Here is a 178,029-nt window from a genome sequence, read left to right as displayed (position 1 = left end):
CCTCAGCCAATCACACCAAACCCAAACCGATCAGCCCGTCTGCGCAACCCCGACCAGCTCCGACGGGCTGATCGTGCGCCTCAAACAAAGGGGTCCCGATTGCGCGCCTATACGGGGTCCCGCTTCCGCGCCGATTGACACTGGGCGTTGCCGGGCAGAGTGAGGGCCATAAGGAGCAGGACCCCGGCCGAGAGGGGATGGGGTCGCGGCGATCGGCGGCTTTGGTGCGGCATCACCATCTCGAGACCATGCAAGCTGGCGGCCGTCACCGCTGAGGCGGGGGCGGATGGCCACGGTGCTCGGGTTGACGCGCCGGCGCAAGGCGGCGCCCTCTGTGGATGCGTCAAGCCTGATGGATTCTAACCGCTGACCACGGTCGTCCCACCGAATGGGCTTGATACCTCGCGCTGTCGAACGCGAATGGCAGAAGCCGAAGAGGTCGCTATGGCTGATCGTGGCGTCCTCGTCGGCCTCGTCCACCGAAGCGGGCGGCGGCGCCGCGCCATAGGCGGGCAGGATGCAGGGCTCCCCGACCGCCTCGCCGGCGTGGGCCTTGCCGGGCACAGTGAGGGCCATGAGGAGCCGGCCCTCGGTCAGCAGGGGATGGGGTCGCGGCGAACGGCAGCGTATTCACGTTTCGCGCTAGATTGCGTCCAGCCGAGCAAGATGCTCGACTCCTTCGGGACCGCAGGACAACCCCTGGGCGACCTTCGAGTCAGGGGTAACAAGTCGCCAGAATGGAGCAACGGCATCCATGCCCTTGCCCTGCGTGAGATCTTGCAGGGCGACCTCGGCGACGACTCTCAGATAGATGGCGGTTGTGACAGGGCACATCGCATCTGCCCTGGATCGTCTCGCAAGGTCGCTCCTCATGCGAGCAATCGTCCGCGTTTCCCCCTGGGGGATGGAGGCGAGGTACGACGCGATCTGGGCCGGCGACGAGATCAACATGGTCGAGCCCGCCTTAACGCCCGCGAAGTTCGCGCTAAGCGTGACCACATGGGGCTCCCGGGCGTTGTTGAAACGCTTGTACCAGTCGACCTTCGGCTTTCCCTTTGCCTGTCTCACGAGACCTTCTCCAGCCGTTGGGCCAGTTCATCGAGATACCGCTCTGAAAAGGTGTTCGGATCAAAAAGCAAGGCGGCGATGAGGCGGCCAAGAGGGCCACGGATGCTCGCCCGCTCCTCGACCGCCAAGCGCGTCCCCACTGTCTCCGGGACAAGTCGAGCGCGCCATGTTCCCACAACGCCCCTGTCCGACCTGAAACGTAGCGCGAGTGTCGTCGCCGTGCGCTCGGTCCATTCGAACCGGATCCGGTCACTTGAGCGCGTCACTTCAACCCAGGCATCCCCCTCGGCCTCGATCGCTCTGACGTCCGATCTCCAGTCGGGCTGGGCCGCGACGTCCGTGATCACCGAGAGGATCGTGTCCGGTGTGGCACGCATGAGGCGTTGCGCAGAGCCTGTCCGGGTTTCAGGCAGCAGCAGTCCCACCATCAACGCCAGCCCGAACGCGGCCGCGGCGACGGCCACTCCAATGATAACGATCTTCATGGCCAAGGCCTCTCCCTTCGAGCAAGAGAGATGCCCAGATTTTGACGCGCTGGAAGTATCCGGCGTTTTTCTGAAGCCTATTAACGGCTTACACCCGTCGCACCATGTCTATGGCGGGCTCGCCGGGTTCGACCGGGACGGCGTCTGGTTCGCGCCGCCCAGGGGTCATTGGCGATCGCCCCACAACCAGCTGTTCGATCGAGCCAGGGGCCCGCTTCAAGTCACGGAGGGCTGCCGAAAACGACAATCCGGGCCGAACTCCAAGGGCCGACGGCGTCGGTTGCTCGCCGCATGAAGTCGTCCGCGGCATCGTGGATCGACTCATGGACGGACACGCGGCCCAGCGCTCCGCGTTCTCGCTGTGCGACGAAGAAGAGGTCATGCTCGGCATCGCCGATCACGATTGTGATGTCCGGATAGCTCGGCGCGCCGGGGGTTCCAGGCTCACCAAGATCGAAGGACCGGTCGAACACGTCATAGGCCAGGGGAGGCCCGATCTCGCGCAGCAGCGCTTCGAGAGCGCGGGCGGTCTCGGCACGATTGACGCTGCGCGCGCAGCGGACGCGGAGGCTGTTCGACAGACCTGTCCACCGGTTGGCTATCGGGAGAGGAGGGGCGGGAGCCAAATGTGTCTGCCTCTGATTGTCGATCGTCAGGGTGGGTCGCGCGACCCGGCTTCCGAAGGGTCGGCGGTACCCGGTCGCCCAGGCAAACGCCCTAGCGTGACACCACGGTCGCGCTATCGGCCATCTCGCGCCGCCTTTTGCGGTATCCAAGGATCAAGCCGATCGCGAGGGCGACGGCGCCGGCGATCATCAGCGCGATGCCATCGACATGGTACTGGCGCAGGTTCAGATTCCGGCGTTCGAGCGTGTTCGCATAGGTCAGAACCTCGCGGTTACCGCTGCTCAGCACATAGACATCCTGCTCGGAGTCGAATTCCGCCCGGACCGGCCCGCCGATCAGCGAGCGCACGTCTGACTCCGCCATCTCGATGGTGGGAACGCGCAGCTTCAGCTCGGTCGCGCTCAGCCGCGGCTTCAGTGTCATCTCGTAGTAGGAAGAGGTCGATCCCGTCCGACGGCTCCGCCGGGTCACCCGTGACGCCTCGGTGATCGTGCCCTCCACGACCTGAAGGCTGCTGCGCGCGGGCGGCCCCGATACCATGCCGTAGCCGACCATGCCGAGGCCCACCACGATGCCGAGGGCCGCGAGCATCACGATCCATGAATTGCGAGCGATCTGGATCAGGTCCTGCACCGTCTGTTTCCTCCCTGCCGGGTGTCGCCGGGCCTACCCGCATGTCGCTGCGTCGAAGATCCTCTGGCGGTCTCGGCGGGTTTAGTGCTGTCGGCGAGGGCAGGGTGTGCGCTTGCGCACAGGCCGGGTCGGCGCCAGGGCCTAGAGCGGTTGGAATCCGCTCCATGGTTTCAGGAGGAATCGGGTGGGCTCCAGGCGTTCGGGCGGCCGGACAGGTCCCGCGGGCTCCGCGCCGGCGGAGCTGCCGCTCGCCCTCGGTCGCGCGCTGCAGGGCTGCGGCTTCCGGCAACAGAGCCTCGCCGCGTTGTCGTCGGGCCCCTTTGCTCCTCGGGCCGGCGACAGTGTCTTCGTCCGGCAGGACCCCTCAAGCTTCGCCATCGCCTTTGTCACGCGGGTGGATAGCGAGGCCGATCTTGTTCGTTTCGTCGACCATCAGGGTCTGATGGCCTGGGGCTATGACCTCAACCAGGACAACCACGCCCACCAGACGACACTCATCGATGAACTGCGTTTCGTGATCACCCGGTACGGCGCGGCCATCAGAGCCGAATTACCCTGGGTCGGCTATGTGCCACAGGACGGCCTATGGCTGCATTGCGACCGTCACTGTCCGATCCCGGCGCTCGGCCCCGCCTTCACGGCTCCGATTTATCCCTGTCTCGGTTGGGTCCTGCTGCCCAGCGCTATCGACGAGTTCGGCGCGGCCGAACAACGAACGGGGTTCTGCACGACCGAAGTCCCTGAAGGGGCCTCCGCCAACCACGCGACCCGGACCTTCTCCTTTGTCTATGACGGCTATCCCCAGCGGATCGTGACCCGCCGCCGGATCGTGACATTGATCGATCCATCGCGGTCACCGGCCGATGGTGTTCGTCTTGTCGACATGGCCGTGGCCGTCACCTATGGCGACCCTTGAGCCAAGGTCGAGGCCCGAAACGCATGTCGGGGATCGCGGTCTGGTCCGTCGAGACCATTCACCTCGTCGGCCCTCACCGTGGGCAGGGCATGGTGGTGTCCGAGGCCGGATCGACGCAGGCGGGTGGTGCGAGCCTGTTCAGATCGCGCAACTCCTTCTCCACCGCCTGGAGGGCTCGGTTTTCCCGCTCCCGCGCCAAGTCGTGACAGACCGCCACGGGAGGGCCGAGCCAGCAGCGAAGGCTCAGGGCAAGCCCCCGCTCGTCGCCCATGACGGACGCGCCAAGGGTGAGGGCCAGGCAGGCCGCAGCGAGAACGGTCACGGTCACTGCCGTCTTGCGGACCTTCACCGGCCATCCCATAGGCTGTCCTGGCGGAGCGGATCGTCGTCGTGGACCGCCAGCCGGCTCGCCGGTCCTCCCCCCTTGCTTCGAAGATGCGGCTTCGGACAGCCCCGAGGATGTGCGCTCGCACACAGGCCGGAGGCCTCGATGGATCGCCCCTTCCGAGGCTAGCGACGGGTCGGGCGGGCGAAGGTTGCGACCTGGGACACGTCTCCCCCGACGAAGGTCAGCCTGATCGTGACGCTCCCGACCGAGGGAGCAAGACCCAGGAAATGGCGCGCTCCGGCGGGAACGCCGAAGGGCTGGCTGGGGTCGCAGGGCGGCAGCGGGAAGGGTGTCCCCGGTGCCTGGCCATCGACACCGATCTCGACCTTCTCGATCGCGCAGCGATAGCTGATGAGCGCCGTCAGGTAGATCCGGTCGCTGTTCTGATCCGTGCCGAAGACGGCCCATGAGGGCGCGATACCCTGGAGGATGTCCCTCATGCCGCGCTGCAGGGCTGCCGCAGGCTCGAATGCGATGGTGGTGACCGGCGAGGCCACGCCTTCGGCATCGACATAGCGCAGGGCGATATCCACGGCGTCGCGCCTGTGGGCAAACGCGATGCTCGGCTTCGGCATCGGCCGCCCCGTCCGCGGCTCGGTGATCTGCAGGAGGCCGGTCGACTGAAACGATCCGGATCCGCCGAACCGATATTCGATCGTCGTGGCAGGTTCGGGCAGGGCGATGGTGCCGACCCAGCCGGACGTGGTGGGCGTGAAGGCGATGGAAAGGCGGTCGCGGCCCTCGGCGAAGAGGCCTGCCAGCAAGCCCTGCGGTCCCTGGCCCGCTCCATCCACGACACCCGTGTCGCAGGGTCGATGACGTAGCGCTCCAGCGCGCCATCCCGGCTCGCCGCGTCAAAGCGCTCGAGGGCGGCGCGTTCGCGGCGCTTCTCGGCCAGCGTCCGGCCTTCAGGCCGTGCGCCCGATAGCTCCGCTGCGATGAGGTAATGGATGGGCGTGAACTCGGGATCCGCCGCTGCGATCTCCTCCAGCCGTCGCAGGCGTTCAGCGCCGTCGCGCGTGAGGGCCTGGATCAGCGCAACCGGTCGCGCATGTCCTCCGGCAAGTTCCGCCGCCGCGTCAGGCGCCGCATCCCGGCCCTCCTGCGCCCTGATGAGGGACGCAAGGCGGAGCGCCGGGTCGATGACCTCCGTCCCAAGCCGAATGAGGGCGGCATATTCGCGGCGGGCCGCGCCAACATTGCCCTGTTCCTCCAGCCGCCGGGCGCTCTGGTAGCGCTCGGCCAATCCAGCTGGGCTCGGGGTGAGACCATCGGGTTCGGACGCGATTGGGCGTTCAGGCGGCACCTGTGCCATGCCCGGCGTGTCGGTCCCGGACCTGCTCTCGCCGCGGCCCGACGAGGCGATGGCTGGGGGCTGCGCTTCCGTCCCGACAGGCGCGCGGGGTCTGTTCAGCCATACCAGTCCGCCGCCGACGGCGATGACAGCGATCCCGGCTAGCACCCACAAATGCACCGATCGGCGGGGCGCCGGTGCATGGCCGGCCGCCTTGGGTCCTGCGGCAGGCTGGCCGGCCGGCCGCCTCACATCGATCCTGAAGACATGCACCGGATAGGGGAGGTTCTTCACCTCGCGATGGCCCATGTCGAGCGAGGGCACGGAGGTCTTGTTGGCGACGGCCTCCTGCACGCTGCGGGAGACGCAGATGGACCCCGGCTCGGCAAGCGCCTGCAGCCGTGCCGCGATGTTGACGACATCGCCCAGCAGGTCCCCATCGCGCTCGACGACGTCACCGATCGATATCCCGATGCGGAAATGCATCTGCCGATGGGCGGGATAGGAGAGATTGCGGGTGCGGAAGGATTCCTGGATGTCGATCGCGCAGCGCGTCGCCTCGACCGCGCTGGGAAATTCGCACATGACGTTGTCGCCAGCGCTGTTGAAGACGCGGCCGCCTGCCCGCACCACCAGATCGTCGAAGACCTGACGATAGGCGTGGAGCCGAGAGAGCGTTTCGTCCTCGTCCTCGGCGGTGATCCGGGTGTATTCGGCGATGTCCGCCGCCATAATGGCGGTGATCTTGCGCTTGAGGGGCTGTCTCATGGCGTCCACGGGCAGTCGGCCGGTGCCCTTGCGAGCACGGATGCGTCATCCTCGCGTGGTCTTGCCAGTTTGCACCCCACTTTGGCAAAGAATGCGTCGCGGATATTGCACGCGATTGCCGCCGAGCGGCCGCCGCTCGATCCTGGGGCGCCGATGAAGCGGGACACGGGCATGGCATCGATCGCGCAGGTCGGCATTTTCCAGGGCATCAGCGACCTCGACCTCTCGCGCTTCGACCACCGTTGCGTCTGGAAGAAGGTCGACGAGGGCCAGACGATCATCGATTTCGATGATCCGTCCAGCGATGTCTATTTCATCATCGCAGGCGACGTCCGCATCCAGCTGCGTACGACGGGCGGACGCGAGTTCATTCTCGCGGATCTTCGGGAGGGCGAGTTTTTCGGGGAGCTCGCCGCCATTGACGGCGAGCCAAGGTCAGCGAACGTGACCGCCCTGACCCGGACGACCATTTGCATCGTGGGGGCGGCGCTGTTTCGCGAGATCCTCAAGGCCTCTGCCCAGGTGTCGGAGCGGGTCATGGTGCTGCTCGCCCGGCGTGTCCGCGACCTCAATGCGCGCCTGCTCGAACATGCTGTCCTCGACATTCGCCACAACCTCTACGCCGAGCTCATCCGGCTCTCGATCCAGCGCGCCCGCGGTTCCCAGGCGCGGATCGTCTCCCCGCCGCCTTATCATCACGTGCTGGCTGCACGCATCGGGTGTCGACGCGAGCAGATCACCCGCGAACTGCGGGCCATGGAGCAGGACGGCCTGATGCAGAAGGCGCGGGGAGGGCTCATCCTTCCCGATCCGGAGGCGTTGCGTCAGCGGATCGCCCAGAAGATGCAGGAACTGGGGTAGGGAGCGGTCAGCGCGCCCGCTCCCGGACCCGACGGCTTGCCCGCGCCATCACCCGGCGGAGCCTGCTCCTATCGGCACGAGCATGCGGTGCCCGGGCGCATGTTGTTGTTGCGCGAGAAGTTCTCGGCATCCGACCGGTAGCTGAACCGCCGGATCGTGCAGTAGCTGGTGCCGAAGGCGATCCTCAACTGCGCCTCGTCCCGGGAGTCGACGTCGTAGCGGCCGCTCTTGCAGATGACGGCATAGGCGCTGGCAGGCGAGACGGCCAGCAGGGTGAAGAGTGCTGCCGCGGCGAGGGCGGCGGGGCGAACGTGCGAAGCGAAGGTCATGTTGCAGTCTCCACGAGGGCCGGGCGGACCAGATCGGCCGCGATCAGCAAGACATCGACACCAGCACAATGAACCAGGTCGCCGCGTGCGCCAGCGCACAGTCCCGAGGCGATGAGGGAGACGACATCTTGACGCCGGGCCACCATGTCGGCCGACCGAAAGGATCGATCCCATGCCTCGTCGCCAAATGAGGTCTTTGGCCGCCCGGGCCCATCATCGCGACGGCAGTGGGGCGGCCGAGCACATGCTCTCTTCGGCGTCGCAATCATGATCGGGCGGATGGTCGCATGTGCGTTCGGCGTGCTTGTCCTCCTTCGGCGCGCAGAAGCTCGGCACCATCTTGATATCCGGCTGCGGATGTCCCTGGTGGCTCTCTCGATAGCATGTGCGCCCGCTTCGGCGTTCACCCTGAAGGAGATCGGCGAATGGGTCGTTTCCTGTGACAATGGCGCGACCTGCTCTCTTGTGAACGCCTCGCAGCTTACACAGCTGCGTGTCGCCCAGCCTTCGCCCTTCGGCATGTCGCGGATCTGCATCCAGCGGCGGGCGGAGCCGGACGCGCGACCGCAGGTCTTCGTCACGCTGCGCACGCTTCGGGCCAATCTCATGACGGCGACGCAGGACGACCGATTGCTGCGCATCGTCGGGGCGGCAATGCCGGTGCCGGATGTGGCGATGCGCTTTCGCGGATCGGATCACTGGCAGGTTCCCGTTCCGATGGTCGACGCCCTGCTCGGCGGCCTCAACGACGACACGCAGCTTCATGTGGTGACGCGCGCGGGGGCGGTGGTGGAGCGCCTCTCCGTGCAGGGCATCGGCGAGGCCTTGTCGATGATCGACCGCGCGCAGGCACGGTCGGGCACCGTCTCGGCCCTGCGGGAGAAAGGTTCGGAAGCATCCGCATCCCCGCCTCCAACTGTGGCGCCTCAGGCCTTGGTGACCGCGCCCTTGCCGAAACTCCCCGCGACCATTGCCCCTTCGCCGGAGGCGCTTCGGCTGCGGCGAGCCCTATGCGGCTCTCCTGGCCTCGACCCCACCGTCGGATACAGGCTCCTGGGTGATCGCCAACGCCCCGATCGCATCCTCTGGGTCACGCCCTGCAACTCCCAGCAGGGGCTTCCCCGGACCTACTTCGTCATCGAGGACGATGATGGCTCGGCCCGCCCCGTCGAGTTTCCCGGTGCTCAGCCCGAAAGGCCCTCCGGGCAGGCCGGATTGCTGACATTGCCGGAGTTCGATGCCGAAACCGGGCGCGTTCGGGAATTGTGGCGGGAGCCCGTTCCGCCCGGCGCCGACACACCGTGCTTGATCCAGCGCCTGTGGGGCTGGACCGGCCGATCCTTCGAGTTGGCGGAAGAACGCCGGAGCCTCAGCTGCGCGGGAACCATCAGTGGCCATTGGGCGAGAACCTACTCACGCCAGTTGATCATGCCCGCGCGCGAAGGCGTTCCGGCCACCGCTGCATCCTTCCACCCCCCTTGCTGAGGACGTTCGGCATGAAGGTTCTCCACGCTATCCCCGTGATGCTGATGCTCATCGCTCTCGGATGTCCCGCTCTCGCCCAGCAGCGCGACGAGGAGGAGGCTGGCTGGGTCGGCTTTGTCGAGGGGATCGAGACCTGCCTCGCCGACAAGCGTCCCCTGCTGACCCAAGGCTATGCCTGTATCGGCCGGTTCAGCGCGGCCTGCCTCAAGCACGCCGAAAACCAGACGACGGTGGGGATGGAGCGCTGCTATCACGATGAATATCGCGCCTGGGATGTGCTGCTGAACCGATACTTCCGGGATGGCCCGCAAGGGGCGGCCCGTCATGAACTGCAGCAGGTCCAGCGAGCCTGGATCACCTACCGCGATCGCAAATGCGCGTTCTTCCGGGTGCATTATGCCGGTGGGTCGATGGCCCGCTGGCTGGCCGCCCAGTGCATGATGGACACGACCGCGCGGCGGGCGATCGAACTGCGCTTCTTTGCGATGGATCGCTGACATGGTGCCGCTTCCCCATCGCGACGGGCCTGCGGACAGGTGGCCACATGCCAGACCGGGCTTCATCCTGTCCGCGATGGCGGCCATATGCGCCGTACTGGTCCTCATCCCGCCGGTCGGGACATTGATCGTCCTTCATCAGAACGGAGCCCTGACCATCGGCAACGTGCTGAAACTGGGCTGGCTTGTCCTGACCGCGATTGTCGCTGTCCTGTCTCCGCCAAGGCCGCTCATGGTGGTGGTGGCGATCCCGTCGGTCCTGATCTTTGTCTTTTCGATCGTATTTCTGATCGCCTTCGCCTTCCGCGCGGCTTGGGGGCCTCGCATCCTCGCAGGTCTCGCCATCCTGTGGGCGCTCTCGGTCAATGCCAGCACGATCGTGATGCCCCTCATGAGCTTTTCCGGATCGCTTCCGGTGCTGACCTTCCTCGGCATGATCCCGGCCCTCATCGCGCCACTCGTCTTCTCGATCGGCTTTGCCGGTTTCATGGTTCATGGCGATGTCGCACGGGCATGGTTTCGCACCGGCCCACGGGCGGCCCGCGCATGACCGGCCGGGATGCTGCATGTGCAGGCGCCGATGCGCGCCGGTCCCGGCTGAGGCGCGGCCTCATCGCCCTCGGGGCCCTTGTCGCCGCGACGCTCGGCCCGGTTGGGCCGGTGCTCGCCGACGCCACGTCCAACGGGCCGCCGCAACGGCGAAACTATGTCGGGTTATGGGGCTACTTCACGACCTGCCGCGCGTCCAACAATCTCATGATCAGCTACGGCCGGAGGACGGCGGAATTCCCGCACGAGACCGTCGCGCGCAAAGCGACGGGGTGCCGCGTGCTCTCACGGCAGGGGGCCCTGCCGCGGTGGGAGCTGGAATTGAGCTGCCGCATCTGGACCGGCGCTGAACCTCCGCCGGTCATCAGGGTGCGGCAGGTGATCATGATGCGCAGCGACGGGCGAACGCTCGACATCGAATCGCTGAACCGCACGACCGGCGAGACCCGGAGGTTCGACGTGTTCTACTGCCGCCAGCATCACGAGCCGGAGCTCATGCCGCTGGGAATTCTCGATGATCCCGAGTGAAGCGCGCGTCACCAAGGCGCCATGCGCCGGCACGTGGGCTCTTAGGGGTGCGACGGAAAGCGCGCCGGGGACAGTCCCGTGAACGCGTCAAAGGCTCCCAATCGTTCGCACCTTTGAGCCATGCATCTTGCGGAGAAGCAAAAGACCACTTCTGCTTCCGCCGCCATCCCGCGTCACCGCTTCCTACCCACGCGACGCCACTGGCCCTCTCCGGGACCCCCCCCTGAGCAGGCGCGGCTTGGCCGGCGCCTCAGGGCCCGACGAGCCGCCAGAGCAGGGCGAGGCTCAGGAGCAGCATTGCTGTAGAGGTGCACAGATAGGCGAAGCGGTAAAAGGCTTCGGCGCGGGCCCTTCCGATCGCCCATTGCGCGACGTCGCCCTGCGGCCGCTGTTTCTCATCGAGGATCATCCAGACCTCGGTGCTGCGGAACGGCTGGCCCGGAGCCCGCCAGGCTTTCAGGATCAGGATGAGCGCGGTGAGAAGGTAGGAGCCGCCGCCCAGCTTGAGAGACGTGACGGGGTCATAGGCCAGCCCGAGCATCGTCATGACGATACCGAGCGTCGCAAACCCGCATGCCCTGGCGGTGGAGATGAGTGCGGCCTGTCGAACCTGCGGAAACATGCAAGCGCCTCCGAGCCCGTGGCGGAATGACGCACAGGCTAGCAGATGCTCTGAGGGGATCGAGAGGGAGGACGCCGCCTCACAGGCTGTTGAAGAGCGGATTCGAGTGCCACGCAGTTCGCCGTGTGGCGCTCGTCACAGCGCGCTGAAAGCCCGGAGCACCGCCGGCATGGACAGGATCGCCAGCGTCGACACCCAGATCCACAGCGACATGGTGTTGGTCCGCCCACCATTGGCGAGCCGCTCGTAGATCGCCGCGGGCACCCCCGCCAGCATGATCGTGAGGGTCGAGGTGATGAGGCTGGCAAACAACAGGATGAAGGGGGCGGAGACCGGCAGGAAGGTCGAGGGATACCAGAACGCGTTCACGAGGAAGACGAAGCCGGTGAACGGCGAGAAGATGCCGTTGACGATGCCGAGGCCGAGGATGCCGAACAGGAAGGGCTCGGCGAGAACCACGGGGGCGTCCTGATTGTCGGGCGGGTTGCTAGCCATGGCGATCAGCCTCCGATCCGCGGTGCGAGGCCCCAGCGGGCCATCTCGAAGAACAGGAAGATCCGGATGGCAAGGGTCCATAGGACCGCGAAGAGGATGACCACCTGCAGCGGCACCGCCGAGGGGGTGATCACCTGGACCGGCCGAACCGCGAGGTCTGACGTCCAGACGAAGCCGCGCCAGATGTAGTTGTCCCAGGTCGGGGGAACGAAGAGGCCGAGGACGAAGCGCCCGAGGCAGGCGTACATGACCAGCGCCAGGACATAGTTCGGCACGTGGAAGTACCAGTACTGGAAGAAGGATGAGGCGGCGTCCACGTGAAGTCTCCGCGATCGCAGGAACGGCGTTGCGTCCTGCCGGCTGCTGACCGTCCGCCGATCCCCGCCCTTGCGTCAAGCGGACCGGAAGGCCGGGACGAGAAACGGGGACCCGTCGGGCCCCCGTTCCGATGCTGTGGGATGGTGCGCCGTCAATGTCCGATGGCGCTGGCAGCCTTGTCCTCCATCACGACGCCACCCTTCGGGCGACGGATCTCGTCGATGAAGTTCTGCATCTCCTGCGACGGCTCCTCGGTGAACTTGGACACCGCCCAGATCACCAGGAAGCCCAGCGGAAGGCCGAAGACACCTGACGAGATGCCACGGACGCCCCACCAGTTGGCGACGACCTGCGCCGTACGGTCGAGGACGACCCAGTTGGCCGGCGTTGCCGCCGCCGCATAGGCCGCCTTGGCCGCCTCATAGGCCTGGAACTGCGCGGCGGTCGCGATCGAGAGACCCTTCCAGGTCTCGTAGAAGGCGGGCGCGTAGTAGCGGGTGCCGACGAGGTAGTAGAGCGTGATGCCGAAGCCCACGACGATGCCCCAGATCGCGCCCTGCGTCGTCGCCTTCTTCCACCAGATGCCGAGAACCAGCGCGGGGAAGAAGCCGGCCGCCGCCAGCGAGAAGGCCCAGGCGACCATGGCGACGATGTCGGCAGGTCGGAACGAGGCCACATAAGCCGCCGCGATGGCGACCACGATCAGCAGGACACGGGCGACCACCAGGCGCTTCTCGGTCGAGGCGTTCTGGTCGATCATCTTGTAGTAGACGTCATGCGACAGGGCGTTCGCCATGGCGAGCAGCAGACCGTCGGCGGTGGACAGAGCCGCCGCGAGGCCACCGGCCGCCACGAGACCGGCGATCACGTAGGGCAGGCCGGCGATCTCCGGGGTGGAGATCACGATGGCGTCCGCCTGGATGCCGAAGTGGCGCAGCTGGATCGTCGGGTTGAACGACGCCACGTCCCCGGTGTGCTGCATCACGCGGGCGCAGGCCGTGCGGACTGCCTCCAGCGTGGTCGCGTCGACACCGCAGATCTGGATCAGGCCCACGCGACCGTAGGAGCGGATCCAGCTGAGGTTGTCGGCGGAGAACAGCGTCGCGAGGTTCTGGCCGACGACGTTGTTGTACACCTCCATCTTCGCGAAGGCGGCATAGGCCGGCGCCGTGAAGTACAGGATGAAGATGAACAGCAGCGACCAGCCGACTGACTTGCGGGCTTCACGCACCGAGGGGGTGGTGAAGAAGCGCATGAGGACGTGCGGCAGGGACGCCGTGCCGACCATGAGGCAGAGGATGAGGCCGAAATAGTTGACGTACTCGACCCACAGCGCCGCACCCGAGAGGGCCGGGTTGCCGAAGGACGGGTTGATGTAGCCAACCGCGGGAACGACCACGTCGCCGGCCGCCCGCAGCGCGGCTTCCTTGGCGGCGATCTTCGCGAGCACGTCGCCATAGGTGAGCTGCGGGATCGGGATGCCATATTGCTGCGCCGACAGGATCACCACCGGGATGAGGTAGGCGATGATCAGCACGATGTACTGGGCCACCTGGGTCCAGGTCACCGCGCGCATGCCGCCGAGCATGGAGCAGACGAGGATGCCGACGAGGCCGACATAGACGGCGACGACGTAATCCATGTTCAGGAGGCGGGCACCGATGAGGCCCGTGCCGACGATCTGCGCCACCACATAGGTGAAGGAACAGCTCATCAGCACGATGATCGCCAGGGTCCGCGCCACCTTGCCGCCGTAGCGGAAGGAGAAGAAGTCCGGGATCGTGTAGGCGCCGAACTTGCGCAGGAACGGCGCGATCAGCGTCGCCACCAGCACGAAGCCACCGGTCCAGCCCAGGATGAAGGCGAGGCCGTTATAGCCGAGCAGGTAGAGCGAGCCGGCCATGCCGATGAAGGAGGCCGCCGACATCCAGTCGGCCGCCGTGGCCATGCCGTTGTACATGGCCGGCACCTTGCGGCCCGCGACATAGTACTCGGAGACCTCCGCGGTGCGCGAGAGGATGCCGATGGCGGCATAAACGCCGATCGTCAGGGCGACGAAGGCGTAGCCGATCCAGGGCTTGGGCATGCCGACCTGTTCCAGGACCGCGAGCACGATAACGCAGCCGAGGAACGAGAAGGTGTAGAGAGAGTAGACACGACCGAGATTAGAGAGAAAATCGCGGCCGCCAGCCTGTTCAACTGACATTGTTCGCCCTCCGCCTCAGTCTTCAGACACGCCGAATTCCTCATCGATCTTTTCCTGCTGATTGCAGAACCAGAAGATGAGGACGACGAATACGATGAGAGAGCCCTGCGCAGCCATGTAGTAGCCAAGCGGGAATTTCAGGATCGGAATGGAAATGCCGTTCAGTGCGGGTGCGAAAAAGTGCACGAAGAACGAAAAGAAGGCCCAGATGCCCACGGCCGTGAACGTCAGTTTCTGTGTGGCCTTCCAATAGCCCACGTCATCGGGCTTCTGCGCTGGATCGTCGGGCGCTTGCGCCATGCTATACCCTCCTTGTGCCCCTCGGGCATTGCGACCGCCGAACGGCGGCCTCATGCGATTCACCTCCCGAGCGCCCGACGGCGTGCTCTCCGGCACGTTTGTCGACGCAGCGCCATACGCCCGTGGCCAAGATGAGTTGGCGAACGGGCGCGGCATACCAAGTGTTTTCGCTCGACATTGCTGCTCTGCACAAAAATGCAAAGCAAAATGACGGGCGCTCGACGGTGGAAACGGTAAACGCCCACTTACCGCCCACAATGCTACGAAAGTCGAATGAGGCTGCGGCGAATGGCAGCGCATGGGGGCATTGACCGAGTCTGCGGCAGCGTCAAAACGCCGCGGACTGCGTCATTTTGCCTGCTCAAGGCTGTGGTCGGCCGCGTCCGGTGCGCATGGCGGGGACGGCTGCTATAGTCGGCGCGACAGGGGGAGAATGCCATGGGACTGCTCGACGCCATCCTCGGCCGCAAGAAGACGGTCGCGTCATGGTCAGGCCTCGAAGACTTCGTCGACGCGCGGGCGGCCTTTCTCGTCAATCGCTCCATGTATGAATACAGCCGTGCGCGGGCCGGAATTCTTGCGGAAAAACTGTTTCGCGAGCAGTCCTTCAAGGACGCCATCGAAGAGGGGCGGTGGCGGGCCTTTCCGTTGAGCCTGTCCAACGTGCTCGAACTCGTCGACGGCCATCTGCGCGGGGCCGCCGTGGGTCAGGAGCCGGCACTGCTTGATGCGCTGGTCGCAGTCGGGCGCAATGTCCTCAGCCGCTATCCGTGCCCCGCCGGCGTTGATCCGGACTGGTGGCGCGAACAGGGAGACGGGGTCGAGACGAGCCTTCGCCGCGCTGCGCTGGCGGAGCCCAAGGCACCGCAGGACATCTGCAAGGCGACGTTCGACGAGATCTTCGCGCTTGTTCCCATTCACCCCGACCTGATGAAGCTCGATCGGGATGTCGTGCTCAATCACATGCGGGGCATGATGGTGAACATGGCGGCAGAGGCCAGCACTCTCCTGGATCGGCGCGCCCTTGCCAGTTCGCTCCCGGCATCTCAGGCGCTCCCCTGAGGGGCGCGCATGGGTCTAGCCGGATGCGACAAAGTGCGCGGATCGGTTTTATACTTTCTGTTGATGCGCGCTGTCCGGATGAGCATCATCCCATGGTCGAAGCAGTCAGCCCCCACTAGGTGACTGCCGATATCCAAACTTCACGGGCCCGTGGATCATTCCGCGGGCCTTTTGTTGTCTGCGGCCGACCCACGCGACCGCTGCTGTTGCCGAAAAGCCTGACAGAGGTCACCCAGGGCGTTGAAGCGTGAAGGGGCGTTCGGCGGCCTCCAGCGTCCGGTCGCTCTCGTCCTTCAGCGCGACACCCGTGAGCCGCCGGGCGAGAGCCTCGCGCATCAGCCAGGCGGCCTTGAAGGCGGCGATGTCCGGCGACAGGCCGGCCCCGTGGATGTTGGAGATGCAGTTGCGCTCGCCATCGTTGCGCCCCTGGCGCGGCGCATGGGTGAGGTAGAGCCCGAGGCTGTCGGGGCTGGAGAGGCCGGGCCGCTCGCCGATGAGCACCAGCACCAGCCGGGCATTGAGGATTTCTCCGACCTCGTCGCCGAGCGCGACCCGCGCCTGCCGCGCCACCACGACGGGGCCAAGGCTCCAGCCCTCCCGGCGGATGTGGGGCAGCAGGGCTGAGACCATGGCGCTCGCATGGGCATGGACCGCGCTGGACGACAGGCCGTCGCCGACGACGAGGGCGAGGTCGATGGGGGCTGCGGCCGCGGCGGCAAGCCGGTCCCGCGCTTCGGCCGACAGCCGCCGGCCGAGATCGGGCCTGAGCAGGTAGGTCTGGCGGCTGTCCGCTGCACTGTCGGCAACGAGCGTCGCCAGGCCAAGGGCCGCGATATCGGAGGCGACCTTGTCGGCATCGAAGGGCGTGTGGACTGCGTCCCGTGCCGTGGCATGGGCCAGGGCGAAGCGCAGCGTCTCCGCCGTCGTCTGGGCCGAGCCGGTGCGCCCGAGGCCGATGCGGGCCGGGGTGAGGGCGGCGAGCTGCTGCCAGATCCCGCGGCTCATGCGGCAAGCCCCGTGAGGTGGGCGAGGAGTGGTGCGCCGCCCTGCGGCAGCAGGCGCCCGTCCAGCCCGGTGATCCCTTGCGCCTGAAGCCAGGTTTCGAATTCCGGCGCGCGCTTCAGGCCGAGGACGTCGCGGATGTAGAGCTGGTCGTGGAACGAGGTGGACTGGTAGTTGAGCATCACGTCGTCCGCCCCCGGCACGCCCATGATGTAGGTGACGCCGGCCGCGCCGAGCAACGTCAACAGCGTGTCCATGTCGTCCTGATCGGCCTCGGCATGGTTGGTGTAGCAGACGTCGCAGCCGAGCGGCACGCCCATCAGCTTGCCGCAGAAATGGTCCTCGAGGCCGGCGCGGATGATCTGCTTGCCGTCATAGAGATATTCCGGGCCGATGAAGCCGACGACGGTGTTGACCAGCAGCGGCTCATAGGCCCGCGCCACCGCATAGGCCCGCGCCTCCAGTGTCTGCTGGTCGACGCCGTGATGGGCGCCGGCGGAGAGCGCCGAGCCCTGGCCGGTCTCGAAATACATGACGTTGTCGCCGAGTGTGCCGCGCTTCAGCGAGCGGCCGGCCTCCAGCCCCTCCTGCAGCACGGCGAGGTCGATGCCGAAGGAGGTGTTGGCGTCCTGCGTGCCGGCGATGGACTGGAAGACGAGATCGACCGGCGCGCCGCGCTCGATCAGCTGGATCGACGAGGTGACGTGGGTCAGCACGCAGCCCTGCGTCGGGATGTCGAAGCGGGCGATGAGCTCATCCAGCAGCTTCAGGAGGTCGCCGAGGACCGGCAGGCTGTCCGAGGCCGGATTGATGCCGATCGTGGCATCGCCCGTCCCGTGCAGCAGGCCGTCGGCGATGGAGGCGGCGATGCCGCGGGCATCATCGGTCGGATGGTTCGGCTGGAGCCTGACCGCCATGGTGCCGGGCAGGCCGATCGTGTTGCGGAAGCGCGTCACGACCCGGCACTTGCGCGCCACCGCGATGAGGTCCTGGTTGCGCATGACCTTGGAGACGGCCGCCGCCATTTCCGGCGTCACGCCGGGGGCGATGGCAGCAAGCCGCTCCGTCGTCGCCGCCTCGGAGAGAAGCCAGTCGCGAAAACCCCCGACGGTGAAATGGGCGATGGGCGCGAAGGCCGCTGCATCGTGACGGTCGAGGATGAGGCGGGTGACCTCGTCGGTCTCGTAGGGGACCAGCGGCTCACTGAGGAACAGCTTCAGCGGCTGGTCGGCGAGGGTCATCCGCGCCGCCACCATCTCCTCGGCGGAGGTCGCGGCGATGCCGGCGAGCTGGTCCCCGGAGCGCAGCGGCGTCGCCTTGGCCATCAGGTCCTTGAGGTCGCGGAAGAGGTGGGTCCTCTGGCCGATGGTCTGGCGGAAGGTCACGCGTCGGTCCTCATGCCTGCGGCTCCCTGTGCCTCACGGCGCCAACACGGCGCCGGGTCGTCGTCGATGAAGGTCGCATGGCCGATCACCCCGCGTCCTTCTCCCCCATGTGGAGCACGAACTGTGCCGCTTCCAGGTGGCACCGAACACCTCGTCAGGGTAGCACGAGCGCAGCGCGACGGCCCCGTTGCTGCGGGCTTCGCGAGAGTTGCATGCCACACCTGCGGCAGGATCATCGCGGGCGAGGATTGCGCGGTTTTGCCCGGAATCGGCTCCGTATTGCCGTCAAGGGCATCGATTTCCGTCGCGAAAGGGGGCGTTCGCAAGGGCGAAGTCCGCTGGTCGAAGTTTCCGACGACGAGCACGTGGAACAGATATTTGCCGACAATGAGGTATTTCTCTACTCTCGCGCGTTGGGGAAGGCATCAGCCCGCGGCGACAGCTGCGGGAGTCCAAAGGGACGTCCATGCCGCGCAAGCCCACGTCAGTATTCGACTCGAAGACGTTTCTGGACCCGTTGGCAAAGGTCGGAGCGATGCAACCTATGCGGCAGGAGACGTTATCTTTGCCCAGGGAGACCCGGCGAATGCCGTGTTCTACATTCACAAGGGCAAGGTGAAGATCGCGGTTGTCTCCGAACAGGGCAAGGAAGCGGTGGTGGCGCTTCTCGGCCCCAAAGACTTCTTTGGAGAAGGTGGGCTTGCCGGTCAGTCGAAACGCATCGCCACGGCCATGGCCATGTCGGAAGCCACGATCTCACGCATCGACAAGTCGACCATCGTCAGGTTGATCCACGACCAGCCGGCATTCTCCGAGATGTTCATCGCCCATCTTCTCGGGCGCGCCGTCCGCGTCGAGGCGGATCTGATCGACCAGTTGTTCAATTCCAGCGAGAAGCGCCTTGCCCGGCTTCTGCTGCTCCTTGCCAATTTCGGCAAGGACAGCGAGCCCGAACCGGTGATCGCCAAGATCAGCCAGGAAACCCTCGCCCAGATGATTGGTACGACACGGGCCCGGGTCAGTTATTTCATGAACAAATTCCGCAAGCTCGGCTTCATCTCCTATAATGGCGGGATCGAGGTCCACAGCTCGCTGCTGAATGCCGTGCTGCACGACCAGCCGCATATCAGCCGAAAGACGAAGCGGGCCTCTTCTGATCAATTTTGAACAGCCCGCGAGGCCGGCCTGATCTACCGTCTCGGCCAAGATCAGACCGACGCGACCGCTCATCCAGACCTGTCGCGGACACGAGCCCTGCTCGGACGCCAGCGCATCCGCGCAAGGCATGTTGTGTGTCCAGTCTGGCCCGTGGCGGGTCTTGGCCCGTGGCGGGTCTTGGCCCGTGAGGGGTCTTGGCCCGTGACCAACCTAGCCTGAGCTTGCCCCCGCTCCGGCCGTCCGTCGCGTTTGCCCGCGCCATCAACCAGGGAGCACCACCATGCCCGTTCTTGTCCGGACCCCATCAATCGGGAGTTCTCCGCCAACGCCCGCCGTCGCGGCCGCTGCGACAACCTCTGCGGACCCCATACGCCGAACGGGCCCCATCCGGGCCCATAAACGTGCCTACACGGTGGGCGACGTGGTCCAGGTCCGCTCGGGTGGTTCGGAGATGATCGTGCAGGGCTATGCCATCAACGGCGAGGTCGTCTGCGAACTGCGTGGCCGAACATTCGAATTGCCCGAACTGTTGCTGAAGACCGTTGGCAGCAAGCCAGTCCGGCGAGGCCGCAAGCCGGGGATCAGTCCGCGCAGGGCCCTGCGCCCTTGAGGCTTTCACGGCGCGGCCGGTGCTGTCGGTGTTCGTCTCGCCCGTCGGAGACCGCGCGAGGTCCGGTGTCCACCGCCGTGAGACGGCACCAAGGAGCTTGATGTGCCCACTGGACCCAGCGGTTCGAATTCGTCGGACACAACCGATCTGGAGCGGCGCGTGCTTGCCCACGAGCGTGTCTTGCAGGCGGTGATCGCCTATCTGGCCCAGACCGAACCCCAGTTCCTCGATCACCTCCGGGATACCTTTGTGGATCCCATGAGCATGGGCCGACCCTAGCACGACTATCGCGGCGTCGATGACTATGCCGAAGAGTTCATCCGGGCCGTCATGCTGTTGCCGGAGACACGGGCCGCCGCCGCGACCAACCCGCCTTCAGCCCCTGGAGAGGCCGGCCGTCCCCGTCCGGCACCCGCCCCACGCAGGGACGCGTCCTGCGTTGAGGTCCATGAACGCAACGGGATCTGGAGCGTCAGTGTCGACGGTGTCTTTGACGGTGACTACGTCAAGAAGGCCGATGCCGTGGCCGCCGCCGCGCTCCTGAAGCTGGCAAGACCCTCGGCGGGCCTGATGGCCGCTATCGCGGCTGTCGCGGTGGGCAAGCGCGATGGCGCCGCCGTTCATTCGCCACGGCCCGGGCCCCAGGACGGGCCTGGTCTGACCGTCGTGCGGTCGTTCGGGCAAAGCGACTAGAGCCCGATGGCAATCGCGCTGCCGGTCGTCGGAAGGGCATGTTTGTCAGGGTTTCCCCCTGACTCCGTGCCCCACCCGGCTGATCACTTTTGAACAGCGATAGAGCGCACCTCCCCCTCATTATGGCGTTGCATCGACCGGCGATGCGTCAACCCCGAAGGCCCACAGGAGGTCGGCAACGCTGCCAGCCAAAGGCACTGCTCTTTTACGATCGATCCTTTCCAGGGGTATTTCTATGACCACGAGCTATGTGACCGTTCCAAAGTTTCTCAGCAGTCTGCCGCCGAGGACAAGGCTCCGCTCGTTCCAGGAGCTGCGTTCGAAGAGCCACGACCATGACGCTCAACGGATGGCGCTTCTGCTTCACTACAACGAGACCCTGCTGCGCGAGGTGCATCACCGGATTGGCAACAGCCTTCAGCTGATTGCCAGCATCCTCGTTCTCGATGCGCGCACCGTCCACTCGCAGGAAGCGCGGCGCCACCTTGAGGACGCCCATCGGCGAATCCTGGCGGTCGCGACCGTACAGCGCCAGCTCCAGGTGCCCGGCGAGAGCGACAGCTTCGACCTGTGTCCCTATCTGACGACGCTGTGCGAGAACCTGACCGCCTCGCTTGTCTATACCGCGAGCCAGACGACCATCGAGGTCCATTCCGATCCGGCAAATGTTTCCCCGAGAACAGCGACGGATCTTGGGTTGATCGTGACGGAACTGGTCATCAACGCGCTCAAACACGCTTTCGGATCGGACGGGCAAAAAGGGCGGATCCGGGTCACCTATCAGGTCGATGGCCATCAGTGGAGGCTGACGGTTGCCGATGACGGCCGCGGCAAGGTGGCGGCGCCGGGAGGCGCGCCGGCAGGATTCGGATCGGGAATCATCTCCGCGCTGGTCGCGCAGCTCCAGAGCCGGATGGAGACCTCGACAGGGATCGACGGGCGCGGCTTTTCGACGACCATCACCGGCTATTCGAGCGTTTGAAAGCCAAAGACGGCTTCGTCCTGCCGGGACAGGCCTCAGGTCGCCCGCACTGCGCGATGATCAGCGGGTGAGGGGCGCGCGAAGTCTCGGGAGCGCAAAAGCTCCTGGCTCCGGGGCACCTCGCGGCGGCGGTTGCCACGAGACGCGGCGCGCCCGTTAGCGGGCCCCCGCCGAGATGTCCATGGTATGGTGGTGCGGCGCTAGACCGCAGTTGATGACACCGGTTCGCCTTGCGGATGACATAGGCTTCGGTCAGGCTTTCACCTGAGTTCGGCCGTGGCGGGTGCCCAACCGCGCGACCCGGCCCGCTGTCGGCCCCGGCAGCCTTTACTCCGGAGTCGCGGACTTGTCCTTTACGACGCTCATCGCCGACATCGAGGCGCTCACCCGCCAGCACGCCATGCTCATCGTGCCCGTGGTCGGTCTGATATCCTTCTGCGAGTCCATCGTCTTCCTGTCGCTGTTCATCCCGGCCTCGGTGATCCTGATGGGCATCGGCGCGCTGGTCGGCCTCGGCGATGCCAACCCTTGGGCGGTGGTGGCGGCGGCGACCATCGGTGCGGCGCTCGGTGAATGGGCCTCCTACGCCGTCGGCTACGTGTTCAAGGACCGCGCCACGAAGCTCTGGCCGCTCGGCCGCTATCCCGACCTCGTGGTGCGCGGCCAGCGCTTCGTCCATGCCTGGGGCGCGCTCGGCCTTTTCGCCGCGAAGTTCATCGGGCCGCTGCGCGGCATCGTTCCGATGATGGCGGGCGTCATGGCCATGGGTCCCGTCCGGTTCCAGGTGGCCAACTGGTTCTCGTCGCTGCTCTGGGCCCTGGTCTGGCTGGCTCCCGGCTACATCGCGGTTCGTGCCCTGCACTGACGCGACGCTTGGCGACCATCGAGGCCATCGCCAAGCAGACCGACCTGCTCGCCCTCAAAGTCACGATCAAGTCGGCGCGGACCGGCGAAGCCTCCAAGGGCTTTGCCGTGGTGGGGCAGGAGGTGAAGACCCTGGCCTCGCGCTCGGCGACCTCGTCGGCCGAGATCTCGGCGCTCAATGGCACCAGTCGCGAGCGCATCGGCGTGCTGGCCGAGACATTGGCAAGTCTCAACGGTCAGGCGGCCTGACGCAACCGCTGCAGCTCATCTGCCCAGTCAGGACCGCGCCTTGGTTGAGCTATCCGTATCGCGCATCAATGCGGCCGGTTCGCTAACGCGTAGCGGTCTTTCCAACTTCGCATGCCTCAGGGGAAAGGTTTTTCCTACTCTCGACGGGTCGGGACGGGAATGTCGGCTCGCCCCGGCACCGTCACCTGCCGCCGACCGCCGAGGAGCCTCCCATGCGCATTACCCGCCGCCAGGGCCTTGCCGCTGCCGCCGCGCTCATCGCCGCCCCCCGCATCGGCTTCGGCCAGGGCGCCGAGAGGCCGCTGCGCTTCGTCGTCAATGTCGGCCTGCAGAACCTCGACCCGATCGCCAGCCCGTCCTTTGTGACGCGCAATTTCGGCTACATGGTCTTCGACACGCTCGTCTCGCTGGACGGGAAGGGCGAGTACAAACCGCAGATGCTGGAAGGCTGGGTGGTCAGCGCCGACCGCCTCACCTGGACCTTCAAGCTGCGCGCGGGCCTGCGCTTCCACGACGGCGCCAAGGTCACGTCCGAGGACGTCATCGCCTCGCTGAAGCGCTGGGGCAGCCGCGACTCCATCGGCCGCCGGCTGATGGCCGCGACCGGCGAACTCGTCGCCAATGGCGAGGACGGGTTCATCCTCAAGCTGAAGCGGCCCTTCGGCGGCGTTATCGACGCTCTCGGCAAGCCCTCGGTCCATGTGCCGGTCATGATGCCGGCGCGCATCGCCAATGCGACGCCGCCGACCCAGCAGGTCTCCGAGATCGTCGGTTCGGGTCCTTACGTCTTCCAGCGCAGCGAATGGGTGCCGGGTGACCGCGCGACCTTCCGCAAGTTCGACCAGTATGTCCCTCGCAACGAGCCGGCCGATGGCCTTGCCGGCGGCAAGATCGCCAAGATCGCGCGCATGGAAATGTTGACCATGCCGGACATTGCGCTGCGCTATGCGGCGCTCACCCGCGGCGAGGTGGACTATCTCGAATATGCGCCGGTGGACCTGATCCCGCGGATGCGCCGCGATCGCAATCTCACCTTCGCCCAGGCGGGCGGACGGGCGAACCTGATGTATGCGGTGTCGATCAACCACTTCCAGACGCCGATGGACAATGTCTTCGTCCGCCGGGCCATCCAGCAGTGCCTCGACCGCGGCGAGGTTCTGGCCGGTGCCGGTTTCGGCGGCGAACTCGGCAAGCCCGACTGCACCTCGATGTTCATGTGCGGCGCGCCCTACGAGAACACCGGCGGCAGCGCCGAGCTCGCCCAGACCAGCATCGCCAAGGCCAAGGCGCTGCTCGCCGAGGGCGGCTACAAGAACGAGAAGATCGTCCTGCTGCATCCCCTCGACAGCTCTCTTCTCAATCCCTTCGGCAGCGTGCTGATCGACCGGATGAAGCAGGCGGGCTTCAATCTCGATGTCCAGGGCCTGGAATGGTCGGCCATCGCCCAGCGTTGGGTGCAGAAGAACCCGCTGGACCAGGGTGGCTGGAGCGTCATTCCGGTGGTCTATACCGGCTTCGACATGTCGGACCCGCTGTCGAATCTCGGCGTCGGCTTCAACTGCACGGGCAACCAGCCCTGGGGCTATTGCGTCGATCCGATGAAGCCGGTGCTCGAGCAGTTCGAGGCCGAGAGCGACCCGGCCAAGCGCAAGGTGCTGGCCGAACAGCTGCAGAAGTTCGCGCTGGAGAACGCGACCTTCCCCATCGCCGGCCAGTTCCAGAGCCCGGCGGTGTGGCGCAGCGAACTCGCGGGCGTCATCGATTTCGGCTTCCCAGTGATGTGGAACATCGAGCGCAGGGGCTGAGCCGCCTGACACCGGACGCATCAAAGCCCCGGCCTTGGCGCCGGGGCTTTTCTCGCATCAGGCCGGGATGATGTGGACGACCCGGTAGCCGGCGGCCTTCATGGCCCTGAGGCAGGCCGGGAGCATCGCCGCGGTCTGGGGCCGGGTGTCGTGGAACAGGAGGATGCCGCCGCGGCTCTGGGCGAGGCGGCGCATCACCAGGGCAAGCTGCTGGTCGGGCGCCATGTCATTCCAGTCGCTGGCCCAGAGGTCCGCGCCGAAAATGCCGATGTCGCGGGCGGCGAGCCCCTGATTGAGCGCAGTGGAATCGCCAAACCCGGGGTAGCGGAAGAAGGGCGTGCGCGGCCGGCCCGCATAGGCGCCGTAGAGCGCGGTGTCGACGGCACGGAAACCGGCTTCGATGTCTGCCTCGGCGGTGGCCTGCGGCAGCTGCGCCAGCGTCATCGGGTGGGTGTTGGAGTGGTGACCGACCGTGTGGCCCGCCGCCAGCACCCGGCGGGCGAGGGCAGGGTGGGCCGCGGCCTGGCGGCCGATCATGAAGAAGGTCGCCTTGACGCATTCGCGGGCGAGGCTGTCGAGGATCGGCTCGGTCGTGCCGGGATGGGGGCCGTCGTCGAAGGTCAGAACCACCTCGCCGGGGGCGAGCGGCAGGGTCGCGGGATAGCTTCGGCGGCCGACCCTCAGCGCACCCGTGGTGCGCACCTCGAGCACGCGGGCCGTGCCGAGTGCCTCCAGGCCGCAGGCGGCACGGGCGAGCCCGGGCAGGGCGGTCGCAAGGGCCGAGCCGAGGATGAGGCGGCGCGACGGCCGAAGCTGGGTCATGCTGGGCTGGTGTCCCGGTGGTTCAGGTCGGCGTGATGCTAGGCCCTCCGGCTTGCCAAATCGCTGCGCCGCATCCAAGAACGTCCTATCCCTTATGGCTCGTCGCGCATCGCCCGGGAGGCCCGCCATGGTCGAGACCCAGCCGCCTCTCGCCCGTGCGCTGGAATGGCGCGACAGGGACTGGCGCGACGATGAAGGCGAACTCCTGCCGGCGGTCGTGGACGTTGTCTGCGCCATGCTCGTCGAGGGCGATGCGGAGAGCCTGAAGACGCTCGTCTCCGAAGCGCACGAAGCCGATGTCGGTGCACTTCTCGCCCAGCTCGATCCCGACGACCGCAATCGGCTCGTCGAGCTTCTCGGCGCTGATTTCGACTTCACCGCGCTCACCGAGGTCGACGAGACCATCCGCGTCGAGATCCTCGAGGAGATGGAGCCCGAGCAGGTCGCCGAAGGCATCGCCGAGCTCGAGACCGATGATGCCGTGGCGATCCTCGAGGACCTCGACGAGGCCGAGCGCAGCGAGATCCTCGACAAGCTGCCGGCCAGCGACCGCTTCGCCCTTCGCCGCGCCTTCGACTATCCGGAAGGCTCGGCCGGCCGGCGCATGAAGGACGAGTTCATCGCCGTGCCGCCCTTTTGGACGGTGGGGCAGGTGATCGACCACCTGCGGGACTCCGCTGATCTGCCCGAAGACTTCACCGAAATCTTCGTCGTGGACCCAGGCTATCATATTCAGGGGCATGTCCGCCTCGACAGGCTGCTGCGCGCCCAGCGCCCGGTGGCGGTCACCGACATCCTCGAGGAGGAGACGCGCACCGTTACCGCGAGCGAGGACCAGGAGGACGTGGCGTTCATGTTCGAGCGCTACAACCTGCTCTCCGCCCCGGTGGTCGACGAGGGCAACCGCCTCGTCGGCGTCCTCACCGTCGACGACATCGTCGACGTCATCGAGGAGGAGGCGGATGCCGACATCAAGCAGCTCGGTGGCGTCAAGGCGGACGAGGAGATCTCCGACAGCGTCTGGACGACGGCCAAGGGGCGGTTCCGCTGGCTGTTCATCAATCTGATCACCGCCTTTCTCGCCACGACTGTCCTCAAGTCCTTCGAGGTCCAGCTCGCCGAGATGGTGGCGCTGGCCGTGCTTGCCCCCATCGTCGCGAGCCAGGGCGGCAACGCCGCGACCCAGACTATGACGGTGGCGGTCCGCGCCCTCGCCACGCGTGAGCTCGGCCCCCGCAACGCCTTCCGGATCGTCCGCCGCGAGGTGGCGGTCGGTTTCCTCAATGGCATCGCCTTCGCTCTCATCACCGGCGCGGTGGCGAGCTTCTGGTTCACCAATGCCAATATCGGCGTGGTGATCGGCCTCGCCCTGGTCTGCAATCTTGTCGCGGGATCGCTGGGCGGCGTTTTGATCCCGCTGCTGCTCGACCGATTACGGGTGGATCCGGCGATTTCATCGGGTCCTTTCGTGACGACCGTCACGGATGTCACGGGTTTCCTCAGCTTTCTCACTATTGCGACCTGGTGGTTCAAGCTTTAGACGCCCAGTAAAGGCGTGAATCTAGTCGGCTAAACAGAAGAATATTCCGCGTTTTGTCTGGGAATTGCGCGGCCGGAGTGCCAACGCAATCTTAAATCATGCCCCATAAGTTGCCGGCGTCGTGCATGCGTACCGGCGGGGGTCCGGAATGTCGATTTCAGTCAAGCGCCGTGCCGATGCGGCGTTGAGTGGCCAGATCTGGGCCGTGGCAGCCGGCGTCGTTTCGCTGGTCGTCGCGATCGCCGTGCTTGCGATCCACGCCTGGTATCCGGTCCGGCTGGTCGTGGGTGCCGACGGCTCGTGGGTCGGCCAGCTCGCAGCCTGTGCCGGCATTGCGGCAGTTGTGACGCTGGCGCTCCTCGTCCGGCTGCGCGTGTCGCAGCGCGAGGTCATTGCCGGCGCGCGCTTCCTCCTGCCCCCGGGCATTGACGGCCTGACGGGCCTCGCCGACCGGGCCGCCTTCTGCCGCAGCTTCGAGCAAGTCCTCGACACCATCGACCGCCGCGGCGGCGCCACGTTGCTGCTGCTCGACCTCGATCTCTTCAAGGAGATCAATGATACCTACGGCCACCACGCTGGCGACGCGGTTCTCGCCGAGGTGGCGCGGCGCATGCGGTTCATCTGTGGTCCCGATGTCGCCATCGGCCGCCTGGGCGGTGACGAGTTCGCAGTGCTCATCGAGGGCGCGCCGGAGGCAACCGACATCACGGCGGCCTGCCGGCTGATCATCGCCGAGGTGCGCAAGCCCATCCCCTACGACGGCAACGTGCTCACGATCGGCGTCTCCATCGGCTTCTGCGCCACCCAGGAGCGCGGCACAACGCGCGATGACATGATGCGGCGCGCAGACCGGGCGCTCTATCTCGCCAAGGCCCGCGGCAAGAATTGCGCGGTGCCCTTCCATCCCGACATGGATCGCGATGAATCCCAGCGGCGCTACCAGGAGCGGGAGCTGCGCGGGGCCCTGATCAACGGCGAAATCGATATCGACCTGCAGCCGATCTTCGGCACCGACGGTGTCACCATGAAGGGCGCCGAGGCACTCGCCCGCTGGAACCATCCCTATCGCGGTCGCGTCGGCCCGTCGGAATTCGTGCCGCTGGCCGAGAGCTGCGGCCTGATCCACCGCCTCGGCGCGACCATCCTGCGGCTCGCCTGTCGGGCGGCGGTGCGGTGGGAGGAGCTGTTCGTTTCGGTCAACGTGTCGCCGACCCAGTTCCGTCGCAGCGACTTCATCGCCCAGGTGAAGGCGGCGCTCGCCGACAGCGGACTGCCGCCGGAGCGGCTCGTGCTCGAGATCACCGAAGGCGTCATGATCGAGGACACCGAACATGCCCGCGCCGTGACGCACGAACTCCGGGCGCTTGGGGTGAAGATCGCTCTCGACGACTTCGGAACGGGCTTTTCCTCGCTCAGCTATCTGCGGCGCTTCAACCTCGATGCCCTCAAGGTCGATCGCAGCTTCGTCGCTGACCTCGACAGCGGCGTCGAGGCGGCGACCATCCTCCACTGCGTCGTCAATCTAGGCCGCGCCCTCGGGCTCAAGGTCGTCGCCGAGGGCGTCGAGACCGCTGAACAGGCGCGGTTCCTGCGTGCGGCGGGTTGCGGACTGATGCAGGGCTATCATCTGGCCCGGCCCATGCCCGTGGACGAGTTCGACCGGCGCTATGCCGTCACTCGCGCGCCGCAGACCGGGCTTGCCGCCACCGGTTGAGGCGCGCCGGCCGGCCGTCCTCCGGTCTCAGCGGATGTGTCGTGGCTCACGAATGCATGGCCTCGGCGCTCGACAGGCGGGCCGGGCTCGGGCAGGTTCGGCGCCCTCGAACCTTTACCCAGAGTCCTTGTCCATGACCGCCGTTCTGCCGCTCGATCCCGCCGTGAAGGCCAAGCTCGAGACTATCACCACCGCGACCCTGACGACGGTGCTCCTCAAGAAGGGCCTGCGGAAGATCTGGATGGCGGGCACGCAGCCCTTCTCCCATGCCGGCAAGCGCACGGTCGGTCGCGCCTTCACCCTGCGCTTCGTGCCGGCGCGCGAGGATCTCGCGACCCCCGCCAGCTGGTCGAACCCGATCTCCACCCGTGGCGCCATCGAGGCGATGCCCGAGGGCGTCATCGCCGTGGTCGATGCCATGGGCTCCAAGGAGGCGGGCATTTTCGGCGACATCCTCTGCGCGCGCATGGCGAAGCGCGGCGTCGCCGCCCTTGTCACCGACGGCGTGGTGCGTGACGCCGATGGCGTCCGCGGCACCAAGCTGCCGGTCTGGTGTTCGGGCGCGGCCGCCCCGGCCTCGGTTGCGGCTCTGACCTTCATCAACTGGCAGGAGCCGATCGGCTGCGGTGGCGTCGCCGTCTTCCCGAACGACATCGTGGTCTGCGATGGCGACGGCGCCGTGCTCATCCCGCAGGACATGGTCGACGCCGTGCTCGAGGCGGCGGAAGCGCAGGAGCATCTCGAGGGCTGGCTCATGGGCGAGGTCGAGAAGGGCCTGCCTCTGCCGGGCCTCTATCCGCCCAACGCCGAGACCAAGGCGCGCTACGAAAAAGAAACCGGTCGTAAAGCATAAGGATGGTTCGGCGGCCGCCCCAGCGCGGCCGCATTTCCCCGCCAGAGCCCCGACGATGACGCGACGCCCGATCCTTCTCGCCGCCGTGACCCTCCTGGGGCTCCAGCTCGCCGCCTGCGGCAGCGTACCGACCGCCGAGGTCTCGGCCTCGGCGACCGGCGATCATCCTTTCCCGACAGTCACCCACACGGTCGGCCACCACGCCCATCCTGTGCACGGCATCGACGTGTCGAAGTACCAGGGCACGATCGACTGGCAGCAGGTGAGGGCGGCCGGTGTCTCCTTCGCCTTCATCAAGGCGACCGAGGGCGGAGACCTGCTCGACAGCCGTTTCCGCGAGAACTGGGAAGGGGCGCGGCGCGCCGGCATCCCGCGCGGGGCCTACCACTTCACCTATTGGTGCCGGCCTATGGCCGACCAGATCGCCTGGTTCAAGCGCAATGTGCCCGTCGAGCCGGACGCGCTGCCGCCGGTGCTTGACGTGGAATGGAACTTCCAGTCGCCCACCTGCCCGCGGCGGGTGCCGGTCCCGGTCGCCCAGGCGAAGATGCGCGAGTTCCTGCACGCCATGGAGCGCCATTACGGCAAGAAGCCGATCATCTATGCCGACATCAAGTTCCACCGCGAGGTCCTCGCCAGCGGCGAGTTCGCCGAATATCCGTTCTGGGTGAGGTCGGTCGCCGCGGTGCCGCACGAGCGCTATCCCGGCCGCCGCTGGGCCTTCTGGCAGATCACCGCCACCGGGCGTGTGGCTGGCATCAACACGCCGGTCGATCGCAACGTCTTTGCCGGGACCCCCCACCAGTGGCAGCAGCTCGCCCAGACCGGCTTCCGCCATCGCCACCACCACCATGGCGCCACGGCTGTGGCCTCGGCCCCCGCGCCGCAGGCACCCACCTCGCCGGCCGTGACGGTTGCCGCTGCCGAGGCGCAGCCCCAGCAAGTGCCGACGGCGACGACCAGCGTTCCGGCGGCCGCCGTGCCGACCGCGGAGACGCCTGCCATGGGCACGGCACCCGTGCCGGCCTCGCGGCCGCCGTTCTAGGTTCCTCGCAGCCCTGCATTGAACAACTGCGTCCTTCGAGGCTCGCTCGCTTCGCTCTCTCGCACCTCAGGGTGAGGGAGGTCGGTGCCCTGCATCGGCGTCGTCTGACGCGCGATCGATAGGCTTCAGCCAAGCGGAATGCTGGTCTCGACCGTCCTCATCCTGAGGTGCGAGAGAGCGAAGTGAGCGAGCCTCGAAGGACGCACTTCCTCAATGCAGGGACGATCGCATCACACCCATCGCCGCACGCGCGCCGCATAGGCCTCCCATTCCGCACCGAAGCGGGCGGCAAGGTGGGCCTCCTCGCGGCGGATGGCGAAATGGGTCATGGCCATGATGAAGACGGCCGCCGCCACGAGATAGGCGAGCGAGCCCTCGACTCCGCCGAACCCGGCGATGAGGCAGAGTTCGCCGAGATAGATGGGGTTGCGGCTCCAGGCGAAGGGGCCTGACGTCACCAGCCGCGTCGCGGGGTGGTGCGGCAAGATGGCGGTCCGCGCGCGCGACAGGGTCGAACTCGACCAGAGCACCAGCGCAAGGCCGGCGCCGAGGGCCAGTGCGCCGAGGAGCTTGGCGATACCGGGGGCGGGCAGGGCGACCCGCGCCAGGCTGTCGAGCCCGAAGCCCAGCGCCAGCGACAGGCCGAAAATGACCGGCGGCAACGGCCAGCGGTTTGGCCGCTCGGCATAGTCGCTCGCCCCGTTCTGCTGCGTCATCGCTTCACCCTGCCTCTCGGCGATCATGACATGGTCCAATGCCGCTTCTATAACCATGGCCCCGGCCCGGACGAAGGGCCGCACCCGAGGATGACCCCATGCTGAGGAACGCGCCGCGCCCCTTCGACTTCGATCTCGGCGAGACCGCCGACATGCTGCGCGACACGGTCTTCGCCTTCTCGCAGGAGGAGATCGCCCCGCGCGCGGCGGAGATCGACCGGACCGACCAGTTCCCGATGGACCTCTGGGAGAAGATGGGCGGCCTCGGCCTTCTCGGCATCACCGTCGAGGAAGAGTATGGCGGTTCGGGCCTCGGCTACCTTGAGCACTGCATCGCCGTGGAGGAGATCTCGCGGGCCTCGGCCTCGGTCGGCCTGTCCTACGGCGCCCATTCCAATCTCTGCGTCAACCAGATCCGCAAGAACGGCTCGGAGGCGCAGAAGCGGCGCTACCTGCCGAAGCTGATCAGCGGCGAGCATGTCGGGGCGCTGGCCATGTCCGAGCCCGGCGCCGGCTCCGACGTCGTGTCGATGAAGCTGCGGGCAGAGAAGAAGGGCGATCGCTACGTGCTCAACGGCACGAAGATGTGGATCACCAACGGCCCCGATGCCGATGTGCTGGTCGTCTATGCCAAGACCGATCCGGCGGCGGGCGCGCGCGGCATGACCGCCTTCCTCATCGAGAAGGGCTTCAAGGGTTTCTCTTGCGCCCAGAAGCTCGACAAGCTCGGCATGCGCGGCTCCCATACCGGCGAACTCGTCTTCGAGGATTGCGAGGTGCCCGAGGAGAACGTGCTCGGTGAGGTCGGCCGCGGCGTCAACGTGCTGATGAGCGGGCTCGATTACGAGCGCGCCGTGCTGGCCGCCGGCCCGCTCGGCATCATGCAGGCCTGCATGGACGTGGTCATGCCCTATGTCCACGAGCGCAAGCAGTTCGGCCAGGCCATCGGCGAGTTCCAGCTCGTCCAGGGCAAGCTTGCCGACATGTATGTGTCGATGAACGCCGCCCGCGCCTATGTCTATGCGGTGGCCAAGGCCTGCGATCGCGGCCAGACCACCCGCGAGGACGCCGCGGGCGCCATCCTCTACGCCGCGGAGAATGCCACCAAGATGGCGCTGGATGCGATCCAGCTGCTCGGCGGCAATGGCTATATCAACGATTATCCGACGGGCCGCCTGCTGCGCGATGCCAAGCTCTACGAGATCGGCGCCGGCACTTCCGAGATCCGCCGCATGCTGATCGGCCGCGAGCTGTTCCAGAAGACGGCATGAGCCTGGCGAACCACCTCTTCTTCTACCTGTCGAAGTTGCTCTGGTGGTTCGCGGCGCCGTCGAACCTGTTGACTTCGCTCATCGTTCTCGGCGCGCTGCTGCTCTTCACCCGCTGGGCGCGGGGAGGGCGGCGGCTGGTCGTCCTCGGCGCGCTCGGGCTCCTCATCTGCGGCATCGCTCCGCTCGGGACCTGGCTCGCCCGGCCGCTGGAGGATCGTTTCCCGCAGCCTCCCGCCGACATGGCGGCACCGACCGGCATCATTGTGCTCGGCGGCTCGATGGACCAGCTCACCAGCGCCGCGCGGGGACAGCCGACCATCGGCGCGGCCCCGGGGCGGATGACGGAGGCGGTGGCGCTCGCCCGGCGGTTCCCCGATGCGCGGATCGTTTTCACCGGCGGATCGGCGGAGGTTTTCCGCACCAGTGGCCTCGACGAGGCCGGCGCGGCCCTCGCGCTGTTCCGCCAGCTCGGCCTTGCGCCGGAGCGTCTGACGCTGGAGCGGGAGAGCCGCAACACCTACGAGAACGCGGTGCTCACCAAGGCGTTGGTGAAGCCGCAACCGGGCGAGCGCTGGCTGCTCGTTACCTCCGCCTGGCACATGCCGCGCTCCTTCGGCATCTTCCGGCAAGCGGGCTGGCCGGTCATCGCCTATCCCACCGATTTCGAGACGCGCGGCACGGATCGCGAGCTGACCCGGCCGACCCTGCCCATGAGCCGCGGGCTCGACCTCACGGACCGCATGGCGCGCGAATGGGTCGGCCTTCTCGCCTATCGGGTCGGCGGGCGCACGGACGCGCTGTTTCCCGCGCCCTGAGGCCTCAGTCCTGTCGCGGCAGGGTGAGGCGATAGACGCCGCGGAAATCCGCGGGGTCCACCGGCTTGCCCTTGCGCAGGATGACGAGCCTTCCCTCCATGGCGAGGCGCACGGCGGTGCGGCGGACGGGCTGCATCAGGCCGTGCCAGTCGATGCCACGATCGGTGCCCACCTGTTTCGCCGCTTCCGACGGGCAGATGGACTTGTCCGGCCCGCGCGCCGCGGCGAGCGTCAGGATGGCGGCTTCGAGGTCTGAATCGGGGGCACTCATGGGCCTCTCATGCACCAGCGCGGCAACGCCGTCGAGGGAGCGCCGCCACGGAGTGGAAACCTCGCGGTGGCAGGGTTGCGCCATGCCGCACCGTGCCGTCTCCGCCGCCCTGGTTCTTCTCACCGCCCTCGTAGGTCTCGCGCCGGCCAAGGCCGCCGGCGGCATGGCGGCGGGCCAACCCTTCCTCGATACGCTGGAGCCGGCCACCCTTGGCCTGCTGGAGCGGCGCGGCTTCGGCTTCGGCGCCACCTTCGGCAGGGGAGATGCAGCGAGCAACGCTGCGCTGCACGAGGCAAGCCCCGCCTATCGCCAGCTCACCACAACCGTCATCGCCGATGTCGCGGAGTTGCGCCGCGACATGGAGGCGACGGGCCGCAAGCTATACGAGATCACCGACGGCAATGTCGGCCGCGTCTTCGAGACCTCCTGGATGAGCGCGCCGACGGCCAAGTTCGGCCTCGTCGGCGTGGTCCTGCGGCTCGACCGGCGCGATTTCGCTCCAGCCCCCCGGCAGGCGGAGACCTGCGGCGAGGTGCGGCTGGTCTATCGGCTCGGCTACCGCTTCCAGCGGGCCGGCCGCACCTATGCCTCCCGCATGCCCTTCTCGGTCAATGTCGTCCATGACCTGCGACCGGGCGAGGGGGGCTGTGCGTCACTCGCCCGCGCCACGCGGGTCCCTGCTGATCTCCCGACGCCGGAGGCGCGCGCCGCCTGGCTTGCCACCACTGTGCTGGCGGGGGCGACCGGCCGGCCGAAGCAGGTCGAGATCAATGCGCAGGTGGTCCGCTTCCCCTCAGGCCAGGAGACGACGTTTGGCGGGCAGGCGGCCTATCTCATGCGTGTCTTCGGCGTCACCGATGCCGGCATCATCGAGAAGCCGCTGGAGAATACGCCCGATGCCGCGCGCCTGAAGGCCGATGCGGCGCTGCGCGACGATCTCGCCCGGTTCCTGACCGAACGGTCAGGCGAGATCGACCGCGGCGTGGTGCTCCTTCCCGAACGTTTCCTTGCCACCAAGGCCATCTCCTTCTCGACCTATGGCTCGGCAAGGCTCGCCAACCGGCCCTTCGCGCAGGCCTTCGGCCGCGACGGACAGGCCTTTGCCGGCCTCGCCTTTGCCAGCATGACCACGGCGGCCAGCCCCGCCGGCTTCATCGAGCGGCTCGATGCCGGCACCTGCCAGGGCTGCCACCAGTCCGGCGCGACCGCCGGCTTCCATCTCATCGGCGAGGATGCGCCCGATGCCTCGCCGGTGAACCGCGTGCTCATTGGCTATTCGCCGCATTTGCACGCGGAACGGCCGCGCCGCGCCGCCTATGCCGAGGCTGTCGCCGCCGGGCGCGAGCCGAACCGCTACCGGCCGCTGCCGCTCAGCCCGCCGGCGCGCTGGGGCGGGGAGGGCGTTCCCCTCTTTCAGCGGGCCTCGCTCGGGCAGGCCTGCCTGCCCGACTCACAACGCCGCCATGTCGCGGCGGGCTTCACCTGCGAGGGGCGCGCCACCTGCCAGGAGCTCGCGGAGAATGCCGCGCTGGGCGTGTCCTTCGGCCAGTGCGTGCTCAACGACAAGCGCGACGAGTACTCCGGTCAGGCCTGCCTCACCGGCCGCATCGCCACGGATCCGATCCGCCCGTGGCTCGACCGTTTCGCCGTTACCGGCCAGGTCAACAGCCGCGCCGCCCGAATCAATGCCCGCGACCATACCTGCCGGCCGCCGGTGGGCGGTGCGCCGGCCGGCCTCGCCTATCGCCAGTGCGACGAGGCGGACCGGCGCTTCGTGGGCTTCCGGCCAGGGCAGACGCCGCCGAACGAGATTTGCGGCTTCGCCGGCGGGCGCGCCTTCGACATCTGCGTCGCCACCAATGATTTCGCCAACTGCCTCGGCGGTTCCATCGTGCGGGGCATGCGGGCGACCTGTTCGGCGGAGCGCCTCTGCCGCGAGGACTTCATGTGCCAAGCCTTGCCGTCGGACCTGCCCGATGTGGGCCGCGTCGCCGGGCTGGGCTATTGCTCGCCGACCTATTTCCTCTTCCAGATGCGCCTCGACGGCCATCCGGACCCGCGCCGGAGGAGCTAGATCACCGCCTGCCGGCTCTCCGAATGGAACTGCCGTCGGTAGAGCACGGCGAAAACGGCCGTTGTCGCGACGACGAAGACCACCGGCCCCGCGAACCACCCGAGATAGCCGAGGGCGAAGAAGAAGGCGCGCTGACCCCGGTTGAAATGGGCGGCGGCGATGGTGTTCATCCGCGCCGCGCGCTCGGCCATGGCCTTGGCCTCGTCGGAGGTGCGCCGGTCGCCCTCCGGCGTCGCGCCGATGAGGATGGCGCAGTAGTTGAACAGCCGGTAGGCCCAGCCGAACTTGAAGAAGGCATAGACGAAGACGACGGTGAGGCCGGCGAGCTTGATCTCCCAGAGCTGGCGCGTGCCGGCATGGCCGAAAGAGAGAGCCTGGACAACCTCCACGGCGCGGTCGGAGGCGTTGAGGAGACCGAGGCAGGCGCCGACCGCCAGGAGCGAGGTCGAGGCGAAGAAGGACGAGCCCTGTTGCAGCGTCATGTTGATCTGGGTGTCGACGATGCGGTTGGGGCGCACCGTCATCTCCTCCATCCAGCGCTGTCGGTAGATGGCCATGGAGGCGGTAAGACCGGTCTTGCCGCCGCTCCAGATCTCCACCAGCCAGGCATAGGTGCCCCAGGCCGCGACGAAATAGGCGAAGGCGAAAGCGTCGAAGAGGGTGAGGTCCAGCATCGGACAGGCGTAGCAAGGCCGGCGGGGCGGCGTCGAGTCACCCGCCGTCCGGCGGGTGTCCCGGCGGCGGGCGATGGGCTAGGCTCCCGCCCCTGACAGGAGGATCGCATGCCGCAGACCATCACGCGGGGCTACAAGGCGCTGATCGACCAGGCCAATGCCGAGGTGAAGACGCTGACCATCGAGGAGGCCAAGGCCCTCCATGGCCGCGACGACGTGGTCTTCGTGGACATTCGCGACCCGCGCGAGCTGGAGCGCGACGGCAAGGTGCCCGGTGCCTTCCACTGCACCCGCGGCATGCTGGAATTCTGGATCGACCCGGAAAGCCCCTATGCCAAGCCGGTGTTCCAGGAGGACAAGACCTTCGTCTTCTTCTGCGCCGGTGGGCTGCGCTCGGCGCTGGCCGCCAAGACCGCGCAGGACATGGGCCTGAAGCCCGTCGCCCATGTCGAGGGCGGGTTCGGCGCCTGGAAGAAGACCGGCGGTCCGGTGGAGGAGTGGGCGCCGAAGCCGAAAGGCTGAGGCGAGGCTGGACCGTGTCCTCGACTAACACAGCAAGGCCGTATTATCCGGCTTTGCGTGGTGGTGCGTCGGCGGTACTTGTCTCCGGCGCAGGATAAGTCGGACGCAGATGTTTGTCGGCTAGGGACCAATCCGCGACGAAATTGTCGTTTGAGAATGTGAGCAAGTTTCGGAATTTAAATTTATAGCCGCTGATTTTGATCGGAGGGGCAAAATTTTCGTAAAATTCGACCACCGTTTGATTGTATGCATGCGCCTCCGCAGCCCAGAATATTTTGTACATTCGTGCATTGATGTCGATCATGCTCGCCTCCCAGGATCGGATATTGTCATCCGAGGGAGTGTTGTTTTTGTATATTTCAATGCATAGCGCTGTCATCTCGCGGTGCATGTCGCGATGTATCTGCGCATTCCGTGAAAATTCAAAAACAAGTTTTGCGGCGTTCATCACGGCGATCAGGCCGGCCAGCACAAACTGGTATCCTGATAGATGGTTGAACCAACCGGCGAGATTAGCTATCGCGGCTGACCCTAGAAAAATCGACAAGAATGCAACCCAACGGTCCAGGCGTTCGTAATGGGCGACACGTTCAGAATGATAGCGTCGCCATTTCGTGACGTTGAATTTGGCGCCCCAGTAGTCTGAAAATATCGTCCCATCTGACATCATAGGCTCCTGCGGGTACTTCCCGGGATCAAGGTTGTCTATCGTGTTGATGAAGGCTTGTCGGTTTGCGGGACAGGGGGCGTTGTTCTGCCGGGCTTGGCTTCCGTGGGCGCTGGCCTCTTCGGAGGAGCCGGCGCAGGCCGTCCATTCAGGAGAAGTGGTTCAGTCTGCGGGATGGATCGGGCTATTTCCGCGGGATCGTTCAATCGGAGGGTCTCTTGCGGGGATACGGCGTAGATGCAACGGTTAGCGGAGAGCGCCTCCCCGTTCTCGGCTTCGATCCTGAGACCTCGTTTCATGTTAACAAGGATCACCGGACGCCCGGCGGACAGCCGCCCCTGCTCAATGTCTTCCAAAACGCGGAAGCGGGCGTTATCTCGCCGAGCCATCGGAACTAGGACCAACTGGACAGTCCCGACCGCGAGAATCAGGTTGGTCGGATTACCTAGTATCGTATGAGAAAAGGATGCATCTCGGCTTTTCAGAACAAGTTCTGCAAGGGGTTTGAGCGCTTCGCTCGGTGATGCATGAGCGCTGGAGCGAAAGATGGGGGCGGTCACAGAAAGCCTCATTTTATTCTCAGAGAAAGATTATAACGGGAAACAATTTGTATATGCAACCCGGCGCGACACGGTCGTCGGGCGTTGGATTGCAGTCCCAGAAAACCCTTGGCATTGTTCGACAAACGACCGGTTTCCGATCGAGTGATTTTGGATGTTTCGCCGCTCCTGGTTTTCTGCGCTCTTGGTTACTCTGGGATTGACAATCGTCCCTGGAGCAGCATTCGCGGCTGAGCTGAAAGTGCTCGCCACCGGTGCCTCGAAGGAGGTCTCTCAGCGACTCGCCGACCTGTTCCAGGCGCGTAGCGGCCACAGCGTCTCGCTGGTCGCGGATACGGCGGGCGGCGTGCGCCGGCGAATCGAGGCAGGGGAGGCGGCCGATGTCATCGTGGCGACGCCGGTCGTCATCGACGCCCTGATCGCTTCGGCCAAGGTCGTGCCGGGGTCGCGCTATGACCTCGCCCGCACCGGCATCGGCATTGGCATCAAGGAGGGCGCGCCGGTGCCGCCCATCGCCACCGTCGACGACATTCGCCGGCTCATCCTCGCCTCCAAGGGCGTCGCCTATGTCGATCCGGCGGGCGGCGGCACCAGCGGCATCTATTTCGTCCAGCTTGCCGAACGCCTCGGCCTGAAGGACGAACTGGCGGCGCGGGCCCGGCCGCAGATGGGCGGCTATGTCGCCGAGCGCGTGGTGCGCGGTGAGGCGGACGTGGTGTTCCACCAGATCAGCGAGATCATGCCGGTGCAGGGCGTCCGCATGATCGGGCCGCTGCCGGCCGAGATCCAGCTGACCACCACCTATTCGGCGGGCCTGTCGGCCGGCGCGGCGCAAGGCGAGGCGGCCCGCGCCTTCCTCGCCCTGATGCGCACGCCGGAGGCCGCGGCCATCGTCCGCGCCGCGCATATGGAGCCGATTATTCCGTGACCTTCGGGGCGGCGGGCCCTCCGCCGCTCCGCCCGGATGACAGGCCGGCCCTGCCGCGCTAACCAAGGCGCCCCAGATCCGCCGGAGCCCTGTCGCCTTGGCCATCCTGAAAAGCGCCTTCAATCCCGCCGCACCGGAAGCCCGCGCCAATGCGGAGGCGTGGCGGGCTCTCGCCGAGGATCTCCAGACGAAACGCGCCGAGGCCGCCCTCGGCGGCAACGAAAAGAGCCGGCAGCGCCATGTCGCCCGCGGCAAGTTGCTGCCGCGCGACCGCGTTATGGGCCTGCTCGACCCCGGCTCGCCCTTCCTTGAACTGTCGCAGCTCGCCGCCAACGGCATGTATGGCGAGCCGATCCACGGCGCTGGCGTCATCACCGGCATCGGCCGGGTCGAGGGCCGCGAGGTGATGATCGTCGCCAATGATTCCACCATCAAGGGTGGCACCTACTACCCGATGACGGTGAAGAAGCACCTGCGCGCCCAGGAGATCGCGCTGCAGAACCGGCTGCCCTGCGTCTATCTCGTTGATTCCGGCGGCGCCAACCTGCCGCACCAGACCGAGGTCTTCCCCGACCGCGAGCATTTCGGCCGCATCTTCTACAACCAGGCCAATCTTTCGGCGGCGCGGATCCCGCAGATCGCCGTGGTCATGGGGTCCTGCACCGCGGGCGGCGCCTATGTGCCGGCCATGTCGGACGAGACGGTGATCGTGCGCCGGCAGGGCACGATCTTCCTCGGCGGCCCGCCGCTGGTGCGCGCCGCGACGGGCGAGATCGTCACGGCCGAGGATCTCGGCGGCGCGGACGTCCATGCGCGGCAGTCGGGCGTCGCCGACCACTATGCCGTCGATGACACCCATGCGCTGGCCATTGCCCGGCGCATCGTCGCCAACGTCAATTCGGTCAAAAACATCGACATCGCGCTCTCCGAGCCGCGCGAGCCGAAGCACGACCTGGCCGAGCTCGAGGCGCTGGTTCCGACCAATCTCAAGACCCAGTACGACATCCGCGAGGTCATCGCGCGGCTGGTGGACGGGTCGGAGTTCGACGAGTTCAAGGCGCTCTACGGCACGACGCTGGTGACCGGCTTCGCGCGGCTGCACGGCATGCCCGTCGGCATCATCGCCAATAACGGCATCCTCTTCTCCGAGAGCGCCATGAAGGGCGCCCATTTCATCGAGCTGTGCTGCCAGCGGCGCATTCCGCTGCTGTTCCTGCAGAATATCACGGGTTTCATGGTCGGCCGGCAGTTCGAGGCCGGCGGCATCGCCAAGGACGGCGCGAAGCTGGTCACGGCGGTTGCCTGCGCGCAGGTGCCGAAGATCACGCTGCTGGTCGGTGGCAGCTACGGCGCCGGCAATTACGGCATGTGCGGGAGGGCCTATTCGCCGCGCTTCCTCTTCACCTGGCCGAATTCGCGCATCTCCGTCATGGGCGGCGAGCAGGCCGCGAGCGTGTTGGCGACGGTGAAGCGCGAGAATTTCGAGGCCGACGGAAAGGACTGGAGCGCCGAGGAGGAAGAGGCCTTCAAGGCGCCGATCCGGGCGAATTACGAGGCCGAGGGCCATCCCTACTACGCCACCGCACGCCTCTGGGACGACGGCATCATCCTGCCGAGCGAAACGCGGCGGGTGCTGTCGCTGGCGCTGAGCGCCTGTCTCAATGCGCCGGTGCCGGAGACGAAGTTCGGCGTGTTCCGGATGTGATGATGATGACCGACACCCTTCCTCCCGCCGCCCTGGTGACCGGCGGCTCCCGCGGCATCGGCGCGGCGATCGTCCGGCGGCTCGCCGCGCGCGGCATTCCCGTCGTCAGCCTTGATCGCGAACCCCCCGCTGCCGGCTCGCCCGCCCGTCACGTCGCCTGCGACCTCACCGACCTTGCCGCCACGCAGGCCGCGCTTGCCGCCATCACCGCCGAGAATTCGATCCTCTGGCTCGTCAACAATGCCGGCATCGCCGCTCCCGCCTCGCTGGAGGAGACGACGATGGAGGATTTCGACAAGGTCGTGGCGATCAACCTGCGCGCCTGCATCCTGGCCGCCCAGGCCGTCCTGCCCGGCATGAAGGTGGCGGTGAGGGGGCGGATCGTCACCATTTCCAGCCGCGCCGCCCTCGGCAAGGAGCTGCGGACCGCCTATTCCGCCACCAAGGCGGGGGTGATCGGCCTCACCCGCACCTGGGCGCTGGAGCTCGCGCCGCACGGCATCACCGTGAATGCCATCGGGCCGGGGCCGATCGAGACCGAGCTGTTCAAATCAGCGAACCCGCACAATTCGCCGCGCACCCAGGCGATCATCCGCGGCGTGCCGGTGCAGCGGCTCGGCCAGCCCGAGGACATCGCCCATGCCGCGGATTTCTTCCTGTCCGATGGCGCGGGCTTCGTGACGGGGCAGGTGCTCTACGTGTGCGGCGGGATGACGGTGGGCGTGGCGCCGATCTAGGTGACCACCGGCCATGCCTTCTGCTCCGGCCGCAGCCCTTCCAGCGCCGCACAGAGCCGCATCACCCCGCGGTCATCGAAGCGATGGCCGGTGACCTGCACGCCGATGGGGAAGCCCTTCCGGTCGTAACTCCAGTTGACGCTTGCTGCTGGCTGCTCGGAGAAATTCTGCGCCACGGTGAAGGGGATGTGGTCGAGCGCGCGGTGCGGATCATCGGTCGGCGAATGGGCCTCGGCCGGATAGTTCACCGGGCAGGTGCAGGGCGAGATGAGAAAATCGAAGGGCTGGATGGCCCTGGTCGCCGCCTCGCGCATGGCCTGCATGGCGAGGAAGCCGCTCATCACGTCCTCGCCGGTGAACTTGCGGGCGCGCCAGGTCGCCCATTCCACGATGTAGGGCAGGATCTGCTTCTTGTCGGCCGCCTTCAGCTTTGCCACATCGCCATAGGAGCGGGCTTCGAAGAAGCGGCAGATGCCGTCCAGCATGTCGTGGGTGAGATAGCCCTCGATGGGCGTGACGATGGCGCCTTCGGCGGCAAGCGCCTTGGCCGCCGCCTTCACCGCCCGGATGATGGCGGGATCGGCCGGCAGTCCCGCCTGCATGGCGGTGAAGACGCCGATGCGCAGGCCCTTGAGCGACAGGCCCTTGAGGCCGCGCGCAAAATCGGTCGGGCCCGGCGGCAGGCTGGCATAGTCACGCGGATCGGCCCCGGAGATCACCTCCATCAGCAGCGCGCCGTCCTCGACGGTGCGGGTCATGGGGCCGGCGACGCGGCCGGGATAGGGCGGGTGGATCGGCACGCGGCCATAGGAGGGTTTCAGACCGAACAGGCCGCAATGGGCGGCGGGCAGGCGGATCGAGCCGCCGATATCGGTGCCGATGTGCAGCGGGCCGAAGCCGGCGGCGGCCGCTGCGCCTGCCCCGGACGACGAACCGGCCGGGTTCTTCGAGAGGTCCCAGGGATTGCGGGTGACGCCGTGTAGCGATGACAAACCCGAGGACATCATGCCGTAGTCGGGCATGGTGGTCTTGCCGATTATGACGCAGCCGGCCTCGCGCAGGCGCGCGGGCACGGGCGTGTCCTCCGCCCGCGGCGTCATGTCGGCAATGGGCACCCCGATAGGGGCGGGGTCGCCAGCCGTGCCGATATTCTCCTTCACCGTCACCGGCACGCCGTCGAGGCGTGAGAGCGGTTTGCCCTTGGACCAGCGGCGCTCGGCGGCCTTCGCCGCCTTCAGAGCGCTCTCGGCCGAGACGATGTACATGGCGTTGATCGCGGGCTCCGAGGCCTCGATGCGGGCGAGGACGGCGCGGGTCACCTCCACCGGCGAGAGCCGCTTCGCCCGGAAGGCGCGGGAGAGGGCGGCGGCGGACAGGTCGGCGAGGTCGGTCATGGCATGCGGTTCCGGCGGGGGCGCGTTCCTTGTCTCGCCGCTTCATGGCGCGTGCAAGGCGGCAGGGGGAAGAGAGGCCATGCGCGGCGCTCGCCCCTTCGGACCGCTGGAATCGCAGGGCGAACAGGGTAAAGTCGGCGCCCCGCAGTCCAGCCGAGGCGTGCATGTTCTCCTCCGTCCTCATCGCCAATCGCGGCGAGATCGCCGTCCGCGTCATGAAGACCGCCAAGCGGCTGGGCTTGAGGACCATCGCCGTCTATTCCGAGGCCGATGCCGGGGCGATGCATGTGCGCATGGCGGATGAGGCCTATCCGATCGGCCCGGCGGCGGCGCGCGAGAGCTATCTCGTCATCGAGATAATCATCGCGGTGGCGAAACAGGCCAAGGCCGAGGCCATCCATCCGGGCTACGGCTTCCTCTCCGAGCGCGCTGAATTCGCCGAGGCCTGCGAGGCCGCCGGTATCGTTTTCGTCGGGCCGCCCGCCTCGGCCATCCGCGCCATGGGCCTCAAGGACGGCGCGAAGGCGCTGATGCAGAAGGCCGGCGTGCCGGTCGTGCCAGGCTATCACGGCGCCAACCAGGACCCGAAATTCCTCAAGGAGAAGGCCTACGAGGTCGGCTATCCCGTGCTCATCAAGGCGGTCGCCGGCGGCGGCGGCAAGGGCATGAAGCGCGTCGACAAGGCCATGGATTTCGACGAGGCGCTGGCCTCGGCGCAGCGCGAGGCGCAAGGCGCGTTCGGCGATCCGCGGGTGCTGATCGAGAAATACGTGCTCTCGCCCCGGCATATCGAGATCCAGGTGTTCGGCGATGCCCAAGGCAACGTCGTCCACCTCTTCGAGCGTGACTGCTCGCTGCAGCGCCGCCACCAGAAGGTCATCGAGGAGGCCCCGGCCCCCGGCATGCCCGAGGCGATGCGCGAGGCCATGGGCCGTGCGGCGGTCGAGGCGGCGCGGGCGGTCGGCTATGTCGGCGCGGGGACGGTGGAGTTCATCGCCGACGGGTCCAACGGGCTCGATCCCACCAAGTTCTGGTTCATGGAGATGAACACCCGCCTGCAGGTGGAGCATCCGGTGACCGAGGCGATCACCGGGCAGGATCTGGTGGAGTGGCAGCTCCGGGTCGCGGCGGGCGAACCGCTGCCGCTGATGCAGGAGAACCTCGCCATCCACGGCCATGCCGTCGAGGCGCGGCTCTATGCCGAGGACCCGGAGAAGGGGTTTCTTCCGTCGACTGGCACGCTGCACGCGCTGGAGTTCGGCAAGGCGGAAGGCGTGCGCATCGATACGGGTGTGGAAGAGGGGGCTGAGGTCTCGCCCTATTACGACCCAATGATCGCCAAGGTGATCGCCCATGGCGCGACGCGCGACGAGGCGCTGGACCGGCTGGGCGCGGCGCTGGCGGGAACCGTGGTGGCGGGTCCGCGCACCAACGTGACGTTTTTGAAGGCGTTGACGGAGGCGGAGGGTTTCAGGGCCGGGGATTTCGACACGGGGTTCATCGACCGGAACGTCGAGGCGCTGGGGGCCGTACCGCAGCCGATGGATGCGAAGGCGGCGGCGGTGGGAGGGCTGACGATCGTCCAGCGACAGATGCAACGCCTGTGGCGAAATCCAAGCCACACTGATGGTCTCTCACCCTGGAGCATCATGTCAGCTGATGGGTTCGCGCTGTCAGAAACGCGTCCGGCCCAGCGCATCGACATAGTCGTCGACGGTGAAAGGGTTCTTGGTCTCGTCCATTTCGTAGAGGGCTTGCCGGTTGTTGAGGTCGACGGCGAGCGCGTTTCCATACTGCGGCAATGGCGGGGCTATACTGGCTACCTTGAGACCTTCGTTCACGCCAACGACCCGCGCCACTACCCGCCCGACGTACAGATTGTGAGTGTCCCGGGCCGCGTCTTCGTCATTCGCAACGGCCGGCAGACCGAGGTCCGCGCCTTCGACCCGCTCGACGTCGACCTTGACCATCTCGACGGCGGCGGGTCGGTGAAGGCGCCGATGCATGGCAAGGTCGTGCAGGTCTTCGTCGAACCGGGCCAGCAGGTTGCCAAGGGCGACCGGGTCGCGGTCATCGAGGCGATGAAGATGGAGCACACGCTGCTCGCCCCGAGCGACGGCGTCGTGACCTCGGTCTCGGTCACCGCCGGCGAGCAGGTGGCAGAGGGCGCGCCTGTCGCGGCCATCGAGGCGGCGCAGGACAAGGCGGCGTGATAGGGATCGCACAAGACGCTATGCTTTCCCTCGGAGGTCTTGCTGCAGCACTGAAGTGCGTTCTTCGAGGCTCGCCATCGGACGATGCTCACGCATCGCCCGTGGGCTCGCACCTCAGGATGAGGAGGTTGTGGGTGGCAGGACGGTCGATATGCGGCTGGGCTGACGCGGCACTCGACCGCCATGCAGGTCTCCCCATTCCTCATCCTGAGGTGCGAGGCGATAGCCGAGCCTCGAAGGATGCACTTGCCTTCTTGCAGCCTGTTCAGCGCATCCGTACCGCTTTCCTCGCCCTCGCGGCCTTCCTCCTCGCCGCGACACCCGCAGCCGCCTGCCAGTGCTTCAATTTCTCCCGCGCCGAGATCATCCAGCGCGCCGATATCGTCTTCGAGGGCACCGTCGCCGTGGTCACCCTCGCGCGCGGCCAGTTGCAGGCTACGATCGACGTCACCCGCCTCGAAAAGGGCCCGGACGTCACCTCGCTGACCCTGCTGACGCCCGCCAGCCCCGCCTCCTGCGGCATCCCCTTGCAGGTCACCCAGCGCGTCGTCATCGCCGCCCGGCGCGACGGGCCGTTCTGGCGCACCGACCTGTGCATGGCGCTCGCCCTGCGTCCCGCGCCGCTTGTCCCCAACCGTTGAAGGCCCGGCCCTTGGGGGTGGCCGGGGGCCGCGCTAGATAGGGAGGCATGACCCTCCATCTCATCAAGCTCTGCGTCGGCGCCGACTCGGTCGAAGACCTCCAGGAATGGGTGGACTGGCGCATCAAGACCTTTGGCGAGCAGATCCACACGACGCGGATGCAGCCGAAGCGCGGTGACGAGATCGTCGGCGAGGGCTCGCTCTACTGGGTCATCAAGGGCGTCATCCAGTGCCGCCAGCGCCTCATCGAGATCCGCCCCTTCACCGACGGCGAGGGCGTGTCGCGCTGCGATCTCGTCCTCGAACCGGTGATCCACCCGGTGCAGCCGCGCCGAAAGGGCCCGTTCCAGGGCTGGCGCTACCTTGATCCGAAGGACGCGCCGGCCGACCTTTCTTCGGGCGCGACCAAGGACCTGCCGCCGGAACTCGCCAAGGAACTGGCCGAGCTCGGCCTGCTCTGAGGCGGCGACCCCGTCGCGTTGAAGATCGTTGGAGTGGCCATCAGGCCTCGTCCTCCTCGGGGTCGGGCCGGCCCATCCACCAGATGACCAGCATGGCCACGGGGATCCAGGCGACGCCGGCGGCGGCATAGAAGAGCGGCTCGCCGATGGGGCCGAAGCGGCGGACGGCATTGTGCATGATCGCCATCACGATCAGGGCGTAGAAGGTCACCCAGACCAGCAGGAGGATCGTGCCGAAGAACTTGCGGGTGCGCTGACGCATGCGTGATGACCGTGTCCGGTTGCCGCCTTGCCGGGCGGTGGGGCAGGGCTATATCTCGCCCTTACGAAAGTTCACAAGCCGGAGGATCGCCGCATGACGGCGCCCGCGACCGTTTCGAGCGCTCCCGCCGCCCACCGCGCCGTGCGCATCTGGCTGCTTTGCGTGGCCGCGCTGGTCTTCGCCATGGTGATCGTGGGCGGCGCGACGCGGCTGACGGATTCCGGCCTCTCCATCACCGAATGGAAGCCGGTGACGGGTTCCATCCCGCCACTCTCGGCGGCCGACTGGGCGCTCGAATTCGACAAGTACCGGGCGAGCCCGCAGTACCAGGCGATCAACAGGGGCATGAGCCTTGGCGATTTCCAGTTCATCTACTGGTGGGAATGGGGCCATCGCTTCCTTGGACGGCTCGTCGGGGCCGCCATGCTGCTGCCGTGGATCTTCTTTGCGGCGCGGGGCTTCATGTCGGCGCGGCTCGCCGCCGGCACTTTCGGCATCGGCCTGCTCATGGCGCTTCAGGGCTTCGTCGGCTGGCTGATGGTGGCCTCCGGTCTCAAGCCCGGCATGGTCTATGTCGCGCCGCTGAAGCTGATGGTCCACCTGTCGCTGGCCTGCCTGATCTTCGCGTTGCTGGTCTGGACGGCGCTGCGTCTCATGCCGGAGCGACGCCGCGAGCCGGTGCCGGATATCGTCCGCCGCGGCGGCATCGCCGTGCTGGCCGTTCTCGCGCTGCAGATCGCGCTCGGCGCGCTGGTCGCCGGCAACAAGGCGGGCATGCGCTTCAACGACTGGCCGCTGATGGATGGCGCGATCATCCCGCCCATGGCCGTGCTCTTCGACAAGGCCACCATCGGCGAAGCCTTCATCGACTCGCTGGCGCTGGTGCAGTTCAACCATCGCCTCGTCGCCTATGGGCTGCTGGCCCTGGCGGTCTGGCACATGCTGTCGGCGCGCGGCACGGTATATGCGAAGGGCGCGACGGTGCTGCTCGGGCTGGTAACGGCGCAGGCTGTCATTGGCGTGGTGACGCTGGTTCTGGTCGTGCCGCTCTGGGCCGGCCTCCTGCACCAGGGCTTCGCCGTGCTGGTGCTGGGCCACGCACTGTCGCATGTCTTCGCGCTGACCCGCGCGCCGCGGCTGCAGGCGGTGCCGGCTGGGCGGGCCGTGCCGGCGGAGTAGGGCGGGGCTCGGGGCCACCGCGATCGGACAGCACTCACCTCTCCGTCATGCCCGGGCTTGGCCCGGGCATCCACGAATTCTCTTCAGGCGGTGGTCAAGTCGTGGATGCCCGCCACAAGGGCGGGCATGACGACGCCGAGATGGCGCGTCAGGGGGCCAGACGGCCTCACACCGCCGCCAGCGCCTTGTCCAGATCGGCGATGATGTCGGCGACATCCTCGATGCCGACCGACACGCGCACGACCTCGGGCCCCGCGCCGGCCACCGTCTTCTGCTCGTCGGAAAGCTGGCGGTGGGTCGTCGAGGCCGGGTGGATGATCAGCGAACGGGTGTCGCCGACATTGGCGAGGTGGGAGAAGAGCGCCACCTCCGACACGAGCTTCACACCCGCCGCATAGCCGCCCTTGAGGCCGAAGGTGAAGACTGCGCCGGCGCCTTTCGGCGTGTACTTCTTGGCGAGCGCATGGCCCTTGTCGCCGGGAAGGCCCGGATAGGACACCCAGGCGACCTTCGGGTGGGTCGACAGGAACTCCGCCACCTTCATTGCATTGGCGGAGTGCCGCTCCATGCGCAGCGGCAGGGTCTCGATCCCCGTGAGGATCTGGAACGCGTTGAAGGGCGAGAGCGCCGGCCCGAGGTCGCGCAGGCCAAGCACGCGCACCGCAATGGCGAAGGCGAAATTGCCAAAAGTCTCGGCGAGGACGATGCCGCCATATTCGGGGCGGGGCGCGGTGAGGAAGGGATAGCGGCCGGACTTCACCCAGTCGAAGGAGCCGCCGTCGACGATGACGCCGCCGATCGAATTGCCGTGGCCGCCGAGGAACTTGGTGGCGGAATGCACGACGATGTCGGCGCCGTGCTCGAAGGGGCGGATGAGGTAGGGGGTCGCCAGCGTGTTGTCGACGATGAGCGGGATGCCATGGCGCTTGGCGATGGCGGAGATGCCGGCAATGTCGGTGATGTTGCCGGCGGGGTTGGCGATGCTCTCGATGAAGATCGCCTTGGTCTTCGGCGTCACTGCCGCCTCGAAGGCCGCGAGATCGTCCTGGTCGGCCCAGACCACGCGCCAGTCGAAGCTCTTGTAGGAATGATTGAACTGGTTGATCGAGCCGCCATAGAGCTTCTTCGAGGCGACGAACTCGTCGCCGGGCTGCAGCAGGGCGTGGAAGACAAGGAACTCGGCCGCATGGCCGGAAGCGACGCCGAGCGCCGCCGTGCCGCCCTCGAGTGCGGCGACACGCTCCTCCAGCACGGCGTTCGTCGGGTTGCCGATGCGGGTGTAGATGTTGCCGAAGGCCTGCAGGCCGAAGAGCGAGGCGGCGTGGTCGACATCGTCGAAGACGAAGGAGGTCGTCTGGTAGATCGGCGTCGCCCTTGCGCCGGTGGTCGGATCGGGCTGGGCGCCGGCATGGACGGCGAGGGTGGCGAAGCCGGGTGCGCGATCAGCCATGGTCTTTCCTCCTGACCGGCTCTCCGCCGGCATTTCGTAGAATTTCTGTCTATCGCGCCGCCATCTGGCGGGTCAATGAAACAGGATTTTCTATTTTCGTGTCGAGACAGCGGGCCTGTTCCGTCGGCGGCGGGCTCCGCGACAGCCCGCTTCAGTCGCGCTGGAAGGTGGTCCTGAGGCCGAGCTTCTGGAACTTTCCAGCCTTCAGTTGCGGCGCGCGCTTGGCCGAGATGGTGCGGGAATTGACGCCCATCCAGGCGATCTCCGAGGAGAGGCGTCCGAGCTCGATCTTCGGACAGCGGTTCATGACGACGGTCATGCCGGCGTCCTCCGCGCGGGCCGCGGCGTCGTCGTTGCGCACGCCGAGCTGCATCCAGATCACTTTCGGGCGCTGGGGGAGGACGATGGCCTCCTCGACGATGGCCGCGGCGGCCTCCGCATTGCGGAAGATGTCCACCATGTCGACGGGCTCGGGGATGTCCGCGAGGCTGGCGTAAACGCGGCAGCCGAGGATCTCCTGGCCGGCGAGGCCGGGATTGACCGGATGAACGCGGTAGCCGCGGTCGAGCAGGTATTTCAGCACGAAATATGAGGGGCGCACCGCATTGGCGGAGGCGCCAACCATGGCGATGACCTTCACGTCCGAAAGGATTCCGCGGATCGTTGCGTCGGAATAGCTGTCGTGGTTCACCGGTCTTCCCATCGCGGCTGGCGCTTTTCGAGGGTGGCGGCGATGCCCTCCTCGGCGTCGCGGGCGAGCATGTTCTCCACCATCACGGCGCTGGCATGGGCATAGGCGTCGGAGAGACCCATTTCCAGCTGATCGGAGAAGGCGCGCTTGCCGACCTTCACCGTCAGCGTCGACTTGGCGGCGATGCGGGCGGCGAACGCGGTCGCCTCGGCGAGTTCGGTGCCGGCCGTTACGACGCGGTTCACGAGGCCCATGCGAAAAGCCTCGTCGGCGGGGATCGCATCGCCGAGGAGCAGCATCTCCAAGGCGTGCTTGCGCGCTACGTTGCGCGACAGCGCCACCATGGGCGTCGAGCAGAACAGGCCGATATGGACGCCGGGCGTGCAGAACCGCGCCTCGGATGAGGCCACGGCGAGGTCGCAAGTGGCGACGAGCTGGCAGCCGGCGGCGGTGGCGAGGCCCTGGACGGCGGCGATGACCGGCTGGGGCAGGGCGACGACCTGCTGCATCATCGCCGAGCAGCGGCCGAGGATCTCGGCGAAATAGGCGCGGCCGCGGTCCGGATCGGCGCGGCGGGCGCTCATCTCCTTGAGATGGTGGCCGGATGAGAAACAGGGACCGACGGCGGTGAGCACCACGGCGCGGATGCTGCGGTCCGCGGCGATGGCGGCAAGCGTGTCGGACAGGCTCGCGATCATCCGCTCCGACAGGGCGTTGCGGCTCGACGGGTCATCAAGGGTCAGCGTCGCAATGCCATCCGCATCCGCGCGGCGCAGGATCGGCGCGGCGATGGTGGGGGCGGGCGAGGGAGCGTCAGACAAGCGGCATCCGCCTTTTGCAAGAGGAGCGGGCGCGACCTTGGCCCGCTATCGTCGCGCTCGCAAGGCCGCCGAAGGGCGGTCCGTCCCCCGCCAGCGCGATAGCCCCATGCCCACCGATGCCGCCGCCCGCATGACGGTCCCCGAGATGGAGGCCTTCCTCGCGACCGAGTTCCCGCAGGTCTTCGGGCCGGGCAAGACCTTCATGGTGGAGGCCGTGGGGCCGAAATTCGCGCGGATGCGTTGCCGCTACGACCCCGGGCAACTCCGGCCCGGCGGGACCATTTCCGGCCCGACCATGATGACGCTGGCCGATACCGGGCTCTATGTGGCGATCCTCGCCTCGATCGGCCCGGTGGCTCTGGCGGTGACGACCAATCTCAACATCAATTTCCTCAAGAAACCGGCGCAGCGCGATCTCGTCGCGGAATGCCGGCTGCTGAAGCTCGGCAAGCGGCTGGCGGTGGGCGAAGTGGCCATCTGGTCCGACGGGGAGGTGGACGACCTCGTCGCCCACGCGACCGGCACCTATTCGATCCCGCCGGAGCGGTGAGGGGGGACATCACGCCTCCAGCCGCTTCCGGAGCTCCGCCTTGGCGATCTTCTCGAGTGTCGAGCGCGGCATGTCATCGACGAGATGCACCTCGCGCGGCACCTTGAAGTCGGCGAGGGCTGACCGGCAGGCCGTGATGATGCGGTCGGGAAGGTCGGGCGCGGCATCCGCCTGCGGGATGACGAAAACGACCGGCACCTCGTCGAGCATCGGGTGCTTCTTCGCCACGACGGCCACCTCGCGCACCCCCTGAACCTGGACGATGACCTGCTCGATCTCGGAGGCCGCGACATTCTCGCCGCCGACCTTCAGCATGTCCTTGTCGCGGTCGCCGAAGCGGATGAAGCCGTTCTCCAGCAGTTTCACCCGGTCGCCAGTGATGAAATAACCCTCTGGATCAAAACTCTCCGCCATCGCCTTGGAGTTGAACAGGTATTCCTTGAAAAGGGTGAGGCCGGGAATGCCGCGGATGCGCAGGTGGCCGGTGCCGCCGACCTGCGTCGGGCTACCGTCATCGTCGAGGACGCGGATCTCGTATTCCGGCGCGGCCCGGCCGATGGCCATGGGGATGTTCGGCTGCGTCACCTCGCCGATGATCCCGTGGGTGATGGTCTCGGTCATGCCCCACCAGCCGATGGTCTTCACGCCGAAGATCGCATCGGTGGGCGGCTCGCAGACCGCGCTGCCCCAGAGCCGGAACGTGTGGCTCTTGGGGATATCGCGCTCCATCAGCGCGCGGGTGCAGAACGGGACCACCGACGTCCAGGTGCAGCGGTGCTCGGCGGCAATGCCCCAGAACCGGCTTGCCGAGAAACGCGGCATGATCACCGCGGTGGCCCCGACCCAAAGGCTCGCGAGGACGGAATAGGCCAGCGCATTGGTGTGGAAGAGCGGCAGGTGGACGAGATGCACGTCCTCGGGCCTCAGGTCCTCGTGGGCCGCATTGACCTTGGCGCCCCAGAGCGCATTGGCATGGGTCCAGAGCACCGCCTTCGGCCGTGCCGTCGTGCCGGATGTGTACTGGACCGAGCAAGGCCAGAACGGATCGCGAGGGCGTGACGGGCGGTCGGCCGCATCGGCGAAGAGGGCGTCGAAGCGCTCGGCCGTCCCAGGCATGCGGGCGCCAAGAGCCGGCTCGCCGCCGTCATTGTCGCTGACCGCAAGCCAGCGCAGGGCCGGGCAGTTCGCCGCGACGAGATCGGCATAGGCAGGCTGGGTGATCGCGGCCACCGCGCCGCAATGCTCGGCGAAATAGGCGATCTCCGGCCCGGCCGAACGGGTGTTGGTGGTCACCGCGATGGCGCCGAGTTCGACGCAGGCATACCAGGCAAGCAGCGCCTCAATGCAATTGTCGAGGTGGATCAGCACGAACTCGCCCGGCTTGATTCCGCGGCGGGCGAGGCCGGCGGCCAGCGCCCCGACGCAGCTGTGGAAGGCCCGATACGTGAGGGTGACGGCCGGTCGCTCGAAGGGCGTCCAGACGATGAAGGGATGGTCGCCGCGCTTGTCCGCCCGCATCGCGAGAAGCCAGGGCACGTCGAGCCCGGCGAAGGGGCCGATATGGCCGGCGGGCGGGGTCACCATGGGCATGGGTGGCATCCTCGGGGGCGTTTCCTGACGACGATGGGCCGGCTTGCCCGGCTCTGACGGTCAGCCTGCGCCGCCCCGCGCAGGCGCTCAACTGGGCCGAGCGGCCGATCAGCGGGCCATCACATCGCCGGGAGCGTCACGGGCCGCTTGGCTTGGGACGGTTGATCGGCGAGGCTCACTGCCCATCTGTGGCGAGCCGTCACGTGGACGGCCCCGAGGAGCCCTCATGTCCGATCTGTCCGCCTTCCCCATCACGCGCCGCTGGCCGGCCGCCCATCCCGACCGCATCCAGCTCTATTCGCTGCCGACACCGAACGGCGTGAAAGTGTCGATCATGCTGGAGGAGACCGGGCTCCCCTACGAGCGGCACACGATCAATATCGGCCAGAACGAGACCTGGGGGCCGGAATTCCTGTCGCTCAACCCCAACGGCAAGATCCCGGCGATCATCGATCCCGATGGCCCGGGCGGCAAGCCGATCGGGCTGTTCGAGAGCGGCGCGATCCTGCTCTATCTCGCCGAGAAGACCGGCCAATTCCTGCCCGCCGATCCGGTGGCGCGCATCGAGACGATCCAGTGGGTCTTCTTCCAGATGGCGGCGGTCGGCCCGATGTTCGGCCAGCTCGGTTTCTTCCACAAATTCGCCGGGCGCGAATGGGAGGACAAGCGACCGCTGGAGCGCTACCGCGCCGAATCCCACCGCCTCATCCGCGTGCTGGAGACGCGCCTTGCCGACCGCGCCTTCATCATGGGCGACGACTACACCATCGCCGACATGGCGCTGCTCGGCTGGGTGCGGAACCTCATCGGCTTCTACGGCGCGGGCGATCTCGTCGCCTATGGCGAGCTCAAGGCGGTGCCGGCCTGGCTGGAGCGTTGCCTGGCGCGTCCCGCCGTTCAGCGCGGCCTCGAGATCCCCAAGCGCCCCTGAGGGGAAGAGGCGAACCGACCAAGTGCTTGCATTTCAGGGCTAAAAACACCGGTATCAAAATACCTATTTTATAAGCCTCTGAATTCGCTTATGAAAAATGGGTAGATCGACATTGACGGCGGCGGGGCGCTCTTCTATAGCCCTGCCGACGCGTCGAACGGCCTGCCGCTCGTCGCTTCCGATTTCTCTTTTCCGGAAGACACGACCATGAAGACCTATGTGGCGAAGCCCGCCGAGGTCGACAAGAAGTGGGTTCTGATCGACGCGAAGGGCCTTGTTGTGGGCCGTCTTGCGACGATCGTGGCGATGCGCCTGCGCGGCAAGCACAAGGCCACCTACACCCCCCATGTCGATTGCGGTGACAATGTCATCATCATCAACGCGGACAAGGTGGTTTTCACCGGCCGCAAGTGGGACCAGAAGGCCTACTACCACCACACCGGCTATCCCGGCGGCATCAAGGAGCGCATGGCCAAGACCATCCGCGACGGCCGTTTCCCGGAGCGCATCGTCGAGAAGGCGGTGGAGCGCATGATCCCGCGCGGTCCGCTCGGCCGCAAGCAGATGTCGAACCTGCGCGTTTATGGCGGTGACAAGCACCCGCACGAGGCCCAGGCGCCCGTCGCGCTCGATGTCGGCGCGATGAACTCGAAGAACGTGAGGGCCTGACAATGGCTGAGACCGTTTCGTCCCTCGAGGGCCTCAGCGCCCTGAAGACCGGTGGCTCGGAAGCCCCGCGTCACGTCCAGAAGCTCGACAAGCAGGGCCGCGCCTATGCCACCGGCAAGCGCAAGGACGCGGTCGCCCGCGTCTGGGTGAAGCCCGGCTCGGGCAAGATCACGGTCAATGACCGTGCCCTCGACGTCTATTTCGCCCGTCCGGTGCTGCGGATGCTGCTGAAGCAGCCGCTGGTGCTCGTCGGCCGTGACACCCAGTACGACATCGTCGTCACGGTGGCCGGCGGCGGTCTCTCCGGCCAGGCCGGCGCGGTGCGCCATGGCATCTCCAAGGCTCTCACCCATTACGAGCCGGAGCTGCGTGGCGCGCTGAAGAAGGAAGGCTTCCTCACCCGCGACAGCCGTGTGGTCGAGCGCAAGAAGTACGGCCGGGCCAAGGCTCGCCGCTCCTTCCAGTTCTCGAAGCGCTGATCCGCTTCGGACCTGTTCCGATCCTCGTGGAAAAGCCGGGCTTCGCGCCCGGCTTTTTCGTCTTTGGGACAGCGCTGCGCTGCGGGGATGATCCGCGCCGGTAAGGCTGGCGCGTGGCGATCGGCGTGGCACAGTGGCGGCAGGAGAAGCCCATGCCGATCGATGTCAGCCCCGTCCCGCAGTTCCTGCGCGACGCCGCCTACAACAATGGCCAGGCGGTGCCGAGCTGGTCCAACACCTTCACCCGCTGGACCGCCGAATCCGCCGTCATCCGCGAGCGCTTTGCCGCGACCATGGACGTGCCCTACGGGCCCGGGGAGCGGCAGAAGGTGGACCTCTATCCCGCGCGCGAGGCGGGCGCGCCCTGTCTCGTCTATTTCCACGGCGGCTACTGGATGCGGAACCGCCGCGAGATGTTCGCGGTGCTCGGCGAGGGCGTCATGGCCCATGGCTGGTCGGTCGCCATGCCCGGCTACACGCTGGCCCCGGAGGCGAGCCTCGCTGACATCGTCGGCGAATGCAGCGCCGCCCTCGACCTCCTTGCGGCGGACGGGCCGCGCCACGGCGTCGCCGGGCCGCTGATCGTTGCGGGCTGGTCGGCGGGCGGTCATCTCGCCGCCATGGCGCTGAGCCACGAGGCGGTGACGGCCGGCCTCGCCATATCAGGCATCTTCGAGCTCGCGCCGCTCGCGGGCACCTATCTCAACGAGAACCTGCGCCTCACCGCTGACGAGATCGCCGACCTGTCGCCGCAGCGGCGCCCGGCCGTGATGAAGCCGCTCGGCATCACCTATGGCGGCCTTGAACTGCCGGCGCTGGTCGCCAATTCCCATGCCTTCCATGCGGCGCGGCAGCGGGCCGGCGCAACCGGGCCGCTGGTCCCGGTCGCCGGGGCCGACCATTTCTCTATCCTCGACACGATGCGCTCGCCCGACGGCGCGCTGACGCAGATGCTGCTCGACCTCGCGCGGTGACGTGACGCCTCAGCTGCCGATCTTGCCGCCGCCCTTGCGGGTGATGGCGACGATCGAGGGACGCGGCGGCATGTCGGGCGAGAAATCCGGCCAGCGGGTCGCCGGGTTCTCGTAGGTCGCCGGCGCGGCATTGGGATCTTCCGGGTCGGTCTCGCCGGGGTGCTGAAGCGCGACGAAGAAGGTCTCGCCATCGGGGGTGAATTCGGGCCCGCAGAGCTCGGCGCCGAAGGGGCACTTGAAGAAGAGCTTCGAGGTGCCGCGGTTGTCGCCCTCGGTCTCCATGGCCCAGACGCCGTCATTGCGGCCGGTTCGGCTCGGGAAATTGCCGTCGGTTGCGATCCACAGCCGCCCGTCGGCGTCGATGGCGCAATTGTCGGGCATGCCAAACCAGCCGTCCTTCGTCGTGCGGCTGTTGAAGGTCGCGCCAACCGCCGCGATGGAAGGATCGCCGCAGCGGACCAGGATGTCCCAGGTGAAGCGCGGGGCGGCGTGGTCGCGGCCGTCAGGCAGCATCTCGACGATGTGGCCGAAGCGGTTGTCGGCGCGCGGATTGGCCGGGTTCACCTCGTCCGCCTTGCGGCGGTTGTTGTTGGTGAGCATGACATAGACCTTGTCGGTCCGCGGATTGGCCTCGACATCCTCCGGGCGGTCCATGCGGGTGGCACCGAGCAGGTCGGCGGCGCGGCGCGCTTCGATCACCACGTCGGCCTGGGACTGGAAGCCGTTGGCGGGGGTCAGCGGACCCTCGCCGAAGACCAGCGGCAGCCAGTCGCCGGTGCCGTCGGCATTGTAGCGGGCGACCGACAGCGTGCCAGAGTCGAGCAGGGTCATGTCCCGGGCGCGATCGCCGGAGACGCGGCCCTCGGTGACGAAGCGATAGACGTAGTCGTAGCGCTCGTCGTCGCCGGAATAGAGGACGTAGCGCCCGTCGCGGGCGGTGATGCCGGCGGCGCCCTCATGTTTGAAGCGGCCGAGCGCGGTGCGCTTCTTCGGGGTGGAGGTCGGATCGAACGGATCGATCTCGACCACCCAGCCGAAGCGGTTCGGCTCGTTCGGTTCCTTCGACAGGTCGAAGCGGGGCTCGTAGTCGCCCCAGTTCATCCAGCGGCCGGGAATGCCCATGCGGCGATAGTTGGCGGCCTCGGCATGGCCCTCGCCAAGGCGGCCGGAGAAATAGCCGTTGATGTTCTCCTCGCAGGACAGCCAGGTGCCCCAGGGCGTGCGGCCGCCGGCGCAGTTGTTGAGCATGCCGAGGACGCGGCGTCCGGTCGGGTCGGCGCTGGTCTGCAGGCGCGGATGTCCCGCGGCGGGGCCGGTGATCTCCATCGGCGTCTCGGCGGTGATGCGGCGGGCATAGCGGGAGCCGGAGACGACCTGCCAGCGCTCGCCATCGCGGCGGACCTCCAGGACCGAGCCGCCATGGGCCATCATCTCGACGGCGGCGAGCTCCTTGGTCATCCCGGCGAAGGCCTTCTCGCGGCCGAGCGGGCCCGCGGCGTCCTGCCGGCCGAGGCCGGGGAACATCAGCTCCTCGTTGGTATATTCGTGATTGACGCAGAGCAGGCCATGGGCGGACGGGTTTGCCGCGCCCGGCAACGGGAAATAGCCGAGATAGTCGTTGTTGTAGCCGAACTGGCGCGCCTGCGAAGTGGCCGTCTGGGCCCTGGGCGAGAAGGCCGGGGCATCGGCAAGGACCGCATCACCCCAGCGGATCAGGACCTCGGCATTGTAGCCCTCGGCCACCTCGGCGCGGTCGGTCGGGGTCGAATCGAGCTCGCGGAAGGCGAAGGCCGCGGCCGCGCCCTGAGCCGAAGCGGTGCCGGAGGCGAGGGCAGCAGGGCCGAGCGTCGCCGAGATGGCACCCACTCCGAGCAGGCCCTTCATCAGGTCGCGCCGGCCGAAGCGGGCGGCAACGATGTCGCCGAGGGTCGGGCCATCCGCCGGGCTGGTGCCGCGGTCCTCGGCGTCTTCGGCGCGCTGGGAAGCGTTGCGGATGTCCTGGCTCATGGCTGTCTCCTTCGGATTGGGCGAGTTGAAGCGCGCCCATGTGACCGCCCGGTGACGCAACCCTACGTCACCTGCGACCCAAAAGTCACAGCTGCGTGCAATGCGCTGCATGCAGGAGCGGCGACCCGTCCGGCGCAAAGGCCTCGTTTACATCTGACGGTCCATGGTCGTGCGGAGTAGGGTGGGGCGTTCCGGAGTTGCGTCATGGACCGCGTATTGGGACTGGTCACCGTCGAACAGGATTTGGCGAAGCTGATGCGTGCTGCGGAGCGCGCCGGCCTTGCCCTCGGCTGCATCGATCCGGAAGAGACGAGCCTCGTCCTGCCAGGTGACGAGACGGATCCGGCCTGGACGCTCGGGCGCATCGGCGCCTGGGCCATCACCATGGCGCTGGCCGGGGCTTTCCTCATCCTCTGAGCTCAGGCGCTCATCGCCAGGGGCCGTGCTCGCCGTCGCTCGTCGTTCTCCCGCGCGATCAAGGCTTGCGGCTGCGAAGAATCCGCGACATGGCGCTGAAACATCATCACGGCGCTATGGGGTGCGCGGTCCATCGCGACATCCCCGGGAGACCCCCATGCGCCGGCTTTTTATTCTTCTGCTCGCTCTCTCGCCCACATCTCACGCCTTCGCCCAGGCCACCGGCGATACCCTGCCGGCCCGACGCCCCGGGCAGTGGGAGATCCGCATGCAGCTCGAGGGGCGACAGGGTGGTCCGGAGATGCTCGCCAGGGTCTGCACTGACGCAGAGACTGAAAAGCTGCTGATGGCCCAGGCGATGGGCGGCATGGGAGCGTCGTGCCGACGCAACGACATTCGCCGCGTCGGCGACACCTATCGGATCGAGACCGACTGCGACATAGGCGGCATGCGCACCCAGTCGGTCGCGGTGGCGTCGGGGGATTTTCAGGCCGGCTATACGATGCGGATCGAAGGGTCGGTGACGATGGCCGGTGCCCCGCCGCAGAAGACGCTGATGGTGCAGCAGGCGCGGTGGCTCGGCGCCGCCTGCATCGGCGGCATGGTCCCGGGCGATATGGAAGTGTCAGGCCAGCGGTTCAACGTCCGCAATCTGCCGCGGCTGTCGAACTGACCAGGGGCCTCAGACGGAAAGGGGCGCCGCATGGCGCCCCTCTGTCATTCACGGGCTGAGAACGCCCGATCAGGCCGCCCGGACGGTCGCGAGGAACTGCCGGACCTCGGATGACAGGCGCTCGGCCTGGCGCGCGAGGTCGGAGGAGGCGGAGAGCACCTGGCTCGCGCCGTGACCAGTTTCGGCAGCGGCCTGGGCCACCGAGGTGATGGCCGAAGAGACCTCGGTGGTGCCGGTGGAGGCCTGGCTCACCGAGGCGACGATCTCTCGCGTTGCCGAGCCCTGCTGGTCCACCGCCGAGGCAATGGAGGTGGTGGCCCGGTCGATGGCGCGGATGCTGCTGGTGATGCCGGCAATGGCCGTGACTGCCTTGTTGGTCGTTTCCTGGATGGCGACGATCTGGGCGCCGATCTCGCTGGTGGCCTTGGCGGTCTGCGAGGCGAGGCCCTTGACCTCCGAGGCGACGACCGCGAAGCCCTTGCCCGCCTCGCCCGCCCTGGCCGCCTCGATGGTGGCATTGAGGGCGAGGAGGTTGGTCTGGCTGGCGATGGTCGAGATCATCTCAACGATGGCGCCGATGCGGGCGGCTCCCTCCGTCAGCTCTGCGACGATGGAGCCGGTGGCATCGGCCTCACCAACTGCGCTGTGGGCGAGGGTGGCGGATTGCTCGACCTGCCGGCCGATCTCCTGGACGGAGGCGCCGAGCTCCTCGGCCGAACCGGCGACGGCGGTGACATTGGCGCCGGCCTCTTCCGCCGCGCTCGCCACCGAGGTTGACTGGGCCGAGGCCTCCTGTGCCGAGGCCGAGAGCTGGGTCGCGGTCGCCTGCATTTCGGTCGCGGCGGCGGAGACCATGTCGACGATGCCGCCAACGGCCTGTTCGAAGCGATCGGCGAGCTCGTTCATCATCGCCTTCTGCTTCTCGGCCTCGGCCGCCTTGGCGGCCTCCTGCTCGGCGCGCATCCGCTCGGTCTCCATGCCATTGATCCGGAAGGTCTCGGCGGCCTTGGCAATGTCGCCGACCTCGTCCTTCCGCTCAGCGCCATAGGCGGCGACCTGGAAATTGCCCTTCGCCAGCTCTCCGAGAACGGCATTGATGCGGCCGATGGGACGGGAGATGCCGACCTGCCCGATCAGCAGCGCCAGCGCGATGCCGGCGACGATGGCCGCGGCAATGATGATCGCGAGAAGCGTGGTCCGGGCATCGGCGGTGGTCCGGACCTGTCCCACCATTGCCTGGGAATGGGCGACGATCAGGTTGGTCGTCTCGACAAGCAGGGCTCGAGCCGTGTGGGAACTTTCCTTGCTGGCGAGCGCCATGGCCGCCAGCCGCTCACGCTGCTCCTGGGTGGGCGCACCGCGCACCTGGCGGGCGAGGGCCAGCGTCTCGTCGCTGCGCGCCTTGGCGGCGGCGAAGGCCTCCTCGGCCTTGCGCACGGCATCCTGCACGGCCGGCAACGCGAGCCCGCGAATGATGGCGAAGCGCTCACGCGCCTGATCGGCCTCGCGTGCGATCTCGGCGGCGACATCCCGGATGAAGTCCGGGGACGGGTTGGCGGCGACCGCGAATTCGGCGCGGTTGATGGCGAGCAGGTTCTGGTTGATGCGCGGCGAGGCGACGACGACGCGGACGACCTCGGCAGCGGCTGCGCTGTCGGACGACAGCTGACGGAGAGACGTCACGCCGATCGCGCCGACGCCGACGAGGGCCAGGTTGAGCGCGACCGCGATGGTCAGGATCTTGGTGGTGATGCGGAAGGAACCCAGGGACATCGGACCTCTCAGGCGCGAAACTTGGTGAATTCTCCTTATGAATGCCCGGTCAGAAGGGGTCGGACAGCCCTAACAAACGGATAACGGTTGTGGAGTCCGCGATCTCGCGCGGTGCGACATATTCGCACGATGGTGGTGTGGATTGATGATCGCGACCTTGGTGGCGCGGTCGCAGCAGCGCGCCGCCGCATGACGGCCGACGCAAAAGAAAAACGGGCGCCCGAGGGCGCCCGTTGGGAAGGTGACCGCGCCTGAGCGCGGCGGGAGGAAGATCGTGATCGGTCTTGCCGGCGCTTTGGGAGCCGGGGAGGGGCGGGCGCGAGGCCCGCCCGACCGGATCAGACCGAGTAGTACATGTCGTACTCGACCGGGTGCGGGGTCATCTCGAAACGCATGACCTCGGTCATCTTCAGCTCGATGTAGCTGTCGATGAAGTCGTCGTTGAAGACGCCACCGGCCTTGAGGAAGGCGCGATCCTTGTCGAGGTTGGCGAGCGCCTCGCGGAGCGAACCACAGACGGTCGGGATCTTCTTGAGCTCCTTGGCCGGGAGGTCATAGAGATCCTTGTCCATGGCCGAGCCCGGATCGATCTTGTTGGTGATGCCGTCGATGCCGGCCATCAGCATGGCGGCGAAGGCCAGGTAGGGGTTGGCGGTCGGGTCGGGGAAGCGAACCTCGACGCGCTTGGCCTTCGGGTTGGCCGTCCACGGAATACGGCAGGAAGCCGAGCGGTTGCGGGCGGAGTAGGCCAGCAGGACCGGCGCCTCATAGCCCGGGACCAGACGCTTGTAGGAGTTGGTCGACGGGTTGGTGAAGGCGTTCAGGGCCTTGGCGTGCTTGATGATGCCGCCGATGTACCAGAGGCACTCCTGGCTGAGGTCGGCATACTTGTTGCCGGCGAACAGCGGCTTGCCGCCCTTCCAGATCGACTGGTGCACGTGCATGCCCGAGCCGTTGTCGCCGAAGACCGGCTTCGGCATGAAGGTGGCGGTCTTGCCGTAGATGTTGGCGACCTGATGGATGCAGTACTTGTAGATCTGCATCTGGTCGGCCATGTGCGTCAGCGTGTCGAACTTCATGCCGAGCTCGTGCTGGGCGGAAGCGACCTCATGGTGATGCTTCTCGACCTTCACGCCCATCTTGGCCATGGAGGCGAGCATCTCGCCGCGCATGTCCTGCAGGCTGTCGATCGGGGGCACGGGGAAGTAGCCGCCCTTGACGCGGACGCGGTGGCCGAGGTTGCCGCCCTCGTAGTCGGTGTAGGAGTTGGTCGGCAGCTCCGACGAGTCGACCTTGAAGCCGGTGTGATAGGGCTCGGCGGCAAACTTCACGTCGTCGAACACGAAGAACTCGGCCTCGGGGCCGACGAAGATGGTGTCACCGATCTTGGTCGACTTCAGATAGGCCTCGGCCTTCTTGGCGATGCCGCGCGGGTCGCGGTTGTAGGGCTCGCCGGTCGACGGCTCGAGGATGTCGCAGACGATCGACATCGTGGTCTCGGCGAAGAACGGGTCGATCTGCGCGGTCGAGGGGTCGAGCATGAGGAGCATGTCCGACTCGTTGATCGCCTTCCAGCCGGCGATCGAGGAGCCGTCGAACATCGTGCCCTCGGCGAAGATCTCCTCGTCGATCATGGTGATGTCGAAGGTGACGTGCTGCCACTTGCCACGCGGGTCGGTGAAGCGGAGATCGACGTACTTCACGTCGTTCTCCTTGATCATTTTCAGGACATCCTTGGCAGTCGTCATTGTGCTTCCTCTTGGTTTGCACGTTGGCATGCGGCGGGTGCCACCCGCCGAATTTCGAAATCAGATGGCGTCGAGGCCGGACTCACCCGTGCGGATGCGGATGGCTTCCTCGATGGTCGAAACGAAGATCTTGCCGTCGCCGATGCGGCCGGTCTGGGCTGCACGGCGGATGGCGTCGATCGCCTTCTCCACCATGTCGTCCGGCATGACGATCTCGATCTTCACCTTGGGAAGGAAGTCGACGACATATTCGGCGCCGCGGTAGAGTTCGGTGTGACCCTTCTGGCGGCCGAACCCCTTCGCCTCGGTGACGGTGATGCCCTGAAGACCCACTTCCTGCAGCGCTTCCTTCACTTCGTCGAGCTTGAATGGCTTGATGATCGCTTCGATCTTCTTCATTCCGATCCTGCTCCTGTGGTCCGTTGGCCGGCTCGTGGTTCCCGCCCCGGACCGTTTCGCGGGCTAGCAGGAGACGTGCCAGAGTGCCGGAGCCGTGATTTCCGCGCGAAATCAACGCGAAGCGATGCGGCCATCGCGCGTGGGCCGGGTGGCTGTTCCGTTATGTGCCGAAGTTATGAGCAATGTGCCTATTTGAAAGGCAATCACGGCGAGGGAGGTCTGCGCCGGGTGGAACTCGCTAACAGATGTCTGCCGAAAAGATGTGCAGGCTGCCCGAGTCCGAAGGCGCGATGCCGCGGTTGACCACCGCCACCGGCCTGTCGACAGTGGTCTCATGCGCCATCACGCCGCCCTGCTGACCCCCGCCGCCATGGCCGAGGCTGACCGCCTCACCATCGCTGCCGGCACGGCCAGCCGCGTGCTGATGCAACGCGCGGGTATTGCCATCGCCGATGCGGTGGCCCGCGGCACGCCGCTCGGGGCTGGCGTGGTGGTGCTTTGCGGGCCGGGAAACAATGGCGGCGACGGTTATGTCGCCGCGCGCGTCCTTCGTGATCGCGGCTTCCGGGTGACCGTCGCTGCGGACAGCCCGCCGGACCCGCGCGCGCCCGATGCGGTGGATGCCGCCGAGACCTGGGGGCGGGCGCCGGTGCCGCTGGCACGGTGGGACCATGGCCGGGTCGCCGTGGTCGTGGACGCGCTTTATGGCGCCGGCCTGTCGCGTCCCATCGACCGGTTGACCGCCGAGGTCATCGCAGCCGTCAACGCCCATCCCTGCCGGGTGATCGCGGCCGATATCCCCTCGGGCGTGGACGGGGCGAGCGGGGCGGTGCGGGGCGCCGCGATCCGGGCCGACGAGACAGTGACCTTCTTCCGTCGCAAGCCCGGCCACCTGCTGCTGCCGGGGCGCGAGCTCTGCGGCACGCTGCGGGTCGCCGATATCGGCATCGCCGATGCGGTGCTGGAGACGATCCGTCCGACCGATTTCGCCAACGAGCCGGGGCTGTGGGGTGACGCTTTTCCCATCCCGCGCCTCGATGGCCACAAGTACCATCGCGGCCATGCCGTGGTTGTCTCCGGCGGCATCATGCGCACCGGCGCTGCCCGGCTTGCCGCCCGCGGCGCGCTGAGGGCCGGGGCGGGCCTTGTGACGCTGGCCTCTCCGCCGGAGGCGCTCGTCGTCAACGCCTCCCATCTCACCGCCATCATGCTGGACCGGATGGAGGGCGCGGCGGGCCTTGCCGCCATCCTTGCCGACCGGCGACGCAATGCCGTCTGCCTCGGGCCGGCGCTCGGCACGGGTGAGGCAACGCGCGCCCTCGTCGCCGAGGCGCTGGCAAGCGGGGCCGCCACCGTGATCGACGCGGACGGGCTGACCGCCTTCGCCGAGGCTTCGGGTCAGCTCTTCGCCGGCATCCGGGCCTGGCCTGGGCGGCCGGTGGTCCTCACCCCCCATGCCGGGGAATTTGCCCGGCTGTTCGGGGCCCATGACGAAGGGGCGAAGCTGGCGTCGGCCCGGTCGGCGGCGCAGCGATCCGGCGCCATCGTCGTCCTGAAAGGGCCCGACACCATTGTCGCGACGCCGGATGGCCTCGCCTCGATTGCCGCCAATGCGCCGCCCTGGCTCGCCACGGCCGGGTCTGGCGATGTGCTCGCCGGCATGGTGACCGGGCTGCTCGCCCAGGGCATGGCGGCCTTCGAGGCGGCGAGCGCTGCGGTCTGGCTCCATGGCGAGGCGGCCCGGCACGCGGGCATCGGGCTCATTGCCGAGGATCTGCCGGAGGCGTTGCCGGGGGTGCTGGCGCAGCTCATGGCGGACCTTTCGGCGCCGCCGGACAACGAGGAATGACCCGGTCGGCTCAGGTCACATCATAAGCGATGGCGACCGGTCCGCCTTCCGCGTTGATCGGCTGGCTGGTGACGAGGAACCGTCCCGTCTGTTCCGCGACGAAGGCAATGCGGACGGTCATGCCGGGTGCGACCAGGACCGTGTCGAGAAAATAGGGTTTCCAGCCATCGTCGAGCCCGTCGAGGAGACGCGCCGCCTGGCCCTGCAGGTGGAGCGCGTGCAGCACCGGCGCATCGTTGCGGATGGTCGCGACGACAACGCTGCCGGGCCGGGCGCGGAAGGCCGGCGTCCCGGGCACGGTGCGGTCCTCCCTGCCGGCGAGGGTCGGGGCTTCGGCGGTGCCGCCGATCGGCCAGTCCCAGCGCAGGGCCCGGCGAAAGTCCATGGCCTGCGGCACGGCATTCGGCGGTAGCGGCCGTGGCGGCGGCAGCGGCGCGTCGCGGAGCTGGGGGCCGGCGACGGGAATGTCGGCCGAGAGGGTCTGGCCGCCGAACCGGGCGATCTGTATCGGCAGGATGGCCCCGGACGCCGTCACGTCCCAGATCAGGTCGGCGCGCTGCCCTGGGGCCAGGACGATCCGGCCGCCCTCCAGCGGGAAGGGCTCGCAAGGCTGGCTGTCGAGGGCGATGAGGGTCAGCGTCTGGTCGGGCAGGGCAAGCCGCAGCACGCGGGATGCCGTGGCATTGGCGAGGCGCAGCCAGAGCCTCTCGCCGGGCCGCACCGTCAGGTCGGGGCCGCCGCGGCCATTGACCAGCATGAGGCCGCCGGGGGCTTCGGCGAGGACGAGCGGCACTTCGCGATCATGGAGGGGCGGGGTCGCCTCGTCGACAAGGAGGAGACCTGCGAGACCCTGGCGAAGCTGCGCCTCGCCGGAGAGGAGAGACGGGCGGTAGAGCAGCGTGCCCGCTTCCGGCAGGGCGAGGCGCTGTGCTCGCTCGGCACCTGGCGCGAGGTGCGTTCCGTCCGCAGGGCGGCGCAGGCCGCAGACGTGCAGACCCGTCGGTTCGGCAAGATCGTTGCGGAGCAGGATGTCGGCCATCTCGCCGCGCCGCGCCCGCAGAACCGGGCCGGGCAGGGCGCCGCCATAGCCCAGGATCGGCGTCGTCGGCTGGTCTGGTGCAAGGCTGACCGTGCCCGCTGCGGCGGTGAGCCGCAGCACGGCAGGCGTCGCCGGGGCCGGGTTCGCCAAGGCCAGGCCCCACGGACCCCATGCGCCGCCAAGCCCCACCGAACCAAGCCCCACCGAACCAAGCCCCGCCGTTCCGAGCCCGGCGATGCCGAGCGCGCCGAAATGGCGGCGGGAGAGGCGGGCGGCGGACATTGTCGCTCCTTGGACGGGACGGGTGCGGTGGCGCAGCGGCGGCATCGCACGGTGCGCTCGGCCTGCCAAGCCGAACCTGCCGAACTGGCACGCTCGGTCGACGACCATGCTGGGCTAAGCCTCACCGCGCGGCGTTTCAGCCCCATGCCGTCCCGCTTGCCGGTCGCGACCCCACCGTCATTTTCTTGATGCAATCGCCGGAAGCCGGTGCTATGCAGCCGCGCCCGGCGGGTGCCCAGCATCCGGCGGGACGAGGAACATTTTTCGAGCGGCCCTCGGCGGGCGTGGTGGAATTGGTAGACACGCGGGATTTAGGTTCCCGTGGCGAAAGTCGTGGGGGTTCAAGTCCCTCCGCCCGCACCATCTCTTGCCGGCCGCGCCGATCACGAACACGAAAGAAACGACGCCATGCAGGTGACCGCCACCCTGTCCGAAGGTCTCAAGCGCGAATTTCGCGTCGTGGTTCCGGTTGCCGATCTCGCCGCCCGGGCCGAGGCCCGCCTCGACGACCTGAAGGGTCGCGTCAGCATCAACGGCTTCCGCCCCGGCAAGGTGCCGACTGCCCATCTCAAGAAGCTCTATGGCCGCGCCGTGCTGGCCGAGACCATCGAGGCTGTCGTCGGCGAGGCCAACCAGAAGATCATCAATGACAACAGCTTCAAGCTGGCCCAGGAGCCGGCGGTGAAGCTGCCCGAGGCCCAGGAGGAGGCGCAGGCCGTCTTCGAGGGCAAGGCCGACCTCGACTACACCGTCGCCTTCGAGGTGCTGCCGACCATCCAGCTCGCCGATTTCAAGGGCATCAAGGTCGAGAAGCCGGTTGTCGAGCCGGCCGAGTCCGACATCCAGGACATGCTGGAGACGATGGCCAAGCAGAACCGTCCCTACGAGCCGAAGGCCGAGGGCGCGGCTGCCGAGAACGGCGACCGCCTGAGCATCGGCTTTGTCGGCACGATCGACGGCGAGAAGTTCGAGGGCGGCTCGGCCGACGAGATCCCGCTGGAGCTCGGCTCCAACTCCTTCATCCCCGGCTTCGAGGACCAGCTGGTCGGCGTCAAGGCCGGCGAGGAGAAGCTGGTCAAGGTGAAGTTCCCGTCGAACTACATGGCCGCCAATCTCGCGGGCAAGGATGCCGAGTTCGCCGTCACGGTGAAGACCATCGAGAAGCCCGGCGAGCGGGCGATCGACGAGGAGTTCGCCAAGATGGTGGGCTTCGAGGACCTCGCCAAGCTGAAGGCCGCCGTCTCCGACCGCCTGAAGAGCGAGTACACCGCCGCCTCGCGTCGCAAGCTGAAGCGCTCGCTGCTCGATGCGCTGGACGAGCGTCATTCCTTCGACCTGCCGCAGACGCTGGTCGATCAGGAGTTCGACAGCGTGTGGCGCCAGGTGACGCAGGACCTGGAGTCCCGCGGCAAGACCTTCTCTGACGAGGAGACGACCGAGGAGAAGGCGAAGGCCGAGTATCGCGCCATTGCCGAGCGCCGCGTCCGCCTCGGACTGGTCCTTGCGGAAATTGGTGAGAAGGCCCAGATCAAGGTCAGCGACGAGGAGGTCTCGCGCGCCGTGGTCGAGCGGGCGCGCCAGTTCCCCGGTCAGGAGCAGCAGGTCTGGGACTATTACCGCAAGACCCCCCAGGCGCTCGCCTCGCTCCGTGCTCCGATCTTCGAGGAGAAGGTCGTGGACTATATTCTCGAACTCGCCGACGTCACCGAGAAGACCGTCTCCAAGGATGAGCTCTTCAAGGACAACGACGACGAGGATGCCGCCTGAAGGGCTGCGACGGACACGTTCCTGTGAGGGAAGGGCCGCCGCTGGCGGCCCTTCTCGTTTCCGCCATCTTCCTCACGAGGGTCGCGGTTTCACGGCGAATGCGCATTGCCGTTAGGATGTCGTCAAAGAGATTCGGGGAATGCTGCGCCCCGCTCGCGACCCCAAAGGACCAGAGACGATGAGAGACCCGCACGACACGCTGATGAACTATCTGGTCCCCATGGTGGTCGAACAGACCAACCGGGGCGAGCGTTCCTACGACATCTACTCGCGCCTCCTGAAGGAGCGCATCATCTTCCTGTCGGGTCCCGTCGAGGACGGTATGGCGACGTTGATCGTCGCCCAGCTCCTGTTCCTGGAGTCGGAGAACCCGAAGAAGGAGATCAACATGTACATCAACTCGCCGGGCGGCGTCGTCACGGCGGGCATGTCGATCTACGACACGATGCAGTTCATCAAGCCGCCGGTCACCACGCTGTGCATGGGCCAGGCCGCCTCCATGGGCTCGCTGCTGCTCACCGCCGGCGCCAAGGGCAGCCGCTTCGCCCTGCCGCATTCGCGGATCATGGTGCACCAGCCCTCGGGCGGCTATCGCGGCCAGGTCACCGACATCCTGATCCACGCCGAGGAGGTCAAGGAGCTGAAGCGTCGCCTCAACGAGGTCTACGTGCGGCACACCGGCCGGAATCTCAAGGAGATCGAGGAGGCGCTCGAGCGCGACAACTTCATGTCCGCCGAGAAGGCCAAGGAGTTCGGCCTGATCGACGAGGTCATCGAGAAGCGCTCCGAGGAAGCCGAGGCCAAGGCCTGATCGGCATCCCTGGTGCCGGCCCGCCGGCCCCGGGACGCAACGTGCATCAGGGCGCCGGACCGCCGGCGCCCGAACCGCCCGGTGTCGCATTTGGGACACCATCTTAGGCCCGGGCCTTGCATAGACTGATCCACGGCCACGTGCGGGCCCTAGGTGAAACGCACGTGACGAAATAGCGTTAATCCTTTCTTGATCCCGTGGGTCGCACCATGGTTGGCTAAGAGCCAATCGGCGAGCCGGGGGGCCGAGACATCGAGAGGGTCCGAAAAGGGGCCTCGCGTCAGACGATCCGGGTCGCAAGGTCGGGGTCGCGTTGGAGAGAGATGATGAGCAAGGCCGGCACCGACGCGAAGAACACGCTCTATTGTTCGTTCTGCGGCAAGAGCCAGCACGAGGTCCGCAAGCTGATCGCCGGACCCACCGTGTTCATCTGCGACGAATGCGTCGAGCTGTGCATGGACATCATCCGCGAGGAATCGAAGTCCTCGCTGGTCAAGTCCAAGGACGGCATCCCGACGCCGAAGGAGATCTGCAAGGTCCTGGACGACTATGTGATCGGCCAGTTCCACGCCAAGCGCGTCCTCTCCGTCGCCGTCCATAACCACTACAAGCGGCTCAACCACGCGACGAAGCACAACGACGTCGAGCTGTCGAAGTCGAATATCCTGCTGATCGGCCCGACCGGCTCCGGCAAGACGCTGCTGGCGCAGACCCTCGCCCGCATCCTCGACGTTCCCTTCACCATGGCCGACGCCACGACGCTCACCGAGGCCGGCTATGTCGGCGAGGATGTCGAGAACATCATCCTCAAGCTGCTCCAGGCCTCCGATTACAATGTCGAGCGGGCGCAGCGCGGCATCGTCTATATCGACGAGATCGACAAGATCTCCCGCAAGTCCGACAACCCGTCCATCACCCGCGACGTGTCGGGCGAGGGCGTGCAGCAGGCCCTCTTGAAGATCATGGAGGGCACGGTCGCTTCCGTCCCGCCGCAGGGTGGCCGCAAGCACCCGCAGCAGGAGTTCCTGCAGGTCGATACCTCGAACATCCTGTTCATCTGCGGCGGCGCCTTCGCCGGCCTCGAGAAGATCATCTCGCAGAAGGGGCAGGGGACCTCGATCGGCTTCGGCGCCAAGGTTCGTGCCCCGGAAGAGCGCCGCACCGGCGAGATCTTCCGCGAGGTGGAGCCCGAGGACCTGCTGAAGTACGGCCTCATCCCCGAGTTCGTCGGCCGTCTGCCGGTTCTGGCGACGCTTGAGGACCTCGACGAGACCGCGCTGAAGAAGATCCTCACCGAGCCGAAGAACGCGCTCGTCAAGCAGTACCAGCGCCTGTTCGAGATGGAGAATGTCGACCTGACCTTCCACGAGGACGCGCTCGGCGCCGTCTCGCGCAAGGCCATCGAGCGCAAGACCGGCGCGCGCGGCCTGCGCTCGATCATGGAAGGCATCCTGCTCGACACGATGTACGACCTGCCGGGCCTGGAAGGCGTCGAGGAGGTGGTCATCTCCGAGGAGGTCGTCCAGGGCAAGGCCCGGCCGCTCTACATCTACGCCGAGAAGGAGAAGGCGCAGAGCGCCTGATTCTCCTCTCGTGCGACGCTTTTGGGGGCGGGCTTCGGCCCGCCCTTTTGCGTTGCGGCAAGGCCTCTCCGCCGGCCGAATGTGGCTTTCCTGCCGAAGGTTCAGACCGCCATCCGACCTATCCCCGGCGCGCCTTGACACCCGGGGTGTGCACCGCCACCTAATGGTGACCGACAGACCCCGGGGCAGGAGTTCCGCCCGAGGTCGGCCAAGCGCCTCGAGACCTCCGAAGGAAGCCGCCAGAGCTTCCGGGCCGGCCTCAATCCCGCCGCCGCCCCCGCGCTTCCGCTGCGTGACCCTTTCCCCGGATCATCCGAGCGCCGCCGTCGGCGCGGGCCTTCACGGGCCGCTTCGCGGCGTGTCGACGAAAGGACGAGTGAATCATGAGCGATGCCAAGAAGCGTCCGCCCCTCAACCCCGGCGAGGTCAAGACCTTCCCGGTTCTGCCGCTGCGCGACATCGTGGTCTTCCCCCACATGATCGTTCCGCTCTTCGTCGGCCGCGAGAAGTCCATCCGCGCGCTCGAAGAGGTCATGCGCGCCGAGACGCATATCCTGCTCGCCACCCAGAAGAAGGCGCAGGACGATGATCCGGAGCCGGACGCGATCTACGAGATCGGCACGCTCGCCTCTGTGCTGCAGCTCCTGAAGCTGCCTGACGGCACCGTCAAGGTCCTGGTCGAGGGCGTGTCGCGCGCCCGCATCGGCGCCTATTCCGGCCGCGAGGAGTTCTATGAGGCCGAGGCCAGCGCGGTTGCCGACGAAATCGGCGACAAGGTGCAGGTCCAGGCGCTCGCCCGCTCGGTGGTCACCGAGTTCGAGGGCTATGTGAAGCTCAACAAGAAGGTCTCGCCCGAGATCGTCTCGGTGGTCAGCCAGATCGAGGAGCCCTCGAAGCTCGCCGATACCGTGGCCTCGCATCTGGCGGTCAAGATTTCCGACAAGCAGGCGGTGCTGGAGACGATCGACGTCGCCAAGCGCCTCGAGAAGGCGCTCGGCCTGATGGAGAGCGAGATCTCGGTGCTGCAGGTCGAGAAGAAGATCCGCACCCGCGTCAAGCGGCAGATGGAGAAGACCCAGCGCGAGTACTACCTCAACGAGCAGATGAAGGCGATCCAGAAGGAACTCGGCGACGAGGACGGACGGGACGAACTCGCCGAGCTCGAGGAGAAGATCAAGCGCACGAAGCTCTCCAAGGAGGCCCGCGACAAGGCCAACCACGAGCTGAAGAAGCTGCGCCAGATGTCGCCGATGTCGGCCGAGGCGACGGTTGTCCGCAACTATCTCGACTGGCTCCTGTCCCTGCCCTGGGGCAAGAAGTCGAAGATCAAGAAGGACCTCCCCGGCGCTCAGGCGATCCTCGACGCCGACCATTTCGGCCTCGGCAAGGTGAAAGACCGCATCGTCGAGTACCTGGCGGTGCAGCAACGCGCCAACAAGCTCACCGGCCCGATTCTCTGCCTCGTCGGCCCGCCCGGCGTCGGCAAGACCTCGCTCGGCAAGTCCATCGCCAAGGCGACGGGGCGCGAGTTCGTGCGCATCTCGCTCGGCGGCGTGCGTGACGAGGCCGAGATCCGCGGCCATCGGCGCACCTATATCGGCTCCATGCCCGGCAAGATCATCCAGTCGATGAAGAAGGCGAAGACGGCGAACCCGCTCTTCCTGCTCGATGAGATCGACAAGATGGGCCAGGACTTCCGCGGCGATCCCTCCGCGGCGCTGCTGGAGGTGCTGGATCCCGAGCAGAACACGACGTTCAACGACCATTACCTTGAGGTCGATTTCGACCTGTCGAACGTGATGTTCGTGACGACGGCGAACACGCTCAACATCCCGCCGGCCCTGCTCGACCGGATGGAGACGATCCGCATCGCCGGCTACACCGAGGACGAGAAGCGCGAGATCGCCAAGAACCACCTGATCCCGAATGCCATCGCCAAGCATGGCCTGACGGCGAAGGACTGGTCGATCACCGACGAGGCGCTGATGCTGGTGGTCCGCCGCTACACGCGGGAGGCCGGCGTCCGTAACCTCGAGCGCGAGGTGTCCAACCTCGTCCGCAAGGGCGTGAAGGACCTGACGCTGACCAAGAAGAAGACCATCAAGGTGACCCCGAAGGTGGTCGAGGAATATCTCGGCGTGCCGCGCTATCGCTATGGCATGGCGGAGACGGAGGATCAGGTCGGCGCCGTCACGGGCCTCGCCTGGACCGAGGTCGGCGGCGAACTCCTCACCATCGAGGCCGTCATGATGCCCGGCAAGGGCCGCATGACCGTGACCGGCAATCTCAAGGACGTGATGAAGGAATCGATCTCGGCCGCCGCCTCCTATGTGCGGTCTCGGGCGCTCGACTTCGGCATCAAGCCGCCGCTCTTCGACAAGCGCGACGTCCACGTCCACGTGCCTGAGGGCGCCACCCCGAAGGACGGTCCCTCCGCCGGCATCGCCATGGCCACCGCCATGGTGTCGGTGATGACCGGCATTCCGATCCGCAAGGACATCGCCATGACCGGCGAGGTCACGCTGCGCGGCCGGGTGCTGCCCATCGGCGGCCTGAAGGAGAAGCTGCTCGCGGCGCTGCGCGGCGGCCTCAAGAAGGTCCTCATTCCCGAGGAGAACGCCAAGGACCTCGCGGAGATCCCGGACAACGTGAAGAACGGTCTGGAGATCGTCCCGGTGGCGCGGATGGACGAGGTGCTCAAGCACGCCCTCATCCGGCAGCCGGAGCCGGTCCAGTGGGACGAGGAGGCCGAGCCTCTTTCAGCCCGCAAGACCGATGAAGACCCTGCTGCCGTCGTCGCTCACTGACGCCTCAATCTGGAACCATTCCAAGCCCCGGGCCGCCAGGTCCGGGGTTTTCTGTTGAAAGTCCCTGGAATCGTCCACATGGCGGGCGCAAAGCCAGCATTTTCCTTGCTTTCGTGATCTTGGCACGGCAAACGAGACGCCCGTCGGCGACGGAATCGCGTATTCCCGGATCGGCGCAAACTGAAGGAGAACAGCCCGTGACCAAGAACGAACTGATCGCCGCGGTCGCCGAAGCCGCCAGCCTCACCAAGGCGCAGGCGGGTGCTGCAGTGGATGCCACGTTCGACGCGATCACCGCCACGCTGAAGGCCGGCGGCGACGTGAAGCTCGTCGGTTTCGGCGCCTTCTCGGTGACCAAGCGCGCTGCCCGTGAGGGCCGCGACCCGCGCACCGGCAAGCCCGTGCAGATCAAGGCCTCGAAGGCCCCGAAGTTTTCGGCCGGCAAGGGCCTGAAGGACGCCGTCAACTCCTGATCGGAGCGACGCATTCATGCAAAGCGCCGTCGGACATGGGTCCGGCGGCGCTTTTGCGTTCGCATCCCGACGCGGCTCCGCCCTTGTTTGGCGGCCGATGGCGGTCTACATGCGGACACGGCGAGGGCGGTTAGCTCAGTTGGTAGAGCGCCTGCTTTACACGCAGGATGTCGGCGGTTCGAGCCCGTCACTGCCCACCATCGCCTCCGGCCTGACGCGCCCCGCGCCCGCCGCAACGAAGCCCTGACACCGTATTTTTGCGCCTTCCGCCAGCGTGCCGCCATGCTATGCGCCGAAGCGCCGGACGAGGTGAGGGGGTGGCGTGACGTGACGAGTTGGCTTGCCGAGTTGCGCAGCGGGATCGCCGAGTTCGCTCCCTCGGTCTTTCCCTATCGCCGCTTCGCCCTGGCGCTCGCGCTCGGCATTATCGGCGGCGCGCTTTTCTACACACTCCGGCTGCCGCTGCCCTGGATGCTCGGGGCCATGACCTTCTGCACCATTGCCGCACTGGTGCGCGTGCCGGTCGCAGCCCCCGGCGTCATCCGCTCACCCATGTCGGCCATCATCGGCGTCATGCTGGGCTCCGGCTTCAGCCCCGCCATCATCGGCCAGGTCTCGCAATGGATCGTGCCGCTCGCCGGGCTCGTCCTGTTCATGACGGCCTGCGGCACCTCGGTCGTCTGGTACTACCGGCGGGTCGGCGGCTACGACCGCGTCACAGCCTTCTTCTGCGGCATGCCCGGCGGCCTCGTCGAGATGGTCATCTATGGCGAGGAGCGGGGAGGGGATGCGCGCATCATAGCCCTCGTCCATTCGGCGCGCATCCTCATGGTGGTGATGACGCTGCCCTTCATCATCCAGTTCACGCAAGGCATCCGCCTCGACCGGCCTGTCACCGGGGTGTCGATGTTCGACGCGCCGCTCGCGGCCGAAGGACTGCTCATCGTCTGCGGCTTTGCCGGCGCCTTCCTCGGCCATGTGCTGCGGCTGCCGGCCAAGACGCTGCTCGGCTGCATGATCGTCAGCGCCGCGATCCACGTCACGGGCCTCTCGGACTTCAAGCCGCCATTCGAAATCGTCAACGCGGCCCAACTCGTCCTTGGCGTCGCCGTTGGCTGCCGCTTCGCCGGCACGGCAAGCCACGTGGTCTGGCGGGTCCTCGCACTGTCGGTTGGCTCGACCCTCATCCTGATGGCCTGGATGACCGCCTTCGCGCTGGTCGTGTCGCAGCTCTCCGGCTTTCCGGCGATTACGCTGCTGCTCGCCTATTCTCCGGGCGGTCTCACGGAGATGGCGCTGATCGCGGTCGCGCTCCATGCCGAGGTCGCCTTCGTCGCCGCCTTCCACATCATCCGCGTCTTTCTGGTGATGATCGCCGCGCCGCTGACCTTCGCCTGGCTGATGCCGGCGCGGCCGCCGTCCTGAAACGGCGAAGGCCCGCCGTGGGGCGGGCCTTTATTCGGGGGGGGCCGGCGCCTCAGGCGGCGCGGACAGCGGAGAGGAAGGTCTCGATCGAGCGCGAGAGCGCCTGCGACTGACCGGAGAGGCTGCGGGCGGCCTCCAGCACCGAGCCTGCCGAGGCGTTGGTCTCGGTGGAGGACTCTGTCACACCGGTGATGTTGTCGACCACATGAGCGGTGCCGGTGGCGGCCGCCTGGACGTTCTGCGAGATCTCGCCTGTGGCCGAGCGCTGCTGCTCGATGGCGGCGGCGACGGCCGAGGCATAGCGCGCCACCTCCTGCATGGTCTCGGCGATGGCGTCGATGGAGGTGACGGCGGTCGCCGTCTCCTCCTGCACCGCGCCGATCTGGGCAGCGATCTCCTCGGTGGCCTTGGCGGTCTGGCCGGCGAGCGATTTCACTTCCGAGGCGACGACCGCGAAGCCGCGGCCGGCCTCGCCGGCGCGTGCCGCCTCGATCGTGGCGTTGAGGGCGAGGAGGTTGGTCTGCTCGGCGATCGCGCGGATGAGGTTCAGCACCTCGCCGATGCGGCCGGCGGCGTCAGCGAGGACGCGGACGCGCTGGCTCGCCCCTTGCGCCTCGCTGCTGGCGCGCTCGACCACCCTGTTGGTCTGGCCGATCTGGCTGGCGATCTCGTTAATCGAGGCGGAGAGCTCCTCGGAGGCCGCGGCCACCGACTGGACGTTGTCGGAGGCCTGGCGCGAGGCGCCGGAGGCTTGGCCCGCCTGGTGGGACGCGGCGGCGGCAATGCTGGTGAGGGTGCGGGCGGTGTCCTCCATGCGGCCGGCATTGTCGCCGACGCCGGACAGGACCTCGCCGATCGACCCGGAGAAGTCGCGGATCAGGGCGTCGATGCGGGCCTGACGTTCCTGGCGGGCTTGGGCCTCGGCCTCGGTCTCGGCCTCGAGGCGGGCGCGGGCGACGGCATTCTCGCGGAAGACCTCGACCGATCGGGCCATGTCGCCGATCTCGTCCTGGCGGGCGGTCGAGGGAACGGCGACGTGATGGGTGCCGCTCGCGAGTGCGGTCATGGTGTCGTTGAGCTCGCGGATGGGCTTGCCGAGGTGGCGGGTCAGCAGCATCGCGATCAGCGTGCCTGCAATCGCCACGCCGAGGAGGACGCCAAGCAAGATCAGCATCGAGGTGTTGCGCGCACCCACGAAGGCGGTGGTGTCGACGGCGACCTCCAGCGTGCCGATGGGCTGGCCGGAGAAGTTGCGGAGAGGGCCTGCCAGCACCGCGACGGGACGCCCGCCAATGGTTGATTCCGTCCAGGCGCTGGTGCGCTGCATGGCGCCCTGGTGGATAGCGACATCCAGCAGCGTCTTCTCGGCGAAGGTCGCACCGAGGGAGTTCAGCTTGCCGTCCTGGACAAGGTGCATCGCGATATCGACCTTGAAGCGGCGCTTCAGGTCGTTGAGGAAGGGGACACCGAGCGCTGCGCCGACATCGGTCACGCCGACGATCTGGCCGCCGGAGCGCACCGGCGTCACGGCGAAGATCGAGACGTTGTCGCGGCCGGGCTCGATGCCTGTCACCACCGACCCTGAGGATACGGCGCTGCGAATGGTGTTGCGGCGGGCGAGCACGTTGTCGCCGAAGGCATCCGGCGCATGCACGCGGGCAAAGGCGGTGCCATCAGCCTTCTGGAAGGAGATCAGGCCAAGGCCGAGGCCGGTGCGGAAGGGTTCGCCGAGCTCCTTCATCGCAGCGAGAAGAGCCGGGCGGTCCCCGCTGGCGAAGGCTGCCGTGACGCGAGGGTCATTGGCGAGCGCGCGGGAGGCGGCCTCTGCGCGCTGCCCCTGTTCGGCCATCGCGGCGACCACGGCCTCGTAACGCTGGACCAGAGCCGATTCGATGGCCTGATCGGAGAGGGCGTCCTGCTGGAAATAGCTGGCACCGCCGACGACGCCTGCCGCCACGAGAGCCGTCGCGGTGACCGACAGGGTGAGTTTCGCGCCGATGCTGCGCAGTTGAAAGAGAGTTTTGAAAGTCATTGAGCGTCATTCCCGTCCAGCGCATTGGCGCGCCTTGTGTCCCGCGCCCAGTACACGCTTTGAGAGTTAACAAAGGCTGCAACGGCCCGTGCCTTATGGGCTTGGGGGTGATGCGTGGGAGGCTGCCGTGAAGCCATCGGGAGGGGGTTTCGCACCATCTCCACAAAGCGCCTTGACAGGCCGGTGAGGGTCCCGTAATTCCCGCGGCCTCGACCGGCGCACGTCACAGCGCGCCGAGCAGCGCGCGGGCGTAGCTCAGTTGGTTAGAGTGCCGGCCTGTCACGCCGGAGGTCGCGGGTTCGAGCCCCGTCGCCCGCGCCATTCGCTCCCTTGAGAGCACCCCTACAACACCATTGTCATGGCTAACGCGGCGCGGATCGCGCCGCCGTTCGCATTGCCTGATCGCCGTGGACCAACCTCGCGTTGCGTGCCGCTTGGTCAACAATGTGACACGCCTGTGGATGACCCAGCGTCTGTCGGTACCCAAATAGTGTAAATGAGGGTCTTCGACAGCAACATTGCGTCATGTAACCATGTTCCGATAATGTCGTAGATTCTCAAGCCCTCCCATGATGTATTGCAGGCCTCAAGACTGAGGTCGAAAATACAAAAATACTCAGGGAATGGTTTGTCATGCGTTTTGTCACCGCTTCGTCGGTCCTGTGTTTGGCGCTTGCCCTGGGGCAGGCCGAGGCAGCTGACCTAGGTGTGCCGCGTTCCCCGGTTGCTGCGACCGTCGTTGCTGACGGTTTCTCCTGGACGGCTCTCTATGGCGGCCTCCATGCCGGCCACGGCTTTTCCAACACGTCCATTTCGGTGCCGGGCCTGGCGAGCTTTTCGGGTGTCGGTGCCAATGGCTGGGTCATCGGCGGCAAGATCGGTGCGGATTGGCAGATGGCCCAGCGTTTCGTCATCGGCGCGCTGATCGAGGGCGACCTGTCGCGGATCGACACCACGCTCGGCATCGTTGGCCTCACCGCAAAGATTTCGGCCGACCGCCGCTGGGCGGTGAGGGGACGCGCCGGCTACCTGCTGACCCCTGAGACCATGGTCTATGCCACGGCCGGCTGGAGCCAGGGCCACGCCACCGTCTCGGTGCTCGGCAATTCGCTCGGCCTGACCACCAATGGCTGGCAGGTTGGCGGCGGTGTCGAGACGCGGATCGCCGGCAACTGGTTCGCCCATGCCGAATATGTCCACACCTTCACCAATGCCATCAGCCCCATTCCCGGTTTGTCGCTGCGCCCCCAGGTCGGTACGGCCCGGGCGGGCGTGACCTACCGCTTCGGCATGGGCGGTTCGCAGCAGGCCGCCTTCGCGGCGCCGCGGCGGGGTGACTGGACCGGCTTCCATGTCGGTGTTCAGGGCGGCTATGCCTTCGCCAACACCACAATCAGCGTCCCGGGGCTGTTCAGCCTGCGCGGGCTCGGTGCCCAGGGCATCTTCGGTGGTGTCCTTGGCGGCTACGACCACCAGTTCGCCGGCACGTCGGTGGTGCTCGGCCTCGAGGCCGATGCGAGCCTGTCGGCGGCGAAGACGACGCTGACTGCCGGCCCGATCGGCGCCTCGCTTGCCGGTGACTGGGATGTGGGCGTGCGGGCCCGCCTCGGCTATGTGCTCGGTGGCTCGGTGATGCCCTATGTCTCGGCCGGCTACGGCTTCACCCATGTGAAGCTGACCTCGCCGGTCTTCAACGCCAGCGACGTCACCCACGGCTTCCAGCTCGGCGGCGGTGTCGAGACCCTCATCACCCCGAACCTCAGCCTGCGCGCCGAATACATCCACAGCTTCGGCACGACACGCGACGTGATCGCCCCGCTGCGCTACCGCGTCGAGAGCGGCCGGGCGCGGCTTGGCCTGTCCTGGAAGTTCGGCGGCGAGACGGCCGCGGTGGTTGCCCGTTATTGACGGCCAGGGGCGGCGCCCATACTGGGCCCCCTCACTGGTCATTCGCCAAGGCCCCGGCGAATCGGGCCGCAAACCCCTGCAAGAATCCTGATGTGATCGCGCGACCGGATCGAGATTCCGTCACGCGATCCCATTTTCATAACGTTTCCAGGGAATGCGACTCTCGGAGGTCTGTCCGCTGCTTGCACCGCAACAGGGGAGGGAGTAAGGCATCCTCCATGTCGGCTCCGGCGGGGACTCAAGGCCCGGGGCAGGCCACGAAGGAGGCCCTGCGATGCAGGCTGCGACCCACGCTCTCCTGAGCGACTATTTGCCGTTGGTGATCTTCATCGCCCTGGCCGGCGTCATCGGCATCGGTCTCCTCGTCGCGCCCTTCCTCGTCGCTTTCTCGCGGCCCGACTCCGAGAAATTGTCCGCCTATGAGTGCGGATTCAACGCTTTCGACGACGCCCGCATGAAGTTCGACGTGCGGTTCTACCTCGTCGCGATCCTCTTCATCATCTTCGACCTCGAAGTCGCCTTCCTGTTTCCCTGGGCGGTGGCGTTCCGCGAGGTCGGTCTGTTCGGCTTCTGGTCCATGATGGCCTTCCTCGGCGTACTGACGATCGGTTTCGTCTACGAGTGGAAGAAGGGCGCCCTGGAGTGGGATTGAGGTTCTGACCATGGCCACCGCTCTCGATCGCGGCGATCCGCTCGTCGCTCCGGCCCCGAAGGGCCTCGTCGGCGCCGACGGGCGGCCGCTGGGTGCCGCCGATCCGTTCTTCACCGGCATCAACAACGAACTCGCCGACAAGGGCTTCATCGTCACGGCGACGGATGACCTCATCAACTGGGCCCGGACCGGCTCGCTGATGTGGATGACCTTCGGCCTCGCCTGCTGCGCGGTCGAGATGATGCAGCTCTCCATGCCGCGCTACGACGTCGAGCGCTTCGGCTTCGCGCCGCGTGCCTCGCCGCGCCAGTCCGACGTGATGATCGTCGCGGGAACGCTGACCAACAAGATGGCCCCGGCCCTGCGCAAGGTCTACGACCAGATGCCGGAGCCGCGCTACGTCATCTCCATGGGCTCCTGCGCCAATGGCGGCGGCTACTATCACTATTCCTATGCGGTGGTGCGCGGCTGCGACCGGATCGTGCCCGTCGACATCTACGTGCCGGGCTGCCCGCCCACGGCCGAGGCTCTGCTCTACGGCGTGCTGCTGCTGCAGAAGAAGATCCGGCGCACCGGCACGATCGAGCGGTGAGGGGACACGATGTCGCTTGAAGAGCTCGGCGAAACCATCAAGGCGGCGCTGCCCGGCGCCGTGACCTCCGCTTCGGTCGCCTATGGCGAACTGACACTGGAGGCAGAGGCGGGCGAGATCATCCGCATCCTCACCCATCTCCGCGACGATACGGGCTGCCTGTTCCGCAACATCATCGACATCTGCGGCGTGGATTATCCGGGGCGCCCCAAGCGCTTCGACGTGGTCTATCACCTGATGTCGCCGAAGATGAACCGCCGCATCCGCATCAAGATCCAGGCGGACGAGAAGACCCCCGTCGCTTCGGCGACCGACGTGTTCCCCGGCGCCCTGTGGTTCGAGCGCGAGACCTACGACCTCTACGGCGTGCTGTTCACCGGCCATCCGGACCTCAGGCGCCTGCTGACGGATTACGGCTTCGACGGCCATCCGCTGCGCAAGGACTTCCCGACCTCCGGTTTCGTCGAGGTCCGCTACGACGACGCCGAGAAGCGCGTTGTCTACGAGCCGGTGCGTCTGGCGCAGGAGTTCCGGCAGTTCGATTTCCTCTCGCCCTGGGAGGGGACGGATTACGTTCTGCCGGGCGATGAGAAGGCGAAAGCGAACTGACCATGGCTGAAGCCGAGATCCGCAACTTCACCTTCAACTGGGGCCCGCAGCATCCCGCGGCCCACGGCGTGCTCCGCCTCGTCATGGAACTCGACGGCGAGGTGGTCGAGCGCTGCGACCCGCATATCGGCCTGCTGCATCGCGGCACCGAGAAGCTGATCGAGACCAAGACCTATCTGCAGGCGATCCCCTATTTCGACCGGCTCGACTATGTCGCGCCGATGAACCAGGAGCACGCCTTCTGCCTCGCCGCGGAGCGCCTGCTCGGCATCGAAGTGCCGAAGCGCGGCCAGCTCATCCGCGTGCTCTATTGCGAAATCGGCCGCATCCTTTCCCACCTCCTCAACATCACGACCCAGGCTCTGGACGTCGGCGCGCTGACCCCGCCGCTGTGGGGGTTCGAGGAGCGCGAGAAGCTGATGATCTTCTACGAGCGCGCCTCGGGCTCGCGCATGCACGCGGCCTATTTCCGCGTCGGCGGCGTCCACCAGGACCTTCCGCCCGAGCTCGTCAACGACATCGAGGCCTGGTGCGATCCCTTCCTCAAGGTGGTCGATGACCTCGACGCGCTGCTCACCCCGAACCGCATCTTCAAGCAGCGCAACGTCGACATCGGTGTCGTCTCGCTCGACGAGTGCTGGGCCTGGGGCTTCTCGGGCGTGATGGTGCGCGGCTCCGGCGCGCCGTGGGACCTGCGCAAGTCGCAGCCCTACGAGTGCTATGCCGAGCTCGATTTCGACATCCCGATCGGCAAGAACGGCGATTGCTACGACCGCTATCTCATCCGCATGGAGGAGATGCGCCAGTCCGTGAAGATCATGCGGCAGTGCTGCAAGCTGCTGCGCGAGACGTCGGGCCCGGTCTCGGCCAAGGACAACAAGGTGGTGCCGCCGAAGCGCGGTGAGATGAAGCGCTCGATGGAGGCGCTCATCCACCACTTCAAGCTCTACACGGAAGGCTTCCACGTGCCGGCCGGCGAGGTCTATGCGGCCGTCGAGGCGCCGAAGGGCGAGTTCGGCGTCTATCTCGTCGCCGACGGCACCAACAAGCCCTATCGCTGCAAGATCCGCGCTCCCGGTTTCGCGCATCTCCAGGCCATGGACTTCCTGTGCAAGGGCCACATGCTGGCGGACGTCTCCGCCATCCTCGGCTCCATCGACATCGTGTTCGGAGAGGTTGACCGGTGAGCGTTCGCAGACTGGCGCCAGACGAGGTCCAGCCGGCCTCCTTCGCCTTCACGGCCGACAACCTGGCCTGGGCGCAGCAGACCATCGCCAAATACCCGGCGGAGCGGAAGGCTTCTGCCGTGATCCCGCTTCTGTGGCGGGCGCAGGAGCAGCACGCCTATTGGCTGCCCAAGGCGGCCATCGAATACATCGCCGACATGCTGGACATGCCGTATATCCGGGTGTTCGAGGTCGCGACCTTCTACACGATGTTCCAGCTGCAGCCGGTGGGCAAGAAGGCCCATATCCAGGTCTGCGGCACCACGCCCTGCATGCTCCGCGGCGCCGAGGCCCTCATCAAGGTCTGCAAGAGCCGCATCCATCACGAGCCCTTCCACCTCTCCGAGGATGGCGACTTCTCGTGGGAGGAGGTGGAATGCGCCGGCGCCTGTGTGAACGCGCCGATGATCCAGGTCTTCTCCGACACCTATGAGGATCTGACGCCGGCATCGCTCGAAAAGATCCTCGATGCTTTCGCCCGCGGCGAGACGCCGACCCCGGGGCCCCAGAACGGCCGCCATGGCGCCGAGCCCGAGGGCGGGGCGCTGACCCTGCGCGACCTGCCGTTCAACGCCGCCGGCACGGTGGTGGCGGAGAAGCCGAAGGCAGCGCCTGCTGCTCAACCGATCGAGGCTGGCCCCTCGGCCGAGGCCCTCGCCCTCGCGGCGAAGGAAGAGGCGGAGATCAAGGCGAAGCTGGCGACGCTCGCCGCTGACGCGACCCCTGAGCAGAAGGCCGATGCCGTCGGCACCCGTCCGCAGGGCCTTGCGAGCGCACGGTCTGGAGCGTCCGACAAGCTGCAGCGGATCAAGGGCATCGGCCCGGTGAACGAGGGCAAGCTCCATGCCCTCGGCATCTTCCATTTCGACCAGATTGCCGCCTGGACCCGCGAGGAGATCCGCTGGGTCGGCACCTATCTCGCCTTCCCCGGCCGCATCGACCGCGAGGAATGGACGGCGCAGGCGAAGTCACTGGCGGCCGGTGGGCCGTCGGCCAAGGAGTGATGTGATGCTCGCCGACAAGGACCGCATCTTCACCAACATTTACGGGTTCCACGACAAGAGCCTGAAAGGCGCGATGGCGCGCGGGCACTGGGACGGGACCAAAGGCTTCATCGACCAAGGCCGCGACTGGATCATCCAGCAGATCAAGGATTCGGGGCTCCGCGGCCGCGGCGGCGCCGGCTTCCCAACGGGCCTCAAATGGTCGTTCATGCCGAAGCAGTCGGATGGCCGGCCGCACTATCTCGTTGTCAATGCTGACGAGTCGGAGCCGGGCACCTGCAAGGACCGCGAGATCCTGCGCAACGACCCGCACACGCTCGTCGAGGGCTGCCTGATCGCCGGCTGCGCCATGGGTGCCCATGTCGGCTACATCTATGTGCGCGGCGAGTTCATCCGTGAGCGCGAGGCGCTGCAGCGCGCCATCGACGAGTGCTATGACGCCGGCCTGCTCGGCAAGGGCAACAAAAACGGCTGGGACTTCGACCTCTACGTCCATCACGGCGCCGGCGCCTATATCTGCGGCGAGGAGACGGCTCTGCTCGAAAGCCTCGAGGGCAAGAAGGGCCAGCCGCGCCTTAAACCCCCGTTCCCGGCCAATATGGGCCTCTATGGCTGCCCGACCACGGTGAACAACGTCGAGTCGATCGCGGTGACGCCGACCATCCTGCGCCGCGGCGCAACGTGGTTCTCGTCCTTCGGCAAGCCCAACAATGTCGGCACCAAGCTCTTCTGCGTCTCTGGCCACGTGAACAAGCCGGCGACCTTCGAGGAGGCCATGTCGGTGCCGTTCTCGGAGCTCGTCGAGAAGCATTGCGGCGGCATCCGCGGCGGCAAGGACAACCTCCTGGCCGTCATTCCCGGCGGCTCGTCGGTGCCGCTGGTGCCGGCCGAGCAGATCTGGGACGCGGCGATGGATTTCGACACGCTGCGCGGCCTCAAGTCCGGCCTCGGCACGGCGGCCGTCATCGTCCTCGACAAGTCGACGGACGTGGTGAAGGCCATCACCCGCATCTCCTACTTCTACAAGCATGAGAGCTGCGGCCAGTGCACGCCGTGCCGCGAGGGCACGGGGTGGATGTGGCGGGTTCTGTCGCGCATGTCGGAGGGCCGCGCCCAGAAGAAGGAGATCGACATGCTCCTCGAGGTGGCGGGACAGGTGGAAGGCCACACGATCTGCGCGCTCGGCGATGCCGCGGCCTGGCCGGTCCAGGGCCTCATCCGGCACTTCCGTCATGAGATCGAGAAGAAGATCGACGCCTATTCGGCCAACCCGCACGGCGAGCCCGTGCGCATCGCGGCGGAGTGACACCATGACCCGGTCCGGCATCCTCGTCCTTGCAGGTCTTGCCCTCGGCGGCTGCGTCACGGCGGCGCCGCCGCCCCAACCGACCGGCACGGCGGAGCTGCGGGTGACGATCAACACCACGCCGGACTATGTCCGTCAGGCCATCATCGCCCGCGCCGCCGCCCGCGGCACGGCCGGCACCTCGCCGAACGCCCGCACCATCGTGCTGGAGCGCGAGATCCCCGAGACCACCGCTGCGCTCGCCGCCGTCTGCGGTCCGCACAAGCCGGGTCGCCGCGTCCAGGTGGTGCTGACCACCGACCGCGCCGGTCCGCGCACGGTGGTCACCGAGCGGCGCTTCCTCATCGACCGCGGCGGGCCGCGCTGCGCCGTGTTGCTCACCCCTGACGACGTTGCCGCTGGCAATCGCTCGCTCGCCGAGTTGAAGGCCCAGGCCGAGACGCAGTTGGCGGGGCGCTGACGCCATGACGTTCCGCCCCGCCCATCGCTGCATCGCACCGGCCGCCCCCCGCGGCTGGATCGCGTTCGGCCGGGCGGCCCTGCCTCACACCCAGACCCGGAGCACCCGTCCGGACAAGGCCCAGTGCATTGTCGCAACCGAGACGGAGGACCGGCCATGAGTGCTGCAGCCAAGGACGTGCGTGCATCGCAGGACAAGGCCGCGCTGGATGCGCTCGCCGGCCCCGCCATGGCGGCCATGGTGCTGCCGACGACCATGATGATGAGCGGCTTCGTCGCCGCCTGGGGCGTCGGCATGGCCTTCGCCCGGGCCTTCTCAGTCTCCGCCAACGAAGCTGCCGCCCGGTCCACGACACCGGCTGCGCGTCTCGTCGTCTCCAATCCCGAGTCCGCTGTGGAAGCCGCCAAGCCGGCGCCCGCCAAGCCGACCGGTACGCCGCCGAAGCCGTCGACCCCCGGCGGCACGCCGCCGAAGCCGAAATCCGCCAAGTCCGTTTCGCCGAAGGACGCTCCGGCGAAGCCGAAGGTGGTGTCGCCGAAGGAGGCCGCGCCCGCGGCGAAGGTCGTTGAGGTGAAGCCGCCCGTCGCTGAGGTGCCTGTCGCCGAAGCCGCTGTGGCCAAGCCCGTCGATGCCAAGCCCGTCGCTGCCAAGCCCGTCGCCAAGGCCTCCGCGAAGCCGGCGGGGACAGATGCGATGTCTGCTGGCTCGGCCGCGGCCGCGCCGAAGGCGAAAAGCGCGGTGGCATCAAAGGCCAAGGCCGCTGCTCCCGCCGCGAAGACGACGAAAGTTGTCCCCATCGCGGCAAAGCCGATGACAATCAGGACCACATCGACAGCCAAGGGCATTTCCCTGCCCAAGCTGTCGATCCAGGACAAGCCGGACGGCAAGACCGGCAAGGACTGACCCATTCCGCCGGGCCTTTGGGGCCGGCGGCCGAACCCCAGGCGGCGCAAGCCGCCGCGAGACGATGCCGGGGCGCCCGCAAGGGCGGTTCCGGCGAAGACCGGATGGAATGAGCCGATGGCGAAGGTGATCGTCGACGGGCAGGAGATCGAGGTACCGGCCGAGTACACGCTGATGCAGGCGTGCGAGGCGGCGGGCGCCGAGATTCCGCGCTTCTGCTACCATGAGCGGCTGTCGATCGCCGGCAATTGCCGCATGTGCCTCGTCGAGGTGAAGGGCTCGCCGAAGCCGATCGCCTCCTGCGCCCAGAACGTGCGCGACCTGCGTCCCGGCCCGAATGGCGAGCCGCCAGTCATCAACACCAAGACGCCGCTGGTGAAGAAGGCGCGCGAGGGTGTGATGGAGTTCCTGCTCATCAACCACCCGCTGGACTGCCCGATCTGCGACCAGGGCGGCGAGTGCGACCTGCAGGACCAGGCCATGGCCTATGGCGTCGACAAGTCGCGCTATGCCGAGAACAAGCGCGCGGTCGAGGACAAGTATATCGGCCCGCTGGTGAAGACGGTGATGACGCGCTGCATCCACTGCACGCGCTGCGTCCGCTTCACCACCGAGGTCGCCGGCATTTCCGAGCTGGGCCTCATCGGTCGCGGCGAGGATGCCGAGATCACCACATATCTCGAGCAGGCCATGACCTCGGAGCTGCAGGGCAACGTGGTCGACCTCTGCCCGGTCGGCGCGCTGACCTCCAAGCCCTTCGCCTTCAATGCCCGGCCCTGGGAACTCCTCAAGACCGAGTCCACCGACATGATGGATGCGGTCGGCTCGGCGATCCGCGTCGACACCCGCGGCCGCGAGGTCATGCGCGTGCTGCCGCGCCTCAACGAGGCGGTCAACGAGGAGTGGATCTCCGACAAGACCCGCCACGTCGCCGATGGCCTGCGCACCCAGCGCCTCGACCAGCCCTATATCCGCGAGAACGGCCGGCTGCGCCCCGCCGCCTGGCCCGAGGCCTTCGCCGCCATCGCCGCCAAGGTGAAGGCGACGGCCCCTGCGAAGATCGGCGCCATCGCCGGCGACCTCGCCACCCTCGAGGAAATGTACGCGCTGAAGGGCCTTGTGACCGCCCTCGGCTCGGCCAGCATCGACGGCCGGCAGGACGGGGCGAAGCTCGATCCGGCGCTCGGCCGCTCGTCCTACCTCTTCAATCCCGGCATCGCCGCGATCGAAGAGGCCGACGCCATCCTCCTCGTCGGCACCAATCCCCGCCGCGAGGCGCCGATCGTCAATGCCCGCATCCGCAAGCGCTGGCGCATGGGCGGCCTGAAGATCGGCGTGATCGGCGAGGTCGTCGATCTGACCTACACTCATGATTATCTCGGCGCCGGTCCGGAGACGCTCGCCGACGTAGTTGCCGGCAAGCATTCCTTCGCCGAGGTGCTGAAGGGCGCCAAGAAGCCGCTGGTGATCGTGGGGCAGGGGGCTCTGACCCGCGCCGACGGCGCGGCGGTCCTGTCGCTCGCCGCCCATGCCGCGACCGCTTTCGGCGGTATCGCCGAAGGCTGGAACGGCTTCGCCGTGCTGCACACCGCTGCCTCCCGTATCGGCGCGCTTGATCTTGGCCTGGTGCCGGGCGACGGCGGGCTCGATGCCGCCTCCATGGCGACCGGCGGGGTGGACGTGCTGTTCAGCCTCGGCGCCGACGAGATCGCCATCTCGGACGGTCCCTTCGTCGTCTATATCGGCACCCATGGTGACCGCGGCGCGCATCGCGCCGACGTCATCCTGCCGGCCGCGACCTATACCGAGAAATCGGGCCTCACCGCCAACACCGAGGGCCGCATCCAGGCGGTCAACCGCGCCGGCTTCCCGCCGGGCGATGCCAAGGAGGACTGGGCCATCCTGCGCGCCCTGTCCGACGTGCTCGGCGTCAAGCTGCCCTATGACTCGCTCGCCCAGCTGCGCGCGGCCATGGCCAGGGACTTCCCCCATACATTGCGCGTCGGCGCGCTGCCGGCGGCGGATGGCGCGGCCATCGGCGCGCTCGCGGCCCGCGGCGGCAAGGTGGAGGCGCAGCCCTTCGCCGCCGCCATCGCGGATTTCTACATGACCAACCCGATCGCCCGTGCCTCGGCGACGCTGGCCGAGTGCTCGGCCATCGCCAAGGGCGCGCACCAGCAGGCGGCGGAGTGAGGCGGCGATGAACGAATTCTGGACCTTTATCTGGCCGCTCCTCCTCATCGCCATCCAGAGCCTGGCGCTGATGCTGGGCCTCCTGGTCTTCGTGGCCTTCATCCTGCTCGCCGATCGCAAGATCTGGGCGGCGGTGCAGCTGCGCCGCGGCCCCAATGTCGTCGGCCCCTTCGGACTGCTGCAGAGCTTCGCAGACCTCCTGAAGTTCGTCTTCAAGGAGCCGGTGGTGCCATCCGGCGCCAACAAGGGCGTCTTCCTGCTGGCGCCCTTCGTCTCGGTGCTTCTGGCGCTCGCCGCCTGGGCGGTGATCCCGATCGCCGACGGCTGGGCGGTGGCCGACCTCAATGTCGGCATCCTCTTCATCTTCGCGGTCTCGTCGCTGGGCGTCTATGGCGTCATCATGGGCGGCTGGGCCTCGAATTCGAAATACCCGTTCCTCGGCGCCCTGCGCTCGGCGGCGCAGATGGTGTCCTATGAGGTCTCCATCGGCTTCGTCATCATCTGCGTGCTGCTCTGCGTCGGCTCGCTGAACCTCTCCGCCATCGTCAAGGCGCAGGACAAGGGCATCGGCCTGTTCGGCTGGTTCTGGCTGCCGTTGTTCCCCGTCTTCGTCATCTTCTTCATCTCGGCGCTGGCCGAGACGAACCGTCCGCCCTTCGACCTTCCGGAAGCGGAATCGGAGCTCGTGGCCGGCTTCATGGTGGAGTATTCCTCCACCCCCTACATGATGTTCATGCTGGCCGAGTACGTGGCGATCATGACCATGTGCGCGCTCACCGTGATCCTGTTCCTCGGGGGCTGGCTGCCGCCGTTCCCCTTCGCGCCCTTCACCTGGGTGCCGGGCGTGATCTGGTTCGTGCTCAAGGTCAGCCTTGTCTTCTTCATGTTCGCGATGGTGAAGGCCTTCGTGCCGCGCTACCGCTACGACCAGCTCATGCGGCTCGGCTGGAAGGTGTTCCTGCCGATCTCGCTGGTGATGGTCGTGGTGGTTGCGAGCGTGCTGCAGCTTACCGGCTGGGCGCCGTAAGGGGCTCGCCATGGAGGGGCTGGCCAATCCTGCTGCGCTCCTCGGTGCCCTGGTGGGCGCTGCGATCGGCTGGGTGGACTACCGGATCGTCTCGGGTCTGTTGGTCCGCAAGCTGAGGGAAACAAACCGCTCGGCGACGCCCGCCGAGCATCAGGACTACGAGCGCCGGATCGTGCTGGCGCAACGGATCCTGATGGTGGTCATCGTGCCCGCCTTCGCGGGCCTGGGTTACTGGCTCGGTCGCACGCTCAGCGGCTGGGGCATTTGAGGAGAAGAGGTCCATGGCGTCGACGTTCAAGCTCGACCGCGCGGCCAAAGCCCTGTTCCTGACGGAGTTCGTCTCGGCGTTCTTCCTGTCGATGCGCTATTTCTTCAAGCCGAAGGCGACCATCAACTACCCCTTCGAGAAGGGCCAGATCTCGCCGCGCTTCCGGGGCGAGCACGCGCTGCGCCGCTATCCCAACGGCGAGGAGCGCTGCATCGCCTGCAAGCTCTGCGAGGCGATCTGCCCGGCCCAGGCCATCACCATCGAGGCCGGGCCGCGCCGCAACGACGGCACGCGCCGCACGACCCGCTACGACATCGACATGGTGAAGTGCATCTATTGCGGCTTCTGCCAGGAGGCCTGCCCGGTGGATGCGATCGTGGAAGGTCCGAACTTCGAATTCTCGGTGGAGACCCGCGAGGAGCTCTACTACGACAAGGCACGGCTTCTGGCCAATGGCGACCGCTGGGAACGCGAGATCGCCGACAGCCTCAAGAAGGACGCGCCCTACAGGTGACGCCAGCGGGGGACGGGCAGGCGGTTCGCCGTCTGGACGCCCCCCAAACAGGACTTTAAGAGAGGCGCGCGCAGGGCTCCCCCTGAGTCTTCAACAAGCGCGCCCTCGCAACGAACGGGGCAAAGGGGCAGATGCTCGCCGGTCTCTTCTTCTACCTCTTCGCCGCCGTCCTGGTGGCATCGGCCTTCATGGTCATCGCGGCGCGCAATCCCGTGCACTCCGTGCTGTTCCTGATCCTTGCCTTCGTCAACGCCTCCGGCCTTTTCGTGCTGATGGGGGCCGAGTTCCTGGCGATGATCCTGGTCGTCGTCTATGTCGGCGCCGTCGCGGTGCTCTTCCTCTTCGTGGTGATGATGCTCGACGTCGACTTCGTCGAGCTGCGCCAGGGCTTCCTGCAGTATCTGCCGGTGGGCGTTCTCATCGGCCTCGTGGTGCTGGCCGAGCTGTTCATGGTGATCGGCGCCTGGACCATCGGCGGGGCGGCGCCGAAGACCATCACCGCGCCCATCCCCGGCGGCATCACCAATGCCGAGGCGCTGGGGCAGGTGCTCTACACAAAGTACGTCTATTTCTTCCAGCTTTCGGGCCTCGTCCTGCTGGTCGCCATGATCGGCGCCATCGTCCTCACGCTCAGCCACAAGGCCGGCGTGAAGCGGCAGGACCCGGGCGCCCAGGCGGCCCGCACGCCTGAGACGGCCATCGCCGTCGTCAAGGTGAAGACGGGCGAGGGGGTCTGATCCATGGCGACCATCGGCCTTTCCCACTACCTCTCGGTGGCGGCGATCCTGTTCACCCTCGGGATGCTCGGCATCTTCCTCAACCGGAAGAACATCATCGTCATCCTGATGTCGGTCGAGCTCATCCTGCTCGCGGTGAACATCAACCTCGTCGCCTTCTCCACCCATATGGGCGATCTCGTCGGCCAGGTCTTCGCGCTGCTGGTCCTGACGGTGGCCGCGGCGGAAGCCGCCATCGGCCTTGCGATCCTCGTCGTCTTCTTCCGCAACCGCGGCTCGATCGCGGTCGAAGACGTCAACATGATGAAGGGCTGACCGGTCCATGTATCAGGCCATCGTCTTCCTTCCCCTCGCGGGCTTCCTGATCGCCGGGCTGTTCGGCCGCGCCATCGGCGCGCGCGCTTCCGAGATCGTCACCACGGGCCTGCTCGGCATCGCCGCGCTGCTCTCCTGGGTCGCCTTCTACCAGGTCGGCTATGCCGGCCAGTCCACGACCATCGAGCTGTTCCGCTGGATTGCGGCCGGCTCGCTCAACGTCAACTGGACGCTGCGCATCGACACGCTGACCGCCGTCATGCTGGTGGTGGTGAACTCTGTCTCCTTCCTCGTGCACCTCTATTCCATCGGCTATATGCACGAGGATCCGGATCGGCCGCGCTTCTTCGCCTATCTGTCGCTTTTCACCTTCGCCATGCTCATGCTGGTGACGGCGAACGACCTCCTGCAGATGTTCTTCGGCTGGGAGGGCGTGGGCGTCGCCTCCTATCTGCTGATCGGCTTCTGGTACAAGAAGCCCTCGGCCAATGCCGCGGCGATGAAGGCCTTCATCGTCAACCGCGTCGGTGATTTCGGCTTCCTGCTCGGCATTTTCGGCCTCTACACGCTGACCGGCTCCATCGGCTTCGAGGCGGTGTTCGGCGCCGCCCAGGGCCTTGCCGGCAAGACCATGGAGTTCCTCGGCTACAAGGTCGATGCGCTCACCGTCGTCTGCCTGCTCTTGTTCATGGGCGCCATGGGCAAGTCGGCGCAGTTCCTGCTGCACACCTGGCTCCCCGACGCCATGGAGGGGCCCACGCCGGTTTCCGCCCTCATCCACGCGGCGACCATGGTCACCGCCGGCGTCTTCATGGTGGCGCGCCTGTCGCCGGTCTTCGAATATGCGCCGATCGCCCTGCAGGTGGTCATGTTCTTCGGCGCGACGACGGCCTTCTTTGCCGCGACCGTCGGCCTCGTGCAGAACGACATCAAGCGCGTCATCGCCTATTCGACCTGCTCGCAGCTCGGCTACATGTTCGTGGCGCTGGGGGCAGGGGCCTATTCGGTCGGCGTCTTCCACCTCTTCACCCACGCCTTCTTCAAGGCCCTGCTGTTCCTCGGCGCCGGCTCGGTCATCCACGCGATGCACCACGAGCAGGACATCCGCCGCATGGGCGGCCTCGCCGGCCACATCAAGTTCACCTATGCGATGATGGTCATCGGCACGCTGGCGCTGACCGGTTTCGGCCTGCCGTTCCTCCATATCGGCTTCGCCGGCTATCACTCGAAGGACGCGATCATCGAGGTCGCCTATGCCGCCCACGGCGCCATGGGCCCCTATGCCTTCTTCATGACGGTGATCGCGGCGCTGATGACGTCGTTCTATTCCTGGCGCCTGATCTTCAAGACCTTCCATGGCGAGCCGCGCTGGGCCCATGCCGATCATGGTCATGACGCCCATGCGGCCCACGACGATCATGCGCATGCGCCCCATGGCGCCCATGACGACCACGCCAAGGCAGGGCATGACGACCACGCGCATGGCGGCCATGGCCACGGCCATGCCCACCAGCCGCATGAGAGCCCGCTGGTCATGCTGATCCCGCTCGGCGCGCTCGCCGTCGGCGCGGTCTTCTCCGGCGTCGTCTTCGCCAAGAAGTTCGCCTACGAGGATGGGATCAAGTCTTTCTTCCGCGACTCCATCTTCATGCGGCCGGAGAACCACATCATCCATAACTTCCACGCGGTGCCCGGCTGGGTGCCCTGGACGCCCTTCGTGATGATGGCGCTCGGCTTCGCGCTTGCCTGGTACATGTATATCAAGCGGCCGGACGTGCCCGAGCAGCTCGCCCGCGAGCATCAGGGGCTCTACAAGTTCCTGCTCAACAAGTGGTACTTCGACGAGCTCTACGACCGGATCTTCGTCCGGCCTGCCCGCTGGCTCGGCCGGTTCTTCTGGAAGAAGGGTGACGGCTGGCTCATCGACGGCTTTGGCCCCGATGGTATCGCCGCCCGCGTCGTCGACATCACCCGCGGGGTGGTGCGGCTGCAGACCGGATACCTCTACCACTATGCCTTCGCCATGCTGATCGGGGTCGCGGCCCTCGCCACCTGGTTCATGTTCTCCGGCGGCGTCGGAGGAGCGCACTGATGTCCAACGCCCCGATCCTCTCCATCATCACCTTCCTGCCGCTGCTCGGCGCGGCGCTGGTCCTCATGGTGCGCGGCGACGACGAGAATGCCCGCCGCAACGTCCGGATGATCGCGCTCTTCGCGACGATCGTGACCTTCGGCCTGTCGATGATCCCGGTCTGGCAGTTCAATCCGGCCACTGCCGAGTTCCAGTTCGTCGAGAAGGCGGCCTGGCTTGGCGGTGTCATCAGCTACCGCATGGGCGTCGATGGCATCTCGCTGCCGCTCGTCATCCTGACGACCTTTCTCATGCCCTTCTGCATCCTCGCCTCGTGGGTCTCCATCGAGAAGCGGGTGAAGGAGTACATGGTGGCCTTCCTGGTGCTCGAGACGCTGATGATCGGCGTCTTCTGCGCCCTCGACATCGTCCTCTTCTACCTGTTCTTCGAGGCCGGCCTCATCCCGATGTTCCTCATCATCGGCATCTGGGGCGGCAAGCGGCGCATCTACGCCTCGTTCAAGTTCTTCCTCTACACGCTCGCCGGCTCGCTGCTCATGCTCCTCGCCATCATGGCGATGATCTGGACGGCCGGGACCTCGGACATTGCCGAGCTGCTGAAGACCGGTCCGAAGCTGTTCTCGCGCGACATGCAGTTCTGGCTATGGCTCGCCTTCTTTGCCTCCTTCGCGGTGAAGATGCCGATGTGGCCGGTGCACACCTGGCTCCCCGACGCGCATGTCGAGGCGCCGACCGCCGGCTCGGTCATCCTCGCCGGCGTGCTCCTGAAGATGGGCGGCTACGGCTTCCTGCGCTTCTCGCTGCCGATGTTCCCGGAGGCCAGCGCCTTCTTCGCGCCGATGGTCTTCGCCCTGTCCGTCATCGCCATCATCTACACCTCGCTGGTGGCGATGATGCAGGAGGACATCAAGAAGCTGATCGCCTATTCCTCCGTCGCCCATATGGGCTTCGTGACCATGGGCATCTTCGCCGGCAATGCCGAGGGCATCCAGGGCGCGGTGTTCCAGATGATCTCGCACGGCATCGTCTCGGGCGCGCTCTTCCTCTGCGTCGGCGTCGTCTATGACCGTATGCACACCCGCGAGATCGCGGCCTATGGCGGCCTCGTGAACCGCATGCCGATCTACGCCGTCATCTTCATGGTCTTCACCATGGCGAATGTCGGCCTGCCCGGCACCTCGGGCTTCGTCGGCGAGTTCCTCACCCTCATGGGCACGTTCAAGGCCTCGACGACGGTGACTGTCCTGGCGACGACCGGTGTCATCCTCTCGGCATGCTATGCGCTCTGGCTCTACCGGCAGGTGATCTGGGGGGAGATGACCAAGCCCTCGCTCAAGACCATCACCGACGTCGACAAGCGCGAGCTGACCATTCTTGTGCCGCTGGTGGTGCTGACCATCTTCTTCGGCATCTATCCGCGGCCGATCCTTGCCACCTCCGAGGTGGCGGTGAACGCGCTCGTCGAATCCTACAAACAGGCGAATGCGACGGCCGGCCGTGCGGTCGCCGCGCAGTCGCGCTGAGGGAACAGCGATCATGAACGCTCCGGTCCTCAACCTCGCGCCGCTCATCCCCGAGCTGATCCTCGCCCTCGGCGCCATGGCGCTGCTGATGTACGGCGTCTTCACCGGCGATCGCTCGGTCCGCACCGTCACCTACGGGGCGATCGCGCTGCTCATCGCTGCCGCCATCGCCGTGCTGGCTCTCGGTTCCGCGCCGCAGACCGCCTTCAACGGCTCCTTCGTCTTCGACGCTTTCGCCCGCTTCATGAAGGTGCTGGCCTTCCTCGGCGCGGCAGTCGCCCTGATCCTGTCTCAGGACTTCCTCGCTCGCGAGAAGATCGAGAAGTTCGAGTTCCCGATCCTCATCCTCCTGTCGACCACCGGCATGGGCGTGCTGATTTCGGCCGGCGACCTGATCGCGCTCTATATGGGCCTCGAGCTCATGTCGCTGGCGCTCTACGTCATCGCCTCTATCCACCGCGACAATGCCCGCTCGACCGAAGCCGGCCTGAAGTACTTCGTCCTCGGCGCGCTGTCCTCGGGCATGCTGCTCTATGGCTGCTCGCTGATCTACGGCTTCACCGGCACGGTCTCCTTCACCGGCTTCGCGGCGGCCCTCAAGGGCGGCCCGATCGGCCTCGGCCTCGTCTTCGGCTTGGTCTTCCTCATCGCCGGCATGGCCTTCAAGGTCTCTGCCGTGCCGTTCCACATGTGGACGCCGGACGTCTATGAGGGCGCGCCCTCGCCGGTGACAGCCTTCTTCGCCGCCGCCCCGAAGGTCGCGGCCATCGCCATCTTCGCACGGGCGCTGACCACCGGCTTCCCCGGCGCAACGCACCAGTGGCAGCAGATCGTCGTCTTCGTCTCGGTCGGCTCCATGCTGCTCGGCGCCTTTGCCGCTATCGGCCAGAGCAATATCAAGCGCCTGATGGCCTATTCCTCGATCGGCCATATGGGTTTCGCGCTTGTCGGCCTGTCGGCCGGCACGGCGGCGGGCGTCCAGGGCGTCGCGGCCTATATCGCCATCTACATGATCATGACGCTCGGCACCTTCGCCTGCATCATCGCCATGCGGCGCGGCGACGAGCCGGTGGAGACGATCGAGGACCTCGCGGGCCTGTCGCGCACCAATCCGTTGATGGCGGCAGCGCTTGCCGCGCTCCTGTTCTCGCTCGCCGGTATTCCGCCGCTCGCCGGCTTCTTCGCCAAATGGTACGTTTTCGCCGCCGCGATCGAGGCCAAGCTCTACATCCTTGCCGTCATCGGCGTGCTCGCCAGCACGGTCGGGTGCTACTACTACCTGCGCATCGTCAAGATCATGTATTTCGACGAGCCGGCGCCGGCCTTCGCCCCCATGCGTGCCGAACTCAAGGTGGTGCTGGTGGCATCCGCCCTGTTCAACACGTTCTTCGTCTTCTATCCGGCGCCGCTGGTGGCGGCGGCCGCTGCTGCCGCGCGGTCGCTCTTCTGACCCCTCCGGCCGGGCGAGCCGGCCGCGCTGGTGCCATGGATTGCGAAGGCCGGGCTTGTCCCGGCCTTTCGCCGCTTATAGGACTGCCTGATACCGCCGGGTGCCAGATTGCCCCGCCGCCTCGCGGACGCTCCGTTCGCCCCACCGACGCAGGATCACGTTGCTCACTCTCTCCGACACCGCCACCGCGGCCGGCTTCCGTCTCGTTCATCTCGCCGAGATCGGCTCCACCAATGCCGAGGCGCTGGCGCGCGGGGCTGACGGCGACCGCGGCCCGACCTGGTATGTCGCTGACCGGCAGGTGGCGGGGAGGGGGCGTCTCGGCCGCTCCTGGACCGGCTTCGAGGGCAATCTCTTTGCCACGCTGCTGCTCACCGATCCCGCGCCGACCCAGCGCATCTCCCAGCTCTGCTTCGTCGCGGCGCTGGCCCTCGACGATGCCCTGCTCACGCTTGCCCCTGACCTCGAATATCGCTTCAAGGTGAAGTGGCCGAACGACGCGCTGCTCGACGGCGCCAAGGTTTCGGGCACGTTGATCGAGGCAACGACGCGGGGGACGACGACGCAGGTCGCCATCGGCATCGGCGTCAATGTCGCCCATCATCCCGCCGACACGCCTTATCCGACCACCAGCCTCGCGGCGGCCGGCATCGCCGTTGCTCGCGACCAGGTCTTCGCGGCGCTCTCGCGCTCCATGGTGACGGCGCTCGCCATCTGGCGGCGTGGCGATGGCTTCGATGCCATCCGCGCCGGCTGGCTCGCCCGCGCCCACAATCTCGGCGGCCCGTTGGTCGTCAGGACCGACGAGCGCCGCATCGAGGGTGTCTTCGTCGGCCTCGACCGTGACGGACGCCTTCTCCTCGACACGCCGGACGGCCGCGAGACGATCACCGTCGGCGACGTCTCTCCCGCCCTCGCCGGACTGATGCACTGACCATGGCCAAGCGTTCCTCCACCGGACCCGCCGAGGAGTTCGTCTTCTGCCCCCTCGGGGGCGTCGGCGAGATCGGCATGAACTTCTCGCTCTACGGCTTCGGCTCGCCGGCCAAGAAGGACTGGATCGCCGTCGATTGCGGCGTCTCCTTCGCCGGTCCCGACCTGCCGGGCATCGACCTCGTCATGCCGAATCCCGGCTTCATCGCGCGGGAGAACAAGCGCCTGCGTGCGCTCATCATCACCCATGCCCACGAGGACCATGTCGGCGCGGTCGCGGACCTGTGGCCGCGGCTTGGCTGCCCGGTCTATCTCACGCCCTTCGCGGCGGCGATGCTGGAAGCCAAGAAACTCAACGAGCCCGGCGCGCCGAAGATGCCAATCCACATCATCGGTCCCGGGCAGGTGATCGCGGTGGGGCCGTTCTCCTTCGAGATGATCGCGGTCGCCCATTCGATCCCGGAATCGACCTCGCTCGCCATCCGTTCACCGCTCGGCCTCGTCATCCATACCGGCGACTGGAAGATCGACCCCACCCCGGTCCTTGGCGACAAGACCGATGAGGCGCGGTTCCGGGCGCTGGGCGACGAGGGCGTTCTCGCCATGATCGGCGATTCCACCAATGCCATCCGCGATGGCGTCTCGCCGTCGGAGCGCGAGGTGGCGGCGGAGCTGGAACAGATCATCCGCGGCGCGAAGGGCAGGGTGGCGGTGACCACCTTCGCCTCCAATGCCGCCCGCGTGCGCTCGGTCGCCGAGGCCGCCATGCGCTGCGACCGGCAGGTCGTGCTGGTTGGCCGCGCCATGGAGCGGGTCATGTCGATCGCGCGCGAACAGGGAATGCTCGACGGCATCCCGCCCTTCGTCAGCGTCGAATCCTATGGCTACCTGCCGCGCGAAAAGGTCGTGGCGGTGCTGACCGGCAGCCAGGGCGAGCCGCGGGCGGCGCTCGCCCGCATCGCCAATGACGACCATCCCGAAGTGACGCTCACCCCCGGCGACACCGTCATCTTCTCCTCGCGCACCATTCCCGGCAACGAGAAGGCGGTGGGCGGCATCATCAACGCGTTGGTCAAGCAGGGCGTGAAGATCATCACCGACCGTGACGCGCTGGTGCATGTCTCCGGCCATCCGCGGCGCGGCGAGATGGAGCAGATGTACAATTGGGTGCGGCCGAGGATCGCCATTCCCGTCCACGGCGAGCCCTACCACATGGCCGAGCACGCGGCCCTGGCGAAGCGCATGGGCGTCAAGGAGGTGCTGCTCGCCAATGACGGCGATGTCATCCGCCTCGCGCCCGGCGAGGCTGATGTGGTCGATACGGTGACGGCGCAGCGCCTGTTCAAGGACGGCTCGATCCTCGAGGAGGAGGCGGCCCGCACCGTGCCGGAGCGGCGGCGGCTCGCCTTTGCCGGAATCGTCTCTGTGGCCATCGCCATGGATGAGCGCGGCCAGATCGTCGGCGACATCCAGTTGGACATGGCGGGCGTACCGGAGAAGGACGCCATGGGCGACGATCTCGGCGAGCTCGTCGAGGAGACTGTGATCGACTGCGTCGAGGGCCTGCCCAAGGCCCGCCGGCGCGATCCCGACGCCGTCGCCGAGAGCGTCACCCGCGCCATCCGCGGTACGCTGAACGGACGGTGGGGCAAAAAGCCGACGTGCCACGTGCTGGTGGTGACGGTATAGAATCGGGGCGACGGGAGCCGAGATCCGTCGCTGCCGCGAAGGAGCCTTTGATGATCGGACGCCTCAACCACGTCGCCATCGCCGTCCGCGACCTTGAGAAGGCCAGCGCCCTTTATCGCGACACGCTGGGGGCCAAGGTCACCGCGCCGGTGGCGCAGCCGGCCCATGGCGTCACGGTCGTCTTCGTCGAGCTGCCGAACACCAAGATCGAGTTCCTCCAGCCGCTCGGTGCCGACAGCCCGATCGCCAAGTTCCTCGACAAGAACCCGGACGGGGGCATCCACCACGTCTGCTACGAGGTCGACGACATCATCGCCGCGCGCGACCACCTGAAAGCGCAAGGGGCGCGCATCCTCGGCGATGGCGAGCCGAAGATCGGCGCCCATGACAAGCCGGTGCTGTTCCTTCACCCCAAGGACTTCAACGGCACGCTGGTGGAGCTCGAGCAGGCATGAGCATCGTCGCCGCCGCCGCCATCTATTTCATCATCTGGTGGCTCGTGCTCTTCGCCGTGCTGCCCTTCGGCGTGCGCTCTCAGCACGAGGCCGGGGACGTGGTGCCGGGGAGCGATCCCGGCGCACCGCAGCGCACCGCGATGCTGAACAAGGTCATCATGACCACGATCGTCGCCACGATCGTCTTCGGCCTCTACTACACCAACTACACGCTGGGCCTCATCACGCTCGACGATATCCCCCTGATCCCGCGTGCTTTTCTCAATTGACACGGGCGTGACGGAGCGGCGCGCGTCGTTTCGCAAGGGGAGATCCGTATTCTCCCGGATGATCCACCATGCACTTTTTTTCGCCATGGCATGCACAACTTGGTGACAAACCAATTTTCGTGTTCTAGCCTCCCTTTGCTGCAAGAAAGAGGCCTCTGCGTTCCAACGCTCGAAGGTCTAACGGCTCAGGTCTTGGGAGGAAGACCCCCCGGGGCGAAGGTTCGGGAGAACCGGCGTCACGGGATATAAAAAGGGGACGGCAGGCGCGACCAAACGCGACGCCGATCCTCACGTGAATACCCTGGTAGAGGCGGGATCATTGATCCCGCCTTTCCTTTTTCCGGCAAACGAACGCGAGGGAAGGTGGCCGCAATGGCCTCTCCCGGCTTGCGTCGTGGCGCAAAAGAGGGTCAATTCCCGCCTCCCGCGCCAGCCCCCGCGCATGGCGCCGCCATCCATCCGCCTTCGAGGTCTTCGATGCGTCTGTCCCGCTATTTCCTGCCGATCCTGCGCGAGACGCCGAAGGAAGCCGAGATCGTCTCCCACCGCCTGATGCTGCGCGCCGGCATGGTCCGCCAGGAGAGCGCCGGCATCTATGCCTGGCTGCCGCTGGGCCTGCGCGTGCTCAACAAGGTGCAGCAGGTCATCCGCGAGGAGCAGAACCGCTCCGGCGCCATCGAGCTCCTCATGCCGACCATCCAGTCGGCGGACCTGTGGCGCGAGAGCGGCCGCTACGACGCCTATGGCAAGGAGATGCTGCGCATCAAGGACCGGCACGACCGCGAGATGCTCTTCGGCCCTACCAATGAGGAGATGATCACCGAGATCTTCCGGGCCTATGTGAAGAGCTACAAGGACCTGCCGCTGAACCTCTATCACCTCCAGTGGAAGTTCCGCGACGAGGTGCGGCCGCGTTTCGGCACCATGCGCAGCCGAGAGTTCCTGATGAAGGACGCCTATTCCTTCGATCTCGACAAGGCCGGCGCTGTTCACGCCTACAACAAGATGTTCGTCGCCTATCTGAGGACCTTCGACCGGCTCGGCCTCAAGTCCATCCCGATGCGCGCCGATACCGGCCCGATCGGCGGCGACCTCAGCCACGAGTTCATCATCCTCGCCGAGACCGGCGAGAGCCAGGTCTATTGCCACAAGGATTATCTCGACTTCGCGGTGCCGCCGGCGGACACCAATTTCGACGATGTCGAGGGCATGAAGGCGACGGTGGCCAAGTGGACCTCGCTCTATGCCGCCACCGACGAGATGCACGAGACGGCGGCCTACGAGGCTATCCCGGAGGCCTCGCGCGTCTCGGCGCGTGGCATCGAGGTCGGCCACATCTTCTATTTCGGCACCAAATATTCCGATCCGATGGCGGCGACGGTGCAGGGGCCGGATGGCAAGCCGGTGCCGGTGCATATGGGCTCCTACGGCATCGGCCCGACCCGCGTGGTCGCGGCGATCATCGAGGCCTGCCACGACGAGGCCGGCATCCGCTGGCCGGCGGAGGTTGCGCCCTTCACCGTGTCGCTGATGAACCTCAAGCAGGGCGACAGCGCCTGTGACGCGGCCTGCGAGGAGCTCTACCGCGCCTTCGCCGCCCGCGGCATCGACGTGCTCTATGATGACCGCGACGACCGGCCGGGCGCCAAGTTTGCCACCGCCGATCTCATCGGCATCCCCTACCAGCTGATGGTCGGCCCGCGCGGCCTCGCCGAGGGCAAGGTGGAGCTGAAGTTCCGGGCGAGCGGTGAGCGTGAGCTCTTGAGCCCGGCGGATGCGGTGGCGCGTATCGTCGGGGCTTGATGGGTGAGCGACGGGGTCGACATTCGTGTTGTCGGCCCAGGCGACGCTGTCCTGTTCGCGCGCGTCGCGCCCGACGTCTTCGACGGGCCGGTCGATCCGGGCCGGCTGGCCGCCTATCTTGCGACACCGGGCCACGCGATGGCTCTGGCCCTGGCAGAGGGCGAGGTCGTCGGCCAGGTTGCGGGGGTCATCCACCGGCACCCCGACATGCCGGACGAGCTCTACATCGACAATCTCGGCGTCACGCCGGCGTTGCATCGCCAGGGGATTGGCCGAAGGCTCATCGAGGCGCTGATGGCCGAGGCGCGCCGGCTCGGTTGCCGCGAGGCCTGGGTTGCGACCGAGACCGACAACCGGCCTGCCCGAGCCCTCTACCGTCGTCTCGGCCCCACCGAGGAGACGAGGGTCGCCTACTATCTCTACGATCTCTAGGCGGGCCGGCGGTCCGACCCGGGCGGGTCTTGTCCCGCCGGTCTGGCGGTCCCACATGAGGCCCGCGGGGACGACCCCGCTCATCCCAGACTTTCGCGAGGACGACCTCGCCATGACGGAGGGCCGCCATGGCCTGGATCTATCTGTTTGTCGCCGGCCTGTTCGAGATCGGCTGGGCGATCGGGCTCAAATATACCGACGGCTTCACCCGGCCCCTTCCCACCGTGCTGACGCTCGCCAGCATGGTCATCTCGATCGGGCTGCTCGGCCTCGCCCTGAAGACGCTGCCCGTCGGCACGGCCTATGCGGTCTGGACGGGAATCGGGACGGTCGGGACAGTCGTGCTGGGTATCGCGCTGCTCGGCGACAGCGCCAGCGCGCTGCGGCTCGCCTGTATCGGCCTCATCATTGCGGGGATCGTGGGCCTGAAGGCGCTGTCGCCGGAATAACGAGTCGGATGAATCGGTTGGGCGGCGATGTTGAGACGGTGATTCCGGTTCTTCAGAGAGTGATTCAGCGGTGACGGGTTGCGGAAACGCGTTCGGAAAATGAGTCCGGATAAGGCGCGAAGTCTATGATTTAACGAGGCTCTTGCCTTTTGTCTTGTTTTCGCGCGCGTCATGCCTGGGTTTACCCCGGGCATCCACGAGTTCCCTTCAAACGGCGGATTCCAGGTCGTGGATGCCCGGCTTGAGGCCGGGCGTGACGAGCGGCGAGCGCGGAGCATTGGCGCCCCCGTAGGGACAAACCAACCGCCTCACGCCAGGCTGAACGCCTCGTGGATGGCGCTCTTCACGCCGCCGCCCATCTGCGGACCGCCGCCGGCAACATAGATCGCATCGCCGATCGCCACCGCGCCCATGCCGTGGCGGGGCGTGAGCATCGGCGCGTAGGCCTCCCAGCGATCCGCTACCGGGTCATAGGCCTCGTTCTGGCCGTAGACGCGGTTCCAGCCCTCGCCGCCCATGCAGAAGATCTTGCCGCGATAGAGCACGGCGCCATGGCCGGAGCGCGGCGTCGGCATGTGGTTGCGCGCCGTCCACTTGTCGGCCGCCGCGTCATAGGTGTGGTGGAGCACCGAATTGGTGTGGAAGCTGTCGACGCGCCCGCCGATGATGTGGATCGTGCCGTTGACGTTGACGATGCCGACATGGTCGCGGCCCAGCGGCATGGGCGCGAGCTTCGTCCAGCGGTCGTCCTTCGGGTCATAGACGAGGTGCCAGTCGATGGACTTGCGCGTCTCGAACGTGTTGCCGATGGCGCCGCCAATGGCATGGATGCGGTCGCCGATATTGATGCAGGCAATGGCGCCGCAGGCCTCGGGGAGGGGGCGGATCGCCGTCCAGCGGTCACCCTGGGCGCCCCAGACGAAGCATTCCGCATGGGGCGTCCGGTTCTGCTCGATGAAGCCTCCGATGGCGTAAAGCCGCTGTCCGGAGACGGCCACGCCGACATGGTTCGCTCCGCGCGGCACTTCCGCGGCGGTGATCCAGGCATTGGAGGCGGGATCGTAGATGTGGTGGTAGGGCCGGTCGACGCGCTGCTCGGCATAGCCGCCGACGAGGTGCATGCGGCCCTCGCGGCCAACCGCCCAGGCCATTTCGGTGCGCGGAATGGGCAAAGGCGCCCGCGGCGTCCAGCGGCCGGGATTGGCGGCCATTGGCGCCGGGCTCGTCGTATAGACCTGCTGGTGGTGGATATCGGGAATGTTGACGCGGCCGGGCGCGTTCAGGCGCTCGAACTGGCCGTCGCGGTGCGGCTGGTGCGGCGCATGGCCTGCATGGGGGTTCTGGGCCAAGGCAGGGCTTGCAAGGGCGACGACGCCCCCGGACAGCATAAGGCGGCGATCGATCCCGGACATGGCAGTCTACCTGAGCTGTCCCAAGGTTAGCGCAGCTGACGGCGGCGGCAATGGCCTCCCTGGCCTAGGCCTGCCGCTCGGCGGCTTGCAATCGACGCCGGGTCAGCCACATTCAGCGCCATGACGACGAAGAATCCTCAGGGAACCACGGGCAGTGTGGCGCGAACGGGCGCCGGAGGCGCCGTGTCCAATTCCGGCAGCGCCGCGATCTCCGCCTTCCTCAAGACGGCCGCGGCCGTCGGCCCGCCCAAGGTCGCGGGCGAGCGCGGCCGGCTGGTCTTCGCGCTCGACGCCACCGCCAGCCGCGAGCCGACCTGGGGCATGGCGCAGGAAATCCAGGGCCAGATGTTCACCGAGGCCGCGCGGGTCGGCACGCTCGACATCCAGCTCGTCTTCTTCCGCGGCATGGGCGAATGCCGCTCCTCAGGCTGGGTGGCGGATGCCGCCAAGCTCAAGGCACTGATGGGCAAGGTCACCTGCATCGGCGGCCAGACGCAGATCGGCCGGGTCCTGTCCCATGCCGCCGACGAGGCCGCCGAGCGGCGGATCCATGCGGTCATCTATGTCGGCGACGCCATGGAGGAGAGCCTCGACGACCTCTGCGCCAAGGCGGGGCGGCTCGCCATGGCGAATGTCCCGGTCTTCCTCTTCCTTGAGGGCGGCGATCCCGTCGCCGAGCGCGCCTATCGCGAGATCGCACGCCTGACCCGTGGCGCCTTCGCCCGGTTCGATCCGGGAGCGGCTGCGCAGCTTGCCGAGCTGCTGCGGGCGGTCGCAGCCTTTGCCTCGGGCGGGCGGCTGGCGCTGGCGGACGCGGCCAAGGGCTCGCGCGGTGCGCAGCTCCTCCTCGGCCAGATGGGCTGACGACGCATGACCTATTTCATCGCGGGGCTGATCGCCCTCATCGTCTTCTCGGGCGTGCTCAATCAGGTCCTTGGCGCCAATCCGAAATGGCTGTCGGCCCAGGTGAAGAAAATCGGCGGCGCTGCCGTCATCGCCTTCGGTCTGTTCCTGCTCACCCGCGGCCAGTGGGAATTGGCGCTGCCGGCCTTCCTCGCGGGGGCCTCGCTGCTGGGCTATATCCCGGGGCAGGGGATGCTCGGCGGCTGGGGTCAGGCGGGGCAGAAGACGCCGCGGCAGACCTCGTCGGTGCGCTCGCGGTTCATCGACATGGAGCTCGACATCGATACCGGTCAGATGACCGGCCGTTTCATCGCCGGGTCGCTCGCCGGCCAGCCGCTGGAACAGATTCCGGTCCCCAGGCTCATCCAGGCCTTCGGCGAGATCGACGGCGAGAGCGCCCAGCTACTCGAGGCTTATCTTGACCGCCGGGAGCCCCGCTGGCGTGAACACGCTCAGGGCGATGCGGGTCCGCGGCAGGGCGGCCCTGCGGCTACGAGCGCGATGACCGAGGAGGAGGCCTACCAGATCCTTGGCCTTCAGCCCGGGGCGAACGAGGAGGCCATCCGCGGCGCCCATCGCGCGCTGATGAAGAAGCTGCACCCCGACCAGGGCGGATCGACGTGGCTCGCCTCCCGCGTCAACCAGGCCAAGGACACCCTCCTGGATCGCCATCGCCGGACCTCCTGATACGCAGAACCAAACCGGGTTGAGGGGCGGACCGTCAGTTACGGACGGGAATGCAGTCGAAGTCCTTCGACTTCAGGGCGCGGCAGGCAGCGTCCGCCGCGGACCGGTCAAAACCGGCGAAACGCGCGCGCACCAGCGTCATGCCGCGGGCCTCGACCTTCTCGGTATAGGGATCGGCGGCGCCGAGCTGGCGGCCCGTCGCCTCGCGCGCCTCCTGCAGGGTCTCCTGCGCGGCGCTCTCGGTCGGGAAGGCACCAAGCTGGATCGACCATTCGCCGCGACGGCGCGGGGCGGTTTCCGCCACCGGGGCGGTGCCGGGCGAGGCCATCTGCACCGGCCGCGTCGCGACCGAGGCGGTGGTCAGCTGCGAGTTGTTGATGGTGCCGAGCACGCCCGGACGCGGGTTCGGATTGCCTGGCGCGACCGCCGGGGCCGGGGCGGGGGCGGGCGCCGGACGCGAGGCGGCAGTGGCGAGCATGGCGGCAGCGGCCGGCGGCGGTGCGGTCTCGGCCTGGATGATCTGGCGGTGCGGCTGGGCGCTGGCGGTCACGGGGGCCGCGGCCGAGGCGCCGGTGGAGGCGCCGCCGCGGGTCTGGCCGGCGGTGATGACGGCAGCCGCCATCGGGGTGATCGGAGCGGGTGCGGCGACCGGCTGGCCGCGGCCGGGGACTGCGACCTGTGCGGCCACCGCGATGCGCTGCGGCTGGCGCGGCGCCGGATCGGCGGCGCGGGCGATGACCGGGGCGGTGCGGGCACCGGCATAGGCGCGCGGGAAGACGGTCTCGACCAGCTGGCGCATGCGGGCGTCACGGGCACCACCGGTGCGGCCGCCCATGACCACGGCGACGATCTGGCGGTCACCGCGGCGGGCGGAGGTCAAGAGGTTGAAGCCGGAGGCGCGGGTATAGCCGGTCTTGATGCCGTCGACGCCCTCGACGCGGCCGAGCAGGCGGTTGTGATTGCGGTGGTTCACGCCGCGATAGGCGAAGGAATAGGTCTGGAAATAGCGCCAGTAGCGCGGGAAATGGTCCTGGATGGCGCGGCCGAGGGTGGCGAGGTCGCGGGCCGTGGTCATCTGCTCGGCGTCGGGCAGGCCGGAGGCGTTGCGGAAGGTGGTGCGGCTCATGCCGATGGCGCGGGCGCGCCGGGTCATCAGTTGTCCGAAGGCCTCTTCGGTGCCGGAGATGTTCTCGGCGACCACGACGGCAACGTCATTGGCCGATTTGGTGACGAGGGCGCGGATCGCCTCCTCGACGGTGATCGTCGAGCCGGCGCGCACGCCGACCTTGGAGGGCGGCTGGGCCGCGGCCTCGGCCGAGACGCGCAGCGGCGACTGAAGGGTGAAGCGGCCCGCCTCGATCTGCTCGAACAGCAGATAAAGGGTCATGACCTTGGTGACGGAGGCCGGGAAACGCTGGGCATCGGCCGCCTCGGCATGCAGCGTCTGGCCGGTCTTTGCGTCGATGACGATGGCGGAATAGGCCGGCGCATAGCCGGCATAGCGGCGCTGGCGCGCCTCGGCGGTCGTCGGTGCCGCCAGTGTCGTCGTCAGGACCGCGACTGCCGCCGCGAACCCTGCCGCCAGACCCATGGCCGAACGGTTCTTCACCGCCTGGCCGGCGCCGTTGATCGTCGCCATTACGCCACCCCTGAACTCACCTCAGCGCGGTTCCGGGGCCTTCTGGCATCCGGTCGTCGCCGTCCCTTGTGCCGGGATGGGCTGCTTCCGACCGGATCCACGGACCGGCGGCCCCGAAGGACAGCCGGCTACGCGACACCACACGCGGCGATACGCAGCCGAACTCGACACTGCGACCACCGGGACCCGGCGGCCGTTGACAAACACGGTAAGCGTTTGGGGTTGCCAGGAAGTTAAGCGGCGATTCGTCCGACGGGGATGACGGCCGAGGGATCGCCCCGCTCCGTCCAAAGGAAGATGGTGCAGTGCAAAAGAGTTAATTGACGCAGTGCAGCATTGCGCATAGACGTCACGCAGGTCGGACGGCGACGCCCCCGAGGCGCTCTTCCACCTCATTCAGCGCGAGGAGAACGGCCATGGCCCAGAATTTCGACGACGTGCAGAAGCTCGGCAAGGACGGCATGGACAATGCCGTGAAGACCATGACTGCCCTCACCAAGGGCTATCAGGCGATTGCCGCCGAGATGGTGGACTATTCCAAGAAGGCTTTCGAGGACGGCTCCTCCACGATGGAGAAGATCGCCGCCGTGAAGTCGCTCGACAAGGCCATTGAGGTCCAGTCGGACTACGTGAAGGCCAGCTACGAGGCGGCCGTCGCCCGCGCCACCAAGATCGGCGAACTCTACCAGGACCTCATGAAGGAGGTCTTCAAGCCCTACGAGGGCCTCGTCGGCAAGATCGTGCCGGTGAAGTGATCTCTCCGACATCGTCGGACAGGCGAAGGCCCGGTGCTTGCACCGGGCCTTTTTGTTATGTCGCCCCGGTGAGGGGCGCTGGCCGGATCACTGGGTAAGGCGCAGCTGGCCAATCTCCGCGGCGATGCGCTGGAAGACCGGGACGAGTTCGGCCGCGGTGGAGACGTTGTAGTACATGGTCGTGGCCGACGCGCAGCGGCGCAGCAGGGCCTCGTCGCCATTGATGACTCGCACCGTATAGAGGCGGATGCCGTTCGCCTTGGTATTGGCGCAGGCGAGGTCGGTGCGCGCATCGATCGTGGATCCGGTCGTGGTCCAGCGGTTCTGCGTGTTGTCGCCATCGGTGAGCAGGATGATGATCCGCTCGAGGTCCGGCTCGGTGGCCAGCGTCCGCGCCTCGGTGAGCGGCAGGTTGGGGGTCAGCATGTGGAAACCCCAGACGAGGCCAATCGTGACGTTGGTGTTGCCTGAGGGCTGCATGGCGTCGATGCGGGTCTTCAGCGCCGTCCAGTCTGTGGTCAGCGGCATCAGCGCGGCGAGCGTCGAGGTCGTGCAGTTGCGTGCGCGGAACAGCGTCGCCGCGTCGGCGGTGGTCGGCGTCGTGTCGGCGACGTCGTGGCTCTGGTCGCGATCGGTGACGCAGCCTGTCCAGGTGCTTGAGGTGACGGTCGTGCCGGCATAGGTGAGCCAGCTCTCGTTCCGGTAGCCGGTGCCGATGCGCACCTGCGTGTCGAAGGGAACGATGCCGATGCGCACCGCATCCGGACGGTTCGACACCGAGGACATGGTGTCGATCAGGTTCTTCGCCGCCGTCTTCAGCGCCGTCATCTTGCCGGAGCTCGCCATGGAGCCGGTGTTGTCGAGCACCAGCACCATGTCGATCTTCTTGGTGCGCCAGGTCGCGCCCGCGGTGCCGCGGATCGTCAGGTCGTTGGCAGTGAGCAGGCCGGGGATCATGGCGTTGAGATTGCCGGTGCCGCTGACGCGCACATTGGTGTCGTCCTTGGTGGCGACGATCTGGACGTTGAGCAGCTCGGACGGATTGATGTTGCCGATGACAAACTGGCGGGCGGCGGCAGACAGATCGCTCGGCGCCTTGCCGTCGGCGACGAGGCGGGCGACGAAGAGGGCGGCAGCGTCGAGGGCTGCCTGAAGGCGCGCCTGCTGCTGGCTCATGCGGCTGAGATCGACCGCCGCACAGATCATCATGACGACGGGATAGAGCGCCACCGCGAAGACCACCGCGAGGGCACCGCGTCGATCACGCCTGAAGCGAGAGATGATGTTCCACATGGGGCGACCCCTGATCTGCGACCGGGGGCACCCTAGGCGGTCATCGCATAAGCATTCGGAATCGCACGCGAATCAATTGTTCAAGTGTTTGCCGTGAGGGGGTTACCGGTCCTTAACCCTGTCGGCCCGGTTTTAGCGCGCAGGCGCTGGGGAACCCCTGCCGAGGAACCCTCGCGTTACGTCAGAAGCGCCTTTGTCGCTGACGCAACGTCACTCTGGCGCATCAGGCTCTCGCCGACGAGCAGGGTCCGGATGCCGACGGCAGCCAGACGCGCCACGTCGGCGGGTGTGAAGATACCGCTTTCGCCGACAATGATCCGGTCGGATGGAATGCGCGGGGCGAGGCGTTCGGAGGTCGCAAGCGAGACCTCGAAAGAGCGGAGGTCGCGGTTGTTGATGCCGATGAGGCGGGAGGGCAGGGCGAGCGCCCGGTCCAGTTCGGCGTCATCGTGAACCTCGATCAGCGCGTCCATGCCGTAGTTGCTGGCGGCGGCGACGAGTTCACCCGCCAGCACATCGTCCACCGAGGCCATGATGATGAGGATGCAGTCGGCACCCCAGGCGCGCGCTTCCGCCACCTGGTAGGGGTCGTGCATGAAGTCCTTGCGCAAAGCCGGCAGTGAGCAGGCCTTGCGGGCGGCGGTGAGGAATTCCGGTGCGCCCTGGAAGGAGGGGGCATCGGTCAGAACGGAGAGGCAGGCCGCGCCGCCCGCCTCATAGGCGATGGCCAGCGCGGGCGGGTCGAAATCGGCGCGGATGAGCCCCTTGGAAGGGCTCGCCTTCTTGATCTCGGCGATGAGCGCCGTGCGGCCAGCTGCATGGGCCGCCGTGAGGGCGCCGGCGAAGGGGCGCACCGGATCGGCGGAGCGGGCTTCGGCATCCACCACCCAGAAGGGCTTGAGGCGCTTCGCCGCGGCGATCTCCTCGCGCTTGTAGGTCTCGATCGCCTTGAGGATATCGGCCATGGCTGAAGTCCTCAGGCGGTGGCCGAAACGGCGACGAGCTGGTCGAGCCGCTTGGCGGCGGCGCCGCTGTCGAGGGCGGCGGTGGCCATGGCATAGCCCTCGGGCAGTGTTGCGGCCTTGCCGCTCACCACCAGGGCGGCGGCGGCGTTGAGGGCGGCGACGTCCCGATAGGCGTTGCGGGCTCCGGTGAGAACAGCGCGCAGCTGCATGGCATTGTGGGCGGCATCGCCACCCTTCAGGTCCTCGGGCCGGCAGAGGCCGAGACCGACATCCTCGGGCCGCACGGTGAAGGTGCGGATCTGGCCGCCCTTCAGTTCGGCGACGGCGCTGGGACCGGTGCCGGTCATCTCGTCGAGACCGTCGGAGCCATGGACCACCCAGGCATGGGACGAGCCGAGATTGGCGAGCACGGCGGCGAGCGGCTCCACCCACTGGCCGGCGAAGACACCGACCATCTGGCGGCGGACACCGGCCGGGTTCGACAGCGGCCCAAGCAAGTTGAAGATGGTGCGAGTGCCGAGCTCCACGCGGGTCGGGCCGACATGCTTCATGGCGGGATGGTGGGCGGGCGCGAACATGAAGCCGATGCCGGCCTCGCGGATGCAGCGGGAGATGCCCTCGGGCGCGAGGTCGATCTTCACGCCGAGGGCCATGAGGCAATCGGCAGCGCCCGATCGCGAGGAGAGGGCACGGTTGCCGTGCTTCGCCACCGGAACACCGGCGCCCGCCACGATGAAGGCGGCGCAGGTGGAGATGTTGAGGGAGTGGGAGGCATCGCCTCCGGTGCCGACCACATCGACGGCATCGACGGGCGCGTCGACCCGCACCATCTTGGCGCGCATGGTGTCCACTGCCGCGGTGATCTCGTCGACGGTCTCACCGCGCACGCGCAGCGCCATGAGGAAACCGCCGATCTGCGAGGGCGTGGCATTGCCCGACATGATCTGGTCGAAGGCCGAGGTTGCCTCGTCGCGCGACAGCGTCGCGCCGGTGCCGACCTTGGCTATCAGGGTCTTGAAACTGTCCATCAGCGGCGTCCCTGGCTGCGGTTCCATGCGGCCGCGAGGTCGAGGAAGGTGGCGATCATGCGGTGGCCGTGCTCGGAGGCGATGCTCTCGGGATGGAACTGCACGCCATGGACGGGCCGCGTGCGGTGCATCAGGCCCTGGATCACGCCGTCCTCGGATTCGGCGGTGATCTCGAGATCGGACGGCCAGGTGTCGCGGTCGACGGTGAGCGAGTGATAGCGCGTCGCCTGGAACGGCCCGTTGATGCCGCGGAAGACGCTGCGGCCCTTGTGGGCAATGGTCGACATCTTGCCGTGCATGGGCTTCGGCGCGCGAACGACATGGCCGCCGAAGGCCTGGCCCATGGCCTGGTGGCCGAGACAGACGCCGAAGATGGGGATCGTCGCCGAGGCCTTGTCGATGAGGTCGAGGCAGATGCCGGCCTCGTTGGGCGAGCAGGGGCCGGGCGAGAGCACGATGGCGTCGGGGTCGCCGGCGATCACCGCATCGGCCGTGATCTTGTCGTTGCGCACCACCTCGACCTCGGGCCGCACGCCGCCGCCAAGGTCCTGGCCGCCGATATAGTGGACGAGGTTCCAGGTGAAGCTGTCGTAATTGTCGATGAGGGTGATCTTCACTGGCCCCTCCCGACCCGGGCCGTCTTCACCGCCACGTCGGCGGCGTGGACCAGCGCCTTGGCCTTGTTGACGCACTCGGCCTGTTCCGAGGCGTTGACGCTGTCGGCGACGATGCCGGCGCCGGCCTGGACATACATCTGCCCGTCCTTGACCACCGCCGTGCGCAGCACGATGCAGGTGTCCATGGCGCCGGTGGCGGAGAAATAGCCGACGCAGCCGGCATAGAGGCCGCGCTTTTCCTTCTCCAGCTCGTCGATGATCTGCATGGCCCGCACCTTCGGCGCGCCGGAGACCGTGCCGGCGGGAAAGCCCGCCATCATCGCGTCGATGAGGTCATGCTTCGGGTCGAGTTCGCCCTCGACATTCGAGACGATGTGCATGACGTGGGAATAGTGCTCGAGGAAGAAGCGGTCGGTGACGGAGACCGTGCCGATCTTCGCAACGCGGCCGACATCGTTGCGGCCGAGGTCGAGCAGCATGAGATGTTCGGAGAGCTCCTTCGGATCGGCGAGCAGTTCCTCGCCGAGGCGCTTGTCCTCGGCCGGCGTTGCTCCGCGCGGCCGGGTTCCGGCGATCGGGCGGATCGTCACCTTACCGTCCCGCACCCGCACCAGGATCTCCGGCGAGGAGCCGGCGACCGAAAAACCCTCGAAGGCGAGATAGTAGAGGAAGGGCGAGGGGTTAACCCGCCGCAGCGCCCGGTAGAGGGAGAAGGGCGGCAGGGTGAAGGGCGTCGAGAAGCGCTGCGACAGCACGACCTGGAAGATGTCGCCCGCGGCGATGTAGTCCTTCGCCCGGTCCACCATGGCCGAATAATCGGCGGGCGAGGTGTTGGAGACGAGGCCCGCCATGATCTCCGCGTGATCGGGCAGGGGAGTCTGCTTGTCGAGCGGGCTGTCCAGCGCGTCGATGACGGTGCCGAGCCGATTCACGGCGCGGTCATAGGCCTGCTTGGCCGAGGTGCCCGCCTGCGGGCGGACGGGGGTGACGACGGTGATCTGGTCCTTCACCGCGTCGAAGACGAGGACCACGGTCGGGCGGATGAAGAGCGCGTCGGGGAGCCCCAGCGGGTCCGGGCCGACATGGGGCAGGTGCTCCATCTGGCGCACCATGTCGTAGCCGAGATAGCCGAAGACGCCGGCGGCCATGGGCGGCAGGCTCTCCGGCATGTCAATGCGGCTGTCGGCGAGGAGCTGGCGCAACTCGTCGAGCGGGGCTGCGGCGAGCGGGGCGAAAGCGTTGCGATCGGCCCCGGGCCGGCGGTTCACCTCGGCGACGCCGTCGCGGCAGCGCCAGATCAGGTCCGGCTCCATGCCCAGCACCGAATAGCGGCCCTTGATGGCGCCGCCCTCGACGGATTCGAGCAGGAAGGCGTTGGTCTTCGCACCTGCGATCTTCAGATAGGCGGAGACCGGCGTCTCGAGATCGGAGACGAGCGTCGTCCACACCACCTGCGGCTTCCCCGCATCGTGGAGGGGCGCGAAGGCCTCGAAGGCCGGCTCGATCTGCATGACGGCCTCTCCGGCGACCTCAGCGGGTCTCGGTGGTGCCGCCGACCGCCCGGTTGAGGAGCGTGCGGTTGACGGTGGAGCCGAAATCGCGCTGCAGGCGGGCGATGTACTGGCCGAGGACGTCGTCCTCGATGGACTGCGAGAGCTGGTCGCGGGTGCGGGTGTCGAGCGTCGCATCCGCCGGCAGGACGATCTCGGTCGGCACGAAGACGAGGCGATCGATGCCATCGGCGGCGGTGACGGTCCCGGCCTGGCCCTTGCCCGTGACGAAGAGCATCTGCACGGCGGCCGAGCCCCAGGTGCCGTCGGTGGACGAGCGCTTCAGAACCGGCGTGGTGCGGACCTCGAGGCCGAGCGGCTGGGCGACCTCGGCGAGGGGCTTGCCGGCGCGGATGGCGGTCGCCAGCTGGTCGGCTGCCTTGCCGATGCGCACCTTCACCTCGTCCTCGCGCCAGCGCGCCTCGACCTGCGCGCGCACCTCGTCGAGGGCGCGGTCGCGGGCCGGCGTCACCGAGGAGACCTCGAACCAGGCCCAGAGGCCTGTCTCGCGGTTGTTGACCGGTTCATTCTCAAGGCCGACCTCGGCGCGGAAGGCGGGAGCGAGGAAGTCCGAGGCGCCGGGGAGGTTCAGCTGGACCTCCTGGGGATCGCGGCCCTGCTGGTCGACAGCATCGACCGTGGTGACGGGCACGCCGACCTTGGCGGCGATGTCGGCGAGCGGCAGGCCGCTGGAGCGCTCCTTCTCAATCCGGTCGTGCAGGTCGTTGACGGCGTTGCGGGCCATGGTCGTGGCGATGGTCATCCGCGCCTGCTCCGCGGCCTGGGCCGCGTTGAACGGCTCGACCTTGGAGGCGCGCAAGAGGACGATGCCGAAGCGGCCGCGGACGGGGGCGGAGACCGCGCCCTCGGCGAGGGCGAAGGCGGCGTCGCGCACGGCCGGGTCGGCAATGTTGTTGCGGGCGAGGCTGCCGAGTGTCAGGTCGGTCTCGGAGACGCCGCGCTCCTTGGCGAGGTCCTCGAAGGCGAGGCCCTCGGCGACGCGCTTCGCCGCCGCCTCCGCCTCCTCGACCGAGGGGAAGGTCAGCTGCTGGATGGTGCGGCGCTCGGCCGCCTCGCGCAGGCGGGCGACCTCCTCGGCGATCTGCGCCTCCGGCACCTGCATGAAGCCGAGCTGGTCCTGCGGCGACAGCGTCACCACCACGAGCTTGCGATATTCGGGAGCGCGGAAGAGCTGCTTGTTGGCGTCGAAATAGGACTGGAGCGTCGCGGCATCCGGGGCGGGGACATCGCCGGCCTCGCGGGCGCCAACAACCACGAACTGCGCCTGGCGCGCTTCGTTCTGGTAGCGCGTCATCGCGTCGATTAGGATCTGCGGCGAGGTCATCTTGTCGGAGACGGCACCGGCGATCTGCTGGCGCAGGGCGACGCGGCGCTCGGCATCGACATAGGTCTGCTCGGTGAAGCCGCTCTGGCGCAGCGCCTCCTGGAAGGCGTTGCGGTCGAACTGGCCGGTCGGGCCGCGGAAGGCGGGGGTGGTGACGATGCGGTTGCGGATCGTATCGTCGTCGATGCCGAGGCCGAGCTGGCGGCCGCGCTCATCGAGCGTCGCTTCGGTGACGAGCTGGTTGATCACGCGCTGGTCGATGCCGAACTGGCGCGCCTGGTCGGGCGTGATGCCGCGGCCGATCATGCGGCCGAGATTCTGCACCTCGCGATTGTAGGCGGTCTGGAAGGTCTGCACCGAGATCTGCGTGCCGCCGACGCTCGCCACCGTCGTCTGCGTCCCGCCGCGGAAGATGTCGCCGATGCCCCAGACGGCGAAGGACAGCACGAGGATGCCCATCAGGGCGATGAGCACGAAGCGGGCGAAGCCCTTCTCGAAGGCGCTGCGAAGGCCGGTCAACATGCCGGGCTGATCTCCTGCGGGCGGCCACGAGGGCCGGAGGGGGCGAAAAAGTCGGCGGAGCATAGTGATGGTGCTCCTGCCCGGCAAGCATGGCTGGTGGCACGCGCGCGGCGCTTCTGCTAGGGGGCGCACCGACCCATCTTGGCCTCATACAAGGAGATTTCCATGGCCCTGCGCCCGCTCGTCGCCGGCAACTGGAAGATGAACGGCACCCGCGCCTTCCTGAAGGAGCTGGTGGCGATGGGGGAGGCCTATGACGCCACCCTCAAGGCGAAGGTCGAGTTGATGATCTGCCCGCCGGCGCAACTGCTCTTCACCGCCGCTGCGGCGACGCTCGGCAGCCGCATCGCCATCGGCGGTCAGGACTGCCACACCGCGACCTCCGGGGCCTATACCGGCGAGATCTCGGCCGAGATGCTCGCCGATGCGGGGGCGACGGCGGTCATCCTCGGCCATTCCGAGCGCCGGCAATATTTCCGCGAGACCGACGCCCTCGTCGCCGAGAAGGCGGCTGCCGCCCATCGCGCCGGGCTCCTCGCGATCATCTGCGTCGGCGAGACGCAGGCCGAGCGCGAGGCCGGGAAGACCCTCGCCGTGGTCGGCCGGCAGGTTGCCCGTTCGATCCCTGAGGGCGCGACGCCCGACACCGTGGTCGTCGCCTATGAGCCGGTCTGGGCCATCGGCACCGGCCTGACGCCAACCACCGCCGACGTTGCCGAGGTCCATGCCCTCATCCGCAAGAAGCTGGTCGCGCGCCATGGCAAGCAGGCCGCCGGCATCCGCATCCTCTATGGCGGCTCGGTGAAGCCCTCCAACGCCAAGGAGCTGATGAGTGTGCCGAATGTCGACGGTGCTCTCGTCGGCGGTGCGAGCCTGAAGGCGGCGGACTTCCTCGCCATCGCCGCGGCCTATAGGTGAGGGCTTTCGCATGAGTGAGGCCGGCGGCGATCGGCGGTTCAGGATCCTGCTCTGGATCGTCGCCGTCGGCTTCTTCATGCAGACGCTCGACTCGACCATCGTCAACACGGCGCTGCCGTCCATGGCGAAGGCGCTGGGCGAAAGCCCCTTGAGCATGCATTCCGTGGTGATCGCCTATTCGCTCACCATGGCCATGCTGATCCCGGCCTCGGGATGGCTCGCCGACCGCTTCGGCACCCGGCAGGTGTTCCTCGCGGCCATCGTCCTGTTCACCGCCGGTTCGGTCGCCTGCGCCGCCTCGACCACCCTGACGCAGCTCGTCCTGTCGCGCATCCTGCAGGGGGCAGGGGGCGCCATGCTGCTGCCCGTCGGTCGGCTCGTGGTGCTGAAGAGCGTGTCGCGGGACCAGTTTCTGCCCGCCATGAGCTTCGTCGCCATTCCCGGCCTGATCGGACCGCTGATCGGCCCGACGCTCGGCGGCTGGCTCGTGCAAACCGCGTCCTGGCACTGGATCTTCCTCATCAACCTGCCGGTCGGCATTGCCGGCGTCATCGCGACCGTTCTGTTCCTGCCCGACAGCCGGAACCCCGCGATTGGCCGCTTCGACATGGTCGGCTATCTCATGCTGTCGATCGGCATGGTGGCGCTGTCCTTCTCGCTCGACGGGGTGACCGATCTCGGCTTCGAGCGGGCGACCGTGCTCGTCCTGCTGCTCGTCGCCTTCGCGCTCATCACCGGCTACGGCCTCCATGCCCGCCGCCACCCCGACCCGCTCTTTCCGCTGTCGCTGTTCCAGGTCCACACCTACACGGTCGGGCTTCTCGGCAATCTTTTCGCCCGCATCGGTTCGGGCGCCATGCCCTTCCTCATTCCGCTGCTGCTGCAGGTTGGCCTTGGCCACACGCCCGTCGAAGCCGGCATGATGATGTTGCCGGTCGCGGCCATGGCGATGACGGCGAAGCGCGCGGTGACGCGTCTCATCACCCGCTACGGCTACCGTCGCTTCCTCGTCATCAACACCCTTGTCCTCGGGGCGCTGCAGGCTTCGTTCGCGGCGACACCGAGCCTGCCGCTGCCGGCCATGCTGGTGCTGCTCGGCTGCTACGGCGCCGTGAATTCCTTCCAGTTCACCGCCATGAACACCGTGACCCTGCGCGATCTCGACCGGGCAGGGGCGGGGAGCGGCAACAGCCTGTTCTCGATGGTGCAGATGCTCTCCATGAGCCTCGGCGTGACGGTGGCCGGTGCCCTGCTCGGGGCCTATACGTCGCATTTCGGGCCGATCGTTCCCGCCGGCGCACTCACCGCCTTCCGCGCCACCTTCGTGACCATCGGCCTCATCACCTGCCTGTCGGCGACGATCTTCTGGCAGCTCGGGCCCGGCGTCACCGGCAGCGGCGCACAGCCCGATGACGACGAGGCTGGCTGACGCGCCGTCGCACCCCCATATGCTGCGGCGGGGCGCGGGGTAGGCAAGCCCCGTGCGATCGTGTAGAGACCCCCATTCTTTCGAGCCAGGGACCGTTCCGCGGCCATGCAGTCCGTCATCCTCGTCATTCATCTGATGATCGTGCTTGCGCTGATCGTCGTGGTGCTGCTCCAGCGGTCGGAGGGCGGCGGCCTCGGGATGGGCAGCGGCGGCAACTTCATGTCGTCGCGCGGCACGGCCAACGTGCTGACCCGCGCCACCGCCATCCTTGCCGCGGCCTTCTTCTTCACCTCCATCGTGCTGGCCCTGCTCGCCACCCAGGCGCGTGGGCCCCGCTCGCTGCTTGATCGTCCGGCGACCTCGGCGCCTGCCGCTCCGGCGACGCCCGCAGTCCCGGCCTCGCCTGCGGCCCCCTCGGTGCCGCAGTCCGGCGGCCAGGGCGGCACCGGCATGCTCGAGGGCCTTCGTGGCCTGTCGCAGCCGCCGCAGGCGCCCGGTGCGCCGGCAGCTCCCGCGTCGCGTCCCTGAGGCGGCAAAAAACCGGGGACGATCGCTTCGTCCGGGGATCGGGTCCTTGCCAAGGCGGCGGGACCCCTCCATTCACGGGCAGACCAAGAGGGCCGGGCGACCGGCCCTCGTCTTTTTGTGGGGATAGGGTCCGGGCGCCGCGGACTTCGCTACCCGAATCGCCCGGCGCGCCTTAAGGAAGGGGTCCCATGACGCGGTATATCTTCATCACCGGCGGCGTGGTCTCGTCCCTCGGCAAGGGCCTCGCATCAGCCGCCCTCGGAGCGCTCCTGCAGGCGCGCGGCTACACGGTCCGCCTGCGCAAGCTCGACCCCTATCTCAATGTCGATCCGGGCACGATGAGCCCGACCCAGCACGGCGAGGTCTTCGTCACCGACGACGGCGCCGAGACCGATCTCGACCTCGGCCATTACGAGCGCTTCACCGGCCGGCCCTGCTCGCGCGCCGACAACATCACCACGGGCCGCATCTATCTCGACATCATCACCAAGGAGCGGCGCGGCGACTATCTCGGCGCGACGATCCAGGTCATTCCGCACGTCACCGACGCCATCAAGGACTTCGTCCGCACCGGCAACGAGGGCTACGACTTCGTCCTCGTCGAGATTGGCGGCACGGTCGGCGACATCGAGGGCCTGCCGTTCTTCGAGGCCATCCGCCAGCTCGGCAACGAGCTGCCGAAGGGCGACAGTATCTTCGTCCACCTGACGCTGCTGCCCTATATCGCCTCGGCGGGAGAGTTGAAGACCAAGCCGACGCAGCACTCGGTGCAGGAGCTGCGCTCCATCGGCATCGCGCCCGACATCCTGCTCTGCCGCTGCGACCGGCCGATCCCCGAGGGCGAGCGCAAGAAGCTGGCCCTGTTCTGCAACGTGCGCCCCTCCGCCGTGGTCGAGGCGCGCGATGCCGGCTCCATCTACGACGTGCCGATGGCCTATCATCAGGCCGGCCTCGACGATGAGGTGCTGCGCGCCTTCGGCATCGAGGCGAAGGGCGAGCCGGACATGCGCCGCTGGGCGGATGTCTCCTCGCGCGTCCACAACCCCGAGGGCGAGGTCAATATCGCCATCGTCGGCAAGTACACGGGCCTGAAGGACGCCTACAAGTCGCTGATCGAGGCGCTGGCCCATGGCGGCATGGCCAACAAGGTCAAGGTCAACCTCGAGTGGATCGAGAGCGAGGTCTTCGAGCACGAGGATCCCTCGCCCTACCTCCAGGACGTTCACGGCATCCTCGTGCCCGGCGGCTTCGGCCAGCGCGGCGCGGAGGGCAAGATCCGCGCGGCGCGCTTCGCCCGCGAGCGCAAGGTGCCCTATTTCGGCATCTGCTTCGGCATGCAGATGGCGGTGATCGAGGCGGCGCGGAACCTCGCCGGCGTCCCCAACGCCAATTCCACCGAGTTCGGCCCGACGCCGGAGCCGGTGGTGGGCCTGCTCACCGAATGGCTGAAGGGCAACGAGTTGCAGAAGCGCACGTCGGCGAGCGACCTTGGCGGCACGATGCGTCTCGGCGCCTACACCGCCCATCTGAAGCCCGATTCCAGGATCGCCTCGATCTATCGCTCGGACGTCATTTCCGAGCGCCACCGCCACCGCTACGAGGTCAATCTCGACTACCGCAAGCGGCTGGAGGACAAGGGCCTGGTCTTCACCGGCCTGTCGCCGGACGGCGTGCTGCCCGAGACGATCGAATATCCTGACCATCCCTGGTTCATCGGCGTGCAGTATCACCCCGAGCTGAAGAGCCGGCCCTTCGAGCCGCATCCGCTGTTCCGCTCGTTCATCGAGGCGGCGAAAGCCCAGTCGCGGCTCGTGTGATGCGCGCCGTCGCGGTCGCCGGGACGCTGGTCTTCGCGGTGGCCGCCGGGCTCATCGGCTGGGTGGTGTTCACCGGCGGGGAATGCGCCGGGGCCACGGTCCATCGCAGCGTCGAGGCCTGCATATCCGCCGGCCTGCCGCGGGAGCGCTGCGCCACGCTCCTCGCCGAAGCCGACCTTCAATTGTTACAATCTGGACCGGTCTTCGACATGCGCGAGCAATGCGAGGAGCGCTATGTTTCGTGCCAGCGGGCCGCGGGTGCCACGGGATTCGTGCCGCGCGCCAAGGGCTTCTGCCTGAAGGCCGGCCCGCCGGAGCGTCTGGTGCCGGTCTTCGGCCGCTAGAGCCGGGCGAAAGGCGAGGGGGATGAGGGTCGCATGAGAATCGCGGATTATCTCTCTGGCTTTCCTGCCTTCATCGCGCATTTCATCCTCGCGATCGGCTATCTGGTCGCCTACATCGCCATCTACACGGCGGTGACACGCCATGACGAGTTGAAGCTCATTCGCGCCGGCAATGTCGCCGCCGCCATCGCGCTCGGCGGCAGCATCCTCGGTTTCGCCCAGCCGCTGGCAAGCTCGGTCGAGCATTCGCTGTCCATCGTCGACAATGCGCTCTGGGCGATGGTCTCGCTGGTCATCCAGATCGCCGTCTACCTGCTCATCAAGCTGGTCTTCCCCAACCTCAACCACCGCATCAGCAACGGCGAAGTGGGACCTGCGATCCTCTTCGCCGCGCTCAGCATCGCCGCTGGCCAGATCGCGGCGGCGGCCATGTCGACCTGAGAGCGCGCCATGAGCGAGGACGACACCCCAACCCGCAAGCGCTCGATGCTGTTGACCCCGGTCGGCATCGGCACCATGGCGCTGCTCGGCACCGGCACTTTCGCCGCCACGAACGGGTTCGGCCTCGCCAACCGGCCCTGCACGACGCAGCACGTGGCGACGAGCCTGATCCAGTGCCAGGCCCTGGCACCCGGGGCCAATTGCGCAGCGGCCTTTGCCGGCGGCGCTGGCGCGGTCGGCCTCAGCCGGATCGGCGACAACGGCACCTGGCGCGCCCAGCCGCTGCGCGAGATGACCGGCGGCGGCTACCAGATCGTGGGCGGCCTGCCGTTCCAGCCCAATACCTGCCCGGCGCGGTCCTCATCCTCCTCATCCTCGCGCTCCGGCTTCTACTGGGGCGGCGGGTCGTCCTCGACCTCGTCTGGATCGGCGGCCAGCCAGACTTCGGTGTCGCGCGGCGGCTTCGGCACGACGGCGAGCAGCTTCTCGAGCGGGGGCAGCTGAGATGCGCCGCGTCGCCATGCCGGAGCGCCCGCACTGGCGCGAGCTCGCCACCGACTATGGTTTCGACTACGCCCATCCCGACGGCGAGCGCTACTGGGACGAGCGCGCCGCCTATCACTTCACCCTCGCCGAGATCGAGAACGACATCGAGGAGGCGACATCGGAGGTCGTGGCGCTCTGCGGCGAGCTGGTCGGGCGCGCGGTGCGCGATGAGGCCTATCTCAAGCGCCTCGGCATCCCCTCGACCCACTGGCAGTGGATTGCCGACAGTTGGGCGCGTAGCGATCCGAGCCTCTATGGCCGCTTCGACTTCATCTATGGCGGGGCGGGGCCGGCCAAGCTGCTGGAGTTCAACGCCGATACGCCGACCGCGCTCTATGAGGCGGCGGTGTTCCAGTGGCTATGGCTGGAGGATCGCATCAAGGCCGGCGCGCTGCCCGCCGATGCCGACCAGTTCAACAGCCTGCACGACAAGATCATCGCCCGGTTCCGCGCCATGAAGCGCATGGGCACGCTGCACATGACCACCGTCTCCAGCGACACCGAGGACCGCAAGACCGTCGAATATCTTGCGGAATGCGCGGCGGAGGCCGGCCAGCAGGTCCAGCTCATCGACATCGCCGATATCGGCCTCGACGGCGCCGGCCGCTATGTCGACGAGCAGGAACGGACGATCCACGCGATCTTCAAGCTCTATCCCTGGGAATGGCTCATCCGCGAGCAGTTCGGCGCCAGCCTTCCGCAGGCCACGACCCTGTGGGTCGAGCCGCCCTGGAAGATGCTGCTCTCGACCAAGGCCATCCTGCCCGAACTATGGAAGCTCGCGCCCGGCCATCCGAACCTGCTCGAAGCCTATTTCGAGGATGACCCCGATGCCTCGCGCCTTGGGCGGGACCATGTCGCCAAGCCGATCCTCTCCCGCGAGGGCGCGAATGTAGAGATCCGCCGCGGCGGCATCACGGTCGCCGCCCCTGAGGGGCCCTATGACGACCTTCCGCGCGTCGTGCAGGCGCTCGCTCCGGACGCGGTCTTCGACGGGATGCGCCCCGTCATCGGCTCATGGATCGTCGACACCGAGCCGGCCGGCATCGGCATCCGCGAGGACAAGGGCCTCGTGACCGGCAATCGCTCGGCCTTCGTGCCCCACGCCATTATCGGCTGAGGCCGCTGGGTTGATCGCAGGCCCGGCGTCTGCGAGAACCGCGGCCCGGCCGCCCCGGCGGCTCAGCGAAGGATCAGGCCCGTGATGGCAGCTCTCGAACAGGCGACCGTCGAGGTCGGCGGCGTGCGTTTCGGCAACCGCCTGCCGCTGTCGCTGATCGCCGGCCCCTGCGCCATGGAAAGCCGCGACCACGCGCTCGAGGTCGCTTCCGCGCTGAAGGAGATCACCCAGCGGGTCGGCATCGGCCTCGTCTACAAGTCCTCCTTCGACAAGGCGAACCGCACCTCCGGCAAGTCCTCGCGCGGCATCGGCCTCAAGGCGGCAATGCCCGTCTTCGCCGAGGTGAAGGAGAAGCTCGGCCTTCCTGTCATCACCGATGTCCACGAGATCGAGCATTGCGCGGCGGTCGCCGAGGTCATCGACGTGCTGCAGATCCCGGCCTTCCTCTGCCGGCAGACCGACCTCCTGGTCGCGGCGGCCAAGACCGGCCGTGCCGTCAACGTCAAGAAGGGCCAGTTCCTCGCACCCTGGGACATGGCCAATGTCGCCGCCAAGATCCGCGAGGCCGGCAATCCCGGCGTCATGGTCACCGAGCGCGGCGTCTCCTTCGGCTACAACACGCTCGTCTCCGACATGCGGGCTCTGCCGATCATGGCCGAGACCACGGGCGCGCCGGTGATCTTCGATGCCACCCATTCGGTGCAGCAGCCGGGCGGCAAGGGCTCATCGTCGGGTGGCCAGCGCGAATATGTGCCGGTGCTGGCGCGGGCGGCGGTGGCGGTCGGCGTCGCCGGCGTCTTCATCGAGACCCATCCCGATCCCGACAAGGCGCCCTCGGATGGCCCCAACATGGTGCCGCTGAAGCAGATGGAGGGACTGCTGAAGACCCTCGTCGCCTTCGACCGGCTGGCCAAGGGCCTCGGCTGAGGCCCGCCGCCGGCATCGGCTAGACTGTCGCCGCCCCGCCGAATCGGATCCGCCCCATGACCGAACGCACCTGCCTCTCCATCGTCCTTGCCGCCGGCGAGGGCACCCGGATGAAGTCGGCCAAGCCGAAGGTCCTGCACGAGGTCGCCGGCCTGTCGATGGTCGGCCACGTGCTGCGTGCGGTGGCGGCCGCAGGCGGCACGGCTGCTGCCGTCATCGTCGGCCCCGACCGCGAGGATGTCGCCGCCGAAGTGCGTCGGCAGGTGCCGGATGCGACCATCCATGTCCAGCGCGACCGGCTCGGCACCGCCCATGCCGTGCTTCACGCCTGCGAGGTCATCGCCCGCGGCTTCGACGACGTGATCGTCGCGTTTGGCGACACGCCGCTGGTGACGCCTGAGACCTTCGCGCGGCTGCGCGCTGCGCTTCGGGATGGTGCGGCGGTGGCGGTCCTCGGCTTCGAGGCTGCCGATCCCTTCGGCTATGGCCGGCTCGTCATGGAGGGCGGCACGCTCGCGTCCATCGTCGAGGAGAAGGATGCGAGCGAGGCAGAGCGCGCCATCACGCTCTGCAATGGCGGGCTCATGGCGCTCCGCGGCGATGGGGCTCTGGCTTTGCTGGAGCGCATCGGCAATGCCAATGCCAAGGGCGAGTACTACCTCACCGACGCCGTGGCGCTCGCCCGTGCCGCCGGCCTCGCCACCGCCATCGTGCTGGCGCCGGAGGAGGAGGTGAGGGGGGTCAATGACCGCGTCCAGCTCGCCGAGGTCGAGGCCATCGCGCAAGGCCGCCTGCGCGTCGCGGCGATGCGCGGCGGCGTGACGATGGCCGCACCCGAGACCGTCTTCCTCGCCTATGACACCGTGCTCGGCCGGGACGTGTCGCTGGAGCCGCATGTGGTCTTCGGGCCCGGCGTCACCATCGCCGATGACGTGACGATCCGCGCCTATTCGCATCTGGCCGGCTGCACGGTCGCTGCCGGCGCGATCATCGGCCCCTTCGCGCGCATCCGGCCGAAGAGCCGCATCGGCGAGAAGGTCCATATCGGCAATTTCGTCGAGGTGAACCGTACCTCGATCGCCGCCAAGGCCGAGGCGAACCATCTCGCCTATCTCGGCGATGCGACCATCGGCGAGGGCACCAATATCGGCGCCGGCACCATCACCTGCAATTTCGATGGCGCCGACAAGCATCCGACGGTGATTGGCCGGGATGTCTTCGTGGGATCGAATTCGACGCTGGTCGCGCCGCTGACCATCGGCGACGAGGTGCTGATCGCCGCGGGCTCCACCATCACGCTCGATGCCAAGGACGGCGCGCTGGTCTTCGGCCGCGCGAAACAGGCGGGCCTGCCGGGGCGGGGGGCCGAGCGCATTCGCCTGAACAAGGAGCGCCGCGCGGCCCGGAAGGCGAAGGAACAGGGGAAGGGCTGAGGGTCGTGGGTTGCACTTGCGCCAGGCAGGGCACGTTGCTTCGACCGACCTTCACACCTGAACCGCAGCCCGTCTTGCCCGGGCATTATGGCCGGAGGTTCGGCAGACCGGCCGGCTGGCGTCGATCTGCAGGGGGTCTCCTCCCCGCCAACCTGTCTCACAACGTCACAGCAATTCATTTCGCACTGCGGTGCCGCCGCCGTTAAACCCGCCTTGGGGTGTTTCGGCCTATCAAGGGCCGGATTCGGACGGGACCTGCGCCCGCCACGACCGATTTGGAGCAGACCTTCATGTGCGGGATCATCGGCATTCTCGGCAAGGAGCCCGTGGCGGGCCAACTCGTCGACAGCCTCAAGCGTCTCGAATATCGCGGCTATGACTCCGCCGGCGTCGCCACGCTGGAGAATGGCGTGCTCACCCGCTGCCGCGCCGAGGGGAAGCTGAAGAACCTCGAGGCGGCGCTCGCCAAGGCGCCGCTCCACGGCACGATCGGCATCGGCCACACCCGCTGGGCGACCCATGGCGCCCCGACCGAGACCAATGCCCATCCCCATGCCTCGGACGGCGTCGCTGTCGTCCATAACGGCATCATCGAGAATTTCCGCGAGCTGCGGCATGAGCTGGAGGCGAAAGGCGTCGTCTTCTCCACGCAGACCGACAGCGAGACCGTCGCCCATCTCGTCGGCCAGGAGATGAAGGCCGGCAAGAGCCCGGTTGAGGCTGTGGGCGCCGCCCTGCCGCGGCTGCGCGGCGCCTTCGCGCTCGCCTTCGTCTTCGAGGGCAATGACAACCTGCTGATCGGCGCCCGCAAGGGCTCGCCGCTGGCGGTCGGTTATGGCGACGGCGAGATGTATCTTGGCTCCGACGCCATCGCGCTCGCCCCCTTCACCTCGGCGGTGGCCTATCTCGAGGAGGGCGACTGGGCGATCCTCGACCGCAACTCCGTGGAGATCCGCGACGAGGCGGGCCATGTGGTGCAGCGGCCGGTGATCCGCTCCTCGGCCACCGCCTTCCTGGTCGACAAGGGCAACCACAAGCATTTCATGCTCAAGGAGATCTACGAGCAGCCCGAGGTGGTCGCCCGCACCACCGCGCATTACCTCGACATGGCCAATGGCAAGGTGCGTCTGCCGGCGGACCTGCCCTTCGACTGGGCGGCGCTGCCGCGCATTTCCATCGCCGCCTGCGGCACGGCCTATCTTGCCGGCCTCACCGCCAAATACTGGTTCGAGCGCTTCGCCCGCATCCAGGTCGACATCGATATCGCCTCGGAGTTCCGCTACCGCGAGACGCCGATGGTGCCGGGCGGGCTGATGATCGTTGTCTCGCAATCGGGCGAGACGGCCGACACGCTGGCCTCGCTCCGTTACGCCAAGGAGAACGGCCAGCACGTCCTCGCCGTCGTCAACGTGCCGACCTCGACCATCGCGCGCGAGAGCCACATCGTCATGCCGACGCTGGCGGGCCCGGAGATCGGCGTCGCCTCGACCAAGGCCTTCACCTGCCAGCTCGCCGTTCTCGCCTCCCTCGCCATTGCCGCCGGCAAGGCGCGCGGCTTCATCTCGGGCGCCGATGAGGAGGCGCTGGTGCGCGCCATGATGGAAGCGCCGCGCTACATGAACGAGGCGCTGCGGCAGGAGGACCACATCGCCAGCATCGCCAAGGGCCTGTCGAAGGTCCGCGACGTTCTCTATCTCGGCCGCGGCACATCCTATCCCATCGCCATGGAGGGTGCGCTGAAGCTCAAGGAGCTGTCCTACATCCATGCAGAGGGCTATGCGGCGGGCGAGCTGAAGCATGGGCCCATCGCGCTGATCGACGAGACCATGCCGGTCATCGTCATCGCGCCCTTCGACAGGGTCTACGAGAAGACCGTCTCCAACATGCAGGAGGTGGCGGCGCGCGGCGGCCAGATCATCCTCGTCACCGACGAGAAGGGCGCCGAGCACGCGGAGGTCGAGACCGTGGCGACCATCGTCATGCCCGACGTGCCGGCGACCATCGCGCCCATCGTCTATTCGGTCCCGATCCAGCTCATCGCCTATCACACGGCGGTGGAGATGGGCACGGATGTCGACCAGCCGCGCAACCTCGCCAAGAGCGTCACGGTGGAGTGAGGACCGGCGCTGCGGCGACTGTCGCCGCGCCGCTCCTTGGAACAGCACGAAGACCCCGGCGTTGGCTCCTTCATGAGGAGGAGCCGACATGGCCCGTGTGGACCCCGTAGAGATCGATTTCCTGGTGGCGCGCGATGGCACGGTCGAGGCCGTGCGCGAGGAGCCGGAGGCTATACCCGGTGGGCCCGCGGGGCAGGTGCCGCTGACGCCGCGGCCTGACGCCGCTGTCGCCGAGACGCCCGAGGACCTCGGCAAGGACTGGCCCGATAGATCGACGCAGGCCGTTCCGGCCTGACGCCTCAGTCACGCGGGTAAGGTTCGGCGGTTGCGCCGAAGCCGATCATGTCGAAGAGCGGCGCCGGCTGGTCCTCAGCCAGCGCGGCGATGTCGTCGAGCAGGGCGCGAATGGCGCGGCGCGGATCACCGTCGAACTCGGCGAGCACGGCTTCCACTTCCTCGTCGATGGCAATCGGGGTCGATGCAGCAGACTGGGCCATGGGTCATCCTCCATGACGCCACTGTAGCCAGGCTGTTGCCAGATCGTGTCAGCAGGCTGTCAGCAGTCTCAGCCCACCAGCACCCGGTCGGCACGCTCGGCGTGGATGGCGAGAATGTCGTCCCAGGCTTTCATCATGGCGTCGACGCAGCCGGGACCGAAGTGCCGTCCGCGCTCCGCGAGGATGTAGGACCGCGCCTCTTCCGGCGTCCAGGCCGCCTTGTAGGGACGCACCGAGGTCAGGGCGTCGAAGACGTCCGCCAGGGCCGTGATGCGGCCGGCGAGCGGGATCTCCTCGCCCGAGAGGCGAAAGGGATAGCCCGAGCCGTCCCAGCGCTCATGGTGGGAGATGGCGATTTCACCCGCGAGCCGGATCAGCTCGGAGGTCGAGCGCTCCAGGATCTCGCCGCCGCGCTGGGCGTGCTTCTGCATCTCCTGCCGCTCGGCGGGCGTCAGCGGCCCTTCCTTGAGCAGGATGGAGTCGGGAATGCCGATCTTGCCGATGTCGTGCATGGGCGCGGCGATGCGCAGCCGCTCGCAGAACTCGTTGTCGAGGTCCATGGCGCGGGCGATCTTCTCGGAATAGCGCGACATGCGTTCGAGATGCTGACCGGTCTCGGGATCGCGCAGTTCGGCGGCGCGCGCGAGACGGGTGACGATCTCGGCCTCGCGGCCGCGGGCGACCTCGAGCGCCTTGTGGACCTCCTGCGAGAGCCAGGCGGCCTGGTCCTTGAGCTTGGTCTGGGCCTCGGCGAGCTGCATGAGATTGCGCACGCGGGCCTTGAACTCGGCGGGATCGATGGGCTTGAGGATGAAATCGGTGGCGCCCGCATAGAGCGCTTCCAGCCGCACCGAGCGCTGGTCGCTGGTCGTCACCATGACCACCGGCGTGTCGTTGAAATGGGAGCGGGCCCTGACCTCGCGGATGAAGGCGATGCCATCGAGTTCCGGCATCATGTAGTCCACGAGGATGAGTGCGGGATTGAGCGTTTCGAGCTGGTCGAGGGCCTCGACGGGGCTCTTGAAGGTTTTCGCCCCGGCAATTCCGCATGCATCGACCAGGGATTTGACGACGAGGAGATTGGTCTCCGCGTCGTCGACGATCATCACGGTCATGGGCACGATTCCACGTTGCCGTCAGACCATGCGGCCGACGAGCCTCCAGCACAAGCAGGTTACACCTCACGGGTGAACGAACTGCTCATGCAATGCCCCTGCGACAGGCGGGGGCACAACAAGAGTTCGTTAGTGTCATCCGCAAGATGCGGCCAGATGCGAGCAAAATTTACGCATCGGAAGGGGGCGCGTGAGAGCGTCCGCGGGACAGCGGCTACAGGATCTTCCCGCCATGGCACAGTCCCAGGTCAGCGCCCAACGTTCGGTGCGCCACATCATCCTGCTGGCGACCTTTCTCGGCCTCGCCGTCATCGCCCTGGTCTGGACGGCGGTGGAAGCCGACATCCGGCAGGAGCGCGCCTTCGCACAGCGCATCGCGACGCAGACCGCGCAGAATTATGGGCGCCTGTTCCAGGAGCATATCCGCGGGGCGATCGTCGAGACCGACAACACCATCAAATTCATCCGCCAGGATTATCTGCGCTATCCCGGTCGTTTCGATCTCGGTGCCTGGGTGAAGAACCAGTACAGCTTCAAGGATTTGGCGCTGCAGTTCACCATCATTGGCGCCGATGGCCGGATGGAATCGACCACCACGGCGGGCGCGGCACCGCGGGTCGACCTCAGCGACCGCGAGCATTTCCGTGTCCATGTCGATGCCACGAGCGACACACTGTTCATCAGCAAGCCGGTGCTCGGCCGCGCCTCCGGGCGCTGGTCGATCCAGCTGACGCGCCGCATCACCGATGAGACCGGCGCTTTCCGCGGCGTGATCGTCGCCTCGCTGGACCCCTACTACCTGTCGCGCTTCTATGAATCGATCGATCTCGGCAAGGGCGGCGGTATCACCGTCGTGGGTCGGGACGGTGCGGTGCGCGCCATGGCCGGCCTGTCACGCGAGACACTTGGCGCCCCGTTCGCCGACATGGCGGGCCTGCGCCGCGCCCTGTCACGCGACCAATGGACCGAGAATGGCGAAGGGCCTGACGCCGACCGCGTCACCGCCTATCGGGCCGTGCCCGACTGGCCACTGATCGTTGTCGTGCGCGTCGACGACATCGATGCGCGGGCCCGCCGGCTCGACCAGAAAGCCCAGACTCGCCTGATCGCCACTGGCCTGTCGGTCGGCGTGCTCGCGGTCATCCTGCTCGGCATCGCCTATTGGCGGCGCTTCGGCGAGGCGCTGGCTAAGCTGACGCGCAGCCGGACCGCTGCCAAGGCCACGGCGCGGGAACGGGACCTGACCCTCAACAACATGGCCCAGGGCATCCTCATGGTTGACGCGAACGGCCATGTGGCCGTCGTCAATCAGAATGCCCTGACACTCCTTGGCCTGTCTGACTCCTTCACGCAGACGGGTTTCGAACTCAGCGACCTGCTCACCCACGAACGGACCATCGGCGAGTCCATCGTCGTGGACCTGCATGGCGGCGCCGAGCCCGATCCCGATGTCCTTTCGGTGCGCGAGCACCGGCGCGGCGACGGCATCGTGCTGGAGATTTGCACCCGGCACCTGCCCGGCGGCGGCTTCGTCCAGACCTATACCGACGTGACCGAGCGCCGGCGTTCGGAACAGGCGCTGCGCGACGCCCGCGACACGGCCGAGAAGGCCTCGCAGGTCCGCACCGCCTTCCTCGCCACCATGAGCCATGAGATCCGCACGCCGCTCAACGGCATTATCGGCATGTCGTCGATCCTCGAGGCCACCGAGCTTTCGGCCGAGCAGCGGGGCTATCTGAAGACCATCACCGGTTGCGGCGAGGCACTGCTCGATATCGTCAACGACGTGCTGGACTATTCGAAGCTCGATTCCGGCGCGATCACGCTGGAGCGTTCGGTCGTCGACCTGCGCGGTCTCGCCACCTCGGTGAAGGAGATGCTGGGCCCGCGCGCCACCGAAAAGGGGCTCAGCTTCGACCTCGTCATCGCCGACGATGTCCCCGACCACATCGAGGCGGACGGCACGCGCATCCGCCAGGTGCTCATCAACCTCGTCGGCAATGCCGTGAAGTTCACGCTCACCGGTGGTGTCGTCGTCTCGGTCGCGACGCGGCTGATGGCCAGTGGGCGTTCGGCCCTGCGCTTCTCCGTTGTCGATTCCGGAATCGGCATCGCCGAGGACACCCGCGACCGGCTGTTCAAGGAGTTCTCCCAGGTCGATGCCTCGATCACCCGGAGGTTCGGCGGCACCGGCCTCGGCCTTGCCATCTGCAAGCGCATCGTCGAGGCGATGGGCGGCGAGATCGGCGTCGAGAGCGACCTCGGCAAGGGCTCGATCTTCTGGTTCGACGTGCCCGCCCGTGAGGTCGCCGAGGCGGCGCCCGTCGCCGAGCGCGGGCCGCGCAGCCAGCTTCCCTCCCGTCTCAAGGTGCTGCTCGTCGAGGACAATCCGGTGAACCAGCAGGTCGCGACGCTGCTACTCACCGCCATGGGCCATGCGGTCACGGTCGCCGAACATGGCGGTATTGCGCTGGATCTCTGCGCGCGCACGCCCTTCGACGTCATCGTCATGGACATGCAGATGCCGGTGATGGACGGTACGCAGACGACGCGGGCCATCCGGGCCGGCGACGGCTTGAACCGCGACACCGCTATCATCGGTCTCACCGCCAACGCCTTCGCCTCCGACCGCCAGGCCTGCCTCGATGCCGGCATGGACGAGTTCCTGGCCAAGCCCGTCACGCGCGAGAAGCTGGAGCGTGCCTTCGGCGATCTCGCCCGGCCGGCCCCTGCCGCCGCAGCGGCGCCAGTGGTCGCCGGTGCCGTCGATCATGCGGCGCGGCGGGCGCTGTTCGACGAAATCGGCCCGGAGGCGTCGCGCGAGCTCATCGAGATGTTCGTCGCCGAATCCCGCCGGCTGCTTGCCGATATCCGCCTCGCGGGTACGGCCGGCGACGTCGCCGCACTCGGCGGCTTCCTGCACCAGCTCAAGGGGTCCGCCGGCAATCTCGGCCATGCCGGCATCGCCACTCTGGCAGCCCGGCCTGCGGCCGACCTCGCCAAGCCGGAGGGCCTTGATACCTTCATCGCCCGGGTGGAGGCCCATCTCGCGGCGGAAGAGCGCGATCTCGCCCACGCCGCCTGAGGGAACGGCCGGTCCTGGCGGTCAGCCGCGCCGGGCCATGCGCAGCGCGACCACGATGACATAGACGAGGAACATGGCCGCCAGCGTCGCCGGCAGGCCATGCGGCGGCCAGAGATCCATGCCGGCGCCGCCGAGCGGCGGGCCGATGATGAGCCCGACCGAATAGAAGACGACGAAGGCGGCGTTGGCCTGGGCAAGGTCCGCGCCCTTGAAGCGACTGCCGAGATGGGCAAGGCCGACCGTGTAGAGGCCGGCGACGAGCCCGCCGAGGACCATCAGCAGGATGAAGATGCCAATCGGCGGCAGGGCGACGAAGGCGAGGGCGCCCATGCCCAGCACGCCCGACACCCCGCAGAACAGCAGGACGAGGCGGCGGTCTGTGCGGTCGGCGATGATGCCCATGGGGATCTGGAAGAGCACGTTGCCAAGCACGAAAGCCGAGACCAGGCCGATGGCCGCCGAGGTTTCGAGCCCGATCGCCGTGCCGTAGAGCGGCAGCAGAGCGATCGAGGAGGTTTCCGCCGCGCCGAAGACGAGGGCTGCGAGCGTTGCCGAGGGGACCAGCCAGAAGAAGGACAGGAAGCCGGCGCTTGGCTTGTCCTCGATGGGCGGGGCGCGGCCGCCGGCGATGGCGATGGGGATGCCGGAGAGGAGCAGGATGGCCGCGCCGGCGAGATAGGGCGGCCAGCCCGTCGTGCCGAGCAGGCCAAGGACCTGCGGCCCCAGTGCGAAGCCGAGCGACAGGGCCGTGGCATAGACGCCTAGGACAAGGCCACGCCGGCTCTCCGGGGCAGCAGCGTTGATCCAGTATTCGGAGAGAACGAACAGCACGCTGAGCGCCGCGCCGAGGGCGAAGCGAATGGGGAACCAGACCCAGATCGGCGTGACCGCATTGAAGGCGAGGAGGCTCGCAGCCGCCACCAGGATCGCGCCGGCGAGCGTCGGCGCCATGCCGAAGCGCCGCGCCCAGCCGGAAATGAAGGGGGCGCAGACCAGCGTCGCCACACCTGGCATGGCGGTGTTGAGACCGATCAGGGTGCGCGAGGCGCCCTTGGCGTCGAGGGCGAAGGAGAGGAGCGGGATCGACAGCGACAGGCCGATGCCAACCGTCACGACGCAGGAGATCGCTGCGGCGAGCGAGAGGACCTGCGGGCGGGTGAACGTGTCGGTGGAGGGCGGAGCGATGCTCATGGGGCGCTTTTCAAGGGGACGCCTCCCATGGCGGGAAGACGCCCCGATGACAAGCGCGGAGGCCGGTGATCAGCCCGTTGTGACCGCCTGCGGCAGCACAGGCGTCGGCCGGGGGCGGCGCTTGCGGAAGCGCCGGCGGGCCCAGATGACGAGGCCGGTGCCCATCAGGCCGACCAGCGCGATGGAAATGACGACGTTCATCAGTGCCGACCAGATGCCGGCGAAATTGCCCTCGTGGAAGAGCCGCACCCAGTTGCGCGACGTGGCGGTGAGGCCCTGTTCGCCGACCGCATAGACGCGGAATTCGCCGCCATCGACCACGCGGGCCAGGAGCCGACCACCGCGGCCGCGGATCCAGACGAGGTTTGAAAGGTCATGGCTCTCGCCGAGCTTGCGGACGGCGTCGACCATGGAGACGGGCGCGCCACGCGGGCCGGCGGGCGGCGGGCTCGTGAAGCTGATGCCCCAGGCGAGGAAGAGGCCGGTGAGGGGGCTCAGCACCAGCAGCGGCAGGAGGCCCCAGGCGACGCCCTTGTGCCAGCCAGACACCGTGTTGGCGAGGCGCGGCCAGCCCATGGCGATGCCGATCACCATGAGCAGGACCATGGCCATGGTCGATAAATGGACGAGCCAGCCGAGGTCCAGCATCAGCGTCTCGTGCAGGACGCGCGAATAGTAGAAGAGGTTGGAGACCGTTCCGTCTTCGGTCAGTTCGCGGCCTGTCACGACGTCCACGTCGATCGTGTCGTCAGGCCTGACGCCGCCGATGGACAGGCGATTCTCATAGGCTCGGAAGGAGAGCGAGCGCGCCTTGCCTTCGGGGTCATGCTGGGCGAGGAGCGCGACGAGCTTCTCGGCGGTGACGCTGCCCGGCTTTGCCGCCACCACCTGCGCCGCCGGCTCGACCGACAAGATTAGCCCGGACAGGATGATCACCGCCAGCGGCAGGGCGAAGGCGAGTGTCAGCCAGCGATGCAGGCGCAGAAGCCAAGGCTTGATCATGTGAGAAGCTCCCCGGTGCGGCACCCTGCCGCGGCTTCCTGGAGCAGCTTCTAGGACGTGGCCTTGTCCTGCCTCAAATCACGAGGCGGTGACGCTCATTCGATGATCTCGCGGCGGAATTCCTTGCGCACCATGAAATAGAAGGGGACCGGCAGAAGCGGCGAAAAGCCCTTGGAAATGCGGTCGCCGAGTTCCTCCAGCACCACCGTGGTGATGGTCGGCAGGTCCTCGTGGAGGGCCTCCTCAAGGGTGAGCCATTTCAGCTCGGTAAGCTCGGCATGCGGTCCGACCACACCCTCGATCTTGTGCATGACGTGATCGGCGTCGCAGGCGAAGAAGCGGGTGTCGAAGCGCTTCGGCCGGCGTGGCGGGGTGATGGCGCGGGCGACGAAGTGGAGGGATTCGAGGTTGGGGAAGATGCCGTGCTCGGCAAAGGCTTCCCAGCCCTTCGGCACGCTCTCCGGCTTCCCGGCCTCGCGGGTGCCAAGCAGCAGGCCCGTCTCTTCGCAGGTCTCACGGATGGCTGTGAGGGCCAGCGAGCGGGCGCGCGACATGGAGGGGCGCTGGACGCGCGCCATGAGGCGCGCCTGGATGAGGTCGCTCAGCGTGCCGAAGACCGGCATGGCGCGGTCGTCGGGATCGCGGCGGCCGCCGGGGAAGACGAACTTTCCCGGCATGAATTTGAGGTCGTCGCGCCGCTTGCCCATCAGCACCTTGGGCTTCTTGCCCGAGCGGTCGATGAGGATCAGCGTCGCCGCGTCCACCGGCTTCTGGTTGGCCCAGCGCTGCTCGCGCTCGGTCTTGGTCAGGCGCTCGGCGAGAGCGGTCCCCTTGTCGGTCACGTTGTCCGCCCCTGCTGGTATTCGTCGCTCAGCTCGTCGAAGCCATGCATGCGCATGGCCCATTGGTATCCCACGACGACGCCCTTGAGGGGAGGCAGCAAAAGGAGGGACATGGCGAGGGTGAGTGGCAGCCAGAGGACGAAATGGATCCACAGCGCCGGCTCATAGGCGAGCTCGAGCCACATCAGCATCGGCACGATGACGTGGCCGACCACCATGATGGTCAGGTAGGGCGGCGCGTCATCGGCGCGGTGGTGGTGGAGTTCCTCGCCGCAGCGCTCGCAAGCAGGCGCGACCTTCAGATAGGACGTGAACAGCCGGCCCTCGCCGCAGGCCGGGCAACGGCACATCAGGCCGCGACGCACGGCGGTCCACAGGTCGCGGGCGGGACGGGCCGGTTCGGCGGCGGGCGGAGCGGTGAGGATCTGGACGGTCATCGACGTCCTTTCTTCTTCCACGGGGGTTTGGCGGGCTTGTCGCCAGGACGGGCGCGGCGGCCATTGGTGAAGCCATCGTCACGCCTGCGGGCCTTTTGCGCCGACGGCCGCGTTCCCACAAGATCGCTGCGGCCATCGCTCATCAGTTCGAAACGCAGGGCTCCGGCGACGGGCGCGGCCTCGACCAGCCGCACGGTGACGGGATCGCCGAGGCGCCAGCTCTCGCCGGTGCGGGTGCCGACAAGGGCCTGCAGCCCCTCGTCGAAGCGGTAATAGTCGCCGCCGATGGTCGCCGCCGGCACGAATCCGTCGGCGCCGGTCTCGTCGAGCTTCACGAAGAGGCCGGAGCGGGTGAGGCCGGCAATGCGGCCGGCAAAGATGTCGCCGACGCGGTCGGCGAGGTGGGCGGCGATGAGCCGGTCGACGGTCTCGCGCTCGGCCGCCATGGCCCGCCGCTCGGCGGCGGAAATCTCAGCGCCGATCTCAGCGAGGGCCGATGCCTGTCCATCCGTCAGCCCGTCCTGGCCGAGGCCGAGGGCGCGGATCAGGCCGCGATGGACGATGAGGTCGGCATAGCGGCGGATCGGCGAGGTGAAATGGGCGTAGCGGCGCAAGGCGAGGCCGAAATGGCCGATATTCTCCGGCGAATACTCGGCCTGCGACTGCGAACGCAGCACGACCTGGTTCACCACGGGCGCGGAATCGCCGGAGGCCGCACGGGCGAGGATCTGGTTGAAATGGGAGGGCCGCAGCAGCGCCGCCTTGGGCAGGGCGATGTCGACGCTCTTCAGGAACTCCTTGAGCGTCATGAGCTTTTCCATGCTCGGCGCGTCATGGATCCGGTACATGCAGGGCGTGCGGTGCTTGTCCAGCGTCTCGGCGGCGCAGACATTGGCGAGGATCATCATCTCCTCGATCAGCCGGTGCGCATCGAGCCGCTGCGGCACCACGACCCGGTCCACCGTGCCGTCGGCCTTGAGCAGGATCTTGCGCTCGGGAAGGTCGAGGTCGAGCGGCTCGCGGTCGTCGCGGGCGCGCTTCAGGGCGGCATAGGCCTCCCAGAGCGGCTTGAGGACCGGCTCAAGCAGCATCTCGGTCGTCTCGTCCGTATGCCCGTCGATGGCGGCCTGGGCCTGCGCATAGGCGAGCTTCGCCGCCGACCGCATCATGATGCGGTGGAAGGAATGCGACTTCCGCCGCCCGTCAGCGCGGATGACCATGCGGCAGGCCATGGCCGGCCGGTCCTCGCGCGGCCGCAGCGAGCACAGGTCGTTGGAGATGCGCTCGGGCAGCATCGGCACGACGCGGTCGGGGAAATAGACGGAATTGCCGCGCACCACCGCTTCGCGGTCGAGCGCCGTGCCGGGCCGCACATAGGCGGCGACATCGGCGATGGCGATGGTGAGGATGAAGCCGCCGGGATTGTCGCCGGAGGTGTCCGGCTCGGCATGGACGGCGTCGTCGTGGTCCTTGGCGTCCGGCGGGTCGATGGTGACGAGGGGAAGCTTGCGCCAGTCCTCGCGGCGACCGAGGCCCACCGGCTCGGCGCGCTCGGCCTCGGCCAGCGTGTCGGCGCGGAAGACGTGCGGGATGCCGTGAACCTCGAGCGCGATGAGCGAGACCGCCCGTTCCGACTTGAGGTTGCCCAGCCGCTCGCGCACCCGCGCAACCGGCGGGCCGAAGCGCGATGTTCGCACGATGTCGACGGCGACGAGGTCGCCGTCCCTGGCCTCGCCGATCGCCTCCTCGGGGATGGCGAGCTCGCGGCCGACATTCTTCTTGTCGATGGGCAGCAGCCGGCCGCCATGGCCGGGAACGGCGCGGAAGACGCCGATCGTGCGGGCCCGGCCGCGGTCGAGGATCTTCATCACCCGACCGACGGGACGGGGATCATCGCTCGGCCCGCCGCCGTCGGAGAGGCGCACAAGCGCCCGGTCGCCGAGGCCGGGGATGGGATCGCCGGGGCGGGGCCGGTGGGGCAGGGCGATGAGGATGGAGGGCGCCGGCCCGTGCTCCTCCTCGTCCCATTCGGCGGGGGCGCCGACGAGGTCGCCATCGGCATCGCGGGTGACGATGTCGACCACGACGACCTGCGGCAGGGCGCCGTGCTTCACCAGCTTGCCGCGGCCTTTGGCCACCAGCCCCTCGTCGACAATGTCCTTCAGGAGGTGCTTCAGCGCGACCTTATCGGCGCCGTGCAGGTCGAAATGGCGGGCGATCTCACGCTTGCCGACCCTTCCGGTCTGGCTGGCGATGAAGGCCAGGACCTCCTCGCGGGAGGGCATGCGGGGCGGGGCATCAGTCTTGGATCGGCGGGGCAATGGGCATCCGGGTCTGGCCGGCGCGGGCACACCGGATCACCAGATTAGCCGATCCGCTGCCGGGGGGAAACGATCCTGGCGGCGGAATGGCCATCAAGCCTTGGGTTTGGCGGTGGCCTTGGGCTTGGCGGGGGCTTTTGCCTTGCCAGCGGTTTTGGTTTTTGCCGGCGCCTTCTCCTTCGGCGCCGCCTTGGCCTTGGGGGCGGCCTTGCCGCGGGCGGGCTTCTTGCCCGTGCCGGCGGTCTCGGCGCGCGCCGCGATCAGCGCCACGGCCTCCTCCATGGTGAGGCCCGCGGGGTCCTTGCCCTTCGGCAGCGTGGCGTTGACCGCACCGTGCTTCACATAGGGGCCATAGCGGCCTGCCATCACGGTCACGGGTCCGCCCTGCGTCGGATGCTCGCCGATCTCGCGGCCAGCGGGCGCTGCGCCGCGGCCGAAGCGGGATTTCGCACCGCTCTCCTTGGCGATGACGAGGTCGATGGCGCGGTTGGCGCCGATCGCCAGCACGTCGTCGTCCTTTTCGAGATTGGCGTAGGTGCGCCCGTGCTGGACATAGGGACCGTAGCGGCCGATGCCGACAACGATCGCCTCGCCGCTCTCGGGATGTTTCGCCACTTCCTTCGGCAGTTCGAGCAGGGCCACCGCCCGTTCGAGGTCGAGGCCTCCGGGCGACATGCCCTTCGGCAAGGAGGTGCGCTTCGGCTTCTCGCCCTCGCCGAGCTGCACATAGGGGCCGAAGCGGCCGTCGCGGACGGTGACTTCGAGGCCGCTCGCCGGGTCTGTGCCGAGACGCCGCGTGCCGTCGGAGCCGGCGCCCGCCGGGCCGTCGGTCTCGCCATCGCCAGAGGGCGCGGAGAGCTGGCGGGTGAAGCGGCATTCCGGATAGTTCGAGCAGCCGATGAAGGCGCCGAACTTGCCGAGCTTCAGCGACAACATGCCGGAGCCGCAGCTCGGGCAGACGCGCGGGTTGGAACCGTCGCCCTTGTCGGGGAAGATGTGGGGCCCAAGGCTCTCGTTGAGGGCGGCGAGCACGTCGGAGACGCGCAACTCCTTGGTCTCGTCCAGCGCCGCGGCGAAATCGCGCCAGAAGTCGCGCAGCAGCGCCTTCCAGTCGAGCTCGTGGTTGGAGACGAGGTCGAGCCGCTCTTCCAGCGCCGCAGTGAAGCCGTACTCGACATAGCGCTCGAAGAAGTTCTCGAGGAAGGCGATGACGAGGCGGCCCTTGTCCTCGGGGACGAGGCGCTTCTTCTCGATGCGCACATATTCGCGGTCCTGCAGGGTCTGCAGCGTCGCGGCATAGGTCGAGGGGCGGCCGATGCCGAGCTCTTCCATGCGCTTGACGAGGCTCGCCTCGGAATAGCGCGGCGGCGGCTCGGTGAAGTGCTGGGTCGTGGCGATCGCCTTGCGGGCGAGCTTCTCGCCGACCGTCACGGCGGGCAGGCGCTTGCCGTCCTCGTCCTCGCCGTCGTCGTCGCGATCCTCGGTGTAGAGGGTGAGGAAGCCGTCGAACTTCACCACCTGGCCGGTGGCGCGCAGCTCCAGCCGGCGGCCGAGGGAGGAGCCGAGGCCGCCGACGGTCGCGTCGATGTCGACAGTTGTGCGCTCCAGTTCGGCGCTCTCCATCTGCGAGGCGACGGTGCGCTTCCAGATCAGCTCGTAGAGACGGGCCTGCTCGGGCTCCAAAACGCGGGCAACCTCGCGCGGGTGGCGGCGCACATCGGTCGGGCGGATGGCCTCGTGGGCCTCCTGGGCGTTCTTCTGCTTGGCGGTGTATTTGCGCGGCGTTCCGGGCACGTAGCGGGCGCCGTAATCCTTGCCGATGAGGTCGCGGATGGCGGAGACCGCCTCGGGCGCAACGTCGACGCCGTCGGTTCGCATATAGGTGATGAGGCCGACCGTCTCGCCGCCAATATCGACGCCCTCATAGAGCCGCTGGGCGACCTGCATGGTGCGGTTCGGCGCGAAGCCGAGCTTGCGGCTCGCCTCCTGCTGCAGCGTGGAGGTGGTGAAGGGCGCATAGGGGTGGCGGCGGGCGGGCTTGGCCTCGACCGACGTGACGGCGAAATGCGCCTCGGCCAGGGCCTTCTCGAAGGCGCGGGCCTCGGCTTCCGTGCCGACGTCGAGGCGCTGGATCTTCTGGCCGTCGGCGCCGACGAGGCGGGCCTCGAAGGTCTCGCCGCGGGGCGTCGCAAGGGTCGCGACGAGAGACCAGTACTCCTTCTTGCGGAAGCGCTCGATCTCCGCCTCGCGCTCGCAGACGAGGCGCAGGGCGACCGACTGGACGCGGCCGGCCGAGCGGGCGCCCGGCAGCTTGCGCCACAGCACCGGCGAGAGGCGGAAGCCGACGAGATAGTCGAGGGCGCGGCGGGCGAGATAGGCCTCGACCAGCGCCGTATCGATCTCGCGCGGCTGGGCCATGGCCTGCTGCACGGCCTGCTTGGTGATGGCGTTGAAGGTGACGCGCTCGACCGGCATGTCCTTCAGCACGCGCTTGTCGCGCAGGGCCTCCAGAAGGTGCCAAGAAATGGCCTCGCCCTCGCGGTCGGGGTCGGTGGCAAGGATCAGCTTGTCGGCGCCCTTCACCAGCTTGGCGATCTCGGCGATGCGCTTGGCGCCACGGCCGTCGGATTCCCACAGCATGGCGAAGTCGGCATCTGGATCGACCGAGCCGTCTTTCGGCGGCAGGTCTCGGACATGGCCGAAGGAGGCCACGACCTCGTAGCCTGACCCCAGATATTTGTTGATCGTCTTGGCCTTGGCCGGCGACTCGACGATGACGACGTTCACGCCCACGCGGCAGTGCCCTTTGAATGATGTCGGCGCGGCGATGATGCGCTGCCGAAAGCCGGCCGGAACATGGGCACAAGGCTGCTGCAAGTCAAATGCCGTCCCGTTGCACTTTCGGCGAGTATCATGCGTTGACACAACCAATGGTTTATACATACCGTTGTTGCGTTGTCGGCGCCTTGGGCCGGCGGTGGAGATGGTCTGGTGGGCGCAGCGCGGCGTGAGCCACTCAAAGGCACGAGACGACCGAGCCCCGCGGCCCGGCCGCCTGGGGCCGACCGGGCCGAACTCGCGTTGCAGATTGCCCGTCTCGCCGCCGAAATGCTGGATCTTGCCCGGCTCGGAGACTTCAAGACGCTCGCCTATCTGGTCGACATGGCGCGCATGGAGGCCGACGAGCAGGCGCGCGTGCTGCGCCGCCGGCCGGCGCGGGCGCGCCCTAGCGCAGGCTGATGCGCCCGGCCGGGTCGCGATGCAGTCGCCCGGCGAGGTCGAGTTCCAGGAGAGCGACGCGCACCGCGGCCACCGGCAGGCCGGAGGCACGGACAACGTCGTCGAGGGTGACGGGGACCGGGCCAAGCAGCGACAGGATGTGGGTGCGGCCGTCATCACCGGGATCGGCGCCGTCCATGGCCTCCTCCTCTTCTTCGAGGGCATCGTCCGGCGGTGTTCGCGTCAGGATTGGCTGGATCACCGCGAGGATGTCATCGACCTCGCAGACCAGTGTCGCGCCTTGTTTCAACAGCCGGTTGGTGCCGCCGGCGCGCGGATCAAGCGGCGAGCCGGGCACGGCGAAGACCTCGCGGTTCTCGTCCAGTGCCATCCGCGCCGTGATCAGCGAGCCGGACTTCTCGGCCGCCTCGACCACGACCACCCCCAGCGACAGGCCAGCGATGATGCGGTTGCGGCGGGGGAAGTCGCGGGCCCGCGGCTCGTGGCCCATGGGCATCTCGCTGATCGCGGCGCCGGCCGGGAGCAACCGGTCGAGCAGCGGTTCGTTCTCGGGGGGATAAATGTGGTCGTGGCCTCCGGCGAGGGCGGCGACGGTGCCGGTCGCGGCCGAGGCCTCGTGGGCGGCAGCGTCGATGCCCCGGGCGAGCCCCGAGACGACGGTCATCCCTGCCTCGCCGAGGCCGCGGGCGAGGATAGCCGCCATCTTGATGCCGGCAATGGAGGCGTTGCGCGAACCGACGATGGCGACCATCGGCCGCTGCAGGCAGGCAAGGTCGCCCCGCAGCGCCACCAGCGGCGGCGCCGAGGCGGTGCGCCGCAACCGGTCCGGATAGTCGCGCTCGCCGAGGGCGACGAATTTGACGCCGAAGGCCGCCGCGCGCTCCATCTCGCGTTCGGCTTCGGCCAGGGTCGCGATGCGGATGGAGCGGCTGCCGCCGCGCTGGGCAAGGTCCGGCAAGGCATCGAGGGCAGCGGCGGCACTGCCGTAGAGATTCAGGAGTTCGCGGAAGGTGCGCGGTCCCACATTGTCTGAGCGGGAAAGGCGCAGCCAGTCGAGGCGCTGGCGGTCCGTCAGGCGGATCGCCGCAGTGGGGCGGGCGAAGAGATCGTCGCCCCCGTTGCTCATGCAGGCGGCGCCGCGCTCTTCTCCCCGATCCGGCTCTCGGTGCCGGCGAGAAGCTTGGCAATGTTCTGATGGTGCTTGGCGATGAGGAGGGCGACAAGGCCGGCGAAGACGATCACCGTTGGCCAGCCACGGCCCATCAGCAGCAGCACGACCGGCGTCGCAGCGCTCGCCACCAGGGCGGCCAGCGAGGAGTAGCGGAAGGCGAAGGCGACGGCGAGCCACAGCCCTGCGAAGACGAGAAAGGCGGGCCAGTGCACCGCCAGCAGCACGCCGAGGAAGGTGGCAACGCCCTTGCCGCCCTTGAAGCCGAGCCAGACCGGGAAGACGTGGCCGATGAAGGCGCCGATGCCGGCGGCGAGCGCGGCGACCGGGCCGAACCAGGCGGCCAGCAACACGGCGACCGTGCCCTTGAGGCCGTCGAGGAGAAGGGTCGCCGCCGCGAGCTTCTTGTTGCCGGTGCGCAGCACGTTGGTCGCGCCGATATTGCCGGAGCCAATGGCGCGGATGTCGCCGAGCCCGGCGCTGCGGGTCAGCACCAGACCGAAGGGGATCGACCCCAGCAGGTAACCGAGGGCGAGGGCGCCGATGAGGACGGGCAGGGCCGTGTCGAGCATGGGGACGTCACCGCGTATCGGCCGTCACGCTAGCAAAAGTCAGCGCGCAAAGGCCATGGGTTGCAGCCGGAAATTGCATCCGCCATCACGCGGACAGCGAAAAGACCTTGCGTCCCGCGACAAAGGTGGCAGCGACCCGGCCGGTCAGCCGCGCCTCGTCGAAGGGCGAGTTCTTGCACTTGGAGCGCAGGGTGTCGCGGTTGAGGACCCAGGGCTCGTCGATATCGACGAGGACGAGGTCGGCCGGTTCGCCCACAGCCAGCGAGCCGCCGGGCAGGCCAAGCAGGGCCGCGGGCGCGGTCGAGAGCGCACGAAACAGCGCGTGAAGAGGCACGAGGCCGGCATGGACGAGGCGAAGGGCCGCCGGCAGCATGGTCTCGACGCCGACAGCGCCGGGATAGGCCTCGGCGAAGGGCAGTCGCTTGGTCTCGACGTCCTGGGGATCGTGATCGGAGACGACCACGTCGATCGTGCCGTCGGCGACGGCATCGGCGAGGGCCAGGCGGTCATCCTCGGTGCGCAGCGGCGGCGTCACCTTGCAGAAGGTGCGATAGCTGCCGATGTCGTTCTCGTTGAGGGTCAGGTGGTTGATCGTCACCGCCGCGGTGACCGGCAGGCCTTCGGTCTTCGCCCGGGCGATGATGGCGAGGGAGTCGCGGCAGGTGATGGATGCGGCGTGGTAGCGCGCGCCGGTGAGTTTCACCAGGCGGATGTCGCGCTCAAGCATGATGGTCTCGGCCTCGACCGGAATGCCGCCAAGCCCGAGGCGCGAGGCGAACTCGCCCTCGTTCATCACGCCCTCGCCGACGAGGGCAGGGTCCTCGGTGTGGTGGACGATGAGGGCGTCGAAATCGCGCGCATAGGTCATGGCGCGGCGCATGACGAGGGCGTCTGTGACGGAACGGGCGCCGTCGGTGAAGGCGACCGCGCCGGCCTCCTGCAAGAGGCCGAACTCCGTCATCTCGCGCCCGGCGAGCTTCTTGGTGATGGCCGCCATGGGATGGACATGGACGATGCCGGTGTCACGGGCGCGGCGGAGCAGGAAGTCGACAATGGCGGGGTCGTCGATGACCGGGTCGGTCGCCGGCTGGCAGACGATGGTGGTGACGCCGCCGGCCGCCGCCGCGGCCGTGGCGGAGGCGATGGTCTCGCGGTACTCGTAGCCGGGCTCGCCGACGAAGCAGCGCATGTCGACGAGGCCCGGCGCCAGCACCTTGCCGCCGCAGGCCATGACCTCGACATCGGGGCCGATGCTGGACGGCGTGAGCTGCGGGCCGGCATCGGCGATGATGCCGTCACGGATCAGCAGCCCGCCGCGGGTCTCGGTGCCGGCGGCCGGATCGACGAGCAGGGCGTCGGCGAGAAGGAGAGGGCGCGGGCTCGTGGTCATCGTGGCCCTCACGCGTTTGGCAGGTTGCGGGCGAGCGCTTCGAGCACCGCCATGCGCACGGCGACACCCATCTCGACCTGCTCGCGGATGAGCGACTGGGCGCCATCCGCCACCGCCGTCGAGATCTCGACGCCGCGGTTCATGGGACCTGGATGCATGACCAGCGCGTCGGGCTTGGCATAGCGGAGCTTGGTCTCGTCGAGGCCGAAATAGTGGAAATACTCCTGCACCGAGGGCACGAAGGAGCCGTTCATGCGCTCGCGTTGCAGGCGCAGCATCATGACGATATCCGCGTCGCGCAGGCCTTCCTTCATGTCGCGGAAGACCTCGACGCCGAGGCGCTCGGCGGCGGCGGGCAGGAGCGTCGAGGGGCCGATGGCGCGCACCCGCGCCTGCATCTGGTTGAGCAGGATGATGTTGGAGCGGGCAACGCGCGAATGCAGGATGTCGCCGCAGATGGCGACCGTCAGGCGCTCGATGCGGCCCTTGTTGCGGCGGATTGTCAGCGCGTCGAGCAGCGCCTGGGTGGGGTGCTCATGGGTGCCGTCGCCGGCATTGACGACGGAGCAGTCGACCTTCTTCGACAGGAGTTCCACCGCGCCGGAGGCGGCGTGGCGCATGATCAGGATGTCCGGATGCATGGCGTTGAGGGTGAGCGCCGTATCGATCAGCGTCTCGCCCTTCTTGATGGAGGACTGGGCCACCGACATGTTCATGACGTCGGCGCCGAGGCGCTTGCCGGCGAGCTCGAACGAGGACTGGGTCCGGGTCGAGGACTCGAAGAAAAGATTGATCTGGGTGCGGCCGCGCAAGCTGGTGCGCTTCTTCTCGATCTGCCGGTTGAGGGTGACGAATTCCTCGGCGAGATCGAGAAGACCGGTGATTTCCTGGGGGGAAAGCCCCTCGATCCCGAGCAGGTGCCGGCGCTTCAGCACGAAGGACGAAGGGTCTTGCGTCATAAGCCCCGGGCTTTAAGCGGAGTCGGACGACCCCGCAAGCCTCGCCTCACTCCGCGGCGTCCTGTTTCCCCAGGCGCTTGTCGAGATAGTTGCCGACAACCTCCATCAGCGGGTCGATGGCGTTCTCGAAGAAGTGGTTCGCGCCGGGCACGACCTGCTGCTCGATGACGATGCCCTTCTGGGTCTTCAGCTTCTCGACGAGGCCCTGGACCGAGGTCAGCGGCACCACCGCGTCCTTGTCGCCATGGACGATGAGGCCGGAGGACGGGCAGGGGGCGAGGAAGGAGAAGTCGTAGAGGTTGGCCGGCGGGGCGATGGAGATGAAGCCCTCGACCTCCGGACGGCGCATCAGCAGCTGCATGCCGATCCAGGCGCCGAAGGAAAAGCCGGCGATCCAGCAGGTGCGGGCCTCGGGGTTGATGGCCTGGGCATAGTCCAGCGCCGCCGCGGCGTCGGAGAGTTCGCCAACGCCATGGTCGAAGGCGCCCTGGCTGCGGCCGACACCGCGGAAATTGAAGCGCAGCACCGAGAAGCCGCGGTTCACGAACTGATAGTAGCAGTTGTAGACGATCTGGTTGTTCATCGTCCCGCCGAACTGCGGGTGCGGATGAAGAACGATGCCGATGGGGGCGGAGCGGACCTTGGCGGGATGATATCGACCCTCGATCCGGCCTGCCGGACCGTTGAAGATGACTTCAGGCATCGGAAATCCTCGTCATGGCCCCCTTCACGACATCAAACTTGACGGCAAAAAGTCACTTTGATGATGGTGCCGACCTTGACAGGGCGGCGAGGCGGCTCTAGCTTTTAGAATTATTCTAAACGTGCTTGCCGGACCCGCAGCGGGACGGCGAAAGCGACGTCGGGCCGCGCCTATAGCACGAACCCGGCTTGCGATGCCAAGACTTTCCGACAGGGCCAATTTCCCCGATGACCCGCGTCTACCTCGATCATAATGCTACGATGCCGCTTCGCCCGGAAGCGCGCGCGGCTATGGTCGCGGCGATGACGACGGGGGGCAACGCCTCCGCCGTCCATGCCGAGGGTCGGGCGGCCCGGCGCATGATCGAAGAGGCGCGTCAGTCGGTCGCGGACCTTGTCGGCGGCGATCCGCGCTGCGTGACCTTCACCTCCGGCGGCAGCGAGGCGGCGGCGACCCTTCTGGCACCGGATTTTGCGGGCGTCACGGGGAAGGGTCCCTTTGCCCGCCTCATTGTCTCGGCGATCGAACATTCCTGCGTGCTCGCCGGTGGCCGTTTCGTGCCCGAGGCGGTGAGCCTCTGCCCGGCGACAGCCGAAGGCGTGATCGACCTTGCCCGCCTCGACGTGCTCCTCGCCGGGGGCGGGCCGGCGCTGGTGGCCGTCATGGCGGCGAACAACGAGACCGGCGTCATCCAGCCGGTCGCTGCGGTTGCGGCGCTCTGCCGGGCCCATGGCGCGGCGCTGGTGGTCGATGCGGTCCAGGCTCTCGGCAAGCTGCCGCTCTCCATGGCGGACCTTGGCTGCGACGCGCTTTTCGTCTCCGCCCACAAGATCGGCGGTCCCGCTGGTGTCGGCGCCATCATCACGGCCTCCGAGGCCGTGAGCTTCCCGCCACTGGTGCGGGGCGGCGGCCAGGAGGGTCGGCGGCGCGCCGGAACCGAGAACCTTGCGGGCATTGCCAGCTTCGGCGCCGCCGCGAGGGCGGTTGCGGCGGAAGCCGGGGAGGGCGCTCGCCTCGCCGCCTTGCGCGACCGGCTCGAGGCGGGCCTTGCCGCCCTTGTGCCCGATATCCGGGTCGTCGCCGCAGGCCTCGACCGATTGCCGAATACCAGCCTGACCCTGCATCCCGGCCGCGAGGGCGAGACGCTGACCATTGCGCTCGATCTTGCCGGCATCGCCGTGTCAACCGGCTCGGCCTGTTCCTCCGGCAAGGTGGCGCCGAGCCATGTGCTCGCGGCAATGGGCATTTCGCCGCGCGAGGCGCGTTCGGCCTTGCGCATCAGCCTCGGCTGGACCACGACGTCCGCCGAGATCGATCAGTTCCTGGCGGCCTATGCCGCCCATGTGAAGACCGGGGCGGCGCGCGCCGCCTGACCCCAACCAACCTGCGGCCCTTGAAGCCGCGAGGACGAGGAGAAGAGGATGCCTGCGGTTCAGGAGACCGTCGATCAGGTCAAAGCGATCGACGTCGACCAGTACAAGTACGGCTTCAGCACCGATATCGAGATGGAGCTGGCGCCCAAGGGGCTGTCCGAGGACATCGTCCGCTACATCTCGGCGCGCAAGAACGAGCCCGCCTGGATGCTGGAATGGCGTCTCGACGCCTATCGGCGCTGGCTGACCATGCGCGAGCCGGACTGGGCGCGGGTCGACTATCCGCAGATCGACTTCCAGGACATGTATTATTACGCCGCGCCGAAATCGAACCCGGCGCCGAACTCTCTCGACGAGATCGATCCGGCGATCCTGGAGACCTACAAGAAGCTCGGCATCCCGCTGCGCGAGCAGGAGATCCTCGCCGGCATCGCGCCGGAGAAGCGGATCGCCGTCGACGCGGTCTTCGATTCCGTGTCGGTGGTGACCACCTTCAAGGAGGAGCTGCGCAAGTCGGGCGTCATCTTCTGCTCGATCTCCGAGGCGCTGCACGAGCACCCCGAGCTGGTGAAGCAGTATATCGGCTCGGTCGTCCCGACGACGGACAACTTCTACGCGACGCTCAATGCCGCCGTCTTCTCGGATGGTTCGTTCGTCTACATTCCGCCGGGCGTGCGCTGCCCGATGGAGCTGTCGACCTATTTCCGCATCAACGAGCAGAAGACCGGCCAGTTCGAGCGGACGCTGATCATCGCCGACAAGGGCTCCTATGTGAGCTACCTTGAGGGCTGCACCGCGCCGATGCGCGACGAGAACCAGCTCCACGCCGCCGTGGTCGAGCTCGTCGCCCTCGACGACGCGGAGATCAAGTACTCGACGGTGCAGAACTGGTACCCCGGCGATTCCGAGGGCAAGGGCGGCATCTACAACTTCGTGACAAAGCGCGGCGACTGCCGCGGCGCGCGCTCGAAGATTTCCTGGACGCAGGTCGAGACCGGTTCGGCCATCACCTGGAAATATCCGAGCTGCATCCTGCGCGGCGACGAGAGCCAGGGCGAGTTCTACTCGATCGCCGTGTCAAACGGCGCGCAGCAGGTCGATTCCGGCACCAAGATGATCCATCTGGGCAAGAACACCCGCTCGCGCATCATCTCGAAGGGCATCTCGGCCGGTCGCTCGCAGAACACCTATCGCGGCCTCGTCTCGGCCCATCGCCGGGCGACGAATGCCAAGAACTTCACCAACTGCGACTCGCTGCTCATCGGCGACAAGTGCGGCGCGCACACCGTGCCCTATATCGAGAGCAAGACGGCCTCGGCGGTCTTCGAGCACGAGGCCACCACCTCGAAGGTGTCCGAGGACCAGATGTTCTACTGCATGCAGCGCGGGCTGACGCAGGAAGAGGCCATCGCCCTCATCGTCAACGGCTTCGTCAAGGACGTCCTCCAGCAGCTCCCGATGGAGTTCATGGTGGAGGCCCAGAAGCTGATCGCGATCTCGCTGGAAGGCTCGGTCGGCTGATCGGCCGGCCCCTTACCCCCTTATTCCGCCGCGCCCGGCGCGGCCCCTGACCCTTTAGGACCACACGTCATGTCCCTGCTCAAGATCAAGAACCTCACCGCCAAGCTCGCCGACGAGGACAAGCAGATCCTCAATGGCCTGAACCTCACCGTCGAGAAGGGGCAGGTCGCCGCCATCATGGGTCCGAACGGCTCGGGCAAGTCGACGCTGTCCTATGTCCTCGCCGGTCGCGAGGACTATGAGGTCACCGGCGGCGAGGCGCTGCTGGACGGCGAGAACATCCTGGAGCTGGCCGCCGACGAGCGCGCCGCCAAGGGCCTGTTCCTCGCCTTCCAGTATCCGATCGAGATCCCCGGCGTCGGCCAGATGACCTTCCTCAAGGCGGCCATCAACGCCCAGCGCAAGAAGAACGGCCTCGACGAGATCTCGACGCCGGAGTTCATCAAGCTGGTCAACGGCAAGGCCAAGGAGCTCGGCATCTCGCCGGACATGCTGAAGCGCTCGGTCAATGTCGGCTTCTCGGGCGGTGAGAAGAAGCGCAACGAGATCCTGCAGATGGCGCTGCTCCAGCCGAAGGTCGCCATCCTCGACGAGACCGATTCCGGCCTCGACATCGACGCGCTGAAGATCGTCGCCGACGGCGTCAACGCCATGCGCTCGCCGGACCGCTCCTTCGTCGTCATCACGCACTATCAGCGCCTGCTCGACTACATCAAGCCGGACGTGGTCCATGTCCTGTCGGGCGGTCGTATCATCACCACTGGCGGCCCGGAGCTCGCCCTTGAGCTCGAGGCCAAGGGCTATGCCGACATCGTCGGCAAGGCCGCGTGAGGCCAATATGAACGCCGTGACCCCTATCCGAACCCCGGCCGAACAGGCGCTGATCGGCGCCTTCGGCGCATTGCGTGATGCCGGCCCCGCTGCGGCGGCGCTGGAGAGCCTGCGCGTCGACGGGTTCGCCCGCTTCGAGGCGACCGGCCTGCCGCATCGCCGCGTCGAGGCCTGGAAGTACACCGACCTGCGCACGATGATGCGCGAGGCGAAGCCGCTGGCGGGCGCACCCGACGCATCGGCCCTGCTCGCGGCGAAGGTTGCCGTCGGCCGCCTGCCGCGCGTCGGCGGCAGCCGCATCGTTCTCATCGACGGCCATCACGCTCCCGACCTCGCCGATGGCGGCCCGCTGCCCGAGGGCGTCAGCGTCTCCGGCCTTGCCGAGGCGCTGGTGCGTCGGCCTGAGTTGCAGGCGCTGCTCGCCGGCCAGCCGGCGACGCGCGAGAACACCGCCTTCGCGCTCAACAACGCCTTCCTCACCGATGGCCTGCTGATCGAGATCGCGCCGGGCACCGCCGTGAGCCATGCGCTCGACCTCGTCTTCCTGACCTCGGATGGTGCGGCGAAGCTGACCAATGCCCGCGTCGTGGTGATCGTCGGCGCCGGCGCCACCGCCGGTCTCGTCGAGACCCATCTTGGCCCGGCCGGCACGGACTACCAGAAAAACGTCGTCGTGCAGGCGATCATCCGCGATGGTGCGCGGCTTGAGCACGGCCGCCGCCAGCTCGAGGGCTCCGAGGCGCTGCACCTCTCCACGCTGGAGGCGGAGATCGGCGCCGAGGCGCATTTCGACACGCTGACCCTGACCTCGGGTGCGGCCGTCGCCCGCAACCAGCTCTTCGTGCGCTTCTCAGGCGAGAATGCCCGCGCCACGTTGCGCGGCGTCTCCCTGCTCAAGGGCCGGCAGCATGCCGACACGACGCTGGTCATGGATCATGCCGTGCCGAACTGCGAGAGCCGCGAGACCTTCAAGCATGTGCTCGACGGCGAGGCCCATGGCGTGTTCCAGGGCAAGATCATCGTCCAGCCCATCGCGCAGAAGACCGATGGCCGGATGATGAGCCAGACCATCATGCTGGCCGAGGGGCCGGCGATGGACAACAAGCCGGAGCTTGAGATCTTCGCCGATGACGTGGCCTGCGCCCATGGCTGCACCTGCGGCGAGCTCGACGAAGACCTGATGTTCTACCTGAAGGCCCGTGGCATCCCGTCTCAGGAAGCCGAGGCGCTGCTGGTCGAGGCCTTCGCGCGCGAGGCGATCGAGGATTTCGGCGACGAGGGGCTCGGCGAGGCGGTCGAGGAGCTGCGTGCGGCCCTCTTGGCCTCGGTCACCGACTGGATGCTGGCGAGGACCTGAGCATGAGCCCCGAGACCAGCCCGGTGGTCGGCACACATCCGGCGGTTGCCGGCGGCGGCTACGACGTCGGCCTGATCCGCAAGGACTTCCCGGCGCTGAGCCTGAAGCCCTATGGCAAGGACCTGGTCTTTCTCGACAATGCCGCCTCGGCGCAGAAGCCGCGGCAGGTGATCGACCGGATCACCCGGGCCTATGAGAGCGAATACGCCAACGTCCATCGCGGCCTGCACTACCTCGCCAATGCCGCCACCGAGGCCTATGAGGCGTCGCGCGAGAGTGTGCGCGCCTTCCTCAACGCGCCCTCGGTCGACGAGATCATCTTCACCCGCAATGCGTCGGAGGCGATCAACCTCGCGGCGGCCTCGTTCGGCGGGCTGGTGATCGGGGAGGGCGACGAGATCGTGCTCTCGATCATGGAGCACCACTCGAACATCGTGCCGTGGCATTTCCACCGCGAGCGGCGCGGGGCGAAGCTCGTCTGGGCGCCGATCGACGAGGACGGCAATTTCCTCATCGAGGAGTTCGAGAAACTGCTCGGGCCCCGCGTGAAGATGGTGGCGCTGACCCACATGTCGAACGCGCTCGGCACTGTCGTGCCGATCAAGGAATGCATCCGGATGGCCCATGCACGGGGCATTCCGGTGCTGGTCGACGGGTCGCAGGCGGCCGTCCACATGGACGTGGACGTGCAGGACCTCGACGCGGACTTCTACGTTTTCACCGGCCACAAGGTCTATGGGCCGACCGGCATCGGCGTGCTCTACGGCAAGCGCGAGCACCTGGAGCGCATGCCGCCCTACAATGGCGGCGGCGAGATGATCTCGGTGGTGACCACCGAGGGCGTCACCTACAACGATCCGCCCCACCGTTTCGAGGCGGGTACCCCCGCCATCGTCCAGGCCATCGGCCTGGGAGCTGCGCTCGACTACATGCGCTCCATCGGCCGGCCCGCCATCCGGGCGCATGAGGACAGCCTCGTCCGCTATGCGCATGAGCGGCTCGGCGCCATCAACTCGCTACGGATCTTCGGTCATGCGCGGGACAAGGGCGCCATCGTCTCCTTCGAGATGAAGGGGGCCCATGCCCATGACGTCGCCACCGTGATCGACCGCTATGGTGTCGCGGTCCGCGCCGGCACCCATTGCGCCCAGCCCCTTCTCCAGCGATATGGTGTCACCTCCACCTGTCGCGCCTCCTTCGGCCTCTACAACACCACCGAAGAGGTCGACCGCCTTGCGGAAGCCCTTCTCAAGGCCCAATCTCTCTTCGGGTGAGGCGGTTCCGCCTCGCCCCCGATGCCACGGACCTTGAACCCGATGGACGAGCAACAGACCCTCAACACCACCGTCGGCGGCGACACCACCGCCATCCCGCCGGAGGAACTCGACCGCCTTACCGACGACATCGTCGCGGCCATGAAGTCGGTCTATGACCCCGAGATTCCCTCCGACATCTACGAGCTCGGACTGATCTACCGCGTCGACATCGACGATTCCCGCAAGGTCGCCATCGACATGACGCTGACCTCGCCTTCCTGTCCGTCGGCGGCCGAACTGCCGGGCATGGTGGAGAATGCGGTGGCGAGCGTGCCGGGGATTGCCGAGGTGAAGGTGAGCCTCACCTTCGATCCGCCCTGGGACCAGAGCCGCATGTCGGACGAGGCGCGCGTCGCCCTCAACATGTGGTGACCGGGTGCGGCGTGACGGGGCTTTAACCCCTTCGCCGCAATCTCTATATCTGTGACAGACGCTTTGGACGCCGGACCTTGAATCCGTGCGCTTTCGGAGAGGCAGATGCCCAAGATGCAGGCGATGCGGCTGACGGAAGCCGCGGCCGGTCGGGTGAAGGACCTGGTCCTCGCCTCCGGCAAGGACAGTTCCGGGCTTCGGGTTGGCGTGACCAAGGGCGGCTGCGCCGGCATGGAATACACGATGGAATTCGTGGACGAGCCCGGCAAGTTCGACGAGATCGTCGAGGATCGCGGCGTGCGTGTCTTCATCGACGCCAAGGCCGTGCTCTATCTGATCGGCACGGAGATGGACTACGTCACCGACAAGCTCTCGGCGCGCTTCGTCTTCAACAATCCCAACCAGACCTCGGCCTGCGGCTGCGGCGAGTCCATCGCCCTGACCCCGGCGCGTCCCGAGGCGCTCGGCACGGCCTGAGATGGGCGCCTTCGACCCGGATGTCCTGGTCGATCTTTTCGCGCCCTTCGCCCGGGTCTCCCTCCGGCGGATGTTCTCCGGCCATGGGATCTATCGTGACGGCGTGATCTTCGCTCTCGCCATCGGCGACGACCTGTTCCTGAAATCGGATGCGACCAGCGCCCCGCTCTATGACGCCGCGGGGGCGAAGCCCTTCACCTACGCGACGAAGCGCGGCGAGACGACTGTCGGCAGTTACCGGCGGATGCCGGAGACCTGTTTCGACGACGAGGATGAGTTGCGGCACTGGGCGGGGATCGCTTTCGCGGCGGGCCTGCGTGCCGCGGCGAAGCCGAAGACGACGCGTCGCCGGAAGGCGCTCACGCCACCTTGAGTTCGGCTTCCGGATCGGTCTCGCAGACCACGCGGTTGCGGCCGTTGCGCTTGGCCGCATAGAGGCAGCGGTCGGCCCGGTCGTAGAGGCTCGCCACGGTGTCGCCGGGCCGGAAGGTCGCGACCCCCAGCGAGATGGTGGTGCGGCCGAGATTCTCGTTGGTGGAGCGCTTGATGAGCTCCTTGGTCATGACGGCGCGGCGGATGTGCTCGGCGACCGTGACCGCGGCGCGCAGCGTGGTGTCGGGGAGGATGATGGCGAATTCCTCGCCGCCGTAGCGGCAGGCGAGATCCTGGCCCTTGACGTTCTGCTTCACCGAAAGGGCGACGAGGCGCAGCACCTGGTCGCCGGTGAGGTGACCGAACGTGTCGTTGAACTTCTTGAAATGGTCGATGTCGCTGACCAGCAGGCTCAGTGGTGTCTCAGCCTTGTTGGCGAGCGCCACGGCCTTGGCGATGGACTGGTCGTAATACTTGCGGTTGCCGAGCGAGGTGAGGGGATCGGTGAGCGATTCCGTCCGCACCGCGTCGAGGTTCTCCTGCAGCAGCTTGATCTCGCTGCGGGAGGCCTTGAGGCGCTGCTCCAGCGCCTTGTTGTTCGCCTCGATCTCTCGCGTCGAGCGGACGAGGTTCTCGATGATGGTCCTGACGCCTTCGGGCGAGCCCATGGAAGCCAGGCGCGCCGAGGCGCCGGCGAGGTCGTTGCCATAGGCATTGGCCTGGCCGGCGGCCGAATCGATCATCGTCATCACATGCTCGATCTCGTCGAGCACGCGGCTGCCCACGACGTCGATCTTCTCGCCCATCCGCGTCTGGGAGAGATAGTTCTCGAAGATGCTATCGAGGTGATCCTGGGTGATGCTGCCGTTCTGCGACAGGACCGCATTGACCGCGTCCGAAAGCTCGGTGTGATAGCCGGACGCGTAGCAGTACCAGACCTCATAGTTCCGCGGGATCGCGGTCAGTCCACGTCCCTTGATCTGCGAGAAGGCCAGATCGCCGAAGGCGTAGCTGCGTTCGATGTCGTCGCGGTTGTCCATCGGGTCGCCGATCCTGGGCGTTTGGCAGCGCGGCCGAGAAGGCCGCGCGTGTCAGTCGTCCGGAGGCTAGACCGTTAATGCTTTATGCCGCGTAAAAATCCGACATGACGTAACGTCATTTCGCGCGATAGGTGACAGGTCGCAGCAGGAACTGCGGGAGGTGGGACATGTCCGCCTCCTCGTGGACCGGAGGCCGGCCTGCCGGGCGCTCTGCGCCGCGTGCGCGCGGGGCCTCGGGCGGACGGGCAGGGCGCTCGGCGCGGGGAACGGGATCACGCGATTCGCGAGGCTCGCGGACCTCGCGCGGTTCCCGGGCTTCACGGGGCTCGCGCGCTTCGCGCGGCTCGGAACGATCGCCACGGCCCTTTCGGCCGCCGCGCTCCTCACGGCCCCGGTCCTCACGGCCTTCGCGTCCACCGCGGCCAGAGCGTTCGCCGCGGCCACCGCCGGCGCGTCGTTCCCGGCGGGCCTCGCTGGTCTCCTCCTCGGTGACCGGGTCGGAGCCCCACTCGATCGGCTGGCCGATCAGCTTCTCGATGGCGCTGACGAGCTTGCCGTCCTCGGGAGTCACGATGGTGATGGCGGTACCGAGGCGTCCGGCGCGGCCGGTGCGGCCGATGCGATGGACATAGTCTTCCGCATGATGCGGGGTGTCGTAGTTGAAGACGTGGCTGACATCCGGGATGTCGAGGCCGCGGGCGGCGACGTCGGAGGCGACGAGTAGCTGGATGCGGCCGTCGCGGAAGGCGGCGAGAGCGGCGGTGCGCGCGCTCTGGTCCATGTCGCCATGCAGGGCGGCGACAGAGAACTCGTGCTTCTGGAGCGACTTGTACAGCGTCGCCACTTCGCTCTTGCGATTGCAGAAGATGATGGCGTTCTTCAGGTTCTCCGCGCCACGGACGAGGCCGCGGAGGGTCTCGCGCTTCTCGAAGTCCTTCTTGCCCGAGCGCACCAGGCGCTGGGTGATGGTGGTCGCCGTCGAATTCTGGCGGGCGACCTCTACCTTCACAGGGTTGTGGAGGAATTGCTCGGTGATCCGCTGGATCTCCGGCGGCATGGTCGCCGTGAAGAAGAGCGTCTGGCGGGTGAAGGGCACCATCTTGCAGATGCGCTCGATGTCCGGGATGAAGCCCATGTCGAGCATCCGGTCGGCCTCGTCGATGACGAGGAGTTCGACGCCGGTGAGCAGCAGGCGGCCACGCTCGAAATGGTCGAGCAGGCGGCCCGGCGTGGCGATGAGCACATCGACGCCGCGGGTCAGCTTGGCATCCTGGTCACCGAAGGAGACGCCGCCGATGAGCAGGGCGACGCTCAGCTTGTGGTTGACGCCGTACTTGACGAAGTTGTCCTCGACCTGGGCGGCCAGTTCGCGCGTCGGCTCGAGGATGAGCGTGCGCGGCATGCGGGCGCGGGCGCGGCCTTCCTCCAGCATGGTCAGCATCGGCAGGGTGAAGGCGGCGGTCTTGCCGGTGCCGGTCTGGGCGATGCCGAGGACGTCGCGGCGCGCCAGGACGTGGGGGATGGCCTGGGCCTGGATGGGAGTTGGCTCGGTATAGCCGGAAGCCGCCACGGCGGCTTGCACCTTGGCGCTCAGGCCGAGTTCGGAAAAGGGCATGGAACGGGAGTGTCCTTGTTGGCTGGTGGGGTCTTGCGACTTGTCTCGAGGCGTTCGGCGCGAAGCGTCTTCGCGCATGACGGCCCCTAGAACCCACGAGGCCGAACGGACGAATGATCGAAGCGGGCGGCGGATTCCGGCCCGGGTCGATGCGCTGCAACATAGTCCCGATTGGCCGATTGTCAACGAAAGGGCCTTGTGTCAAACGCATGACGCGCATGGGATTGGCGGGATTCGGTGCGCATGGTGAAGGACACGACCATGCCGATCCCTGCCTCGCCGAACGTGCCCCCCGGCCTGCCGCTTGTCTTCGTTCCGGGCCTCAACTGCACCGCCGATCTCTTCGCGCCTCAAGTCGCCGCTTTCGGCCATTCTCACCCGATCACCATTGCCGATCACGCCAGCGACGACACGGTTTCCGCCATGGCCCGCCGGCTCCTGGCGGCTGCTCCGCCGCGCTTTGCCCTGGCGGGCCTTGCCCTCGGCAGCTACGTGGCGCTGGAAGTGATGCGCCTCGCGCCGCAGCGCGTCGACCGGCTGGCTCTGGTCGGTGCTCGCGCCAGCGCCGATCTGCCGGAGGAACGGGAGATCGTCGAGACGATGATCAAGATGGCGCAGATCGGGCGCTTCGATGATCTCCACCAGGCCTCGTGGTCGCGTCTCGTCCACATGGGGCGCCTTGGCGATGTGGCTCTTGAAGGGCTCGTCAGGTCCATGGCCGAAAAAACCGGGCCTGCGCGCTACATTCGCCAGCAACGCGCGTCCACGGCGCGGCCCGGATATGAACCACTGCTCTCCGGCATTCGCTGCCGGACCGTCGTCATCTGCGGCGACGACGATGCATTGTCGCCTCGCTTCATGTCGGAAGATCTGGCGGACGGGATCCGGGGGGCAGAACTGGTCTTCGTGCCGGAATGCGGCCATCTCTCGACCATCGAGCGCCCCGAAGCGGTGAATGCCGCCCTCGGCAGCTGGCTGGCGGCCTAGCGCAGCGCGCCGAACGTCACGTCGCCCGGTGGTCCGATCGTGAGCAGGTAGCGCCGCGACTGGCCTGAGCCGATGATGCGGCCGTCGATCAGCACGCGCGAACCCGCGCCATCCGGCTCGACCCGGTAATCCTCGATGCCGACGCGCCAGTCGAAAACCTCGGGGATCTCCTCGGTGGCGACGGTGCCGGTCCGGCCCGTCGCGGGGTCGATCACCGCGAGCCATTGCACGTAGAGACGCTGAGCGCCGTCGGGGGAGGGGGTGCGCAAAAGGACGATGCGCGTGCTGCCCTGCCGCTCGCCCGAGACCCATGCGCCGGTGGCGCGGACGAAGAGCACGTCGGGCGAGAGCGACGACAGGGCGCGGCCGGCATCCGACTGGGCGAGGGCGGGGGCGGCCAGCGCCGCCAGCAGCAGCGAGACGCTCGCGAACCGCCGGGTGACCGGCGCGAGGCGGCGCATCAGATGTCCAGCTCCTCGGCGAATTCCGCCCGCTCCTGGATGAAGGCGAAGCGCGGCTCGGCCTTTACGCCCATGAGCCGCTCGACGCTGTCGGAGGTCTCCGGGCGCTCCTCGGGCACGACCTGCACCCGGAGGAGGGTGCGGACCTTCTTGTCCATCGTCGTTTCCTTGAGCTGCTGCGGCATCATCTCGCCGAGGCCCTTGAAGCGGCCGATCTCGACCTTCTGGTTGCCCTTGAAGGCGGTGCGCAGGAGCTCGTCCTTGTGGGCGTCGTCGCGGGCATAGAGCGTCTTGCCGCCCTGGGTCAGGCGGTAGAGCGGCGGCACGGCGAGGTAGAGGTGGCCGTTGTCGATGAGCCGCGGCATCTGCCGGTAGAAGAAGGTGATGAGCAGGCTGGCGATATGGGCGCCGTCGACATCGGCATCGGTCATGACGATCACCCGCTCGTAGCGCAGGTCGTCATCGCGGTAGTGGGAGCCGGTGCCACAGCCGAGCGCCTGGATCAGGTCGGAGAGCTGCTGGTTCTGGGCAAGCTTGTCGCGTCCGGCCGAGGCGACGTTGAGGATCTTGCCACGCAGCGGCAGGATTGCCTGGGTCTGGCGGTCGCGGGCCTGCTTGGCCGAGCCGCCGGCCGAGTCGCCCTCGACGATGAAGAGTTCGGAGCCCGCGGCCGAGGTGTTGGAGCAGTCGGAGAGCTTGCCGGGCAGGCGGAGCTTGCGAACGGCGGTCTTGCGGCTGACGTCCTTCTCGGCGCGGCGGCGCAGGCGCTCCTCAGCGCGCTCCACCACCCATTCGAGCAGCCGGTTGGCCTGGTTCGGATTGCCGGCGAGCCAGTGGTCGAAGGGATCGCGGATGGCGTTCTCGACGATGCGCGAGGCTTCCGAGGTGGCCAGCTTGTCCTTGGTCTGGCCCTGGAATTCCGGCTCGCGGATGAAGACCGAGAGCATGACGCAGCAGCCGGCCAGCACGTCGTCGGCGGTGACCTGCGCGGCGCGCTTGTTGCCGGTGCGCTCGGCATGGTCCTTCAGGCCGCGCAGCAGGGCAAAGCGCAGGCCCTGCTCGTGGGTGCCGCCCTCGGGGGTCGGGATGGTGTTGCAGTAGGAGGAGACGAAACCGTCCTGGTCGCCGACCCAGCCGATGGCCCATTCGACCGAGCCGTGGCCCTGCTTGTCGAGTTTGCCGCCGAAAATGTCGGGATGGACGCGGGTCGCGCCCTCCAGCGTCGCGCCAAGATAGTCCTTGAGGCCGCCGGGAAAGCGCAGCACGGCCTTTTCCGGCGTATCGGTGCCCTTCACAAGCTCCGGGTCGCAGGTCCAGCGGATCTCCACGCCGCCGAAGAGATAGGCCTTGGAGCGCGCCATCTTGAACAGCCGCGCCGGCTTGAAGACATGCGTCTCCTTGAAGATCTCCGGATCGGGCGAGAAGCGCACCTTGGTGCCGCGGCGGTTGTTGATCCGGCCGAGCTCCTCGAGGCCCGTCTGCGGAATGCCGCGCGAGAAGCGCTGGCGATAGAGCATCTGGCCGCGCGCGACCTCGACCTCCAGCGAGACGGAGAGCGCGTTGACGACCGAGACGCCGACGCCGTGCAGGCCGCCCGATGTCTCGTAGACCTTGGAATCGAACTTGCCGCCCGCATGGAGCGTGCACATGATCACTTCGAGCGCCGACTTGCCGGGGAATTTCGGGTGCGGATCGACGGGAATGCCGCGACCGTTGTCGGTGACGGCGAGAGAGCCGTCGGCGAAGAGCTCGACCTCGATCCAGGTGGCGTGGCCGGCCACGGCCTCGTCCATGGAATTGTCGATGACCTCGGCGAAGAGGTGATGCAGCGCCTTCTCGTCGGTGCCGCCGATATACATGCCGGGGCGGCGGCGCACCGGCTCGAGGCCCTCGAGGACCTCGATGTCGGAGGCGGAATAGCCCTGCTCGCCGGGCGTGCCGGCGGCCTTCTGGCGCGCGGGTTCGGGCCGGGCGCGCGGAGCGGCCGCCTTGGGAGGCGTCTCCGCGGGGGCCTTCGGTCCTCCGAACAGGTCGCTGGAATTGTCCATCGTGGTGGAATCTCCCGGGCCGCAGGGCAGCCGCGAATCATTTTCGCCATCATGGCACAGGGCGCGGTGCGGGCGAACGGAACGGAAACGCCGCCGCACATTGCCCGATGCCGCAAGGGCATTCGGATGCCGCCACGCAGGGGAGACCTGCGCCCGGCGGAACGGCATTGATCTCCTCGCGTTCCTCGTCCGTAAAGGCAAGCCATGACAGGAACAAGCAGCGTGAGCATTTCCAGATCGGTCGGCGGCACCGTGGCTGTCTACGGGGCGTTCCTCGTGCTGTGCTTCGCCGTCGCGGCGACGGGCGGCATCGCCAATTCCTACGGTCTGACGGGCTGGTACCCGACGTTGGTGAAGCCCTCGTTCAATCCGCCCAACTGGCTCTTCGGCCCGGTCTGGACGGTGCTCTACATCATGATTGCCGTGTCCGGTGCGCGCCTCGTCCTGTCGCCGGCCGAAGACAAGGAGCCGGCCCTGGCGCTCTATGGCGCGCAGCTCGCCATCAACGCGGCATGGTCCTGGGTGTTCTTCTATGGTCAGGCGCTGGGAGCGGCGGCCATCGTCATCGTCGCCATGTGGCTCGCCATTCTCGGCACCATCATCTTCGCCTGGGGCAAGGATCGCGTGGCGTCGCTGCTGCTGATCCCCTATCTTGCCTGGGTGAGCTTCGCGACGGCGCTGAACATCGCCATCTGGCGCCTCAACAGCTGACGGAAAGGGCTGCCATGCCGATCAACCTGCTCGTACCTGTCGCCGTTGGAGCCGTGGCCATCGTCCTCGTCATGGGCCTCATCAACATGATGCGTGGCGGCAGCCCCAACACCTCGCAGAAGCTGATGCGCTGGCGCGTCGGGCTGCAATTCGTCGCCATTGTGGCGATCGTGATCACGATCTATGTTAAGGCGAACGGCGGCTGACCGCCGCCGGAACAGCGATCCATGGTCAAGCTCAACAAGATCTACACCAAGACCGGTGACGACGGCACGACCGGCCTCGCTGCAGGCCCGCGGCGGCTGAAGTCCGACCTGCGCGTCGAGGCCTATGGCTGCATCGACGAGGCCAATTCCGCCATCGGCATCGCCCGCCTGCACACGGCCGGCGACGCGGTGGTCGACGCCATGCTGATGCGCATCCAGAACGACATGTTCGATCTTGGCGCCGACCTCGCGACCCCCGACCTCGGCGAGGATCTCGGATACGAGCCGCTGCGCATCGTCCCGGCGCAGGTGAAGCGCATCGAGGCCGAGATCGACCAGCTCAATGCCGAGCTCGATCCGCTAAAGAGCTTCATCCTGCCCGGCGGCAGCCCGGCCTCCGCCTATCTCCACCTCGCGCGCACCATGTCCCGCCGCGCCGAGCGCATCATGGTCGACCTCGTCCGCCGTCCCGGCGAGGAGGTCTCTCGGCCGGCGCTGGAATATGTGAACCGCCTGTCGGACTTCCTGTTCGTTGCCGCGCGCTATCTCAACGACAAGGGCAAGGCGGACGTCCTCTGGGTGCCGGGCAAGAACCGGTAGGACCGTGGTGGTTCCGGTTCTGGCGACCGAGAGGCTTCTCCTGCGTCCACGCGACCATCGCGACATTGACGCCTTCGTCTCCATGGACAGCGACATAGATGTCCGACGGTACCTGCCGCCAGCTTTCCGCGACCATTTCGAGGCAGAGGCGTACCGTGCTCTGCTCCCTCAGCGGATGGCGATGGATTTCGGTCCAGGCCTCGGTCACTGGTCGATGGTCCTCGCCCAGGACCCTGACTTTTTCATCGGCACCGCACTGCTGATCCCGGTTGCAGGGGAAGGACCCGACATCGAGATCGGCTGGCGCCTGCGACGGACCTGCTGGGGGCAAGGCTACGCCACGGAGGCCGCGAAGAAAATCCTGGCCCATGCTGCTGGCGTGGTCCCTCCGGGTGATCTCGTCGCCCTGATCCATCCGGACAATGCCGCTTCCATTGGCGTTGCAGCCAAGATCGGCTTCGCGCGGGCAGGGGTCCGAGAGGCCTATGGAACGACGTTCGACCTCTATCGCCCCGGGCGCCAAGCGTCTTGACAGCGTCATGCGCCGATAGCATTTAGCGGCGCATGTTCAGCACCGCGATCAGCCGCCGACGCCGTATCCTCATCCCCCGATGAGCGCGTGCGGCCGTGTGCCTTGCTGATCGATCCGATCGCCGCGCTCCCAGCGCGGCTTTTTTGTATCCGACATCCTGATCTGACTTCTCGCACCCTGCGGAGACTGCCATGGCGACCAAGGCCAAAATCGCGATCCTCGGCGCGTCCGGTTATACCGGCGCCGATGCCGTCCGCCTCGCCGCGCGCCATCCGCATGTCGAGATCACCGCCCTGACTGCCAACACCCATGCCGGCAAGGCCATGGCGGATGTCTTCCCGCATTTCTTCATGCTGGATCTGCCGAAGCTCGTCACCTGGGAGAGCGTCGACTGGAGCGGCCTCGATGCGGTGTTCTGCGGGTTGCCGCACGGCACGACGCAGGAGATCACCGCGGCGGTGCTGAAGGCCAATCCCAAGATCAAGATCCTCGACATGTCCGCCGATTTCCGGCTGCGCGACGGGGCGACCTATGCCGAGTGGTACGGCCACGAGCATCAGGCGCCGGAGCTGCAGAAGGAGGCGGTCTATGGCCTCACCGAGCTCTATCGCGACGATATCACCAAGGCCCGGCTCGTGGCCTGCCCGGGCTGCTACCCGACCGCGACGCTGCTCGCGCTGGTGCCTGTGGCCAAGGCCGGCCTCATCCACGCCGATGACATCATCGTCGATGCCAAGTCCGGCGTGACCGGTGCCGGCCGCGGCCTCAAGCAGAACACGCTGTTCTCGGAGGCCGGGGAGGGGCTGTCGCCCTATTCCATCGGCAAGCATCGCCATGCGCCCGAGATCGAGCAGGAGATCGGCGTCGCTGTCGGGGGCAAGGTCACCATCAACTTCACGCCCCACCTCATCCCGATGGCGCGCGGCGAGCTCTGCACCTCCTATGTGAAGCTGAACGGCGCCACCGCCGATGACCTGCGCCAGGCGCTCGCCGATGCCTACAAGGACGAGCCCTTCGTCCATGTGGCGCCGAAGGGCGTGGTGCCGCAGACGCAGAACGTGCGTGGCTCGAACTATGTGCAGATCGGCGTCTTCCCCGACCGGATCCCCGGCCGGGCCATCATCATCTCGACGCTGGACAACCTGGTGAAGGGCTCCGCCGGACAGGCGCTGCAGAACATGAACCTCGTCCTCGGCTTCCCCGAGACGATGGGGCTCGAGCAGATCGCGCTGTTCCCGTAAGCGGACAGGGCCGGCGCTGCCGCCGGCCCGGTTTCATCAGGGCATCATCAGCCGGGCGAACTTGGCGCGCTGGACGTCATTCCAGGGCGTCGAGCGGCCGGTGGTCTTGTCGACCTGCGCGGTTGTCGAGGACCCCGAGACGTGGCGCACGCCGTCGACGAAGACCGCCTGGTCGAAGGTCAGCGAGGACGACCCGACCTTGCGGATGCCTGAGACGATCTGCACGGAGCCGGGATAGAGGATCTCCCGGTGGAACTCGATCTCGACATGGACGAGCGAGATGCCGCGCCCTTCGGCGGTCAGCCGGATGCCCTCGCGGTCGAAGAACTCGGTGCGGCCGATCTCCAGATAGGTGCCGATGACGGCGTTGTTGACGTGGTTGTTGGGGTCGAGGTCGCCGTAGCGGACGGGATGCACGGTGAGGAACGGATAGGCAGCGAGCGAAGGCCGCTCGTCGACGGGAATACGCACTGTCAGTCCTTCACTTTCACATAGCGCCCGGGCGCTTCCTCGATGGGGGGATGGGCATTGGAGCCGAGGCGGCGGGCGGGAACCTCGTTGCCGTCATGGCGCCTGATCCATTCGCGCCAGTGCGGCCACCAGGAGCCGGGATGTTCCTCGGCCTTCGCCACCCAGTCCTCGAAGGCCCCTTCAGGGCGCCCGCCGGTCCAGAACTGGTATTTCTTCTTCTCAGGCGGATTGACCACGCCGGCGATGTGGCCGGAGCCGGCCATCACATAATCCACCGGCCCACCAAAGCACTGGGAGCCGACGAAGACCGAGCGCGCCGGGGCGATGTGGTCCTCTCGGGCGGCGAGATTGTAGACCGGTACCTTCACCGTCTTCAGGTCAAGCGTCTCGCCGGCCACCACCATGCGGCCCTGGGAGAGGTCGTTCTGCAGGTAGCAGTGGCGCAGGTAGAAGGAGTGGTTCGCCGCCGGCATGCGCGGGGAATCGGCGTTCCAGAAGAGCAGGTCGAAGGGCATGGGCTGCTTGCCCTTCATGTAATTGTTGACGAAATAGCTCCAGATCAGGTCGTTCGAGCGCAGCATGTTGAAGGCGTTGGCCATCTGTTTGCCCTCAAGATAGCCCGTTTGCGCCATGCGCTTCTCGAGTGTCTGGATCTGCTCCTCGTCGACGAAGACCTTGAGGTCGCCGGCATAGGTGAAGTCGACCTGCGTGGTGAAGAAGGTGGCGGTCTCGACCATGTCGATGTCGCGCGCGGCCATGTAGGCGAGGGCGACGGCGAGCAGCGTGCCGCCGACGCAATAACCGATGGCATGGACCTTCGGCTCGCCGGTGATCTCGCCGGCCACCCGGAAGGCGGCCAGCGGGCCCTCCAGCATGTAGTCGTCGAAGCTCTTGTGGGCGTGGCGCTGGTCCGGGTTGACCCATGAGACCACGAAGACCGTGAGGCCCTGCGACACCGCCCAGCGGATGAAGCTTTTCTCCTGGGTCAGGTCGAGGATGTAGAACTTGTTGATCCAGGGCGGCACGATGACGAGCGGGATCTTGCCGACGCTCGGCGTCGTCGGCTCGTACTGGATGAGCTGGATCAGGTCGTTCTCGAAGACCACCTTGCCGGGGGTCATGGCGAGGTTCACGCCCAGGGCGAACTGGCTGTCGTCGGACTGGCGGATCTTCAGGTCGCCACCGCCGCGCTCGATGTCCTCGGCGAACATCTTCATGCCGCGTACGAGGTTCTCGGCATTGGACGAGATCGTCTCGCGCAGCAGTTCGGGGTTGGTGACGACGAAATTGGAGGGCGAGAGCGCATTGGCGATCTGCTTGGCGTAGAAGGCCGCCTTGTGCTTGAGGTGCGCGTCGAGCTCGGCCTCGGTGACGAACTTCTCGGCGAGCCCGGTGGTCACCAGGTAGAACTGCTTGAGGAAGTCGAAGAAGGGGTTCTTCTCCCACTGGGGGTCCCTGAAGCGCGGGTCGCGCGGGTCGGGTTTTGCCGCTGGCTCCACGGCCTCGCCAGCCATGGACTTCAGCGACTTCGACCACAGGTCCATGTAGCGCGTGGCGATCTCGGTCTGCGCCGTCATGGCGCGCGCTGGATCCTTCAGCCAGAACTCCGCGACATGGCCAAGCGTCTTGGCGATATCGGCGACGCCATCGGGCGAATCCGTCGGGTGTTCACCGGTCTCGCGGGGTTTGAGATAGGCGGCGACGGCTTTGCCGCCGAGCTCGACCATGCGGGCGATGTTGCCGGCGAGCCGCTCAACGTCGAGGGCCTGGAGCTTGAACGGATCCTCGGATGTGGTGTCGGACGCGGGGGGTGTCTTCCCATCGGCGGGCTTGGGTTCGGCAGATTTGGCCTCGGCGGGTTTTGGCGCGGCGATTTTGGCCACGGGCGGGCTCAGGGCCGCCGGCGGAGGCGCGAGGGGGGCCGGCTTGGGGGCAGCCGGCGACGCGCGGTCTTCGGCGAGCTGGATGGAGAGCGGCGCGCGGGCAGGGGCCTTGGGCTTGCTGGTCGGGGACGGATTGGCTGACGCCACGACCCGAAGGACCGGCGGCTTTCCGGCCGCCGGCTTGGGCGGCGCGGCTTTCGGCGTGACGTCCTTGGCCTTGGCTTTTGCCGCCGGCTTGCTCGCGACCTTGGCAGGGGGCCTCGCCGCCGACTTGGCAGGGGGCGCGGCAGGGGACTTGGCTGTTGATTTGGCCAGGGGTTTGGCCGTCGATTTGGCCGGAGACGTGGCAGTTGTCTTGGCTGCGGACTTGGCAGTCGGCTTGGCCGCCGATTTCGCAGGTGGCTTGGCCGTCGTCTTGGCTGCGGCCTGCACGGCACTCTTGGCGGGACCTTTGGCAGATGTCTTGTCGGCGGCTTTCGCAGTCTCAGCAGCCTTCGGCACCACTTTCGGTGTCTCCGACACGGCTTTTCCACTGCCCTTTCGCGCCTTGGCGCGGGCCTTCGCGGCGGCCGGCTTGTCCGAATCGCGTGTCGCCATGACCGTTTCTCCGACCCTCGCCGTTTCGCCTTGACGAAATCGGTCCACTTTTTGATGAGAGCATATTAGGAAGGCGAAGCGGAGGCCGCCAAGCGAAAGATGTGTGGCCCCACCCGGAGACGGACATGGCATTCACGGAACTGGCAGTGATGGATCAGGCCAAGCGGCCGACCCGTGACCTTCCGCGCGCCCGGCGCCGGTTGCCCGCCGCGCTGGCGCTGGCCGCCGCGGCCCTGGTTCTCGCCGGCTGCCAGCACGGCAGCGACGGCTATCCCTCGCCCTACGGACCCTCGCGGGCGACACCGTTGCCGCCGGTTGCCGGTGGCGGCCTGTGGTCGCCGGCGCCGATCCGCACCACCGGCTATGGCGCCGCGACCCTCATCAACCGCCTGCCGCCGCCCCCGACCGTCGCACCGCCGCCGCGCTCTTCGGAGACGCCGGAGCTGCTCACCCCCGCCCAGGCGGCCGAGCGGCGCCGCCAGCTCGAAGCGGCCCGCGGTGGCGCAGCCTCCGCCATGGAGGAGCGCATCCGCGGCCAGGGCCGCGTGCGCGGTCCCGGCGCCGGCGTCCGCCCGGCCATCGACCCTGCCGAGCGCGGCAGCGAAGACTAGGACGAAAGAGGGGAGGTGGCCCCGACGCCTCCCGTTCCCTTGCCGTATTGCAATTTGATACGAGGCTGATCCCTTGCGGCAGGCCCGCCGCACGAGCGACGACGATGACCCAGAGCCAGTTCCACCGCATCCGCCGGCTGCCGCCCTACGTGTTCGAGCAGGTGAACAAGGTGAAGGCCGCCGCCCGCGCCAAGGGCGTCGACATCATCGACCTCGGCATGGGCAATCCCGACCTCCCGGCGCCTGACCACGTCATCGAGAAGCTGAAGGAGACGATCGGCAAGCCGCGCACCGATCGCTATTCCGCCTCCAAGGGCATTCCCGGCCTGCGCCGCGCCCAGGCCGCCTATTACGAGCGCCGTTTCGGCGTGAAGCTCGATCCGGACACCCAGGTGATCGCCACGCTGGGCTCTAAGGAGGGCTTCGCCAACATGGCCCAGGCGATCACCGCGCCCGGCGATGTCGTGCTCTGCCCCAATCCGAGCTACCCGATCCACGCCTTCGGCTTCCTGATGGCCGGCGGCGTCATCCGCTCGGTGCCGGCGACGGCGGACGAGGAATACTTCCGGGCCATGGAGCGCGCCATGCAGCACTCCATTCCCAAGCCCATCGCCGTCGTCACCTGCTATCCCTCCAATCCGACCGCCCAGGTCGCCGATCTCGACTTCTATGCCGAGCTCGTCCGCTTCGCGAAGAAGCACGACCTCATCGTCCTCTCCGATCTCGCCTATGCCGAGGTCTATTTCGACGAGGCGAAGCCGCCGCCGTCCATCCTGCAGGTGCCGGGCGCCTTTGACGTGGCGGTGGAATTCACCTCCATGTCCAAGACTTTCTCCATGGCCGGTTGGCGCATGGGCTTTGCGGTCGGCAACGAGCGGCTCTGTGCGGCGCTCGCCCGCGTGAAGAGCTATCTCGACTACGGCGCCTACACGCCGGTCCAGGTTGCCGCGACCGCCGCGCTGAACGGTCCGGACGACTGCATCCGCGAGATGCGCGCCACCTATCGCAAGCGCCGCGATGCGCTGATCGAGAGCTTCCGCAACTCCGGCTGGGATATTCCGGCTCCGGAGGCCTCGATGTTCGCCTGGGTGCCGATCCCGGAGCCGTTCAAGGCGCTGGGTTCGCTCGAATTCGCCAAGTTGCTGGTCGAAAAGGCCGAGGTCGCTGTGGCGCCGGGCATCGGCTTCGGCGAGCACGGCGACGACTATGTCCGCATCGCCGTGGTCGAGAACGAGCAGCGCATCCGCCAGGCGGCGCGCAACGTGAAGCGCTTCTTCGACGGCGCCGCCACGACGCTGCACAATGTCATCCCGATCGCAGCCGCCAGCCGCTGACACTGCACCTCGCGGACATCGCAACACTTGGAGAGCGCCATGCTGCGCATTGTCGTCGCCGGCGCCTCTGGTTGGGTTGGCCGTGAACTCATCAAGGCGGTCGCGGCCGCCCCGGACCTTGAGCTCGTCGGGGCGGCGGCCCGCTCCGCCGCCGGGCGCGATGCGGGGGAGGTGGCCGGTGGGCCGGCCCTTGGCATCACCGTCTCCGCCTCGCTCGCCGAGGCGCTGGCCGTGCCGAGCGACGTCGTCGTCGACTACACCAAGCCGCATGTGGTGAAGGGCCATGCCCTGGAGGCCCTCGCGAGCGGTCGCCACGTTGTCGTCGGGACGTCCGGTCTTGGCGCGGACGACTATGCCGAGATCGACGCCGCTGCGAAGGCGGCCGGGCGCGGCGTCATCGCCGCCGGCAACTTCTCCATCACCGCATCGCTGCTGAAGCGCTTCGCCACCATGGCGGCGCGCCACGTGCCCGACGTCGAGATCATCGACTACGCCTCGGCCAAGAAGCCCGACACCCCCTCAGGGACTGGGCGCGAGCTCGGCGAGATTCTCTCGAAGGTGCGCCTCGCGCCGACCTCCAAGCCTGTCGATGAACTCGGCGGCATCCGCGAGACCCGCGGCGGTTCGGTCAATGCCGGTGGCATCGCCGTGCAGGTCCATTCGGTGCGGATGCCGTCCTTCGTCCTGTCGGCAGAGGCGATCTTCGGCCTGCCGGACGAGCGGCTCACCATCCGCCACGATGCCGGGTCGTCCGCCGCTCCCTATGTCGGCGGAACCCTGCTTGCCGCCCGCAAGGTCGGCGAGATCACCGGCCTTGTCCGCGGGATCGACCACCTGCTGGACTGACGGCGGGATCGCCGCCGCGTCCGCCCGTCATGCCGCCGTGGCCGCTTCCGCGTCCTTGGTCTTCGCCTTCACCGGGATCAGCAGATAGCGCACGCCATTGGCTTCCGCCTGCGGAAACCGGCCGGCGCGGATGTTGACCTGGATCGAGGGCAGCAGAAGGCGGGGTACGGCCAGCTTCGCGTCGCGCGCCTCGCGCATGGCAACGAAATCGGCCTCATCCGTTCCTTCCTTCACATGGACATTGGCGGCGCGCTGTTCGGCGACCGTCGTTTCCCAGGCGTAGTGGTCGCGTCCCGGCGCCTTGTAGTCGTGGCAGAGGAACAGGCGGGTCTCAGGCGGCAGGGTCAGCAGCTTCTGGATCGACCGATAGAGCGTCCGCGCGTCGCCGCCGGGGAAATCCGCGCGGGCCGTGCCGAAGTCCGGCATGAACAGGGTGTCGCCGACAAAGGCTGCATCCTCGATCCGGTAGACGATGTCAGCCGGCGTGTGCCCGGGCGTGTGAAGGATCGACCCCTGCAGCTCTCCGATGGCGAATGTGTCGCCATCCTTGAACAGATGGTCGAAATCACTCCCGTCCGTCCTGAGATCCGTGGCGTTGAAGACAGGCCGGAAGATGCGCTGGACGTCCTTGATGTGCTCGCCGATCCCGATCTTCGCGCCGGTCTTCGCCTTGACGAGAGGCGATCCGGAGAGGTGGTCGGCATGGGCGTGGGTCTCCAGCGTCCAGATGATCCGGTAGCCCTCGGCTTCAGCCTTGGCGAGGATCGCATCGACCGAGCGCGTGTCGACCTCGCCGGCGTTCTGATCATAGTCGAGAACCGGGTCGATCACCGCGGCCTCGCGGGTCGCGGGATCCGCCACCAGGTAGCTGACGGTGAAGGTGGCCTCGTCAAAGAAGGCGTGGATGAGGGGAGTGCGGTCGGCTGGCATGGCCTGCTCCGTTCAGAGGTTGAGTGTTGACAAATATATTCGCCTTCTCTAAATAAGCAATATCTAAATTAGAGATCGTCCATGAGCCAAACTCTCGATGCGGTTGATCCCGCTGCCTTCGAAGCCAACGCGCTGGAGGTCGCAGATGTTCTGCGCGCCCTCGCCAATGAGCGGCGTCTCCAGATCCTCTGCGTGCTGATGGAGCAGGACGAAACGACTGTCGGGACGCTCGTCAGCCGGATCGGCATCAGCCAGTCCGCGCTGTCCCAGCATCTCGCGAAGATGCGCGACGAAGGCATCCTCGCCTTTCGCCGCGAAAGCCAGACGCTCTGGTATCGCATCGCCGATCCGCGCATCCGCGAGCTCATGGCCGAACTTTACCGCCTCTATTGCCGCAAGGCCTGACCCAGACCCAAAGGACCATGCCCATGACCATCAAGCACATTGCCCCGGCCGAAGCCTTCGCCATGCTGTCCCACGGCGCGATCCCCGTCGATATCCGCGAAAAGGATGAATGGCGTCGCGAGCATATCCCGCTCGCCAGCCACCATGCGCTGTCCGCCATCGAGCGCCACCCGCCGAAGGCTGCCGGCGTGGTCATCTTCCACTGCCGGAGCGGCAACAGGACGACTGCCAATGCGCAGCGCCTCGCTGCCGCGGTGCCGGGCGCCAAGGTCCATGTGCTCGAAGGCGGCATCGAGGCCTGGCGCGACGCCGGCCTTCCGACCGTCAAGGATGCGCGTCAGCCGATCGAGATCATGCGGCAGGTGCAGATCGTGGCGGGCTCGCTCGTCGCGGTGGGCACGGCGCTCGGTGTCTTCGTTCATCCCGGCTTTCTGGCTGTTCCTGGTTTCGTCGGCGCGGGCCTCGCCTTCGCCGGCGTGACGGGGACCTGTGCCATGGCCCGCATTCTCTCGCTCGCTCCGTGGAACCGTGCAGCCCTGACCTCCGCGAACGCCTGAGCCTCTCACGCCCCAGGAAGGGTCCGACATGTTCACCGACATCCTCTCTGGCCTCTCGGGCGCGCTGGTCGGCGCGATCCTCGGTCTTGTGGGCGGGGGCGGATCGGTGCTGGCCGTGCCTCTCCTCGTCTATGGCGTCGGTGTCTCGTCGACCCATGTCGCCATCGGCACCAGCGCGCTCGCCGTCGCGGCGAGCGCTTTTGCCAATCTCATCGGCCACTGGCGCGCCGGCACGGTGAAATGGCGCTGCGGCCTCACCTTCGCCGCAGCCGGCGTCGTCGGCGCGTTCGCGGGCTCGATGGTGGCCAAAGCGATCGATGGCGCCCACCTTCTGGCGCTGTTTGGCGCGCTGATGATCGTGGTCGGCATCGCCATGTTCCTGAAGCGCAAGGCCGAGGGCGATCCGGAGGTGCGGCTGACCGGCGCCTCGGCGCGCTACCTTCTTCCCTGGCTGATTGCGGGCGGCCTCGGTGTCGGCTTGCTCAGCGGTTTCTTCGGGATCGGTGGAGGCTTCCTCATTGTGCCGGCCCTGATGGTGGCGACAGGCATGTCGCTGCCCTTTGCCATCGGCACCTCGCTCATCGCCGTGACCGCCTTTGGTGCCGCCACGGCGACGAGCTATGCGATCTCCGGTCTCATCGATTGGCGGATCGCGGCCATCTTCATCATCGGGGGTGTCCTCGGCGGTATCGGTGGCGGCGCGCTCGGGCGTTTGCTCGCCGGACGCAAGGGAGTCCTTGGAACTGTGCTGGCGGCCGTCATCGTGGCCGTCGGCCTCTATGTGGTCGCGCGCAGCATCGGCTGGCCCATCGGCTGATGAAACAGGGATCCTGACGCAGCCTCGCCGATAGCCGCCATTCCTTGCCTTGACCGGTCAAATCGGGCACAAGCCCGGCGCGGCGCTCTCGTCGCGGCATTGCGGATCGATCACCCATGCAGGACGTCTTGAAAGTCGGGATCGCCGGCCTCGGCACGGTCGGGGCCTCGGTGGTCCGGCTCATCGCCAAGCGCGACAACCGGCTGGCGGAGGCCGCCGGCCGCCCGATCCGCGTCACCGCCGTCACGGCCCGTTCCCGCAAGAAGGACCGCGGCATTGACCTGTCCGGCGTGCGCTGGGTCTCGGATGCCGTGACGCTCGCGGCCGATCCGGACATCGACGTCTTCGTCGAACTGATGGGCGGGGCCGAAGGTCCCGCCAAGGACGCCGTCGAGATGGCGCTGTCCAAGGGCAAGGCGGTGGTCACCGCCAACAAGGCGCTGCTCGCCGCCCATGGCCCGGCTCTGGCCAGAAAGGCCGAGGCCAAGGGCGTGGCGCTCAATTTCGAAGCGGCTGTCGCCGGTGGCATCCCGGTCATCAAGACGCTGCGCGAGAGCCTGCTCGGCAACACGATCGAGCGCGTCTACGGCATCCTCAACGGCACCTGCAACTACATCCTCACCCGCATGGCGGAGGAGGGGATCGCCTTCGAGGATTGCCTGAAGGACGCACAGAAGCTCGGCTATGCGGAGGCTGATCCGACCTTCGACGTCGACGGCTTCGACACCGCCCACAAGCTCTCGCTGCTCACCAGCCTCGCCTTCGGCACGCTCGTCGACACCAAGGGCATTTCCATCGAGGGCATCCGCTCGATCAAGCCGGTGGACCTGCGCATGGCCGAGGAACTCGGTTACCGGGTGAAGCTCCTCGGCGTTGCCCAGCGCACCGCCGATGGTGTCGAGCAGCGCGTCCACCCGACCTTCGTGCCGAAGGATGCGGCCATCGCCCAGGTGAACGGCGTGCTCAACGCCGTCGCGATCGACGCCGACGCCGTGGATCTCACCCTTGTCGGTCCCGGCGCCGGTGGCGACGCCACCGCCTCGGCGGTCATCGCCGACATTGTCGACGTCGCCCGCGGCCATCGCACCGCTCCGTTCATCCGCCCCGTCGCGGCCCTGACCAAGCCCAGCCGCGCGCCCATGACCCGCCATGAGGGCGGCTATTACATCCGCCTCGAGGTCGTGGATCGGCCCGGCACCGCCGCGCGGATCGCCTCGCGCATGGCGCAGAACAACATCTCGCTGGAATCGATCGTGCAGCGCCGGTCCGGACCGGTGCGCGGCGGCACCGATCCGGCAGCGGCGGCGCCCGCGCCCGTCGTCCTTATCACCTACGCGACGACCGAGGCAGCCGTTCGCCGGGCTCTGAAAGCCATGGATTCCGATGGTATCCTGATCGGCGCGCCGCAGGTCATCCGCATCGAGCGCGATTGAACATCGCGCTTCGTCGTCAATAGAAAAGATCTCTCACGGGGACGTCACATGGCCGAGCAAGGGCTTTCCATTCCGAAGAACCTCATCATCGAGCGTGTTCTCTCGATGGAGCTCGTCCGCGTCACCGAGCGCGCCGCGGTCGCCTCGGCGCGGCTGCGCGGCCGGGGCAACGAGAAGGCCGCCGACCAGGCCGCCGTCGATGCCATGCGCCGCGAGCTGAACAAGCTGCCCATCGACGGCACGGTGGTGATCGGCGAGGGCGAGCGCGACGAGGCGCCGATGCTCTATATCGGCGAGGAAGTCGGCACCAAGAAGGGCCCGAAGGTCGACATCGCCCTCGACCCGCTGGAGGGCACGACCCTTTGCGCCAAGGACATGCCCGGCTCGATCGCCGTCATCGCCATGGCCGAGCACGGCTCGCTGCTCAATGCTCCCGACGTCTATATGGACAAGATCGCCGTCGGCCCGGGCTATCCGAAGGGCGTCGTCGATCTCGACGCCTCGCCGGTGGACAACATCCACGCCATCGCCAGGGCCAAGGGCGTGAAGCCCAATGAGATCACCGCGCTGATCATGGACCGGCCGCGCCACGCCAAGCTGATCGAGGCCGTGCGCTCGACGGGGGCCGCCATCCGCCTCATCACCGATGGCGACGTTGCCGGCGTCATCCACACGGCGAGCGTGGCTGAGACCGGCATCGACATCTATCTCGGCATTGGCGGCGCCCCCGAGGGCGTGCTCGCCGCGGCGGCGCTGCGCTGCGTCGGCGGCCAGATGCAGGGCCGGCTGATCCTCGACACCGAGGCCAAGGTGGAGCGCGCCCGCAAGATGGGCGTGAAGGATCCCAACAAGAAGTACGCCATGGAGGAGATGGCCTCCGGCGACGTCATCGTCGCGGCCACCGGCGTCACCGACGGTGCGCTGCTGAAGGGCGTGTTCTTCGCCCCTGACATGATCACCACCGAGACCATCGTCTATCGCTCGACCACCGGCACCGTGCGCCGCATCTTTGGCGAACACCGGCAGCTCGAGAAATTCCACCTCGACTGACGCCATGGAGAGGCGCCGGCTGTTCCTCGGCATCGAACGGTCGGCCCTCGGCCGCGCCTGGCGCGACCGTCTCGACGACATGGCGCGGGCGCAGGCCCTCGCCATCACCCAGCAGCACGGCCTGCCCGACATCCTCTCGCGCATCCTTGCGGGCCGCGGCATCGCGCCCGAGACGGTCGACGCCTTTCTTGAGCCGACCATCCGCGACGCCATGCCTGACCCGTCCGTCCTCACCGACATGGACCGGGCGGTGGAGCGCCTCGCCAAGGCGGTCATCGATGGCGAGCAGGTGGCGATCTTCGGCGATTACGACGTCGATGGCGCAACCTCCTCCGCGGTGCTGACGCTGTTTCTGCGCGCCGCCGGCCTCGACCCCTTCGTCCACATTCCCGACCGCATCTTCGAGGGCTATGGCCCCAACACCGAAGCGCTGAAATCGCTCGCCGGGCGCGGTGCGACATTGCTCGTGACCCTCGACTGCGGCACCACGAGCCACCAGGTGCTTGGCGAGGCGGCAGGCCTTGGGCTCGACGTGGTCGTTTGCGACCACCACCAGGCCGACGAGCTGCTGCCGTCGGTGGAAGCGGTGGTGAACCCCAACCGTCTCGACGACCTCTCTGGTCTCGGTCATCTCTGCGCTGCCGGCGTCACCTTCATGCTGGTCGTGGCGCTCAACCGCCACCTGCGCGGCAAGGGATTCTGGACGACGGCGCGTCCCGCGCCCGACCTGATGGGCTATGTCGATCTGGTTGCTCTCGGGACCGTCGCCGACGTGGTGCCGCTCATCGGCCTCAATCGCGCCTTCGTGGCGCGCGGCCTCGTGGTGATGCGCAAGCGGGAGAATCCGGGCCTGCGCGCCCTCATGGATGTCGCCCGGCTCGATGGCCCGCCCGCGCCCTATCACCTCGGCTTCCTGCTCGGGCCGCGGATCAACGCCGGCGGGCGCATCGGCGATGCGGCGCTCGGCCTGCGCCTCCTCATCACCGAGGACACGATCGAGGCCGGCCGCATCGCCGCCGACCTCGACCGCCTCAACCGCGAGCGGCAGGTGGTGGAGATGGGCACCGTCGCCGAAGCCGAGGCCGAGGCCCTTGCCTCGCTCGGGCCGGAGGAGGAGGGCGCCGCCGTGATCCTCACGGCCGGCAATGGCTGGCATGCCGGCGTCGTCGGCCTTGTCGCCTCGCGGCTGAAGGAGCGCTTCAAGCGCCCGGCCTTCGCCGTCGCCTTCACCGGCGATACGGGAACAGGCTCGGGGCGTTCCATATCCGGCGTCGATCTTGGCGCCGCCGTGCGCAAGGCGGTGGCCGCCGGCATCCTCGCCAAGGGCGGTGGCCATGCCATGGCCGCCGGCATCACCGTGGAGCGCGGGCAGCTCGCCGAATTCCGGGCCTATCTCGAGGATACGCTGGGCAACGCGGTCGAGAAGGCGCGGCGCGACGAGGCGCTGCTGGTCGATGCAGCGACCACGGCCGGCGCCCTGACCCATGAACTCGTGGCGACCATCGACCGCGCCGGACCCTTCGGCAGCGGCAATCCCGAGCCGGTGCTGGCGCTGCCGGCCCATGTCATCGCCCATGTCGATGAGCTGACGGGTGCCCATATCCGGGCGCGGCTGCGCAGCGGCGACGGCCGGCAGGTGGAGGCCATCGCTTTCCGCGCGGCCGGCCAGCCGCTCGGCGCCATGCTCGCCGCCCATCGCGGCAAGCCTTTGCACCTTGCCGGGACGGCCTCGATCAACCGCTGGCAAGGCCAGGAACGGGTGCAGTTCCGCATTCTCGATGCGGCGGTGCCGCCGAACGCCTGAGGTCAGGTTCCCAAGAACAAGGGCGCGAAGCCGTGCCAGGTGGACCGGCGGCCGCTGCGCGGCGGCATCGCGCTTCGGCCTGAGGTCGGCTTCGCCGCCATCATGTCGCGCGCCATGATCTCACGCGCCTCCACCGCCAGCGCCGTTGCCCGCGCCGCGAGGCCGCCATCGACGGCGAGCGCGTCGCGCAGCGCGCCGAGAACGGATGCCGGTTCCATGGACGGGTCGATGCAGGTTCGCGCGTCCTCCATCAGGTCGCGGAACGAGGGTCGCCACGCCGGATCGCGCAGTCGCCACAGCACAAGGGCAACGAGCCCTTCGCTCTGCGCATGACCGTCCGATGCGGCAAAATCCGCAGACGCCAAACCCATGATGGCGAACCCATGACGCAACAGGAGACGAGGAATCGGTGGTACCGACGGAGGCCGTTGCAACGTGAGGATGCGTTGCCGGCAACGGTCATCAGGTGACGTTGGGGGAGTTGTCCACAGCCTGTCGTGCTGCGCTGCACGAGATTGGCGCAACTGACGCTGCGGCAGGTGACGACTGGTCATGTGCAAGTCACGGGTCTAGGCTGGAGTTTCCGGCGAGAACAGCGCCGCGTGGCAGGAGGAACAGACCATGGGATTCTTCGATTTCGTAAAGGGCGTCGGCAAGAAGCTGATGGGCGGCAGCGAGGCCCAGGCCGCGCCGGCTCCGGCGCTGACGCAAGAGGTGGCCAGCCACGGCTTCGACACCGCCAAGCTGCAGATCGATTCGAGCGGCAACACGGTCCAGCTCGCCGGTGAGGTGAAGTCGCAGGAGGAGGCCGAGCGCATCATCCTCGCCCTCGGCAATACGGTGGGCGTGCAGCAGGTCGACACCAGCAAGCTGATCGTCACCGCCGAGACACCGGCGGCCAAGATGTACACTGTGAAGAAGGGCGACACGCTCTGGAAGATCGCCGAGCAGCATTACGGCAAAGGCGCCGACTATCCGAAGATCGTCGCGGCCAACAATCCGCCGATCGTCAATCCGGACCTCATCCAGCCCGGCTGGGTCCTTCGCATTCCCTGAAGGCGCTCTATACTTCCCGAAGGGCAGGGGCCTCGACGCTCCTGCCGGCCGACCGGGAGAACGCCATGACATCCATCAGCCGCCGCGGCCTCCTGGCCGCGGGCACCGCCGCAGCTCTCGCGGCGCCCACCGCGCCGGGCCTCCTGCGCGCCCAGACCGCCACGGGCACCGTGCGCATCGTCGTGCCCTTCCCGCCGGGCGGCTCGGTCGACGCGCTGGCGCGCCTCGCCCAGCCGCTGCTGGAGCGTGGCCTCGGCCAGACCGTGATCATCGAGAACAGGCCTGGCGCGGGCGGCAGCGTCGGCGCCAACGCCGTCGCCAAGGCGGCGCCGGACGGCCTCACCTGGCTCTTCGTCTTCGACACGCACGCGGTGAACCCGTCGCTGCTTCCCTCCATGCCCTTCGATTCGCAGAAGGACCTGGATCCGGTCATGCTCATCGGTACCGCGCCGATGGTGGTCGCGACCCATCCGCAGCAGCCCTTCCGCAGCCTCGCCGACATCATCCAGGCCGGCAAGGAGCGGGCAGGGGGCGTGCCTTACGGCACGATCGGCAATGGCAGCCTCGGCCATCTCGCCATGACGCTGCTGGCCAAGCGCGCCGGCACCAACCTCGCCCACATCCCCTATCGGGGCGGCGGCCCCCTCATCAACGACGCCATCGGCGGCCACGTGCCGCTGTCCATCGGATCGGTGGCGCTGCTGGCGACTCACCTGCAAGCCGGCACCCTGAGGCCGCTGGTGCAGACCGGCGCCCAACGCGCCACGACGCTCAGCGCCCTGCCGACCGTTGCCGAGAGCGGCTTTCCCGGATTCGAAGCCGAGGCCTGGTGGGGCGTCTTCGCGCCGGCCGGCACGCCGGCCCCGACGGTCGAGCGATTCCGTGCAGCCCTCACCGCGGCTTTCCGCGAGCCGGTGATCGAAAAACAGCTGACGGAGACCCAGCAGGTGAAGCTGATGACCACCGGTCCTGCGGAGTTGAAAGCCTTCTTCGAGAGCCAGATGAGGATCTGGGGCGAGGTCGTTCGGGAGAACCAGATCAAGGCCAGCTGATTTATCGGCAGGGCGCTTGATGGCGGCGGGGAACGCCCCTATAAACCGCCCCGCCGCAGATCAGTTCGCTCCCTTCGTCTAGAGGCCTAGGACACCAGCCTTTCACGTTGGGTACACGGGTTCGAATCCCGTAGGGAGCGCCATCACTTTTCTAAGTCATTGATATTGCAGCGATCATCGACTGGCGCTAGCCTCTTGATCGGGCGCTGGGATGAATCCGGTAGGAAAACCGGTAGGAATCGGGCGCCAGGAGATGGCGCTGGATGGGTCGCAAAAGCCCCTTCAATCTTCCGTTCCTCGTTCGCCGGGCCGACACCGGCCGCTTCGTCTATTCGCGCCAGCTTAAGCCCGACATCGCTCCTTATGTCGCGGGCACCGTCACCACGCCCTGGGATCTTGGCCAGAGATCCATTGGAGGTGGTCGCGTCATCAAGATCGCGCTCGACACCAGCGATCTGTCCTTTGCCTCGAGCCGATGGGCGAGCGTCCACAGCCAAGTCGAGAGCTACGTGCTTGAAGCGGAGCGCGCTGCAAGGCCGCAGAAGAAGGCGAGTGTTGCTCTGACGAGAGTCCCCAGGCTGTCCGATGCCGAGATCGCTGTGATGGCGCAGCAAGAGGCCCGCGACATTCTCGCAACCCACGATCAGGAGATCATCACCGGTAGCCCCCAGGATCCTCTCTTGAAGGCCATAGCGGGGATCCTCAAAAGCGGCGGTGACGGACAGCCCGACATGGACGTGATGGCCGCTGTCGCACGCGAGATGGCCCTTCGGTTTGCGAAAGACGATCTCACGGGCAGACACCTGCGCGGGCTCGCTCGTGACCCCATAGTCCACGAAGTGATCGCGCCAGAAGGCGCCGGCTTCGAAGATTTAGGGGAGGGGCCCTCCGAGGATCAGATGCTGACAATCCGAGATGCTCCGCGCCGGCGGATCGGTCCTGTCCCAGGTCCCGTGACGCGTCGACTGGCAGCCAACGGGATGGAAATGCCGGAAGGCCATCCTGACCGGGACAGGCTGGCATTAGCTCTTGCCCGCGCGCGTGCAGACGCGACGCGCAAGGTGCTTGAACGTGACGCAGGCGCCGCCATCCAAACTCCTTCAGCACCAGCGCCTCTTCTGAACGTGCCTGCTACACGCGTCCCCAAGCTCACCGAGGCACTCGAAAACTGGCGCCTGAAACAGGACCCGAGCCCCAACACGACCCGCGAGTTCAGTACGTGGATCAGGCGGTTCACCTCGCTTTACGGTGACCTGCCGGTTGATCAGATCCAGAAGAGCCACATCGTCGAGTTCCGGAACCTTTGCCTGAGGCTTTCCAGCGTCATGCCGCGGGAGGTCCAACAGCAACCTCTCAAGGATATGGTGGCTTGGGCCGATCGTCAGAAGACATGTGAGCGTCTCAACCGCGGCACGGTGAATAAGGCGATCCGGGCGATCTCCGCCGTCCTCGCGGTTGCTGAGACTGAGGACGTCATCGCCTCTAACCCAGCGCGCAATGCCACGATGCGGCTGACCAGCGACCGGACCTACGCCGCCTACACGGATGAGGATTTGCGCAAGATCCTGGCGATGCCGATCTTTTCCAATCAGCAAGAGCTCCCGCCAAGCGCCGGGCAGTGGGCAGCACGCTTCATTCCCCTCATCGGCATGTTCACCGGCGCCAGACTTGAAGAGATCGCTCAGCTCCGCTCCGCGGATGTCGTGATCGACGAGGGGATACCGTATTTCAACATCACCAAGGGCCGGGGCAAGCTATCTCAGGAGGAACTGCTCAAGAGCAGAGGACCTCAGCGAAAGCTGAAGACGATCAGCTCTATGAGGGTCGTCCCGGTTGACGTTGCCCCCAGTTTCTATCCAGCCTTGAGTTCGTCCCGGCGGTTGGTTTGGCCCTGTCGGGCGGGTTGAGCGGCGTGGGCAGACGCGTAGCTATTCACGTTGCGTAGCGTCTGATCCCGCCGCGGGTGGAACGTC

General features: G+C 67.3%; 171 protein-coding genes, 4 tRNA genes and 1 pseudogene. 115 read left to right on the top strand and 61 right to left on the bottom strand.

Annotation, left to right across the window (positions count from 1 at the left end; genetic code table 11):
• Nucleotides 1-642: 642 nt before the first annotated feature.
• From O9344_RS09650 to O9344_RS09635, 4 genes are all read right to left on the bottom strand, one after another.
• The gene (locus tag O9344_RS09650) at nt 643-1,068 is read right to left on the bottom strand and encodes a hypothetical protein (protein WP_298475804.1); all 426 of its coding nucleotides are present in this window, start codon (nt 1,066-1,068) and stop codon (nt 643-645) included.
• Nucleotides 1,065-1,553, bottom strand: coding sequence for an SRPBCC family protein (locus O9344_RS09645; protein WP_298475822.1), 489 nt, complete (start codon nt 1,551-1,553; stop codon nt 1,065-1,067). The genes O9344_RS09650 and O9344_RS09645 overlap by 4 nt, the downstream gene beginning before the upstream one ends.
• Nucleotides 1,554-1,774: 221 nt before the next feature.
• Complete coding sequence (locus O9344_RS09640) at nt 1,775-2,179, bottom strand: hypothetical protein (RefSeq protein WP_298475802.1); 405 nt, start codon at nt 2,177-2,179, stop codon at nt 1,775-1,777.
• 91 nt (nt 2,180-2,270) lie between these two features.
• Nucleotides 2,271-2,813: a hypothetical protein gene (locus O9344_RS09635; protein ID WP_298475800.1), complete on the bottom strand. Its 543-nt coding sequence runs from the start codon at nt 2,811-2,813 to the stop codon at nt 2,271-2,273.
• A 184-nt stretch (nt 2,814-2,997) separates the two neighbouring features.
• Between O9344_RS09635 and O9344_RS09630 the strand changes: the two genes are divergently transcribed.
• On the top strand, nt 2,998-3,729 hold the full coding sequence (locus O9344_RS09630; RefSeq protein WP_298475797.1) for a hypothetical protein: 732 nt from the start codon (nt 2,998-3,000) through the stop codon (nt 3,727-3,729).
• Nucleotides 3,730-3,802: 73 nt separating this feature from the next.
• On the opposite strand, the gene O9344_RS09625 is transcribed toward O9344_RS09630, so the two are convergent.
• The 3 genes and pseudogenes from O9344_RS09625 to O9344_RS09615 all read right to left on the bottom strand — a co-directional run.
• Nucleotides 3,803-4,078 carry a hypothetical protein gene (locus O9344_RS09625; RefSeq protein ID WP_298475794.1) on the bottom strand — a complete coding sequence of 92 codons (276 nt, stop codon included), beginning with the start codon at nt 4,076-4,078 and terminating at the stop codon, nt 3,803-3,805.
• Between the two features lie 161 nt (nt 4,079-4,239).
• On the bottom strand, nt 4,240-4,881 hold the full coding sequence (locus O9344_RS09620) for a hypothetical protein (protein WP_298475824.1): 642 nt from the start codon (nt 4,879-4,881) through the stop codon (nt 4,240-4,242).
• A 917-nt stretch (nt 4,882-5,798) separates the two neighbouring features.
• A pseudogene (locus O9344_RS09615) lies at nt 5,799-6,143 on the bottom strand (adenylate/guanylate cyclase domain-containing protein); the annotation flags it as partial.
• A gap of 189 nt (nt 6,144-6,332) precedes the next feature.
• Between O9344_RS09615 and O9344_RS09610 the strand changes: the two are divergent.
• Nucleotides 6,333-7,040: a Crp/Fnr family transcriptional regulator gene (locus O9344_RS09610; protein WP_363321930.1), complete on the top strand. Its 708-nt coding sequence runs from the start codon at nt 6,333-6,335 to the stop codon at nt 7,038-7,040.
• 68 nt (nt 7,041-7,108) lie between these two features.
• On the opposite strand, the gene O9344_RS09605 is transcribed toward O9344_RS09610, so the two are convergent.
• The gene (locus O9344_RS09605) at nt 7,109-7,369 is read right to left on the bottom strand and encodes a hypothetical protein (RefSeq protein ID WP_298475792.1); all 261 of its coding nucleotides are present in this window, start codon (nt 7,367-7,369) and stop codon (nt 7,109-7,111) included.
• Between the two features lie 267 nt (nt 7,370-7,636).
• Here O9344_RS09605 and O9344_RS09600 point away from each other — a divergent pair, with 267 nt between their 5' ends.
• From O9344_RS09600 to O9344_RS09585, 4 genes are read left to right on the top strand one after another with little or no spacing between them, the layout of a single operon-like run.
• Entirely contained in the window at nt 7,637-8,854 is a 1,218-nt protein-coding gene (locus tag O9344_RS09600; protein WP_298475790.1) for a DUF1176 domain-containing protein, read from the top strand.
• Nucleotides 8,855-8,898: 44 nt separating this feature from the next.
• Nucleotides 8,899-9,351: a lysozyme inhibitor LprI family protein gene (locus tag O9344_RS09595; RefSeq protein WP_298475788.1), complete on the top strand. Its 453-nt coding sequence runs from the start codon at nt 8,899-8,901 to the stop codon at nt 9,349-9,351.
• 1 nt (nt 9,352) lies between these two features.
• A complete protein-coding gene (locus tag O9344_RS09590; protein ID WP_298475785.1) occupies nt 9,353-9,901 on the top strand; it encodes a hypothetical protein in 549 nt (182 codons plus the stop codon).
• Nucleotides 9,898-10,428, top strand: coding sequence for a hypothetical protein (locus O9344_RS09585; RefSeq protein WP_298475782.1), 531 nt, complete (start codon nt 9,898-9,900; stop codon nt 10,426-10,428). The genes O9344_RS09590 and O9344_RS09585 overlap by 4 nt, the downstream gene beginning before the upstream one ends.
• A gap of 250 nt (nt 10,429-10,678) precedes the next feature.
• On the opposite strand, the gene O9344_RS09580 is transcribed toward O9344_RS09585, so the two are convergent.
• The 5 genes from O9344_RS09580 to O9344_RS09560 form a co-directional block, all read right to left on the bottom strand.
• The gene (locus O9344_RS09580; protein WP_298475779.1) at nt 10,679-11,050 is read right to left on the bottom strand and encodes a hypothetical protein; all 372 of its coding nucleotides are present in this window, start codon (nt 11,048-11,050) and stop codon (nt 10,679-10,681) included.
• A 135-nt stretch (nt 11,051-11,185) separates the two neighbouring features.
• Nucleotides 11,186-11,545 (bottom strand): hypothetical protein, encoded by a 360-nt coding sequence (locus O9344_RS09575; protein ID WP_298475774.1) that lies wholly within the window; start codon nt 11,543-11,545, stop codon nt 11,186-11,188.
• 5 nt (nt 11,546-11,550) lie between these two features.
• Entirely contained in the window at nt 11,551-11,862 is a 312-nt protein-coding gene (locus O9344_RS09570; RefSeq protein WP_298475772.1) for a hypothetical protein, read from the bottom strand.
• A gap of 152 nt (nt 11,863-12,014) precedes the next feature.
• Nucleotides 12,015-14,069: a sodium:solute symporter family protein gene (locus O9344_RS09565; protein ID WP_298475769.1), complete on the bottom strand. Its 2,055-nt coding sequence runs from the start codon at nt 14,067-14,069 to the stop codon at nt 12,015-12,017.
• 15 nt (nt 14,070-14,084) lie between these two features.
• Nucleotides 14,085-14,369, bottom strand: coding sequence for a DUF4212 domain-containing protein (locus O9344_RS09560; protein ID WP_298475766.1), 285 nt, complete (start codon nt 14,367-14,369; stop codon nt 14,085-14,087).
• Nucleotides 14,370-14,807: 438 nt separating this feature from the next.
• On the opposite strand from O9344_RS09560, the gene O9344_RS09555 reads away from it, so the two are divergent.
• Nucleotides 14,808-15,431: a hypothetical protein gene (locus tag O9344_RS09555; RefSeq protein WP_298475764.1), complete on the top strand. Its 624-nt coding sequence runs from the start codon at nt 14,808-14,810 to the stop codon at nt 15,429-15,431.
• Nucleotides 15,432-15,659: 228 nt separating this feature from the next.
• Here O9344_RS09555 and eutC read toward each other — a convergent pair whose 3' ends face one another.
• Both eutC and O9344_RS09545 read right to left on the bottom strand, forming a co-directional pair.
• Complete coding sequence (eutC, locus tag O9344_RS09550) at nt 15,660-16,436, bottom strand: ethanolamine ammonia-lyase subunit EutC (protein ID WP_298475761.1); 777 nt, start codon at nt 16,434-16,436, stop codon at nt 15,660-15,662.
• Nucleotides 16,433-17,818 carry an ethanolamine ammonia-lyase subunit EutB gene (locus O9344_RS09545; RefSeq protein ID WP_298475758.1) on the bottom strand — a complete coding sequence of 462 codons (1,386 nt, stop codon included), beginning with the start codon at nt 17,816-17,818 and terminating at the stop codon, nt 16,433-16,435. Before O9344_RS09545 ends, eutC begins: the two co-directional genes overlap by 4 nt.
• Nucleotides 17,819-18,205: 387 nt before the next feature.
• Here O9344_RS09545 and O9344_RS09540 point away from each other — a divergent pair, with 387 nt between their 5' ends.
• The 6 genes from O9344_RS09540 (at nt 18,206) to O9344_RS09515 (ending at nt 24,179) form a co-directional block, all read left to right on the top strand.
• A complete protein-coding gene (locus O9344_RS09540) occupies nt 18,206-18,985 on the top strand; it encodes a Crp/Fnr family transcriptional regulator (RefSeq protein ID WP_363321929.1) in 780 nt (259 codons plus the stop codon).
• Nucleotides 18,986-19,397: 412 nt separating this feature from the next.
• Nucleotides 19,398-19,586, top strand: a complete 189-nt coding sequence (locus O9344_RS09535; RefSeq protein WP_298475755.1) for a hypothetical protein — start codon at nt 19,398-19,400, stop codon at nt 19,584-19,586.
• Between the two features lie 928 nt (nt 19,587-20,514).
• Nucleotides 20,515-21,261, top strand: coding sequence for a sensor histidine kinase (locus tag O9344_RS09530; protein WP_298475752.1), 747 nt, complete (start codon nt 20,515-20,517; stop codon nt 21,259-21,261).
• 346 nt (nt 21,262-21,607) lie between these two features.
• Nucleotides 21,608-22,126 carry a DedA family protein gene (locus tag O9344_RS09525; protein WP_298475749.1) on the top strand — a complete coding sequence of 173 codons (519 nt, stop codon included), beginning with the start codon at nt 21,608-21,610 and terminating at the stop codon, nt 22,124-22,126.
• Between the two features lie 8 nt (nt 22,127-22,134).
• Nucleotides 22,135-22,374, top strand: coding sequence for a methyl-accepting chemotaxis protein (locus O9344_RS09520; protein ID WP_298475746.1), 240 nt, complete (start codon nt 22,135-22,137; stop codon nt 22,372-22,374).
• 212 nt (nt 22,375-22,586) lie between these two features.
• Nucleotides 22,587-24,179, top strand: a complete 1,593-nt coding sequence (locus O9344_RS09515; protein WP_298475744.1) for an ABC transporter substrate-binding protein — start codon at nt 22,587-22,589, stop codon at nt 24,177-24,179.
• A gap of 57 nt (nt 24,180-24,236) precedes the next feature.
• On the opposite strand, the gene O9344_RS09510 is transcribed toward O9344_RS09515, so the two are convergent.
• Nucleotides 24,237-25,001 carry a polysaccharide deacetylase family protein gene (locus O9344_RS09510; protein WP_298475741.1) on the bottom strand — a complete coding sequence of 255 codons (765 nt, stop codon included), beginning with the start codon at nt 24,999-25,001 and terminating at the stop codon, nt 24,237-24,239.
• A gap of 127 nt (nt 25,002-25,128) precedes the next feature.
• Here O9344_RS09510 and mgtE point away from each other — a divergent pair, with 127 nt between their 5' ends.
• From mgtE to O9344_RS09490, 4 genes are all read left to right on the top strand, one after another.
• Entirely contained in the window at nt 25,129-26,541 is a 1,413-nt protein-coding gene (gene mgtE, locus O9344_RS09505; protein WP_298475738.1) for a magnesium transporter, read from the top strand.
• 148 nt (nt 26,542-26,689) lie between these two features.
• Nucleotides 26,690-28,255: a bifunctional diguanylate cyclase/phosphodiesterase gene (locus O9344_RS09500; RefSeq protein ID WP_298475735.1), complete on the top strand. Its 1,566-nt coding sequence runs from the start codon at nt 26,690-26,692 to the stop codon at nt 28,253-28,255.
• A gap of 145 nt (nt 28,256-28,400) precedes the next feature.
• Nucleotides 28,401-29,108, top strand: coding sequence for a ribonuclease activity regulator RraA (locus tag O9344_RS09495; RefSeq protein WP_298475818.1), 708 nt, complete (start codon nt 28,401-28,403; stop codon nt 29,106-29,108).
• 55 nt (nt 29,109-29,163) lie between these two features.
• On the top strand, nt 29,164-30,153 hold the full coding sequence (locus O9344_RS09490; protein WP_298475730.1) for a GH25 family lysozyme: 990 nt from the start codon (nt 29,164-29,166) through the stop codon (nt 30,151-30,153).
• Between the two features lie 230 nt (nt 30,154-30,383).
• On the opposite strand, the gene O9344_RS09485 is transcribed toward O9344_RS09490, so the two are convergent.
• The gene (locus O9344_RS09485; RefSeq protein WP_298475726.1) at nt 30,384-30,896 is read right to left on the bottom strand and encodes an isoprenylcysteine carboxylmethyltransferase family protein; all 513 of its coding nucleotides are present in this window, start codon (nt 30,894-30,896) and stop codon (nt 30,384-30,386) included.
• 71 nt (nt 30,897-30,967) lie between these two features.
• On the opposite strand from O9344_RS09485, the gene O9344_RS09480 reads away from it, so the two are divergent.
• Nucleotides 30,968-32,140 (top strand): isovaleryl-CoA dehydrogenase, encoded by a 1,173-nt coding sequence (locus O9344_RS09480; protein WP_298475723.1) that lies wholly within the window; start codon nt 30,968-30,970, stop codon nt 32,138-32,140.
• Entirely contained in the window at nt 32,137-32,955 is an 819-nt protein-coding gene (locus O9344_RS09475; RefSeq protein WP_298475720.1) for a YdcF family protein, read from the top strand. Before O9344_RS09480 ends, O9344_RS09475 begins: the two co-directional genes overlap by 4 nt.
• A 4-nt stretch (nt 32,956-32,959) precedes the next feature.
• On the opposite strand, the gene O9344_RS09470 is transcribed toward O9344_RS09475, so the two are convergent.
• The gene (locus tag O9344_RS09470) at nt 32,960-33,226 is read right to left on the bottom strand and encodes a DUF3253 domain-containing protein (protein WP_298475717.1); all 267 of its coding nucleotides are present in this window, start codon (nt 33,224-33,226) and stop codon (nt 32,960-32,962) included.
• A gap of 82 nt (nt 33,227-33,308) precedes the next feature.
• Here O9344_RS09470 and O9344_RS09465 point away from each other — a divergent pair, with 82 nt between their 5' ends.
• Nucleotides 33,309-35,300: a hypothetical protein gene (locus O9344_RS09465; RefSeq protein ID WP_298475714.1), complete on the top strand. Its 1,992-nt coding sequence runs from the start codon at nt 33,309-33,311 to the stop codon at nt 35,298-35,300.
• On the opposite strand, the gene O9344_RS09460 is transcribed toward O9344_RS09465, so the two are convergent.
• A complete protein-coding gene (locus O9344_RS09460) occupies nt 35,297-35,974 on the bottom strand; it encodes a DUF599 family protein (protein ID WP_298475711.1) in 678 nt (225 codons plus the stop codon). The genes O9344_RS09465 and O9344_RS09460 overlap by 4 nt on opposite strands.
• Nucleotides 35,975-36,082: 108 nt before the next feature.
• Between O9344_RS09460 and O9344_RS09455 the strand changes: the two genes are divergently transcribed.
• Complete coding sequence (locus O9344_RS09455) at nt 36,083-36,496, top strand: rhodanese-like domain-containing protein (protein ID WP_273513573.1); 414 nt, start codon at nt 36,083-36,085, stop codon at nt 36,494-36,496.
• A gap of 43 nt (nt 36,497-36,539) precedes the next feature.
• Here the strand turns inward: O9344_RS09455 and O9344_RS09450 are convergent, their stop codons facing one another.
• A complete protein-coding gene (locus tag O9344_RS09450; RefSeq protein WP_298475704.1) occupies nt 36,540-37,163 on the bottom strand; it encodes a hypothetical protein in 624 nt (207 codons plus the stop codon).
• 801 nt (nt 37,164-37,964) lie between these two features.
• Here O9344_RS09450 and O9344_RS09445 point away from each other — a divergent pair.
• From O9344_RS09445 to O9344_RS09435, 3 genes are all read left to right on the top strand, one after another.
• A complete protein-coding gene (locus O9344_RS09445) occupies nt 37,965-38,651 on the top strand; it encodes a substrate-binding domain-containing protein (RefSeq protein WP_298475701.1) in 687 nt (228 codons plus the stop codon).
• 97 nt (nt 38,652-38,748) lie between these two features.
• On the top strand, nt 38,749-40,356 hold the full coding sequence (locus O9344_RS09440) for a carboxyl transferase domain-containing protein (RefSeq protein WP_298475698.1): 1,608 nt from the start codon (nt 38,749-38,751) through the stop codon (nt 40,354-40,356).
• A 5-nt stretch (nt 40,357-40,361) separates the two neighbouring features.
• On the top strand, nt 40,362-41,093 hold the full coding sequence (locus O9344_RS09435; RefSeq protein WP_298475695.1) for an SDR family oxidoreductase: 732 nt from the start codon (nt 40,362-40,364) through the stop codon (nt 41,091-41,093).
• On the opposite strand, the gene O9344_RS09430 is transcribed toward O9344_RS09435, so the two are convergent.
• Complete coding sequence (locus O9344_RS09430; RefSeq protein ID WP_298475693.1) at nt 41,090-42,487, bottom strand: amidase; 1,398 nt, start codon at nt 42,485-42,487, stop codon at nt 41,090-41,092. The genes O9344_RS09435 and O9344_RS09430 overlap by 4 nt on opposite strands.
• Before the next feature lie 164 nt (nt 42,488-42,651).
• Here O9344_RS09430 and O9344_RS09425 point away from each other — a divergent pair, with 164 nt between their 5' ends.
• The 3 genes from O9344_RS09425 to O9344_RS09415 all read left to right on the top strand — a co-directional run bounded on the left by O9344_RS09425 (nt 42,652) and on the right by O9344_RS09415 (nt 45,802).
• On the top strand, nt 42,652-44,700 hold the full coding sequence (locus tag O9344_RS09425) for an acetyl-CoA carboxylase biotin carboxylase subunit (RefSeq protein ID WP_298475689.1): 2,049 nt from the start codon (nt 42,652-42,654) through the stop codon (nt 44,698-44,700).
• 254 nt (nt 44,701-44,954) lie between these two features.
• Nucleotides 44,955-45,341: a hypothetical protein gene (locus O9344_RS09420; RefSeq protein WP_298475686.1), complete on the top strand. Its 387-nt coding sequence runs from the start codon at nt 44,955-44,957 to the stop codon at nt 45,339-45,341.
• Between the two features lie 47 nt (nt 45,342-45,388).
• A complete protein-coding gene (locus O9344_RS09415; RefSeq protein ID WP_298475684.1) occupies nt 45,389-45,802 on the top strand; it encodes a DUF1489 domain-containing protein in 414 nt (137 codons plus the stop codon).
• Nucleotides 45,803-45,842: 40 nt separating this feature from the next.
• On the opposite strand, the gene O9344_RS09410 is transcribed toward O9344_RS09415, so the two are convergent.
• The gene (locus tag O9344_RS09410; RefSeq protein WP_298475681.1) at nt 45,843-46,064 is read right to left on the bottom strand and encodes a DUF2842 domain-containing protein; all 222 of its coding nucleotides are present in this window, start codon (nt 46,062-46,064) and stop codon (nt 45,843-45,845) included.
• A 93-nt stretch (nt 46,065-46,157) separates the two neighbouring features.
• On the opposite strand from O9344_RS09410, the gene O9344_RS09405 reads away from it, so the two are divergent.
• A complete protein-coding gene (locus tag O9344_RS09405; protein ID WP_298475678.1) occupies nt 46,158-47,243 on the top strand; it encodes a COX15/CtaA family protein in 1,086 nt (361 codons plus the stop codon).
• 166 nt (nt 47,244-47,409) lie between these two features.
• On the opposite strand, the gene O9344_RS09400 is transcribed toward O9344_RS09405, so the two are convergent.
• From O9344_RS09400 to O9344_RS09390, 3 genes are all read right to left on the bottom strand, one after another.
• On the bottom strand, nt 47,410-48,693 hold the full coding sequence (locus tag O9344_RS09400) for an O-acetylhomoserine aminocarboxypropyltransferase (RefSeq protein WP_298475675.1): 1,284 nt from the start codon (nt 48,691-48,693) through the stop codon (nt 47,410-47,412).
• Between the two features lie 151 nt (nt 48,694-48,844).
• Nucleotides 48,845-49,384, bottom strand: coding sequence for a CoA-binding protein (locus O9344_RS09395; protein ID WP_298475672.1), 540 nt, complete (start codon nt 49,382-49,384; stop codon nt 48,845-48,847).
• Nucleotides 49,381-50,205 carry an enoyl-CoA hydratase gene (locus O9344_RS09390; protein ID WP_298475669.1) on the bottom strand — a complete coding sequence of 275 codons (825 nt, stop codon included), beginning with the start codon at nt 50,203-50,205 and terminating at the stop codon, nt 49,381-49,383. Before O9344_RS09390 ends, O9344_RS09395 begins: the two co-directional genes overlap by 4 nt.
• A 106-nt stretch (nt 50,206-50,311) precedes the next feature.
• On the opposite strand from O9344_RS09390, the gene O9344_RS09385 reads away from it, so the two are divergent.
• Entirely contained in the window at nt 50,312-50,755 is a 444-nt protein-coding gene (locus O9344_RS09385) for a PaaI family thioesterase (protein WP_298475666.1), read from the top strand.
• Between the two features lie 9 nt (nt 50,756-50,764).
• Here the strand turns inward: O9344_RS09385 and O9344_RS09380 are convergent, their stop codons facing one another.
• Nucleotides 50,765-52,345 carry an AMP-binding protein gene (locus O9344_RS09380; protein ID WP_298475663.1) on the bottom strand — a complete coding sequence of 527 codons (1,581 nt, stop codon included), beginning with the start codon at nt 52,343-52,345 and terminating at the stop codon, nt 50,765-50,767.
• A gap of 226 nt (nt 52,346-52,571) precedes the next feature.
• On the opposite strand from O9344_RS09380, the gene O9344_RS09375 reads away from it, so the two are divergent.
• The 4 genes from O9344_RS09375 to O9344_RS09360 all read left to right on the top strand — a co-directional run bounded on the left by O9344_RS09375 (nt 52,572) and on the right by O9344_RS09360 (nt 55,398).
• Complete coding sequence (locus O9344_RS09375; RefSeq protein ID WP_298475659.1) at nt 52,572-53,276, top strand: glutathione S-transferase N-terminal domain-containing protein; 705 nt, start codon at nt 52,572-52,574, stop codon at nt 53,274-53,276.
• Between the two features lie 207 nt (nt 53,277-53,483).
• A complete protein-coding gene (rplM, locus tag O9344_RS09370; protein ID WP_298475657.1) occupies nt 53,484-53,945 on the top strand; it encodes a 50S ribosomal protein L13 in 462 nt (153 codons plus the stop codon).
• A gap of 2 nt (nt 53,946-53,947) precedes the next feature.
• Nucleotides 53,948-54,424, top strand: coding sequence for a 30S ribosomal protein S9 (gene rpsI, locus O9344_RS09365; RefSeq protein WP_298475653.1), 477 nt, complete (start codon nt 53,948-53,950; stop codon nt 54,422-54,424).
• Between the two features lie 152 nt (nt 54,425-54,576).
• Complete coding sequence (locus O9344_RS09360) at nt 54,577-55,398, top strand: alpha/beta hydrolase (protein WP_298475650.1); 822 nt, start codon at nt 54,577-54,579, stop codon at nt 55,396-55,398.
• A 9-nt stretch (nt 55,399-55,407) separates the two neighbouring features.
• Here O9344_RS09360 and O9344_RS09355 read toward each other — a convergent pair whose 3' ends face one another.
• On the bottom strand, nt 55,408-57,405 hold the full coding sequence (locus O9344_RS09355; RefSeq protein ID WP_298475647.1) for a PhoX family phosphatase: 1,998 nt from the start codon (nt 57,403-57,405) through the stop codon (nt 55,408-55,410).
• A gap of 204 nt (nt 57,406-57,609) precedes the next feature.
• Here O9344_RS09355 and O9344_RS09350 point away from each other — a divergent pair, with 204 nt between their 5' ends.
• Entirely contained in the window at nt 57,610-57,822 is a 213-nt protein-coding gene (locus tag O9344_RS09350) for a hypothetical protein (RefSeq protein WP_298475644.1), read from the top strand.
• A 157-nt stretch (nt 57,823-57,979) separates the two neighbouring features.
• A complete protein-coding gene (locus O9344_RS09345) occupies nt 57,980-58,495 on the top strand; it encodes a DUF3617 family protein (protein WP_298475641.1) in 516 nt (171 codons plus the stop codon).
• Between the two features lie 69 nt (nt 58,496-58,564).
• Here the strand turns inward: O9344_RS09345 and O9344_RS09340 are convergent, their stop codons facing one another.
• From O9344_RS09340 to O9344_RS09330, 3 genes are all read right to left on the bottom strand, one after another.
• Nucleotides 58,565-60,268 (bottom strand): methyl-accepting chemotaxis protein, encoded by a 1,704-nt coding sequence (locus O9344_RS09340; RefSeq protein ID WP_298475638.1) that lies wholly within the window; start codon nt 60,266-60,268, stop codon nt 58,565-58,567.
• 338 nt (nt 60,269-60,606) lie between these two features.
• A complete protein-coding gene (gene glnA, locus O9344_RS09335; protein ID WP_298475635.1) occupies nt 60,607-62,016 on the bottom strand; it encodes a type I glutamate--ammonia ligase in 1,410 nt (469 codons plus the stop codon).
• A gap of 60 nt (nt 62,017-62,076) precedes the next feature.
• Nucleotides 62,077-62,415: a P-II family nitrogen regulator gene (locus O9344_RS09330; RefSeq protein WP_106748590.1), complete on the bottom strand. Its 339-nt coding sequence runs from the start codon at nt 62,413-62,415 to the stop codon at nt 62,077-62,079.
• A gap of 334 nt (nt 62,416-62,749) precedes the next feature.
• On the opposite strand from O9344_RS09330, the gene O9344_RS09325 reads away from it, so the two are divergent.
• On the top strand, nt 62,750-64,264 hold the full coding sequence (locus O9344_RS09325; protein WP_298475632.1) for an NAD(P)H-hydrate dehydratase: 1,515 nt from the start codon (nt 62,750-62,752) through the stop codon (nt 64,262-64,264).
• Between the two features lie 10 nt (nt 64,265-64,274).
• Here the strand turns inward: O9344_RS09325 and O9344_RS09320 are convergent, their stop codons facing one another.
• Complete coding sequence (locus O9344_RS09320) at nt 64,275-65,585, bottom strand: multicopper oxidase family protein (protein WP_298475629.1); 1,311 nt, start codon at nt 65,583-65,585, stop codon at nt 64,275-64,277.
• Nucleotides 65,586-65,863: 278 nt separating this feature from the next.
• On the opposite strand from O9344_RS09320, the gene O9344_RS09315 reads away from it, so the two are divergent.
• The 8 genes from O9344_RS09315 (at nt 65,864) to O9344_RS09280 (ending at nt 74,451) form a co-directional block, all read left to right on the top strand.
• Nucleotides 65,864-65,948, top strand: a tRNA-Leu gene (locus tag O9344_RS09315).
• A gap of 45 nt (nt 65,949-65,993) precedes the next feature.
• Nucleotides 65,994-67,352: a trigger factor gene (gene tig / locus O9344_RS09310; RefSeq protein WP_298475626.1), complete on the top strand. Its 1,359-nt coding sequence runs from the start codon at nt 65,994-65,996 to the stop codon at nt 67,350-67,352.
• Nucleotides 67,353-67,530: 178 nt separating this feature from the next.
• Nucleotides 67,531-68,163, top strand: coding sequence for an ATP-dependent Clp endopeptidase proteolytic subunit ClpP (gene clpP / locus O9344_RS09305; protein WP_298475623.1), 633 nt, complete (start codon nt 67,531-67,533; stop codon nt 68,161-68,163).
• Nucleotides 68,164-68,489: 326 nt separating this feature from the next.
• Nucleotides 68,490-69,746 carry an ATP-dependent Clp protease ATP-binding subunit ClpX gene (clpX, locus tag O9344_RS09300; RefSeq protein WP_108177352.1) on the top strand — a complete coding sequence of 419 codons (1,257 nt, stop codon included), beginning with the start codon at nt 68,490-68,492 and terminating at the stop codon, nt 69,744-69,746.
• A gap of 383 nt (nt 69,747-70,129) precedes the next feature.
• Nucleotides 70,130-72,553: an endopeptidase La gene (gene lon / locus O9344_RS09295; protein WP_298475620.1), complete on the top strand. Its 2,424-nt coding sequence runs from the start codon at nt 70,130-70,132 to the stop codon at nt 72,551-72,553.
• Between the two features lie 161 nt (nt 72,554-72,714).
• Entirely contained in the window at nt 72,715-73,026 is a 312-nt protein-coding gene (locus O9344_RS09290; RefSeq protein ID WP_170118223.1) for an HU family DNA-binding protein, read from the top strand.
• A 124-nt stretch (nt 73,027-73,150) separates the two neighbouring features.
• A tRNA-Val gene (locus O9344_RS09285) sits at nt 73,151-73,226 on the top strand.
• A 127-nt stretch (nt 73,227-73,353) separates the two neighbouring features.
• Nucleotides 73,354-74,451 (top strand): AbrB family transcriptional regulator, encoded by a 1,098-nt coding sequence (locus tag O9344_RS09280; RefSeq protein ID WP_298475617.1) that lies wholly within the window; start codon nt 73,354-73,356, stop codon nt 74,449-74,451.
• Nucleotides 74,452-74,503: 52 nt separating this feature from the next.
• On the opposite strand, the gene O9344_RS09275 is transcribed toward O9344_RS09280, so the two are convergent.
• Entirely contained in the window at nt 74,504-76,483 is a 1,980-nt protein-coding gene (locus O9344_RS09275; protein ID WP_298475614.1) for a methyl-accepting chemotaxis protein, read from the bottom strand.
• A 244-nt stretch (nt 76,484-76,727) separates the two neighbouring features.
• On the opposite strand from O9344_RS09275, the gene O9344_RS09270 reads away from it, so the two are divergent.
• The 26 genes from O9344_RS09270 (at nt 76,728) to sugE (ending at nt 101,292) form a co-directional block, all read left to right on the top strand.
• Nucleotides 76,728-76,804, top strand: a tRNA-Asp gene (locus O9344_RS09270).
• A gap of 387 nt (nt 76,805-77,191) precedes the next feature.
• Nucleotides 77,192-78,391 (top strand): outer membrane beta-barrel protein, encoded by a 1,200-nt coding sequence (locus tag O9344_RS09265; RefSeq protein ID WP_298475611.1) that lies wholly within the window; start codon nt 77,192-77,194, stop codon nt 78,389-78,391.
• Between the two features lie 274 nt (nt 78,392-78,665).
• Nucleotides 78,666-79,043, top strand: a complete 378-nt coding sequence (locus tag O9344_RS09260) for an NADH-quinone oxidoreductase subunit A (protein ID WP_298475608.1) — start codon at nt 78,666-78,668, stop codon at nt 79,041-79,043.
• A gap of 10 nt (nt 79,044-79,053) precedes the next feature.
• Nucleotides 79,054-79,635, top strand: a complete 582-nt coding sequence (locus O9344_RS09255) for an NADH-quinone oxidoreductase subunit B (protein ID WP_298475605.1) — start codon at nt 79,054-79,056, stop codon at nt 79,633-79,635.
• Nucleotides 79,636-79,644: 9 nt separating this feature from the next.
• On the top strand, nt 79,645-80,244 hold the full coding sequence (locus O9344_RS09250) for an NADH-quinone oxidoreductase subunit C (protein WP_298475602.1): 600 nt from the start codon (nt 79,645-79,647) through the stop codon (nt 80,242-80,244).
• A 2-nt stretch (nt 80,245-80,246) separates the two neighbouring features.
• On the top strand, nt 80,247-81,431 hold the full coding sequence (locus O9344_RS09245; protein WP_298475599.1) for an NADH-quinone oxidoreductase subunit D: 1,185 nt from the start codon (nt 80,247-80,249) through the stop codon (nt 81,429-81,431).
• Nucleotides 81,428-82,474 (top strand): NADH-quinone oxidoreductase subunit NuoE, encoded by a 1,047-nt coding sequence (gene nuoE, locus O9344_RS09240; protein WP_298475596.1) that lies wholly within the window; start codon nt 81,428-81,430, stop codon nt 82,472-82,474. The genes O9344_RS09245 and nuoE overlap by 4 nt, the downstream gene beginning before the upstream one ends.
• A 4-nt stretch (nt 82,475-82,478) precedes the next feature.
• On the top strand, nt 82,479-83,780 hold the full coding sequence (gene nuoF / locus O9344_RS09235; RefSeq protein WP_298475593.1) for an NADH-quinone oxidoreductase subunit NuoF: 1,302 nt from the start codon (nt 82,479-82,481) through the stop codon (nt 83,778-83,780).
• A 4-nt stretch (nt 83,781-83,784) separates the two neighbouring features.
• The gene (locus tag O9344_RS09230; protein WP_298475590.1) at nt 83,785-84,240 is read left to right on the top strand and encodes a hypothetical protein; all 456 of its coding nucleotides are present in this window, start codon (nt 83,785-83,787) and stop codon (nt 84,238-84,240) included.
• Between the two features lie 156 nt (nt 84,241-84,396).
• Nucleotides 84,397-85,143, top strand: coding sequence for a hypothetical protein (locus O9344_RS09225; protein WP_298475587.1), 747 nt, complete (start codon nt 84,397-84,399; stop codon nt 85,141-85,143).
• A 117-nt stretch (nt 85,144-85,260) separates the two neighbouring features.
• Nucleotides 85,261-87,336: an NADH-quinone oxidoreductase subunit NuoG gene (gene nuoG, locus O9344_RS09220; protein ID WP_298475584.1), complete on the top strand. Its 2,076-nt coding sequence runs from the start codon at nt 85,261-85,263 to the stop codon at nt 87,334-87,336.
• 7 nt (nt 87,337-87,343) lie between these two features.
• Nucleotides 87,344-88,363, top strand: a complete 1,020-nt coding sequence (nuoH, locus tag O9344_RS09215; protein ID WP_298475581.1) for an NADH-quinone oxidoreductase subunit NuoH — start codon at nt 87,344-87,346, stop codon at nt 88,361-88,363.
• Between the two features lie 10 nt (nt 88,364-88,373).
• Nucleotides 88,374-88,631: a hypothetical protein gene (locus O9344_RS09210; protein ID WP_108177320.1), complete on the top strand. Its 258-nt coding sequence runs from the start codon at nt 88,374-88,376 to the stop codon at nt 88,629-88,631.
• A 13-nt stretch (nt 88,632-88,644) separates the two neighbouring features.
• Nucleotides 88,645-89,145, top strand: coding sequence for an NADH-quinone oxidoreductase subunit NuoI (gene nuoI, locus O9344_RS09205; protein WP_108177318.1), 501 nt, complete (start codon nt 88,645-88,647; stop codon nt 89,143-89,145).
• A gap of 131 nt (nt 89,146-89,276) precedes the next feature.
• On the top strand, nt 89,277-89,882 hold the full coding sequence (locus tag O9344_RS09200; RefSeq protein ID WP_298475573.1) for an NADH-quinone oxidoreductase subunit J: 606 nt from the start codon (nt 89,277-89,279) through the stop codon (nt 89,880-89,882).
• A gap of 3 nt (nt 89,883-89,885) precedes the next feature.
• Entirely contained in the window at nt 89,886-90,197 is a 312-nt protein-coding gene (gene nuoK / locus O9344_RS09195; RefSeq protein ID WP_108177314.1) for an NADH-quinone oxidoreductase subunit NuoK, read from the top strand.
• 7 nt (nt 90,198-90,204) lie between these two features.
• The gene (nuoL, locus tag O9344_RS09190; protein WP_298475566.1) at nt 90,205-92,289 is read left to right on the top strand and encodes an NADH-quinone oxidoreductase subunit L; all 2,085 of its coding nucleotides are present in this window, start codon (nt 90,205-90,207) and stop codon (nt 92,287-92,289) included.
• Nucleotides 92,289-93,812 (top strand): NADH-quinone oxidoreductase subunit M, encoded by a 1,524-nt coding sequence (locus O9344_RS09185; RefSeq protein ID WP_298475563.1) that lies wholly within the window; start codon nt 92,289-92,291, stop codon nt 93,810-93,812. The genes nuoL and O9344_RS09185 overlap by 1 nt, the downstream gene beginning before the upstream one ends.
• A gap of 13 nt (nt 93,813-93,825) precedes the next feature.
• Nucleotides 93,826-95,262: an NADH-quinone oxidoreductase subunit NuoN gene (nuoN, locus tag O9344_RS09180; protein ID WP_298475559.1), complete on the top strand. Its 1,437-nt coding sequence runs from the start codon at nt 93,826-93,828 to the stop codon at nt 95,260-95,262.
• 160 nt (nt 95,263-95,422) lie between these two features.
• A complete protein-coding gene (locus O9344_RS09175; protein ID WP_298475556.1) occupies nt 95,423-96,196 on the top strand; it encodes a biotin--[acetyl-CoA-carboxylase] ligase in 774 nt (257 codons plus the stop codon).
• Nucleotides 96,197-96,198: 2 nt separating this feature from the next.
• Nucleotides 96,199-97,884 carry a ribonuclease J gene (locus O9344_RS09170; protein WP_298475552.1) on the top strand — a complete coding sequence of 562 codons (1,686 nt, stop codon included), beginning with the start codon at nt 96,199-96,201 and terminating at the stop codon, nt 97,882-97,884.
• Nucleotides 97,885-97,934: 50 nt separating this feature from the next.
• Nucleotides 97,935-98,339, top strand: coding sequence for a methylmalonyl-CoA epimerase (gene mce, locus O9344_RS09165; RefSeq protein ID WP_108177304.1), 405 nt, complete (start codon nt 97,935-97,937; stop codon nt 98,337-98,339).
• Nucleotides 98,336-98,608, top strand: a complete 273-nt coding sequence (locus tag O9344_RS09160) for a DUF1467 family protein (protein WP_298475546.1) — start codon at nt 98,336-98,338, stop codon at nt 98,606-98,608. Before mce ends, O9344_RS09160 begins: the two co-directional genes overlap by 4 nt.
• Nucleotides 98,609-99,085: 477 nt before the next feature.
• Nucleotides 99,086-100,411, top strand: a complete 1,326-nt coding sequence (gene proS / locus O9344_RS09155) for a proline--tRNA ligase (protein WP_298475543.1) — start codon at nt 99,086-99,088, stop codon at nt 100,409-100,411.
• A gap of 3 nt (nt 100,412-100,414) precedes the next feature.
• Nucleotides 100,415-100,843, top strand: coding sequence for a GNAT family N-acetyltransferase (locus O9344_RS09150; protein WP_298475540.1), 429 nt, complete (start codon nt 100,415-100,417; stop codon nt 100,841-100,843).
• 128 nt (nt 100,844-100,971) lie between these two features.
• A complete protein-coding gene (gene sugE, locus O9344_RS09145; protein WP_298475537.1) occupies nt 100,972-101,292 on the top strand; it encodes a quaternary ammonium compound efflux SMR transporter SugE in 321 nt (106 codons plus the stop codon).
• 308 nt (nt 101,293-101,600) lie between these two features.
• Here sugE and O9344_RS09140 read toward each other — a convergent pair whose 3' ends face one another.
• Nucleotides 101,601-102,704, bottom strand: coding sequence for a kelch repeat-containing protein (locus tag O9344_RS09140; protein WP_298475534.1), 1,104 nt, complete (start codon nt 102,702-102,704; stop codon nt 101,601-101,603).
• A 120-nt stretch (nt 102,705-102,824) separates the two neighbouring features.
• Between O9344_RS09140 and O9344_RS09135 the strand changes: the two genes are divergently transcribed.
• On the top strand, nt 102,825-103,568 hold the full coding sequence (locus tag O9344_RS09135) for a VWA domain-containing protein (RefSeq protein ID WP_298475530.1): 744 nt from the start codon (nt 102,825-102,827) through the stop codon (nt 103,566-103,568).
• A gap of 6 nt (nt 103,569-103,574) precedes the next feature.
• Entirely contained in the window at nt 103,575-104,294 is a 720-nt protein-coding gene (locus O9344_RS09130) for a DnaJ domain-containing protein (protein WP_298475527.1), read from the top strand.
• A 34-nt stretch (nt 104,295-104,328) separates the two neighbouring features.
• On the opposite strand, the gene O9344_RS09125 is transcribed toward O9344_RS09130, so the two are convergent.
• Complete coding sequence (locus O9344_RS09125) at nt 104,329-105,933, bottom strand: D-alanyl-D-alanine carboxypeptidase (RefSeq protein ID WP_298475524.1); 1,605 nt, start codon at nt 105,931-105,933, stop codon at nt 104,329-104,331.
• Between the two features lie 416 nt (nt 105,934-106,349).
• Here O9344_RS09125 and O9344_RS09120 point away from each other — a divergent pair, with 416 nt between their 5' ends.
• Nucleotides 106,350-106,688 (top strand): phasin family protein, encoded by a 339-nt coding sequence (locus O9344_RS09120; protein ID WP_298475521.1) that lies wholly within the window; start codon nt 106,350-106,352, stop codon nt 106,686-106,688.
• A gap of 87 nt (nt 106,689-106,775) precedes the next feature.
• On the opposite strand, the gene O9344_RS09115 is transcribed toward O9344_RS09120, so the two are convergent.
• From O9344_RS09115 to O9344_RS09090, 6 genes are all read right to left on the bottom strand, one after another.
• Complete coding sequence (locus O9344_RS09115) at nt 106,776-107,981, bottom strand: VWA domain-containing protein (protein WP_298475518.1); 1,206 nt, start codon at nt 107,979-107,981, stop codon at nt 106,776-106,778.
• Between the two features lie 176 nt (nt 107,982-108,157).
• On the bottom strand, nt 108,158-108,946 hold the full coding sequence (gene trpC / locus O9344_RS09110; protein ID WP_298475515.1) for an indole-3-glycerol phosphate synthase TrpC: 789 nt from the start codon (nt 108,944-108,946) through the stop codon (nt 108,158-108,160).
• Between the two features lie 11 nt (nt 108,947-108,957).
• Nucleotides 108,958-109,974, bottom strand: coding sequence for an anthranilate phosphoribosyltransferase (trpD, locus tag O9344_RS09105; protein WP_298475512.1), 1,017 nt, complete (start codon nt 109,972-109,974; stop codon nt 108,958-108,960).
• Nucleotides 109,974-110,591: an aminodeoxychorismate/anthranilate synthase component II gene (locus O9344_RS09100; protein ID WP_298475509.1), complete on the bottom strand. Its 618-nt coding sequence runs from the start codon at nt 110,589-110,591 to the stop codon at nt 109,974-109,976. Before O9344_RS09100 ends, trpD begins: the two co-directional genes overlap by 1 nt.
• Nucleotides 110,588-112,102, bottom strand: coding sequence for an anthranilate synthase component I (gene trpE / locus O9344_RS09095; RefSeq protein ID WP_298475506.1), 1,515 nt, complete (start codon nt 112,100-112,102; stop codon nt 110,588-110,590). Before trpE ends, O9344_RS09100 begins: the two co-directional genes overlap by 4 nt.
• Before the next feature lie 19 nt (nt 112,103-112,121).
• Complete coding sequence (locus tag O9344_RS09090) at nt 112,122-114,008, bottom strand: peptidylprolyl isomerase (protein ID WP_298475503.1); 1,887 nt, start codon at nt 114,006-114,008, stop codon at nt 112,122-112,124.
• A 159-nt stretch (nt 114,009-114,167) separates the two neighbouring features.
• Between O9344_RS09090 and tpiA the strand changes: the two genes are divergently transcribed.
• The 12 genes from tpiA (at nt 114,168) to O9344_RS09030 (ending at nt 125,923) form a co-directional block, all read left to right on the top strand.
• A complete protein-coding gene (gene tpiA / locus O9344_RS09085) occupies nt 114,168-114,926 on the top strand; it encodes a triose-phosphate isomerase (protein ID WP_298475812.1) in 759 nt (252 codons plus the stop codon).
• A gap of 10 nt (nt 114,927-114,936) precedes the next feature.
• The gene (gene mdtD / locus O9344_RS09080; protein WP_298475501.1) at nt 114,937-116,355 is read left to right on the top strand and encodes a multidrug transporter subunit MdtD; all 1,419 of its coding nucleotides are present in this window, start codon (nt 114,937-114,939) and stop codon (nt 116,353-116,355) included.
• Nucleotides 116,356-116,460: 105 nt separating this feature from the next.
• On the top strand, nt 116,461-116,883 hold the full coding sequence (gene secG, locus O9344_RS09075; RefSeq protein WP_298475499.1) for a preprotein translocase subunit SecG: 423 nt from the start codon (nt 116,461-116,463) through the stop codon (nt 116,881-116,883).
• A 188-nt stretch (nt 116,884-117,071) separates the two neighbouring features.
• On the top strand, nt 117,072-118,700 hold the full coding sequence (locus tag O9344_RS09070; RefSeq protein WP_298475497.1) for a CTP synthase: 1,629 nt from the start codon (nt 117,072-117,074) through the stop codon (nt 118,698-118,700).
• The gene (locus tag O9344_RS09065) at nt 118,700-119,044 is read left to right on the top strand and encodes a DUF1190 domain-containing protein (RefSeq protein WP_298475495.1); all 345 of its coding nucleotides are present in this window, start codon (nt 118,700-118,702) and stop codon (nt 119,042-119,044) included. The genes O9344_RS09070 and O9344_RS09065 overlap by 1 nt, the downstream gene beginning before the upstream one ends.
• A gap of 33 nt (nt 119,045-119,077) precedes the next feature.
• Nucleotides 119,078-119,485 carry a DUF350 domain-containing protein gene (locus O9344_RS09060; RefSeq protein WP_298475493.1) on the top strand — a complete coding sequence of 136 codons (408 nt, stop codon included), beginning with the start codon at nt 119,078-119,080 and terminating at the stop codon, nt 119,483-119,485.
• Between the two features lie 9 nt (nt 119,486-119,494).
• Nucleotides 119,495-119,989, top strand: a complete 495-nt coding sequence (locus O9344_RS09055; protein WP_298475489.1) for a hypothetical protein — start codon at nt 119,495-119,497, stop codon at nt 119,987-119,989.
• A 1-nt stretch (nt 119,990) separates the two neighbouring features.
• Nucleotides 119,991-121,151: a glutathionylspermidine synthase family protein gene (locus O9344_RS09050; protein WP_298475486.1), complete on the top strand. Its 1,161-nt coding sequence runs from the start codon at nt 119,991-119,993 to the stop codon at nt 121,149-121,151.
• A gap of 84 nt (nt 121,152-121,235) precedes the next feature.
• Nucleotides 121,236-122,078 carry a 3-deoxy-8-phosphooctulonate synthase gene (gene kdsA / locus O9344_RS09045; protein WP_298475810.1) on the top strand — a complete coding sequence of 281 codons (843 nt, stop codon included), beginning with the start codon at nt 121,236-121,238 and terminating at the stop codon, nt 122,076-122,078.
• Nucleotides 122,079-122,134: 56 nt separating this feature from the next.
• Nucleotides 122,135-123,511: a bifunctional UDP-N-acetylglucosamine diphosphorylase/glucosamine-1-phosphate N-acetyltransferase GlmU gene (gene glmU, locus O9344_RS09040; protein ID WP_298475483.1), complete on the top strand. Its 1,377-nt coding sequence runs from the start codon at nt 122,135-122,137 to the stop codon at nt 123,509-123,511.
• A gap of 290 nt (nt 123,512-123,801) precedes the next feature.
• Nucleotides 123,802-125,628, top strand: coding sequence for a glutamine--fructose-6-phosphate transaminase (isomerizing) (gene glmS / locus O9344_RS09035; protein WP_298475480.1), 1,827 nt, complete (start codon nt 123,802-123,804; stop codon nt 125,626-125,628).
• Between the two features lie 88 nt (nt 125,629-125,716).
• The gene (locus O9344_RS09030; RefSeq protein WP_298475477.1) at nt 125,717-125,923 is read left to right on the top strand and encodes a hypothetical protein; all 207 of its coding nucleotides are present in this window, start codon (nt 125,717-125,719) and stop codon (nt 125,921-125,923) included.
• Between the two features lie 4 nt (nt 125,924-125,927).
• On the opposite strand, the gene O9344_RS09025 is transcribed toward O9344_RS09030, so the two are convergent.
• Nucleotides 125,928-126,125 carry a hypothetical protein gene (locus O9344_RS09025; RefSeq protein ID WP_298475474.1) on the bottom strand — a complete coding sequence of 66 codons (198 nt, stop codon included), beginning with the start codon at nt 126,123-126,125 and terminating at the stop codon, nt 125,928-125,930.
• 68 nt (nt 126,126-126,193) lie between these two features.
• Entirely contained in the window at nt 126,194-127,240 is a 1,047-nt protein-coding gene (locus O9344_RS09020) for an HD domain-containing phosphohydrolase (RefSeq protein ID WP_298475471.1), read from the bottom strand.
• 232 nt (nt 127,241-127,472) lie between these two features.
• Between O9344_RS09020 and O9344_RS09015 the strand changes: the two genes are divergently transcribed.
• Entirely contained in the window at nt 127,473-130,325 is a 2,853-nt protein-coding gene (locus tag O9344_RS09015) for an ATP-binding protein (RefSeq protein WP_298475468.1), read from the top strand.
• Nucleotides 130,326-130,346: 21 nt separating this feature from the next.
• On the opposite strand, the gene O9344_RS09010 is transcribed toward O9344_RS09015, so the two are convergent.
• The 6 genes from O9344_RS09010 to topA form a co-directional block, all read right to left on the bottom strand.
• Entirely contained in the window at nt 130,347-131,516 is a 1,170-nt protein-coding gene (locus O9344_RS09010; RefSeq protein ID WP_298475466.1) for an MFS transporter, read from the bottom strand.
• A 69-nt stretch (nt 131,517-131,585) separates the two neighbouring features.
• A complete protein-coding gene (locus O9344_RS09005) occupies nt 131,586-132,518 on the bottom strand; it encodes a PepSY-associated TM helix domain-containing protein (protein ID WP_298475463.1) in 933 nt (310 codons plus the stop codon).
• 95 nt (nt 132,519-132,613) lie between these two features.
• Complete coding sequence (locus O9344_RS09000; RefSeq protein ID WP_298475460.1) at nt 132,614-133,360, bottom strand: NUDIX domain-containing protein; 747 nt, start codon at nt 133,358-133,360, stop codon at nt 132,614-132,616.
• Complete coding sequence (locus O9344_RS08995) at nt 133,357-133,797, bottom strand: DUF983 domain-containing protein (protein ID WP_298475457.1); 441 nt, start codon at nt 133,795-133,797, stop codon at nt 133,357-133,359. The genes O9344_RS09000 and O9344_RS08995 overlap by 4 nt, the downstream gene beginning before the upstream one ends.
• Nucleotides 133,794-136,082, bottom strand: coding sequence for a ribonuclease R (rnr, locus tag O9344_RS08990; protein ID WP_298475454.1), 2,289 nt, complete (start codon nt 136,080-136,082; stop codon nt 133,794-133,796). Before rnr ends, O9344_RS08995 begins: the two co-directional genes overlap by 4 nt.
• 129 nt (nt 136,083-136,211) lie before the next feature.
• Nucleotides 136,212-138,905 carry a type I DNA topoisomerase gene (gene topA, locus O9344_RS08985; RefSeq protein ID WP_298475808.1) on the bottom strand — a complete coding sequence of 898 codons (2,694 nt, stop codon included), beginning with the start codon at nt 138,903-138,905 and terminating at the stop codon, nt 136,212-136,214.
• Nucleotides 138,906-139,199: 294 nt separating this feature from the next.
• On the opposite strand from topA, the gene O9344_RS08980 reads away from it, so the two are divergent.
• Nucleotides 139,200-139,358 carry a hypothetical protein gene (locus O9344_RS08980; protein ID WP_298475452.1) on the top strand — a complete coding sequence of 53 codons (159 nt, stop codon included), beginning with the start codon at nt 139,200-139,202 and terminating at the stop codon, nt 139,356-139,358.
• Here O9344_RS08980 and dprA read toward each other — a convergent pair.
• From dprA to O9344_RS08955, 5 genes are all read right to left on the bottom strand, one after another.
• Nucleotides 139,345-140,484 carry a DNA-processing protein DprA gene (dprA, locus tag O9344_RS08975; RefSeq protein WP_298475449.1) on the bottom strand — a complete coding sequence of 380 codons (1,140 nt, stop codon included), beginning with the start codon at nt 140,482-140,484 and terminating at the stop codon, nt 139,345-139,347. The genes O9344_RS08980 and dprA overlap by 14 nt on opposite strands.
• Entirely contained in the window at nt 140,481-141,098 is a 618-nt protein-coding gene (gene plsY, locus O9344_RS08970) for a glycerol-3-phosphate 1-O-acyltransferase PlsY (protein ID WP_298475407.1), read from the bottom strand. The genes dprA and plsY overlap by 4 nt, the downstream gene beginning before the upstream one ends.
• Before the next feature lie 85 nt (nt 141,099-141,183).
• The gene (locus O9344_RS08965; RefSeq protein ID WP_298475402.1) at nt 141,184-142,488 is read right to left on the bottom strand and encodes a dihydroorotase; all 1,305 of its coding nucleotides are present in this window, start codon (nt 142,486-142,488) and stop codon (nt 141,184-141,186) included.
• Nucleotides 142,489-142,496: 8 nt separating this feature from the next.
• Nucleotides 142,497-143,447: an aspartate carbamoyltransferase catalytic subunit gene (locus O9344_RS08960; RefSeq protein ID WP_298475399.1), complete on the bottom strand. Its 951-nt coding sequence runs from the start codon at nt 143,445-143,447 to the stop codon at nt 142,497-142,499.
• Nucleotides 143,448-143,493: 46 nt separating this feature from the next.
• Entirely contained in the window at nt 143,494-144,150 is a 657-nt protein-coding gene (locus tag O9344_RS08955) for an alpha/beta hydrolase (RefSeq protein ID WP_108177232.1), read from the bottom strand.
• A 227-nt stretch (nt 144,151-144,377) separates the two neighbouring features.
• Between O9344_RS08955 and O9344_RS08950 the strand changes: the two genes are divergently transcribed.
• The 8 genes from O9344_RS08950 to O9344_RS08915 all read left to right on the top strand — a co-directional run bounded on the left by O9344_RS08950 (nt 144,378) and on the right by O9344_RS08915 (nt 151,770).
• Complete coding sequence (locus tag O9344_RS08950; protein WP_298475388.1) at nt 144,378-145,523, top strand: cysteine desulfurase family protein; 1,146 nt, start codon at nt 144,378-144,380, stop codon at nt 145,521-145,523.
• A 48-nt stretch (nt 145,524-145,571) separates the two neighbouring features.
• Nucleotides 145,572-147,044, top strand: coding sequence for a Fe-S cluster assembly protein SufB (gene sufB, locus O9344_RS08945; RefSeq protein WP_273511427.1), 1,473 nt, complete (start codon nt 145,572-145,574; stop codon nt 147,042-147,044).
• Between the two features lie 75 nt (nt 147,045-147,119).
• Nucleotides 147,120-147,875, top strand: coding sequence for a Fe-S cluster assembly ATPase SufC (gene sufC / locus O9344_RS08940; RefSeq protein WP_298475806.1), 756 nt, complete (start codon nt 147,120-147,122; stop codon nt 147,873-147,875).
• Between the two features lie 7 nt (nt 147,876-147,882).
• Nucleotides 147,883-149,232: a Fe-S cluster assembly protein SufD gene (gene sufD / locus O9344_RS08935; RefSeq protein ID WP_298475378.1), complete on the top strand. Its 1,350-nt coding sequence runs from the start codon at nt 147,883-147,885 to the stop codon at nt 149,230-149,232.
• Between the two features lie 2 nt (nt 149,233-149,234).
• The gene (locus O9344_RS08930) at nt 149,235-150,506 is read left to right on the top strand and encodes a cysteine desulfurase (protein WP_298475375.1); all 1,272 of its coding nucleotides are present in this window, start codon (nt 149,235-149,237) and stop codon (nt 150,504-150,506) included.
• A gap of 42 nt (nt 150,507-150,548) precedes the next feature.
• Entirely contained in the window at nt 150,549-150,920 is a 372-nt protein-coding gene (locus O9344_RS08925; RefSeq protein ID WP_298475372.1) for an SUF system Fe-S cluster assembly protein, read from the top strand.
• 105 nt (nt 150,921-151,025) lie between these two features.
• Nucleotides 151,026-151,397, top strand: a complete 372-nt coding sequence (locus O9344_RS08920; protein WP_298475369.1) for an iron-sulfur cluster assembly accessory protein — start codon at nt 151,026-151,028, stop codon at nt 151,395-151,397.
• Nucleotide 151,398: 1 nt separating this feature from the next.
• The gene (locus O9344_RS08915) at nt 151,399-151,770 is read left to right on the top strand and encodes a TfoX/Sxy family protein (protein ID WP_298475364.1); all 372 of its coding nucleotides are present in this window, start codon (nt 151,399-151,401) and stop codon (nt 151,768-151,770) included.
• On the opposite strand, the gene O9344_RS08910 is transcribed toward O9344_RS08915, so the two are convergent.
• On the bottom strand, nt 151,757-152,809 hold the full coding sequence (locus tag O9344_RS08910) for a GGDEF domain-containing protein (protein WP_298475361.1): 1,053 nt from the start codon (nt 152,807-152,809) through the stop codon (nt 151,757-151,759). The two genes, O9344_RS08915 and O9344_RS08910, sit on opposite strands and share 14 nt — an antisense overlap.
• A 115-nt stretch (nt 152,810-152,924) precedes the next feature.
• Complete coding sequence (locus O9344_RS08905) at nt 152,925-154,424, bottom strand: DEAD/DEAH box helicase (protein WP_298475358.1); 1,500 nt, start codon at nt 154,422-154,424, stop codon at nt 152,925-152,927.
• A 261-nt stretch (nt 154,425-154,685) separates the two neighbouring features.
• Here O9344_RS08905 and O9344_RS08900 point away from each other — a divergent pair, with 261 nt between their 5' ends.
• Entirely contained in the window at nt 154,686-155,411 is a 726-nt protein-coding gene (locus O9344_RS08900) for an alpha/beta hydrolase (protein WP_298475355.1), read from the top strand.
• On the opposite strand, the gene O9344_RS08895 is transcribed toward O9344_RS08900, so the two are convergent.
• Together O9344_RS08895 and parE are read right to left on the bottom strand one after the other, a co-directional pair.
• Nucleotides 155,408-155,872 (bottom strand): hypothetical protein, encoded by a 465-nt coding sequence (locus O9344_RS08895; RefSeq protein WP_298475352.1) that lies wholly within the window; start codon nt 155,870-155,872, stop codon nt 155,408-155,410. The two genes, O9344_RS08900 and O9344_RS08895, sit on opposite strands and share 4 nt — an antisense overlap.
• On the bottom strand, nt 155,872-157,920 hold the full coding sequence (parE, locus tag O9344_RS08890; protein ID WP_298475350.1) for a DNA topoisomerase IV subunit B: 2,049 nt from the start codon (nt 157,918-157,920) through the stop codon (nt 155,872-155,874). The genes O9344_RS08895 and parE overlap by 1 nt, the downstream gene beginning before the upstream one ends.
• Nucleotides 157,921-158,142: 222 nt before the next feature.
• Here parE and O9344_RS08885 point away from each other — a divergent pair, with 222 nt between their 5' ends.
• The 5 genes from O9344_RS08885 (at nt 158,143) to argC (ending at nt 161,210) form a co-directional block, all read left to right on the top strand.
• Nucleotides 158,143-158,631 (top strand): TspO/MBR family protein, encoded by a 489-nt coding sequence (locus O9344_RS08885; RefSeq protein WP_298475347.1) that lies wholly within the window; start codon nt 158,143-158,145, stop codon nt 158,629-158,631.
• Between the two features lie 14 nt (nt 158,632-158,645).
• Nucleotides 158,646-158,837, top strand: coding sequence for a twin transmembrane helix small protein (locus tag O9344_RS08880; protein ID WP_298475343.1), 192 nt, complete (start codon nt 158,646-158,648; stop codon nt 158,835-158,837).
• A gap of 21 nt (nt 158,838-158,858) precedes the next feature.
• On the top strand, nt 158,859-159,437 hold the full coding sequence (locus O9344_RS08875; protein WP_298475340.1) for a cob(I)yrinic acid a,c-diamide adenosyltransferase: 579 nt from the start codon (nt 158,859-158,861) through the stop codon (nt 159,435-159,437).
• 7 nt (nt 159,438-159,444) lie between these two features.
• Nucleotides 159,445-159,969, top strand: a complete 525-nt coding sequence (locus O9344_RS08870) for a GNAT family N-acetyltransferase (RefSeq protein WP_298475336.1) — start codon at nt 159,445-159,447, stop codon at nt 159,967-159,969.
• Nucleotides 159,970-160,160: 191 nt separating this feature from the next.
• On the top strand, nt 160,161-161,210 hold the full coding sequence (gene argC / locus O9344_RS08865) for an N-acetyl-gamma-glutamyl-phosphate reductase (protein WP_298475333.1): 1,050 nt from the start codon (nt 160,161-160,163) through the stop codon (nt 161,208-161,210).
• Between the two features lie 36 nt (nt 161,211-161,246).
• On the opposite strand, the gene O9344_RS08860 is transcribed toward argC, so the two are convergent.
• Nucleotides 161,247-161,681 carry a thioesterase family protein gene (locus tag O9344_RS08860; RefSeq protein WP_298475330.1) on the bottom strand — a complete coding sequence of 145 codons (435 nt, stop codon included), beginning with the start codon at nt 161,679-161,681 and terminating at the stop codon, nt 161,247-161,249.
• A gap of 2 nt (nt 161,682-161,683) precedes the next feature.
• Nucleotides 161,684-163,564 carry a class I poly(R)-hydroxyalkanoic acid synthase gene (gene phaC, locus O9344_RS08855; RefSeq protein WP_298475327.1) on the bottom strand — a complete coding sequence of 627 codons (1,881 nt, stop codon included), beginning with the start codon at nt 163,562-163,564 and terminating at the stop codon, nt 161,684-161,686.
• Nucleotides 163,565-163,679: 115 nt separating this feature from the next.
• Here phaC and O9344_RS08850 point away from each other — a divergent pair, with 115 nt between their 5' ends.
• The 4 genes from O9344_RS08850 to dapB all read left to right on the top strand — a co-directional run bounded on the left by O9344_RS08850 (nt 163,680) and on the right by dapB (nt 166,952).
• The gene (locus O9344_RS08850; RefSeq protein WP_298475324.1) at nt 163,680-164,195 is read left to right on the top strand and encodes a hypothetical protein; all 516 of its coding nucleotides are present in this window, start codon (nt 163,680-163,682) and stop codon (nt 164,193-164,195) included.
• 91 nt (nt 164,196-164,286) lie between these two features.
• Complete coding sequence (locus O9344_RS08845; protein WP_298475321.1) at nt 164,287-164,772, top strand: hypothetical protein; 486 nt, start codon at nt 164,287-164,289, stop codon at nt 164,770-164,772.
• 104 nt (nt 164,773-164,876) lie between these two features.
• The gene (locus tag O9344_RS08840; protein ID WP_298475318.1) at nt 164,877-166,106 is read left to right on the top strand and encodes an LL-diaminopimelate aminotransferase; all 1,230 of its coding nucleotides are present in this window, start codon (nt 164,877-164,879) and stop codon (nt 166,104-166,106) included.
• A 39-nt stretch (nt 166,107-166,145) separates the two neighbouring features.
• Nucleotides 166,146-166,952 carry a 4-hydroxy-tetrahydrodipicolinate reductase gene (dapB, locus tag O9344_RS08835; RefSeq protein ID WP_298475315.1) on the top strand — a complete coding sequence of 269 codons (807 nt, stop codon included), beginning with the start codon at nt 166,146-166,148 and terminating at the stop codon, nt 166,950-166,952.
• Nucleotides 166,953-166,979: 27 nt separating this feature from the next.
• Here dapB and O9344_RS08830 read toward each other — a convergent pair whose 3' ends face one another.
• Nucleotides 166,980-167,882 (bottom strand): MBL fold metallo-hydrolase, encoded by a 903-nt coding sequence (locus O9344_RS08830; protein ID WP_298475312.1) that lies wholly within the window; start codon nt 167,880-167,882, stop codon nt 166,980-166,982.
• Nucleotides 167,883-167,963: 81 nt separating this feature from the next.
• Here O9344_RS08830 and O9344_RS08825 point away from each other — a divergent pair, with 81 nt between their 5' ends.
• The 6 genes from O9344_RS08825 (at nt 167,964) to recJ (ending at nt 173,948) form a co-directional block, all read left to right on the top strand.
• Nucleotides 167,964-168,287, top strand: coding sequence for a metalloregulator ArsR/SmtB family transcription factor (locus O9344_RS08825; protein ID WP_298475308.1), 324 nt, complete (start codon nt 167,964-167,966; stop codon nt 168,285-168,287).
• Between the two features lie 23 nt (nt 168,288-168,310).
• Nucleotides 168,311-168,844: a rhodanese family protein gene (locus tag O9344_RS08820; protein ID WP_298475305.1), complete on the top strand. Its 534-nt coding sequence runs from the start codon at nt 168,311-168,313 to the stop codon at nt 168,842-168,844.
• 28 nt (nt 168,845-168,872) lie between these two features.
• A complete protein-coding gene (locus tag O9344_RS08815; RefSeq protein ID WP_298475302.1) occupies nt 168,873-169,661 on the top strand; it encodes a sulfite exporter TauE/SafE family protein in 789 nt (262 codons plus the stop codon).
• 116 nt (nt 169,662-169,777) lie between these two features.
• On the top strand, nt 169,778-171,094 hold the full coding sequence (locus O9344_RS08810; RefSeq protein WP_298475300.1) for a homoserine dehydrogenase: 1,317 nt from the start codon (nt 169,778-169,780) through the stop codon (nt 171,092-171,094).
• 48 nt (nt 171,095-171,142) lie between these two features.
• Nucleotides 171,143-172,144: a class II fructose-bisphosphatase gene (gene glpX, locus O9344_RS08805; protein WP_298475296.1), complete on the top strand. Its 1,002-nt coding sequence runs from the start codon at nt 171,143-171,145 to the stop codon at nt 172,142-172,144.
• 4 nt (nt 172,145-172,148) lie between these two features.
• Nucleotides 172,149-173,948 carry a single-stranded-DNA-specific exonuclease RecJ gene (gene recJ / locus O9344_RS08800; RefSeq protein WP_298475294.1) on the top strand — a complete coding sequence of 600 codons (1,800 nt, stop codon included), beginning with the start codon at nt 172,149-172,151 and terminating at the stop codon, nt 173,946-173,948.
• Between the two features lie 2 nt (nt 173,949-173,950).
• Here recJ and O9344_RS08795 read toward each other — a convergent pair whose 3' ends face one another.
• Nucleotides 173,951-174,502: a hypothetical protein gene (locus O9344_RS08795; protein WP_298475291.1), complete on the bottom strand. Its 552-nt coding sequence runs from the start codon at nt 174,500-174,502 to the stop codon at nt 173,951-173,953.
• A 67-nt stretch (nt 174,503-174,569) separates the two neighbouring features.
• Here O9344_RS08795 and lysM point away from each other — a divergent pair, with 67 nt between their 5' ends.
• The 4 genes from lysM to O9344_RS08775 all read left to right on the top strand — a co-directional run bounded on the left by lysM (nt 174,570) and on the right by O9344_RS08775 (nt 177,963).
• Nucleotides 174,570-175,004, top strand: coding sequence for a peptidoglycan-binding protein LysM (lysM, locus tag O9344_RS08790; protein ID WP_298475288.1), 435 nt, complete (start codon nt 174,570-174,572; stop codon nt 175,002-175,004).
• Between the two features lie 65 nt (nt 175,005-175,069).
• Entirely contained in the window at nt 175,070-176,056 is a 987-nt protein-coding gene (locus O9344_RS08785; protein ID WP_298475285.1) for a tripartite tricarboxylate transporter substrate binding protein, read from the top strand.
• A gap of 67 nt (nt 176,057-176,123) precedes the next feature.
• Nucleotides 176,124-176,199: transfer RNA gene (locus O9344_RS08780), tRNA-Glu, on the top strand.
• Between the two features lie 120 nt (nt 176,200-176,319).
• Nucleotides 176,320-177,963 carry a hypothetical protein gene (locus tag O9344_RS08775; RefSeq protein WP_298475282.1) on the top strand — a complete coding sequence of 548 codons (1,644 nt, stop codon included), beginning with the start codon at nt 176,320-176,322 and terminating at the stop codon, nt 177,961-177,963.
• The last annotated feature ends 66 nt before the right edge of the window (nt 177,964-178,029 follow it).

The sequence above is a fragment of the Phreatobacter sp. genome (genome assembly GCF_027532945.1).
Lineage (GTDB): Bacteria > Pseudomonadota > Alphaproteobacteria > Rhizobiales > Phreatobacteraceae > Phreatobacter.
Note: the sequence above shows the minus strand (reverse complement) of the source record. Positions and strands in the feature narration are given on the sequence as shown.

Coding starts and splice junctions, on each gene's coding strand:
- O9344_RS09645 (WP_298475822.1), bottom strand. CDS start 1,553: ATGAAGATCGTTATCATTGGAGTGGCCGTCGCCGCGGCCGCGTTCGGG.
- O9344_RS09610 (WP_363321930.1), top strand. CDS start 6,333: ATGAAGCGGGACACGGGCATGGCATCGATCGCGCAGGTCGGCATTTTC.
- O9344_RS09605 (WP_298475792.1), bottom strand. CDS start 7,369: ATGACCTTCGCTTCGCACGTTCGCCCCGCCGCCCTCGCCGCGGCAGCA.
- O9344_RS09600 (WP_298475790.1), top strand. CDS start 7,637: ATGATCGGGCGGATGGTCGCATGTGCGTTCGGCGTGCTTGTCCTCCTT.
- O9344_RS09595 (WP_298475788.1), top strand. CDS start 8,899: ATGCTCATCGCTCTCGGATGTCCCGCTCTCGCCCAGCAGCGCGACGAG.
- O9344_RS09590 (WP_298475785.1), top strand. CDS start 9,353: ATGGTGCCGCTTCCCCATCGCGACGGGCCTGCGGACAGGTGGCCACAT.
- O9344_RS09585 (WP_298475782.1), top strand. CDS start 9,898: ATGACCGGCCGGGATGCTGCATGTGCAGGCGCCGATGCGCGCCGGTCC.
- O9344_RS09580 (WP_298475779.1), bottom strand. CDS start 11,050: ATGTTTCCGCAGGTTCGACAGGCCGCACTCATCTCCACCGCCAGGGCA.
- O9344_RS09575 (WP_298475774.1), bottom strand. CDS start 11,545: ATGGCTAGCAACCCGCCCGACAATCAGGACGCCCCCGTGGTTCTCGCC.
- O9344_RS09565 (WP_298475769.1), bottom strand. CDS start 14,069: ATGTCAGTTGAACAGGCTGGCGGCCGCGATTTTCTCTCTAATCTCGGT.
- O9344_RS09560 (WP_298475766.1), bottom strand. CDS start 14,369: ATGGCGCAAGCGCCCGACGATCCAGCGCAGAAGCCCGATGACGTGGGC.
- O9344_RS09555 (WP_298475764.1), top strand. CDS start 14,808: ATGGGACTGCTCGACGCCATCCTCGGCCGCAAGAAGACGGTCGCGTCA.
- eutC (WP_298475761.1), bottom strand. CDS start 16,436: ATGAGCCGCGGGATCTGGCAGCAGCTCGCCGCCCTCACCCCGGCCCGC.
- O9344_RS09540 (WP_363321929.1), top strand. CDS start 18,206: ATGAGGTATTTCTCTACTCTCGCGCGTTGGGGAAGGCATCAGCCCGCG.
- O9344_RS09530 (WP_298475752.1), top strand. CDS start 20,515: ATGACCACGAGCTATGTGACCGTTCCAAAGTTTCTCAGCAGTCTGCCG.
- O9344_RS09515 (WP_298475744.1), top strand. CDS start 22,587: ATGCGCATTACCCGCCGCCAGGGCCTTGCCGCTGCCGCCGCGCTCATC.
- O9344_RS09510 (WP_298475741.1), bottom strand. CDS start 25,001: ATGACCCAGCTTCGGCCGTCGCGCCGCCTCATCCTCGGCTCGGCCCTT.
- mgtE (WP_298475738.1), top strand. CDS start 25,129: ATGGTCGAGACCCAGCCGCCTCTCGCCCGTGCGCTGGAATGGCGCGAC.
- O9344_RS09500 (WP_298475735.1), top strand. CDS start 26,690: ATGTCGATTTCAGTCAAGCGCCGTGCCGATGCGGCGTTGAGTGGCCAG.
- O9344_RS09490 (WP_298475730.1), top strand. CDS start 29,164: ATGACGCGACGCCCGATCCTTCTCGCCGCCGTGACCCTCCTGGGGCTC.
- O9344_RS09485 (WP_298475726.1), bottom strand. CDS start 30,896: ATGATCGCCGAGAGGCAGGGTGAAGCGATGACGCAGCAGAACGGGGCG.
- O9344_RS09480 (WP_298475723.1), top strand. CDS start 30,968: ATGCTGAGGAACGCGCCGCGCCCCTTCGACTTCGATCTCGGCGAGACC.
- O9344_RS09475 (WP_298475720.1), top strand. CDS start 32,137: ATGAGCCTGGCGAACCACCTCTTCTTCTACCTGTCGAAGTTGCTCTGG.
- O9344_RS09470 (WP_298475717.1), bottom strand. CDS start 33,226: ATGAGTGCCCCCGATTCAGACCTCGAAGCCGCCATCCTGACGCTCGCC.
- O9344_RS09465 (WP_298475714.1), top strand. CDS start 33,309: ATGCCGCACCGTGCCGTCTCCGCCGCCCTGGTTCTTCTCACCGCCCTC.
- O9344_RS09460 (WP_298475711.1), bottom strand. CDS start 35,974: ATGCTGGACCTCACCCTCTTCGACGCTTTCGCCTTCGCCTATTTCGTC.
- O9344_RS09455 (WP_273513573.1), top strand. CDS start 36,083: ATGCCGCAGACCATCACGCGGGGCTACAAGGCGCTGATCGACCAGGCC.
- O9344_RS09450 (WP_298475704.1), bottom strand. CDS start 37,163: ATGTCAGATGGGACGATATTTTCAGACTACTGGGGCGCCAAATTCAAC.
- O9344_RS09435 (WP_298475695.1), top strand. CDS start 40,362: ATGACCGACACCCTTCCTCCCGCCGCCCTGGTGACCGGCGGCTCCCGC.
- O9344_RS09430 (WP_298475693.1), bottom strand. CDS start 42,487: ATGACCGACCTCGCCGACCTGTCCGCCGCCGCCCTCTCCCGCGCCTTC.
- O9344_RS09425 (WP_298475689.1), top strand. CDS start 42,652: ATGTTCTCCTCCGTCCTCATCGCCAATCGCGGCGAGATCGCCGTCCGC.
- O9344_RS09415 (WP_298475684.1), top strand. CDS start 45,389: ATGACCCTCCATCTCATCAAGCTCTGCGTCGGCGCCGACTCGGTCGAA.
- O9344_RS09410 (WP_298475681.1), bottom strand. CDS start 46,064: ATGCGTCAGCGCACCCGCAAGTTCTTCGGCACGATCCTCCTGCTGGTC.
- O9344_RS09405 (WP_298475678.1), top strand. CDS start 46,158: ATGACGGCGCCCGCGACCGTTTCGAGCGCTCCCGCCGCCCACCGCGCC.
- O9344_RS09400 (WP_298475675.1), bottom strand. CDS start 48,693: ATGGCTGATCGCGCACCCGGCTTCGCCACCCTCGCCGTCCATGCCGGC.
- O9344_RS09385 (WP_298475666.1), top strand. CDS start 50,312: ATGCCCACCGATGCCGCCGCCCGCATGACGGTCCCCGAGATGGAGGCC.
- O9344_RS09380 (WP_298475663.1), bottom strand. CDS start 52,345: ATGCCCATGGTGACCCCGCCCGCCGGCCATATCGGCCCCTTCGCCGGG.
- O9344_RS09375 (WP_298475659.1), top strand. CDS start 52,572: ATGTCCGATCTGTCCGCCTTCCCCATCACGCGCCGCTGGCCGGCCGCC.
- rplM (WP_298475657.1), top strand. CDS start 53,484: ATGAAGACCTATGTGGCGAAGCCCGCCGAGGTCGACAAGAAGTGGGTT.
- rpsI (WP_298475653.1), top strand. CDS start 53,948: ATGGCTGAGACCGTTTCGTCCCTCGAGGGCCTCAGCGCCCTGAAGACC.
- O9344_RS09360 (WP_298475650.1), top strand. CDS start 54,577: ATGCCGATCGATGTCAGCCCCGTCCCGCAGTTCCTGCGCGACGCCGCC.
- O9344_RS09355 (WP_298475647.1), bottom strand. CDS start 57,405: ATGAGCCAGGACATCCGCAACGCTTCCCAGCGCGCCGAAGACGCCGAG.
- O9344_RS09350 (WP_298475644.1), top strand. CDS start 57,610: ATGGACCGCGTATTGGGACTGGTCACCGTCGAACAGGATTTGGCGAAG.
- O9344_RS09345 (WP_298475641.1), top strand. CDS start 57,980: ATGCGCCGGCTTTTTATTCTTCTGCTCGCTCTCTCGCCCACATCTCAC.
- O9344_RS09340 (WP_298475638.1), bottom strand. CDS start 60,268: ATGTCCCTGGGTTCCTTCCGCATCACCACCAAGATCCTGACCATCGCG.
- glnA (WP_298475635.1), bottom strand. CDS start 62,016: ATGACGACTGCCAAGGATGTCCTGAAAATGATCAAGGAGAACGACGTG.
- O9344_RS09330 (WP_106748590.1), bottom strand. CDS start 62,415: ATGAAGAAGATCGAAGCGATCATCAAGCCATTCAAGCTCGACGAAGTG.
- O9344_RS09325 (WP_298475632.1), top strand. CDS start 62,750: ATGCGCCATCACGCCGCCCTGCTGACCCCCGCCGCCATGGCCGAGGCT.
- O9344_RS09320 (WP_298475629.1), bottom strand. CDS start 65,585: ATGTCCGCCGCCCGCCTCTCCCGCCGCCATTTCGGCGCGCTCGGCATC.
- tig (WP_298475626.1), top strand. CDS start 65,994: ATGCAGGTGACCGCCACCCTGTCCGAAGGTCTCAAGCGCGAATTTCGC.
- clpP (WP_298475623.1), top strand. CDS start 67,531: ATGAGAGACCCGCACGACACGCTGATGAACTATCTGGTCCCCATGGTG.
- clpX (WP_108177352.1), top strand. CDS start 68,490: ATGAGCAAGGCCGGCACCGACGCGAAGAACACGCTCTATTGTTCGTTC.
- lon (WP_298475620.1), top strand. CDS start 70,130: ATGAGCGATGCCAAGAAGCGTCCGCCCCTCAACCCCGGCGAGGTCAAG.
- O9344_RS09275 (WP_298475614.1), bottom strand. CDS start 76,483: ATGACTTTCAAAACTCTCTTTCAACTGCGCAGCATCGGCGCGAAACTC.
- O9344_RS09260 (WP_298475608.1), top strand. CDS start 78,666: ATGCAGGCTGCGACCCACGCTCTCCTGAGCGACTATTTGCCGTTGGTG.
- O9344_RS09255 (WP_298475605.1), top strand. CDS start 79,054: ATGGCCACCGCTCTCGATCGCGGCGATCCGCTCGTCGCTCCGGCCCCG.
- O9344_RS09250 (WP_298475602.1), top strand. CDS start 79,645: ATGTCGCTTGAAGAGCTCGGCGAAACCATCAAGGCGGCGCTGCCCGGC.
- O9344_RS09245 (WP_298475599.1), top strand. CDS start 80,247: ATGGCTGAAGCCGAGATCCGCAACTTCACCTTCAACTGGGGCCCGCAG.
- nuoF (WP_298475593.1), top strand. CDS start 82,479: ATGCTCGCCGACAAGGACCGCATCTTCACCAACATTTACGGGTTCCAC.
- O9344_RS09230 (WP_298475590.1), top strand. CDS start 83,785: ATGACCCGGTCCGGCATCCTCGTCCTTGCAGGTCTTGCCCTCGGCGGC.
- O9344_RS09225 (WP_298475587.1), top strand. CDS start 84,397: ATGAGTGCTGCAGCCAAGGACGTGCGTGCATCGCAGGACAAGGCCGCG.
- nuoG (WP_298475584.1), top strand. CDS start 85,261: ATGGCGAAGGTGATCGTCGACGGGCAGGAGATCGAGGTACCGGCCGAG.
- nuoH (WP_298475581.1), top strand. CDS start 87,344: ATGAACGAATTCTGGACCTTTATCTGGCCGCTCCTCCTCATCGCCATC.
- O9344_RS09210 (WP_108177320.1), top strand. CDS start 88,374: ATGGAGGGGCTGGCCAATCCTGCTGCGCTCCTCGGTGCCCTGGTGGGC.
- nuoI (WP_108177318.1), top strand. CDS start 88,645: ATGGCGTCGACGTTCAAGCTCGACCGCGCGGCCAAAGCCCTGTTCCTG.
- O9344_RS09200 (WP_298475573.1), top strand. CDS start 89,277: ATGCTCGCCGGTCTCTTCTTCTACCTCTTCGCCGCCGTCCTGGTGGCA.
- nuoK (WP_108177314.1), top strand. CDS start 89,886: ATGGCGACCATCGGCCTTTCCCACTACCTCTCGGTGGCGGCGATCCTG.
- nuoL (WP_298475566.1), top strand. CDS start 90,205: ATGTATCAGGCCATCGTCTTCCTTCCCCTCGCGGGCTTCCTGATCGCC.
- O9344_RS09185 (WP_298475563.1), top strand. CDS start 92,289: ATGTCCAACGCCCCGATCCTCTCCATCATCACCTTCCTGCCGCTGCTC.
- nuoN (WP_298475559.1), top strand. CDS start 93,826: ATGAACGCTCCGGTCCTCAACCTCGCGCCGCTCATCCCCGAGCTGATC.
- O9344_RS09170 (WP_298475552.1), top strand. CDS start 96,199: ATGGCCAAGCGTTCCTCCACCGGACCCGCCGAGGAGTTCGTCTTCTGC.
- mce (WP_108177304.1), top strand. CDS start 97,935: ATGATCGGACGCCTCAACCACGTCGCCATCGCCGTCCGCGACCTTGAG.
- O9344_RS09160 (WP_298475546.1), top strand. CDS start 98,336: ATGAGCATCGTCGCCGCCGCCGCCATCTATTTCATCATCTGGTGGCTC.
- proS (WP_298475543.1), top strand. CDS start 99,086: ATGCGTCTGTCCCGCTATTTCCTGCCGATCCTGCGCGAGACGCCGAAG.
- sugE (WP_298475537.1), top strand. CDS start 100,972: ATGGCCTGGATCTATCTGTTTGTCGCCGGCCTGTTCGAGATCGGCTGG.
- O9344_RS09140 (WP_298475534.1), bottom strand. CDS start 102,704: ATGTCCGGGATCGATCGCCGCCTTATGCTGTCCGGGGGCGTCGTCGCC.
- O9344_RS09135 (WP_298475530.1), top strand. CDS start 102,825: ATGACGACGAAGAATCCTCAGGGAACCACGGGCAGTGTGGCGCGAACG.
- O9344_RS09130 (WP_298475527.1), top strand. CDS start 103,575: ATGACCTATTTCATCGCGGGGCTGATCGCCCTCATCGTCTTCTCGGGC.
- O9344_RS09125 (WP_298475524.1), bottom strand. CDS start 105,933: ATGGCGACGATCAACGGCGCCGGCCAGGCGGTGAAGAACCGTTCGGCC.
- O9344_RS09120 (WP_298475521.1), top strand. CDS start 106,350: ATGGCCCAGAATTTCGACGACGTGCAGAAGCTCGGCAAGGACGGCATG.
- O9344_RS09115 (WP_298475518.1), bottom strand. CDS start 107,981: ATGTGGAACATCATCTCTCGCTTCAGGCGTGATCGACGCGGTGCCCTC.
- trpC (WP_298475515.1), bottom strand. CDS start 108,946: ATGGCCGATATCCTCAAGGCGATCGAGACCTACAAGCGCGAGGAGATC.
- trpD (WP_298475512.1), bottom strand. CDS start 109,974: ATGGACAGTTTCAAGACCCTGATAGCCAAGGTCGGCACCGGCGCGACG.
- trpE (WP_298475506.1), bottom strand. CDS start 112,102: ATGCAGATCGAGCCGGCCTTCGAGGCCTTCGCGCCCCTCCACGATGCG.
- O9344_RS09090 (WP_298475503.1), bottom strand. CDS start 114,008: ATGTTGACCGGCCTTCGCAGCGCCTTCGAGAAGGGCTTCGCCCGCTTC.
- mdtD (WP_298475501.1), top strand. CDS start 114,937: ATGAGTGAGGCCGGCGGCGATCGGCGGTTCAGGATCCTGCTCTGGATC.
- secG (WP_298475499.1), top strand. CDS start 116,461: ATGCAGTCCGTCATCCTCGTCATTCATCTGATGATCGTGCTTGCGCTG.
- O9344_RS09070 (WP_298475497.1), top strand. CDS start 117,072: ATGACGCGGTATATCTTCATCACCGGCGGCGTGGTCTCGTCCCTCGGC.
- O9344_RS09065 (WP_298475495.1), top strand. CDS start 118,700: ATGCGCGCCGTCGCGGTCGCCGGGACGCTGGTCTTCGCGGTGGCCGCC.
- O9344_RS09060 (WP_298475493.1), top strand. CDS start 119,078: ATGAGAATCGCGGATTATCTCTCTGGCTTTCCTGCCTTCATCGCGCAT.
- O9344_RS09055 (WP_298475489.1), top strand. CDS start 119,495: ATGAGCGAGGACGACACCCCAACCCGCAAGCGCTCGATGCTGTTGACC.
- O9344_RS09050 (WP_298475486.1), top strand. CDS start 119,991: ATGCGCCGCGTCGCCATGCCGGAGCGCCCGCACTGGCGCGAGCTCGCC.
- kdsA (WP_298475810.1), top strand. CDS start 121,236: ATGGCAGCTCTCGAACAGGCGACCGTCGAGGTCGGCGGCGTGCGTTTC.
- glmU (WP_298475483.1), top strand. CDS start 122,135: ATGACCGAACGCACCTGCCTCTCCATCGTCCTTGCCGCCGGCGAGGGC.
- glmS (WP_298475480.1), top strand. CDS start 123,802: ATGTGCGGGATCATCGGCATTCTCGGCAAGGAGCCCGTGGCGGGCCAA.
- O9344_RS09030 (WP_298475477.1), top strand. CDS start 125,717: ATGGCCCGTGTGGACCCCGTAGAGATCGATTTCCTGGTGGCGCGCGAT.
- O9344_RS09025 (WP_298475474.1), bottom strand. CDS start 126,125: ATGGCCCAGTCTGCTGCATCGACCCCGATTGCCATCGACGAGGAAGTG.
- O9344_RS09020 (WP_298475471.1), bottom strand. CDS start 127,240: ATGACCGTGATGATCGTCGACGACGCGGAGACCAATCTCCTCGTCGTC.
- O9344_RS09015 (WP_298475468.1), top strand. CDS start 127,473: ATGGCACAGTCCCAGGTCAGCGCCCAACGTTCGGTGCGCCACATCATC.
- O9344_RS09010 (WP_298475466.1), bottom strand. CDS start 131,516: ATGAGCATCGCTCCGCCCTCCACCGACACGTTCACCCGCCCGCAGGTC.
- O9344_RS09005 (WP_298475463.1), bottom strand. CDS start 132,518: ATGATCAAGCCTTGGCTTCTGCGCCTGCATCGCTGGCTGACACTCGCC.
- O9344_RS08995 (WP_298475457.1), bottom strand. CDS start 133,797: ATGACCGTCCAGATCCTCACCGCTCCGCCCGCCGCCGAACCGGCCCGT.
- rnr (WP_298475454.1), bottom strand. CDS start 136,082: ATGCCCTCCCGCGAGGAGGTCCTGGCCTTCATCGCCAGCCAGACCGGA.
- dprA (WP_298475449.1), bottom strand. CDS start 140,484: ATGAGCAACGGGGGCGACGATCTCTTCGCCCGCCCCACTGCGGCGATC.
- plsY (WP_298475407.1), bottom strand. CDS start 141,098: ATGCTCGACACGGCCCTGCCCGTCCTCATCGGCGCCCTCGCCCTCGGT.
- O9344_RS08965 (WP_298475402.1), bottom strand. CDS start 142,488: ATGACCACGAGCCCGCGCCCTCTCCTTCTCGCCGACGCCCTGCTCGTC.
- O9344_RS08960 (WP_298475399.1), bottom strand. CDS start 143,447: ATGACGCAAGACCCTTCGTCCTTCGTGCTGAAGCGCCGGCACCTGCTC.
- O9344_RS08955 (WP_108177232.1), bottom strand. CDS start 144,150: ATGCCTGAAGTCATCTTCAACGGTCCGGCAGGCCGGATCGAGGGTCGA.
- O9344_RS08950 (WP_298475388.1), top strand. CDS start 144,378: ATGACCCGCGTCTACCTCGATCATAATGCTACGATGCCGCTTCGCCCG.
- sufB (WP_273511427.1), top strand. CDS start 145,572: ATGCCTGCGGTTCAGGAGACCGTCGATCAGGTCAAAGCGATCGACGTC.
- sufD (WP_298475378.1), top strand. CDS start 147,883: ATGAACGCCGTGACCCCTATCCGAACCCCGGCCGAACAGGCGCTGATC.
- O9344_RS08930 (WP_298475375.1), top strand. CDS start 149,235: ATGAGCCCCGAGACCAGCCCGGTGGTCGGCACACATCCGGCGGTTGCC.
- O9344_RS08925 (WP_298475372.1), top strand. CDS start 150,549: ATGGACGAGCAACAGACCCTCAACACCACCGTCGGCGGCGACACCACC.
- O9344_RS08920 (WP_298475369.1), top strand. CDS start 151,026: ATGCCCAAGATGCAGGCGATGCGGCTGACGGAAGCCGCGGCCGGTCGG.
- O9344_RS08915 (WP_298475364.1), top strand. CDS start 151,399: ATGGGCGCCTTCGACCCGGATGTCCTGGTCGATCTTTTCGCGCCCTTC.
- O9344_RS08910 (WP_298475361.1), bottom strand. CDS start 152,809: ATGGACAACCGCGACGACATCGAACGCAGCTACGCCTTCGGCGATCTG.
- O9344_RS08905 (WP_298475358.1), bottom strand. CDS start 154,424: ATGCCCTTTTCCGAACTCGGCCTGAGCGCCAAGGTGCAAGCCGCCGTG.
- O9344_RS08900 (WP_298475355.1), top strand. CDS start 154,686: ATGCCGATCCCTGCCTCGCCGAACGTGCCCCCCGGCCTGCCGCTTGTC.
- O9344_RS08895 (WP_298475352.1), bottom strand. CDS start 155,872: ATGCGCCGCCTCGCGCCGGTCACCCGGCGGTTCGCGAGCGTCTCGCTG.
- parE (WP_298475350.1), bottom strand. CDS start 157,920: ATGGACAATTCCAGCGACCTGTTCGGAGGACCGAAGGCCCCCGCGGAG.
- O9344_RS08880 (WP_298475343.1), top strand. CDS start 158,646: ATGCCGATCAACCTGCTCGTACCTGTCGCCGTTGGAGCCGTGGCCATC.
- O9344_RS08875 (WP_298475340.1), top strand. CDS start 158,859: ATGGTCAAGCTCAACAAGATCTACACCAAGACCGGTGACGACGGCACG.
- argC (WP_298475333.1), top strand. CDS start 160,161: ATGGCGACCAAGGCCAAAATCGCGATCCTCGGCGCGTCCGGTTATACC.
- O9344_RS08845 (WP_298475321.1), top strand. CDS start 164,287: ATGGCATTCACGGAACTGGCAGTGATGGATCAGGCCAAGCGGCCGACC.
- O9344_RS08840 (WP_298475318.1), top strand. CDS start 164,877: ATGACCCAGAGCCAGTTCCACCGCATCCGCCGGCTGCCGCCCTACGTG.
- dapB (WP_298475315.1), top strand. CDS start 166,146: ATGCTGCGCATTGTCGTCGCCGGCGCCTCTGGTTGGGTTGGCCGTGAA.
- O9344_RS08830 (WP_298475312.1), bottom strand. CDS start 167,882: ATGCCAGCCGACCGCACTCCCCTCATCCACGCCTTCTTTGACGAGGCC.
- O9344_RS08825 (WP_298475308.1), top strand. CDS start 167,964: ATGAGCCAAACTCTCGATGCGGTTGATCCCGCTGCCTTCGAAGCCAAC.
- O9344_RS08820 (WP_298475305.1), top strand. CDS start 168,311: ATGACCATCAAGCACATTGCCCCGGCCGAAGCCTTCGCCATGCTGTCC.
- O9344_RS08815 (WP_298475302.1), top strand. CDS start 168,873: ATGTTCACCGACATCCTCTCTGGCCTCTCGGGCGCGCTGGTCGGCGCG.
- O9344_RS08810 (WP_298475300.1), top strand. CDS start 169,778: ATGCAGGACGTCTTGAAAGTCGGGATCGCCGGCCTCGGCACGGTCGGG.
- glpX (WP_298475296.1), top strand. CDS start 171,143: ATGGCCGAGCAAGGGCTTTCCATTCCGAAGAACCTCATCATCGAGCGT.
- recJ (WP_298475294.1), top strand. CDS start 172,149: ATGGAGAGGCGCCGGCTGTTCCTCGGCATCGAACGGTCGGCCCTCGGC.
- O9344_RS08795 (WP_298475291.1), bottom strand. CDS start 174,502: ATGACCAGTCGTCACCTGCCGCAGCGTCAGTTGCGCCAATCTCGTGCA.
- lysM (WP_298475288.1), top strand. CDS start 174,570: ATGGGATTCTTCGATTTCGTAAAGGGCGTCGGCAAGAAGCTGATGGGC.
- O9344_RS08785 (WP_298475285.1), top strand. CDS start 175,070: ATGACATCCATCAGCCGCCGCGGCCTCCTGGCCGCGGGCACCGCCGCA.
- O9344_RS08775 (WP_298475282.1), top strand. CDS start 176,320: ATGGGTCGCAAAAGCCCCTTCAATCTTCCGTTCCTCGTTCGCCGGGCC.